This is a genomic window from Chitinivorax sp. PXF-14, assembly GCF_040812015.1.
GTDB lineage: Bacteria > Pseudomonadota > Gammaproteobacteria > Burkholderiales > SCOH01 > JBFNXJ01.
The window spans coordinates 1-222,141 of the sequence record NZ_JBFNXJ010000006.1 but is presented as its reverse complement, the minus strand read 5'-3'; the positions used below and the strand labels follow the sequence as shown (position 1 = coordinate 222,141).

At 62.0% G+C, this 222,141-nt stretch carries 220 protein-coding genes, 6 tRNA genes, 1 other RNA gene and 1 pseudogene; 103 read left to right on the top strand and 125 right to left on the bottom strand.

Translation table 11 applies throughout. From position 1 onward, the window contains the following. Positions 1-90: 90 nt before the first annotated feature. From ycaC to ABWL39_RS10095, 3 genes are all read left to right on the top strand, one after another. Positions 91-717, top strand: a complete 627-nt coding sequence (ycaC, locus tag ABWL39_RS10105) for an isochorismate family cysteine hydrolase YcaC (protein WP_367789960.1) — start codon at positions 91-93, stop codon at positions 715-717. Between the two features lie 135 nt (positions 718-852). Then, positions 853-2,193 carry a patatin-like phospholipase family protein gene (locus tag ABWL39_RS10100; RefSeq protein ID WP_367789957.1) on the top strand — a complete coding sequence of 447 codons (1,341 nt, stop codon included), beginning with the start codon at positions 853-855 and terminating at the stop codon, positions 2,191-2,193. A gap of 218 nt (positions 2,194-2,411) precedes the next feature. Continuing rightward, positions 2,412-3,320 (top strand): LysR family transcriptional regulator, encoded by a 909-nt coding sequence (locus ABWL39_RS10095; protein WP_367789953.1) that lies wholly within the window; start codon positions 2,412-2,414, stop codon positions 3,318-3,320. A 73-nt stretch (positions 3,321-3,393) separates the two neighbouring features. Here ABWL39_RS10095 and ABWL39_RS10090 read toward each other — a convergent pair whose 3' ends face one another. The 3 genes from ABWL39_RS10090 to ABWL39_RS10080 form a co-directional block, all read right to left on the bottom strand. Beyond that, positions 3,394-4,077 (bottom strand): hypothetical protein, encoded by a 684-nt coding sequence (locus tag ABWL39_RS10090; RefSeq protein ID WP_367789950.1) that lies wholly within the window; start codon positions 4,075-4,077, stop codon positions 3,394-3,396. 80 nt (positions 4,078-4,157) lie between these two features. Beyond that, on the bottom strand, positions 4,158-5,534 hold the full coding sequence (locus tag ABWL39_RS10085; RefSeq protein WP_367789985.1) for an alkaline phosphatase: 1,377 nt from the start codon (positions 5,532-5,534) through the stop codon (positions 4,158-4,160). Positions 5,535-5,550: 16 nt separating this feature from the next. Beyond that, positions 5,551-6,969 (bottom strand): alkaline phosphatase, encoded by a 1,419-nt coding sequence (locus tag ABWL39_RS10080; protein WP_367789948.1) that lies wholly within the window; start codon positions 6,967-6,969, stop codon positions 5,551-5,553. A gap of 377 nt (positions 6,970-7,346) precedes the next feature. On the opposite strand from ABWL39_RS10080, the gene ABWL39_RS10075 reads away from it, so the two are divergent. Further along, on the top strand, positions 7,347-9,305 hold the full coding sequence (locus ABWL39_RS10075; protein WP_367789945.1) for a PhoX family phosphatase: 1,959 nt from the start codon (positions 7,347-7,349) through the stop codon (positions 9,303-9,305). 348 nt (positions 9,306-9,653) lie between these two features. Here the strand turns inward: ABWL39_RS10075 and ABWL39_RS10070 are convergent, their stop codons facing one another. Further along, positions 9,654-9,857 (bottom strand): heavy-metal-associated domain-containing protein, encoded by a 204-nt coding sequence (locus ABWL39_RS10070; protein WP_367789942.1) that lies wholly within the window; start codon positions 9,855-9,857, stop codon positions 9,654-9,656. A gap of 114 nt (positions 9,858-9,971) precedes the next feature. On the opposite strand from ABWL39_RS10070, the gene ABWL39_RS10065 reads away from it, so the two are divergent. The 6 genes from ABWL39_RS10065 to ABWL39_RS10040 all read left to right on the top strand — a co-directional run bounded on the left by ABWL39_RS10065 (position 9,972) and on the right by ABWL39_RS10040 (position 19,985). Beyond that, complete coding sequence (locus tag ABWL39_RS10065) at positions 9,972-13,430, top strand: EAL domain-containing protein (RefSeq protein WP_367789939.1); 3,459 nt, start codon at positions 9,972-9,974, stop codon at positions 13,428-13,430. A gap of 68 nt (positions 13,431-13,498) precedes the next feature. Further along, a complete protein-coding gene (locus tag ABWL39_RS10060; RefSeq protein WP_367789936.1) occupies positions 13,499-15,256 on the top strand; it encodes a GspE/PulE family protein in 1,758 nt (585 codons plus the stop codon). Positions 15,257-15,346: 90 nt separating this feature from the next. After that, positions 15,347-16,120, top strand: a complete 774-nt coding sequence (locus ABWL39_RS10055) for a class I SAM-dependent methyltransferase (RefSeq protein ID WP_367789933.1) — start codon at positions 15,347-15,349, stop codon at positions 16,118-16,120. A gap of 87 nt (positions 16,121-16,207) precedes the next feature. After that, entirely contained in the window at positions 16,208-17,188 is a 981-nt protein-coding gene (locus ABWL39_RS10050; RefSeq protein WP_367789981.1) for an NAD(P)H-quinone oxidoreductase, read from the top strand. Between the two features lie 58 nt (positions 17,189-17,246). Continuing rightward, entirely contained in the window at positions 17,247-18,140 is an 894-nt protein-coding gene (locus ABWL39_RS10045; RefSeq protein WP_367789930.1) for an HDOD domain-containing protein, read from the top strand. A 78-nt stretch (positions 18,141-18,218) separates the two neighbouring features. After that, the gene (locus tag ABWL39_RS10040) at positions 18,219-19,985 is read left to right on the top strand and encodes a GspE/PulE family protein (protein ID WP_367789927.1); all 1,767 of its coding nucleotides are present in this window, start codon (positions 18,219-18,221) and stop codon (positions 19,983-19,985) included. Between the two features lie 70 nt (positions 19,986-20,055). On the opposite strand, the gene rplQ is transcribed toward ABWL39_RS10040, so the two are convergent. The 48 genes from rplQ to coaD all read right to left on the bottom strand — a co-directional run bounded on the left by rplQ (position 20,056) and on the right by coaD (position 53,512). Beyond that, positions 20,056-20,442: a 50S ribosomal protein L17 gene (gene rplQ / locus ABWL39_RS10035; RefSeq protein ID WP_367789923.1), complete on the bottom strand. Its 387-nt coding sequence runs from the start codon at positions 20,440-20,442 to the stop codon at positions 20,056-20,058. Between the two features lie 18 nt (positions 20,443-20,460). Further along, positions 20,461-21,444, bottom strand: coding sequence for a DNA-directed RNA polymerase subunit alpha (gene rpoA, locus ABWL39_RS10030; protein WP_367789919.1), 984 nt, complete (start codon positions 21,442-21,444; stop codon positions 20,461-20,463). Positions 21,445-21,468: 24 nt separating this feature from the next. Next, positions 21,469-22,089 carry a 30S ribosomal protein S4 gene (gene rpsD / locus ABWL39_RS10025; RefSeq protein ID WP_367789916.1) on the bottom strand — a complete coding sequence of 207 codons (621 nt, stop codon included), beginning with the start codon at positions 22,087-22,089 and terminating at the stop codon, positions 21,469-21,471. A 15-nt stretch (positions 22,090-22,104) separates the two neighbouring features. Then, complete coding sequence (rpsK, locus tag ABWL39_RS10020) at positions 22,105-22,497, bottom strand: 30S ribosomal protein S11 (RefSeq protein WP_137940012.1); 393 nt, start codon at positions 22,495-22,497, stop codon at positions 22,105-22,107. A gap of 29 nt (positions 22,498-22,526) precedes the next feature. After that, positions 22,527-22,889: a 30S ribosomal protein S13 gene (gene rpsM, locus ABWL39_RS10015; protein ID WP_367789912.1), complete on the bottom strand. Its 363-nt coding sequence runs from the start codon at positions 22,887-22,889 to the stop codon at positions 22,527-22,529. 58 nt (positions 22,890-22,947) lie between these two features. Next, positions 22,948-23,061 carry a 50S ribosomal protein L36 gene (gene rpmJ / locus ABWL39_RS10010; RefSeq protein WP_367789909.1) on the bottom strand — a complete coding sequence of 38 codons (114 nt, stop codon included), beginning with the start codon at positions 23,059-23,061 and terminating at the stop codon, positions 22,948-22,950. A 44-nt stretch (positions 23,062-23,105) separates the two neighbouring features. Then, positions 23,106-23,324 (bottom strand): translation initiation factor IF-1, encoded by a 219-nt coding sequence (infA, locus tag ABWL39_RS10005; protein ID WP_077296113.1) that lies wholly within the window; start codon positions 23,322-23,324, stop codon positions 23,106-23,108. An 18-nt stretch (positions 23,325-23,342) separates the two neighbouring features. Continuing rightward, positions 23,343-24,659, bottom strand: a complete 1,317-nt coding sequence (secY, locus tag ABWL39_RS10000) for a preprotein translocase subunit SecY (RefSeq protein WP_367789906.1) — start codon at positions 24,657-24,659, stop codon at positions 23,343-23,345. An 11-nt stretch (positions 24,660-24,670) separates the two neighbouring features. Next, on the bottom strand, positions 24,671-25,105 hold the full coding sequence (rplO, locus tag ABWL39_RS09995; protein ID WP_367789903.1) for a 50S ribosomal protein L15: 435 nt from the start codon (positions 25,103-25,105) through the stop codon (positions 24,671-24,673). Further along, positions 25,106-25,291, bottom strand: coding sequence for a 50S ribosomal protein L30 (gene rpmD, locus ABWL39_RS09990; protein ID WP_367789899.1), 186 nt, complete (start codon positions 25,289-25,291; stop codon positions 25,106-25,108). Then, positions 25,284-25,805, bottom strand: a complete 522-nt coding sequence (rpsE, locus tag ABWL39_RS09985; protein ID WP_367789896.1) for a 30S ribosomal protein S5 — start codon at positions 25,803-25,805, stop codon at positions 25,284-25,286. The genes rpmD and rpsE overlap by 8 nt, the downstream gene beginning before the upstream one ends. Positions 25,806-25,817: 12 nt before the next feature. Further along, the gene (gene rplR, locus ABWL39_RS09980) at positions 25,818-26,171 is read right to left on the bottom strand and encodes a 50S ribosomal protein L18 (protein ID WP_367789893.1); all 354 of its coding nucleotides are present in this window, start codon (positions 26,169-26,171) and stop codon (positions 25,818-25,820) included. Positions 26,172-26,184: 13 nt separating this feature from the next. Beyond that, a complete protein-coding gene (gene rplF, locus ABWL39_RS09975) occupies positions 26,185-26,718 on the bottom strand; it encodes a 50S ribosomal protein L6 (protein ID WP_367789890.1) in 534 nt (177 codons plus the stop codon). 11 nt (positions 26,719-26,729) lie between these two features. Further along, positions 26,730-27,128: a 30S ribosomal protein S8 gene (gene rpsH, locus ABWL39_RS09970; RefSeq protein WP_367789887.1), complete on the bottom strand. Its 399-nt coding sequence runs from the start codon at positions 27,126-27,128 to the stop codon at positions 26,730-26,732. A gap of 16 nt (positions 27,129-27,144) precedes the next feature. Further along, on the bottom strand, positions 27,145-27,450 hold the full coding sequence (gene rpsN / locus ABWL39_RS09965; RefSeq protein ID WP_367789884.1) for a 30S ribosomal protein S14: 306 nt from the start codon (positions 27,448-27,450) through the stop codon (positions 27,145-27,147). A 7-nt stretch (positions 27,451-27,457) separates the two neighbouring features. Next, positions 27,458-27,997: a 50S ribosomal protein L5 gene (gene rplE, locus ABWL39_RS09960; protein WP_367789881.1), complete on the bottom strand. Its 540-nt coding sequence runs from the start codon at positions 27,995-27,997 to the stop codon at positions 27,458-27,460. Between the two features lie 10 nt (positions 27,998-28,007). After that, positions 28,008-28,325, bottom strand: a complete 318-nt coding sequence (gene rplX, locus ABWL39_RS09955) for a 50S ribosomal protein L24 (RefSeq protein ID WP_367789978.1) — start codon at positions 28,323-28,325, stop codon at positions 28,008-28,010. A 9-nt stretch (positions 28,326-28,334) separates the two neighbouring features. Then, the gene (gene rplN / locus ABWL39_RS09950) at positions 28,335-28,703 is read right to left on the bottom strand and encodes a 50S ribosomal protein L14 (protein WP_367789878.1); all 369 of its coding nucleotides are present in this window, start codon (positions 28,701-28,703) and stop codon (positions 28,335-28,337) included. Positions 28,704-28,861: 158 nt separating this feature from the next. Further along, positions 28,862-29,122 (bottom strand): 30S ribosomal protein S17, encoded by a 261-nt coding sequence (gene rpsQ, locus ABWL39_RS09945; protein ID WP_367789874.1) that lies wholly within the window; start codon positions 29,120-29,122, stop codon positions 28,862-28,864. Between the two features lie 2 nt (positions 29,123-29,124). After that, positions 29,125-29,316, bottom strand: a complete 192-nt coding sequence (gene rpmC / locus ABWL39_RS09940; RefSeq protein WP_367789870.1) for a 50S ribosomal protein L29 — start codon at positions 29,314-29,316, stop codon at positions 29,125-29,127. Further along, positions 29,316-29,732: a 50S ribosomal protein L16 gene (rplP, locus tag ABWL39_RS09935; RefSeq protein ID WP_367789867.1), complete on the bottom strand. Its 417-nt coding sequence runs from the start codon at positions 29,730-29,732 to the stop codon at positions 29,316-29,318. Before rplP ends, rpmC begins: the two co-directional genes overlap by 1 nt. Then, positions 29,719-30,426, bottom strand: coding sequence for a 30S ribosomal protein S3 (rpsC, locus tag ABWL39_RS09930; protein ID WP_367789864.1), 708 nt, complete (start codon positions 30,424-30,426; stop codon positions 29,719-29,721). The genes rplP and rpsC overlap by 14 nt, the downstream gene beginning before the upstream one ends. 10 nt (positions 30,427-30,436) lie before the next feature. After that, a complete protein-coding gene (gene rplV, locus ABWL39_RS09925; RefSeq protein ID WP_367789861.1) occupies positions 30,437-30,766 on the bottom strand; it encodes a 50S ribosomal protein L22 in 330 nt (109 codons plus the stop codon). Between the two features lie 9 nt (positions 30,767-30,775). After that, complete coding sequence (gene rpsS, locus ABWL39_RS09920) at positions 30,776-31,051, bottom strand: 30S ribosomal protein S19 (protein WP_367789858.1); 276 nt, start codon at positions 31,049-31,051, stop codon at positions 30,776-30,778. Positions 31,052-31,058: 7 nt separating this feature from the next. Continuing rightward, positions 31,059-31,892 (bottom strand): 50S ribosomal protein L2, encoded by an 834-nt coding sequence (gene rplB / locus ABWL39_RS09915; protein ID WP_367789855.1) that lies wholly within the window; start codon positions 31,890-31,892, stop codon positions 31,059-31,061. Between the two features lie 11 nt (positions 31,893-31,903). Beyond that, positions 31,904-32,209, bottom strand: a complete 306-nt coding sequence (gene rplW, locus ABWL39_RS09910; protein WP_367789851.1) for a 50S ribosomal protein L23 — start codon at positions 32,207-32,209, stop codon at positions 31,904-31,906. Then, the gene (gene rplD, locus ABWL39_RS09905; RefSeq protein WP_367789975.1) at positions 32,206-32,826 is read right to left on the bottom strand and encodes a 50S ribosomal protein L4; all 621 of its coding nucleotides are present in this window, start codon (positions 32,824-32,826) and stop codon (positions 32,206-32,208) included. Before rplD ends, rplW begins: the two co-directional genes overlap by 4 nt. Then, positions 32,826-33,470, bottom strand: a complete 645-nt coding sequence (gene rplC, locus ABWL39_RS09900; protein WP_367789847.1) for a 50S ribosomal protein L3 — start codon at positions 33,468-33,470, stop codon at positions 32,826-32,828. The genes rplD and rplC overlap by 1 nt, the downstream gene beginning before the upstream one ends. A 93-nt stretch (positions 33,471-33,563) precedes the next feature. Beyond that, positions 33,564-33,875: a 30S ribosomal protein S10 gene (gene rpsJ, locus ABWL39_RS09895; RefSeq protein WP_367789844.1), complete on the bottom strand. Its 312-nt coding sequence runs from the start codon at positions 33,873-33,875 to the stop codon at positions 33,564-33,566. 73 nt (positions 33,876-33,948) lie between these two features. Then, complete coding sequence (tuf, locus tag ABWL39_RS09890) at positions 33,949-35,139, bottom strand: elongation factor Tu (RefSeq protein WP_367789806.1); 1,191 nt, start codon at positions 35,137-35,139, stop codon at positions 33,949-33,951. 23 nt (positions 35,140-35,162) lie between these two features. Continuing rightward, positions 35,163-37,262: an elongation factor G gene (gene fusA, locus ABWL39_RS09885; RefSeq protein WP_367789841.1), complete on the bottom strand. Its 2,100-nt coding sequence runs from the start codon at positions 37,260-37,262 to the stop codon at positions 35,163-35,165. Between the two features lie 35 nt (positions 37,263-37,297). After that, positions 37,298-37,768 carry a 30S ribosomal protein S7 gene (gene rpsG / locus ABWL39_RS09880; RefSeq protein ID WP_367789838.1) on the bottom strand — a complete coding sequence of 157 codons (471 nt, stop codon included), beginning with the start codon at positions 37,766-37,768 and terminating at the stop codon, positions 37,298-37,300. A gap of 114 nt (positions 37,769-37,882) precedes the next feature. Next, the gene (gene rpsL / locus ABWL39_RS09875) at positions 37,883-38,257 is read right to left on the bottom strand and encodes a 30S ribosomal protein S12 (protein ID WP_367789834.1); all 375 of its coding nucleotides are present in this window, start codon (positions 38,255-38,257) and stop codon (positions 37,883-37,885) included. Positions 38,258-38,430: 173 nt separating this feature from the next. After that, on the bottom strand, positions 38,431-42,618 hold the full coding sequence (gene rpoC / locus ABWL39_RS09870; protein ID WP_367789830.1) for a DNA-directed RNA polymerase subunit beta': 4,188 nt from the start codon (positions 42,616-42,618) through the stop codon (positions 38,431-38,433). Positions 42,619-42,675: 57 nt separating this feature from the next. After that, positions 42,676-46,746: a DNA-directed RNA polymerase subunit beta gene (gene rpoB, locus ABWL39_RS09865; protein WP_367789827.1), complete on the bottom strand. Its 4,071-nt coding sequence runs from the start codon at positions 46,744-46,746 to the stop codon at positions 42,676-42,678. A 157-nt stretch (positions 46,747-46,903) separates the two neighbouring features. After that, the gene (gene rplL, locus ABWL39_RS09860) at positions 46,904-47,275 is read right to left on the bottom strand and encodes a 50S ribosomal protein L7/L12 (protein ID WP_367789824.1); all 372 of its coding nucleotides are present in this window, start codon (positions 47,273-47,275) and stop codon (positions 46,904-46,906) included. Positions 47,276-47,317: 42 nt separating this feature from the next. Continuing rightward, positions 47,318-47,815, bottom strand: coding sequence for a 50S ribosomal protein L10 (gene rplJ, locus ABWL39_RS09855; protein WP_367789821.1), 498 nt, complete (start codon positions 47,813-47,815; stop codon positions 47,318-47,320). 279 nt (positions 47,816-48,094) lie between these two features. Then, positions 48,095-48,790 carry a 50S ribosomal protein L1 gene (gene rplA / locus ABWL39_RS09850; protein ID WP_367789818.1) on the bottom strand — a complete coding sequence of 232 codons (696 nt, stop codon included), beginning with the start codon at positions 48,788-48,790 and terminating at the stop codon, positions 48,095-48,097. Continuing rightward, positions 48,791-49,222: a 50S ribosomal protein L11 gene (rplK, locus tag ABWL39_RS09845; RefSeq protein ID WP_367789815.1), complete on the bottom strand. Its 432-nt coding sequence runs from the start codon at positions 49,220-49,222 to the stop codon at positions 48,791-48,793. 86 nt (positions 49,223-49,308) lie between these two features. Then, entirely contained in the window at positions 49,309-49,842 is a 534-nt protein-coding gene (gene nusG / locus ABWL39_RS09840; protein ID WP_367789812.1) for a transcription termination/antitermination protein NusG, read from the bottom strand. Beyond that, positions 49,842-50,198 carry a preprotein translocase subunit SecE gene (gene secE / locus ABWL39_RS09835; RefSeq protein ID WP_367789809.1) on the bottom strand — a complete coding sequence of 119 codons (357 nt, stop codon included), beginning with the start codon at positions 50,196-50,198 and terminating at the stop codon, positions 49,842-49,844. Before secE ends, nusG begins: the two co-directional genes overlap by 1 nt. 72 nt (positions 50,199-50,270) lie before the next feature. After that, positions 50,271-50,346: transfer RNA gene (locus ABWL39_RS09830), tRNA-Trp, on the bottom strand. Between the two features lie 43 nt (positions 50,347-50,389). Continuing rightward, entirely contained in the window at positions 50,390-51,580 is a 1,191-nt protein-coding gene (gene tuf, locus ABWL39_RS09825) for an elongation factor Tu (RefSeq protein WP_367789806.1), read from the bottom strand. Positions 51,581-51,623: 43 nt separating this feature from the next. Beyond that, positions 51,624-51,698, bottom strand: a tRNA-Thr gene (locus tag ABWL39_RS09820). Positions 51,699-51,712: 14 nt separating this feature from the next. After that, positions 51,713-51,786, bottom strand: a tRNA-Gly gene (locus ABWL39_RS09815). Between the two features lie 69 nt (positions 51,787-51,855). Next, positions 51,856-51,940, bottom strand: a tRNA-Tyr gene (locus ABWL39_RS09810). Between the two features lie 124 nt (positions 51,941-52,064). Continuing rightward, the gene (locus ABWL39_RS09805) at positions 52,065-53,015 is read right to left on the bottom strand and encodes a class I SAM-dependent methyltransferase (protein ID WP_367789803.1); all 951 of its coding nucleotides are present in this window, start codon (positions 53,013-53,015) and stop codon (positions 52,065-52,067) included. After that, the gene (coaD, locus tag ABWL39_RS09800) at positions 53,015-53,512 is read right to left on the bottom strand and encodes a pantetheine-phosphate adenylyltransferase (protein WP_367789799.1); all 498 of its coding nucleotides are present in this window, start codon (positions 53,510-53,512) and stop codon (positions 53,015-53,017) included. Before coaD ends, ABWL39_RS09805 begins: the two co-directional genes overlap by 1 nt. Before the next feature lie 178 nt (positions 53,513-53,690). Between coaD and ABWL39_RS09795 the strand changes: the two genes are divergently transcribed. Next, positions 53,691-54,821: an ABC transporter substrate-binding protein gene (locus ABWL39_RS09795; RefSeq protein ID WP_367789796.1), complete on the top strand. Its 1,131-nt coding sequence runs from the start codon at positions 53,691-53,693 to the stop codon at positions 54,819-54,821. 58 nt (positions 54,822-54,879) lie between these two features. On the opposite strand, the gene ABWL39_RS09790 is transcribed toward ABWL39_RS09795, so the two are convergent. Genes ABWL39_RS09790 through ABWL39_RS09775 form a run of 4 tightly spaced genes read right to left on the bottom strand, consistent with a single transcriptional unit; the run spans position 54,880 to position 58,769 of the window. Next, positions 54,880-55,851, bottom strand: a complete 972-nt coding sequence (locus ABWL39_RS09790) for a peptide ABC transporter ATP-binding protein (protein ID WP_367789793.1) — start codon at positions 55,849-55,851, stop codon at positions 54,880-54,882. Further along, the gene (locus ABWL39_RS09785; protein ID WP_367789790.1) at positions 55,848-56,828 is read right to left on the bottom strand and encodes an oligopeptide/dipeptide ABC transporter ATP-binding protein; all 981 of its coding nucleotides are present in this window, start codon (positions 56,826-56,828) and stop codon (positions 55,848-55,850) included. The genes ABWL39_RS09790 and ABWL39_RS09785 overlap by 4 nt, the downstream gene beginning before the upstream one ends. 9 nt (positions 56,829-56,837) lie before the next feature. Continuing rightward, the gene (locus ABWL39_RS09780; RefSeq protein ID WP_367789787.1) at positions 56,838-57,755 is read right to left on the bottom strand and encodes an ABC transporter permease subunit; all 918 of its coding nucleotides are present in this window, start codon (positions 57,753-57,755) and stop codon (positions 56,838-56,840) included. A 3-nt stretch (positions 57,756-57,758) separates the two neighbouring features. Further along, complete coding sequence (locus tag ABWL39_RS09775; RefSeq protein ID WP_367789785.1) at positions 57,759-58,769, bottom strand: ABC transporter permease subunit; 1,011 nt, start codon at positions 58,767-58,769, stop codon at positions 57,759-57,761. 217 nt (positions 58,770-58,986) lie between these two features. On the opposite strand from ABWL39_RS09775, the gene ABWL39_RS09770 reads away from it, so the two are divergent. Further along, positions 58,987-59,169: a hypothetical protein gene (locus ABWL39_RS09770; protein ID WP_367789782.1), complete on the top strand. Its 183-nt coding sequence runs from the start codon at positions 58,987-58,989 to the stop codon at positions 59,167-59,169. Positions 59,170-59,220: 51 nt separating this feature from the next. Here the strand turns inward: ABWL39_RS09770 and ABWL39_RS09765 are convergent, their stop codons facing one another. The 8 genes from ABWL39_RS09765 to grpE form a co-directional block, all read right to left on the bottom strand. Further along, positions 59,221-60,816, bottom strand: a complete 1,596-nt coding sequence (locus tag ABWL39_RS09765; RefSeq protein WP_367789779.1) for an ABC transporter substrate-binding protein — start codon at positions 60,814-60,816, stop codon at positions 59,221-59,223. 123 nt (positions 60,817-60,939) lie between these two features. Next, positions 60,940-62,538, bottom strand: a complete 1,599-nt coding sequence (locus tag ABWL39_RS09760; protein ID WP_367789776.1) for an ABC transporter substrate-binding protein — start codon at positions 62,536-62,538, stop codon at positions 60,940-60,942. Positions 62,539-62,773: 235 nt separating this feature from the next. Beyond that, complete coding sequence (locus ABWL39_RS09755; protein ID WP_367789773.1) at positions 62,774-66,640, bottom strand: translocation/assembly module TamB domain-containing protein; 3,867 nt, start codon at positions 66,638-66,640, stop codon at positions 62,774-62,776. Positions 66,641-66,649: 9 nt separating this feature from the next. Continuing rightward, positions 66,650-68,368 (bottom strand): autotransporter assembly complex family protein, encoded by a 1,719-nt coding sequence (locus tag ABWL39_RS09750; protein WP_367789770.1) that lies wholly within the window; start codon positions 68,366-68,368, stop codon positions 66,650-66,652. Positions 68,369-68,519: 151 nt separating this feature from the next. After that, positions 68,520-69,638 carry a beta-ketoacyl-ACP synthase III gene (locus ABWL39_RS09745; protein WP_367789767.1) on the bottom strand — a complete coding sequence of 373 codons (1,119 nt, stop codon included), beginning with the start codon at positions 69,636-69,638 and terminating at the stop codon, positions 68,520-68,522. A 277-nt stretch (positions 69,639-69,915) separates the two neighbouring features. Continuing rightward, positions 69,916-71,043 (bottom strand): molecular chaperone DnaJ, encoded by a 1,128-nt coding sequence (dnaJ, locus tag ABWL39_RS09740; RefSeq protein WP_367789764.1) that lies wholly within the window; start codon positions 71,041-71,043, stop codon positions 69,916-69,918. 157 nt (positions 71,044-71,200) lie between these two features. Then, positions 71,201-73,114, bottom strand: a complete 1,914-nt coding sequence (dnaK, locus tag ABWL39_RS09735; RefSeq protein ID WP_367789761.1) for a molecular chaperone DnaK — start codon at positions 73,112-73,114, stop codon at positions 71,201-71,203. 146 nt (positions 73,115-73,260) lie between these two features. After that, complete coding sequence (gene grpE / locus ABWL39_RS09730) at positions 73,261-73,794, bottom strand: nucleotide exchange factor GrpE (protein ID WP_367789972.1); 534 nt, start codon at positions 73,792-73,794, stop codon at positions 73,261-73,263. 447 nt (positions 73,795-74,241) lie between these two features. Here grpE and aceA point away from each other — a divergent pair, with 447 nt between their 5' ends. From aceA to ABWL39_RS09715, 3 genes are all read left to right on the top strand, one after another. Further along, positions 74,242-75,540, top strand: coding sequence for an isocitrate lyase (aceA, locus tag ABWL39_RS09725; RefSeq protein WP_367789758.1), 1,299 nt, complete (start codon positions 74,242-74,244; stop codon positions 75,538-75,540). A 157-nt stretch (positions 75,541-75,697) separates the two neighbouring features. Further along, positions 75,698-77,869 (top strand): malate synthase G, encoded by a 2,172-nt coding sequence (locus ABWL39_RS09720; protein ID WP_367789755.1) that lies wholly within the window; start codon positions 75,698-75,700, stop codon positions 77,867-77,869. 200 nt (positions 77,870-78,069) lie between these two features. Continuing rightward, positions 78,070-78,822 (top strand): flagellar brake protein, encoded by a 753-nt coding sequence (locus tag ABWL39_RS09715; RefSeq protein WP_367789752.1) that lies wholly within the window; start codon positions 78,070-78,072, stop codon positions 78,820-78,822. A gap of 68 nt (positions 78,823-78,890) precedes the next feature. On the opposite strand, the gene ABWL39_RS09710 is transcribed toward ABWL39_RS09715, so the two are convergent. Continuing rightward, a complete protein-coding gene (locus tag ABWL39_RS09710) occupies positions 78,891-79,547 on the bottom strand; it encodes a type II secretion system protein (protein WP_367789750.1) in 657 nt (218 codons plus the stop codon). Positions 79,548-79,731: 184 nt separating this feature from the next. Here ABWL39_RS09710 and ABWL39_RS09705 point away from each other — a divergent pair, with 184 nt between their 5' ends. Next, positions 79,732-81,429 carry an ATP-binding protein gene (locus tag ABWL39_RS09705; protein ID WP_367789747.1) on the top strand — a complete coding sequence of 566 codons (1,698 nt, stop codon included), beginning with the start codon at positions 79,732-79,734 and terminating at the stop codon, positions 81,427-81,429. 6 nt (positions 81,430-81,435) lie between these two features. Here ABWL39_RS09705 and ABWL39_RS09700 read toward each other — a convergent pair whose 3' ends face one another. The 11 genes from ABWL39_RS09700 to ABWL39_RS09650 are packed head-to-tail and all read right to left on the bottom strand — an operon-like array spanning position 81,436 to position 95,380. Continuing rightward, positions 81,436-82,188 (bottom strand): type II secretion system protein, encoded by a 753-nt coding sequence (locus tag ABWL39_RS09700; protein WP_367789744.1) that lies wholly within the window; start codon positions 82,186-82,188, stop codon positions 81,436-81,438. Then, positions 82,185-83,423, bottom strand: coding sequence for a hypothetical protein (locus ABWL39_RS09695; protein WP_367789741.1), 1,239 nt, complete (start codon positions 83,421-83,423; stop codon positions 82,185-82,187). Before ABWL39_RS09695 ends, ABWL39_RS09700 begins: the two co-directional genes overlap by 4 nt. 29 nt (positions 83,424-83,452) lie before the next feature. Next, the gene (locus ABWL39_RS09690; protein ID WP_367789739.1) at positions 83,453-83,821 is read right to left on the bottom strand and encodes a hypothetical protein; all 369 of its coding nucleotides are present in this window, start codon (positions 83,819-83,821) and stop codon (positions 83,453-83,455) included. Beyond that, positions 83,818-84,441, bottom strand: coding sequence for a hypothetical protein (locus ABWL39_RS09685; protein ID WP_367789737.1), 624 nt, complete (start codon positions 84,439-84,441; stop codon positions 83,818-83,820). Before ABWL39_RS09685 ends, ABWL39_RS09690 begins: the two co-directional genes overlap by 4 nt. After that, positions 84,438-86,042, bottom strand: a complete 1,605-nt coding sequence (locus tag ABWL39_RS09680) for a hypothetical protein (RefSeq protein WP_367789734.1) — start codon at positions 86,040-86,042, stop codon at positions 84,438-84,440. Before ABWL39_RS09680 ends, ABWL39_RS09685 begins: the two co-directional genes overlap by 4 nt. After that, positions 86,042-87,253, bottom strand: coding sequence for a type II secretion system F family protein (locus ABWL39_RS09675; protein WP_367789731.1), 1,212 nt, complete (start codon positions 87,251-87,253; stop codon positions 86,042-86,044). The genes ABWL39_RS09680 and ABWL39_RS09675 overlap by 1 nt, the downstream gene beginning before the upstream one ends. Further along, on the bottom strand, positions 87,253-88,959 hold the full coding sequence (locus ABWL39_RS09670; RefSeq protein ID WP_367789728.1) for a GspE/PulE family protein: 1,707 nt from the start codon (positions 88,957-88,959) through the stop codon (positions 87,253-87,255). Before ABWL39_RS09670 ends, ABWL39_RS09675 begins: the two co-directional genes overlap by 1 nt. Beyond that, a complete protein-coding gene (locus ABWL39_RS09665; RefSeq protein ID WP_367789725.1) occupies positions 88,956-90,587 on the bottom strand; it encodes a tetratricopeptide repeat protein in 1,632 nt (543 codons plus the stop codon). Before ABWL39_RS09665 ends, ABWL39_RS09670 begins: the two co-directional genes overlap by 4 nt. Before the next feature lie 2 nt (positions 90,588-90,589). After that, on the bottom strand, positions 90,590-92,479 hold the full coding sequence (gene mshL / locus ABWL39_RS09660) for a pilus (MSHA type) biogenesis protein MshL (RefSeq protein ID WP_367789722.1): 1,890 nt from the start codon (positions 92,477-92,479) through the stop codon (positions 90,590-90,592). 52 nt (positions 92,480-92,531) lie between these two features. Beyond that, entirely contained in the window at positions 92,532-93,926 is a 1,395-nt protein-coding gene (locus ABWL39_RS09655) for an AAA family ATPase (protein WP_367789720.1), read from the bottom strand. Positions 93,927-93,934: 8 nt separating this feature from the next. Then, positions 93,935-95,380, bottom strand: coding sequence for a sigma-54-dependent transcriptional regulator (locus tag ABWL39_RS09650; protein WP_367789717.1), 1,446 nt, complete (start codon positions 95,378-95,380; stop codon positions 93,935-93,937). A 343-nt stretch (positions 95,381-95,723) separates the two neighbouring features. Here ABWL39_RS09650 and ABWL39_RS09645 point away from each other — a divergent pair, with 343 nt between their 5' ends. Genes ABWL39_RS09645 through ABWL39_RS09620 form a run of 6 tightly spaced genes read left to right on the top strand, consistent with a single transcriptional unit; the run spans position 95,724 to position 99,491 of the window. Further along, positions 95,724-96,551 carry an ABC transporter ATP-binding protein gene (locus ABWL39_RS09645; RefSeq protein WP_367789714.1) on the top strand — a complete coding sequence of 276 codons (828 nt, stop codon included), beginning with the start codon at positions 95,724-95,726 and terminating at the stop codon, positions 96,549-96,551. Continuing rightward, positions 96,548-97,345, top strand: coding sequence for a lipid asymmetry maintenance ABC transporter permease subunit MlaE (mlaE, locus tag ABWL39_RS09640; RefSeq protein ID WP_367789711.1), 798 nt, complete (start codon positions 96,548-96,550; stop codon positions 97,343-97,345). Before ABWL39_RS09645 ends, mlaE begins: the two co-directional genes overlap by 4 nt. Positions 97,346-97,349: 4 nt before the next feature. Further along, entirely contained in the window at positions 97,350-97,841 is a 492-nt protein-coding gene (gene mlaD / locus ABWL39_RS09635; protein WP_367789708.1) for an outer membrane lipid asymmetry maintenance protein MlaD, read from the top strand. A gap of 34 nt (positions 97,842-97,875) precedes the next feature. Beyond that, the gene (locus tag ABWL39_RS09630; protein ID WP_367789705.1) at positions 97,876-98,478 is read left to right on the top strand and encodes a phospholipid-binding protein MlaC; all 603 of its coding nucleotides are present in this window, start codon (positions 97,876-97,878) and stop codon (positions 98,476-98,478) included. A gap of 4 nt (positions 98,479-98,482) precedes the next feature. Beyond that, positions 98,483-98,746, top strand: a complete 264-nt coding sequence (locus ABWL39_RS09625) for a lipid asymmetry maintenance protein MlaB (protein WP_367789702.1) — start codon at positions 98,483-98,485, stop codon at positions 98,744-98,746. A gap of 7 nt (positions 98,747-98,753) precedes the next feature. Beyond that, complete coding sequence (locus tag ABWL39_RS09620) at positions 98,754-99,491, top strand: VacJ family lipoprotein (protein WP_367789698.1); 738 nt, start codon at positions 98,754-98,756, stop codon at positions 99,489-99,491. Positions 99,492-99,597: 106 nt separating this feature from the next. Here ABWL39_RS09620 and ABWL39_RS09615 read toward each other — a convergent pair whose 3' ends face one another. After that, positions 99,598-101,025: a serine/threonine protein kinase gene (locus tag ABWL39_RS09615; RefSeq protein WP_367789695.1), complete on the bottom strand. Its 1,428-nt coding sequence runs from the start codon at positions 101,023-101,025 to the stop codon at positions 99,598-99,600. A gap of 280 nt (positions 101,026-101,305) precedes the next feature. On the opposite strand from ABWL39_RS09615, the gene ABWL39_RS09610 reads away from it, so the two are divergent. From ABWL39_RS09610 to tatC, 19 genes are all read left to right on the top strand, one after another. Continuing rightward, positions 101,306-103,375: an autotransporter outer membrane beta-barrel domain-containing protein gene (locus ABWL39_RS09610; protein WP_367789692.1), complete on the top strand. Its 2,070-nt coding sequence runs from the start codon at positions 101,306-101,308 to the stop codon at positions 103,373-103,375. Between the two features lie 118 nt (positions 103,376-103,493). Further along, a complete protein-coding gene (locus ABWL39_RS09605) occupies positions 103,494-104,393 on the top strand; it encodes an ATP-binding cassette domain-containing protein (RefSeq protein ID WP_367789689.1) in 900 nt (299 codons plus the stop codon). A gap of 7 nt (positions 104,394-104,400) precedes the next feature. Further along, entirely contained in the window at positions 104,401-105,156 is a 756-nt protein-coding gene (locus ABWL39_RS09600) for an ABC transporter permease (RefSeq protein WP_367789686.1), read from the top strand. Between the two features lie 52 nt (positions 105,157-105,208). Then, entirely contained in the window at positions 105,209-105,451 is a 243-nt protein-coding gene (locus ABWL39_RS09595) for a BolA family protein (RefSeq protein WP_367789683.1), read from the top strand. A gap of 138 nt (positions 105,452-105,589) precedes the next feature. Then, complete coding sequence (murA, locus tag ABWL39_RS09590; protein ID WP_367789680.1) at positions 105,590-106,843, top strand: UDP-N-acetylglucosamine 1-carboxyvinyltransferase; 1,254 nt, start codon at positions 105,590-105,592, stop codon at positions 106,841-106,843. A 123-nt stretch (positions 106,844-106,966) separates the two neighbouring features. After that, positions 106,967-107,479 (top strand): hypothetical protein, encoded by a 513-nt coding sequence (locus ABWL39_RS09585; protein WP_367789678.1) that lies wholly within the window; start codon positions 106,967-106,969, stop codon positions 107,477-107,479. A gap of 74 nt (positions 107,480-107,553) precedes the next feature. Then, positions 107,554-108,204 carry an ATP phosphoribosyltransferase gene (hisG, locus tag ABWL39_RS09580; protein ID WP_367789969.1) on the top strand — a complete coding sequence of 217 codons (651 nt, stop codon included), beginning with the start codon at positions 107,554-107,556 and terminating at the stop codon, positions 108,202-108,204. Between the two features lie 112 nt (positions 108,205-108,316). Beyond that, a complete protein-coding gene (hisD, locus tag ABWL39_RS09575) occupies positions 108,317-109,621 on the top strand; it encodes a histidinol dehydrogenase (RefSeq protein WP_367789675.1) in 1,305 nt (434 codons plus the stop codon). Between the two features lie 29 nt (positions 109,622-109,650). Beyond that, positions 109,651-110,718, top strand: a complete 1,068-nt coding sequence (gene hisC / locus ABWL39_RS09570; protein WP_367789672.1) for a histidinol-phosphate transaminase — start codon at positions 109,651-109,653, stop codon at positions 110,716-110,718. A gap of 34 nt (positions 110,719-110,752) precedes the next feature. Next, positions 110,753-111,340, top strand: a complete 588-nt coding sequence (gene hisB / locus ABWL39_RS09565; RefSeq protein ID WP_367789669.1) for an imidazoleglycerol-phosphate dehydratase HisB — start codon at positions 110,753-110,755, stop codon at positions 111,338-111,340. Between the two features lie 21 nt (positions 111,341-111,361). After that, a complete protein-coding gene (hisH, locus tag ABWL39_RS09560; RefSeq protein ID WP_367789666.1) occupies positions 111,362-112,009 on the top strand; it encodes an imidazole glycerol phosphate synthase subunit HisH in 648 nt (215 codons plus the stop codon). A 37-nt stretch (positions 112,010-112,046) separates the two neighbouring features. Continuing rightward, the gene (hisA, locus tag ABWL39_RS09555; protein WP_367789663.1) at positions 112,047-112,787 is read left to right on the top strand and encodes a 1-(5-phosphoribosyl)-5-[(5-phosphoribosylamino)methylideneamino]imidazole-4-carboxamide isomerase; all 741 of its coding nucleotides are present in this window, start codon (positions 112,047-112,049) and stop codon (positions 112,785-112,787) included. Positions 112,788-112,875: 88 nt separating this feature from the next. Next, positions 112,876-113,646 (top strand): imidazole glycerol phosphate synthase subunit HisF, encoded by a 771-nt coding sequence (gene hisF, locus ABWL39_RS09550; RefSeq protein ID WP_367789659.1) that lies wholly within the window; start codon positions 112,876-112,878, stop codon positions 113,644-113,646. Then, a complete protein-coding gene (gene hisI, locus ABWL39_RS09545) occupies positions 113,643-114,029 on the top strand; it encodes a phosphoribosyl-AMP cyclohydrolase (protein ID WP_367789656.1) in 387 nt (128 codons plus the stop codon). The genes hisF and hisI overlap by 4 nt, the downstream gene beginning before the upstream one ends. Positions 114,030-114,118: 89 nt before the next feature. Further along, positions 114,119-114,445 carry a phosphoribosyl-ATP diphosphatase gene (locus tag ABWL39_RS09540; protein ID WP_367789653.1) on the top strand — a complete coding sequence of 109 codons (327 nt, stop codon included), beginning with the start codon at positions 114,119-114,121 and terminating at the stop codon, positions 114,443-114,445. 12 nt (positions 114,446-114,457) lie between these two features. Continuing rightward, complete coding sequence (locus tag ABWL39_RS09535) at positions 114,458-114,820, top strand: histidine triad nucleotide-binding protein (protein WP_367789649.1); 363 nt, start codon at positions 114,458-114,460, stop codon at positions 114,818-114,820. Positions 114,821-114,896: 76 nt separating this feature from the next. Then, positions 114,897-115,097 carry a Sec-independent protein translocase subunit TatA gene (gene tatA, locus ABWL39_RS09530; protein WP_367789646.1) on the top strand — a complete coding sequence of 67 codons (201 nt, stop codon included), beginning with the start codon at positions 114,897-114,899 and terminating at the stop codon, positions 115,095-115,097. Between the two features lie 36 nt (positions 115,098-115,133). Continuing rightward, positions 115,134-115,646 (top strand): Sec-independent protein translocase protein TatB, encoded by a 513-nt coding sequence (gene tatB, locus ABWL39_RS09525; protein ID WP_367789643.1) that lies wholly within the window; start codon positions 115,134-115,136, stop codon positions 115,644-115,646. Beyond that, a complete protein-coding gene (gene tatC / locus ABWL39_RS09520) occupies positions 115,643-116,398 on the top strand; it encodes a twin-arginine translocase subunit TatC (RefSeq protein ID WP_367789639.1) in 756 nt (251 codons plus the stop codon). The genes tatB and tatC overlap by 4 nt, the downstream gene beginning before the upstream one ends. Before the next feature lie 6 nt (positions 116,399-116,404). On the opposite strand, the gene ABWL39_RS09515 is transcribed toward tatC, so the two are convergent. Continuing rightward, positions 116,405-117,574 (bottom strand): Do family serine endopeptidase, encoded by a 1,170-nt coding sequence (locus ABWL39_RS09515; protein WP_367789636.1) that lies wholly within the window; start codon positions 117,572-117,574, stop codon positions 116,405-116,407. A gap of 13 nt (positions 117,575-117,587) precedes the next feature. Between ABWL39_RS09515 and ABWL39_RS09510 the strand changes: the two genes are divergently transcribed. From ABWL39_RS09510 to ABWL39_RS09485, 6 genes are all read left to right on the top strand, one after another. Beyond that, positions 117,588-118,337: a Nif3-like dinuclear metal center hexameric protein gene (locus tag ABWL39_RS09510; protein WP_367789966.1), complete on the top strand. Its 750-nt coding sequence runs from the start codon at positions 117,588-117,590 to the stop codon at positions 118,335-118,337. A 128-nt stretch (positions 118,338-118,465) separates the two neighbouring features. After that, positions 118,466-119,050: a ubiquinol-cytochrome c reductase iron-sulfur subunit gene (gene petA / locus ABWL39_RS09505; RefSeq protein WP_367789633.1), complete on the top strand. Its 585-nt coding sequence runs from the start codon at positions 118,466-118,468 to the stop codon at positions 119,048-119,050. Between the two features lie 12 nt (positions 119,051-119,062). Beyond that, a complete protein-coding gene (locus ABWL39_RS09500) occupies positions 119,063-120,298 on the top strand; it encodes a cytochrome bc complex cytochrome b subunit (RefSeq protein WP_367789630.1) in 1,236 nt (411 codons plus the stop codon). Between the two features lie 14 nt (positions 120,299-120,312). Next, a complete protein-coding gene (locus tag ABWL39_RS09495) occupies positions 120,313-121,068 on the top strand; it encodes a cytochrome c1 (protein ID WP_367789627.1) in 756 nt (251 codons plus the stop codon). Positions 121,069-121,226: 158 nt separating this feature from the next. After that, complete coding sequence (locus ABWL39_RS09490) at positions 121,227-121,832, top strand: glutathione S-transferase N-terminal domain-containing protein (protein WP_367789623.1); 606 nt, start codon at positions 121,227-121,229, stop codon at positions 121,830-121,832. A 23-nt stretch (positions 121,833-121,855) separates the two neighbouring features. After that, on the top strand, positions 121,856-122,257 hold the full coding sequence (locus ABWL39_RS09485; RefSeq protein ID WP_367789619.1) for a ClpXP protease specificity-enhancing factor: 402 nt from the start codon (positions 121,856-121,858) through the stop codon (positions 122,255-122,257). 57 nt (positions 122,258-122,314) lie between these two features. Here the strand turns inward: ABWL39_RS09485 and ABWL39_RS09480 are convergent, their stop codons facing one another. The 8 genes from ABWL39_RS09480 to argF form a co-directional block, all read right to left on the bottom strand. Continuing rightward, complete coding sequence (locus tag ABWL39_RS09480; protein ID WP_367789616.1) at positions 122,315-122,950, bottom strand: TIGR02281 family clan AA aspartic protease; 636 nt, start codon at positions 122,948-122,950, stop codon at positions 122,315-122,317. Positions 122,951-122,962: 12 nt separating this feature from the next. Continuing rightward, complete coding sequence (locus ABWL39_RS09475) at positions 122,963-123,448, bottom strand: YajQ family cyclic di-GMP-binding protein (protein WP_367789613.1); 486 nt, start codon at positions 123,446-123,448, stop codon at positions 122,963-122,965. 155 nt (positions 123,449-123,603) lie between these two features. Further along, the gene (locus ABWL39_RS09470) at positions 123,604-123,918 is read right to left on the bottom strand and encodes a pyrimidine/purine nucleoside phosphorylase (protein ID WP_367789610.1); all 315 of its coding nucleotides are present in this window, start codon (positions 123,916-123,918) and stop codon (positions 123,604-123,606) included. A 19-nt stretch (positions 123,919-123,937) separates the two neighbouring features. Further along, positions 123,938-124,135, bottom strand: a complete 198-nt coding sequence (locus tag ABWL39_RS09465) for a DUF2788 domain-containing protein (RefSeq protein WP_367789608.1) — start codon at positions 124,133-124,135, stop codon at positions 123,938-123,940. A gap of 189 nt (positions 124,136-124,324) precedes the next feature. Continuing rightward, entirely contained in the window at positions 124,325-125,542 is a 1,218-nt protein-coding gene (locus ABWL39_RS09460; protein WP_367789605.1) for an argininosuccinate synthase, read from the bottom strand. A gap of 13 nt (positions 125,543-125,555) precedes the next feature. After that, positions 125,556-125,918 (bottom strand): 5-carboxymethyl-2-hydroxymuconate Delta-isomerase, encoded by a 363-nt coding sequence (locus ABWL39_RS09455; protein WP_367789602.1) that lies wholly within the window; start codon positions 125,916-125,918, stop codon positions 125,556-125,558. A gap of 12 nt (positions 125,919-125,930) precedes the next feature. Beyond that, positions 125,931-126,317, bottom strand: coding sequence for a VOC family protein (locus tag ABWL39_RS09450; protein ID WP_367789599.1), 387 nt, complete (start codon positions 126,315-126,317; stop codon positions 125,931-125,933). A gap of 41 nt (positions 126,318-126,358) precedes the next feature. Further along, positions 126,359-127,270 carry an ornithine carbamoyltransferase gene (argF, locus tag ABWL39_RS09445; RefSeq protein WP_367789596.1) on the bottom strand — a complete coding sequence of 304 codons (912 nt, stop codon included), beginning with the start codon at positions 127,268-127,270 and terminating at the stop codon, positions 126,359-126,361. 340 nt (positions 127,271-127,610) lie between these two features. Here argF and ABWL39_RS09440 point away from each other — a divergent pair. Then, positions 127,611-127,898: pseudogene (locus ABWL39_RS09440) on the top strand (DUF3579 domain-containing protein); the annotation flags it as partial. Positions 127,899-127,942: 44 nt separating this feature from the next. Here ABWL39_RS09440 and ABWL39_RS09435 read toward each other — a convergent pair. The 4 genes from ABWL39_RS09435 to dnaX form a co-directional block, all read right to left on the bottom strand. Next, positions 127,943-128,590: an AAA family ATPase gene (locus ABWL39_RS09435; protein WP_367789593.1), complete on the bottom strand. Its 648-nt coding sequence runs from the start codon at positions 128,588-128,590 to the stop codon at positions 127,943-127,945. A gap of 7 nt (positions 128,591-128,597) precedes the next feature. Then, positions 128,598-129,194 (bottom strand): recombination mediator RecR, encoded by a 597-nt coding sequence (gene recR / locus ABWL39_RS09430; protein ID WP_367789590.1) that lies wholly within the window; start codon positions 129,192-129,194, stop codon positions 128,598-128,600. Between the two features lie 70 nt (positions 129,195-129,264). After that, complete coding sequence (locus tag ABWL39_RS09425; RefSeq protein WP_367789587.1) at positions 129,265-129,591, bottom strand: YbaB/EbfC family nucleoid-associated protein; 327 nt, start codon at positions 129,589-129,591, stop codon at positions 129,265-129,267. A gap of 10 nt (positions 129,592-129,601) precedes the next feature. Then, a complete protein-coding gene (dnaX, locus tag ABWL39_RS09420; RefSeq protein ID WP_367789584.1) occupies positions 129,602-131,479 on the bottom strand; it encodes a DNA polymerase III subunit gamma/tau in 1,878 nt (625 codons plus the stop codon). Positions 131,480-131,588: 109 nt separating this feature from the next. On the opposite strand from dnaX, the gene ABWL39_RS09415 reads away from it, so the two are divergent. From ABWL39_RS09415 to ABWL39_RS09405, 3 genes are all read left to right on the top strand, one after another. After that, a tRNA-Ser gene (locus tag ABWL39_RS09415) sits at positions 131,589-131,679 on the top strand. A 45-nt stretch (positions 131,680-131,724) separates the two neighbouring features. Then, an RNA gene (ffs, locus tag ABWL39_RS09410) (signal recognition particle sRNA small type) lies at positions 131,725-131,823 on the top strand. A gap of 368 nt (positions 131,824-132,191) precedes the next feature. After that, a complete protein-coding gene (locus ABWL39_RS09405) occupies positions 132,192-132,512 on the top strand; it encodes a helix-turn-helix domain-containing protein (protein WP_367789582.1) in 321 nt (106 codons plus the stop codon). 63 nt (positions 132,513-132,575) lie between these two features. Here the strand turns inward: ABWL39_RS09405 and ABWL39_RS09400 are convergent, their stop codons facing one another. Together ABWL39_RS09400 and ABWL39_RS09395 are read right to left on the bottom strand one after the other, a co-directional pair. Beyond that, the gene (locus ABWL39_RS09400; RefSeq protein ID WP_367789579.1) at positions 132,576-133,448 is read right to left on the bottom strand and encodes a radical SAM protein; all 873 of its coding nucleotides are present in this window, start codon (positions 133,446-133,448) and stop codon (positions 132,576-132,578) included. A gap of 24 nt (positions 133,449-133,472) precedes the next feature. After that, positions 133,473-133,916 (bottom strand): universal stress protein, encoded by a 444-nt coding sequence (locus tag ABWL39_RS09395; protein ID WP_367789576.1) that lies wholly within the window; start codon positions 133,914-133,916, stop codon positions 133,473-133,475. A 207-nt stretch (positions 133,917-134,123) separates the two neighbouring features. Here ABWL39_RS09395 and ABWL39_RS09390 point away from each other — a divergent pair, with 207 nt between their 5' ends. The 4 genes from ABWL39_RS09390 (at position 134,124) to ABWL39_RS09375 (ending at position 136,494) form a co-directional block, all read left to right on the top strand. Beyond that, positions 134,124-134,537, top strand: a complete 414-nt coding sequence (locus ABWL39_RS09390; protein WP_367789573.1) for an acyl-CoA thioesterase — start codon at positions 134,124-134,126, stop codon at positions 134,535-134,537. Then, complete coding sequence (locus tag ABWL39_RS09385) at positions 134,534-134,950, top strand: hypothetical protein (protein WP_367789570.1); 417 nt, start codon at positions 134,534-134,536, stop codon at positions 134,948-134,950. Before ABWL39_RS09390 ends, ABWL39_RS09385 begins: the two co-directional genes overlap by 4 nt. Positions 134,951-135,065: 115 nt before the next feature. Then, entirely contained in the window at positions 135,066-135,923 is an 858-nt protein-coding gene (locus ABWL39_RS09380) for an AAA family ATPase (protein WP_367789963.1), read from the top strand. Between the two features lie 7 nt (positions 135,924-135,930). Further along, positions 135,931-136,494 carry a DNA-deoxyinosine glycosylase gene (locus ABWL39_RS09375; protein ID WP_367789568.1) on the top strand — a complete coding sequence of 188 codons (564 nt, stop codon included), beginning with the start codon at positions 135,931-135,933 and terminating at the stop codon, positions 136,492-136,494. Between the two features lie 64 nt (positions 136,495-136,558). On the opposite strand, the gene ABWL39_RS09370 is transcribed toward ABWL39_RS09375, so the two are convergent. Next, on the bottom strand, positions 136,559-137,455 hold the full coding sequence (locus ABWL39_RS09370; protein WP_367789565.1) for a LysR family transcriptional regulator: 897 nt from the start codon (positions 137,453-137,455) through the stop codon (positions 136,559-136,561). Between the two features lie 104 nt (positions 137,456-137,559). Here ABWL39_RS09370 and ABWL39_RS09365 point away from each other — a divergent pair, with 104 nt between their 5' ends. Continuing rightward, a complete protein-coding gene (locus ABWL39_RS09365) occupies positions 137,560-138,516 on the top strand; it encodes a DMT family transporter (RefSeq protein ID WP_367789562.1) in 957 nt (318 codons plus the stop codon). A 29-nt stretch (positions 138,517-138,545) separates the two neighbouring features. Here the strand turns inward: ABWL39_RS09365 and ABWL39_RS09360 are convergent, their stop codons facing one another. Further along, positions 138,546-139,826, bottom strand: coding sequence for an HD-GYP domain-containing protein (locus ABWL39_RS09360; protein ID WP_367789559.1), 1,281 nt, complete (start codon positions 139,824-139,826; stop codon positions 138,546-138,548). A 181-nt stretch (positions 139,827-140,007) separates the two neighbouring features. On the opposite strand from ABWL39_RS09360, the gene ABWL39_RS09355 reads away from it, so the two are divergent. From ABWL39_RS09355 to glp, 3 genes are read left to right on the top strand one after another with little or no spacing between them, the layout of a single operon-like run. Then, complete coding sequence (locus ABWL39_RS09355; protein ID WP_367789556.1) at positions 140,008-140,859, top strand: HDOD domain-containing protein; 852 nt, start codon at positions 140,008-140,010, stop codon at positions 140,857-140,859. Next, the gene (gene mobB / locus ABWL39_RS09350) at positions 140,856-141,347 is read left to right on the top strand and encodes a molybdopterin-guanine dinucleotide biosynthesis protein B (protein WP_367789553.1); all 492 of its coding nucleotides are present in this window, start codon (positions 140,856-140,858) and stop codon (positions 141,345-141,347) included. Before ABWL39_RS09355 ends, mobB begins: the two co-directional genes overlap by 4 nt. A gap of 14 nt (positions 141,348-141,361) precedes the next feature. Next, entirely contained in the window at positions 141,362-142,564 is a 1,203-nt protein-coding gene (gene glp, locus ABWL39_RS09345) for a gephyrin-like molybdotransferase Glp (protein ID WP_367789550.1), read from the top strand. A gap of 60 nt (positions 142,565-142,624) precedes the next feature. Here the strand turns inward: glp and ABWL39_RS09340 are convergent, their stop codons facing one another. The 6 genes from ABWL39_RS09340 to ABWL39_RS09315 form a co-directional block, all read right to left on the bottom strand. Beyond that, on the bottom strand, positions 142,625-143,299 hold the full coding sequence (locus ABWL39_RS09340; RefSeq protein ID WP_367789547.1) for a PEP-CTERM sorting domain-containing protein: 675 nt from the start codon (positions 143,297-143,299) through the stop codon (positions 142,625-142,627). 190 nt (positions 143,300-143,489) lie between these two features. Further along, entirely contained in the window at positions 143,490-144,884 is a 1,395-nt protein-coding gene (fumC, locus tag ABWL39_RS09335) for a class II fumarate hydratase (RefSeq protein WP_367789543.1), read from the bottom strand. A 216-nt stretch (positions 144,885-145,100) separates the two neighbouring features. Beyond that, the gene (locus tag ABWL39_RS09330) at positions 145,101-145,307 is read right to left on the bottom strand and encodes a hypothetical protein (protein WP_367789540.1); all 207 of its coding nucleotides are present in this window, start codon (positions 145,305-145,307) and stop codon (positions 145,101-145,103) included. 101 nt (positions 145,308-145,408) lie between these two features. Further along, positions 145,409-147,616 carry a bifunctional (p)ppGpp synthetase/guanosine-3',5'-bis(diphosphate) 3'-pyrophosphohydrolase gene (locus ABWL39_RS09325; RefSeq protein ID WP_367789537.1) on the bottom strand — a complete coding sequence of 736 codons (2,208 nt, stop codon included), beginning with the start codon at positions 147,614-147,616 and terminating at the stop codon, positions 145,409-145,411. A 292-nt stretch (positions 147,617-147,908) separates the two neighbouring features. Continuing rightward, the gene (locus tag ABWL39_RS09320) at positions 147,909-148,481 is read right to left on the bottom strand and encodes a phasin family protein (RefSeq protein WP_367789534.1); all 573 of its coding nucleotides are present in this window, start codon (positions 148,479-148,481) and stop codon (positions 147,909-147,911) included. A gap of 242 nt (positions 148,482-148,723) precedes the next feature. Next, on the bottom strand, positions 148,724-151,144 hold the full coding sequence (locus ABWL39_RS09315) for an HDOD domain-containing protein (RefSeq protein WP_367789531.1): 2,421 nt from the start codon (positions 151,142-151,144) through the stop codon (positions 148,724-148,726). Between the two features lie 662 nt (positions 151,145-151,806). Here ABWL39_RS09315 and ABWL39_RS09310 point away from each other — a divergent pair. Beyond that, on the top strand, positions 151,807-152,601 hold the full coding sequence (locus ABWL39_RS09310) for a CsgG/HfaB family protein (RefSeq protein WP_367789528.1): 795 nt from the start codon (positions 151,807-151,809) through the stop codon (positions 152,599-152,601). A 163-nt stretch (positions 152,602-152,764) separates the two neighbouring features. Continuing rightward, positions 152,765-153,691 carry an alpha/beta fold hydrolase gene (locus ABWL39_RS09305; RefSeq protein ID WP_367789525.1) on the top strand — a complete coding sequence of 309 codons (927 nt, stop codon included), beginning with the start codon at positions 152,765-152,767 and terminating at the stop codon, positions 153,689-153,691. A 62-nt stretch (positions 153,692-153,753) separates the two neighbouring features. Here ABWL39_RS09305 and ABWL39_RS09300 read toward each other — a convergent pair whose 3' ends face one another. Then, entirely contained in the window at positions 153,754-155,076 is a 1,323-nt protein-coding gene (locus ABWL39_RS09300) for a hemolysin family protein (protein WP_367789522.1), read from the bottom strand. A 423-nt stretch (positions 155,077-155,499) separates the two neighbouring features. Here ABWL39_RS09300 and flhB point away from each other — a divergent pair, with 423 nt between their 5' ends. Further along, positions 155,500-156,672 (top strand): flagellar biosynthesis protein FlhB, encoded by a 1,173-nt coding sequence (gene flhB / locus ABWL39_RS09295; protein ID WP_367789519.1) that lies wholly within the window; start codon positions 155,500-155,502, stop codon positions 156,670-156,672. 2 nt (positions 156,673-156,674) lie between these two features. Here the strand turns inward: flhB and ABWL39_RS09290 are convergent, their stop codons facing one another. Both ABWL39_RS09290 and ABWL39_RS09285 read right to left on the bottom strand, forming a co-directional pair. Continuing rightward, complete coding sequence (locus ABWL39_RS09290; RefSeq protein ID WP_367789516.1) at positions 156,675-157,424, bottom strand: CatB-related O-acetyltransferase; 750 nt, start codon at positions 157,422-157,424, stop codon at positions 156,675-156,677. Between the two features lie 118 nt (positions 157,425-157,542). Then, positions 157,543-158,574 carry a CDP-6-deoxy-delta-3,4-glucoseen reductase gene (locus ABWL39_RS09285; protein WP_367789513.1) on the bottom strand — a complete coding sequence of 344 codons (1,032 nt, stop codon included), beginning with the start codon at positions 158,572-158,574 and terminating at the stop codon, positions 157,543-157,545. Between the two features lie 61 nt (positions 158,575-158,635). Between ABWL39_RS09285 and ABWL39_RS09280 the strand changes: the two genes are divergently transcribed. Both ABWL39_RS09280 and ABWL39_RS09275 read left to right on the top strand, forming a co-directional pair. Continuing rightward, positions 158,636-159,520, top strand: a complete 885-nt coding sequence (locus ABWL39_RS09280; protein ID WP_367789510.1) for an SDR family oxidoreductase — start codon at positions 158,636-158,638, stop codon at positions 159,518-159,520. 66 nt (positions 159,521-159,586) lie between these two features. After that, positions 159,587-160,930: a DUF6445 family protein gene (locus ABWL39_RS09275; RefSeq protein ID WP_367789507.1), complete on the top strand. Its 1,344-nt coding sequence runs from the start codon at positions 159,587-159,589 to the stop codon at positions 160,928-160,930. A 22-nt stretch (positions 160,931-160,952) separates the two neighbouring features. Here the strand turns inward: ABWL39_RS09275 and ABWL39_RS09270 are convergent, their stop codons facing one another. Continuing rightward, complete coding sequence (locus tag ABWL39_RS09270; protein WP_367789504.1) at positions 160,953-161,441, bottom strand: Lrp/AsnC ligand binding domain-containing protein; 489 nt, start codon at positions 161,439-161,441, stop codon at positions 160,953-160,955. Positions 161,442-161,569: 128 nt separating this feature from the next. Here ABWL39_RS09270 and ABWL39_RS09265 point away from each other — a divergent pair, with 128 nt between their 5' ends. Beyond that, positions 161,570-162,880 carry a D-amino acid dehydrogenase gene (locus tag ABWL39_RS09265; protein WP_367789502.1) on the top strand — a complete coding sequence of 437 codons (1,311 nt, stop codon included), beginning with the start codon at positions 161,570-161,572 and terminating at the stop codon, positions 162,878-162,880. 122 nt (positions 162,881-163,002) lie between these two features. After that, the gene (alr, locus tag ABWL39_RS09260) at positions 163,003-164,082 is read left to right on the top strand and encodes an alanine racemase (RefSeq protein ID WP_367789498.1); all 1,080 of its coding nucleotides are present in this window, start codon (positions 163,003-163,005) and stop codon (positions 164,080-164,082) included. Here the strand turns inward: alr and ABWL39_RS09255 are convergent. Further along, on the bottom strand, positions 164,071-164,901 hold the full coding sequence (locus ABWL39_RS09255) for an alpha/beta fold hydrolase (RefSeq protein ID WP_367789495.1): 831 nt from the start codon (positions 164,899-164,901) through the stop codon (positions 164,071-164,073). The two genes, alr and ABWL39_RS09255, sit on opposite strands and share 12 nt — an antisense overlap. 206 nt (positions 164,902-165,107) lie before the next feature. Here ABWL39_RS09255 and clpB point away from each other — a divergent pair, with 206 nt between their 5' ends. Then, a complete protein-coding gene (gene clpB, locus ABWL39_RS09250; RefSeq protein ID WP_367789492.1) occupies positions 165,108-167,693 on the top strand; it encodes an ATP-dependent chaperone ClpB in 2,586 nt (861 codons plus the stop codon). Between the two features lie 64 nt (positions 167,694-167,757). Here the strand turns inward: clpB and ABWL39_RS09245 are convergent, their stop codons facing one another. Further along, positions 167,758-168,933, bottom strand: a complete 1,176-nt coding sequence (locus ABWL39_RS09245; RefSeq protein ID WP_367789489.1) for a PEP-CTERM sorting domain-containing protein — start codon at positions 168,931-168,933, stop codon at positions 167,758-167,760. A 193-nt stretch (positions 168,934-169,126) separates the two neighbouring features. Between ABWL39_RS09245 and ABWL39_RS09240 the strand changes: the two genes are divergently transcribed. Together ABWL39_RS09240 and ABWL39_RS09235 are read left to right on the top strand one after the other, a co-directional pair. Continuing rightward, a complete protein-coding gene (locus ABWL39_RS09240) occupies positions 169,127-171,214 on the top strand; it encodes an Ig-like domain-containing protein (protein ID WP_367789485.1) in 2,088 nt (695 codons plus the stop codon). A 525-nt stretch (positions 171,215-171,739) separates the two neighbouring features. Further along, positions 171,740-172,999 carry an esterase/lipase family protein gene (locus tag ABWL39_RS09235; RefSeq protein ID WP_367789482.1) on the top strand — a complete coding sequence of 420 codons (1,260 nt, stop codon included), beginning with the start codon at positions 171,740-171,742 and terminating at the stop codon, positions 172,997-172,999. Positions 173,000-173,075: 76 nt separating this feature from the next. Here the strand turns inward: ABWL39_RS09235 and ABWL39_RS09230 are convergent, their stop codons facing one another. From ABWL39_RS09230 to ABWL39_RS09215, 4 genes are all read right to left on the bottom strand, one after another. Further along, positions 173,076-174,434, bottom strand: coding sequence for an ATP-binding protein (locus ABWL39_RS09230; RefSeq protein ID WP_367789479.1), 1,359 nt, complete (start codon positions 174,432-174,434; stop codon positions 173,076-173,078). Between the two features lie 2 nt (positions 174,435-174,436). Beyond that, positions 174,437-175,111 carry a response regulator transcription factor gene (locus ABWL39_RS09225; RefSeq protein ID WP_367789476.1) on the bottom strand — a complete coding sequence of 225 codons (675 nt, stop codon included), beginning with the start codon at positions 175,109-175,111 and terminating at the stop codon, positions 174,437-174,439. Then, positions 175,108-175,353 (bottom strand): PepSY domain-containing protein, encoded by a 246-nt coding sequence (locus ABWL39_RS09220; protein ID WP_367789473.1) that lies wholly within the window; start codon positions 175,351-175,353, stop codon positions 175,108-175,110. Before ABWL39_RS09220 ends, ABWL39_RS09225 begins: the two co-directional genes overlap by 4 nt. Before the next feature lie 93 nt (positions 175,354-175,446). Then, the gene (locus ABWL39_RS09215; RefSeq protein WP_367789470.1) at positions 175,447-175,974 is read right to left on the bottom strand and encodes a glycine zipper 2TM domain-containing protein; all 528 of its coding nucleotides are present in this window, start codon (positions 175,972-175,974) and stop codon (positions 175,447-175,449) included. Positions 175,975-176,294: 320 nt separating this feature from the next. Between ABWL39_RS09215 and ABWL39_RS09210 the strand changes: the two genes are divergently transcribed. The 6 genes from ABWL39_RS09210 to ABWL39_RS09185 all read left to right on the top strand — a co-directional run bounded on the left by ABWL39_RS09210 (position 176,295) and on the right by ABWL39_RS09185 (position 182,181). Then, on the top strand, positions 176,295-177,530 hold the full coding sequence (locus ABWL39_RS09210; RefSeq protein ID WP_367789467.1) for a nucleoside recognition domain-containing protein: 1,236 nt from the start codon (positions 176,295-176,297) through the stop codon (positions 177,528-177,530). A gap of 105 nt (positions 177,531-177,635) precedes the next feature. Further along, complete coding sequence (locus ABWL39_RS09205) at positions 177,636-179,438, top strand: diguanylate cyclase (protein ID WP_367789464.1); 1,803 nt, start codon at positions 177,636-177,638, stop codon at positions 179,436-179,438. Positions 179,439-179,988: 550 nt separating this feature from the next. Then, on the top strand, positions 179,989-180,420 hold the full coding sequence (locus ABWL39_RS09200; protein WP_367789461.1) for a MarR family winged helix-turn-helix transcriptional regulator: 432 nt from the start codon (positions 179,989-179,991) through the stop codon (positions 180,418-180,420). 10 nt (positions 180,421-180,430) lie between these two features. Then, positions 180,431-180,982 carry a cytochrome b gene (locus ABWL39_RS09195; protein ID WP_367789458.1) on the top strand — a complete coding sequence of 184 codons (552 nt, stop codon included), beginning with the start codon at positions 180,431-180,433 and terminating at the stop codon, positions 180,980-180,982. A 23-nt stretch (positions 180,983-181,005) separates the two neighbouring features. Then, positions 181,006-181,572 carry a YceI family protein gene (locus tag ABWL39_RS09190; RefSeq protein ID WP_367789455.1) on the top strand — a complete coding sequence of 189 codons (567 nt, stop codon included), beginning with the start codon at positions 181,006-181,008 and terminating at the stop codon, positions 181,570-181,572. A 39-nt stretch (positions 181,573-181,611) separates the two neighbouring features. Beyond that, positions 181,612-182,181 (top strand): YceI family protein, encoded by a 570-nt coding sequence (locus ABWL39_RS09185; protein ID WP_367789452.1) that lies wholly within the window; start codon positions 181,612-181,614, stop codon positions 182,179-182,181. A 106-nt stretch (positions 182,182-182,287) separates the two neighbouring features. Here ABWL39_RS09185 and ABWL39_RS09180 read toward each other — a convergent pair whose 3' ends face one another. Continuing rightward, on the bottom strand, positions 182,288-182,710 hold the full coding sequence (locus ABWL39_RS09180) for a MarR family winged helix-turn-helix transcriptional regulator (RefSeq protein ID WP_367789449.1): 423 nt from the start codon (positions 182,708-182,710) through the stop codon (positions 182,288-182,290). Between the two features lie 113 nt (positions 182,711-182,823). Here ABWL39_RS09180 and ABWL39_RS09175 point away from each other — a divergent pair, with 113 nt between their 5' ends. Beyond that, positions 182,824-183,399 carry a YIP1 family protein gene (locus ABWL39_RS09175; protein WP_367789446.1) on the top strand — a complete coding sequence of 192 codons (576 nt, stop codon included), beginning with the start codon at positions 182,824-182,826 and terminating at the stop codon, positions 183,397-183,399. A gap of 44 nt (positions 183,400-183,443) precedes the next feature. Here ABWL39_RS09175 and ABWL39_RS09170 read toward each other — a convergent pair whose 3' ends face one another. Beyond that, positions 183,444-183,881: an Rrf2 family transcriptional regulator gene (locus ABWL39_RS09170; protein ID WP_367789443.1), complete on the bottom strand. Its 438-nt coding sequence runs from the start codon at positions 183,879-183,881 to the stop codon at positions 183,444-183,446. Between the two features lie 100 nt (positions 183,882-183,981). Here ABWL39_RS09170 and ABWL39_RS09165 point away from each other — a divergent pair, with 100 nt between their 5' ends. The 8 genes from ABWL39_RS09165 to ABWL39_RS09130 all read left to right on the top strand — a co-directional run bounded on the left by ABWL39_RS09165 (position 183,982) and on the right by ABWL39_RS09130 (position 189,134). Beyond that, the gene (locus ABWL39_RS09165; protein WP_367789440.1) at positions 183,982-184,311 is read left to right on the top strand and encodes a metal-sulfur cluster assembly factor; all 330 of its coding nucleotides are present in this window, start codon (positions 183,982-183,984) and stop codon (positions 184,309-184,311) included. Between the two features lie 37 nt (positions 184,312-184,348). After that, positions 184,349-184,609: a DUF2249 domain-containing protein gene (locus tag ABWL39_RS09160; RefSeq protein WP_367789437.1), complete on the top strand. Its 261-nt coding sequence runs from the start codon at positions 184,349-184,351 to the stop codon at positions 184,607-184,609. Positions 184,610-184,627: 18 nt separating this feature from the next. Continuing rightward, positions 184,628-185,737 (top strand): hypothetical protein, encoded by a 1,110-nt coding sequence (locus ABWL39_RS09155; RefSeq protein WP_367789434.1) that lies wholly within the window; start codon positions 184,628-184,630, stop codon positions 185,735-185,737. After that, positions 185,721-186,530, top strand: coding sequence for a ferredoxin--NADP reductase (locus tag ABWL39_RS09150; protein WP_367789431.1), 810 nt, complete (start codon positions 185,721-185,723; stop codon positions 186,528-186,530). Before ABWL39_RS09155 ends, ABWL39_RS09150 begins: the two co-directional genes overlap by 17 nt. A 6-nt stretch (positions 186,531-186,536) precedes the next feature. Then, a complete protein-coding gene (locus ABWL39_RS09145; protein WP_367789427.1) occupies positions 186,537-186,935 on the top strand; it encodes a hemerythrin domain-containing protein in 399 nt (132 codons plus the stop codon). Between the two features lie 214 nt (positions 186,936-187,149). Then, positions 187,150-188,166 (top strand): site-specific integrase, encoded by a 1,017-nt coding sequence (locus tag ABWL39_RS09140; protein WP_367789424.1) that lies wholly within the window; start codon positions 187,150-187,152, stop codon positions 188,164-188,166. A gap of 267 nt (positions 188,167-188,433) precedes the next feature. After that, a complete protein-coding gene (locus tag ABWL39_RS09135) occupies positions 188,434-188,730 on the top strand; it encodes a type II toxin-antitoxin system MqsR family toxin (RefSeq protein ID WP_367789421.1) in 297 nt (98 codons plus the stop codon). 2 nt (positions 188,731-188,732) lie between these two features. After that, the gene (locus ABWL39_RS09130; protein ID WP_367789418.1) at positions 188,733-189,134 is read left to right on the top strand and encodes a type II toxin-antitoxin system MqsA family antitoxin; all 402 of its coding nucleotides are present in this window, start codon (positions 188,733-188,735) and stop codon (positions 189,132-189,134) included. A gap of 86 nt (positions 189,135-189,220) precedes the next feature. On the opposite strand, the gene ABWL39_RS09125 is transcribed toward ABWL39_RS09130, so the two are convergent. From ABWL39_RS09125 to ABWL39_RS09115, 3 genes are read right to left on the bottom strand one after another with little or no spacing between them, the layout of a single operon-like run. Then, positions 189,221-191,791, bottom strand: coding sequence for a toprim domain-containing protein (locus ABWL39_RS09125; protein WP_367789415.1), 2,571 nt, complete (start codon positions 191,789-191,791; stop codon positions 189,221-189,223). Continuing rightward, positions 191,781-191,918: a hypothetical protein gene (locus ABWL39_RS09120; protein WP_367789412.1), complete on the bottom strand. Its 138-nt coding sequence runs from the start codon at positions 191,916-191,918 to the stop codon at positions 191,781-191,783. Before ABWL39_RS09120 ends, ABWL39_RS09125 begins: the two co-directional genes overlap by 11 nt. A 22-nt stretch (positions 191,919-191,940) precedes the next feature. Beyond that, positions 191,941-192,129, bottom strand: a complete 189-nt coding sequence (locus tag ABWL39_RS09115; protein ID WP_367789409.1) for a hypothetical protein — start codon at positions 192,127-192,129, stop codon at positions 191,941-191,943. A 532-nt stretch (positions 192,130-192,661) separates the two neighbouring features. On the opposite strand from ABWL39_RS09115, the gene ABWL39_RS09110 reads away from it, so the two are divergent. Then, positions 192,662-193,693 (top strand): hypothetical protein, encoded by a 1,032-nt coding sequence (locus ABWL39_RS09110; RefSeq protein ID WP_367789407.1) that lies wholly within the window; start codon positions 192,662-192,664, stop codon positions 193,691-193,693. A 1,486-nt stretch (positions 193,694-195,179) separates the two neighbouring features. Here ABWL39_RS09110 and ABWL39_RS09105 read toward each other — a convergent pair. From ABWL39_RS09105 to ABWL39_RS09095, 3 genes are all read right to left on the bottom strand, one after another. Then, a complete protein-coding gene (locus tag ABWL39_RS09105) occupies positions 195,180-196,361 on the bottom strand; it encodes a CAP domain-containing protein (RefSeq protein WP_367789404.1) in 1,182 nt (393 codons plus the stop codon). Positions 196,362-196,390: 29 nt separating this feature from the next. After that, positions 196,391-196,585 (bottom strand): hypothetical protein, encoded by a 195-nt coding sequence (locus ABWL39_RS09100; RefSeq protein ID WP_367789401.1) that lies wholly within the window; start codon positions 196,583-196,585, stop codon positions 196,391-196,393. A gap of 315 nt (positions 196,586-196,900) precedes the next feature. Continuing rightward, positions 196,901-197,833, bottom strand: a complete 933-nt coding sequence (locus ABWL39_RS09095; RefSeq protein ID WP_367789398.1) for a hypothetical protein — start codon at positions 197,831-197,833, stop codon at positions 196,901-196,903. Between the two features lie 385 nt (positions 197,834-198,218). Here ABWL39_RS09095 and ABWL39_RS09090 point away from each other — a divergent pair, with 385 nt between their 5' ends. Further along, complete coding sequence (locus tag ABWL39_RS09090) at positions 198,219-198,614, top strand: hypothetical protein (protein ID WP_367789395.1); 396 nt, start codon at positions 198,219-198,221, stop codon at positions 198,612-198,614. A 116-nt stretch (positions 198,615-198,730) separates the two neighbouring features. On the opposite strand, the gene ABWL39_RS09085 is transcribed toward ABWL39_RS09090, so the two are convergent. Further along, positions 198,731-198,807 (bottom strand) — tRNA-Pro (locus ABWL39_RS09085). A 31-nt stretch (positions 198,808-198,838) separates the two neighbouring features. Further along, positions 198,839-199,807: an octaprenyl diphosphate synthase gene (gene ispB / locus ABWL39_RS09080; RefSeq protein WP_367789392.1), complete on the bottom strand. Its 969-nt coding sequence runs from the start codon at positions 199,805-199,807 to the stop codon at positions 198,839-198,841. Between the two features lie 181 nt (positions 199,808-199,988). Between ispB and rplU the strand changes: the two genes are divergently transcribed. The 9 genes from rplU to ABWL39_RS09035 all read left to right on the top strand — a co-directional run bounded on the left by rplU (position 199,989) and on the right by ABWL39_RS09035 (position 208,309). Further along, on the top strand, positions 199,989-200,300 hold the full coding sequence (rplU, locus tag ABWL39_RS09075; protein WP_367789389.1) for a 50S ribosomal protein L21: 312 nt from the start codon (positions 199,989-199,991) through the stop codon (positions 200,298-200,300). 16 nt (positions 200,301-200,316) lie between these two features. Beyond that, complete coding sequence (gene rpmA, locus ABWL39_RS09070) at positions 200,317-200,595, top strand: 50S ribosomal protein L27 (RefSeq protein WP_367789386.1); 279 nt, start codon at positions 200,317-200,319, stop codon at positions 200,593-200,595. A gap of 165 nt (positions 200,596-200,760) precedes the next feature. Beyond that, a complete protein-coding gene (obgE, locus tag ABWL39_RS09065) occupies positions 200,761-201,918 on the top strand; it encodes a GTPase ObgE (RefSeq protein ID WP_367789383.1) in 1,158 nt (385 codons plus the stop codon). Continuing rightward, positions 201,911-202,387: an N-acetyltransferase family protein gene (locus tag ABWL39_RS09060; protein WP_367789380.1), complete on the top strand. Its 477-nt coding sequence runs from the start codon at positions 201,911-201,913 to the stop codon at positions 202,385-202,387. The genes obgE and ABWL39_RS09060 overlap by 8 nt, the downstream gene beginning before the upstream one ends. Before the next feature lie 36 nt (positions 202,388-202,423). Further along, a complete protein-coding gene (locus ABWL39_RS09055; RefSeq protein WP_367789376.1) occupies positions 202,424-203,677 on the top strand; it encodes a hypothetical protein in 1,254 nt (417 codons plus the stop codon). Between the two features lie 25 nt (positions 203,678-203,702). Then, positions 203,703-204,362 (top strand): hypothetical protein, encoded by a 660-nt coding sequence (locus ABWL39_RS09050; RefSeq protein WP_367789373.1) that lies wholly within the window; start codon positions 203,703-203,705, stop codon positions 204,360-204,362. Positions 204,363-204,431: 69 nt separating this feature from the next. Next, positions 204,432-207,233: an ATP-binding protein gene (locus tag ABWL39_RS09045; RefSeq protein WP_367789370.1), complete on the top strand. Its 2,802-nt coding sequence runs from the start codon at positions 204,432-204,434 to the stop codon at positions 207,231-207,233. An 18-nt stretch (positions 207,234-207,251) separates the two neighbouring features. Beyond that, the gene (locus ABWL39_RS09040; protein ID WP_367789367.1) at positions 207,252-207,713 is read left to right on the top strand and encodes a DUF1456 family protein; all 462 of its coding nucleotides are present in this window, start codon (positions 207,252-207,254) and stop codon (positions 207,711-207,713) included. A gap of 212 nt (positions 207,714-207,925) precedes the next feature. Further along, a complete protein-coding gene (locus ABWL39_RS09035; RefSeq protein WP_367789364.1) occupies positions 207,926-208,309 on the top strand; it encodes a hypothetical protein in 384 nt (127 codons plus the stop codon). 69 nt (positions 208,310-208,378) lie between these two features. On the opposite strand, the gene ABWL39_RS09030 is transcribed toward ABWL39_RS09035, so the two are convergent. Next, positions 208,379-210,583 (bottom strand): YgiQ family radical SAM protein, encoded by a 2,205-nt coding sequence (locus ABWL39_RS09030; protein WP_367789361.1) that lies wholly within the window; start codon positions 210,581-210,583, stop codon positions 208,379-208,381. A gap of 185 nt (positions 210,584-210,768) precedes the next feature. Then, the gene (locus tag ABWL39_RS09025; RefSeq protein WP_367789358.1) at positions 210,769-211,119 is read right to left on the bottom strand and encodes a DUF488 domain-containing protein; all 351 of its coding nucleotides are present in this window, start codon (positions 211,117-211,119) and stop codon (positions 210,769-210,771) included. A 478-nt stretch (positions 211,120-211,597) separates the two neighbouring features. On the opposite strand from ABWL39_RS09025, the gene glyQ reads away from it, so the two are divergent. The 8 genes from glyQ to ABWL39_RS08985 all read left to right on the top strand — a co-directional run bounded on the left by glyQ (position 211,598) and on the right by ABWL39_RS08985 (position 220,123). After that, entirely contained in the window at positions 211,598-212,494 is an 897-nt protein-coding gene (gene glyQ / locus ABWL39_RS09020; RefSeq protein ID WP_367789355.1) for a glycine--tRNA ligase subunit alpha, read from the top strand. A gap of 16 nt (positions 212,495-212,510) precedes the next feature. Then, the gene (gene glyS, locus ABWL39_RS09015) at positions 212,511-214,580 is read left to right on the top strand and encodes a glycine--tRNA ligase subunit beta (protein ID WP_367789352.1); all 2,070 of its coding nucleotides are present in this window, start codon (positions 212,511-212,513) and stop codon (positions 214,578-214,580) included. A 530-nt stretch (positions 214,581-215,110) separates the two neighbouring features. Then, positions 215,111-217,360 carry a putative bifunctional diguanylate cyclase/phosphodiesterase gene (locus tag ABWL39_RS09010; RefSeq protein ID WP_367789349.1) on the top strand — a complete coding sequence of 750 codons (2,250 nt, stop codon included), beginning with the start codon at positions 215,111-215,113 and terminating at the stop codon, positions 217,358-217,360. Positions 217,361-217,402: 42 nt separating this feature from the next. Beyond that, positions 217,403-217,948 carry a D-glycero-beta-D-manno-heptose 1,7-bisphosphate 7-phosphatase gene (gene gmhB, locus ABWL39_RS09005; RefSeq protein WP_367789346.1) on the top strand — a complete coding sequence of 182 codons (546 nt, stop codon included), beginning with the start codon at positions 217,403-217,405 and terminating at the stop codon, positions 217,946-217,948. Then, positions 217,945-218,724 (top strand): lysophospholipid acyltransferase family protein, encoded by a 780-nt coding sequence (locus ABWL39_RS09000; RefSeq protein ID WP_367789343.1) that lies wholly within the window; start codon positions 217,945-217,947, stop codon positions 218,722-218,724. The genes gmhB and ABWL39_RS09000 overlap by 4 nt, the downstream gene beginning before the upstream one ends. Next, a complete protein-coding gene (locus tag ABWL39_RS08995) occupies positions 218,687-219,403 on the top strand; it encodes a M48 family metallopeptidase (protein WP_367789340.1) in 717 nt (238 codons plus the stop codon). The genes ABWL39_RS09000 and ABWL39_RS08995 overlap by 38 nt, the downstream gene beginning before the upstream one ends. Before the next feature lie 38 nt (positions 219,404-219,441). Then, positions 219,442-219,846 carry a lactoylglutathione lyase gene (gene gloA / locus ABWL39_RS08990; protein ID WP_367789337.1) on the top strand — a complete coding sequence of 135 codons (405 nt, stop codon included), beginning with the start codon at positions 219,442-219,444 and terminating at the stop codon, positions 219,844-219,846. 52 nt (positions 219,847-219,898) lie between these two features. After that, positions 219,899-220,123 (top strand): PP0621 family protein, encoded by a 225-nt coding sequence (locus ABWL39_RS08985; protein ID WP_367789334.1) that lies wholly within the window; start codon positions 219,899-219,901, stop codon positions 220,121-220,123. Between the two features lie 76 nt (positions 220,124-220,199). Here the strand turns inward: ABWL39_RS08985 and ABWL39_RS08980 are convergent, their stop codons facing one another. From ABWL39_RS08980 to ABWL39_RS08970, 3 genes are all read right to left on the bottom strand, one after another. Continuing rightward, positions 220,200-220,805: a CCXG family PEP-CTERM protein gene (locus ABWL39_RS08980; RefSeq protein WP_367789331.1), complete on the bottom strand. Its 606-nt coding sequence runs from the start codon at positions 220,803-220,805 to the stop codon at positions 220,200-220,202. A gap of 177 nt (positions 220,806-220,982) precedes the next feature. After that, the gene (locus tag ABWL39_RS08975) at positions 220,983-221,435 is read right to left on the bottom strand and encodes a hypothetical protein (RefSeq protein WP_367789327.1); all 453 of its coding nucleotides are present in this window, start codon (positions 221,433-221,435) and stop codon (positions 220,983-220,985) included. A gap of 79 nt (positions 221,436-221,514) precedes the next feature. Further along, positions 221,515-222,003 (bottom strand): helix-turn-helix domain-containing protein, encoded by a 489-nt coding sequence (locus tag ABWL39_RS08970; RefSeq protein WP_367789324.1) that lies wholly within the window; start codon positions 222,001-222,003, stop codon positions 221,515-221,517. Positions 222,004-222,141 lie beyond the last annotated feature (138 nt).

The following is a 222,141-nucleotide window of genomic DNA, read 5'->3' as shown; positions in this document are numbered from 1 at the left end:
TGACCGCCAGCAGCGAGCGGGCTCGGCGCCGTGCATGAGCCCGCCCGGTGCGGCAAGGACGTTCAATTCACCAATCTAAGGAGTGGCATCATGGGTAAACCTTACGTTCGTCTCGACAAGAACAACGCGGCAGTACTGCTCGTGGATCATCAGGCGGGCCTGCTGTCGCTGGTGCGCGACATCGACCCCGACAAGTTCAAGAACAACGTGCTGGCACTGGCCGACCTGGCGAAGTATTTCAAGCTGCCGACCATCCTCACCACGAGTTTCGAAGACGGCCCGAATGGCCCGCTGGTGCCGGAGCTCAAGGCCATGTTCCCCGATGCGCCCTACATCGCCCGGCCCGGCCAGATCAACGCCTGGGACAACGAGGACTTCGTCAAGGCGATCAAGGCAACCGGCAAGAAGCAGCTGATCATCGCTGGTGTGGTGACCGAAGTCTGCGTGGCCTTCCCGGCGCTGTCGGCCCTGGAAGAAGGCTACGAGGTGTTTGTCGTCACCGATGCCTCCGGCACGTTCAATGAGATCACGCGCCAGTCGGCCTGGGACCGCATGACGGCCGCCGGCGCGCAGCTGATGGCCTGGTTCGGCGTCGCCTGCGAGCTGCATCGCGACTGGCGCAACGACATCGAAGGACTCGGCACGCTGTTCTCCAACCATATCCCCGACTACCGCAACCTGATCACCAGTTACACCACGCTGAAATCGGGCAAGTAGCCGCCATGCAGGCAACGCCGCGGGTGCACCGGCACATGCGGCGTTGCCGATTATTTCGGGGCAGGATGGCGGCAGACTACAATCAGACGGTCTGGGGGCAACTCCCGCCCCACTCTCTTCCGTAGAAAAATACCGATGCTGACCCGCTATCTGTCCTACAGGACCGTTGCCATCCGGACGACCCTGCTTGCCTTGCTGTTTGCGCTGGCCGGCTGTGCCAGTGAGCACTACTTCGTCAATCGCCCGCTCGATACCGACAGCTTTCAGCCGCGCTACGCGGTGCGCAACCTGGCGACTGAGGACAACAGCGACAGCCTGCTGATCGTGCTGTCGTTTTCTGGCGGGGGCTATCGTGCAGCGGCGTTTTCCTACGGCGTACTCGAAACGCTGGCCAGCACCCCGATCCACTGGGAAGGCAAGGACAAGCGCCTGCTCGACGAGGTCGATTTCATCACGGGTGTGTCGGGCGGCAGCCTCACCGCCGCCTATTACACGCTCAACCGCGACCAGACCTTCACCAATTTCGAGAGCCAGGTGCTGGGTGCCGACCTGCAATCAAAGGTGCAGTGGCGCCTGCTGTCGCCACGCGGGCTGTGGCGCCAGACCTCACGCCGCTTTGGCCGCGCGGACATGCTGCAGGAGGTGCTGAACGAGCAGGTCTTCCACGACAAGACCTATGGCGACCTGCCGATGTCGCGCCCGATGCTGCTGATCAACGCCACCGAGATGAAGCTCGGCGAGCGGTTCGAATTCAGCCAGGATCAGTTCGACCTACTGTGCTCCGACCTCAGCAGCTTTCCGCTGGCGCGGGCCGTCGCGGCCTCGATGGCCGTGCCCATCGTGCTGTCGCCGATCACGCTGTGGAACCACACCGAGGACTGCCCCTGGCACGGCGCCCCGCTGCCGCTGAAGAGCCGCGTGGGCAGCCGCTCCTATGTCCACCTGCTCGACGGCGGGCTGTCGGACAACACCGGGGTCAAGACGCCGCTCGAAATCGTCGAGGCACGCGGCGGCATCATCGGCACCGCCAGGGCGGCCAATATGCACGGCATCCGCAAGCGGGTGTTCATCGTCGTCAACGCGCAGACGGCGCCGGATCTGCCGGAAGACGACAACCCCAACACCCCGGGGCTGTATCGCCAGCTCAGGGCCTTGATCAATATCCCGATCGACCTCCATTCGAGCGTCAGCGTCGAACAGCTGCGTGCCGCGACCAAGCGCTGGCAGGAGGAGCTCAAGCAGGCGAGCCGCGCCGAGGTGGGCGACACCTATGCGGTGGACAGCAGTTTCTACGTCATCGAAATCAACCTCGGTGCCGCCAAGGCACACACCAAGCTGCCCGACCTGCAAGGCATCGAGACGTCGCTGAGCATCTCACCGGAGCAGATTGCGGCGCTCAAGGCGTTTGCCAGAAACGAGCTGCAGGCCTCGCCCGAGTGGCAGCGCCTGATGAACGACCTAGCGCGCGGACGTTGATCCTAGGGTAGCTGGCGAGGTGCCCGCCACGCCTGGCTCGCCGCGTCGATTGACAGGCATGGTGCCTTGTGCCTGACCACCAGAGCCATTTGCGCCCGGCCGCCCCGCCACCTCGTCTGGCTTTCGTGCAGACGAGATGAGACGATGAGCACAAAAATCGGGCCATTAAGCCCTCATCGTCCCATCCACCGCCCTACCCATCGTAATGGTGCATCGCTATGCAGCAGGACCTCAATGATCTCTATTATTTCGTCCAGGTGGTCGACCATCACGGCTTTGCGCCGGCTGGCCGCGCGTTGGGCGTGCCCAAGTCGAAGCTGAGCCGGCGCATCGCCATGCTGGAAGAACGGCTCGGGGCCAGACTGATCCAGCGTTCCAGCCGCAGCTTTGCCGTCACCGAGCTGGGGCAGGCCTACTATGGTCGCTGCAAGGCGATGCTGATCGAGGCCGAAGCCGCGCAGACCATCATCGAATCGACCCATGCCGAGCCTTGCGGCACGGTCAGGCTGTCATGCCCGATCGCGCTGCTGCACGCCCATGTCGGCCTGATGCTGGTCGGCTTTGCCGCACACTACCCGAGCGTCAATGTTCAGCTCTCGGTCTTGAACCGCGCGGTCGATGTCGTCGCCGAGGGGCTCGACCTGGCGCTGCGCGTGCGGCCGCTACCGCTGCAGGACAGCGATCTGGCCATGCGCGTGCTCGGCTATGCCGCTCAGTGCCTGGTGGCCAGCCCGGCGTTGCTCGCGCGCCACGGCATGCCGGATACCCCGGCCGACCTGGTGTCGTGGCCCAGCCTGGGCTACGGGCCGCCGGCCGATGGCCACGTCTGGACGCTGCTCGGCCCCGACGGGGCGCAGGCCGCCCAGCACCATTCCCCGCGCTTTGTCACGACCGACATGCTGACGCTGCGCCAGGCGGCCACCGCGGGGGTCGGCGTGGTCCAGCTGCCGCTGATGATGGTGCGCGAGCAGCTGGCGAACGGCAGCCTGATCCGCTTGCTGCCCGACTGGGCGCCGCGGCGGGAGATCATCCACGTCGCCTTCCCGTCGCGGCGCGGCCTGATCCCGGCGGTGCGCAGCCTGATCGACCATCTGGCCGAGCAGTTCGCCACGGTCGAGGAAGACTGAACACCTGCCCATGCCATGAAAAAAGCCGCGGCGGCTGCCGCGGCTTTCTCTCAGTGGCCGATGCGGGTACCCATCAATCGAGCAGATCGATGTAGGCACGGCGCTGATAGCTCGCCAGCCGGGTCCACGGCAACTGGTTCGCGGCGGGCAGGCTCTCCGGCGCGATCGTGGTCTTGCTGTAGCGGCTGCCGTCGCGCGAGCTGGTTTCGATCAGCAGCGGCATCTGCTTGTCGTCGGCCCACAGCACGCGCCGGACATAGGTGTTGGTCTTCTGCTCGTACCAGCTCGCATTGGCGACCGGCGCCTTGGCGGCGAGCTTCTGCATCTTTTTCAGCTGCGCCGGGTTGATCAGGTAGTAGGCGCTGTCCCACGAGCCATCGAAACCGACTTCAGGGTAATCGCGCGGCTCGGTCTGGATGATCATCTTGTCTTCGACGCGCACGAACTGCAGGTTCAGCTGGCCACGCTCGTCGCGGACGATGTACTTGGCCGCAGCGCCGAGCGCCAGGTCGTGCTCGTGGTCGGCGTGGTCCTTGTCCTGCTTGTCGTGCGCGGCCTGCCTGGGCAGCACGCGTTCGGTCCACAGCTGGTTGCCGGCGCGGTACAGGCGTTCCTGGAAGCGGGTTTCCTTGGTGACGCCTTCGCTGCTGACGGAGCGGAACTCGTAGCTGATTGTGGCGGCGGTGTCCGTCGTGGCGGCGGCAAAGGCCTGCGGTGCGCCCAGCACCAGCGCCAGGCCGAGAAGAATGCGTTTCATGGGCTTCCCCTAAAAAAGATGGCAGTCGTCGGACGACTGCCTCAAGTGCTTCGACTAGGTATTGTTGTTGCTATCCGTGCTTAGAAGCCAAATGCCGACTTCAGGAGGCCAAACACTTTGGTGTTGTCCATCGTCCCCTTGAAGCCCTTCGCACCGGCACCGCTGGCGCCCAGCATCACGTCGCCGCCGCCGTGCGTCTCGCTGGAGAGGCGGACGCCGGTTTCCTGCAGGTAATCGTCGTGCAGCGCCTGCGTCTTGTCGGTGTCGCCGGAGACGATGCTGCTGCGCACGTCCTTGCGGTTCGGGCCGTTGCCGAATACCAGCGTGGTGTAGGTGTTGCCGTCGGCGTCCTTCGCGGGCTGGCCATCTTTGTAGTTGCGCGAGATGTCGAGGATGGGGTTGCCGCGCTTCGAGTAGCCGTTGATCGTCATCGTGTGGTCGTGGTCGGCGGTGAAGACGACCAGGGTGTTGCTCAGGTCGACCTTGCCGAGCGCGGCCTTGATGGCGTCGTCGAAGGCAATCGTGTCTTCCATCACGCGCTTGGCGTTGGTGCCGTGCAGTGCATGGTCGATGCGGCCGCCCTCGACCATCAGGAAGTAGCCGTTCGGGTTCTTGCTCAGCACGTCGATCGCCTTGACCGTCATGTCGGCCAGGCTGGGCTGGTCGAGGCTCTTCTTCACACGGTCCAGCTCGTAGTCCATGTGGTCCTTGTGGAACAGCGCGAACAGCTTGCTGGTCGACTTGGCATCGACGGCCTTCAGCTCGGTGCCGGTCGAGGCATAGGCGTAGCCCTTGGCCTTCATTTCATCGACCAGGTTGCGGCCATCGACACGCACGCCGCCAGCTGCCGGCGGCAGGAAGAACTTGTTGCCGCCGCCCATCAGCACATCCAGGCCATCCTTCAGCGCGGCGTTATAGCCCGCGCCGCCCGGCACGGCCTGCACGGCAATGTCGCTCTCGGCATCGCGGTGGCAGACATGCGAGTAGGTCACGGCCGGCGTGGCGTGGGTGATGCGGGTGGTGGTGATCGAGCCGACCGCCTTGCCCTTGGCCTTGGCCAGCTCGAGGATGGTGTCGACCGCCTTGCCGTTGCCGGCGCCGCAATTACCGGTACCGGCAGGCAGCGTCGGCGCGATGGCCTTGGTGTCGCTCGACATCGAGATGACTTCGTTGTTCATCTTCACGCCGGTCATGTAGGCGGCCATCGACGGTGCTGAGTCGGTCGTCTGCGCGTCGTTGGAGAAGGTCTTGATGCGCGCGGTGCGGGCCAGCTGCTCCATGTTCAGCGCCCCGGCTTCGCCGTACTTGTAGATGCGCGCGGCGGTGACGGTGGTCGGGCCCATGCCGTCGCCGAGGAAGAAGATGACGTTCTTGGCTTCGCCGGCGGCGTGGGCCGACATCGGCAGTGCGAGCGCGAGCAGGCTCGCGGCAATCATGCGTTGTTTCATTATTGCTATCCTTATCAATCGGCGCTTACAGGCCGGATGCCGTGCGCAGCAGCGAGAACACCTTGGTGTTGTCCATGAAGCCGGAGAACTGGTCCGCGCCCATGCCCGTGGCACCGATGAACACGTCGGTGCCGCCATGGGTTTCGGCACCTGCCGGCATGCGGATCACCGCTTCCTGGTGGTAGGTGTTGGCGAAGACGATGTCGTCGGTCAGGTCGGCGAAGGCGCCGCGGTTGCCGGCCGGGCGGTTCTCGCCGTTGCCGAAGCCGATGATGGTGAAGGGCTTGCCGTCCAGGTCCTTGGCGACGCTGCCATCGTTGTAGTTGCGCAGCAGGCCGAGCACGCCCGGGTTGGTGGCGGTGGTCTTGCCGGTGCGCTTGGCATAGCCGTTGAGCACGATGGTGTGGTCATGGTCGGCGGTGACAACGATCAGCGTGTTCTTCAGCTCCGGATCGGTCTTCTTCACCGCGTCGATCGTGGCCTTGATCGCGTTGTCGAAAGCGACGGTATCCTGCAGCGCCTTCTTGGCCGTGGTTTCGTGCAGCGCATGGTCGATGCGGCCGCCTTCCACCATCAGGAAGTAACCCTTGCTGTTCTTCTGCAGCATGCCGAGCGCCTTCAGCGTCATCTCGGACAGGCTCGGTTCCTTGGCGTTGTCGCGGTCGAGGTCATAGCTCATGTGGCTGCTGGTGAACAGGCCAACCGCCTTGGCCGCCTTGGCCGGGTCGATCGCGTCAAAGTCGGTGCGGCTCAGCGCAACGTTGTAGCCCTTGGCCTTCAGCTCTGCCGTCAGATCGCGCTTGTCGGTACGCTTGCCACCCGCATCGGTGGTAGTGAAGAACTGCTTGCCGCCGCCGAACACGACATCGACGCCGTCACCGAGTGCGGTGTTGTAACCCGTGCCGCCCGGCACCAGTTGCGCGGCGATGTCGCTCTCGGCATCGCGGTGGCAGACGTGCGAATAGGTGGCGGCCGGCGTGGCGTGGGTGACGCGGGTGGTGGTGACCACACCGGTCGCGCGGCCGGCGGCCTTCGCGAGTTCGAGGATCGTGGCGACCGGCTTGCCGTTGCCGGTGCCGCAGTTGCCGGTGCCGGCGGCGACGTTCGGGTCGATCGCCTTGGTGTCGGCCGACATCGAGATGACTTCGTTGTTCATCTTGACGCCGGTCATGTAGGCCGACATCGACGGTGCCGAGTCGGTCACCTGCGAGTCGTTGGAGAAGGTTTTCACGAAGCCGGTTTCCGGCAGCGTGTCCATCGTCAGCTCGCCATCTTCGCCAGCGGCGTAGATGCGCGAGGCGGTCATGGTGTTGATGCCCATGCCGTCACCCAGGAAGAAGATCACGTTCTTCGGTTGTGCCGACGTCTGCTCGCTATCGTTCGAGTTGCAGGCCACCAGCACGAAGGCCGTGGCGAGCAGGCTCGCAATCAAAGTTGGTTTCATGGTGTTTCCTTTGTTAGGACGGCCCGGATAATACGAGGCGAATTTTTCGCGCACGTTACCGTTCCATGAAACATCTGCGACAGCGCACACGCCGCGCACATGGCCGGGCTCACGGCAGATCGATGGCTGCATTTGCAGCAAGCCGCACCCCTTGATTACCGGATTCGCATGGCTGCACCCCTCGCGCCGCCAGGCGCCCGGCTCGATCGCAAGCCAGCCGTGCCGGCACCGGCCGCAGCCGGCAAGCCCTGCGGCCCCGCCGCCGCGCCAGCGCCGCGACTTGTCATCTTCGCGCAACACGCCCCACCTACACTGCCGCCCGAGCGCCCCGCCAGACGGGCATCCCCACCCGCCAACAGATCAAGAGAAACCCGCCCATGAGCAAATACGACATCGACGACGAAGGCCTGTCGAACCCATCCGCCAACCCGACCTTCGAATCCGTGCTCGGTGCGCGCCTGTCGCGCCGCCAGCTGCTGCAAGGCGGCCTGTCGGCGATGGCGGCCGGCTTCTTCGGCGGCGGCCTGAGCGCCTGCGCCAGCACCGAGGCCAGCGGCCCGGCCGCAGCCGGTGGCCGCGCCCCGCTCGGTTTCACGCCGATTGCCGCCTCGTTTGCCGATAGCGTGCGCGTGGCCAAGGGCTACAGCGCCCATGTGTTCGTCCGCTGGGGCGACCCGATCGGCGACACGCTGGGCAGCCCGGCCTTCATCGCCGATGCATCGAACAGCGCGAACGAGCAGTGCCTGCAGTTTGGCATGCACCATGACGGCATGAGCTACTTCCCGCTGCCGTTCGGCTCGCAGAGCTCGGCCAGCGGCCTGATGGCGGTCAACCACGAATACATCGACCGCGGCCTCTTGCATCCGGCCGAGCCCGGCTTCAGCCACACGCCGGAGCAGGTGCAGAAGGAAATCAATGCGCACGGCGTCTCGGTGTTCGAGGTCCAGCAAGGCGCCAATCGCCAGTGGTCGGTCAAGCGCCCGTCGAAGTACGCGCGCCGCATTACCGCCGACACGCCGATCCGCGTCAGCGGCCCGGCCAGGGGTCATGCGCTGCTCAAGACGGAATTCAACCCGCAAGGCGACGAGGTGCTCGGCACCTTCGGCAACTGCGCCAATGGCATGACGCCGTGGGGCACCTACCTGACCTGCGAAGAGAATTTTAACGGCTATTTCACCAACTACAGCGACGACATCACGCCGGACCAGAAGCGCTACGGCATCAGCATGAAGGGCAACGGCTACGAGTGGACCAAGGCCGGCGGCCTGAACCTGCGCTTCGACGCCGGCCTGCACCCGAACGAGCCAAACCGCTTCGGCTGGGTGGTCGAGATCGACCCGTTCGAGCCGAATGCAATGCCGGTCAAGCGCACCGCGCTGGGCCGCGTCAAGCACGAGAACGCGGCCGTCACCGTGGCGGCCGATGGCCGCGTGGTGGTCTACATGGGTGACGACGAGCGCTTCGAATACATCTACAAGTTCGTCAGCGAAGGCAGGTACGACGCCACCGACCGCAAGAAGAACCTCGACCTGCTCGACCGTGGCACGCTCTATGTCGCGAAGTTCAACGACGACGGCTCGGGCGAATGGCTGCCGCTGACGACCGGCAACCCCAGGCTCGCAGCGTTCAAGGACCAGGGCGAAATCTGCATCCGCACACGCCAGGCGGCCGATGCGGCAGGCGCCACCAAGATGGACCGCCCCGAATGGATCGCCGTCAACCCGCTGACCCGGCAGGTGTACTGCACGCTGACCAACAACTCGAAGCGCGAAGCCACCGACAAGGCCAACCCGCGCGCCAAAAACACCCACGGCCACATCATCCGCTGGAGCGAGAGCGATGCAGCCGACACCCGCTTCAACTGGGACATCTTCGTCATGGCGGGCGACCCGGCGAGCCAGATCGCCAGCAACCAGGGCAATATCAAGGGCGACCTGTTCAGCGCACCCGACGGCATCGCCTTCGACCGCCGCGGCGTGCTGTGGATCGAGACCGATGTCTCGACCAGCGCCATGTTCCACCCCGAGCACGCGCCCAGGAGCGCCGAGCACCAGCATTTCGGCAACAACCAGGTGCTGGCCGTCGACCCGGCCGATGGCGTGGTCAAGCGCTTCCTCACCGGCCCGGTGGGCTGCGAGCTGACCGGCTTCACCATGACGCCGGACGGCAGGACGCTGTTCGTCAACATCCAGCACCCGGGCGAGCCGCTCGACGAGAAAACCGAGTTCAATAACCCGAAGCACCCCACCCGCTACAGCAGCTGGCCCGACAACGGCCGCCCACGCTCGGCCACCCTCGTGATCCAGAAGGATGATGGCGGCGTGATCGGCCTGTAAGGCAATACTGGCGCGGTGCTCAGCCTGGCTGGAAGCCGCGCCGGCATTGGCTCGAGAGAGTCTTTTCCTGTTGATTCGCCGGCCCCGCCGGCGATTTTTTTAAAACTGCTGAGCTTGGGTTTACCCAAGCCAGCAAGTTCTTATCTGGGACATCCGCAGGACGGCACAGGCAGAACGGCTGAGCTTGGGCCTGCCCAAGCCAGCAAGCCCCTATCTGGGACGGCTGCAGGCGCCCAGACGGAACGGTCGAGCCTGGATTTACCCAAACCAACGGTGCCTTGACCAAAGCAGCCACAAGCACCTCAAACCACGCCATCGGGCCCGACAGGCAAGTCACCTGCCCGCACCTTACTCCACCTCAAAGCCGGCATCGACAATCGCCTGGCGGATGTCGTCCTCGGACAGCATCGCACCATGTTCGACACTGGCCTCCGCCCGCTCCAGCGACACCTCGACCAGCCCCAGACAGGGCAGATCCTGAATCGCGTTGACCACGCTGCGCACGCACTCCGGCCCGCTCATGCCCGAAACCTTGAAAACGGATGTTCGCATCCCTTCCTCCTGACTGCCCCCGCGTAGCCGAATGCCGCGCCGGGGGCTCACGTTCCCGCTTTCCAAACTATAATCGACAAGACTTGTGTTCGGATGACCTTGCCGGTGACAGCAGTGAACAATAACAACCGATCTTCGCTGGCTCGGGCGCGCCTGGCGGCAGGTCTCACCTTTGCCACCGGGGCGATGATCAGCGCGGGGCTCGCCTGGCAATACCAGCACGGCATCGATACCCGCCAGCAGACGGCCGCCAGGATGCTCGCCGTACGCATCGCGGACGAGCTGCAGACCCGCGCGGCACGCGCCAACGATGTGCTGTATTCGCTACGCCTGCTGATGCCGGCCGACGGCCGCATCAACCGCATCGAGTTCCATCGCCTGGTCCATCAGCTTGGCTTGCGCAACCGCCTGCCCGAGGTCGATAGCGTCGGCTATGCGCAGCTGGCCCATACGGACGAGCTGCCGCAGCTCGAGGCCAGCATGCGCCAGGATGCCTCGCTCAACGGCATCGGCTACCCGGAGGTCAAGCTCGTGGCGACGGCTGGCCGTCGCGACTACCTGATCCTGACCTACCTGGTGCCGCCACGTAACCACGACCGGCGGCTCGGCACCGATCTGCTGGCGCCGGGCAGCGGCCTGCGGGCAGCCGACCTGAGCAACGGCCCGCTCACCCTTCCGCAGGGGCAAGGGCTCGATAAACTGAGCGCACAGCAGGTTTCCATCGGCCTGCCGCTGACCTATGGCGCCGCGTCCGGCGCCCGATCCACGCAGGTGGAAGGCCTGCTGCTGATGAACCTCGACCTGTCGGAGCGCTACGATCAGCTCGCCGACATGGCCCATGGCGTCGATCTCGGCATCCGCATACTCGGGCCGACTACCGACAACAGCCTGACTCCCATCTTCCACAGCCCGGAGCTGCCTGGCCTGCGTGGCGGCGCCCCGCTAGGCGTGGCCTCGTTCGCGCTCCATGGCCGCCCCTGGCGCGTCGAATGCGTCACGCTGGCGAGCGGCCCGGATACGGCAAGCTGGCTGATCCTGCTGGCGGGCCTCGTTATCAGTGCCGCCACAGCCTGGCTGCAGGGGCGCCAGCGCCGCCGTTACCTGACGACGCAGCAGACTGCGGCCCAGTTGCGCGCCCAGCTGCAGCAGCAGCGCTTGCGGGGGCACTGGCAACAGACCGCGCTCGACCGCAGCACAGACGCAGTCCTGCTCGTCGATCGCGATGGTCAGGTCGAAGCCTGCAACCAGACTGCCGCCGCACTGCTCGGCCAGAGTGGTGAGAGCATCGCCGGGCAGGCGCTGAGCGAGCTGGGCCTGCTGCGGCAAGGCGACCTGGCGGAGCTGCAGCACCGCATCAGCTCCGGGCAGGCGGCCGATTTCCAGGTCGAACAGAGCATCAACGGCGAGGCTCGCTGGCTGGACATCCGCACCCAGGCTCTGGACGAGATCCCGCGGCGCCATGAGATCCAGCTCGTGCGCGACATCAGCAAGGCACGCATAGAGCAGCGCACGATGCGCGACCTCGGGCAGATGGTGCGCGACCTGACGGAGCTGTCGTCGGACTGGCACTGGGAAGCCGATGTCGAATACCGCATCACCCAGCTCTCCCGGGGCGCCTTCGACCTCCTCGGCCTGGAGCCGGAGCAGGTGCTGGGCCACCGCCGCTGGGAACTGCCAGGCTACGAGGCCGACCCACAGGCGGAAGCGGCCAATCGCCACGCGGTACGCCAGCGCCTAGCCTTCCGCGATTTCGTTTACCGCTTCAACATGCCTCGCGGCGAGGTTCGCTACATCAGCACTAGCGGCACCCCCTCCTACGACGAGCAGGGCCAGTTCCAGGGCTACCGCGGCACCGGGCGGGACATCACCGCCACCAAGCTGGCCGAGGCGGCGTTGTTCGAGGAAAAGGAGCGCGCCCAGGTCACGCTGGAGTCCCTGGGCGAAGGCGTGATCACCACCGATACCGACGGCAATATCCGCTACCTCAACCCGATCGCCATCCAGTTGACGGGCTGGTCGGCCGCCGAAGCCATCGGCAAGCCCTCCTCCTTCGTCTTCAAGGTGGTGGATGAATCCAGCCACGAGCAGCTGCCCGACCCGATTCTGGCCGCACTCAAGGCCGGCCACCCGGTCAGCTACGGCACGCGCACCGAGATGATCCGCCTCGATGGCGAGGAATTCGCGATCGAGGGCAGTGCCTCGCCGATTCGGGGCCGCAATGGCCAGCTGATCGGCGGCGTGCTGGTGTTCCGCGATGTCAGCCAGTCGCGCGAGCTGGCGGCCAAGCTCACCTACCAGGCCACGCACGATGCGCTGACGGGCCTGCTCAACCGCCGCGAATTCGAGCATCGGCTGAAGCATCTGCTGACGCAGCACCATGTGGGCGACCTCCACGCCCTGCTCTACATCGACCTTGACCAGTTCAAGATCGTCAACGACACCTGCGGCCACATTGCCGGCGACGAGCTGCTCAAGCAGCTGGCCGGCCTGATGCACGCGCAGCTGCGCACGACCGACACCTTCGCCCGCATGGGCGGCGACGAATTCGCGGTATTGCTCGAACGCTGCAATACCACGGTCGCCTCGCGCATCGCCGAGCAGCTGCGGGCGGTCGTCGCCGATTTTCACTTTGCCTGGGAGGACAAGCTGTTCTCGGTGGGCACCAGCATCGGCCTCGTGAGCTTCTCCGGCAGCCAGCTCGACCACGCGGCGCTGATGAGCGCGGCCGATACCGCCTGCTACCTGGCCAAGGAGAAGGGGCGCAACCGCGTGCATGTGCACCATGCGGAAGACATCGAGGTCGCCCAGCGCCATGGCGAGATGGAATGGGTCGGCCGCCTGCACAAGGCGCTCAACGAAGACCGCTTCCAGCTCTATTTCCAGCGCATCGAGCCGATCAGCACGGCCGAGGACGGGGCGCATTTCGAGGTACTGGTGCGCATGATCGACGAGTCCGGCAATTCCGTCCCGCCGGGGAGCTTCATCCCAGCCGCCGAGCGCTACAACCTGATGCCGGCCATCGATCGCTGGATCGTGCGCCATGTGTTCGACTTCCTGGCCGAAAACCGCACCCGCCTGCCAAAGATCGCCGTCTGCGCCATCAACCTGTCCGGCGCGTCGATCGGCGACGACGGCTTTCTCGCCATCCTCAAGCCGATGTTCGACGAATATCGCATCCCGCACGGCATGATCTGCTTCGAGGTCACGGAGACGGCCGCCATCGCCAACCTGAACCGTGCCTCGCAGTTCGTGCGCGAGCTGAAGTCGCTCGGCTGCCGGTTTGCACTGGACGACTTTGGCAGCGGCATGTCGAGCTTCGGCTATCTCAAGCACCTGCCGGTCGACTATCTAAAAATCGACGGGGGCTTCGTCAAGGACATGCTGCAGGACCCGATCGACACGGCGATGGTGGAAGCCATCAACAGCATCGGCCACGTGATGGGTCTCAAGACCATCGCCGAGTTTGTCGAGAACGACGGCATTCTCGCCCGCCTGCAGAGCATCGGCGTGGACTTTGCGCAGGGTTACGGCATTGCAAAGCCTTTGCCTATCGACACCCTCATCGAGTATTGAAATATGCAATCCCCACATTGCGCAGCAGCCACTAACATTCGATATAACGAATATTTTTGGTGCACGAGATGGATACAACCCTGGACCAGCACCCCTGCCTGAAACAGGCCCATAACCGCGCCGAACTGTGCGGTCTGCTGGCCATGCGCGGCGGACGCGGCCACAGGCCGCTCGGGCAGCATCTGCTGCAGGCCAACCTGGTCAGCCCGGAGCGCCTGACCTTGGCGCTCGGCATGCAAAAGAAACTGGGAGGCAAGAAGCTCGGCGACATCCTCGTCACCAGCGGCTCGCTGAGCCAGAACGATCTCGATGTCGCGCTGGTCGAGGCTCTCGACGTGCCGCGCGTGGCCCTCAAGGATTTCGACGTCGACCCTGCCGCCGCGCCCCTGCTGGGCGACGGCCTGATCCAGCGTTATCGTGTGCTGCCCTTGATGGTGTTCGAGGATTCGCTGGTCGTCGCGTCAGACCACATCCTGCCAAGCGAAACGGTCGATGCCCTGCGTTTCGCCACACAGCGTCGCATCGTCCAGACCATCGTCAGCAACCACGACCTCGAAACAGCCCTGGGCCGGGACTATCAGGGGCTCGCGGAAAACTTCAACCTGTCGCAGTTCGAGGCGCAGCGGGACGAGGCCGATAACGACCAGGCCTGGGCACGCGAGGCCGAGCTGGCGGCCCAGCAGCAGCCCATCGTCAAGCTGGTCGACTCCATCCTGTACCACGGCATCCAGCAGAAAGCCTCGGATATCCACCTGCGCCCCGAGCACAGCCAGATCGAGCTGCTCTACCGAATCGACGGCACGCTGGTCAAGGCCAGGCAGTTTCCCAAGTCCGTCCTGTCGGCACTGGTCAGCCGCATCAAGATTCTGGCCAGCCTGAACATCGCAGAACGGCGGCTGCCGCAGGATGGGCGAGTCCGTTTCAATGCAAACGGCAATAACGTCGACCTGCGCGTCTCAATCATCCCGGTGCACAACGGCGAGAGCGTGGTCATTCGTGTGCTCAACAAGAACCAGGGCATGCGCAGCGTGCATGAGCTTGGCCTGAAGGCAGAGGACGAGGCGCGGCTGCTCAACACCCTCAACCGCTCGCACGGCATCCTACTGGTTACCGGCCCAACCGGCTCGGGCAAGTCGACGACGCTGTATGCCGCCCTGCAGGAAATCTACAAGACCAACAGCAACATCATCACGGTCGAGGACCCGGTCGAATACGACATGCCCGGCGTGCGCCAGATCGAGGTCATGCCCAATATCGGCTATAGCTTCGCCCGCGCGCTGCGCGCCATCCTGCGCCACGACCCGGATACGGTGATGATCGGCGAGATGCGCGACGGCGAAACCTGCAAGATCGCGGTCGAAAGCGCCTTGACGGGCCATCTGGTGCTGTCCACCCTGCATACCAACGATGCCGCGAGTTCCATCGTGCGCCTGATGGAAATCGGCGTGGAACCTTACATGATCCGCGCAGCGCTGATCGGCGTCATGGCACAGCGCCTGGTCCGCCTGAACTGCCCGCATTGCCTCGGCCCCGAGGATGTCCCGCCGCTGATGCGCGAGCACCTGCAGATCGGGCCGGACGAGCAGTTCGTTGCCGGGCAAGGCTGTGATCTCTGCCACGGCACCGGCTTTGCCGGCCGCCAGGCGGTGTACGAACTGCTGACGGTTGACGATGCCCTGCGCAACCACATTCACGCCGAAACCTCCGCCGACGAGCTCCATGAGCTGGCAATCGCCCACGGCATGACACCGATGTCGGCCAACGGCATGGAGCTGGCGCGGCAGCACAAGGTATCGGTCGCCGAGGTATACCGCGCTTGCATGTAGCCACCGCCAACCGCCCTTGACCCGTCGTTTTCAGGGCATCGCCCCCGGCCTCGGGGTATCATCGCGCCATTCGTCCTCTCGATGACCGCAATGCCCCCTATCGTCGTTACCCATGTCGGCCCGCATCTCGCGCCGCAAGCGCAGGCGCTGGCCGACGAGCTGGCCCTGCCCTGCCTCGACGCGCCGCCGCCAGGCTGCCCCTACGCACTCACCCTGACCGATACCCGCCTGGAGCTGCGCAGCCTGGGCAAAGGCGCGCCAGGCCCCATCTACGTCGATTTTGTCGAAGGCGCCAATGCCCATCGCCGCAAGTTCGGCGGCGGCCGCGGCCAGTTGCTGCCCAAGGCAGCGGGCCTCAAAGGCGACTATTTTCCGGACGTCGTCGACGCCACCGCCGGCCTGGGCCGGGATGCGTTTGTGCTGGCCAGCCTGGGGTGCCGCGTGCGTATGCTCGAGCGCTCCCCCATCGCCTATGCCCTGCTGCGCGACGGCCTGGCGCGCGCGCGCGCGGATGCCGACACAGCGGAGATCGCGGACAGGCTATCCTTGTATCGTACCGAGGCGACATCCTGGCTCGATGGCCTGCCGGAAGCAGAACGCCCGGATGTGATCGTCGTCGACCCGATGTTTCCCGATCGGGGCAAGGCCGCCCTGGCAAAAAAGGAAATGCAGGCCTTCCAGCTGCTGATCGGTGATGATCTTGACGCGCCGACCTTACTGCTAGGCGCCCTTGCCACGGCGAAGCGACGCGTCATCGTGAAGCGGCCACGGCTGGCGGAGATCATTGACGGCCCCAAGCCCGCGACGCAGATCATGGGGCAAAGCACGCGTTTCGACGTTTACGTCATTCATGCGCCTTGCTGAGCCGCCCACGGGATACTCAGCCAGGCTGATGGCCTCCTCACAGCCGTTGACAACAGGAGCAACGAAATGCACGCCATCCCCACCACCATGCGAGCGGTTCGCGCAAGCGAGCCGGGCGACGCCAGCGTGCTGCGTGTCGAAGCCGCACCAGTGCCCCGGCCTGGGCCGGGCGAAGTGCTGATCGAGGTCGCAGCCAGCGGTCTCAATCGGCTGGACCTCTTCCAGCGGCAAGGCAGCTATCCGCCGCCGCCAGGCGCCTCCGACATCCTCGGGCTGGAGGTGGCGGGCACCGTGGTTGCAATCGGCCAGGGTGTGGGCGATGTAGCGATCGGCGACCGGGTTTGCGCACTGTTGCAAGGCGGTGGCTACGCCGACTATTGCGTGGCCCCGGCAGCGCTCTGCCTGCCGGTGCCGGATGGCTGGAGCCTGGTGGAGGCGGCCTCGTTGCCCGAAGCACTGTTCACCGTCTGGAGCAACGTTTTCATGCGCGCGGCGATCGCACCGGGCGAGTCGCTGTTGGTGCAAGGCGGCGCCAGCGGCATCGGTACGGCTGCGATCCAGCTCGCCACGGCATTTGGTCATGAGGTCTACGCCACGGCAGGCAGCGACGAGAAATGCCATGCATGTGAAGCACTGGGGGCCCGCCGTGCAGTCAACTACCGGCAGGCGGACTTCGAACGGGTCGTCAAGGATGCAACGGCTGGCCGTGGCGTCGATGTGATCCTGGACATGGTAGGCGGCAGCTATATACCGCGCGAACTGCGCACCCTGGCCGACGACGGGCGCCTATGCCTGATCGCCTTTCTTGATGGAGCCAAGACCGAGGTCAATCTGGCGGAGATGCTGCGTCGTCGCCTCACCCTCACCGCCTCGACGCTGCGGCCCCGCAACGTGGCCTTCAAGGCCACCATTGCCCACGCCCTGCATGAACGTGTCTGGCCCTTGCTGAAACACCGCACCGTCGAGCCACAGATCTGGGCGACACATCCACTTGAGCGGGTGGCGCAAGCCCACCAGCAACTGGAGAGCGGCGAGCACATCGGCAAGATCGTCTTGACGCTGCGCTGATGCAAGTCCGCACGCGCTGCTATAACGATATTACAGCCACCTCTGATATAGGCCGGCGATGCTGACCGAACCGCTCTCGAGCTTTGATGCCTGGGTCCAATACCTGTCCCAGGTCGATATCCCGGTGCTCCGCCGCACCAACGAGGAAATGGCGCGCTTGCAGGCCGCCGAGGATGAAATTACCGGCCACGACATCGCGCGCGCCCTGCTCCACGATCCGCTCATGACTCTCAAGGTACTGCGCTTCCTGCAAGATCGCCGGCGCCAGAGCCAACACACGGATGTGACGACCACGGCACATGCATTGATGATGGTCGGCACGACACCATTCTTTCGCCACTTTGCGGCTCAAGCCTCGGTCGAAGACCGGCTGCGCGACGAGCCAGTCGCCTTGGCAGGGTTGATGCGTGTGATGAGCCGCGCCTATCACGCGGCCATTTATGCCCGCGACTGGGCCACGCTGCGCCATGACATCGAGGTCGACGAGATCTGCTCCGCCGCGCTCCTGCACGACACCGCCGAAATGCTGCTGTGGTTTACAGCGCCGCGCCTCGCGATCGAGATTCGGGAACGCCAGGCGCGCGACCCGGGGCTACGCAGCGCCGACGCCCAGCGCCAGGTGCTGGGCTTCCCGCTGCAAGAGCTTGAGCTGGCCTTAGCACGCGAATGGAAGCTCCCGGCACTATTGGCCACGCTGGTAGACGATCGCCATGCCAACGAGCCGCGTACGCGCACGGTGAAGCTCGCGGTCTCGCTGGCCCGTCACTCGGCCGATGGCTGGCGCGATGCGGCGCTGCCGGACGACTACAAGGCCATCACCGAACTCCTACATATGTCGCCAGCCGATGCTCGCCTGCACCTGTTGCGCAGCACCCTCTTTGCCGCTCAAGGTGCCAGTTGGTATGGCTGGCCACCCGCGGCGCGCTGGCTCCCCCTGCTAGATACCGCCTGAGCATCAGCCCGGCTGGGCCGTTGTAGCGCGCCACACATCCCGCTATAGTCATCCATCCACGCGCATCTGTATGGCCTCATGCAAGACATCACTTTCGACCTCAAGAATACGCTCGCCGAACTCGTCAAGGATGGCATGGTCAGTCGGACCGATGCCGAAAACATGTATACCGGCAGCAGGACCCGGGAACGAGCCGAAGCTCACCCACTCGTCCTGATCGCCGATCAGCGCTGGCAGTCCACCGAAACGCCCAGTCGCCCCCTGACACTCGACGTATTGATGCAATGGCTCGCCAACAAGACGGGCCTGTCCTATATCCATATCGATCCGCTAAAGATAGACGTGCCCTCGGTATGCGCGGTGGTATCGCATGCCTATGCCACACGCTACAAGATCCTGCCGATCGCGGTCAGCAGCACGGAGCTGACCGTGGCGACGTCCAACCCATTCGATCGCGACTGGGAGCGCTCGCTTCAACAGGCCATCACACAACGCATCCGCCGTGTGATTGCCAACCCGCACGATATCGTGCGCTATATGGCAGAGTTCTACAGCCTGAACCGATCACTCAAAGGGGCCAGCAAGACACACTCGGGCGCGGATGTCGGCGTCACCAGTTTCGAACAGCTCGTGGAACTCGGCCGCAGCAGCTCGCTCGATGCCAACGACCAGCACATCGTTCATATCGTTGACTGGTTGTTTCAATACGCCTACGAACAGCGCGCCAGCGACATTCATCTGGAACCCAGGCGGGAGTACGGGAACGTGCGCTTTCGCATCGACGGTGTCATGCACTTCGTCTACCAGATCCCGCCCTCGGTGATGAACGCGGTCGTCAGCCGCATCAAGCTATTGGGTCGCATGGACATCGTCGAGAAGCGGCGGCCGCAGGACGGCCGAATCAAGACCAAGACCCCCGACGGCGAAGAAGTCGAGCTGCGCCTCTCCACCATGCCGACGGCGTTCGGCGAAAAGTTGGTGATGCGGATTTTCGACCCTGACGTGCTGGTCAAGTCGTTCAGGGAACTGGGCTTCACCGATGACGAGGTCCAGGTCTGGAACGGCCTGATCAGCCAACCCAATGGCATCGTGCTGCTTACCGGTCCGACCGGTTCCGGCAAAACCACCACGCTGTACACGACGATGCGGCAGCTCGCTCAACCGGAGGTCAACGTCTGTACCGTCGAAGACCCGATCGAGATGGTGATGCCACAACTGAACCAGATGCAGGTGCAGCCACAGATCGGCATCAGCTTTGCCGAAGGGGTTCGCACGCTGCTGCGCCAGGATCCGGACATCATCATGATCGGTGAGATTCGTGACCGCGAAACAGCGGAAATGGCGATTCAAGCGGCGTTGACGGGGCACTTGGTGCTCTCGACACTGCACACCAACGATGCGCCATCCGCCATCACGCGGCTGATGGAAATTGGCGTCCCACCCTACCTGCTCAACGCCACCCTGCTCGGTGTCGTCGCACAGCGGCTACTGCGCACCCTATGCCCACACTGCAAGGCACAGATCAGCGTCGACGATGAAAGCTGGCAGCAACTGGTTCAGCCATGGCGCGCAGCCAAGCCTGCAGCGATTTACCGCCCGACGGGCTGCCTGGAGTGCCGCATGACGGGCTACTATGGACGAACAGGCATTTATGAAATGCTGACCGTTACCCCTGCCCTGAGGAAATTGATCGCCAAGGACACGGATGTCGCCGAACTGCGACAGCAAAGCGTGCGCAGCGGCATGAAACCACTCCGGATCACAGGGGCACAAAAGATTGCCGCTGGCCTCACGACCCTGGAGGAAGTCATCCAGGTCACCCCCACGGCCCTCCCGCTCGATTAGTTTCTAGTCTGCAAACACAAACAAAAAGGCCAACCTAAAAGGTTGGCCTTTTTGTTTGACTGACGACAGCTTATTCCGCTGCGGCTGCCTCGCTTGCGTCCGGACGATCCAGCAGCTCGACGAATGCCATCGGGGCATTGTCACCCTGACGGAAGCCGCACTTCAGGATGCGCAGGTAGCCACCGTTACGGTTGGCAAAGCGCGGGCCCAGCACGTCGAACAGCTTAACCACAACATCGCGATCGCGAGTACGGTCAAATGCCAGACGGCGGTTAGCCAGCGAAGGCTTCTTGCCCAGGGTGATCAGGGGCTCAGCCACGCGGCGCAATTCCTTGGCCTTGGGCAGAGTGGTCTTGATCACTTCTTCTTTCAGCAGCGCGTTCGCAAGATTGCGCAGCAGTGCCAGCCGGTGGCTGGACGTACGATTGAGTTTACGATTGCTCAAACGATGACGCATGATCGTTTATCCTTATGCTTACGGTTTTTCCAAACCGACAGGCGGCCAGTTTTCCAGCTTCATACCGAGCGTCAGACCCTTGGAAGCAAGCACTTCCTTGATCTCGTTGAGCGACTTACGACCGAGGTTCGGCGTCTTCAACAGTTCGGTTTCGGTGCGCTGGATCAGGTCACCGATGTAATAAATGTTTTCGGCCTTCAGGCAATTTGCGGAACGCACAGTCAGCTCGAGATCATCCACCGGACGCAGCAGGATCGGATCGATCTGCGGTGCGCGAGGCTCCTCAACTTCAACTGCGGTACCCTTGAGGTCAGCAAACACGGAAAGTTGGTCAACCAGAGTGCGTGCGGCAAAACGCACAGCTTCCTCCGGCTCGATAACGCCATTGGTTTCGATATCGATAACCAGCTTGTCCAAATCCGTACGCTGTTCTACACGGGCGCTTTCCACCGCAAAGCTAACCCGGCGAACCGGGCTGAACGATGCGTCCAGCAAAATGCTGCCAATCGAACGAGTTTCATCATCCTTGGCGCGAACAGTAGCAGGAACGTAACCACGGCCTTGTTCGACCTTGATTTCCATGTCCAGCTTACCGCCCGTCGACAGGTTGGCAATAACGTGTTCCGGATTCAGGATTTCCACGTCATGCGTCGTTTCGATGTCCGCAGCCGTCACTACGCCTTCGCCGTCCTTTTTCAAGGACAGCAGGGCCGACGTGCGGTTGTGCAGCTTGAGTACAACACCTTTCAGGTTCAACAGAATGTCTACGACATCCTCACGAACACCGTCCAGTGCGGAGTACTCGTGCAGCACACCCTCAATCTTCACTTCAGTCGGCGCAAAACCCGGCATCGACGACAGCAGTACCCGACGCAGCGCATTGCCAAGCGTATGGCCGTAGCCACGTTCAAACGGCTCCATCACCACGCGAGCCTGGAACGGCGACACGTTTTGGACATCGACGATACGCGGCTTCAGAAATTCAGTAGCACTGCTTTGCATAACCCTTCCTTACTTGGTCACAGGTTACTTCGAGTAGAATTCAACAACGAGAGCTTCGTTGATGTCGCCGGCGAGGTCCGCACGCTCAGGTGCCGACTTGAAAACGCCTTCCATCTTCTTCGAATCTACCTGCACCCAGCCAGGGAAGCCGATTTGTTCAGCCAATGCAAGCGCTTCCTGGATGCGCACTTGCTTCTTAGCCTTTTCGCGAATGGTAACCACATCGCCAGCCTTCACTTGGTAGGAAGGAATATTGACGGTGCCACCATTGACAACGATCGACTTATGGCTAACCAACTGGCGTGCCTCAGCACGGGTGGAACCAAAACCCATGCGATACACGACGTTGTCGAGACGGCATTCCAACAGCTTCAACAGGTTCTCACCGGTCGAGCCCTTGCGACGCTCTGCTTCCGCGAAATAATTGCGGAACTGGCGCTCAAGCACGCCGTAGATGCGACGAATCTTTTGCTTTTCACGCAGGTGAACGCCGTAGTCAGACAGACGGGCATTCTTCTGGCCATGTTGACCAGGCACCGAGTCCATCTTGCACTTGGTATCCAGGGCACGACGTGCACTCTTCAGAAAGAGGTCGGTGCCTTCACGACGCGACAGCTTACATTTCGGTCCGATATAACGAGCCACAATAGTTCTCCGATATTAAATGCGACGCTTCTTGGGAGGACGGCAGCCATTGTGCGGAACCGGCGTAACGTCGGAAATGCTGGTAATCTTGAAACCGAGTGCGTTCAAGGCGCGAACAGCAGATTCGCGACCAGGCCCTGGCCCTTTGATTCTCACTTCCAGATTCTTGACACCGTATTCCTGAGCAACCTTGCCTGCGGCTTCCGCGGCAACCTGTGCGGCAAACGGTGTGGATTTACGAGAACCTTTAAAACCAGCACCGCCCGAGGTCGCCCAACTCAGGGCGTTGCCTTGACGGTCCGTGATGGTAACGATGGTGTTATTGAAGGAAGCGTGAACGTGGACGATACCCTCGGACACACTCTTCTTCACCTTCTTACGCACACGGGCAGTAGATGCTTTAGCCATTACTTAATCCTTAGACTTTGACGAGTCGATTACTTCTTGCCTGCGATCGCCTTGCGCGGACCCTTGCGAGTACGTGCATTGGTACGGGTACGCTGGCCACGGGCCGGCAAACCACGGCGATGACGCAAACCACGGTAACAACCGAGGTCCATCAGGCGCTTGATGTTCATCGTGATTTCACGACGCAGATCACCTTCTACGGTGAACTTCGCCACTTCGTCACGGAGTTTATCCATGTCGGCATCGTTCAGATCCTTCATTTTGGTATTACGTGCAATACCCGTGGCGTCGCAAATGATTTGCGCACGAGTACGACCGATACCATAAATGGCGGTCAGGGCGATTTCCGCATGTTGATGATTAGGGATGTTAACCCCTGCAATACGGGCCATCTATTTACCCCACTACAAAAAAGTTTGCAATTGTAGCGCTGGCGATTGACAGCGTCAATCAACCCTGGCGCTGTTTGTGGCGCGGATCGTTGCAGATCACGCGCAGCACGCCCTTACGACGGATCATCTTGCATTGACGGCAGATCCGCTTTACCGAAGGTTGTACCTTCATCTTGGTTCCTTTCCTACTTGAAGCAAGTTAGCCTGTATTCCGGTCTACTTCGCCCGGAACACGATACGAGCACGCGACAGATCATAAGGTGTCAGTTCAACCGTCACTTTGTCTCCGGGTAGGATGCGGATGTAGTGCATGCGCATCTTGCCGGAGATGTGGCCCAACACCACATGACCATTTTCCAACTTTACCCGGAACGTCGCGTTTGGCAGGGTTTCCAGGATTTCACCCTGCATTTGAATCGTGTCTTCTTTTGCCATCTCGAGATCTTGTTCAGCTCAACGTGCGGACAAACCGCCCTTGAAGTTGGACTTCTTAAGTAGACTCTCGTACTGCTGTGACAGGATGTAGGACTGCACTTGGGCCATGAAGTCCATCGTCACTACCACGATGATCAGCAGGGACGTGCCGCCGAAATAGAAAGGCACATTCCATTTGACAATCAAAAACTCGGGAAGCAGACACACTACGCTAATATACAGCGCGCCAATCAAGGTCAGGCGCGTGATGATGCGTTCGATATAACGGGACGTCTGCTCCCCTGGCCGAATACCCGGTACAAAAGCACCGCTTTTCTTCAGGTTCTCCGCCGTCTCCTTGGGGTTGAACACCAGGGCGGTATAGAAGAAGCAGAAGAAAATAATAGCCGCAGCGTAAAGCAACACATACACAGGTTGACCAGGATGCAAGGCATCGCCGATGTCCTTGAGCCAGTGCAGCTTGTCGCTATTGCCGAACCAGCCTGCAACCGTGGCAGGGAACAAAATAATGCTCGAAGCAAAAATCGGAGGAATAACCCCGGCGATATTCAGCTTCAACGGCAAGTGAGTGCTCTGCCCCTGCATGATTCGGTTACCAACCTGGCGTTTAGCATAGTTGACAAGAATTTTGCGTTGACCACGCTCGACAAACACAACCAAGGCCGTTACCAGAGCAACGCCGATAAAGAGCATCAGAACAAACGGGATCGACAATGACCCTTGATTTGCCAGCGCCAAGGTTTTGCCAATTGCGGCAGGCACACCAGCGGCAATACCCGCGCAGATAATCAGCGAAATACCGTTCCCAATGCCACGCTCCGTAATCTGTTCACCGAGCCACATGAGAAACATGGTGCCGGTGACCAAGGTAACCACGGTCGTGAAATAGAACTCAGCCTGGCCGGTCAGGACCAAGCCAGGTTGACGGAACAGCATGACGGCAATCCCGAAACTCTGGAACGTGGCCAACAACACCGTGCCATAACGGGTGTACTTGGTGATCTTGCGCCTACCGGCCTCGCCCTCCTTCTTCAACTGTTTCAACTGAGGCAAAATCTCAGAAGCCAGTTGAATAATGATGGACGCCGAAATATACGGCATGATCCCGATGGCAAAAACGGTGAAGCGACTCAGCGCACCGCCCGAGAACATGTTGAACATGTCCAGCAGACCAGTCTGCGACGAACTAAATAGCTTTGCCAACGCATCCGGATCAATACCAGGCACAGGAATATGTGCGCCGATACGATACACAATAAGCGCCCCTAGCAAGAACCAGAGGCGCTTCTTGAGATCGCCGAATTTGTCTACCGAACCTACAATCGAATTAGACACAGCGATTTGCCTTATTCAGCGATCGAACCACCAGCAGCTTCGATGGCGGCGCGAGCCCCTGCAGTAACCATCAGGCCACGCAGCTTCAACGCACGCTCCACCTTACCCGACAGAATGACCTTGACGGTGCGGGCATGTGCGGTAACCAGCCCAGCCTGCAGCAATGTCAAAGGTTCAATCTCGTCAACAGGCAGCTTGTTCAGTTCGGACAGCGTCACTTCCTGATTCAGCCCCTTGTTGAGGGAAACAAAACCACGCTTGGGCAGGCGGCGTTGCAGCGGCATTTGACCGCCCTCAAAGCCCACCTTGTGAAAACCACCCGAGCGGGACTTCTGGCCCTTATGACCACGGCCAGCAGTCTTACCCAGACCGCTGCCGATGCCACGACCTACGCGACGCTTAGCGTGCTTAGCGCCGTCGGCCGGTTTAATCGTGTTAAGTTGCATTTAAGCCTCGCACTTCAACAGATAGCTGATCTTATTGATCATGCCGCGGTTTTCAGGAGTGTCGATCACTTCTACAGTCTGATGCATGCGCTTCAGACCCAGGCCGCGAGCGCACGCCTTGTGCGACTCGAGACGACCGATCAAGCTCTTCACCAGAGTGATCTTGAGCTTAGCGGTGTTAGCCATGAGCCACCTCACCAAGGATCTCTTCAACAGTCTTGCCACGCTTGGCAGCAACCTGTTCCGGCGTGCGGATGTTTGCCAAGCCATCGAGCGTTGCACGGACGATGTTGTAGGGGTTAGTCGAACCGTGGCACTTCGCAGTGATGTTGTGGATACCCATCACCTCGAACACTGCACGCATCGGACCACCGGCGATGATACCGGTACCTTCCGGAGCGGGCTGCAGGAACACGGTGGTTGCACCATGCTTGCCAATGACGGTGTGGTGCAGCGAACCATTCTTCAACGGTACCTTGAAAAGCTTACGGCGAGCCTCGTCCATTGCCTTCTGCACAGCGACGGGCACTTCCTTAGCCTTGCCCTTGCCCATGCCGATGCCGCCACTACCGTCGCCAACCACGGTCAGCGCAGCGAAGCCCATGATACGACCACCCTTGACGACCTTGGTCACCCGATTAACGGTGACCATCTTCTCGCGAAGGCCGTCGGTGCGATCTTCCAATTCGTTCTTAGCCATTATGAACCTCGATTAGAATGCCAAGCCGTTTTCACGGGCAGCGTCGGCCAACGCCTTGACGCGACCGTGGTACTTGAAACCGGAGCGGTCAAACGCAACGCTCTCAACCCCAGCAGCCTTGGCCTTTTCCGCAATGCGCTTGCCAACGAAGGCAGCAGCAGCGGCGTTACCGCCATTAGCGATTTCCTTGCGTACATCGGCTTCCAGCGACGATGCGCTGGCGAGCACCTTGCCGCCGGTCTCATCGATGATCTGGGCATAGATATGCTGGTTGGTGCGATGCACACTCAGACGGACCATGCCAAGCGCTGCAATGCGTGCACGGGTTTTGCGTGCTCTGCGCAAGCGAGTTTGATTCTTATCCATGGTAAAGCCTCAATTATTTCTTCTTGGTTTCCTTCAGGACCACCACCTCGTCGGCGTAACGCACACCCTTACCCTTATAGGGCTCAGGAGCACGGTATGCACGAACTTCAGCGGCAACCTGACCAACTTGCTGCTTGTCGACGCCCTTGATCAGAATTTCTGTCTGGGACGGTGTCTCGACCTTGACGCCTTCAGGCATCTTGTGCGCAACCGGGTGAGAGAAACCAAGCGTCAGATTCAGCACGTCACCTTGAGCTTGGGCACGATACCCCACGCCAACCAGGTTTAGCTTGCGGACGAAGCCATCCGACACACCCTTCACCATATTGGCGATCAGCGCGCGCATGGTGCCGGACATGGCACGTGCCTGCTTAGCTTCGCTGGCAGCCGTACACTTGACCGAACCATTTTCGACCACAATGGACACATCAGCGGTAAGTGCACGCTTGAGCGTACCGAGCGGGCCCTTTACCGTGATTTCGCCATCAGCGACTTTAACCTCGACATTCGATGGCAATACAACAGGATTCTTAGCTACACGAGACATGTGTCACCCCATTAAGCCACGATGCACAGCAACTCACCGCCGATACCGGCAGCACGCGCTTTGCGATCAGTCATCACGCCCCTGGATGTCGACACAATTGCGACCCCCAGACCGTTCATAACTTGAGGAATATCTTCGACGCCCTTGTAGACGCGCAGACCTGGGCGGCTCACACGCTCGATACGATCGATTACGGGTTGACCACTGTAGTACTTCAGCCCGATTTCCAGTTGAACCTTGCCGGCACCCAGCTCAGCCACTTGAAAATCTTCGATATAACCTTCGTCCTTCAGAACCTTGGCAATTGCAACCTTCACCTTGGACGACGGCATGCTTACAGCAGCTTTCGCAGCACTTTGTGCATTGCGAATGCGAGTCAGCATATCGGCGATAGGATCATGCATACTCATCTTGATCGAACTCCTATTACCAGCTGGCCTTCACAACGCCCGGAATTTCACCGCGCATCGCAATTTCACGAATCTTGGTGCGACCCAAGCCAAATTTGCGGAAAGTGCCGCGAGCACGACCGGTCAGAGCACAGCGATTACGCAGGCGGACCGGGCTAGCGTTACGGGGCAGCTTTTGCAGTTGCAGCCGCGCAGCAAAACGTTCCTCGTCAGACAAGCTCACATCATTGATGGTAGCGAGCAGCTTCTGGCGCTTGTCAGCAAACTTAGCAACCGTGTCACGGCGCTTTTGCTCACGATTAATCAAACAAACCTTTGCCATGTTACCCTCAGTTCTTGAAAGGGAATTTGAACGCGGCAAGCAAGGCGCGCGCTTCTTCGTCGGTCTTAGCGGTCGTCGTGATAGTGATATTCATACCACGCAGCGCATCGATCTTGTCGTACTCGATTTCCGGGAAGATAATCTGTTCACGCACACCGATGTTGTAATTGCCACGACCATCGAACGACTTACCGGAAACACCACGGAAGTCGCGAATACGCGGAATTGCAACGGAAACCAGACGATCCAGGAATTCATACATACGGTCACGGCGCAGGGTTACCTTGCAACCAACCGGATAATTGTCACGGATCTTAAAACCCGCGATCGACTTCTTGGACAATGTAACGACAGGCTTTTGACCAGCAATCTTCTGCAGATCGCCGACAGCAAATTCCATTACCTTCTTGTCAGCAACCGCCTCACCAACCCCCATATTGAGAGTGATTTTTTCAATGCGCGGCACTTCCATTACCGATTTGTAGCCAAACTGCTTGGTCAGTTCGGGCACAACGGTATTCACATAAAATTCTCGCAAACGAGCCATGAATTACCCCTTAGGCGTCTACCAGTTCGCCGTTCGATTTGAAGAAGCGAACCTTGCGGCCGTCCTCAAGAACTTTGAAACCAACACGATCGGCCTTTTGAGTGGCCGGATTGAACAATGCAACGTTCGATACATCGATCGGCTTTGCCAGTTCAACGATACCGCCGGTCACACCCTTAACAGGGTTAGGCTTCTGGTGTTTTTTCACCAGATTGATGCCTTCAACCACAACGTTACCATCCACCAGGACGCGCAACACCGAGCCGCGCTTACCCTTATCTTTACCCGTCAGGACGATGATCTCGTCACCTTTACGAATCTTGCGCATCATCACTCCTTACAGAACTTCCGGCGCCAGCGAAACGATCTTCATGAATCGCTCGGTACGCAGTTCACGGGTAACTGGCCCAAAGATGCGGGTACCAATCGGCTCCAGCTTGTTGTTCAACAGAACTGCGGCATTGCCATCAAACTTGATCAACGAACCGTCGGGGCGACGAACACCCTTCGCGGTGCGAACCACGACAGCGTTATACACATCACCCTTCTTGACACGACCACGCGGTGCAGCATCTTTGATGCTGACCTTGATGATGTCGCCAACGCTCGCATAACGGCGCTTGGAACCGCCCAACACCTTAATGCACATCACGCGACGTGCACCAGTATTGTCAGCCACTTCCAAAATGGACTGCATTTGAATCATTTTTTATCTCCAACTTAAACCGTCTCCCACCTTACAGTGGAAAAACCAACACGATCCAGTTTTGGACCCCGTTCGGGGGAAGGACGCTCTAAGGCAACACGAAAAGTGCGAGATTATAAAGGCCTTGCGCCAAACGCGCAAGGCCTTTAATTACCTAATTAAGCTAGGCGAGCTTTTTCTACCAGCAGAGTCACTACCCATGCCTTAGTTTTCGACAGGGGGCGGGTCTCTTCGATGGTAACAAGATCACCTTCACGGTATTCATTGTTCTCATCGTGCGCATGGTATTTCTTGGAACGACGAATCACCTTGCCGTAGAGCGGGTGTTTTACCTGGCGCTCAACCAGCACGGTAACCGTCTTGTCCATCTTGTCGCTAACGACGCGACCGGTCAGAGTGCGGACACTTTTTTCGCTCATGATTAGGCAGCCTTCTTCTCGCCGATGAGAGTACGAATGCGCGCGATATCACGACGCACCTTACGCAACTCGCTAGTCTTGGCGAGTTGCTGGGTCGCGACTTGCATGCGCAAACCGAACTGAGCTTTGAGCAGCGAGAGAAGCTCTTGCTGCAGCTCATCCACAGACTTGTTACGCAGATCTTTCGCTTTCATCACTGCCCCACTTGACGCTGTACGAATGTGGTAGACAGCGGTAGCTTGGCTGCAGCAAGGCGGAATGCCTCGCGAGCCAACTCTACGCTAACCCCATCCATTTCATACAAGACTTTGCCCGGCTGAATTTCAGCCACCCAGAATTCCGGCGAACCCTTACCGTTACCCATACGCACTTCTGCGGGCTTGGAGGTAATGGGTTTATCCGGGAAGACACGGATCCAGATACGACCACCACGCTTGATGTGGCGGGTCATAGCACGACGCGCAGCCTCGATCTGACGCGCAGTCAGCCGACCACGGCCAGTAGCCTTCAGACCGAACTCGCCGAAATCGACCTTGGTACCACGAGTCGCGAGACCCGTGTTACGGCCCTTCTGAACCTTGCGGAATTTAGTACGATTAGGCTGCAGCATTTCTAGCCCCCGACTTTCTGCCCTTCTTCTCGGTTTCTACCGGCTGAGCGGCAGGCTGTTCACCACGCCCCAGTTGCTCACCCTTGTAGACCCAAACCTTGATACCAATGATGCCGTAGGTGGTCTTGGCCTCGGAAGTAGCGTAATCGATGTCGGCACGCAGCGTATGCAGCGGCACGCGACCTTCGCGATACCATTCGCTACGAGCGATTTCGATACCATTCAGACGCCCTGAACTCATGATCTTGATACCTTGAGCACCAAGACGCATTGCATTTTGCATTGCACGCTTCATGGCGCGGCGGAACATCACGCGCTTTTCAAGTTGCGACGCGATGCTATCGGCGATCAACTGGCTATCGAGCTCTGGCTTGCGGATTTCCTCGATGTTGATGTGCACCGGCACACCCATCATCTTCTGCAGCTGGCTCTTCAGCAATTCGATGTCTTCGCCCTTCTTGCCAATCACCACACCCGGACGGGCACTGTGAATGGTAATACGTGCGTTCTTTGCCGGACGCTCGATAATGATCTTGCCAACGGCCGCATGAGCAAGCTTCGACTTCAGGAACTGACGAACCTTGATGTCTTCATTCAGCATGTTCGCGAAGTTAAGATTGTTCGCGTACCACTTGGAAGACCAGTTTTTCAGTACAGCCAGACGGAAACCCGTCGGATGAATTTTCTGACCCATTGCCTCTTCCTTAATCGCCGACCGTCAACGTGATGTGACACGTCTGTTTCTCAATGCGGTTACCACGACCCTTGGCGCGTGCAGCGAAGCGCTTAAGGCTAGGCCCCTTATCGACGTAGATCGTCGTAATCTTCAACGCATCGATGTCAGCACCTTCATTGTGCTCAGCATTTGCGATAGCCGACTCGAGGACGCCTCGAATAAGCTTCGCGCCTTTTTTGGGCGTAAATGCCAATACATTCAGTGCCAGCTCGACTTGCTGGCCGCGGACCAGATCAGCAACCAGACGAGCCTTCTGAGCGGACAGACGAGCGTTTTTCAAAACAGCAGAAACTCTCATTTCGCCACCTTATCTCTTTGCTTTCTTGTCCGCCGCATGCCCCTTGAAGGTACGCGTCAGCGAAAACTCACCAAGCTTGTGACCGACCATGTTTTCATTCACATAGACCGGAACATGCTGGCGACCATTGTGTACAGCAATCGTCAAACCAACGAACTCGGGCAGCACCGTCGAACGACGCGACCAGGTCTTGACCGGACGCTTGTCGTTAGTGGCAAGCGCAGCCTCAACCTTCTTGAGCAAATGCTGGTCGACAAAAGGACCCTTCTTAATAGAACGTGCCATAGCTCAATTACCCTTTGTTCGAAAAGCGACGACGGACGATCATATTGTCAGTGCGCTTGTTGTTGCGGGTGCGATAACCCTTAGTCGGCTGACCCCACGGACTAACAGGCACACGACCTTCACCGGTACGACCTTCACCACCACCGTGCGGGTGATCGATCGGGTTCATTGCAGTACCGCGAACAGTCGGACGAATACCGCGCCAACGATTTGCACCGGCCTTACCAATCTTGCGCAGGCTATGCTCTTCGTGCCCGACCTCACCTACGGTTGCGCGGCAATCCACGTGAACCTTGCGGATTTCACCCGAACGCAGACGCAACTGGGCGTAGCTACCTTCACGAGCCAGCAACTGCACCGAAGTACCAGCCGACCGAGCAATCTGTGCCCCCTTGCCTGGCAACATTTCGACGCAATGCACCGTGCTACCAACCGGAATATTGCGCAACGGAAGCGCATTGCCGGCCTTGATGGGCGCATCGGACCCGCTCATCAACTGAGCACCAACCGCAACACCGCGCGGGGCGATGATGTAACGGCGCTCGCCGTCCGCATAGCACAACAGGGCAATGTGAGCCGTGCGGTTCGGATCGTATTCAATACGCTCAACCTTGGCCGGAATACCGTCCTTGTTGCGACGGAAGTCGATCACACGGTAGTGATGCTTGTGCCCCCCCCCCTTGTGACGGGTAGTAATATGACCGTTGTTGTTACGGCCAGCCGTGCTGTGCTGCTTTTCCAGCAACGAAGCGTGCGGAGCACCTTTATGCAGGCCAGACGTTACAACCTTGACGACTGCGCGACGGCCTGGCGACGTCGGTTTAACTTTGATCAATGCCATGACCTATCCCTTTATTCCGCAGCCGCAAATTCGATTTGCTGACCTGGCTTCAGGCTGACATACGCCTTTTTCCAGTCCTTGCGACGCCCGTTGAACCGACCGAAGCGCTTCTGCTTACCCTTTACGTTCAACACCTGAACGCTTTCAACCTGAACCTTGAAGAGGGTTTCAACAGCAGCCTTGATTTCGGGCTTGGTAGCATCAGTGGTCACACGAAAAGCCACTTGCTCGTTCTTGTCGGCGATGAAAGTACTCTTCTCGGAGACGATCGGGGCAAGGATGACCTGGTACAGGCGTTCTTGATTAATCGCGCTCATGCGTACATCTCCTCGATTTGCTTGACCGCCTCACGGGTTACCACCACGTTCTTGAAGTAAACGAGGCTGACCGGATCCACCTGAGACGGCTCAACAACATAAACGTGCGGAAGATTGCGAGACGACAGATAGAGATTTTCATCAACCGTATCGGTAATGATCAGCACCTGCTCAAAACCCAGAGCCTTCAGCTTTGCTGCGAACTGCTTGGTTTTGGGGGAATCAATACTCAACGAATCGATTACCTGCAGACGACCTTCGCGGGCCAATTGCGAATAGATCGCAGCGACGCCAGCACGGTACATCTTGCGATTAACCTTGTGGCTGAAATTTTCCTCAGGAGAGTTCGGGAAAATCTTGCCACCGCCGCGCCACAGCGGGCTCGACGCCATACCTGCACGCGCACGGCCAGTACCCTTTTGACGCCACGGCTTGCGAGTCGACTTAACGACTTCGCTACGGCCTTTTTGCGCACGGTTGGCGCTACGGGCATTTGCCTGATATGCGACAACAACCTGATGCACCAACGCCTCGTTATAGTCGCGAGCGAACAGCACATCAGAAACAGCCAGACTGGAAACAGCCTGACCTTGTTCGTTAATGACCTTCAGTTCCATCATGCACCTGCCTTCACGCTCGGACGAACGACCACATCGCCACCCTTGGCACCCGGAACGGCACCTTTAACGAGCAGCAACTGACGCTCAACATCAATGCGCACGACCTCAAGGCTTTGAACGGTGCGCTTAACGTTACCGTACTGGCCAGCCATGCGCTTACCCGGGAATACACGACCCGGGTCCTGAGCCATACCAATGGAACCAGGAGCATTGTGCGATACAGAGTTACCGTGCGACGCACGCTGAGAACTGAAGTTGTGACGCTTGATTGCGCCAGAGAAACCTTTACCTTGGGAGGTACCGGTCACATCCACCAACTGCCCAGCCTGAAACACCTCAACAGACAAAACCGCACCCGGCTGCAGGGAAGCCAATTGATCAGCAGTCACACGGAATTCACGCAGACCACGACCAGCCTCAATGCCAGCTTTTGCAAAATGCCCAGCCTGCGCCTTATTGACACGACTGGCTTTACGGGAACCGAAGGATACCTGAACACCGGTATAACCATCAGCGTCATCGGTTTTGACTTGGGCGACGCGGTTATTGGACATATCCAGCACGGTCACGGGGATGGCAGCACCATCCTCTGCAAACACGCGAGTCATGCCAATCTTGCGACCTACAAGACCTAAACTCATGATTATTTCCTATTTTAAGGGCCGATTACGATTGATCGGCGAAATAAAAACGGGCTCGCCACAGCGAGCCCGCTATTCTAACAGAAAATCAAGTTACTGCAACTTGATTTCTACGTCAACCCCTGCAGGCAGATCCAGCTTCATCAGGGCATCAACGGTTTTGTCCGTCGGATCGATGATATCCATCAAGCGCAAGTGGGTACGAATCTCGAGCTGATCACGAGAAGTCTTGTTAACGTGCGGCGAACGGAGAATATCGAAACGTTGAATACGAGTGGGCAGAGGAACCGGGCCCTTGACTACAGCGCCAGTGCGCTTTGCAGTTTCCACGATCTCGGCCGCCGAACGGTCGATCAGATTGTAGTCGAATGCCTTCAGGCGGATACGGATGCGTTGGCTTTGCATGAAACTTCCTTAAAGAACAATTTAAAGAACAAGTCATGGCGCGGCGTCAGAAACGCCGCGCCAAACTTCAATATTACTCGATAACCTTAGCTACGACACCGGCACCGACGGTGCGGCCACCTTCGCGGATCGCGAAGCGCAGACCTTGCTCCATCGCGATCGGCGCGATCAGGGCTACAGTCATGGCGATGTTGTCGCCTGGCATTACCATTTCGGTACCTGCCGGCAGATCGATCGAGCCGGTCACGTCCGTAGTACGGAAGTAGAACTGCGGACGATAGCCGTTGAAGAACGGGGTATGACGGCCGCCCTCTTCCTTGGACAGGATGTAGACCTCTGCCTGGAACTTGGTGTGCGGGGTGATCGAACCCGGCTTGGCCAGAACCTGGCCACGCTCGACGTCTTCACGCTTGGTGCCGCGCAGCAGCACGCCCACGTTGTCGCCTGCCTGACCTTGGTCGAGCAGCTTGCGGAACATTTCAACGCCGGTGCAAGTAGTCTTGACGGTCGCCTTGATACCGACGATTTCGACTTCTTCACCTACCTTGACGATGCCACGCTCGATACGACCAGTCACGACGGTGCCGCGACCGGAGATGGAGAATACATCTTCCACGGGCATCAGGAAGGCGCCGTCAACGGCACGCTCCGGCTCAGGGATGTAGCTGTCCAGCGCGTCGGCCAGGCGGAAGATCGCCGGTTCGCCGATGTCGCTCTGGTCGCCCTCCAGCGCCTTCAGGGCGGAGCCCTTGATCAGCGGCAGGTCGTCGCCCGGGAAGTCGTACTTGGAGAGCAGTTCACGCACTTCCATTTCGACCAGTTCGAGCAACTCTTCGTCGTCGACCATGTCGCACTTGTTCAGGAAGACGATGATGTACGGCACACCTACCTGACGAGCCAGCAGGATGTGTTCACGCGTTTGCGGCATCGGGCCGTCAGCAGCGGAACAAACCAGGATCGCACCGTCCATCTGGGCGGCACCGGTAATCATGTTCTTAACGTAGTCAGCGTGACCCGGGCAATCTACGTGGGCGTAGTGACGCTTTTCGGTTTCGTATTCAACGTGCGCGGTATTGATGGTGATGCCGCGAGCCTTTTCTTCCGGCGCGCTGTCGATCTGGTCGTAACCCTTGGCTTCGCCACCGAATTTCTTCGACAGAATGGTGGTGATCGCTGCAGTCAGCGTGGTCTTGCCATGGTCAACGTGACCGATGGTGCCGACGTTTACGTGCGGTTTTGTCCGCTCGAACTTTTCCTTTGCCATTTTTCAATCCTTCCTAAATTTGGTTATTTCTTGCTGTTCATTACGGCTTCAGCGACGTTGCGCGGAGCCTCGGAGTAATGCTTGAACTCCATCGAGTACGTAGCGCGACCCTGAGACATCGAACGCAGCGTGGTCGAGTAGCCGAACATTTCTGCCAGCGGAACTTCCGCCTTGATCATCTTACCGCCGGCAGGATTGTCATCCATACCCTGCAACATGCCGCGACGGGAAGAGATGTCGCCCATGATGTCACCCATGTACTCTTCCGGCGTTTCGATTTCAACAGCCATCATCGGCTCAAGAATCACCGGACCCGCACGGCGCATCGCCTCCTTGAACGCCAGCGAACCGGCCAGTTCAAACGCGATCTGCGACGAGTCGACGTCATGGTAGGAACCGAAGGTCAGACGTACCTTGACATCCACAACAGGGAAGCCAGCCAACACACCCGCCTTGAGCGTGTTCTGAATACCCTTATCGACAGACGGAATGAATTCACGGGGAATCGTGCCGCCCTTGATTTCGTCGACGAACGAGTAGCCCTTACCTTCACCCGCCGGCTCAACGGTAATCACGCAGTGGCCGTACTGACCCTTACCACCCGACTGCTTGGCGTGCTTACCTTCGATATCCTCGGCGACCTTGGTGATCGTTTCACGGTAAGCAACCTGTGGCGCGCCGACGTTAGCCTCGACACCAAACTCGCGCTTCATGCGATCGACAATAATTTCCAGGTGCAATTCACCCATGCCGGAAATAATCGTCTGACCCGATTCTTCGTCGGTACGCACGCGGAACGACGGATCTTCCTTGGCCAAGCGATTCAGGGCAACACCCATCTTCTCTTGGTCGGCCTTGGTCTTGGGTTCAACCGCAACGTGAATTACCGGATCCGGGAACTCCATGCGCTCAAGGACGATGACGCTATCGATGGCACACAAGGTTTCACCGGTAGTCACTTCCTTCAGACCAATCGCTGCTGCGATGTCACCCGCGCGAACCTCTTCGATTTCCTCGCGGTTGTTCGCATGCATCTGAACGATACGGCCGATACGCTCCTTCTTGTCCTTGACGGAGTTCATCACCGAGTCACCCTGCTTAACCACACCCGAATAGACGCGGAAGAAGGTCAACTGACCGACATAGGGGTCGTTCATCAGCTTGAACGCCAGCGCGGAGAATGGCGCTTCATCAGACGCCTCACGGCTATCTTCCTCGCCATTTTCCTTGGTACCCTTGACCGGAGGAATATCGACCGGCGACGGCAGCAGCTGAATAACGGTATCCAGCATCAGCTGTACACCCTTGTTCTTGAACGCGGTGCCACACAGCATCGGCTGGATTTCGCAAGCCAAGGTACGCTGACGCAGCGCCTCGATGACCTGCTCTTCGGACAGCGAGCCGTTTTCCAGGTATTCGTTCATTAGGTCTTCGCTTGCCTCTGCGGCAGCTTCAACCATCTTTTCGCGCCATTCATCTGCCACGCCCTGCAGCTCGGCAGGGATGTCAACGTATTCGAACTTCATACCTTGGGAGGCTTCATCCCAAATGATGGCCTTCATCTTGATCAGGTCCACAACACCAGTAAAGGTGTCTTCAGCCCCGATAGGAATGGCCACCGGCACAGGATTTGCCTTCAGGCGGGTACGCATCTGCTCGACCACGCGGAAGAAGTTGGCACCCTGACGGTCCATCTTGTTGACGAAGGCGAGACGGGGCACCTTGTACTTGTTCGCCTGACGCCATACGGTTTCAGACTGTGGCTGTACACCACCCACTGCACAGTAAACCATGCAGGCGCCATCCAGAACACGCATGGAACGCTCCACCTCGATGGTGAAGTCAACGTGCCCCGGGGTATCAATAATATTGATACGATGCTCAGGGAACTGGCGCGCCATACCGCTCCAGAACGTGGTCGTTGCAGCGGAGGTAATGGTAATACCACGCTCCTGCTCCTGCTCCATCCAGTCCATGGTGGCGGCGCCGTCATGCACTTCACCGATCTTGTGGTTCACACCGGTGTAGAACAGGATACGCTCGGTGGTAGTCGTCTTACCGGCGTCGATGTGAGCACTAATACCGATATTACGGTAGCGCTCGATAGGTGTTTTACGTGCCACAGCTAAAACCTTTTAAGCAATGTTCAAAGAACGATTTAGAAGCGATAGTGCGAGAACGCCTTGTTCGCTTCCGCCATGCGGTGCACTTCGTCGCGCTTCTTCATCGCGCCACCACGCCCCTCGGAGGCATCCAGCAGCTCGCCGGCAAGTCGCAATGCCATGGACTTTTCGCCGCGCTTACGAGCCGCTTCACGCAACCAACGCATAGCCAATGCCATACGACGTGCAGGACGCACCTCAACCGGAACCTGGTAGTTCGCACCACCGACACGACGACTCTTGACCTCAACCACAGGCTTTACATTGCTCATCGCCTGATTGAAGACAGCCAGCGGATCTTTGCTGGACTTCTTCTCGATCTGCTCGAGCGCGCCGTAAACGATGTTTTCAGCAACGGACTTCTTGCCGTCCAGCATCACCACGTTCATGAATTTTGCCAGATCCACATTACCGAACTTAGGATCAGGCAGGACTTCGCGTTTGGGTACTTCTCTACGTCTTGGCATTTTTAACCTCTTCAAATCTATTCAGCTGAGTGACACGCCACTCCCGACCGACCACCTGGCCAGCCGCTTACTAGACGGCAGCGCAACATAGGCCTTGCCGCCTGACACGGAACCTTAGGCCTTCGGGCGTTTGGTACCGTACTTGGAACGACTCTGCTTACGATCTTTCACGCCAGCAGTGTCCAGACTACCGCGCACGGTGTGGTAACGAACACCAGGCAAGTCCTTCACACGACCACCGCGAATCAGCACGACCGAGTGCTCCTGCAGGTTGTGACCTTCACCGCCGATATACGAAATCACTTCGAAACCGTTGGTCAGGCGAACCTTACACACCTTACGCAGAGCCGAGTTTGGCTTCTTTGGGGTGGTGGTGTAGACACGGGTACATACACCACGCTTCTGCGGGCAAGCTTCCAGCGCGGGAACCTTGCTCTTCGCAGGCGCGCTTTGGCGACCCTTACGAACAAGTTGGTTAATGGTTGGCATTGCTTCTTCCTAAAAAAACGAGGCGACAAACATTGCCGCCACTCTAGACGAAAGGACCCAAGATTCTATGTGATTTTTCAAGGCCCTGTCAAATCCTGGCCTTTCAAAGACAACGGATCGGGAACCCTTCGAGGCTCCCGATCCGGACTTACTGGCTGCGACGCTATTGTGGTTTATTCGTGAACTTCGCTAGCGGCCGCTTCCTGCAGCTCCACACGACCAGCCTGATCTTCGCCACGCGTACGCTTGCGACGGCTCGAATGGTAAGCCAGACCGGTACCGGCAGGAATCAGGCGACCAACGATGACGTTTTCCTTCAGGCCACGCAGATCGTCCTTCTTGCCCATGATTGCGGCTTCGGTCAGGACGCGAGTCGTTTCCTGGAACGACGCAGCGGAGATGAAGGAATCCGTCGACAGCGATGCCTTGGTAATACCAAGCAGTACGTTGTCGTACTGCGCCGGCAACTTGCCTTCCGCCGCCATCTGGTCATTGACCTCGAGCACCTCGGCGCGTTCCACCTGCTCACCCGGGATGAACTTGGTATCGCCAGCGTCATTTATGGATACACGACGCAGCATCTGGCGCACGATCACCTCGATGTGCTTGTCGTTAATCTTCACGCCCTGCAGTCGATAGACTTCCTGCACCTCTTCGACGATGTAGCGAGCCAAGGCCTCGATACCCTGCAGGCGCAGAATGTCGTGCGGATCTACCGGGCCGTCCACGATCGTTTCACCACGGTTCAGCACCTGGCCGTCATGCACCAGTACGTGCTTTTCCTTGGGAATCAGGTTCTCGTGAGCTACACCGTCGACATCGGTAATGACCAAGCGCTGCTTGCCCTTGGTGTCCTTACCGAACGATACCGTGCCGGTGATTTCAGCCAGCATGCCGGCATCCTTCGGCGAACGGGCTTCAAACAGCTCAGCCACGCGCGGCAGACCACCGGTAATGTCGCGTGTCTTCGACGATTCCTGAGGAATACGGGCCAGCACTTCACCCACACCAACATCCTGACCATCCTTCACGGTAATGATACAACCGATCTGGAAGGTGATATTGACAGGCGTATCGGTGCCGACGATCTTCACTTCCTGGCCGCTGCCGTCGAGCAACTTGACCTGCGGACGCAACCCCTTCAGTTGAGCACCGGCGCGCCGTTTCGGGTCGATGACCACCAAGGTCGACAGGCCCGTTACCTCGTCGATCTGCTTCGCAACGGTCGCACCTTCCTCGACGTTCTCGAACTTGATGCGGCCAGCGTACTCGGTAATGATCGGACGAGTGTGTGGGTCCCAGGTCGCCAGCACCTGACCGGCCTTCACCTGCGTACCGTCAACGGAAAGCAGCGTGGCGCCGTATGGTACCTTGTGACGCTCGCGCTCACGGCCATTGTCGTCGGTAATCACGATTTCACCGGAACGTGCAATGGCAATCTGCTCACCCTTCACGTTGGTGACATAACGCATCTGGCTGGAGAAACGCACCACACCGTTCGACTTGGTCTCGATCTGGCTTGCCACCGCTGCACGCGACGCCGCACCACCGATGTGGAAGGTACGCATGGTCAGCTGGGTACCCGGCTCACCGATCGACTGTGCAGCGATCACACCCACGGCTTCGCCGACGTTCACCAGCTTGCCGCGACCCAGATCGCGGCCGTAGCAGGTTGCGCACAGGCCGTAACGGGTTTCGCACGTCAACGGCGTGCGTACCTTGACTTCATCGATACCAGCCGCTTCGATCTGCTCGACAACCGCCTCGGTCAGCAAGGTACCGGCCTCGAACATGGTTTCATCGGTGTCAGGATTGATGATGTCGTTGGCAGCGGTACGACCCAGAATGCGGTCACGCAACGCCTCGATCACTTCACCGCCCTGCAGTACAGCCTTGAGCGCCACGCCATTACGGGTGCCGCAGTCTTCACCGGTCACCACCAGATCCTGGGTCACGTCGACGAGACGACGCGTCAGGTAACCGGAGTTCGCAGTCTTCAGTGCCGTATCCGCCAGACCCTTACGCGCACCGTGCGTCGAGATAAAGTACTGGAGTACATTCAGACCTTCGCGGAAGTTCGCGGTAATCGGCGTTTCGATAATCGAGCCATCCGGCTTCGCCATCAGGCCACGCATACCGGCCAGCTGACGAATCTGCGCCGCGGAACCCCGCGCGCCGGAGTCAGCCATCATGTAGATGGCGTTGAACGACTCTTGCTGCACCGTTTTGCCTTCGCGATCGACAACCGGCTCCTTGGCGAGCTGCTCCATCATCGCCTTGGCAACCTGGTCGCCTGCGCGACCCCAGATGTCAACTACCTTGTTGTAACGCTCACCCTGGGTGACGAGACCCGAGGTGTACTGCATTTCGATTTCCTTAACTTCCTTCTCCGCCGCACCGATGATGTCGTGCTTGACGGACGGAACCTGCATGTCGTCGACGCAAATCGAGATACCACCACGGGTCGCATAGCTGAAACCGGTGTACATCAGCTGGTCGGCGAAGATGACGGTATCGCGCAGGCCGCAACGACGGAACGAGGCGTTGATCAGCTTCGAGATTTCCTTCTTCTTCAACGATTTGTTGATGAAGCTGAAGGGCAGGCCCTTCGGCAGGATCTCGGACAGCAGCGCGCGGCCGACGGTCGTTTCGTGGCGAACCAGCTTCTCGGCAAATTCGCCGTTGCCGATCGGATCATATTCCTTCAGGCGCACGGTGATCTTGGTCGACAGGTGAACCTGACGCGTCTCGTAGGCGCGGAACACTTCGCCGACGTCGGAGAAACGCATACCTTCGCCGATCGCATTGATGCGTTCGCGCGTCATGTAGTACAGCCCCAGTACGATATCCTGCGACGGCACGATGATCGGCTCGCCGTTGGCAGGCGACAACACGTTGTTGGAGGCCAGCATCAGCGTGCGGGCTTCCATCTGTGCTTCGAGCGACAGCGGGACGTGAACAGCCATCTGGTCACCGTCGAAGTCGGCGTTGAACGCCGCGCACACGAGCGGATGCAGCTGGATGGCCTTGCCTTCGATCAGTACCGGCTCGAATGCCTGAATACCCAGGCGGTGCAGCGTCGGCGCGCGGTTCAGCATGACCGGGTGTTCGCGAATGACTTCTTCGAGGATGTCCCAGACTTCCGGCACTTCCTGTTCGACCAGGCGCTTCGCAGCCTTGATCGTCGTTGCTAGGCCAAGCACTTCCAGCTTGTGGAAGATGAAGGGCTTGAACAACTCGAGTGCCATCTTCTTGGGCAGGCCGCACTGGTGCAGACGCAGCGTCGGGCCAACCACGATCACGGAACGGCCGGAATAGTCGACACGCTTACCCAGCAGGTTCTGACGGAAACGACCGCCCTTACCCTTGATCATGTCCGCCAGCGACTTCAGCGGGCGCTTGTTGGCACCGGTCATCGCCTTGCCGCGACGGCCGTTGTCGAGCAGCGAATCAACGGCTTCCTGCAACATGCGCTTTTCGTTGCGCACGATGATTTCAGGCGCCTTCAGCTCCAACAGGCGCTTGAGGCGGTTGTTGCGGTTGATGACGCGACGGTACAGGTCATTCAGGTCGGACGTGGCAAAACGGCCACCATCCAGCGGAACGAGCGGACGCAGTTCTGGCGGCAGTACCGGCAGCACTTCCATGATCATCCAGTCGGGCTTGATGCCGGACTTGTGGAAGGCCTCCAATACCTTCAGACGCTTGGCGATCTTCTTGATCTTGGCATCCGAACCGGTATTTTCGAGTTCGTGCTTGAGACGTTCCATTTCGCCGATGAGGTCCAGCGTACGCAGCAGATCGCGCACACCTTCAGCCCCCATGCTGGCAGAGAATTCGTCGCCATACTCTTCGAGCTTGTTCAGGTAATCGTCTTCGGTCAGCAGCTGCGCACGTTGCAGCGGCGTGATACCTGGATCGGTCACGACATAGGCTTCGAAGTACAACACGCGTTCGATGTCGCGCAATGTCATGTCGAGCACCATGCCCAGACGCGACGGCAGCGACTTGAGGAACCAGATGTGAGCGGTCGGCGAGGCCAGTTCGATGTGGCCCATGCGCTCGCGGCGCACCTTGGACAGGGTGACTTCGACGCCACACTTCTCGCAGATCACGCCACGATGCTTGAGGCGCTTGTACTTGCCGCACAGGCACTCGTAATCCTTGATCGGCCCGAAGATACGCGCGCAGAACAGGCCATCGCGCTCAGGCTTGAAGGTACGATAGTTGATCGTTTCTGGTTTCTTGACTTCGCCAAACGACCAGGAACGGATTTTCTCCGGCGACGCGATGCCGATACGGATGGCATCGAATTCTTCTTCCTGCGTCACCTGCTTGAACAGATCGAGCAATGCTTTCATCAGTTACTCCTGAGAATTTCTTGGGGGTGGCGCTGGCGCCACCCGTGTTCCTTGGTCTTAGTAGCGCTCGAGATCGATGTCGATACCCAGCGAGCGGATTTCCTTCACCAATACGTTGAAGGATTCCGGCATGCCAGCGTCGATCTTGTGCTCGCCCTTGACGATGTTCTCGTAGACCTTGGTACGGCCAGTCACGTCATCGGACTTCACGGTCAGCATTTCCTGCAGCGTGTAGGACGCGCCATACGCTTCCAGTGCCCACACTTCCATTTCACCGAAGCGCTGGCCACCGAACTGTGCCTTACCGCCGAGCGGTTGCTGGGTCACGAGCGAGTATGGGCCGGTGGAGCGCGCGTGCATCTTGTCATCGACCAAGTGGTGCAGCTTGAGCACGTGCATGTAACCGACAGTTACCTTGCGGTCGAATGCCTCGCCGGAGCGACCATCGTGCAGGGTGATCTGACCCGATTCAGGCAGATCAGCCAACCGCAGCATGGTCTTGATTTCCTCTTCCTTCGCACCGTCGAATACCGGCGTGGCGAACGGCACACCCTTGGACAGGTTGCGGGCGAGTTCGATCACTTCCTCGTCGGTAAACGAAGCAACGTCTTCCTTCTGGCCCGAGCTGTTGTACACCTTGTCCAGGAAGTCGCGCATTTCCTTGATCTGCAGGCCGCGCTGGTCCTTGAGCATGGCATTGATCTTGTTGCCAAGACCCTTGGCAGCCCAACCCAGATGCACCTCGAGAATCTGACCGATATTCATACGCGACGGTACGCCCAGCGGGTTCAACACGATATCCATCTGTGTGCCGTTGGCCATGTAAGGCATGTCTTCGATCGGTACGATGCGCGATACCACACCCTTGTTACCGTGACGACCTGCCATCTTGTCGCCAGGCTGCAGGCGGCGCTTCACGGCCACGTAGACCTTGACCATCTTCTGCACACCCGGCGGCAACTCGTCGCCTTGGGTCAGCTTCTTGCGCTTCTCTTCGAAGCGTGCGTCGAAGTCGAGACGCAGCTGCTCAAGGCTGGCCTTGGCCAACTCGAGCTGGCGAGCACCTTCGTCATCCGACAGGCGAATGTCGAACCAGTCATGACGCGGGATCGAGTCCAGGTAGTCGCGAGTCAGCTCGGTACCCTTGGTGATGCGCTTCGGGCCACCATTGACGACCTTACCAATGATGGTCTTGGCGATACGGTCGAATGCATCGTTCTCGACGATACGCAACTGGTCAGCCAAGTCCTTCTTGTAACGCTTCAGGTGGTCGTCGATGATCTGCTGGGCACGCGCATCGCGCTCGATACCTTCGCGGGTGAATACCTGCACGTCGATGACTGTGCCGCTCATGCCCGTCGGCACGCGCAGCGAAGTATCCTTCACGTCGGATGCCTTCTCACCGAAGATCGCGCGCAGCAGCTTCTCTTCCGGCGTCAGTTGGGTTTCACCCTTAGGCGTTACCTTGCCGACCAGCACATCACCGGCCTCGACTTCCGCACCGATGTAGACGATGCCGGATTCATCTAGGCGCGACAGCATGCGCTCGCTCAGATTCGAGATGTCACGCGTGATTTCTTCAGGTCCGAGCTTGGTATCACGTGCAACAACGTTCAACTCTTCGATATGGATCGAGGTATAGCGGTCTTCTGCCACGACACGCTCGGAGATCAGGATCGAATCCTCGAAGTTGTAGCCGTTCCACGGCATGAACGCCACCAGCATGTTCTGGCCCAGCGCGAGTTCACCGAGGTCGGTCGATGCACCGTCGGCAATCACGTCAGCCTTGGCCAGACGGTCACCGACCTTGACGATCGGACGCTGGTTGATGTTGGTGTTCTGGTTGGAACGCGTGTACTTGGTCAGGTTGTAGATGTCCACACCGACTTCACCCGCACTGGTCTCATCGTCGTTCACGCGGATCACCACGCGGTTGGCATCGACATAATCGACCAGACCGCCACGCAGCGCCTTCACCGCAGTACCCGAGTCAACCGCACATGTGCGTTCGATGCCCGTGCCGACGAACGGCTTTTCCGCCCGCAGACAAGGTACGGCCTGACGTTGCATGTTGGCGCCCATCAAGGCACGGTTCGCATCGTCGTGCTCCAGGAACGGAATCAGCGACGCAGCAACCGACACGATCTGCGACGGCGCGATGTCCATGTACTGAATGCGATCCGGCGTCGACACCGTGGTTTCGCCACGGTGACGGCAAGTCACCAACTCATCGATCAGCGTGCCATCGGTATCGAGCGTCGCGTTTGCCTGAGCCACGACATAGCGGCCCTCTTCAATCGCGGACAGGTACTCGATCTGGTCGGTCACCTTGGAATCAACCACCTTGCGGTACGGCGTCTCGAGGAAGCCGTACTCATTGGTGCGCGCATAGATCGCCAGCGAGTTGATCAGACCGATGTTCGGGCCTTCCGGCGTTTCAATCGGGCATACACGGCCGTAGTGGGTCGGGTGCACGTCGCGCACTTCGAAGCCTGCGCGTTCGCGCGTCAGACCGCCCGGGCCAAGTGCCGAGACACGACGCTTGTGCGTGATTTCCGACAGCGGGTTGGTCTGGTCCATGAACTGCGACAACTGGCTGGAGCCGAAGAACTCCTTGATTGCAGCCGAAACTGGCTTGGCATTGATCAGGTCATGCGGCATCAGGTTGTCCGACTCGGCCTGGCTCAAGCGTTCCTTGACAGCGCGCTCGACACGAACGAGGCCAGCGCGGAACTGGTTCTCCGCCAACTCGCCCACGGAACGGACACGACGGTTACCCAGGTGGTCGATGTCATCGATCTCGCCTCGGCCATTGCGCAACTCGACCAGCAGCTTGATCACAGCAACGATGTCTTCGTTGGCCAGCGTGCCCGAGCCGAGCAGCTCGTCGCGGCTGATGCGGCGGTTGAACTTCATGCGGCCGACCGCCGACAGATCGTAACGGTCCTCCGAGAAGAACAAGCCCTGGAACAGCGCCTGAACAGCATCTTCGGTCGGCGGCTCGCCAGGACGCATCATGCGGTAGATCGCGATACGCGCCTGACTCTGGTCGACGGTGTCGTCGGTACGCAGGGTGTTGGAGATGTAGGCACCTACATCGAGATCATTGGTGTAGATGACCTGAACCTGCTTGACACCAGCCTTGTCGAGCTTGACCAGCAGCTCTTCAGTGATCTCCTCGTTCGCTCGAGCGACGATCTCGCCGGTGCTTTCATTGACGATATTATTCGCCAGCACGCGGCCAACCAGGAAGTCATGTGGCACGCCAACGCGCGTCAGGCCTGCAGCCTGGATGTCACGGATATGCTTCGCGGTGACGCGCTTGTCTTTTTGTGCCAGCACCTTGCCATCTGCGGCGATGATGTCGAACTTGGCGATTTCGCCCTTCAGACGCTCGGACACCAGTTCCATTTCAACCCCATTACCGAAGTAGAAGGTATCGAACTGGAAGAACTCGGCGAGGATCTGCTCAGGTGTATAGCCTAGGGACTTCAGCAGGATCGTGACCGGCATCTTGCGACGGCGGTCGATACGGAAGTACAGGTAATCCTTGGGGTCGAATTCGAAGTCGAGCCAGGAACCACGGTAAGGAATGATACGAGCAGAAAACAGCAGCTTGCCCGACGAGTGCGTCTTGCCACGGTCGTGCTCGAAGAACACGCCCGGCGAACGGTGCAACTGCGAAACGATAACGCGCTCGGTACCGTTGATGATGAAAGAACCGGTAGCAGTCATCAACGGGATCTCACCCATGTAGACTTCCTGCTCCTTAACCTCTTTCACCTTCTGCGTTTCGCGGTCCATGATGGTCAGGCGGACACGGGCACGCAGCGGTGCAGCAAAGGTAATACCGCGTTGCTGACACTCCGGCTCATCGAATACCGGATCGCCCATCAGGTAGTGGACAAAATCAAGCTTTGCGTTACCGGAGTGGCTCGTGATCGGAAAGACCGACTGAAACGCAGCTTGCAGGCCCACGGTCTTACGATTTTCGACCGCAGCGCCTGCCTGTAAGAATTGTGCGTAAGACTCAATCTGGGTGGCCAGGAGGTATGGCACCCCCAGCACGGTTTCCCGCTTCGCGAAACTCTTACGAATGCGTTTTTTCTCGGTGAACGAATAGCTCATTAGGTAACTCCGTCGAGTTGGGTGCGCTAGAACACAAAAAGTAGCGACCTACAGATAAGTTATTGCTTTTTAAGGAATTGCTTGCCGCTTGTTTTTGTTTTCTACAAACGAAATCAGGCCGGTGCCGTAGCACCAGCCCAATCTACGCAAAGCGTGATTACTTGATTTCGACCTTGGCGCCGGCTTCTTCCAGCTGCTTCTTGATCGATTCAGCATCAGCCTTGTTAGCGCCTTCCTTAACGGCCTTCGGAGCGCCGTCAACGAGGTCCTTGGCTTCCTTCAGGCCCAGGCCGGTCACTGCGCGAACAACCTTGATCACGCCAACCTTGTTGTCGCCAGCGGCAGTCAGGACCACGTCGAACTCGGTCTTTTCTTCAGCAGCCGGTGCAGCGGCGCCAGCGGGGCCAGCAACAGCAACAGCAGCAGCGGAAACGCCGAACTTCTCTTCGAACGCCTTAACCAGGTCGTTCAGTTCGAGAACGGACATCGCGCCAACGGCTTCGAGGATATCGTCTTTGGTAATTGCCATTTGTTAAAACTCCTGAAACTTGTTTCTTTGTAAGATAAACGCTTACGCGGCTTCGGCCTGTTTCTTTTCGGCCAGGGCAGCCATCGCGCGTGCAAAACCGGACACCGGAGCCTGCATAACGAACAGCAGCTTGGATAGCAGCTCGTCACGGCTCGGGATCGACGCCAGGGCAGCAACTTCAGCGGCGTTCATTACCTTGCCGTCGAAAGAGCCTGCCTTGACGACGATCTTGTCATCGGCCTTGGAAAAATCATGCAACACCTTGGCTGCAGCGACGGCATCAACAGAAATACCGTAGACCAGCGGGCCAACCATTTGGTCAGCCAGACCGGCGAACGGGGTATCTGCAACTGCGCGACGCGCCAGCGTGTTCTTGAGAACGCGCAGGTACACGCCCTGCTCACGCGCCTTTGCGCGCAGCTTGGTCATGCTTGCAACCTCAATGCCCCGATATTCAGCGATCACGATAGTCTGGGCACCGGCAACTTGCGCCGATACCTCAGCTACGACCGCCTTTTTATCTTCAAGATTGAGACTCAAGGTCTACCTCCTACAGTTAACGAATCGGAAGGATGAACAACGCCACCATTCCGCGCTCTAGATACGGCGACCTGACTCAGGAGATACTTCGATTGGCTCCACGCCTTGCGACGTGAAAAATCTGAAACCTGCATTCGGGTGCACCGTCTGCGTAGGCGGCCAAAAAGCCAGATTAAGCCCCGAAAGGCACCTACGGTCTTTGACAATCTGCCGCCAGACGCGACAGCCCAAAGTCAAAAGGGCGATGCGGCATCAGCCACATCGCCGGATACAACTCAATCAGCCCGCGAGCGTAGCGGTGTCCACACGGACACCGACACCCATGGTGCTGGATACTGCAACCTTGCGCAGGTAAATGCCCTTGGAGCTTGCCGGCTTGGCCTTTTGCAGGGCCTCGATCAGCGCACCCAGGTTTTCACGCAGCGCAGCCGGCTCGAACGATGCTCGGCCGATGGTGCACTGAATGATGCCGCCCTTATCGGTACGGTATTGAACCTGACCGGCCTTGGCATTCTTGACTGCCTCGGCAACGTTCGGCGTAACGGTGCCAACCTTGGGGTTCGGCATCAGGCCACGCGGACCAAGAATCTGACCGAGCTGGCCAACGATACGCATTGCATCGGGGCTGGCGATCACGATATCGAAATCCATCATGCCACCCTTGATCTGCTCTGCCAGATCTTCGAAACCGACGATCTCGGCACCCGCAGCCTTGGCCGCCTCAGCAGCAGCACCTTGCGAGAACACGGCAACGCGAACCGACTTACCGGTGCCACGCGGCAGCACAACCGAACCACGAACAACCTGGTCAGACTTACGCGCATCAACGCCGAGATTGACTGCAACGTCGATGGACTCGTCAAACTTGGCAGTAGCCGCACCCTTGACCAGATCCAGCGCCTCTTCGATCGGGTACAGCTTGTTACGGTCAACCTTTGCCTTCAGCGCTTGGAGACGCTTGGAAACCTTAGCCATTTACACGCCCTCCGTTTCGATACCCATGCTGCGTGCAGAACCCGCGATCGTACGAACTGCAGCATCCATGTCGGCAGCGGTCAAATCAGGCTGCTTGGTCTTGGCAATTTCTTCGAGCTGGGCACGAGTCAGCTTGCCTACCTTGTCGGTATGTGGCTTCGGGCTACCCTTTTGCACGCCAGCCGCCTTCTTGATCAGGACGGTCGCCGGCGGCGTCTTCATGATGAAGGTGAAGCTCTTGTCGGCGAACGCGGTGATGACCACCGGAATCGGCAAACCTGGCTCCAGGCCTTGAGTCTGCGCGTTGAACGCCTTGCAGAACTCCATGATATTCAAACCACGCTGACCCAGCGCCGGACCGATCGGTGGCGAGGGGTTAGCCTTACCTGCAGGCACCTGCAGTTTGATGTAGCCTATAATTTTCTTAGCCACGATGAAGCTCCTTAAATGGGTTTAACGCAACAGCGATATAACGCCGCCGCTCCCCGTTACAAAACGCTGCTCGCGCAGCGAAAACCTTATGCCTTTTCGACCTGACCAAAATCAAGCTCGACCGGAGTCGGGCGACCAAAGATCAGAACAGAAACACGCAATTTATTCTTGTCGTAATCGACGTGCTCGACCGTACCGTTAAAGTCGGTGAACGGCCCTTCAGCCACACGCACGAGCTGACCAATCTCGAACAGTACCTTGGGCTTGGGCTTCTCGACCCCTTCCTGCATCTGCTGCATCAGGGAGTCCACCTCCTTCTGACTGATGGGTGTCGGCTTCATTCCCGACCCACCGACAAAACCAGTCACTTTGGGTGTACTCTTAACCAAGTGCCACGACTCGTCCGTCATTTCCATTTCGACGAGCACATAACCCGGGAAGAATTTGCGTTCAGCCACACTCTTGCGACCAGAACGAATCTCCATCACCTCTTCAACCGGAACGAGGATCTGGCCAAACATATCAGCCATATCCGAACGATCAATGCGCTCTTTCAGCGCACGCTGCACGCTCTTCTCGAAACCGGAGTAGGCATGAACCACATACCAACGCTTAGCCATTATTTACTCCGCCCGAGCAAAAGATCGTAGAACAACCAAGTAATCGTGCCATCCACCAACCACATGAATAGCGCCAGCACGACAACAAAACCAAATACCACCATGGTCAGTTGCACGGTTTCCTTGCGGGCTGGCCACACCACCTTCTTGGCCTCCGCCACCGACTCCTTGGCAAATTCAACAAAACCCTTCCCCGGCGTACTCGTCAGCACCACACCGCCAGCAGCAACCAAGCCGACAAGCACCGACAACACCCGGACAAAAGAGCCGCTCGAAGCGAGCACGTAGTATCCGACCACCCCCAGCACCATCAACATCAGCGCCGCAGCGACCTTTATTCTGTCTTGAACTTCCATAGCCTCTGGAATCTACCGTCGAGGAAACCTCGAAACGTGTAAAGCCACCCGGCATAGCCGGGTGGCATTATTTGGCAGGCGAGGAGGGCCTCGAACCCCCAACCCTCGGTTTTGGAGACCGATACTCTGCCAATTGAGCTACTCGCCTAGGGGAGGCAGCATTATACTCATGCCACCTTTTCTTGCAACTATTACTCAATAACCTTAGCTACAACACCGGCACCGACGGTGCGGCCACCTTCGCGGATCGCGAAGCGCAGACCTTGCTCCATCGCGATCGGCGCGATCAGGGCTACAGTCATGGCGATGTTGTCGCCTGGCATTACCATTTCGGTACCTGCCGGCAGATCGATCGAGCCGGTCACGTCCGTAGTACGGAAGTAGAACTGCGGACGATAGCCGTTGAAGAACGGGGTATGACGGCCACCCTCTTCCTTGGACAGGATGTAGACCTCTGCCTGGAACTTGGTGTGCGGGGTGATCGAACCCGGCTTGGCCAGAACCTGGCCACGCTCGACGTCTTCACGCTTGGTGCCGCGCAGCAGCACGCCCACGTTGTCGCCTGCCTGACCTTGGTCGAGCAGCTTGCGGAACATTTCAACGCCGGTGCAAGTAGTCTTGACGGTCGCCTTGATACCGACGATTTCGACTTCTTCACCTACCTTGACGATGCCACGCTCGATACGACCAGTCACGACGGTGCCGCGACCGGAGATGGAGAATACATCTTCCACGGGCATCAGGAAGGCGCCGTCAACGGCACGCTCCGGCTCAGGGATGTAGCTGTCCAGCGCGTCGGCCAGGCGGAAGATCGCCGGTTCGCCGATGTCGCTCTGGTCGCCCTCCAGCGCCTTCAGGGCGGAGCCCTTGATCAGCGGCAGGTCGTCGCCCGGGAAGTCGTACTTGGAGAGCAGTTCACGCACTTCCATTTCGACCAGTTCGAGCAACTCTTCGTCGTCGACCATGTCGCACTTGTTCAGGAAGACGATGATGTACGGCACACCTACCTGACGAGCCAGCAGGATGTGTTCACGCGTTTGCGGCATCGGGCCGTCAGCAGCGGAACAAACCAGGATCGCACCGTCCATCTGGGCGGCACCGGTAATCATGTTCTTAACGTAGTCAGCGTGACCCGGGCAATCTACGTGGGCGTAGTGACGCTTTTCGGTTTCGTATTCAACGTGCGCGGTATTGATGGTGATGCCGCGAGCCTTTTCTTCCGGCGCGCTGTCGATCTGGTCGTAACCCTTGGCTTCGCCACCGAATTTCTTCGACAGAATGGTGGTGATCGCTGCAGTCAGCGTGGTCTTGCCATGGTCAACGTGACCGATGGTGCCGACGTTTACGTGCGGTTTTGTCCGCTCGAACTTTTCCTTTGCCATGATCGTTCCTTAAATTTCCGAAGATACTGGGAATCCAGAAGACTGGAGCCCATGGCCAGAATTGAACTGGCGACCTCTCCCTTACCAAGGGAGTGCTCTACCCCTGAGCTACATGGGCGCTTGACCTGATGGTGGAGCGGGTGAAGGGAATCGAACCCTCGTCGTAAGCTTGGAAGGCTTCTGCTCTACCATTGAGCTACACCCGCGGAGCCAAGCCGACTTAAAACCTCACTCGTCTCACGGATTACACTTCACTCCGCAAGCAAACATAAATCTGGTGGAGGGAGAAGGATTCGAACCTTCGAAGGCAGAGCCGTCAGATTTACAGTCTGATCCCTTTGACCGCTCGGGAATCCCTCCTGAATGAGCGGCGCATTATGGTGAGGTTGAAAGCAGCTGTCAAACACTATTTGCAGAAAATTTTTAATATTTTTCACGCGGCAATCAAAGCAATTGATTTGATAGGATTTTTTTATTCATCCAGTCAGAGCGCTCGTTTCACCATGCGCCAGCAGCGGTGAATCCGCTTGTTACGAAAATCGTCAGGAACCGTCTGGGCAGAGATTTCCTGAAGCTCACATTCGTCTACCAGCGATTCGTCCAGCTTGAAAGTGCGGAGATTGTTCGAGAAATACAGGACGCCGCCAGGATTCAGCAGGCGGAGGCACTGGCGGACCAGTAAGGGATGGTCGCGCTGCACATCCAGTATTCCCTGCATCTTGGCCGAGTTCGAGAAGGTGGGTGGATCCATGACGATCAGGTCGAAGCGCTCGCTCCGCTCCACCGCATCGTCGAGATAGCGGAACACATCGGCACGTACCATCTCGTAGCGAGGGCCGTCGAAGCCATTTTCGAGCAGATTGCGGCGTGCCCAGTCCTGATAGGTATTGGACAGGTCGACGGTAATGACCTCGGACGCGCCACCCGCCGCGGCATAGACACTGAAGCTGCCTGTGTAAGCGAACAGGTTGAGCACGCGCTTGCCGGCTGCCTCCTGCTCCACCATGCGACGCGTGTTGCGGTGGTCGAGAAACAGCCCGGTGTCGAGGTATTCGTCCAGATTGACGATGAAACGGTGTCTGCCCTCCCCCACGACGAAATCCACCCCCTCGCGCCCGGTCTTTTCATACTGCTCCAGGCCTTTCTGACGACGCCGCTGTTTCAGCGCCACGGCATCGAGCGGCAAGGCCAGGACATCGGCCACGCGCTGCCTCACCGCGTCCAGCCAGGACTGATAGTCGGCCTCGTCCATTTGCCAGCCGGTATCGACCTCCTGCAGGTGAACACGCTCACCATAGATATCAACGATCAGCGGAAATTCCGGGACGTCGCGGTCATACAGGCGATAGCACTGAATGCCGTTGCGGCGCGCCCATTTTCCCCAATGCTTGAGGTTCTTTCGCAGGCGGTTTTCAAATGCGGAGAGATCGGCCATCAGGACCCCTGCGCTGCGTTGTCGAGAAGATGCTGATACACCGCTTCCGGCACATACTGCTTGACCACCTGCTGCCAGCCGTCGGGGCCGACCAGGCCCTTCACCATGGTGGAGCTGACCTCGGCGATCTCGCGTGGCGGCATGAGGAATAGCGTGTCGATGTCCGGAAACAGGTCGCCATTGATATAGCGCATGGTGCGTTCGAACTCGTAATCGCTGGTGGAGCGGATGCCGCGCAGGATGTAGTTGGCCCCGATGGACTTGGCGTAATTGACGAGAAACTGGTTCTCGAAGGCCTCGACACGTAGATGCGGCAGGTGGCGGGTGCACTCCTTGAGCATCACCTTGCGTTCGCCGACACTGAAGGTGTAGCGCTTCTCGGGGTTGAGGCCGATTGCCACCACCAGCTCATCAAACAGCTTGACCCCCTGCTCGATCATCCAGAGATGCCCCTTGGTGACAGGGTCAAAACTACCTGCGTAAACCGCACGTTTCATTGCTGCGCTCCATCGGCGTAATTGCTTGCCTTGAGACTATAACATGCGCGCCCGGAGCGCCGTGGCAAGCGGTTCCCCCGGGAAAATCCCCGTGGCATTTTGGGCATCGTCTGCTTTAATGGATGGGCTCGACGTGTGCCGCCGGGCGAAAGACCCCTCACCCCCAAACGGAGTCTCCATGCGAATTGATGCTGTACTGAAATCTCTTCTGGCCGGCTGTCTCTGCGTGGCCATGGGCCAGGCCAACGCAGACCTCGTCATTGGCGAGTCGTCGCCGCTGAGCGGCGTGGCCGCCGAGACCGGCAACGCCTTAGCGCTTGGCGCCAAGGTGTACTTCGATCATCTGAATGCAAATGGCGGTATCAACGGTCAAACGATCAAGCTGGTCGTCAAGGATGACCAGTACCAATCCGCCCTCACGGCGCAGAATGCCAAGCAGTTGATCGAAAACGACAAGGCCATCGCGTTGATGAGCTTCTACGGCACAGCCAACGTGACCGACCTGCTTGCCAGCAAGCAGCTCGACAAGAGCCGCATTGCGCTGGTCGGGGTCTATACCGGCGCGCTCAGCACGCGGGACCCGTTCAACCCCTACCTCTTTCATACCCGTGCCGGCTACCACGACGAGGTGGAGAAGATTGTCTCGCTGCTGAGCAACCTCGGTATCTCGAAAGTCGGTGTGATGTTCCAGCGCGACCCGTTCGGCACGGCCGGCCTGGACGCCGCCAAGCGCTCGCTGAAGGCGCACGACATGCAACTGGTGGCAACCGCGACCTACGAGAAGGGCTCGGACGACGTGAAGGAGGCGGCCACGGCGCTGGCCAAGCTCAACCCCGACGCGGTGATGATGATCTCCATCACTCGCCCGACGGCGGCGTTCATCAAGCAGTTCCGCGAACTGGGCGGCAAGTCGCAGCTGTTCAACATATCCACCGCCAACTACGACGAACTGATACGGCAGGATGGCGCTCCAGCGGTTGCCGGCGTGGGCATCTCGCAGGTCTTCCCCTCACCCGATGCGGATCATCTCAAGCTGATCCGCGAATACCGCGACCTGCTGGCGCAGCATGCGCCGTCGGCGCGCCCGTCCTATGCCTCGCTCGAAGGCTACATCAACGCCAAGGTGCTGGCAGAGGGCATCCGCCGCGCCGGCAAGAACCCGACCAGGGAAGGCGTGATCAAGGCGCTCGACACGATGAAGGAATATGACCTCGGCAACTACAAGGTCAGCTTCAGCGACAAGCAGCATCAGGGCAGCAAGTATGTCGAGCTGACGATGCTGAACCAACGAGGCGAGCTGAGCCGGTAAGGGCTCCGCACCATGAAGAAAGGCCAGCATTGCTGGCCTTTCTTTTGCTCAGCCCCGGTCAGGCATTGATTTCCTCGACCCGGTGGCACGCCACCATGCGCTCATCAAACGGCCGCAGCAAGGGCACCTCCTGCTTGCAGCGTTCGACGGCGAACGGGCAGCGTTTGTGGAAGGCACAGCCGGATGGCGGATTGAGCGGACTCGGCAACTCGCCCTGGATCTTGATCTGCTGCCGCCGGTCTTCCTCGCGGATAGCCGGCGTGGCCGACAACAGTGCCTGCGTGTACGGGTGCAGCGGACGGCTGTAGAGCTTCTTGCTGGCTCCGTACTCGACGGTCGAGCCGAGGTACATCACCATCACGTCGTCGGCGACGTGCTCCACCACCGACAGATTGTGGGAAATGAACACATAGGCGATCTTGAACTCCTGCTGCAGGTCCATGAACAGGTTCAGTATCTGTGCCTGGATCGACACGTCGAGCGCCGACACCGGCTCGTCCGCGACGACGATCTTCGGGTTTAGGATCATCGCGCGCGCGATCGCCACGCGTTGGCGCTGGCCGCCGGAAAACATGTGCGGGTAGCGGTGGAAGTGCTCGGGACGCAGGCCGACCTTGGCCATGATGGCCTTCACCTTGTCCGTCCGCTCGGCCTTGCTGAGGCCGGTATTGATCAGCAGCGGCTCGTCCAGCACCGTGCCGATCTGCTTGCGCGGATTGAGCGATGCATAAGGGTTCTGGAACACCATCTGCACCTTGCTGCGCATCTGCTTGAGCGTCGTGCTGCCGGCCGTGGCAATATCGACGCCATCGATGGTCAGGTGCCCGCTCGTCGGCTGCTCGATCATCGTCAGGCTGCGCGCCAGCGTGGATTTGCCGCAACCGGATTCACCCACCACCGCCAGCGTCTTGCCGGCCGCGAGTTCGAACGACACGCCGTTCAGCGCCTTGACGGTTGCATGCCCCTTCAGGAAGCCGCGCGAGACCTCGTAGTGACGGGTCAGGTCCTGGGCAATCAATACCTTGCTCATACGGTCGGTTTTCCTTCCTTATCCAGCGGAGTGAAGCAGCGCACGCCGATGCCGTCGACCGATCCGATGGTCGGGCGTTCGCTCCGGCAGCGCTCTTGTACATAGGGGCAGCGCGGGCTCAACAGACAGCCCTTGGGCCGGTCGTAATGGCCGGGCACGATGCCAGGCAAGGTGGACAGCCGTTCGGCCCCCTTGCTGTGCTCGGGAATCGAGGCCAGCAGCGCCTGGGTATAGGGATGTTGCGGCCAGTGGAAGATGTCCGGCACGCGATTGGTCTCCACCACCTGTCCGGCATACATCACGTTCACCCGGTGCGCGATCTCGGCGATCACGGCCAGGTCATGGGTGATCATGATCAGCGCCATGTCCTGCTGCTTCTGCAGGTTGACCAGCAGGTCCATGATCTGTGCCTGGATGGTGACGTCGAGCGCCGTAGTCGGCTCGTCGGCAATCAGCAGCTTGGGGCGGCAGGCGATCGCCATCGCGATCATCACGCGCTGGCTCATGCCGCCCGACAACTGGTGCGGATAAGCATTGAGGCGCGATTTCGGGTCGGGAATCTCGACCATCTCCAGCAGCTCCAGCGCGCGCTTGTCGAGCGCCGCGCCGCGCAGGCCTTCATGCACCTTGAGCACTTCCTTGATCTGGTAGCCGACGGTGTAGCTCGGATTCAAGCTCGACAGCGCGTCCTGGAAGATCATCGCGATGTCCTTGCCGATGATCTTGCGCCGCTCGCGGTCGGAGATGGTCAGCAGATTCTTGCCGTCGAAGCTCAACTCGTCGGCCGTCACGCGGCCCGGCGCGTCGATCAGGCCCATCAGCGCCAGCATGGTCACGGACTTGCCGGAGCCGGATTCGCCGACGATGCCGACGATCTCGCCACGGTTGATCTCGAAGTCGATGCCTTCGACCGCGCGGAACGGGTTCGCCGGGTTGCCAAACGCGACGGAGAGGTTACGTATCTTAAGCAGGCTCATTCAAATACCTCATGCCACGCGTTTGAGTTTCGGGTCGAGCGCGTCGCGCAGGCCGTCGCCCATCAGGTTGAGCGCCAGCACCGAGAACAGGATGGTCAGGCCCGGCATGGTCACCACCCACCACGCGCGCTCGATGTAATCGCGCGCCGAGGCCAGCATGGTGCCCCACTCGGGCAGCGGGGGCTGTGCGCCCAGGCCCAGGAAGCCCAGCGCGGCGGCGTCGAGGATCGCGGACGAGAAGCCCATGGTGGCCTGCACGATGATCGGCGCCACGCAATTGGGCAGCACGGTGACGAACATCAGCCGCAGCGTGCCGGCACCGGCGACGCGCGACGCGATCACATATTCGCGATTGATCTCGGCCATGGCCGAGGCACGCGTCAGACGCACATAGTTGGGCAGGCTGACGATGGCGATGGCCAGCATGGTGTTGAACAGGCTGGGGCCGAGCACGGCGACGATGGCCACCGCCAGTAGCAGCGACGGCAGCGCCAGCATCACGTCCATCAAGCGCATGATCAGCGTATCGAAACGCGGGAAAAATGCAGCGGTGAGGCCCAGCACGATGCCGGGAATCATCGACATGACAACCGACATCAGGCCGATCGACAGAGACAGGCGCGCACCGTGGATCAGCCGCGAGAGGATGTCGCGCCCCAGGTCATCGGTGCCGAACAGGAACTGCGAGCTGCCGCCCTGCGCCCACGACGGCGGCGCGAGCATGAAGTCGCGATATTGCTCGATCGGGCTGTGCGGCGCGATCAGCGGCGCGAACAGTGCAGCGACGATCATGCACACCATGTAGATCATGGCGATCAGCGCACCGCGGTTGGCGGAGAAGCTCTGCCAGAACTCCTTGAGCGGCGACGGGTAGCTCATCGCCACGGCCTCGGGCGCCAGGCTGGCGGTTGTTGTTTGTGCGTTCATGGCTTACCTCGCGTGGCGGATGCGCGGGTTGATGACACCGTACATGATGTCCACCAGCAGATTGACGATGATGATCAGCGTGGCGGTGATCAGGATGCCGCCCTGCACCACGGGATAGTCGCGGCGGCTGATCGCATCGATCAGCCACTTGCCCACGCCAGGCCAGGAGAAGATGGTCTCGGTCAGCACTGCGCCGGCGAGCAGCGTGCCCACCATCAGGCCGATCACGGTGATCACCGGGATCAGCGCATTGCGCAGCGCATGCACGGCGATCACGCGGGTCGGCGACAGCCCCTTGGCGCGGGCGGTGCGCACATAGTCCTCGCGCAGCACTTCGAGCATCGAAGAACGCGTCATACGCGCGATGATCGCCAGCGGAATGGTGCCCAGCACGATCGACGGCAGGATCAGGTGCGACAGCGCGGACCGGAAGGCGCCCTCCTCGTCCGATAGCAGCGTGTCGATCAGCAGCAGGCCGGTCTTGGGGACGATATCGAACTCGAGGTCGATACGGCCCGAAACCGGCGTCCAGCCAAGATTGACCGAGAAGAACATGATCAGGATCAGGCCCCACCAGAAAATCGGCATCGACGAGCCGGTGATGGCAATGCCCATCACCGTGTTGTCGAACCAGGAGCCGCGCTTGATGGCGGCCAGGATGCCGGCGATCAGGCCCAGCACGGTAGCGAATGCCATGGCACAGATCGACAGCTCGACGGTCGCCGGGAACAGCTTGAGGAACTCGTCCATCACCGGCTCCTTCGTGATCAGCGACAGGCCGAGGTCGCCGTGCAGCGCCTTGGTCAGGTAGACCAGGTACTGTTTCCACAGCGGCAGGTCGAGGCCGAGGTTATGCATCGCGGCCTTGTACATCTCGGGGTCGAGTCGGCGTTCGCCGACCATGATCAGGACGGGGTCGCCCGGTATGAGGTGGATCAGGGCAAACGCGAGGAGCGTGATGCCGAGGAAGGTCGGGATCACCATCCCGATTTTCCTGAGGATGAAGGAGAACATGATTCAACCTATCGTGTAGGCTGAGCCAAAAACAAAACGCCGACCCGGACAAGGCTGGCGCGTTGTCCGTGATGGTCTGCCGTTGTGTGCTTGACAACAGCCCGTGGAATACACGAACCAGGGTCGCCGGTCCGTCACGAAATCGGAGTGCATCCGATGCGGAACACCGCGTCGCCGTTGGCGGGCGGGCCCCAAAAAGTGCGCGGATATTAACCGTTTGGTCCGCAAACAACAACTTGATTTATTGGATATTGCAGCGCAGCAAGACATGGTCATGAAGCGCGGGTTCCGCTACCAGTTAAAGGTAGGAAAGCATGCGCCGCCATTGCTGCAATCCCTCATAGCCAGACTGGAAAAGCTTGCTGGACGCGGCATTGACGAGCCGTTTTCATGCACCTGAATGCAAACAAACCGGCGATCGGCCGGTTTGTTTGTGTCACTGCGATGTGTGCTACCTGATATCGACGCCGTAATAGTTGTTTGTCCCCAGCGGCGACAATTTATAACCGACGACATTCTTGTGCATCGCAACGAACATGGTCGGGTGCGCCAGCGCCAGCCAGGGTGCCTGCTCCTTGAAGATCTTCTGCGCTTCGAGGTAGGCCTTGGTGCGGACGTTGATGTCCGAGCTGAGCTTGGCGCGATCGAGCAAGGCATCGAAAGGCTTGTCGCACCAGCGCGCGTAGTTCTCCCCGGTCTCGGCGGCGGCGCAGGACAGCAGCGGCGTCAGAAAGTTATCCGGGTCGCCGTTGTCACCGGCCCAGCCATTGAATACGAGATCATGTTCACCCGCCTTGGCGCGCTTGAGTAGCTCGCCCCACTCGATGGTCTTGATCGTTGCGTTGATGCCGATCTTTTTCAGGTCGGCCTGCAGCATTTCGGCACCCAGCTTGGGGTTCGGATTGATCGTGCCGCCACCGGGACGGGTCCAGATCGTCGTATCGAAGCCGTTGGGCAGGCCCGCCTGCTTCAACAGTTCACGCGCCTTGGCCGGGTTGTAGTCGTAATCCTTGATGTCCTTGTTGTAGCCCCACATGGTGGATGGGAAGGGGTTGACCGCTGGGCTCGCGGCCTCGCCGAACAGTGCCTTGACGTAGGACTTCTTGTCGAAGGCGAGCGAGATCGCCTGGCGCACCTCCTTCTTGTCCAGCGGCTTGTGCTGGGTGTTGAAGGCCAGATAGCCAGTCATCAACGCATTGAGCTCGCCGACCTGCAGCTTCGGGTCCCGGCGCAGATTGGGCACATCCGCCGGCAGCGGGTACAGCGCGATCTGGCACTCGCCGGCCTTGAGCTTCTGGATGCGCACGGCGGTATCCGGGGCGATCGCGAAGATCAGCTTGTCGATCGCCGGCTTGCCGCGGAAATAGTCCTTGAAGCCGTCATAGCGGATCTGTGCATCCTTTTCGTAGCGACGGAAGACAAAAGGGCCGGTGCCGATCGGCAGCTGGTTGAGCTGGTTGGTCTTGCCGGCCTTGAGCAGCTGGTCGCCGTATTCGGCCGAGAAGATGGAGGCGAAGCCCATCGCCAGATCGGCCAGAAAGGGCGCCTCGGGCTTGCTCAGCGTGAACCTGACGGTGTAAGGGTCGATCTTGTCGATGGACTTGATCAGCGTCGGGAACTCCATCCCGTCGGCGTAAGGGTAGCCGCGCGGGCTGACCTTGTACCACGGGTGGCTCTTGTCGAGCATGCGCTTGAAGGTCCATACCACATCGTCGGCGTTGAACTCGCGGCTCGGCTTGAAATAGTCGGTGGTGTGAAACTTCACCCCCTTGTGCAGATAGAAGGTGTAGCTCAGGCCATCCTTGGAGATGTCCCACCGATCCGCCAAGCCGGGCAGCACCTTGGTCGAGCCGCGCTCGAATTCGACCAGGCGGTTGTGCACCGCCTCCGAGGTCGCATCGGCGGTGACGGCGGCGGTGTACATCGAGATGTCGAAACCTTCCGGGCTCGCTTCGGAGCACACGGTCAACACCTTGGCAGCCTGGGCCTGGCTGCCCATGGCCAAGGCCAGTGCGGCTACCAGCGGTAGCCAGTTGCGTGTAGTCATACTCTCTCTCCCTGCTGGGTTTTATTGTGAAAAGGGACAGGTCGTACCTGTCCCTTTCTTGTTGTCTAAGAGGCGGTTCACGACCTCGCAGCAAGATCGTGAACAGCCTCTAAGCGATGCCGTTTACTTCAGGCCCACGCCGTAGAAGGAGTTCAGACCGAATGGGCTGATCTTGAAGCCTTCCACGTCCTTGCGCATCGGCTGGTAAACCGTCGAGTGCGCGATCGTGGTCCATGGCAGTTCCTTCTTGAAGATCTGCTGTGCCTTGGTGTAGTACTCGGTGCGCTTCTTCGTGTCGGTGGTCTGCTTGCCCTTGACGATGAGGTCGTCGAACTCCTTGTTGCACCACATCGCGTAGTTGTTGCCGCCCACGGCCTCGCAGCCCAGGTTCACGCCGAGCCAGTTGTCCGGATCGCCATTGTCGCCGGTCCAGCCCACGAGCATTGCGTCATGTTCGCCAGCCTTGCCGCGCTTCAGGTACTCGCCCCACTCGTAGCTGACGATCTTGGCCTTGATGCCGACCTTGCCCCAGTCGTTCTGGATCATTTCGGCCATCAGCTTGGCGTTGGGGTTGTACGGGCGTTGTACCGGCATCGCCCACAGGGTGATCTCGGTGCCCTCGGCAATGCCGGCCTTCTTCAGCAGGGCCTTGGCCTTGTCCGGGTTGTAGCCGGCATCCTTGATCGACTTGTCGTAGGACCACTGGGTCGGCGGCATCGGGTTGGTCGCGGCCTGGCCTGCGCCCTGATACACGGCGTCGATGATCGCCTTCTTGTTGATCGCCATGTCGAGCGCTTCGCGTACTTCGAGCTTGTCGAGCGGCTTGTGCTTGACGTTGTAGGCGAGGTAGCCCAGGTTGAAGCCAGCCTGGCTCGGTACGGTCAGCTTCGGGTCCGCCTTCATGCCGGCCAGGTCGGCCGGACGCGGGTAGGACATGATTTGGCATTCGCCGGCCTTGAGCTTCTGGTAGCGCACCGACGGGTCGGTGGTGATCGCGAAGATCAGCTTGTCGAGCTTGACCTCGCCCTTCTTCCAGTATTCCTTGTTGGCATCATAGCGAATCGACGCATCCTTCTGGTAGCTCTTGAATACGAAGGGACCGGTGCCGATCGGCTGCTGGTTGATCTGCTGCGGCTTGCCATCCTTGAGCAGCTTGTCGGCGTACTCGGCGGACAGGATCGACGCGAAGCTCATGGCCAGATTCTGCACGAACGGGGCGTCGATTTTCTTCAGCACGAAGCGCACGGTGTAGGGGTCGACCTTTTCCACCTTGGCGATGTTCGCATCCATGCCCATGTCGGAGGCGTACGGGAACTCGACCGGATAGGCTTTGCGGAAGGGCTGATCCTTGTCGATCATGCGGGTGAAGGTGAAGACCACGTCGTCGGCGTTGAAATCACGCGTCGGCTTGAAGTAGTCGGTGGTGTGGAACTTCACACCCTTGCGCAACTTGAAGGTGTAGGTCAGGCCATCGGGCGAGATCTCCCAGCTTTCGGCCAGGCCAGGCTGTACCTTGGTGGCGCCGCGCTCGAATTCGACCAGGCGGTTGTAGACGGCTTCAGCCGAGGCATCGAAGGTGCCGCCGGCCGTGTACGGGCCAGGGTCGAAGCCTTCCGGGCTCGCTTCGGAACAATAAACCAGGGTCTTGCCGGCAGCGAAGGTGGTGCCGGCAATGCCAACCAGCGCGGCAGTCACGGCGAGTTTCAGCAGCTTGTGTTGCATGTCTTTTCCTCTCAGACGGTGTTGTATGGGTATATATCAAGATCACCGCTGGCGATTCGGGGTTGCCCCTGGATCGTCCAGACAGCGTCCTACAGCCTGAATGCGTATGCACGCACGGGCGATAACTTATCACGACCATCGCGCGGGCGGCAGCCAGCCAGTCTCGCAACGTGACTTGAGTGTAGTCGGCTGTTGCAAAAATGCCCACAAACCGGGCTGGCGGTCGGGACCGGGATCAGTCGAAGGCGTGGGTGTAGAACAGGTCGACCTGGCTTTGCTGCTGGCCGGCACGCGCCACGAAGGAGAGGCTGCGGGTGAGCTGGTAAGTGAGCTTGAGGGCGGCGCTGGCCCCCGTCAGGCCTTGCTCGTAGGCAAGGTAGGCACGATCGGACAGGCGCTTGCCGAGCGTCACCACCTGGGTCGACAGATTGCTTTCGCCATTGCTGCTGGCGCTGCTGCCATTGCTGCCGTTGCTCGTCGTGTTCTCGCTCTGGCCGATGCTGATCTCGTCGAGCCCCACGCTGTCGGCCAGCGACTTGACCAGCGAGTTGGCCGTATCGCCGCCCAGCAGGCCGCTCGCCACCATCAATAGCGAAGCGGCATCGCCCTGCTTCAGCCCCGAGCTGGGCTTGCCGAGCACCAGCCAGGACAGTTTCTCGGCATCCGGCATCGGCGTGTCGGAGGTGAGCTGGACGCGTGGCGCCAGCGCCGTACCGCTGACCTGCACGCCGACCTCGACGCTCAGCCCCGGGCGGATGGCGACGATGTCGAGCAGCGGATTGTCGATCGGTCCCTGAAAACTGATGTTGCCGCGGCTCACGCTCAGGTTCTGGCCGTAGGCGGTATAGCGCCCCCGCGTCACGGTGACCGTGCCGGCCGCCGTCAGCGCACGCTTGGGCGCGGCCCGGAGCAGCACCGAGCCGCCCAGCGTGGCGTCGAGGCCCTTGCCGCGCACCGTCAGGCGCTCGCCCAGATCGAAGCTGGCCGTCAGGTAGAGCGGCAGCGAACCGCCTTTCTTCGCATTGCGCGGCGCGCGGCCGACCACCACGACATCGTCGCCGAGCGCCGGCACATCACTATTGCCGACTTCGAAGTGGCCACTGTCGGCACTCAGCTTGGCATCGATGTGCAATTGCTGGTCGACATAGCGCACACCGCCCTCACCCGTCACCGTCAGTTGCCGGTCAGGCCGGGTGAGCACGGCAAACTGTCTGGCCACCAGCTTCATGTCGACACTGGGCATATCCAGCCCGAGCAGCAGCGTGCCGCTGCCGGTCAAGGTGCCCTTGCCTGCCGCCAGATGGAAGTCCTGCATTACCACGCGGTCCTGCTGGAACACCGCACTGACGCGCCCATCCTTGAAATCGACACCGCGCTCCGGGTCGCTCAGTTTCACCTCGCTGGCCTTGAGCCAGCCGGCCAGATTGGGTTTGCCGACGAAACCCTGCGCACGCAGGTCGACCGCCAGGCGCCCGCCCAGCTTCGTCACCGGGCCGAGCAGCGGGCCCGCCCAGGCGATGGAGCTCATCTCGCCGGCCAGCTTCCAGGCATACGGTGTCGTGCGTGACACCTGCCACCCCTGCTCGCCACGGGTGACGAATACATCCACGTCGCCCGCCAGCGCGCCGAGCGTGGTCGACTTGAGCTCGGCCTGGCCCGTCAGGTGGTCATTCACGGCGCGCAGCACTATCGCGGCACGCTCGAGCTTCATCGGCAGCCCGTCGGCGGAGCCGACCTCTTCGAGCACCAGGTCGCCGCGCTGGCGGGTGAGTTCGAGCGTGCCGTTGAGATGGTCGGCGAGCTTGAGATCCCAGCGCAGCCCGAACACCAGGTCGGTACTGAGCGGCAGCTCCCTGCCCGAGAAACGGATCAGGCTGGCCAGATCGACCGCCTGCGCCGCACCCCGCGTACTGACGCGCCCGCCGGACCAGTCGAGCGTGTCCAGCTGAAGCTCGGTGTCGATGAGCTTCAGCCGGGCCGCACCGAGGCTGGCGGCGTCGGGCGCCAGCGCCAGGCTCACCGGTGCCATCAGGGCGACGGCGTAGCGCCCCTTGTTGTCGAGCCGCTGCAGCGTGCCCTGCCAGTGCCAGCCATCGCCGAGCGCGCCATGGGCAGCCAGGCTCATGTCCACTGCGGTATCGGCGAGCTGGCCTGTCGCCACGAACGCCAGGTCGTGGGCCGCACGCGTGCCGGCCAGCGTCAGCTCGGCCTTGTCAATGTGCTGGCCGCCCGCTTGCACGCCAGCGGCCGTCACCTTGGCATCGGCGCGCCCTGTGGCGCTGGCCTGCAGCTTCAGCGTCGCGGCCAGATGCTCGATCGTCGTATTGCCCGGCAGGCGCAGGCCGTCGACCTGCATGTCGCCCTCGACCGCCACCTGCGCAAACGGCCCGCTCAGGGTGATCTTCCCCTTGGCCTTGCCGGCCAGCGGCAAGCCCGGCAACGCCAGGTCGGGCGCATCGATGTCGAGCAGCAGCCTGTCGTCGGCCAGGCCCAGCCGTCCTTTCGCCCGCAGCGTGTTGGCGGCAACACGCAGGCTGAGATCGGCCTGTTCGAGCCGCGTCGGGCCAATGGCCAGCGCGCCCTCGCCGGATAGCGGAATACGGCCATAGTGGCTGTCCAGCAGCTTGAACTGGGCGTCCACCCGCCAGTTCGGCTTGAAGGCGCCATGCGCCTTGGCGGTGAGATTGAACTCGGAGCGCGGCATGGCCACAAAGGCATCTGGATGGAAGCGGCGCAGCACCACCTCGGCCGCGTAGTCGAGCCGGGAATCCAGCCCCAGCCGGCCGCTGATGTCGGCCTCGCCGCCGGCGTGGGTGAACCGCGCGCGCTCGATCACGATGGCCTCATGCCCGGTCTGGCGGGCCCAGCGCATCGCACCGGCAAGCCCGAGACGGGGGTCGGCCAGCTCGACTTCGAGACGCGGCTCGATCAGCGGCCCCGTCAGCTTGAGCGTGCCGCTCGCCGCGCCCTTGACCAGGCTTGAGTAGATCGAACGGGGATCAATCGCGCGGGCCTCGCCAGAGAGCGCCAGCGCCCCGGTGGCAGCACTGCCGTTGACGCGCAGCGAGCCGCCGGCGCGATAGGCGGTCAGCTCGTGGGCAAGCAGGCGCTTCCCATCAAAATGCAGCTCGCCGGCCAGGCGCTCGACCGGGATGCGCCCGGCATCGATCGCGCCGGCCTCCCCGTTGGCGAGGTCGACATGGCCGCGCCAGCCGCCGGCCGCCGGCTCGACATAGACACCGCCGGCCAGCCTGGCCTTGGGCGCGCCGGGCAGGAATACCGGCAGCTCGACATCACGCAGCTCGGCCCGCAGCGAGTGGATACGCCCGGGCAGGCTGGTGGCGAACGGCACCAGCCGCGCATCGAGCACCACACCCGCATCGCCGCTGCGCAGTTGCGACGCCACGCGCAACTGGCGCAGGTTGCCGCTCAGCGTCGCCGTGCCGCTGACCGGATGAGTATCGAGGCCGCCATCGAAGGCGACCGAGCCATCGAGCGCATAGGGCGCATCGCCCGTCAGCGCCAGGCGCCCGTTGGCGCGGCCCCACGGGGTATGCAGCGAGGCCAGCTGCAGCCGATGGCGCAGGCCGTCGCTACTCAGTGTTGCGGCGATGCCGGTGAGCTCAAGCTTGCTTTGGGCGAGCCACAGCCGGCCGATGCTCAGCTGCCCGACTTCGAGCGCGAGCGGCAGGCGCAGTCTGGTGGGAAATGGTGTCGGCTGGTCGCTGGGCTTGCTGTCGATGGTGAGGCTGCCGATGGTGAACGAGGCGATGTCGAGCTTGCCGTGCAGCAGCGCGAGCGGCCGCCAGTCGAGCTCGGCCCGGTCGACCCGGGCATGCGTGTCGCCGACATCGAGCTTGAGCCCGAGCACGGTCAGGTGGCGCCGCAGCGAGCCGCTCGTATGATCGATCGCCAGCGTGCCGGCGGCCAGCCGGTTGATGGCCGCCACGCTCCATGACAGGCCGCGCTCGCTGCCGAGCAGCAGCCCGAGTCCAACGAGGATGAACACGGCCAACAGCAGCGCTGCCAACACCGCGCGCAACGCACGGCGCGCGAAGGAGCGGCCAGGCCGTGAGGGAGCAGGAGGAACGGTGTCAGCCATCGGGTTAGGTCAGAAAGCCACGCCGAGCGTGAAATGCAGGCGCCACTTGCGGGCATCCTCGCCATAGGCGAGATCGAGGGCAAACGGTCCGACCGGGCTCTTCCAGCGCGCGCCTGCACCATAACCGCGGGCGAAATGAAACGACTGCCAGGATTCCGCCGCATTACCCGCATCGACGAATACGGCGGCCCGCCAGTTGCCGACCACATGCTGCTGGTACTCGACCGAGGTGGTTGCCATCACCTTGCCGGGCTGGACGCCGCCCTCGGCCGGCACGCCGAGGCTCTCGAAGGCGTAGCCACGCACCGAGCCCGAGCCGCCGACGCGGAACAGCCAATCGGTCGGCACGCGGGCAGCGTCTTCCGCCACCACCTGCCCGGCCTCGCCGCGCAGCTGCACCGTGCGCCCGGCGCCAAACGAGTGGTAGAGCACGCCGCGCGCGTAGCCGCGCACGAACGAGGTATCCGACAACATGCCACGCACCGCGCCCGCGCTCTGCAGCTCGATCACATTGCCGCGGCGCGGGTCGAGCACGTTGTCGACATCGCGGCGCACCCATTTGTACGAGAGCGTCAGCGCCTGGTTGCTGGTGTGCACGTCGCCGAGCGTCGCATCCTCGGTCAGATAGCTGACGCCGAGCGAGGTGGTGATGATGCCCTTGCTGCGCGAGCGGGTCGCACCGGTTTCCTTCTTCGCCGTCACCAGGCCCTGGGCCTCCTGCCGGTTGATGCGCGCGTAGGCGCCGTCGTAATAGCCCTTTGCATTGCGCGGCAGGTCGATGCCGACTTCCCCGGTCTGCTGGCGCTGCTCGATGGTGGTCTTGGCACGGAACAGCCAGCCCCGGTCGAGCACGTTGTTGTAGCGGTAATCGGCCTCGGTGCGTGCCCCCTTGTCGGTGCCATAGCCGACGCCGAGCGAGATCTTCTGCAGCGGCGCCTCGACCACGGTCACCTTGACCGGCACCTGCTCGGGTGCGGCAGGGTCGGTTTCCACCTCGACATACACCGACTTGAAATAAGGCGTGGCCAGCAGCGCGGATTGCAGCTCGCTGAGCTTGGCATAGTCGTATGGGTCGCCGGGACGGATTTCGTGCAGATGGTCGACGATCGCCTGCGGATAACGTTGCAAGCCGGCCACGCTCACCGCCCCCAGCGTGAAACGCGGTCCGCTGTCGTATTTGACGCGGAGCTGCGCGCGGTTGCTCGCCGGGTCGATGCGCGCCTCGCTGTCGGCGACTGTGGCAGCCGGGAAGCGATCGGTCAGCAGCACCTGCAAGGCGCGGCGCTTGGCGTCCACCCAATCGGCCTGGCGAAACTGCAGCCCCGGCTTCAGCGGCCAGGCCCGCTGCATGGCACGCTTGCGGCGCTCGGCATCGGGCTCGTCATTGAGCGCGCCGTCAACGGTCAGGTCGAGCGTATCGATCAGGGTCGGCTCGCCCGCCTGCACCTTCAGCCCCACCTGCCAGTGCTGGCCGGTCTCGCTGAGCGTGGGCGTGATCTTCGGCGAAAAATAGCCCTCGGTCGCCAGCAGGTCGGCCGCCTGCGCGGGCATGTCGCGATAAAGCCGGCGCAGCTGGTCGGGCGACATCAGCTCGTTGCCGCGATATTTGACGATGTCGAGATAACGCTCGAGCAGCGATGTCAGCGCCGAGTCGTCAGCATCGACCTCGACGCTGTAGCCGAAGTCGGCCGCGTAGGCAGCCCTTGCCAGGGCCAAGGCCAGCATCATGCATCCCACCTGAAATCCGCGAACCCGCGTCAATACCGTCCCCCTCGCTGCCATCCATTGATTCTACGTGAGGCGCAGAGCGGCTTCCAAGCTCGCGGCATGAAAAAACCGCGGGCGCACCCGCGGTTTGTCGTTGCAGCCGCTGCGGCGTTCAGAGCTTGCGCAGGATCACGCTACCGACCGAATAGCCCGCGCCGAACGACGAAATTACGCCCAGCTCGCCGGCGGCCAGATCGCCCGAGTACTTGTGGAAGGCGATGATGGAGCCAGCCGAGCTGGTGTTCGCGTATTCGTCGAGGATCACCGGTGCCTCTTCGAGCGAGGCATCGCGCCCCAGCAAGCGCTTGACGATCAGCTGGTTCATCGCCAGGTTGGCCTGGTGCAGCCAGTAGCGTTTGACGTCGGTCGGTGCGATGTCGTGAGCCTGTAGATGGCTGCCGACATGCTCCGCCACCATCGGGCAGACTTCCTTGAACACCTTGCGGCCTTCCTGCACGAAGAGCTTGTCGCGGGCGCCTATGCCCGACTCGTCGAAGCGGTTGAGAAAGCCGAAGTTGTTGCGGATATTGTTCGAAAACACCGTCGCCAGCTTGGTGCCGAGCACCTCGAATGAGCCGGCTTTCGCCTCGCCTTCGGCCTCAAGCACGACGGCCGTGCACACGTCGCCAAAGATGAAGTGGCAATCGCGGTCGCGGAATTCGAGGTGGCCCGAGCAGATTTCCGGGTTCAGCACCAGCACCACGCGCGCCGTGCCCGCCTTGATCGCGTTGGCGGCCTGCTCGATACCGAAGGTCGCCGAGGAGCACGCCACGTTCATGTCAAAGGCGTAGCCACCACACCCCAGCGCCTGCTGGATTTCGATCGACACCGCCGGATAAGGCCGCTGCATATTGGAGCAGGCAACGATCACCGCATCGACCTCGTCGGCGCGGCGGCCGGCGTTGGCCAGTGCCTCGCGCGCCGCCGCCACGGCAATCTCGGCCTGCAGCGACAGCGCCTCGTTGGGGCGCTCGGGAATGTGCGGATGCATGCGAGCCGGGTCGAGAATACCGCTCTTTTCCATCACATAGCGGCTCTTGATGCCCGATGCCTTCTCGATGAATTCGACGCTGGACGGCGCCAGCGGTGCCATGTCGCCGGCCTCGATGGCTGCGCGGTTGGCTTCGTTGGTCAGTGCGACATATTCGTTGAAGGCGGCGACCAGCTCTTCGTTGCTGATCGAATAAGGCGGGGTATAGAGTCCGGTACCGCTGATGACGACTCGTTGCATGGTGGGGGATTCCTGCTTCGTACCGTAAAGGCGGCAAGTTTAACCGATCCGGCCCCGCAAGGCAGCCCCAGCGCTCACGCCAGCGTCAATATGCATTTGAAATAACTGGTAAAAACGAACCGAGCAAGAGCTTGCTCCAGGCCTTGACGGATGGCAAGGCATGCAAGTTGCGCGGCACCGCTGCCCGGCTACCAGCTCAGCCCTTTCCAAGTCCGAAAAAAACGGGCCGTCTCCGGCCCGTTTTTCCTGCCCCACCCAAGGCGGGCGCGAGCGGTGTTCAGCTGAAGAAGTCCTTGACCTTGTCCATCCACGACTTGGCGCGCGGGTTGTGCACGGCGCTGTCGCTTTGCGAGATTTCCTCGAACTCGCGCAGCAGTTCTTTCTGCCGCGAGGTCAGGTTCACCGGCGTTTCCACCACGACATGGCACATCAGGTCGCCCGGGATCGAGCCACGTACCGGCTTGATGCCCTTGCCACGCAGGCGGAACACCTTGCCGGACTGGGTTTCCGCCGGGATCTTGATCTTCGCCGCGCCATCGAGCGTGGGGATTTCGATCTCGCCGCCGAGTGCCGCAGTGGAGAAGCTGATCGGCATCTCGCAATGCAAGTCCACGCCATCACGCTGGAATACCGCGTGCTCCTTGATGTGCATCTGCACATACAGGTCGCCGTTGGGGCCGCCATTGGTGCCGTGCTCGCCTTCGCCAGCCAGGCGGATGCGATCGCCCTCGTCGATCCCGGCCGGAATTTTCACCGACAAGGTCTTGTGCGACTTGACGCGGCCCGCGCCATGGCAGGTGTTGCATGGATCGGGAATCACCTTGCCGGTGCCGTGGCAGGTCGGGCAGGCCTGCTGGATCGAGAAGAAGCCCTGCTGCATGCGCACCTGGCCGTGGCCACCGCAGGTCGAGCAGGTCTTGGCCTGCGTGCCGGGCTTGGCGCCGCTGCCGTGGCAGGTGCCGCACTCTTCCATGGTTGGGATGCGAATCTGCTTCTCGCAGCCGCGCGCAGCCTCTTCGAGCGTGATTTCGAGGTTGTAGCGCAGGTCCGCGCCACGGTAGACATTCGAGCGCCCGCCGCCCCCCCGGCCGCCGCCGAAGATATCGCCGAAGATGTCGCCAAAGGCATCGGCAAAGCCGCCGAAGCCTTGTCCGCCACCGCCGCCCATGCCGGCCTGCGGATCGACGCCGGCATGACCGTACTGGTCATAGGCCGCGCGCTTCTGATCGTCGGAGAGAATTTCGTAGGCCTCCTTGGCCTCTTTGAACTTCTCTTCCGCCTGCGGATTATCCGGGTTGCGGTCCGGATGGTATTTCATCGCGAGCTTGCGATAGGCCTTCTTGATGTCGTCTTCCGACACATCGCGATTCAGGCCCAGCACTTCGTAGTAGTCTTTTTTCGACATGGTCGTTCACATCGTCATTTGCAGCACGCCATCGTGCGCCGCAGCTCACGGGCGCGATGGCCTTCATCACGAAAACGGCCGGACCGGGTGCCGCGCCGAGCGCAACGACCACAATCCGGCCAGAACGTCACACCACTCGCGCGGCGGACGACCGGGCTTAGCCCTTCTTCACCTCTTCGAATTCAGCGTCGACCACGTTGCCGTCATCGCCCTTGCCGGCATCGGCACCAGGTGCCGCGCCGCCTTCCGGCTGCTGCTGCGCGTACATCTGCTCGGCGAGCTTGTGCGCGGCAGTAGTCAGCGCTTCGGCCTTGGCATCGATATCGGCCTTGTCGTCACCCTTCACCACGCCTTCGGCATCCTTCAGCGCGGCTTCGATCTTGGCCTTGTCGTCGGCGCCGATCTTGTCGCCGAACTCGCCGAGCGACTTCTTCACTGAGTGGATCAGGCCATCGAGCTGGTTACGCGCAGTGACGAGCTCCATCAGCTTCTTGTCGTCGTCGGCATGCGCTTCGGCATCCTTCACCATGTTCTGGATTTCTTCCTCGGACAAGCCCGAGTTCGCCTTGATGGTGATCTTGTTTTCCTTGCCGGTGGCCTTGTCCTTGGCCGACACGTGCAGGATGCCGTTGGCGTCGATGTCGAAGATCACCTCGATCTGCGGCATGCCGCGCGGTGCAGCCGGGATGCCCTCGAGATTGAACTGGCCCAGCGACTTGTTGGCATGGGCCGTCTCGCGCTCACCCTGCAGCACGTGAATGGTCACGGCGCTCTGGTTGTCGTCGGCGGTCGAGAACACTTGCGAGGCTTTGGTCGGCACCGTGGTGTTCTTCTTGATCAGCTTGGTCATCACACCACCGAGCGTCTCGATACCGAGCGACAGCGGGCTCACGTCGAGCAGCAGCACATCCTTCACATCACCCTTCAGTACGCCGCCCTGGATCGCGGCACCAACGGCCACGGCTTCGTCCGGATTCACGTCGCGACGCGCTTCCTTGCCGAAGAACTCCTTGACCTTCTCCTGCACCTTGGGCATGCGGGTCTGGCCGCCGACCAGGATCACGTCGTCGATATCGGTGACCTTGAGGCCGGCATCCTTGATCGCGATGCGGCAAGGCTCGATCGAACGCTCGATCAGGTCTTCCACCAGGCTCTCGAACTTGGCACGGGTGATCTTCACCGCCAGGTGCTTGGGCCCAGTCGCGTCGGCCGTGATGTACGGCAGGTTGACTTCGGTCTGCTGGCCCGACGACAGCTCGATCTTGGCCTTCTCGGCCGCTTCCTTCAGGCGTTGCAGCGCCAGCACGTCCTGCTTCAGGTCAACGCCGGAGTCCTTCTTGAACTCGCCGATGATGTAATCGATGATGCGCTGGTCGAAGTCTTCGCCGCCCAGGAAGGTGTCGCCATTGGTCGATAGCACTTCGAACTGGTGCTCACCGTCGAGCTCAGCGATCTCGATGATCGAGATGTCGAAAGTACCACCGCCCAGGTCGTAGACGGCGATCTTGCGGTCACCCTCTTTCTTGTCCATGCCGAAAGCCAGCGCTGCCGCGGTCGGCTCGTTGATGATGCGCTTCACTTCGAGGCCGGCGATGCGGCCTGCATCCTTGGTTGCCTGGCGCTGGCTGTCGTTGAAGTAGGCCGGCACGGTGATCACCGCTTCGGTCACTTCTTCGCCGAGGTAGTCTTCGGCGGTCTTCTTCATCTTGCGCAGCACGTCGGCCGACACCTGCGGCGGCGCCAGCTTCCTGTCGTATACCTTGACCCAGGCGTCGCCGTTGTCAGCCTTGAGGATTTCGTAAGGCATCAGGTCGATGTCCTTCTGCACTTCCTTTTCCTCGAAGCGGCGGCCGATCAGGCGCTTCACCGCAAACAGCGTATGCTTCGGGTTGGTCACTGCCTGGCGCTTGGCCGGTGCGCCGACCAGGATCTCGCCGTCTTCCATGTAAGCGATGATCGACGGCGTGGTGCGCGTGCCTTCCGAGTTTTCAATCACCTTCGGCTGGCCGTTCTCCATCACTGCCACGCAGGAGTTGGTGGTGCCGAGGTCAATACCAATAATCTTGCCCATGTTTTCTCTTCCTTTCGTCACGCTGCGTATCCCGCAGCGCGGTTGAATCCGAATAACCCTGTTTCAGAAATGGGGTGTTCGCACCACATTTCAAGCCCGGCTGCAAGCCGCCTCTGGAGCTGCCTGCAGCCGGGCTGTAAGCCGCATCAATCCTTGGTCTTGGCGACGACGACCATGGCCGGGCGGATCACGCGGTCAGCGAGCTGGTAGCCCTTCTGCATCACATTCACCACGGTATTGGGCTCGGCGTCGGCCGGCACCACCGAGATGGCCTGGTGCTTATGCGGATCGAGCTTCTCGCCCATCGGGTTGATCTCGCTCAGCTGCACCTTGTCGAAGGCGTTGACGAGCTGCTTGAGCGTCATCTCGACACCGACCTTGATGTTCTCGATCGAGCTGTTGTCCTTGAGCGCCATCTCGAGGCTATCCTTGACGGCCAGCAGGTCGGTCGCGAATTTGGCAATCGCATACTTGTGTGCGTTCTGCACGTCTTCGTGCGCACGGCGGCGGATATTCTCGGCGTCAGCCTTGGCACGCAGCCATGCGTCGTGGTGTTCCGCAGCCTTCAATTCGGCGTCGCGCAGCAATTCCTCGACACTGGGCATGATTTCCGGTGCATCGATCGATGGGTCGGCGCCAGTCTGCTGAGCCTTGTTCGTCCCGTCTTCCTGGGGGTGCATATCGTTGGAGCCTTGCATCTCAATCCCTCGTAACAAAAGGCATGTTCAAACACATGGCAGACAAATCGGGACAGGCATAGAAAATTTCAATAGCCATGATAGAAAAAAGTGTAATACACTCGTTTCAAACGAGCGTTTGCTTTTCAGGGTTCGTACTTAGGGGATAGCCCCTATTGCATGAAAACGGTCGTTTTAAACGTTATGGTTGCTGCACTGCACATAACGCGTCTATAATCGGGCCACCAAAGCTTTAGGTCACGACCACGGCAGACCAATCCGAACAGCCGTGCGCCACCTGGGAAGCGTTAACCACGCCGCCCGCCAAAGCTGGCCAGACTCGATCTCTGGCGCCTCCCGTGAAGCGTGTCGCAGCCATTGGCAGCGGCCACCGATTGATGCCATGCATCAATCTTTCAGTCACTCTTTACTCTCTTGGGGATCAACTAAATGACTACTCGCGAAGAACGCATTGCCGCGATTCAGAAAGACTGGGACACGAATCCGCGCTGGAAAGGTATCAAGCGTGGTTACACTGCTGCTGACGTCGAGCGCCTGCGCGGCTCCGTCCAGAACGAATACAGCCTGGCTCGCCGTGGCGCCGAGAAGCTGTGGAACCTCGTCAACAACGAGCCGTACATCAACTGCCTGGGCGCCCTGACCGGCGGCCAAGCCATGCAGCAAGTCAAGGCTGGCATCAAGGCCATCTACCTGTCGGGCTGGCAAGTTGCTGCTGACAACAACGAATACTCCGCCATGTACCCGGACCAGTCGCTGTACCCGGTTGACTCGGTACCCAAGGTCGTTGAGCGCATCAACAACGCCTTCACCCGTGCTGACGAAATCCAGCACTCCAAGGGTGTTGAGCGCGGCGACGCTGGCTTCGTTGACTACTTCGCTCCGATCGTTGCTGATGCTGAAGCCGGTTTCGGCGGCGTGCTGAACGCATACGAACTGATGAAGTCCATGATCCGAGCTGGCGCGGGTGGCGTTCACTTCGAAGACCAACTGGCTTCCGTGAAGAAGTGCGGCCACATGGGCGGCAAGGTTCTGGTTCCGACGCAAGAAGCCGTTCAAAAGCTGATCGCTGCACGTATGGCTGCTGACGTTTACGGCGTACCGACCCTGGTTATCGCTCGTACCGATGCTGAAGCTGCTGACCTGCTGACCAGCGACTACGACGAAAACGACAAGCCGTTCCTGACTGGCGAACGCACTGCCGAAGGCTTCTACAAGACCAAGAAGGGTATCGAGCAAGCTATCAGCCGCGCGATTGCCTACGCTGACTACGCTGACCTGGTATGGTGCGAAACCGGCACGCCGGACCTGGCTTTTGCCAAGAAGTTCGCCGAAGCCGTTCACGCCAAGCACCCGGGCAAGCTGCTCGCTTACAACTGCTCGCCTTCCTTCAACTGGAAGAAGAATCTGGACGATGCAACCATCGCCAAGTTCCAGCGCGAGCTGGGCGCAATGGGCTACAAGTACCAGTTCATCACTTTGGCCGGTATCCACAACATGTGGTACAACATGTTCGACCTGGCGCAAGACTACGTTGCGCGCGGCATGTCGGCTTACGTCGAGAAGGTACAAGAGCCGGAATTCGCAGCACGCGACCGTGGCTACTCCTTCGTTTCGCACCAGCAAGAAGTTGGCACCGGCTACTTCGACGACATCACCACCGTAATCCAGGGTGGCAAGTCCTCGGTTACCGCGCTGACCGGTTCGACCGAAGAAGAACAGTTCCACTAAGCCTGACGGTTTATTCGGAATGAAAAAACCGCACGGGGCGACTCGTGCGGTTTTTTGTCTATCGCATCACAGACCGGGCTGAGCCTGCCGCTGCCGCGCCTGCCGTTGGCCGCGCCGCCCCCCCAGCACCGCGTCGCACAAGCATGAGACTCCCACCATGACCACACGCATTCAGCACGGTGGCCTTGAGATCGCCAAGGAATTGCATGATCTCATCGTCGACCGCATCCTCCCGGGCACCGGCATTGGCGCCGCAGCCTACTGGGCAGCATTCGAACAAATCGTTGCCGACCTGACGCCGAAGAATCAGGCCCTGCTCGCCAAGCGCGACGACCTGCAGGCCAAGATCGATGCCTGGCACCGTGCCAACCCGAAGCTCGACTTCGCCGCCTACAAGGCTTTCCTGGTCGAGATAGGCTATCTGCAGCCGGAAGGCGCCGACTTCGACATCGCCACCGAGAATGTCGATGAAGAAATCGCCGTGCTCGCCGGCCCACAGCTCGTGGTGCCGGTCAAGAACGCCCGTTACGCGCTAAACGCTGCCAATGCTCGCTGGGGCAGCCTGTACGATGCACTGTACGGCACCGACGTGATCAGCGACGAAGGCGGCGCCGAAAAGGGCAAGGGTTACAACCCGGTCCGTGGCGCCAAGGTCATCGAATACGCACGCAACTTCCTCGATGAAGCCGCCCCGCTGGCTGCTGCATCGCACAAGGATTCGACCAACTACGCCGTTTCCGACGGCAAGCTCGTCGTCACGCTGAAGGGTGGCGAACAGGTCGGTCTGGCGCAGCCCGAGAAGTTCGTCGGTTATACCGGCGACGCAGCCAACCCGACCTCCGTGCTGCTCAAGAACAACAACCTGCACGTCGAGATCCAGATCGATGGCGACAGCCCGATCGGCAAGACCGACCCGGCCCGCATCAAGGATGTCGTGCTCGAAGCCGCCGTCACCACGATCCAGGATTGTGAAGACTCCGTCGCGGCAGTCGATGCCGAGGACAAGGTCGAGGTCTACGCCAACTGGCTCGGCCTGATGAACGGCTCGCTCGAAGACACCTTCGAGAAGGGCGGCAAGCAGGTGACCCGCCGCATGAACGGCGACCGCGTATTCACCGGCGCGCAAGGCCAGGAACTTCGCCTGCACGGCCGTTCGCTGCTGTTGCTGCGCAACGTGGGTCATCTGATGACCAATCCGGCCATCCTGTACCAAGGCGAGGAAGTGTTCGAAGGCATCATGGATGCCATGGTCACCGCGCTGATCGCCAAGCAGGACATCCTCGGCCAGAACAAGCTGAGCAACTCGCGCACCGGCTCGATGTACATCGTGAAGCCGAAGATGCACGGCCCGGAAGAAGTCGCCTTCGCCGTCGAGCTGTTCGGCCGTGTCGAAGACGCCATCGGTCTGAAGCGCAACGCGCTGAAGATCGGCATCATGGACGAAGAGCGCCGCACCTCCGTCAACCTGAAGGAATGCATCCGCCAGGCCAAGGACCGTACGATCTTCATCAACACCGGCTTCATGGACCGTACCGGTGACGAAATCCACACCTCGATGGAAGCCGGCGCCGTGGTGCGCAAGGAAGCCATGAAGCAGGAAAAGTGGATCGGCGCCTACGAGAACGCCAACGTCGATGTCGGCCTGGCCTGCGGCCTGCGCGGCAAGGCGCAGATCGGCAAGGGCATGTGGCCCAAGCCCGACCTGATGAAGGAAATGGTCGCCACCAAGCTCGGTCACCCGAATGCCGGCGCCAACTGCGCGTGGGTCCCCTCCCCGACCGGCGCCACGCTGCATGCGATGCACTACCACAAGGTCAACGTGCAGGCTCGCCAGGAAGAGCTGAAGAGCCGCATCAAGGCCTCCGTGGACGACATCCTGACCATCCCGCTGGCACCGAGCACCGACTGGTCGGCAGACGAGATCCAGTCGGAACTCGAAAACAACTGCCAGGGTATCCTCGGCTACGTCGTGCGCTGGGTCGACCAGGGCGTGGGTTGCTCCAAGGTACCGGACATCCACAACGTCGGCCTGATGGAAGACCGCGCCACGCTGCGCATCTCCAGCCAGCACGTGGCCAACTGGCTGCGCCATGGCATCTGCACAGAAGCGCAGGTGATGGACGTGATGAAGCGCATGGCCGCCATCGTCGACCAGCAGAACGCCAGCGATCCTCTGTACATCAAGATGGCAGCGGACTTCGACGGCAGCGTGGCCTTCCAGGCCGCGTGCGAACTGGTGTTCGAGGGCGTGAAGCAGCCTAACGGCTACACCGAGCCGGTGCTGCACCGTCGCCGTCGTGAGCTGAAGGCCAAGCTCGCTGCCAAATAAGCGCCAAGGCCAGGACGAGTCGACCACGATGGCAAACTCGTCCCGGCCGGCGCCAGTGCAGGATCAAGCCCCTACCGGAAACGGTAATTGGGTTACAATGAAGACGCCCGGCGCAAAACCGGGCGTTTTTTCGTTGGCCCGGTGCGGAACGGCACGCAGTGCTTAAAGAAACCACCGGGCACGCCGATTGATGTACAGACATGACCGACGACTCCACAGCACCCAAACCGATCTCCGACGCAGCCGACATTCACCAGTTCGAACTCACGTCGGTATTCGACATTGCCCATACCCTGCGGCAACTCATGGTCAAGCATGAGCTTATCGCCGTCTACTTTCATCATGGCGAACATTTCACGCTGACCACGATCGTCGGCGTCGATCAGAAGGCCCAGGTGTTTTACATCGACCAGTCGGGCAGCGCCGACGTGAATCGGCGATTGCTGCAGTCCGAGCGCAATGTGTTCGTTGCGACACCCGATGGGATCAAGCACCAGTTTGCCTGCGCCGCGGTCAAGGCCGTCACGCATGAAGGGCACCAGGCCTTCCAGCTGCCGCTGCCGACCTCGCTGATCAAGCTGCAGCGGCGCGAGTATTTCCGCATTCACATGCCCATCGTCAACCCGCAGCGCTGCAAGCTTTTTGACCACCCGGCAGGCAGGCAGGAATTCCCGCTGCACGACATCAGCCTGGGCGGCCTGTGCCTGACCATGCCCAACCCGCGCGCCGACTTCCAGGTGCTCGACCGTTTCGAGGATTGCACGCTCGACCTGCCGCAGTTTGGCACGCTGCGCTTCGGCCTCGAGGTGCGCAACCGGCGCGTCGAGCGGCAACGCAACGGCAACGAGGTGCTGTATATCGGCTGCCAGTTTCTCGAACTATCGCCAAGCCAGCAGAATGTGCTGCAGCGCTACATCACGCAGCTGCAGAAGGACATGATGAACAAGCCTTGAGTTTGTTCTGCCACGCGAAAACAAAAAAGGCGCCCGCAGGCGCCTTTTTCATTCATGTCATCCCGGCATCAGGGGAGAACACGTACCGCCAGTGTGACCTGCCCGGTCTGGGTGCTGGCGTAGCAGTCGGTCGTCGCATCGTAGCTCGTCGCACCGCTAGGGCCGGCTGTAGCGCTCGAACGAACCGTACCGGTGGTCGGGTTGCCATCGTCGATCGCGCGATCGAGGGCACAGACGTGGCGGATATCGACGTTACCGGCACCCGGCAAGGCAGCCAGCGGCGCAGGCGTCTGATTGTTGCCGACCATCACGTAGGCGACGTTGGCATCGCGGCGCTGTGCCGCGTTGGCTGCAGTCGTCGTGATGAACCAGTTGTTGCCCCACGGCGAGCGCAGGTCCGCCTGTTGCAGCATACCCGAGTTGATCAGCAGGTTGATGGCAGAGCCGGCCTCTGCGTTGGCGTTCAGCATGCCGTTGGCGGTGCCGCCGGTACACACGTTTCCGGTAGTGACGAAGGTGCCGCAGCCATCCCCCACCACCGTGTTGTAGCGTTCGAAATAGGTATTGATCGCAGCCTGGACCTTGGTCACCTGTGCCGATGCGTTCTTGACCTTGGCGCCGTCGATCAGATCGCGGCCCTTGAATACCATCCCCAGGATCAAGCCAATCACGACCAGTACAATGGCGAGCTCGACCAGGGTGAAACCGTTGTGCTTGCGTTGCATAAGCTATCCTCATCATGGAGCAACTAGACGCAACCCCTTACGCAAACACTGTGCCAGCGGCTGCGAAGCAAAAACGGCAACAATCCGCCCGATCCGCCCGACATTCTGACGGGACGCCGACAGCGGCTGTCGGGTTTTCGACAGTGTCGTCATATCGCCAACACAGGCGCTACACTCCGTTCCTATGCCGACACGACTCCGACGCCTGAACCGCCCGCTGGCCGACACGCCGCCCTCGATCGCATCCGTGCTGATGCTGGCGCCCCTGCACCTGCTGCTGGTCGGCGCACTCGATCGGGAATGGACCTTGCCGCTGCTGCTGATCCACTTCGGGCTGTTCCTGCTGTGGCAGCCCGTGCTCAACCGCCGGGCGGTGCTGCGCGGCTGGCAGACGCCGGCCATCCTGGCCGTGGTGGGCGTGGCGGCCTATCTGGCGACATGGTGGACGCTGTCTATCTGGCTGGCGATCCTGCTCGCGCTGACGGCCGGCCAGTCCTTGTCGGGGCAGCGCACGCCCCCGGTCAATCTCGGTGTCGGCGTCTACCTGCTGACGATGGCGCTCACCGTCGCGCTCCCCAGCGCGGTCGGCGTCGCCCTGCCTGCCAGGCTTCACACCCTGGCCCAGTGGGGGCTGCCGCTGCTGGTGATCCTGGCCGCGCTGCGCAGCCACCGGCTGGCGGTGGGCCCGGCTGATCGTCCGCTCGATTTCGTCTATAGCCTGCTGGTATTCCTGCTGGTGTCGCTGATCGGCCTGGGCGCCGTGGTCTGGCACCAGCAGACCGGCGCGCCCTTCTTCATCGCGCTGGCCGAGGCCATGCTGCTGGCAGCGCTCGCGCTGTATGGGCTGTCGCGGCTGTGGTCGCCGGCGCGCGCAAACTGGGGGATCGCCGATGTGTTCTCGATCCACCTGCTCGGCCTCGGCACGCCATTCGAGGAATGGCTCGCCCGGGTCGGCGAGTTGCAACGCCAGGCGCGCGACCCCGATGAGTTCCTGAGCAAGGCGCTGGAACAGCTGGCGACGCAGCCGTGGGTACAGGGCTTGCAGTGGCAAGCAGGTCAGAGGCAAGGCGGGCTCGGCGTCATGACGGCACATCACCTCCGCAGCGAGGCGCCGCCGCTGCAACTGACGTTATCTGTCAACCGGCGGCCGGGCCCGGCGCTGCAGCTGCACGTCAAGCTGATCACCCAGGTGCTGGCCGAACACTATCTGGCCAAGGAGCGCGAAGAGGTCATGCGCGTCAACACCTACAACCAGGCCATCTTCGAGACCGGCGCGCGGCTCACCCACGACGTCAAGAATTTGCTGCAAACCTTGAAGACGCTGTGCTCGGCGGCCGAGCACACCAGCGACGACGAGGCGCCGGCCCTGCAGGCGCTGGTCAAGCGGCAACTGCCGGCGATCACCGAGCGGCTGGAAGGCACGCTGGACAGGCTGCGTCACCCGACGGCCCAAGGCAGCGAGCTCAAGGCGGCGAAGGACTGGTGGCTGCGCGCGCAGGACCGCTGGCAAGGGCACGGCATCAGCTTCGCGGCCAGCACGCTGCGCGGCCACGATACGCTGCCGGCGGAGCTATTCGACAGCGTGCTCGACAACCTGCTGCGCAATGCACTGGCAAAACGCGACCAGCAGCCGGTCGTGGAGATACGCGTGGCCATGCGCTGGGAGGGCGGCATCAGCCTGAGCGTCGAAGATAGCGGGCACGCCATCCCCGACGAGGTCACCACGCGGCTGTTCCGCCACCCGGTCGCCTCGCAGCGCGGCGGCATGGGCGTGGGCTTGCATCATGTGGCCCAGTTGGCGGAACAATCAGGGTATCGGCTCAGGCTTGATCAGAACGAGCCCGGCGGCGTGTTGTTCCGGCTGGCACCTCATCACTCATGACTGGCACTAGGACGGCAGGCGGCCGGCCGTTACCAGTCGCGACACGATCAGCTCTTTAGGCAACCAGACGACGAGATCGTCGTAACTGCTGTTATCGCGCGGATGGCTGACGAACACGGCGTCGCCATTCGCGTTCTCCATCTCGTCGGCAGTCCCCCCGGCGGTCGGGATCTGCGTGCCGCTTGCGGTATAGGCACCATAGCCATTCTGGCCGTGCGAGACGATGGCCGCGGGCACGCCGGTGGCAAGCGCAATGGCCCCGCCGCCGCTACGGTCGTTGACCGTGATATTGCCGGTCGCGCACATCGCGATCGACGACAGTGCCGGCGCAACACCGGCACAGCCCGGCGTGCCAGCGGCAATGGTGTCGGCAAAGGCCGGCGCGACGCGGTAGGTATAACGCCGCCCCCAGGCATCAAGTTGCTTCACACCCAGCGTAGCCCACGGTAGCGCTCCCTCTGCATTGGCGCAGGCGTTGCCGGCGAGTTGTTCTGTACCTTGGTTGCCGACCGGGTCGGCCGGACAAGGCAGCCGCCCGTTTTGCATCACGAAGCCTGCGATTGCCTCCTTCGCCTCATCCATGGCACGCTGCGTGGTCACCACGCGCTGCTGCTCATACTGGCTGTTGAGCGAAGGCAGGAATGCCACCAGCAACAGCGAGATCACCACCATCACGATAGCCAGTTCCAGTAGCGAAAACCCGCTGCTGTCGTAGCGACGCAAGGAACGAACGTACCGCTCGCGTAAAAACTGGCTCATGGGATCGTCACCATCTGATCGTTGGATGTGGCGGAAGGAGGAACGGTCACATCGGCGCCAGGCCCGCTGCCGCTCCAGCCGCTCTGGTTGGCCGTGTCGTCAAGGTAGTTCCGCAGCGCATAGGGTGCACCTCTGACCTGCCCCGCCCGGGCTGCCCCCATCGCAATCAGCACGGCCTGTTTCGGCCCAACACCGGTAACTGTCTGAGCGGCAGTGCAATTTGGTGCCGCATTCAACCCTACCGCGTAATACACCAGACGATACCAGTGATTGCGCCCAATCCACGTTGCCGACATCGCCGGCAACTCAGGCAGGATGCCGCGACACACGGACGGAGCCGACTGGCAGGTGGTGGTGGTGTCATTGTCGCGGCAGTCCGGGTCGTTGAATTGCGCCGGATTGGGCAGCGAGCCAGGCGTCAGCATGCGCTTTACGGAAGTCAGCACGCGGCGTTCCACACCCGGCATGACATCGGCAACGGTCAGCCACACCAGACGGTCGTTGAACGTGGCCGATGGCGCGCCGCTGATGAACGGCCCGGTGTTTTTTGCATTGTTGATGCCTGTCGATGCCTCCAGGTAGTTATCGGCGCAACGTTGTCGCGGCCGGCTTGTCCCGCCAGTGGCGCCGCACACCGCATTGCCCGCGGCCCTGGATTGCCCGGCCAGCGCCCCGCCTGGCGCGAAGATCACGGCGATGGCACTGCTGCTCAGGTCGGTCACGCCATCCTCAGCCTTCACCTTCAGCACGGCGACGGTGTCGCTGTTGATCGGCTTGCTGTCATGTGCCCCAAACGCCAGGCCCCATTTGAAGGCGCCATCAACGGCATACCACAGTGGCGCGCCGGCGGAATCGGTAAGTGGCCCGGTGCCGACGGTCCGCCAGGGGAAATAGCCGAGATCGCCAGGAGAACAGGTCGCCGCCGCCGTGCCGAACAAGGGGCTGCCAGGCAGGTTGGTCATGTCCGGGCACGGCATATCGCCCGGCCGCGCCGACACACTGGGCTGATCGGTCGGATTGCGCATCACGGACCAGGCAATCAGCCCCCGCTTTGCCTCGGCCAGCGCACGCGTCGTTACCTCGTCGTGCCGCATCCGCTGGATGGCGGACGAGGCGATGCTGCCAGCCAGCACCAGCGCAAAGGTTGTCATCAGGATAAGCAACCCCACCAACAGCGCTGCGCCACGTTGTGCGGCCAGAGGGCGGGACTGACTGCGTGCTTTGGAATCGAACATACCCGTTTGTCGAGCAAGAAAAGTGCCAGTCAACGACCAGCTGAAACCGTCGCGGCCGCCGAGGCGTCTCCCGGTCGCACCACCAGGTTACGTCCGTCGGGCAGATGAAGCTGAACACTGTGTTTTCCAGAATCGACCCCCATGACAGAGACGCCACCAGGCGCGTGATCGACCGCCGTGCTGGTGCCGTTCACCCAAACCACGGGGCGGCCGCCCCGCTTGGCGACATAGCCATCGACCCTCACATTGCCGACATGCCGGACCTCGGACACCCCCCGCGCCATCGCCTGGCGCTCGGCCGGCGAAAAGAACAGTCGTCCCAGGCTCTCGTCGGCGCTCGGTGCCGCCTGGCTCAGGCTCGCGGCGCACAGCATGATGCAGGTCAGCAGCCCCCTCATTGCGGCGTCTCCTCGGCGGCGGTCGCCGGCTTGTCGAAGCTGATCAGCAGCAGCTCGCAGACTGCGCCGAGCCCGAGCGAGTCGGCCTTGTCCGCGTCGCGCGCCACATGGCAGGCCTTGAGCAGTGTCAGGCCCTTGATGTCATGCCGCACGGCACGGATCAGCTCGCGGATCTGCTCTTCATGGCGTGCACCGAAGTTGAGCCGCAGCGTGCTGGCGTATATCGGCAACTCCTGCGCGCTGCCGAACTGGGCCGGCAGCGCCTTGCGCGGTTCGATTTCATACTTGAGGCCAAGCTCGGGCGAGCCGCGGGCAATCTGTTCGAGCGCCTCGGCCCACTGCAGGCGGTCTTCGGCGCCGACGATGCCGGCCTGTTGCAAATCGCGGAATCGCCGGTCGTAAGCACTCCAGTCGCGGTGGGCCACCTCGGCACTCTCGACGCCGGCAAGCGCCTGCGACAGGCGGCCTCTCGCCTCGGCAAGCTCAGCCTCGACCCGGCTGTGGTAATACCAAGTGCCGGCAACGGCGCCGGTGACGCACACTACGGCCGTGCCGAAGATGAGCAGCGGGCGCAGCAGGCGCCTGAGCTCGTCGCGCGAAAACCTGAATTCGGCGATCACGGCTTGGCCTCCCACTTCCATTCGACCTGAAACGCACCGGTGGCGGCGTTGTCCTGCGACAGATCGGGCCGGTCGAGCTTGCTCGTCGAGCGTGCGTCGAGCGGCGGCTCCAGCTGCGCGACCGCTCCGCGGCTCCGCGTGGCCAGGCCGTCGGCGAGCTGGCGCAGGCGGTAGTCGGTCTGGCGGTAACGGGTGTCGTTGAGGTCGACCCGGCCACCGATCGCCAGGAATTCGTACAGCGTATCGCCGGGTGCCACTGTGGCAGGCTGGCCGTCGCCCCCGCCCCCGCCCTCGGCCGGGGTGGCGGCTGGCGACGCGGCCGTAGCCCCGCCTTCGGTCAGGCGGATCAGGCTGGGCTGGCCGTCCACCGACCAGTCCAGCGAACGCAGGGCCAGTTGGGGGTAGGCCTGGAAGTCGCGGCCAAACATCGCCCAGCGGGCGAACATGTCCGGCCAGCGGGCCTTGAGCGAATCGACTGCCATCACCGTCGCCTTCATCACGTGCGGCGCCTGCTCGCTCGCCGGCGGCTGGATGGCGAGTGCCTGCTGCTGGACCTGCCGTATGCGCGGGGCGACCGCGTCGAGGTCGTCCTCCCGCGCTTCTGCGTTCAGCCACTCGTTGCCGGCCCAGGTCAGGCCGATCACCGTCCCCGCCACGGTGGCGATGGTCAGGCCGCGCGCCGCCTGCCAGAGGCGGTAGAAGCGCCGCCGCTCGGGCGGGGCATAGTGGTTGCGCCAGCCGTGCTGCCCCAGGGCTCGCAGCAGCACCTGCGCCAGCCCGGCATCGTCGGCATGGCTCTGGGTACGGAAGTGCTGCGCCACCTCGTCGAGCAGGATGGCCTGATAGGCTACTCCTTCCGTCGCGGGCAGCGCGGACAGGGCGGACTCGTCGAGCCCGTCGGCCGTCACCACCAGGGTCTGCATCGTTTCGCCGCGCTGGATCAGCCTGAGGCTGGCGGCATACTGCCGCGTGCGCTCCGCCTCGACGCCAATGCGCTCGACCAGCAGCGCCGGATTCGCATCGTGTATCGGCGTCAGGCGCGAGAATTTGAGCTCGCCCGCCTTGTAGAACGATTGCCGCAGGCCGCTCTCCGGCTGCCAGCTGGCGATCAGCACCGGCTCGTGGCTCAGGTCATGGTGCCTGGCCAGGGTGATACTGAGCAGCGTGAGCGAATGCACGCCGGCAAGCGGCATGGCCGCCGCGTCCAGCCTGTCGAGCCAGGGGTCGAGCCGGGCGTTGTTGGAAATCGCCGACAGCAGCAGGCGGTCGTCGCGGCGCCCTCCCTGTTCCCGTCCCTGCATCCAGTAGTTGGCGTAGCGCGCGCCACGGAAATGGGTTTCCAGCTTGCGCTTGAGCATGGCATGACGCTCGCGACCGGCGACGTGGGGGGCCGTGTCGATGGCGAAGTCCTCCTCCACCACATCGAGCAGCACATGGCACATGGCGCCTTGCTGCGCGGCCAGCAGCGCGGCGAAGGCCGCGTGGCCCGCCTCGTCGTTGCGGAATTGCCCGGCCGGCGCCAGGCGCTGCTGCTGCCAGGTGTAGGCGTGCAGCGCATCGTTGCACAGCAGCAGCAGGAGTTTCTTGCGCGGCCCGAACATCAGTGCGTCCCGATCTTGCTGATGAGATCGAATACCGGCCCCAGCACCGACGACATGATCCACGCCATGATGATGCCGAGCACCACGGTCATGGCCGGCTCGATCATCACCTGCACGCGCTCGATCGATTCGCGCACGTCGCGGTTGTAGAAATAGCAGACGTTGAGCAGGGCGCGGTCGAGCTGGCCGGTGTTCTCGCCGACCTTGAGCATGCGCACCACCAGCGGCGGGAACAGGTTGACCTGCTCGAAGCCCGCAGCGATGCCGGCGCCCTCGCTGATCAGGCGCCGGGTGCGCCTCAGGCCGTCCTCGATCACGCGGTTGCCGACGATGCCTTCGAGCACGCGCAGCGACTCCAGCACCGGGATGCCGGCCGAGAACATCAGCGCAAAATAGCTGGCGAAGCGCGCCAGGATGATCTTGCGCAGGATCGCCCCGACGGCGGGCACGCGCAGCTTGTAGCCATCGAAGGTGTAGCGGTAGTTGGCGTCGTACTTGAGGCGCCAGGCGATCCATCCCCACACGGCAAACGGCAACGCGATCATCAGATACCAGTAGTCGCGCAGGAAGGCCGACAGGTTGACGAGTATCTGCGTCTGCAGCGGGATCGCCACCTGCAGCGACTTGAACAGCTCGACCAGCTGCGGCACCAGCCAGAACAGCATGAACAGGAACACACCCAGCACCAGTACCGTCACGAAGGCCGGGTACATGATGATCTTCTTGGTCTGCGCGGCCAGCTCGTCCTGCCACTTGAGGCCGTCGGTCAGGTCCTTGAGCACCTCGGGCAGGCGCCCGGTGGTCTCGCCGGCACGGATCAGGTTGACGAACACCGCGTCGAACACCTTCGGATGCAGCGCCATCGCCTGTGACAGCTGCAAGCCGCCTTCGATGCTGTCGATCAGGTTGGCCACCACCTCGCGGAAACGCGGGTGATCGACGCTGTCGCGCAGGTCGGCGAGGCCATCGAGTATCGGTACGCCGGCACGCGTCAGCTGCTCTAGGTGAAAGCAGAAGGTGATCAGCTCCTGGCGCTTGATGCGGCCGCCGCCGGCAAACCGCAACATGCCGGCCGAGGCCAGGCTGAACGAGATGAGGTCGAGCCCCATGCGCGACAGGCGCTGCTCGAGGTCGTCCGGGTTGGCGGCATCCATCTGTCCGCTGATGCGGCCGCCGGCATTGTCGATGCTCTTGTAGCGGTAGATCGGCATCAGTGCACCCTGTCGGTCAGGTCCACCACGCGGCTGATCTCGTCGAGGCTGGTGATGCCTTCGAGCACGCGGCGGATCGCATCATCGGCGAGCGTGCGGAAACCCTTGTCCAGCGCGGCCTGCTTGACCTCACGGTTAGTGGCGCGGCGGGCGATCAGCTCGTCGAGCTCGGCATCCATGCGCAACAGTTCGAGGATGGCCAGGCGGCCCTTGTAGCCCTGGTGATCGCAGGCGGGGCAACCGGTGGCCTGGTAAATCGTCGGCGCCGCCAGCCCCGTGTCGAGCCCCAGCAGCATGCGCTCAAAATCATCAGGCGCGTAGGCCTGGCGGCACTGCGTGCACAGCTTGCGCACCAGCCGCTGAGCGATGATGCCGATGATGTTGCCGGCCATGATGTCGGGCAGCACGCCGATATCGAGCAGGCGCGGGATAGCGCCGATCGCCGAGTTGGTGTGCAGCGTGGTGTACACCTGGTGGCCGGTCATCGCGGCGCGGAAGGCCATCTCGGCCGTCTCCTGGTCGCGCACCTCGCCGACCAGGATGATGTCCGGGTCCTGCCGCATCAGCGAGCGGATACCGTTGGCGAAGTCCATCTTGGCCGCCTCGTTGACGTTGGTCTGGCGGATCATCGGCATCGGGTATTCGACCGGGTCTTCGAGCGTCATGATGTTGACGCCCTCGGAGTTCACGTAGTTGAGGATCGAATACAGCGTGGTGGTCTTTCCCGAGCCGGTCGGGCCGGTCACGAGGATGATGCCCTCGGGCCGCGCGATCATCAGCTTCAGCACCGACAGCAGGTCGGGCGGCAGGCCGAGGCCGTCGATCGGCACCAGCCCTTTGAGCCGGTCGAGAATACGCAGCACGATGTTCTCGCCGTGCACCGTGGGCTGCGCCGCGACGCGGAAATCGAGCGGGCGGCCGAGCAGGGTCAGCGAGATGCGGCCATCCTGCGGTGCGCGCGTCTCGGCGATGTTCATGCCGCTCATCACCTTGAGCCGCACCGCCATGGCCGGCCAGTAGGTGCGGTGCAGGCTGCGCACCTGGCGCAGCACGCCGTCGATGCGATAACGGATGCGCAGGAAGCTCTGCTCGGGCTCGAAGTGGATGTCCGACGCGCCCTTCTGCACCGCATCCGACAGCAGCGCGTCGATCAGCCGCACCACCGGCTGGCTGTATTCATCGCCGCCGTACTGCAGGCTGGCGTAATCGACCTCACCGGTCTCGATCTCGTTCAGGATGCCGTCGATCGACAGCTCGTAGCCGTAATACTGGTCGATGGCGCGCTGCACGTCCGACTCGGCAGCGAGCATCGGCTCGAGCGCGAGCGCATCGTTGACCAGCAGGCGGATCTGGTCGAGCGCGACCAGATTGTTCGGGTTCGCCATGGCCAGACGCAAGGTCGCGCCATCGCGCGAGAAGCCGATCGGGATGGCGAGGAAGCGCTTGGCCAGGTCCTTGGGAATCAGCCGGATCGCAGTCGGATCGACCACCACGCGGTTGAGGTCGACGCTCTCCTGGCCCAGGTTTTCCGACAGCGCCTCGCGCAGCGTCGCTTCCGACAGGAAGCCCAGCGCCACCAGCTGCTTGCCCAGCGGGACGCCGGTGTGCTTCTGCTCGCGCAGTGCGATCTGCAGCTGGTCGGCGCTGATCACCCCGCGCTGGACCAGCAATTCCCCCAGGGGCAGCTTGGTTCTGACCACGCTCATTGTTTCGCGGCACCCTCGCGCGTCAGCGCCGCGATGCGCTGCTCGGCCACGGCTGGCGGGAAGCGCGGCGTGCGGCGCTCTGCCAGCGCTTGTGCCTTGCGGTAATAGTCGAGCGCGGCCTTGGGCTGGTCGATGTGTTCCAGGCTGACGGCCAGGTTGAACGCAGCGTCGGGATTATCCTGATCGAGCGTGAAGGCGCGGAAGTAGGCCTGCTGCGCCTCGCCCCAGCGCTGCTGGCTCGCGTACAGGCCAGCCAGCTCCTGCGCCAGCTCGGCGCGCTCCGGCTGGGCCTCGATCAGGCCGCGCAGGCGCGCCTCGCGGTCGGCCGGTTGCTGGCTGCGGCTCACCGCAGCCAGGCCAGCTTGGGCATCCGGGTCCTGCGGGTTGGCGGCGAGCACACGCTGGTACCACTGCTGCGCCTCGGTCATCCGTCCCTGCCGGGCAGCCACCGCCGCCAGGCCGAGCATGGCATCACGGCTACCGGGATCGTCGGACAGGGCCTCCTGGTAGGCCGTGGTGGCCGCCGGCAGATTGCCGGCCTGGTAGGCGGCATAGCCGCGGCGCACCGGCTGCATTACGGCTTGCTCGGCTTGGCCCGGCACGAAGCGGACTGCCGATGGCTCGTTCCGTTCGCGTTGCGGCCGTGCGGCGGCCACCGGTGCCGGCACGGCGCTCGCCTTGGCCTCGACGGCGGGCGAGCCGTCAGGCGCGGCATGCCTGCCCTTGGCGGGACCCAGCACGGGGGCCGCCGTGGCGTTCGTGCTAGTAGCCGGGGCTTCGGCCGGCGATGGCTTGGCGGCTGCCGCTGGCGCCGCTTGCTCTGCCGTGCCGGGCGGCGCGGGCGGCGGGTTGGCCTCGTCAGCCGCGCCGCGGGTAGCGACGCTGGGCGGTAGCGCGCCGAACAGCGTGATGCTGCCCGGTGGCTGCATCTGCCACCACAGGTAAGCCGCCGCACCCAGCACGGCGACCCCACCGCCCAGGGCCAGCAGCAAGGTGCGGTTCAAGGGTTCGCGCGGGCGCTTCGCAGCGGCCACCACGCGCTTGGCGGTCTCGCGCTTGTCCTGTTCGGCGGGCGACGGCGATGCCGGCCCGGCTGCTGCCGGTTTGGCCGCAGCGGCCGGCGCAGGCGCAGGCGTAGGTGTCGGTATCGGTGTCGACGGCGTCCCCAGCGGCTCTGCGCCGAGGCTGGGCGCGGCCTTCTCGAACAGCGGCTTGCGCGGTGGCGGCGCGGCCATGGCGGCCTCGGCCGATGGTGCGACAGCGGGCCTGGCCTCGGCGACCTCGGCCGGCGACACGGCAGCCGGCGCGGTGTCGATAGGCGCGACCGTGGGAAGCGGCGCCGGCGGCGGGGCCTCCAACGTCAATTCGAGTGGCTGGCGCTCCGGGGTCAGCGCTGGTGGCAGCTCTGGGCTCGGCTCGGCGGTGTCAGCCAAGGTCCAGGATGGCGATGCCTCGATACTTGCGGGCAGAGTCGGCTCATGCGCCGGCAACACCGCATCGGCGGTCGCTACCGGCGGCGTGGCCTCGACGTCGAGCGCGGGGAAGCCGGCCGGCGCCGGCTCTTCGGCCTCGACATGGCGACGCTTGGCCGCCTCGGCGCGGCGCAGGGCATCCAGCAACAGGCTCATCGTTACTTACCCCCTATGCCCAGGATCGGGGTCGCGATCTCGTCCGGCTTGCGGTTGAAGAAATCCTTGTCGGCCATATAGCCCTTGAACTGCGCCAGATCGCCATTGAGGCTCGGGTCGTTGACCAGCACCGGGCGCAGGAAGATCACCAACTCGCCCTTGGTGGTGGTGTCGTTGCGCTGCGAGGTCAGCGTGCCCAGCATCGGCAGGCGGGAGACCCAGGGCAGACCATCGCGCTTGTATTCGATCTTGTCGCGGATCAGGCCGCCGAGCACGGCCACCTGGCCGCTCATCAGCTTGAGGGTCGATTCCATCTCGCGGACTTCGATCTCCGGAATCAGGTTGTCGAAATCGACCTTGAGCAGACGCGGCACCGGGTCTTGCTTGTAGCCGGTGATGTTGGAGATGGTCGGGCGGATATTGAGCGACACCGCGCCAGACTCGGATATCTGCGGCGTCACGCTCATCACCACGCCAACCGGCACGGTGTTGATGACCGAGGTGTATTCCCGTTTTTCCGGGGTGGTGCTGGTCGCGTCGGTAATCTTGATGTCGGTGGTGAAATAGACCTTTTCCTCGACCACCTTGAGCAGCGCCGGCTGATTGTTGAGCGCCATGATCTTCGGGCTCGAGATCACCTTGGTCTTGCCAAAGCTCTCCAGCAGCTTGATCGTCGAAGCGAAGGTGCCGCTGAACAGCCGCGGGTTGGCGATATTGAAGGTGAACGCGGTGAAGGGCGCGTTGTTGAGCGTCGATGGCGTCAGCGACACGCCGCCATTGGTGTAGCTGCGCGTGCCTTCGGCGATGCGCGACCAGTCGATGCCCGACTGGAACTGGTCGGACAGGTCCACCTCGAGAATGGTCGCCTCGATCAATACCTGGCGCTGCGCGCTGCTCGTCACCTGCTGCAGGAAACGCTGAATTTCCTTGTGCTGGCGCGCGGTGGCCACCACGGTGACCGTCCCCGTCTCGGCGTGGACAATGACGTTGCGCTCTTCGGGCGAAGCGCCGCCTGCCGCGGCAGGTGCTGCGGCAGGCGCGGCGGCCGGCTCGGCAGCAGCATCGGCCTGGCGCAGCTGGTCGAATAGTCTGGAGGCGCCGGCCCCGGCGCGTGCGGCAATCTCGGCATCCTGCCGCACCCCGTCCTTCTTGGCCTGCTGGCCGGCCTCGGCCTGGGCCAGTTGCTCCGGGCTCATGCGTTCCCGGGCCCGCTTGGCTTCCAGCTTCTCGCGCCGGGCGAGTTCCTGCTGCCTGACAGCCGAGGTCGACTCGAGAATCGCCACCAGCCCGTTGCGCACCGATGTCCAGAACTGGTTCTCGGACACGTTCACCAGATCGGCGTCGGAGGCATTGCTCGCCGTCGAGCTGTTGCCGCCGCGGGAGGCATTGACGGTACCGCCGGTAGAAGCGATCGAGGTAGCGATGGCGATGCGGCTGTTCATCTTGCGCGCCATGTTCACGTAGTCGACCTGGTAGTGCTTGACGAACGCGGTTTCGGGCATCACGGCCAGATCATGGCCATTGAGCTCCCAGCGCATGTCGACCTGATTGGCGATGCGTTCGAGCAACTGCGGCAGGGTCTGGTTGATGGCGTTGAGCGTGACCTTACCGTCGATGCCGGGATGGATGTCCACATTCACCTTGGCATCGCGCGCCAAGGCGAACAGCAGCTCGTCCACCGGCACGTTGTTGACGACCACGCTGTACACCTCGGCCTTGGGCGCCGGCTTTGGCACCGGCAAGGCCGGCAGGGCAGCGACTGGCTGCGGGATGTCGTCGGCACGCGGCACCGGGGCCGAAAGATGGCCGCCATCCGGGGTCAGCGGTTGGGTGACACCGCAGCCGGCGAGCATCAGCAGCGGCAACAGGCGCGTGGAGACGGGAAAGCGCATCGCTATTTAGTATCTATCGATAAGCTGGAAAATATATTCAAAGCCTAACACATTAAGAAGCCTTTTCAATGGCCTGATTCTTAAGCGTATTCGGCTTTGCACCATCCTTCACACCTTGAATCGTCCTCAGCAAGGGGCGATAGAGCGCCAACTCGCGCGGCAGATTGGCCCGGGCCTGTTGCGCCTGCGCCCGGTCGGCAAAGTCGCCGAGGAACACGCCATAGTGTGGCAAGGCATTGATATAAAAAGGAACGACATGCACGCTGGTGGCATCGGCCTTGCCTTCGAGCTGTTTCAGGAACTGCTCGACGAAGTGCACATTTGCTTGTGGCGTACTGAGCAACTGCAGCGTGTAACGCTCGGGTGCCTGCGCATCGAGCCAGGTCGTGGCCGCATCGAGCCGTGGCTGCAACACCGGGCTCGGTGGCGCATCCGCGGGTGCCGCAGCAGCGGGCTGTGGGGCAAGCGGTGCGGCGGCCACGGGCCTGGATGGCACGGTCAGCAGCCTGGCAGGTGGCGCGGCGATTTGCGGCTCGGCGCGTTGTAGCGCGCTGGAAAATGCCTGCAGGCCCAATCCCAGCATCACGCCCGCCGCCAGCAAGCCGCCCCCCCAGGCCAGGCGCGACCACGGCACGCGGGACTGGAGGAAGCCGCTGTCACGCGCGGCGAGCCGGGCATGCCGCGCCGACACCTGGTAGGCGCCATCGGCAAAGGCCGCGAGCAGCGCCTTGTCCGCGAGGATGTTGATGCGCCGTGTGAGCCCTTGCGACGCCTTGGCAATCAGCTTGACGGCCGCGCGCTCGAAATTGTCCGGCCCCTTGTAGCCGGCGGCCCGCATGCGAAACATCAGGTAGGCGCCGACGTCTTCGCGCCGCAGCGGCGACAGCGCGAAGTGATGGACGATGCGTTCCTTGAGCTGGCGCATCGACGGCAGTGCCAGCGTCCGGTCGAGCTCGGGCTGGCCAAACAGCACCATCTGCAGCAGTTTGTGGTGGCCATTCTCGAGGTTCGACAACAGCCGCACCTGCTCCAGCGTCTCGGCCGGCATCGCGTGCGCCTCGTCGATCAGCACCACCACCTGCCGGTTGGCGGCATAGCGCTCGATCAGGCTCTGCTGCAGGCATTTCATCACCGCCCCGGCCCGCAGGCCGTCGATGGCAAGTTTGAGCTCGTCGGCAATAGCATACAGGATGTCTTCCGGCGCATAGCTCGGGTTGGCGAGATAAACGAGGTCGACGCTGTCAGGCAGCTTGTCGATCAGCATGCGGCACAGCATGGTCTTGCCGCTGCCCACCTCCCCCACCACCTCGACGATGCCCTCGCCGCTGGTGACGGCATAGAGCAGGCCATCGAGCATCGCGCCGCGCTGCGCCCCTTCGAAAAAGAAGCCGGGATGAGGGGTGATCTTGAATGGTGGCTCGCTCAGGCCGAAATGCGTGCGATACATGACCTTCCTCAGGACAGCTTCTGTTCGCCGCCGATGCGGCCGTACAGGGTGGTGCGGTTGATGCCGAGCAGCTTGGCGGCCTGGCTCACGTTGCCGTTGGCGAGGCGCATGGCCGCTTCGATATAGCCACGCTCCCAGGCCTTGAGCATGCCGTCGAGGCTGAACCCCGGGGCGGCCTGCAATTCCGCCATGGCGCGCTCGACCAGCGGCGGCTCGGTACGCGCCGCAGCGGGCTTGACGGCCGCCTCGACCAGCTGGTGCGGCGGGGCCACCAGGTCGAACTCGCCCTGCAGCTCGGCCTGGCCTATCGTGCGCCCGGGATACTTGGCCGTCAGCCGGATCACGATATTGCGCAGCTCGCGTACATTGCCGGGGAAGGGGTAATCCAGCCACGCCTGCTTGGCCGAGTCATCGAGCTCGAACGGCGGCAGGCCGGCCTGTTGCACGTAGCGCTCGCGGAAATGGGCGAGCAGCAGCATTTTGTCGGCACCGAGCGCGCGCAGCGGCGGCATGTCGATGGTGAAGACGCTGAGCCGATGGTAAAGATCGGCGCGGAACCGGCCCTGGCGCGACTCCTCGCGTAGATCCCGGTTGGTGGCGGCAACGATGCGGGCACGGCTGTAGCGCACCTGCGTCTCGCCGACGCGCTGGAAATCCCCGGTTTCGAGCACGCGCAACAGCTTGGCCTGCAATTCGAGCGGCAACTCGCCGATCTCGTCGAGAAACAGCGTGCCGTCACCCGCATCCTCGAAATATCCACCCTTGGACTGGGCCGCCCCGGTAAACGCCCCCCGGGCATGGCCGAATAGCGCCGCCTCTGCCAGGCTCGGCGCGATCGCAGCGCAGTTGAATACAAGATACGGCCGCTCCGGCCCGGCGCCCGCGTCATGCAGGCCGCGCGCAACCAGCTCCTTGCCGGTGCCGGACTCGCCCTCGATCAACACCGGAAACGGCGTCTGCGCAAACTGGCGGATCATGCCACGCAACCGTTGCAACGGCGGGCTGTCGCCGATCAGGGCGCTGTGCTCCGCCGCACCGGCGGCCCGCCCCTCCCACTGCATCAGGTTCAGTGCACGGCTGAGGGCGGCCAAGATCACGTCCGGCGCGCAGGGCTTGGCGACAAACTCGATCGCACCCAGCGCGCGGGCGTGGCGTGCGTTGGCCTCGCCATTCTGCCCGGACAGCACCACGACCTTGAGATCGGGACGGAACGCGAGCAGATCGCCGATCAGTTTGAACCCGGCCGTCGGCACATGTGGATCGGGCGGCAAACCGAGATCGACCAGGGCCAGCCCTGGCGCAACCGGCGCCGCCCGCAGCAGCGCCATCGCCTGCTCGGCCGAATCCGCCAGCAAGACATCGAAATGCTTGCGCAGCACGAATGCCAGCGTTTCGGCGATCAGGGGATCATCATCGACAAGCAGCAATACCGGCAGACTGGTGGTGATATTCATTTGTACAGATTCCCTACCCGCTTCTCGTCGGCGGGCCTCCTGCTAGCGATTATAGATGTTCGGCCCGCGCAGGCCAGCCTGGAACACGTCCGCATCAATCTATTGCATCACAGCAATTACGTTGACATATTCAGCGATGACCGTCCGCGACACCAGGGCAAATGACTGAAAACCCATACCGGCTTTCAAACAGGCATGCCATTTTTCATGCAAATAGAATAAAATATCCCTAGAGCATTTGCTTCAAGCTGTTGTACGACTGCAACACCGGCGAAGACATGTTGCAAAACCTATATCGCCATGCACCATTTTTCGACTAAAATTTACCTCTTTTTATTTGGGCTTGACCGTGGCATCTGGCAGCGCCGACAACCTCGTCGAGATAGATAACGTAACCTTCGCTTACGACAAGCGCAGGCCAATCCTCCGAGACATCAGCCTGAGCATTCCGCGCGGCAAGCTCGTCGCGATCATGGGCGGCTCGGGTTGCGGCAAGACTACGATCCTGCGTCTCATCGGCGGCCAGATCAAGCCGACGCGCGGCAACGTCAGGGTCGCCGGCCAGACCGTCAACCAGCTCAACCACGACGACCTCTATCAGCTGCGCCGCAAGATGGGCATGCTGTTCCAGTTTGGCGCGTTGTTCACCGACATGTCGGTATTCGACAACGTCGCCTTCCAGATGCGCGAGCACACCGACCTGCCGGAAGAGCTGATTCGCGACCTCGTCCTGATGAAGCTGCATGCGGTCGGCCTGCGCGGCGCACACAAGCTCAAGCCATCCGAGCTGTCGGGCGGCATGGCGCGTCGTGTCGCGCTGGCCCGCGCGATCGCGCTCGACCCGATGCTGATGATGTACGACGAACCGTTCACCGGGCTCGACCCCATCTCGCTCGGCATCGTCGGCCAACTGATCCGCAAGCTGAACGACGCCCTCGGCGCGACCTCCATCGTGGTCACGCACGACGTGCAGGAATCGCTGCAGATCGTCGATTACATCTATTTCGTATCGGAAGGCGCCATCGTCGCACACGGCACGCCAGACGAGATCCGTGCCTCGAAGATGGATTTCGTCCACCAGTTCGTCAAAGGCGAGCCGGACGGCCCGGTGCCGTTTCAATACCCGGCGCCAGATTACGCCACCGATCTGTTGCGGAGGAATGGCGCATGATCGACACCCTCACTTCGGGCATCCGCCTCATCGGGAGAACCTGCATCAACGGTATCTGGCGCCTGGGTTTCGTGGTGCGCTTCTTTGCCGTGATACTCCTTTACTCCGGCATGGCCTTCCGCCGTTTCAGCCTGACCATCCGCGAAGTCTATTTCGCCGGCGTGCTGTCGTTGATCATCATCCTGATCTCCGGGCTGTTCGTCGGCATGGTGCTCGGCCTGCAGGGCTACGACACGCTGCAGCGCTATGGCTCGGCCGATGCGCTCGGCGTGCTCGTGGCGCTCTCGCTGACGCGCGAGCTCGGCCCGGTGATCGCCGCGCTGCTGTTCGCGAGCCGGGCGGGCTCGGCCATGACGGCCGAAATCGGTCTGATGAAGACCACCGAGCAGCTCGCCGCGATGGAGATGATGGCCGTCAACCCGATCGCGCGCGTCGTGGCGCCACGCTTCTGGGCTGGCGTGATCTCGATGCCGCTGCTGGCCGCCATGTTCTCGTCGATGGGGGTGATCGGCGGCTATCTGGTCGGCGTCAAGCTGATTGGGGTCGATTCGGGGGCGTTCTGGTCGCAGATGCAGTCCGCCGTCGACTTCCGTTTCGATATCGTCAACGGCGTGGTCAAGAGCTTCGTGTTCGGCGCCGCCGTCACGCTGATCTCCGTATTCGAGGGTTACGACGCCCCGCCGACCGCCGAGGGCGTGTCGCGCGCGACCACCCGCACCGTGGTCAGCTCTGCACTAGTCATCCTCGCACTCGACTTCGTTCTGACTGCATTCATGTTTCGTGGGGTAGCATAAAATTATGAACCGGACCACCATTGACCTGTGGGTTGGCATCTTCGTCTCGCTCGGCATCGCCGCGCTGATTTTCCTGGCCATGAAGGTCGGCAACCTGAGCGGCTCATTCGACGCCAAGGCGACTTACACCGTCTCCGCCAATTTCGACAATATCGGTGGCCTCAAGTCCCGTGCGCCGGTTCGTAGCGCAGGCGTGGTCGTCGGCCGCGTGACCAACGTCCAGTTCGACACCAAGGCCTACAACGCCGTTGTCACGATCGCCATCGACCAGCGCTACCCGTTCTCCAAGGACACCTCGGCCGCCATCTTGACCTCGGGTCTGCTCGGCGAGCAATACATCGGTCTGACCGAGGGTGGCGATGATCAGGCCTTGAAAAATGGCGACAAGATCACCATCACCCAATCTGCGGTTGTCCTCGAAGACCTGATCGGTCGCTTCCTGTTCTCGAGCGCGGAAAAAGCCGGCAAGCCCAAAGAAGAGAGCGCGGCAAACTGACGCTCGAACAAGACAAGACACCATTGGAGCCATCATGAAAAAGCTACTCTCCCTGTTCGTCCTGAGCCTCAGCCTGATCGCCGGCGCGGCGCTGGCCAACATCAGCGATGCCGAATCGCTGGTACGGCAAACATCGAGCGAGGTGCTCGATGTGATGAAGAAGGAAAAGAACGACAAGAAACTGCGTGAGCTGATCGAGCAGAAAGTGTTGCCGAGCTTCGATTTCACGCGCATGACCGGGCTTGCCGTCGGCAAGGACTGGCGCGCCGCCAGCGACGCGCAGAAGGCGCAGCTGACGGAAGAATTCAAGACGCTGCTGGTACGCACCTACTCCGCAACGCTGACCTCCTACAAGGTGCAGGCGATCGATGTGAAGCCGGTCAAGGCCGATGCAGCCGCCACCGACGTCACGGTGAACACCGATGTCGCCGTAGCTGGCCAGCAGCCTGTCGCGATCAACTACAAGCTGCGCAAGGCAGAACAGGGCTGGAAAGTCTATGATGTGATTGTTGGCGGCGTGAGCTTGGTGACCAACTACCGCGGCACCTTCGGCGAGACGGTGAAGCAGAGCGGCATCGACGGCCTGATCAAGTCGCTCAAGGACAAGAACGCCGCCGTACCGGCGGGCAAGGCCTGATTCGATGCGCATCAAGCTATCCGGCGATCTGACCTACCGCGAAGCCAGGCTGGTGATGGCGCGCGTAGTCGAGCAACTGGCGGTGCCGGAAACGGTGCTCGATCTCGCCGAGGTCAACGAAGTCGATTCGAGCGCCATCGCACTGGTACTGGCCTGGCTTAGACGCGCCGAGGAGCAATCCATCGTGCTGCGCTGCGAGAATGTGCCGGCAAACCTGCGCTCGCTGGCCGCGCTGTACGGTGTCGAAGCCATCGTGCCAATCGATTGAGGTAAGGATGCTGCGTCTTCCCATCGCTGCCGTCGTCTCCTCCCTGCTCGTGCTGGCTGGCTGTGCCGCCTCGCCCACGCGTAGCGACCCGTTCGAGCCAGTCAACCGCAAGGTGGACAGCTTCAACCAGAACGCCGACAAGTACGTCATTCGCCCCGTCGCCGAGGCTTACTCGACGGTGCTGCCCGAACCGGTGCGCACCGCCCTCAGCAACTTCTTCAGCAATCTCAGCGAAGTTCGCAATACGCTCAACAATGCGCTGCAATGCAAGCCGGAAGCCACCCTGGTCAGCTTCGGCCGGTTTGCAGTGAACTCGACGCTGGGCCTGGCCGGCTTCATCGACATCATGACACCAGCAGGCTTTGCCGCACGCCGCGAAGACCTGGGGCAGACACTCGGCTACTGGGGCGTCGGCAGCGGGCCATATCTGGTGCTGCCGCTACTGGGGCCATCCACATTGCGCGATTCGGTGGCACTGATTGGCGACTACCAGGCCGATCCGGTATCGCACGCCAGCGACGTCCCCGCACGGAACAGCGTGGACGGCCTGCGCACCATCCATCTGCGCAGCGAATTGCTAGGCATCAGCAACGTGCTCGACACAGCAGCGCTCGACCCCTACGCCTTTACCCGCGACGCCTACCTCCAGCGGCGCCAGAGCGAAATCTACGATGGCGCGCCGCCGGTGCTGGTCGATCCGGATGACCCATTCGCCGACGAACCGAAAGCCGATGAAGCGAAGTAGACACGGGGCCGGCAGCAGCAGCCCACCGCCATCGACGTGATCGGCTGGCGCAAGAAGCAATGAGAAAGGGGCCAACAGGCCCCTTTTCTTTACGTCACACCTAGCGCTACTTGGCGCTCTGCCTGCGCTGGACCGGCTGTTCGCAGAGCCCTTCCTTCAGACAATCAACCTGCTTTTCCCAGAACGATTTCTTGTCGGCCGGCTTGACCGTCTCGGCATGCCTTGGCACCTCTGCATGCTTGGCAAGCTCGCCACGATCCGAGTCATGGCTACGCTCCACCGCCTCGGGTACCCGGGCCGACTTGCTGCCATCGTCCTGTGCCGGCTGGCCGGCGCGAGTCGCCCCCTTCGGCGAGTGTTTTACCGGCGACACGGCTGGCGCCGGCTTGTCATTCGCAACGGGTTGGTGCGGCTTCTCTTCCTTCGCGGGTTCGCTTGCCGCCACATCGCTGGGCGGCGCCGTCTTCAATGTCACCGCGCCCTTGTCGGACCAGTTCATCTGCGGCGACAAAGTGGCGGCATCGGGTTTGGCCGGCGCGACCAGCGAGGTTTGTACCGGCGGCACACTCGGTGCTTTGATTGCCGTGCCCAGCCACACGCCGCCGGCAAGCAAGGCCACCACGGCACCGCCCAGCAGCCCCCACCGTGCCCGGTGTGGGCCGGCCACAAGCGGAGATGGCGGCGGGTCCTCCGGTTGCACGACCACTGTATCGGCCAGCCTCGCTTCGCGGCGCCCCTGCTTCAATAGCTCGATCAGCTCATCAGCCGTCTGAAAGCGCTCGGCCGGGCTCTTTGCCAGGCAGCAGCCGACCGCTTCATCGAGCCAGGTCGGCACCTCGCCATTGAGCTCGGGCAATGATGGCGGCGGCTCGAACAATATCTGGTAGACAATGCTGGCGACATTATCGCTATCGAACGGCGGCCGGCCAGCCAACATCTCGTACAGTACCGAGCCCACCGAGAAAATGTCGGAGCGGCCATCCACCACCTTGCCGGACAGCTGCTCGGGCGACATGTAGCGCGGCGAGCCAAGCAAGGTATCGGTGTGCGTCATGTTCGATGCCGACACCTTGGCAATGCCGAAATCGGTGATCTTGAGCACGCCGTTCGAGGTGAACATCAGGTTGGCCGGCTTGATGTCGCGATGCACGATGCCGTTCTGGTGTGCATAGGCGACCCCCTTGAGCAACTGTCCGGTGATCTTGAGCACCTTGTCCACCGACAGGCGCTTGCCCGACGACAACAGCTCACGCAGGGTCGGCCCATCGATGAATTCCATCGCGATATAAGGCAGGCCGTTGACCTCACCGCACTCGTAGATGGTGATGATGTTCGGATGGTTGAGTTTGGCCGCCGCACGCGCTTCGAGCTGCAGCCGCGCGGCAAATTGCACACGCTCGGATTCGTCGAGATCGATGCTGACCACCTTGAGCGCGACAGGCCGCTCCAGGCGCGTGTCGATGGCCTTGTAGACCACGCCCATCGCGCCTTGGCCCAGCTTGCCGATGATCTTGTAGTGTTCGAACGAATGCATGAGTGGTGAAACCGGCGATCCCGGAAATTGAGCCGGCAAACAGCGTCTATGGTGGTTTGCAAGTGTAACTGATTTCACCCGCCATTCTGACTATCGATGCTGACAAATACATTACACATCTCATATAAAACAGCTGCAGCGCGCCGATCCGAGCACGCAACAGTTGCCTATGGAGCAATTACTCAGTACCTTAGCACTGCTCGCCGGCCGGACGGATTCGCGTCGCCCCCGGCGCCAATCACGATAACAATTAGCGCCCCTTGGAATAGGAATCAACACCGTGTCTTACAAGAAATCCCTGCTCTCCCTTGCGATTGCCGCCTCCTTCAGCTGTGCAGCGCAGGCCGTGGACTTCCAGAACATCTACTTCTTCGGCGACAGCCTGACAGACACCGGCGCCTTCACCGGCGCCTCCGGCGTGGCGGCGGGCGCCCATTTCACGGTCAACCCCGAGCCGAACTATGCAGACCTGCTGGCGGCACACTATGGCTTCACCGCCATCCCGATCAATCCGAACAACCCGAACCTGGGCGCCACCGGCAACAACTACGCCGAAGGCGGCGCACGCTCGGTCGAGAGCACCAACACCGGCCCGTTCGGCGACATCCTGGACCTGCCGACCCAGGTCGGTCTCGCCGTACAGGCAGGCAGAAGCAACCCGAATTCGCTCTATGTCGTGTTCAGCGGCGGTAACGATATTCCTGTCGCCCTGTCGCTCGCCGCAACCAACCCGGCAGCAGCCCAGGCCGAAGTCGTCCGCTCGGCCACCGGTCTGGTGACGCAGGTGGCCACGCTGAAGGCCACCGGGGCGCGCTACATCATCGTCCCCAACCTGCCCAACTTTGCCGTCACCCCGGCGATCACCTATGCCGCAGTACAAGCCACGCTGGCGCAGACCCCGCTGAGCCAGGCACAACAGACGGCCCTGCTGGGGCAGGCCGTGCCCGCCATGCTCGCCCAGCTGCGCGCCAGCGACGACCCAGCCACCGCGCGGGCCAACGCATTCAGGGCAGCCGCCACGATCCTGCAAGGCGCGGGTCTCCCCAACCTGGAAACCCAGCTCAACGGCGCTTACACCCAGCTGGCCGGCGGCGCCCAGCAGCTGTCCCAAGGCTTCAATCTGGCGACCGGCTCGGGGCTGTACCAGCAAGGCACCAATGCCATCTCGGTCGACATCTACAACTTCGTCAACGAAGTGATCGCCAATCACACCGCCTACGGCATCGCCAACGTCACTGGCTCTGCCTGCCCACCCACCGCCAGCGGTGCATGGTCCTTGTCGTGCACGGCAAGCAAGCCCGGCTTTGATGCCAGCAAGGCCTACTTCTTCGCCGACGACCGTCACGTCAGCCCGACCACCAACGCGCTGATCGCCGACTACATCGAGTCCATCGTCGATGCCCCGCGCGCCGTCGCGCCGCTGGCGGACCTGCAACTGGCCGGCGGGCGCCGCATCGAGAGCACGATCGGCAACCACCTGCGCATGCTCGACGGCACCAGCAAGGCTGGCGGCGGCCTGCGCGTGTTTGTCGATGCCGGCGCCGCGCGCACCGACACCGACGCGCACGATGGCCTGGGCCGCTTCGATGGCGACAACAAATGGAACGCCACGGTTGGCGCCGACGTCATCCTGCAAGACAACGTCAACGTCGGCCTGGCACTGACCCAGAGCCGCCAGTCCGGTTCGGTCGGCGACAGCGCAGGCAAGATGGAAAGCCGCGAAATCGCGATCACCGTGTACGGCCGCGGCAGCTTCGGCAATGCCTATATCGACGGTTTGGGCAGCGTCGCCAAGACCGATATCGGCAAGATCGAGCGCAACATCAAGCTCGGCCCCGTCACGCGCACCGAAACCGGCAGCACCTCGGGCGATCGCACCATGTTCCGTCTCGGTGGCGGCTACAACCTGGCCATGGGCATGCTCAAGCTGACACCGAATGCGGGCGTCACGGTGCAGAGTGCCGGCGTCTCGGCCTACCAGGAAAACAGCGGCTCGAGCACCGCCATGAGCTTTGGTAACCAGAACGTGAAGTCCACCGTCGCCAGCGTCGGCCTCGCCATGGAGGCCACACTGGCCACCAGCTTCGGCGGCGTGCGTCCGTTCGTCGACGTGGCCGCGCGTCACGAGTACGAGGACAGTGAACGTTCGCTCACACTCGGCCTGAGCAACGGTTTCACCAGCTTCCAGCTGCCGGTCGGCTCGCCCGATGCGAACTACGGCACGGTGTCGCTCGGCGTCAACGTCGATCTCGGCAAGACCACCAGCGTTGGCGTGAACTACAACCAGGTGGTGGGTATGGACAACGTCAAGGATCGTTCGGCAAGCGTCAGCCTGTCCTCGCGTTTCTGATCACCGTCTCACCGTCCGACGGCCGCCGCATGGCGGCCGTTTTTCTTTCCACAGCGGGGTCGGCCCCAGCCTGTGCCTTCGTGTAGAATAGCGGTTTTGCCACCCGCCACGTCAGCCCATGACGGCCGCCCTCAGCATCCGCAATATTTCCAAGCGTTACAAGCACTTGCAGGCACTCGACAATGTCAGCTTCGACATCGAGCCCGGCGAGTTCTTTGCGCTGCTCGGCCCCAACGGCGCAGGCAAGACGACGCTGATTTCGATCATGGCAGGATTGGCGCGCGCCGACGCCGGCCACATCTCGGTGATGGGCTACGACGTCGCCAGCCAATACCGCGATGCTCGCCGCAACCTCGGCATCGTGCCGCAGGAACTGGCATTCGACCCCTTCTTCACGGTGCGCGAGACATTGCGCCTCCAGTCCGGCTATTTCGGGCTCACGCGCAACGACGACTGGATCGACGAGATCATGAGCAACCTTGACCTCATGAACAAGGCCAATGTCAACATGCGCGCGCTGTCCGGCGGCATGAAGCGGCGCGTGCTGGTGGCGCAGGCCCTGGTCCACCGCCCGCCGGTGATCGTGCTGGACGAGCCGACAGCCGGGGTCGATGTCGAGCTGCGCCAAAGCTTGTGGGATTTCATCAGGCGACTCAATCAGGCCGGCCATACCATCGTGCTCACCACGCACTATCTCGAAGAAGCCGAGACACTGTGCAACCGCATCGCGATGCTCAAGCAGGGCCGCATCATCGCGCTGGACCGCAAGGAAAACTTTCTGCACAGCCACGCATCACATACCTTGCGCGTGCAGTTGTCGCCCAAGCAGCTGCCGGCAAGCCTGCACGCTTTGCTGGCAGACGAGGCTGACGGCTACTATCGGCTGAAACTGCCCGCAATCAACCAGCTGGAGGCGATACTTGCCACGCTGCGCGAGGCGGGCGTTACCGTGCAGGATCTGGTGCTGGAACAACCGAACCTGGAAGACGTATTCGTCCAGGTCATGCACAAGCCATAACACCACGATGACCGGATTTCCTACCCTGCTCTACAAAGAGGTGCTGCGCTTCTGGAAGGTCAGCCTGCAGACGGTGCTCGCTCCCGTCGTGACTGCCCTGCTCTACCTGCTGATTTTTTCCCACGCCGTGGGTGACCGCGTGCAGGTGTACCAGGGGGTCACCTACAATAGCTTCCTGGTGCCCGGCCTGATCATGATGTCGATGCTGCAGAACGCATTCGCCAACAGCTCGTCGAGCCTGATCCAGTCCAAGATCACCGGTAATATCGTGTTCATCCTATTGCCGCCGCTGGCCGAGTTCGAGTTCTTCGGCGCCTACGTGATCGCCTCGGTCATGCGCGCCCTGGCAGTCGGCGCAGGGGTGTTCGTGGTGACGCTCTGGTTCATCCCGCCAGCGCTCCCGCATCCGCTATGGGCCTTGCTCTTCGCCTTTCTCGGCTGCGCCATGCTGGGCACGCTGGGCCTGATCGCCGGTATCTGGGCGGAGAAATTCGACCAGCTCGCCGGCTTCCAGAACTTCCTGATCATGCCGATGACCTTCCTGGCCGGCGTGTTCTATTCGACCCACTCCCTGCCAGCCGTCTGGCAGAGAGCCTCGCACCTGAACCCGTTTTTCTACATGATCGACGGCTTCAGGTACGGCTTTCTCGGCGCCTCGGACGTGCCGCCCGGCACCAGTCTGGCCGTGGTGAGCACCTGTACCATCGCGCTTGGCCTGCTGACGCTGCAGCTGCTGAAGCGCGGATATAAACTACGACACTAAGCGTGCCTTGCCGCAGGCAACGCGCACTCCTCAACACACCCGAGCACAGACCATGGTGACCCCAGAACAACTGAAGCAATACATCGCCGCAGGCCTGCCCTGTGACATCCTCGAAGTTGCCGGCGACGGCCATCACTTCGAGGCATTGATCGTCAGCCGCGAATTTGCCGGCAAAACCCGCATCCAGCAGCACCAGCGCGTCTACCAGGCCCTGGGGGACCGCATGCGCGAGGAGATTCACGCGCTGTCGATGAAGACTTACAGCCCGGAGCAATGGGCCGCAACGCAAGCGTAATCACGCAAGGAAGCGGAGGCCAAGGCAAGCCTCCTGTCACTGGGCGCCAGCTACGGCTGAACCAATATCGCGCGATGGTCGGCACTGGGCCAGTGCGACCGGACATCGCGCCCGAGGCATCATCACAAGACTGTAGACATGGACAAACTCAAAATCCAGGGCGGCGCCCCCCTCGCCGGCGAAATCACCATCTCCGGCGCCAAGAATGCGGCCCTGCCGATTCTGTGCGCCGGCCTGCTGACCGGTGACACCCTGCGCCTCACCAACGTGCCGCAATTGCGCGACGTGCTGACCACGCAGAAGCTGCTTCAGCAGATGGGCGTGCGCGTCATGACCGACAACGTCCACGAATTCGAGATCACCGCCAGCGGGGTCGACAAGCTGGTTGCCCCCTACGAGCTGGTGAAGACGATGCGCGCCTCCATCCTCGTGCTCGGTCCCATGCTGGCCCGCTTCGGCGAGGCCGCCGTGAGCCTGCCGGGGGGCTGCGCCATCGGTAGCCGCCCGGTGGACCAGCACATCAAGGGCCTCGAAGCGATGGGCGCCGAGATCAAGATCGAACACGGCTACATCAAGGCCCAGGCCAAGCGTCTCAAGGGCGCCAAGATCGTGACCGACATGGTCACCGTGACCGGCACCGAAAACCTGATGATGGCCGCCGCCCTGGCCGACGGCGTGACCACCATCGAGAACGCCGCGCGTGAGCCCGAGGTGGTCGACCTGGCCGAATGCCTGAACGCAATGGGCGCCAAGGTCTATGGTGCCGGCAGCGATACCATCACCATCGAGGGCGTGGAAAGGCTGCACGCAGCGGAGCACCGCGTGATGCCCGACCGCATCGAGACCGGCACCTTCCTCGTGGCCGCCGCACTGAGCCGCAGCCATCTGGTGCTGCGTAACACGCGCGCGGACATCCTCGACTCAGTGCTCGACAAGCTCAAGGAAGCCGGCGCCCATATCGAGGCAGGCAAGAACTGGATCAGCCTCGACATGAAGCAGCGCCCGAAGGCGGTGAACCTACGCACCCAGCCCTATCCGGCCTTTCCGACCGACATGCAGGCGCAGTTCATGACCTTGAACACGCTGGCCGAGGGTACCGGCGTCATCACCGAGACGATCTTCGAGAACCGCTTCATGCACGCCCCCGAGCTGATCCGCATGGGCGCCAACATCGAAACCAGCGGCAACACCGCCATCGTGCAGGGTGTCGACAAGCTGTCGGGCGCCACCGTCATGGCAACAGACCTGCGCGCCTCGGCCAGCCTGGTCATTGCCGGCCTGGTCGCCGAGGGCGAAACCATTGTCGACCGCATCTATCACCTCGACCGCGGCTATGAACACATCGAGCGCAAGCTAGGCGGCGTTGGCGCGCAAATTGAGCGTATCAGCTGATACGCCAGGGCAGCGGGGCACTGAACCGGCCCCGGCCTGCCGCGGTCAAAACGAAAACCCGGCGGGATTGGGTCGTGGGATCGGACTGCGACAAGCCCTGCCGCCATCGCTGGAGCAGACCCCATGGGCTTTTTCTCGCTAGGCAAGGAAGACAAGCCCCAGCAGACCGATGTACAGACGGTTGCCGTCACCCAGACGCTGGTCAACCGTTTCTTCGAGCTTCGGCAGATCGAGAACGTCAAGGTATACGTGGTGCTGTTCGACCGGCAGCCCATCGTGCTCGTCAAGGCGCAGCCACAGAAAAAGCTGCGTTTCTCGAACATCCTCGAGATCCAGATCCGCCAGTTCGTCAAGGAACACGCCGGGATCGAGATCCCCGCGGTGTTCTGGCGCTTTCGCACCGATTACAGCGATGACCAGGCACCGGAGCAGGCGGATTACGATGCCGAACCCGCTTATCCCGACGCCCCGAATGCAGCGCCCCCCGCCGAGGCAGACGGCGAGGCGAAGCCGCCCGAGCGGGAAGAGGTACAACTGGTGGACGACCTCCGCCTGCTCAGGAAACAGTCGATCGCCGTCGAGGAAATCTCGCTCGACGAATTCGAAAACTTCCTCAACCCCAACAAGAAAAGCTGATGCGGCGCAACAAATTCGCCGCTTTGGGTTAAAATTGCGGCAATCTTGCCCGCATTACGGACATTGCATTGACTATGTTGACCATCGCCCTCTCCAAGGGCCGCATCTTTGACGAGACCCTGCCACTACTGGAAGCAGCAGGCATCGTGCCGACGGAGAACCCGGAAACCTCGCGCAAGCTGATCATCGGCACCAACCTGCCCGGCGTGCGCCTGATCATCGTGCGTGCAAGCGACGTGCCGACCTATGTCCAACATGGCGCGGCCGACCTGGGCGTGGCCGGCAAGGATGTACTGCGCGAGCATGGCGGTGCCAACCTGTACCAGCCCCTCGATCTCGAAATTGCCAAGTGCAGGCTCATGGTAGCCGTACGCGCAGGCTTCGATTATGAAGGCGCGGTCAAGCGTGGCGCGCGTCTGCGCGTGGCCACCAAGTACACCGATTCGGCGCGCGAGCACTTTGCGGCGAAAGGCGTGCACGTCGACCTGATCAAGCTGTATGGCTCGATGGAGCTGGCCCCGCTGGTCGGACTCGCCGATGCGATCGTCGACCTGGTGAGCACCGGCGGCACACTCAAGGCCAACAACCTGGTCGCCGTCGAGCACATCTATGACGTGAGCTCCCGCCTGGTGGTGAATCAGGCCGCTTACAAGCTCAAGCGCGCACAGTTGAAACCGATTCTGGATACCTTCGCCAACGCCATCCAGCATCATCATCCCGTCTGAACAACGGCCCAAGCAGGCAAGCGCGGCCCTGCTCGGGTCGCGATGAGCGCAATTTAAATCGCTCAGATGTCGCGCGAACGCTATAATCTTGCTTCGCTTGAGACCAACTGCCATGGCCACTATCCGCCGCCTCGATTCGCGCAGCGCCGAATTCCGCGCTGAACTCTCCCGCCTGCTGGCCTTCGAAACCGCGCAAGATCCGCAAGTCGATGCCGCCGTATTGAACATACTGGCCGATGTGAAGGCCCGCAGCGATGCGGCCGTGATCGACTACACGCAGCGCTTCGACCGTTCGTCGGCGCAGACGATGGCTGAGCTGGAATTGCCGCACGCGACGCTCAAGGCGGCCTACGACGGCCTGCCCGAGGCCGAGAAGCAGGCGCTCAGCGCCGCAGCCGAGCGCGTGAAGCGCTATCACGAGCATCAGAAACAGCCCTCCTGGCATTACACCGAAGACGACGGCACCCTGCTCGGCCAGCAGGTCACGCCACTCGATCGTGTCGGCATCTATGTGCCAGGCGGCAAGGCGGCCTACCCCTCGTCGGTATTGATGAACGCGATGCCGGCCCAAGTGGCAGGCGTCGGCGAGATCATCATGGTCTCGCCCGCGCGGGACGGTGGCGAGCAGCAGCTCGTACTGGCCGCCGCCTACCTGGCCGGCGTGCACCGCGTATTCAATATCGGTGGCGCGCAGGCCGTGGCGGCACTGGCCTATGGTACCGAAACGATCCCCCAGGTCGACAAGATCGTCGGCCCAGGCAATGCCTATGTCGCGGCGGCCAAACGCCATGTGTTCGGCGTGGTCGGTATCGATATGGTAGCGGGCCCATCGGAGATCCTGGTGATCTGCGACGGCGAAACCGACCCGGACTGGATCGCGATGGACCTGTTCAGCCAGGCCGAGCACGACGAAATTGCACAATCCATCCTGCTGAGCCCCGACGTCGCATTCCTCGAACGAGTCCAGGCCAGTATCGCCAAGCTGTTGCCGACCATGCCGCGCCACGACATCATCGAGGCCTCACTCGGCAACCGTGGCGCACTGATCCAGGTCGCCGATCTCGACGAGGCCTGTGAGATCGCCAACTGGATTGCGCCGGAACACCTCGAGCTGTCGGTGGCCGATCCGCAGGCCTGGGTCGGCAAGATCCGGCATGCCGGCGCCATCTTCATGGGCCGCTACACCTCGGAATCGCTCGGCGACTACTGCGCCGGCCCCAACCACGTGTTGCCGACATCGCGTACGGCGAGATTCGCCAGCCCGCTGGGCGTCTACGACTTCCAGAAGCGCTCCAGCCTGATCATGGTGTCGCGCAACGGCGCGCAGACGCTGGGACGCATCGCCTCGACGCTAGCCCATGGCGAAGGCCTGCAAGCCCACGCCCGCTCGGCGGAATACCGCCTCGACCAGCCATGAGTGCGACAGACACCGGACACGCAACGCAGATGAGCAATCCACAACAACTGATCCGCCCCGACATCCTGGCGCTCAAGGCCTACCACGTGCAGCCGGCCGCCAATATGGTCAAGCTCGACGCGATGGAGAACCCGTTCGGGCTGCCGCCAACCTTGTGCGACGAACTCGGCGAAACGCTGGGCAAGCTCCCCGTCAATCGCTATCCCGACGCCAGCTACGCCACCTTGAAAGCCAGCCTGCGCAGGGCGTTCAGCCTGCCGGACGACATGCAGCTACTGCTCGGCAACGGCTCGGATGAAATCATCCAGATCCTCGCCATGGCGGTCGCCAAGCCGGGTACGGCCATTCTCAGCGTCGAGCCTAGCTTCGTGATGTATCGCATGATCGCGACGTTCTGCAATATGCGTTATGTCGGCGTACCGCTCAAAGCGGACTTCACGCTCGATCTCGATGCCACGCTGGCCGCGATCAAACGCGAGCAGCCCGCGCTGGTCTTCCTCGCCTACCCGAACAACCCGACCGGCAACCATTTCGAGCCCGCCGAGATCGAGCGCATCATCCACGCCACGCCAGGCCTCGTCGTCATCGACGAGGCTTACCAGGCGTTCGCACGCGACAGCTTCTTGCCGCGCTTGGCCGAATTCGACAACGTGCTGGTGATGCGCACCGTATCGAAGCTCGGGCTAGCCGGGCTGCGCCTTGGCTACCTGGTCGGTGCGGCACAATGGCTGGATGAACTCGAAAAACTGCGCCTGCCCTACAACATCAATGTGCTGACCCAGCATGCAGCCGAAACCGTGCTCGGCCACATCGACGTGCTCAACGCGCAGACACAGGTGTTACGTGAGGAACGCACCAAGCTGTTTTCGGCACTGACCACCCTGCCCGGCATCGAAACCTTTCCGTCGGATGCCAACTTCATCCTGGTGCGCGTACCAGACGCCAATGCAGTCAACGCGAAGCTGAGGGCGCAGGGTATCCTGATCAAGAATCTCGATGCGGCGCACCCCTCGCTGAAAAACTGCCTGCGCCTGACTGTTGGCGCCCCCGAAGAGAACCAGATGTTGTTCGAAGCGCTTAAATCGGCTTTAATTTAAGCCTGCGCCTAACCCTTTAAGCAGCGAAACCGTAATGCGCACAGCAGAAGTCACCCGCAACACCCTCGAGACCCAGATCACGGTCAAGGTCAATCTCGACGGCACCGGCCAGGCCAATCTGAATACCGGCGTCCCGTTTCTCGACCACATGCTCGACCAGATCGCCCGCCATGGCCTGATCGATCTCGATATCGTCGCCAAGGGCGACCTTCATATCGATGCCCACCATACCGTCGAAGACACCGGCATCACGCTGGGCCAGGCCATCGCCAAGGCAGTGGGCGACAAGAAGGGCGTGCGCCGCTACGGCCATGCCTATGTCCCGCTCGACGAGGCACTGTCACGCGTCGTGGTCGATCTTTCGGGCCGTCCCGGCATCGAGTACCACATCCCGTTCACACGGGCGCAGATCGGCCAGTTCGACGTCGACCTGTTCCTCGAGTTTTTCCGAGGCTTCGTGAACCATGCCGCGTGCACGCTGCACATCGACAATCTGCGCGGCACCAACTCGCACCATCAGGCCGAGACAGTGTTCAAGGCATTCGGCCGCGCCTTGCGCATGGCCGTCGAGTTCGATCCGCGCATGGCCGGCCAGATGCCGTCGACCAAGGGCACGCTCTAGACCCATTACACAGACATCGAAATGAAACAGACGATTGCGGTCATCGACTATGGCATGGGCAACCTGCGCTCTGTCACCAAGGCACTCGAACACGTCGCCCCGGAGGCGAACATCGTGCTCACGAGCGACCCCGACATCATCCATCGCGCCGACAAGGCCGTGTTTCCCGGCCAGGGCGCCATGCGTGACTGCATGGCCGAGCTCGACCAGCGCGGCCTGCGCGAAGCGGTGACGGCAAGCGCGGCAAGCAAGCCCTTCCTTGGCATTTGCATCGGAGAACAGATGCTGTTCGAGCATAGCGAGGAGTTCGACACACCAGGCATCGGCATCCTGCCGGGCAATGTCGTGCGCTTCCCCGCCGACAAGATGTTCGATGCCAACGGACAGAAACTCAAGGTGCCGCACATGGGCTGGAGCGAAGTCTGGCAAAAACGGCCGCACCCGATGTGGAAAGACATTGCCGATGGCGAGCGCTTCTACTTCGTTCACAGCTATTATGTCGACACGCCGGAGCCGGCACTCGTCACCGGCGAGTCGGATTACCCGTTCCGCTTTACCTGTGCGGTCGGCAAGGACAATGTGTTCGCCACGCAGTTTCACCCGGAAAAGAGCCACAACGCCGGGCTGCAGCTGCTGAAGAATTTTGTTCTATGGGATGGCCAGGCCTGAGCCTGGTTTTTATTTGTTCACGTAACGCCACAACATCATGCTGCTTATTCCCGCTATCGACCTCAAAGACGGTCAGTGTGTCCGACTCAAGCAAGGCGCCATGGAAGACGCGACCGTGTTTTCCGAAGATCCGGCTGCCATGGCCAAGCATTGGCTCGACCAAGGCGCGCGTCGCCTGCACCTGGTCGACCTGAATGGCGCCTTTGCCGGCAAGCCCAAGAACCTGTCCGCCATCCAGGAAATCATGTCGGTGATCAACGCCGAGATCCCGGTGCAACTGGGCGGCGGCATTCGCGACCTGGAAACGATCGAACGCTACCTCGACATCGGCATCAGCTACGTCATCATCGGCACCGCCGCCGTCAAGACGCCGGGCTTCCTGCATGAGGCATGCGACGCCTTTCCCGGCCACGTCATCGTCGGCCTCGACGCCAAGGACGGCAAGGTGGCGGTGGATGGCTGGTCGAAGATCACCGGTCACGACGTGATCGACCTAGCCAAGCGCTTCGAGGACTACGGCGTGGAATCGGTCATCTATACCGACATCGGTCGTGATGGCATGCTCAACGGCGTGAACATCGAGGCAACGGTGAAACTGGCGCAACACCTGCATATCCCGGTGATCGCCAGCGGCGGCCTGACCAATCTCGACGACGTCAAACAACTGTGCAAGGTCGAGGATGAAGGGGTCGTCGGTGCCATCACCGGCCGCGCCATTTACGAAGGCACCATCGACTTCAAGGCAGCGCAGGATCTGGCCGATCAACTGCGTGCGTGATCCGCGTCTGGCGGCAGTCACTGCCGCCAGCTTGATGTCCGCCCGCTGTCTATTCCCCTGCCGCCCCCGACCAGCCCTGAGTTAAGCCATGTCACTAGCCAAACGCATCATCCCCTGTCTTGACGTCACCGCCGGCCGGGTCGTCAAGGGTGTCAATTTCGTTGGCCTGCGCGATGCCGGCGACCCGGTCGAAATTGCCAAGCGCTACGACGACCAGGGTGCCGACGAGTTGACCTTTCTCGACATCACAGCGAGCTCCGACGAGCGCGACATCATCCTGCACATCATCGAGGCCGTCGCATCTCAGGTGTTCATTCCGCTCACCGTGGGCGGTGGCGTACGTCAGGTCGAAGATGTCCGTCGTTTGCTCAATGCGGGTGCCGATAAGGTGTCGATCAACACCTCGGCGGTGACCAATCCCCGACTCGTGGCGGATGCCGCGGGTCGCTTCGGCTCGCAGTGCATCGTCGTCGCCATCGACGCCAAGGATGTCGGGGCGCCCGGTCAGCCCAAGTGGGAAGTCTTCACACACGGCGGCCGCAAGCCGACGGGCCTCGACGCCGTCGAATGGGCACGCAAGATGCAGCAGCTCGGCGCCGGCGAAATCCTGTTGACCAGCATGGACCGCGACGGCACCAAGATCGGCTTCAACCTGCCGCTGACGCGCGCCGTCTCCGATGCGGTCGACATCCCGGTCATCGCCTCGGGCGGGGTCGGCAATCTGCAGCATCTGGCCGATGGCGTCCTGCAAGGACACGCCGACGCCGTGCTCGCCGCCAGCATCTTCCATTTTGGCGAATACACGGTGCGCGAGGCCAAGGAGCTGATGCGCAGCCAGGGTATCGAGGTTCGCCTGTGAGCTGGCTCGACGAGATCCGCTGGGATGCCCAAGGGCTGATCCCGGTCATTGCCCAGGACTGGCAGAGCGGCCGCGTGCTGATGTTCGCCTACGCCAACCGCGAAGCCCTCGCGCTCACGGCGGACAAGGGCACGGCCCACTACTGGTCGCGCAGCCGCAACCGGTTGTGGCACAAGGGCGAAGAGTCCGGCCACTTCCAGAAAGTGCACGAAATCAGGCTCGACTGCGATGAGGACGTGATCATCTATTCGATCGAGCAACAAGGTGGCATTGCCTGCCATACCGGGCGGGAGAGCTGCTTCTACCGCAGGCTGGAAGGCGGGAGCTGGGTCGTCACCGATGCCGTGCTCAAGGACCCGGACGCGATCTACCACAAGCACTGAGCGCAGCTTGGGCGTGTGACGCTTGTTTTACACTTTTTTCACACTCCGCCATTACAATATGGCTTTCGGCCAATACTGATAACGCAAACATGATCAGCGCAGAAGTATTACACCGCTTGGCGGAAACGCTGGAAACCCGCAAGCATGCGGACCCGGAGTCCTCCTATGTCGCCAAGCTGTTTCACAAGGGGCAGGATGCCATTCTAAAAAAGGTTGGCGAAGAGGCCACCGAAACCGTCATGGCATCCAAGGACAACGACCGCCTGCACATCGTGCGCGAAGTGGCAGACCTGTGGTTCCACAGCATGGTGCTGCTGTCCTGGCACGGCCTAGGCCCGGATGACGTCCTCGCCGAACTGCACCGCCGCGAAGGCATCTCCGGCATCGACGAAAAAGCCTCGCGCCCGCAAAGCTGACAGGAAAGCCTCATGACTGACTGCATTTTCTGCAAGATCGCCGCCGGGCACATCCCGTCGAAGAAGGTCTACGAGGACGACGAGGTCATCGCCTTCCACGACATCAACCCGATCGCCCCAGTACATTTCCTGCTGGTGCCGAAACAGCACGTGGAATCGCTGGTCCAATGCAATGACGAGCACGAGAGACTGCTCGGCAAGCTGTTGCTGCTGGCCCCCAAGCTCGCCCGCGAGCAAGGCCTGGAGGCGGGCTTCCGCACCGCCATCAATACCGGCCACGGCGGTGGCCAGGTGGTGTTCCACCTGCACGTCCACGTCTTTGGCGGCGGCAGCGGCAAGATGTCGGAAACACTCGAACAACTGAATCACAACTGAGCGGCCCACCGCCGGTTTCTTACACTGTTGACGCATGCATTGGGCAATCTAGCCCGATCATCAAGGAGTAATCATCATGGGTTCCTTTAGCATCTGGCATTGGCTTATCGTCCTGCTGATCGTTGTCATGGTCTTTGGCACCAAGAAATTGCGCAATGTCGGCGGCGACCTCGGCGCGGCCGTGAAGAACTTCAAGGAAGGCATGAACGGCCCAGCCGACCAGGCCGAGAAGAAAGAAAACGGTCGCGTCATCGACGCCGACAGCGAAAAGCGCTGAGCAGAAACATCCCATCAGTGACGGGGCGGTAGACGGGTGTTCGATATCAGCTTTGGAGAGATGGTCGTGATCGGGGCGGTTGCCCTGGTCGTGATCGGCCCGGAACGACTGCCCAAGGTCGCACGGACGCTGGGCCATCTGGTTGGCCGCGCCCAGCGTTACGTAGCTCAGGTCAAGGCAGACGTCAGCCGCGAGATCGAGCTGGACGAGTTGCGCAAGGTGCAAGGCGAAATCAGCCAGGCGGCCAGGCAGCTCGAACAACAGATACACAACGAGGTGCAGCTGGCCCAGGCTGAAGTCGACAAGATGCGACAGGAAGCCGAGGCAAATGCGGCATCCATCCCCGACTTCTCTCAACAGCTGCGCAATGACGTGCTGGGCGAAGCTCCGCCAGCCGTGTCTGCTCCTGTTGTCGACCTGTTCAGCCAGCCCCTCGCCGAGCCGCCCCCTCCGGTGTTCACACCCGAGGAAACCGAGTTTCGCTCCCGCCAGCTTGATCTGTTTGCAGACACTGCGCCCACGCCCCACGCCGAAACCCATCACCCATGACCGACGAAGTCCAATCCTTCATCTCGCACCTGATCGAGCTGCGGACCCGGCTGCTGCGCGCCATCATCGGGCTGGTGGTGGTATTCGTGGCACTGTTCCACTGGTCTGGCGACATATACGCCCTGATTGCGATGCCCATGCTGCATTCGCTGCCACGGGGCGGCCAGATGATCGCAACCGAAGTCACCACGCCCTTCTTCGTGCCAATGAAGGTGACCATGATGGCGGCCTTCCTCATCACGCTGCCGCACACGCTCTACCAGGCCTGGGCTTTCGTCGCGCCGGGCCTGTACGACCACGAAAAACGCCTGATTGCGCCGCTGATCGTCGCCAGCACCCTACTGTTCATGCTCGGCATGAGCTTTGCGTATTTCCTGGTATTCCCCGTCGTCTTCCACTTCATGAATTCCGTCGCGCCAGCCGGCGTGGCCGTGATGACGGACATCAGCAAGTATCTGGATTTCGTGCTCGGCATGTTCCTGGCGTTCGGCGTGACTTTTGAAGTGCCGATCGCAGTGATCTTGCTGGTGAAATTCGGCGTGGTCAGCGTCGACAAGCTGAGGGAGGCGCGCTCCTATGTGATCGTTGGCGCGTTCATCGTCGCCGCCGTGGTGACCCCGCCCGACGTGCTGTCGCAAATCATGCTGGCCGTCCCGCTCTGGTTGCTGTACGAAGCCGGCGTGATCGTCGCGGCCATGATGGTCAAGGCGGATCAGCGGCGTGCCGGCAATCTGCCGACGATCCACAGCTGAGCCGCTTCACTCCAGGCCATTGCGGCTGAAGTGCGGCCGCCTCGCCACCACCGATTCGACCTCGATCCGCTGCCCGTCGCGCATCACGCCCAGCTGCAGGCGCGTGCCCGGTGACAGCGCGGCAATCCGGTTCATGGCCCCCGCCACATCGCCGACAGGCTGCCGCGCCACTTCCACCAGCACGTCGCCAGGCAACAGGCCGGCCTGATGCGCCGGCCCGTCACGCACAATCCCCGACACCAGCACACCGGCCCCCTGCTTCAAACCATAGGCAACCGCCAGCTCGGCGTTGAGCGGGCGCATTTCGACGCCGATCCAGCCGCGTGTCACCGTGCCGTTACGGATGATCTGTTCCATGATCTGCCGTACGGAATTGGCCGGTATGGCAAACCCGATACCCAGCGAGCCACCACTTTGCGAATAAATGGCAGTGTTGATGCCGACCAGATTGCCGTCGACATCGATCAACGCACCACCGGAGTTACCGGGATTGATCGCGGCATCCGTCTGGATGAAGTTCTCAAAGGTGTTGATGCCAAGCTGGCTGCGCCCCAGCGCGCTGACGATCCCCATCGTCACGGTCTGGCCCACACCGAACGGGTTGCCGATGGCCAGCGTCACATCACCGACAGCCAACTTGTCGGAGTCGGCCAAGGTCATCACCGGGAGTTTGTCCAAGCCGACTCGGATGACCGCCAGATCGGTTTCCGGGTCGGTGCCGACCAATTTCGCGGACGCAGTCCGGCCATCGGCCAGCGCCACCTCGATTTCGTCCGCCGCCTTGACCACGTGATGGTTGGTGACGATGTAGCCCTCGTCGCTGACGATCACGCCGGAGCCCAGGCTTGACGCACGCTGCGTCGCCATGCCGCGATCGCCGAAAAACTGGCGGAAGAAAGGATCATTGGCCAGCGGGTGACGCGGTACCTTCACTTCCTTGCTGGTGTAGATGTTGACCACCGCCGGCTGGGCCTTTGCCGCAGCATCACGATAGGAAACTGGGCCACGCTCGCGAGGGGCGGCGACCGAGTTTGGCTGAGAGGCCTCCCTCAAGGTCACGACCTGTTGCGGTTCGCGCCGCCCCAGCCAGTCCGGGTGGGCCAGCGACACGACAAACCAGAGCGCCAACGCGACCGTGGCGCTTTGTGCGAAAATCAGCCAGAGTTTTTTCAACATGCGGGAAGTTCAGATGGTCACGCGCCAGGAATTGGAAAATTATACACAGCAACTGCTCGAAGTCTGGCGCTTCAAGGACTATGCCCCCAATGGCCTGCAAGTCGAAGGCCGGGAGCAGATCCAGACCATCGTCACCGGCGTGACCGCCAACCGGCAGCTGATCGAGCAGGCAATCGAGCTTGGTGCCGATGCGATTCTCGTTCACCACGGTTTTTTCTGGAAAAATGAGGATGCACGCATCGTTGGCATCAAACGGCAGCGCATCGCACAGCTCCTGGCGCACGATATCAACCTGTTTGGCTATCACCTGCCACTCGATGCCCACCCCGAACTCGGCAACAACGCGCAACTGGGCTTGCGCCTCGGCCTGAGCGTCGAGGGTAATTTCGGCGATCAGGCGCTGGGTGCGGTCGGCACCCTCCCCCAAGCGCTTTCCGCCACGGAGCTGGGAGCGCGCATCGAAGCGGCCTTGCAGCGTCCCCCACTGATGGTCGGCGAGGCCTCCACGCCAATTCGACGCATCGCCTGGTGCACCGGTGGCGCGCAGGGCTATTTCAACGATGCCCTGTTGCAGGGCGTCGACGCCTACCTGACCGGAGAAATCTCCGAGCCCGTCGTCCACACCGCACGCGAGGCCGGCACGCTGTTCATCGCGGCGGGCCATCATGCGACTGAGCGCTACGGCATAGATGCGCTGGGCAGACATCTGGCCGAGCGATTTGATCTGGCTCACCACTTCGTCGACATCGATAGCCCGGCATAAGCGGCCCCCACCCCCACAACTTCGCGGATTCCCCCTTCCAACAAGGCTCTACGGGTTTTACCCGGGTAGTGATATCGGGTAAAATCCGAGAGTTTTAGGGTAATGGTTTCCATCATTTAGGAATGACGATGAGCGATACACCTGTCGATAACAGCAAGCGCCGCTTTCTTGTCGCGGCAACCGGTGCCGCTGGCGCCGTGGCGGCTGCCGGGGTGGCGACGCCGTTTCTGATCAGCTTCTTCCCGAGCGAACGAGCCAAAGCGGCCGGCGCACCGGTAGAGGTCGATATCAGCAAACTCGAGCCTGGCCAGAAGATCAACGTCGAATGGCGCGGCAAGCCAGTCTGGATTGTCAACCGCACCAAGGAGCAGCTCGCCAACCTGGTCAAGCTCGACGACAAGCTCGCAGACCCGAAGTCGGATGCGGACCAGCAGCCTGACTACGCCAAGAATGCCGGCCGCTCGATCAAGCCGGAAATCTGGATCGCCGTCGGCATCTGTACACACCTGGGCTGTTCGCCGACCTTCCGCCCCGATCTGGCGCCAGCCGATCTGGGCCCGGAATGGCTCGGCGGCTTCTACTGCCCCTGTCACGGCTCCAAGTTCGACCTCGCAGGCCGCGTCTACAAGGGCGTTCCGGCACCGAGCAACCTCGTCATTCCGCCGCACAAATACCTGAGCGACACCCGTGTCCTCGTCGGTGAAGACAAATAAGGAAGCCACGACATGACGACTGAAAACAAGGTCCTCAACTGGATCGATGAGCGCTTCCCGCTCACCGCAACCTGGAAGGCGCACATTTCGGAATACTACGCGCCGAAAAACTTCAACTTCTGGTACTTCTTCGGCTCGCTGGCCCTGCTCGTACTGGTGCTGCAAATCGTCACCGGCATCTTCCTGACGATGAACTACAAGCCGGATGCCGCCCAGGCTTTCGCCTCCGTCGAATACATCATGCGCGACGTGTCGGGCGGCTGGATCATCCGCTACATGCACTCGACCGGCGCCTCGATGTTCTTTGTCGTGGTCTATCTGCACATGTTCCGCGGCCTGCTGTACGGCTCGTTCCGTCAGCCACGCGAACTGGTGTGGGTATTCGGCATGCTGATCTTCCTGTGCCTGATGGCGGAAGCCTTCATGGGTTACCTGCTGCCGTGGGGCCAGATGTCGTTCTGGGGCGCCCAGGTAATCGTCAACCTGTTCGCATCGATCCCGGTCATCGGCCCGGATCTGTCGACCTGGATTCGTGGTGACTTCGTCGTATCCGATGCAACGCTGAACCGCTTCTTCGCGCTGCACGTCATCGCCGTTCCGCTGGTCCTGCTGCTGCTGATCGTTGCCCACCTCGTGGCACTGCACGAAGTCGGCTCGAACAACCCGGATGGCATCGAGATCAAGAAGAACAAGGACCCGAAGACCGGCATTCCGCTCGACGGCATCCCGTTCCACCCGTACTACACGGTCAAGGACATCTTCGGCGTGGCCGTGTTCCTGGTGGTGTTCAGCGCGATCGTGTTCTTCCTGCCCAACTTCTTCGGCTACTTCCTGGAAGACAACAACTTCATCCCGGCCGACCCGCTGAAGACACCGCCGCACATTGCGCCAGTATGGTATTTCACGCCGTTCTACGCCATTCTGCGTGCGGTGCCGTCGTTCGCCGGCACCCAGGTTTGGGGCGTGATCGCCATGGGCGTGGCTGTCGTCGTCATCGCCTTCCTGCCGTGGCTGGACAAGAGCCCGGTGAAGTCGATCCGCTACCGCGGCCCCAAGTTCAAGATCGCACTGGCACTGTTTGTCGTTGCATTCATTGGCCTTGGCATCCTCGGCGCACTGCCGACGACCAATGCCCGCACCATCGTGGCCCAGATCCTGTCGTTCATCTATTTCGGCTTCTTCTTCCTGATGCCGTGGTACACCAAGAATGACTCGACCAAGCCAGTACCGGATCGCGTGACCGGTTAAGGGAGCACAACAAGATGAAAAAACTGATTAGCAAATTTCTGCTTGCGCTGCTGGTCGTGCCGGTCATGGCCTTTGCCAACGAGGATGTTCATCTCGACAAAGCTCAGGTCAACACCCGCGACTATGAGTCGCTGCAGCGCGGTGCCAAGACCTTCGTCAACTACTGCCTGAACTGCCATAGCGCCGGCTACATGCGCTACAACCGTCTGCAGGACCTGGGCCTGACCGAACAGCAGATCAAGGAAAACTTCCTGTTCAGCCCCGATGCCAAGATCGGTGATCTGATGAAGGTATCCATGACCAGCAAGGATGCCAAGGAATGGCTCGGTGCAGCACCGCCGGACCTGACCGTGATCGCCCGTTCGCGTGGCGCCGACTGGCTTTACACCTATCTGCGCGGCTTCTATCGCGACGACAGCCGCCCGACTGGCTGGAACAACACGGTGTTCGACAAGGTCGGCATGCCGCACGTCCTGTACGAGCTGCAGGGCGAGCAGCAGGTCGAGATCAAGAAGAATGCCGAAGGCCACGAAGAGAAGGAAGTGAAGCTGGTCAAGGCCGGCACACTGACCAGCCTCAAGGACGGCAAGGCCAATACCGCGGACTACGACCAAATGGTCAATGATCTGGTCAATTACCTTGTCTACATGGGTGAGCCCGCGCAGAACAAGCGTGAGACCATTGGCTATGTGGTCCTGCTGTTCCTGATCCTAGTGCTGGTACCGCTGTCCTACGCTCTCAAGAAAGAGTACTGGAAAGACGTGCACTAAGCCTGCAGTGCAACGCAGTGAGAACGGGGAGCCTTTGCTCCCCGTTTTTCTTTATATAAACAAAGGCTTGACGATAAACACTGGAAATTGCCATTGTCAATTTGATAAAATAGCCAATTCCCTGTCAAATTCACGCAACACCGAGGGCCCCCTTCACCATGATGACTCTGTACTCCGGCACCACTTGCCCGTTCAGCCATCGCTGCCGCATCGTCCTGTTCGAAAAGGGCATGGACTTCCAGATCAACGATGTGGATATCCACAACAAACCCGAAGATCTGGCCATCATGAACCCGTACAACGAGGTTCCTGTCCTGATCGAGCGCGATCTGATCCTGCACGAAGCCAATATCATCAACGAGTACATCGACGAGCGCTTCCCGCACCCGCAACTGATGCCGGCCGACCCGATCATGCGTGCGCGCGCGCGCCTGTTCCTGCATCGTTTCGAGCAAGAGCTGTTTGGCTATGTGCGCGTACTGGAAAATGGCGGCAGCAGCAAGAAGGATCAGGAAAAGGCGCGCAAGGCGATCAGCGACAACCTGAGCCAGATCGCACCGGTCTTCTCCAAGCAGAAATACATGCTGGGCGACGAATTCTCCATGCTCGATGTGGCCGTGGCTCCGCTGCTGTGGCGCCTGGAGCATTACGGTATCGAGTTCGGCAAACCCAATCCGCACCTGCTGAAGTATGCTGAGCGCCTGTTCAGCCGCCAGGCCTTTATCGATTCGCTGACCCCAGCCGAAAAGGCGATGCGCAAGTAAGTGCAATAGCCAGGAGCAAGCCGATGAGCGAGATCTCGACCAAGCCGTATCTGATCCGGGCCATCCATCAATGGTGCGTGGACAATAACTACACGCCGTATCTGGCCGTTGCCGTGATTGGCGACAAGGTGCAGGTGCCGCTTGAGTATGTGAAGGATGACCAGATCGTCCTGAACGTGAGTTATGGGGCGACGCGTAATCTCGACATCGGCAACGACTGGGTCAGTTTCTCGACACGCTTCGGCGGGGTCTCGCGCGACATCGTCGTCCCGGTCGGCGCCGTAATTTCGATTTTTGCCCGCGAGACGGGCGGTGGCATGAGCTTCGACATCGAGGAGCAGGCCGAGCCGCCGGAGGCGCCGCCGCCAGCGGCACCAACGGACGACCGCCCCAAGGGCCGTGCAAAGCTGCAGGTCATCAAATAGAAAAAGGCCAGCAGACTTGGTGGCCTTTTTCTATTGCGCCGACGGGTGGACCGCGCATCAGTAACGCTTGGTCAGCACCATCTTCTCGCCATCACGTTGCATCGACAGGCGGTTCAGAAAGCTCATGCCGATCAACACGACCCCGCCCTGATCGCCCGCGCTCACCAATCCGTCGATATTGGAGAGCGTGATATCACCAACCTTGACCGACTGCAACTTGACGAGATAGGCCGGCACCGCGCCGTTGGCCGTCTGCATGGCCCCCTTGGGAGCCCCATCAAGCTTGATGCCCAGCGATCTGGCTTGCGACATGCTCATCGAGACATAGGTCGCCCCGGTATCGACTAGGCCACGCACTGTCGCCCCGTTGATCATGACATCGGTCAGAAAATGCCCCTGTCCATCGGATTGAAGCACGGTCTTGCCTGCGCCACTGTCGCCGCTGCTGCGATAAGCCGCCTCTCCCAGCGTCAGCGCCTTGCGCTTGCCGTTGACCTCGAATAGGGCACGGCCACCTTCCGGGCCGAGATAGCGCACACCTTCGGAGGTCGATTGGCCCGCGGTCAGAATGCGTTCCTTGCCTCCGTCGATCGAGACCAGCGCCTTCTGCCCCATCATGCCGACCAGGGCAACCTCGGTTGCGGCAACGGGTGAGGTCAGCAGCGCCAGCACAACGGCAAACTCAAGCTTCATCACATGCTCCGATCAATCTCGGAAATTCTGGAACTGCAACGGGAACTCGGTGATTTCCTTGCGTGCAAGCGCAATGGCATCTTGCAGGATATCTCGCTTGGCACCCGACACACGTACTGCATCACCCTGGATACTGGCCTGCACCTTGAGCTTGCTATCCTTGATCAGCCTTACGATCTTCTTTGCCAGTTCGGTCTCGATGCCGACCTTGACCGTGATCGCCTGCTTGACCTTGTTGCCGCTGACCTTCTCCACCGAGCCTTCATCCAGGCAGCGGATATCGACACCACGTTTGGCCAGCTTGGTTTTCAGAATATCCTTCACCTGATCGAGCTGGAACTCGGTATCGGCAAACATCGTCAGGACTTTCTCTGCCTGCTCGACACGGGCATCACTGCCCTTGAAGTCAAAACGCGTGCCGACTTCCTTGTTTGTCTGATCAACGGCATTACGGACTTCGACTTCATTCACTTCCGAGACAATATCAAACGAGGGCATTGCGCCAGCTTCCTATGCAGTTTTCCAATGTTTCATTTTACTCGATTCACAGCCGAAGATTCTGCGTCGTACACCGCTTTGCATCCACGCACAAAAAAGCCTGACTCACAGAGCCAGGCTTTTGATATACATCGCTCCGATATCGGCGCTATGGCTTAACCGAAGTGACAGACGTAATCGAGGGTTTCCGTCACCTCGATCTGGAACGAGGAGTTGCCGGGTACATCGAACGACTGGCCACCTTCATAGGCAACCCAATCGGCAGCGCCAGCCAGCTTCACCTTGCACTTGCCGGCGATCAGCTCCATCACTTCCGGTGCGCCCGTATTGAAAGTCAAGCTCGACGGCAAAATCACGCCGACCGACTTGCGGCTGCCATCGGCAAACGCCACGGTGTGGCTGACACACTTGCCGTCAAAATAGACATTGGCCTTTTTGACGACGCTCACATTATCGAATTGAAGAGACATACCCTGCTCCGTTAGTTGACTACGCAATGACCTTGGTCAGCACGGTCTTGATCAGAAAGCCCACCACGCCAAAACCAAGCGTGCCGAACATCACCATGGTTCCATATTTTCCGGCTTTGGATTCCTTCGCCAGATTGTAAATGATGAACCCCATGTACAGGATCAGGGCGGTAACGCAGATTTGCAGCGACAATTCCGTGAAGAGCTCTTCGTTCATTGTTGCAACGCACAAAATAATGGTCAAAATAAAGCTGCTGCCGATCTGAATGGGCAGCAGCGCTACTGATATAAATACTAACAGATACTTAGCTGCTGCGCAGCATTTTGCTGCGTCAATTCAAACACCTGTACGAACAGAAACGGCGCCCTATGGGCGCCGTTTCTGTTCGTCACGTCAGGCCTGATGTCAGCCGCGCTTCTTCGCTGCAATACGCATGCGCAATGCGTTGAGCTTGATGAAGCCGCCTGCATCAGCCTGATTGTAGGCGCCGCCGTCATCGTCAAACGTCGCGATGGTCTGGTCGAACAGGGTGTCCTTCGAGTCGCGGGCAACCACGTATACGCCGCCCTTGTACAGCTTGAGGCGTACCCAGCCGTTGACGCACTGCTGGGTGGTATCGATCAGCGCCTGCAGCGCCCTGCGCTCCGGACTCCACCAGTAGCCGTTGTAAATCAGGCTGGCGTAACGAGGCATCAGGTCATCCTTCAGATGCGCCACCTCGCGGTCGAGCGTGATGGACTCGATGCCACGGTGTGCCTTGAGCAGAATCGTGCCGCCCGGGGTTTCGTAGCAACCGCGCGACTTCATGCCGACGTAACGGTTCTCGACCAGGTCCAGCCGGCCGATACCGTGCTTGCCACCAAGCTCGTTCAACTTGGCCAGCATTTCGTGCGGCTTCAGGCGCACACCATTGAGCGCGACCGGGTCACCATGCTCGAATTCCATGTCGATGTATTCGGGCGCATCAGGGGCGGCCTCCGGGCTCACCGTCCAGCGCCACATCGACTCTTCCGCCTCAGCCTTGGGGTCTTCGAGGTGGCGGCCTTCGAACGAAATATGCAGCAGGTTGGCGTCCATCGAATAGGGCGCGCCACCTTGCTTGTGCTTCATCTCGATGGGGATGCCGGCAGCTTCTGCGTAGGTCAGGAGTTTCTCGCGCGACAGCAGGTCCCATTCGCGCCACGGCGCAATCACTTTGACGCCAGGCTTGAGCGCGTAGTAGCCGAGCTCGAAGCGCACCTGGTCGTTGCCCTTGCCGGTCGCGCCGTGCGACACCGCGTCGGCACCGACCTGGTTGGCGATCTCGATCTGACGCTTGGAAATCAGCGGGCGGGCAATCGATGTGCCGAGCAGGTATTCGCCTTCGTAGACCGAATTGGCACGGAACATCGGAAATACGAAATCACGCACGAACTCTTCGCGCAGATCGTCGATGAAGATGTTCTCGGGCTTGATGCCGAGCTTCAGTGCCTTGGCACGAGCGGGCTCCAGCTCCTCACCCTGGCCGATGTCGGCGGTGAAGGTGACCACTTCGCATTGATAGGTGTCCTGCAGCCACTTGAGAATGACCGAGGTATCCAGGCCGCCCGAATAGGCGAGCACGACTTTCTTGACGTCAGACATGGGTTAAACCTTCTTAAGCAACAACTTTGAAGTAACAATCGGTTTGCATGCCAACAGCCTCGACACAAATCTGGCACTTGTGCGTTTCAAATGCCTGCCGGTAGCCATCTTCAAGCACCGGCAGCAGGCTCTGGGCAATACGTTGCATGGCGACATCGCCACGCTTGTCGAGCATGGAGACCTTGAGGTGCACAAATGCATTCTCCGGGTCGCCATTGCCGATATAGTAATCGTCGAGCCGAACGGCGCGGCTCTTGATCTCTTCCTGACGGAACTCGCCGCTCGCCATCATCGTGGCGTGCAGCTTGCCAAACAATGCACGGTGATCAACCTGCCCGGCCAGATTCGCTGTGTATTCAAGCACGAGATGCGGCATGGATGACCTTGCTCATTCGGGCAGATGGCAGACGGCTTCGATATTGTTGCCGTCAGGGTCGAACACGAATGCGCCGTAGTAATCTGGATGATAGTGAGGACGCAAACCGGGGCCACCGTTATCCCGCCCACCGGCCTTGATCGCCGCCGCGTAAAACGCATCGACCTGGGCGCGGCTGTCAGCACGAAAAGCAATATGCAGCGGCGGCTTCTGCGGCTCGCCACGGCTGAGCCAGAAATCCGGCGTGGGGGCAACACCGAGGCCAGCCCCTTCAAAACCACCGGTCTGTTCAGCCGTAAATTCCATCAACACAGAATAGCCGAGCGGCGCCAATGCAGCCTGATAGAACGCCTTGCTGACACCGTAGTCACTCACGCTCAATCCAGTATGATCAATCATCTCGGTTCCTTGTCGCGTTGTACCGGCGCAGATGCTTGGTCCTAGCCGGCGAGTTTACCCAGCAGCAAATATTCGAGCACAGCCTTCTGCGTATGCATGCGGTTCTCCGCTTCGTCCCAGACGACGGAGGCCGGGCCGTCGATCACCTCGGCCGATACCTCCTCGCCACGATGCGCCGGCAGGCAATGCATGAACAGCGCATCAGGCCTCGCCACCCGCATCATGTCGGCATCCACCTGCCAATCGGCGAATTTTTCCTTGCGGTCCGCCTCCTCGTCTTCCCAGCCCATGCTGGTCCACACGTCGGTGGTCACCAGGTCCGCATCCTTGGCAGCTTCCATCGGGTCGGCAAAGACCTTGAGATGCGGGCCGTCATCCTCGCCAGCCGCGAGCTCGAAGCCGGGTGGCGTCGAGACGTGGAGCGTGAAGCCGAAAATCTTGGCGGCCTGCAGCCAGGAGCGCGCAACATTGTTGCCGTCACCAACCCAGGCGACGATCTTGCCTTCGATCGAGCCGCGATGCTCGATGAAGGTAAAGATGTCCGCCATGATCTGGCACGGATGGTGCTCGTCGGTCAGGCCATTGATGACGGGTACTCTCGAATACAGCGCGAAGCGTTCGATGATGTCCTGGTTGTAGGTGCGGATCATCACGATATCCACCATGCGGGAAATCACGCGCGCCACATCCTCGATCGGCTCACCGCGGCCCAGCTGCGTCTGCCCGGTGGTCAGGTTGAGCGCAATACCACCCATCTGGTACATGCCTGCCTCGAAACTGACGCGTGTGCGGGTGGACTGCTTCTCGAACACCATGGCCAGCGTACGATCCTTCAGTGGCTGGTAGGCCAGGTAATTCTTGAACTGATGCTTTATCCACTTCGAACGCTGGAACAGGTACTCGAACTCTTCGCGCGTGAAGTCCTTGAATTGCAGGAAGTGTTTTATCGCCATAACTCATGACCGCGCCGGGGCGGGCTTTCCATAGGTAATCTGCGGACATCTTGGCCGCGTTGGCCGCAACGAAACAGCCGCTGCAGTCGGGGAAAAGAAACAATTATCGCATTAACCACCTGGGCGCAATAAAAATTATTGCGGCGCGACACGGACGGTCAGCCAAGCGACAGCCGGATGGCCAAGGCAGGGCGCCCCATCCATGGCGCATCGGCAACATACCGGCCACGCCATCGTCACGAATTCTTGTCTGATTTCTCTTTGGCTATAGGGAATTACCCAAAGCGGGTCTTTTTGCCTAGTGTTATATAATTCGTGGACTACTTTCCCCTGCCCGGCCATGATCTGCAACCCTTACGAAGTCATCATTCAAGGCGTCACCTCCAACGGCCGGACCTTTCGACCGAGTGACTGGGCAGAGCGCCTGTCCGGGATTCTCTCCACCTTCGGCCACGACCAGAAAATGTCTTATCACCCTTATGTCCGGCCGCTCAATCTGGACGGGGTACGCTGCGTGGCGGTGGACAAGCAGCTGGAGAAGATCGACCCGAACGTGTTCAGTTTCCTGATGTGCTTCGCCAAGGACAACGACCTGCGGGTGGTGGACTGCCGCCAGCTGATCGAAGAAATCTACCCGAACAAGTTTCTCTGACTTCTCGGGTAGGGCAACAGTCACCCCACGATCGGGGTACGCAGCCAGTCGACCAGCGGCTGCCATTGCGCGCGATCACGCTCGGTTTTCGACCGCGGCATGTCGAACAGCGTCAGCCCCTGCCCCGCCAGCTGCACGTAGAGCTGAGTTTCCCGTAGGTAGGTCAGCACCGGCAGGTCAAAGCCGGCAAGAAAAGCCTCCAGCTGTTGTGCCGCCCGCGTGCGGGCATCGACCCGCATGCCGACCACGGCAATGAAGGCCTGCTGCTTGCGTACGGCCTTTTCCTCGGCCAGCTGCGCAAAAAAATCTTCGCTCGCCCACATATCGAATGCCGACGGCTGAACCGGCACGATGATCCGGCCTACCAGCTTGAGCACCTGGGCCAGCTTCTTGCCATGCAGGCCGGCCGGGGTATCGAGCACAACCCGGGTGGTGCCCTTGGGGGGCTTCGCCGGCTCGTCCGGCTCGACATCCCATCCCTGGATGGCAGGCAAGTTGTCCGGCCGGCGCTGGAGCCAGCGCAACGACGACTGCTGGCGGTCGATATCACCCAGCATGGTACGTTCGCCAGCCCAGGCGAAATGGCCGGCGAGGTTGGTTGCCAGGGTCGACTTGCCCGAACCGCCCTTGGGGTTCGCCACGAGGATGGACTGTAGAGGTGTCGCCATAAGCCGCCTACATTGCCCGTCGTTCGATGACGGCTTGCGCCAGGGTGCCCGAGTCGACGTGCTCGAGTTCGCCGCCGACCGGCAAGCCGCGGGCGATACGGCTGACCTTGATGCCTCGCGCCTTGAGCATCTCCGCGATGTAGTGGGCGGTTGCCTCGCCTTCCACCGTGAAATTGGTCGACAGAATGACCTCGGTCACCACGCCATCGAGCGCGCGCTGCAGCAGCCGGTCGAGGTGAACATCGCGCGGGCCGACCCCGTCCAATGGGGACAATCGCCCCATCAGCACGAAATACAGCCCGTGGTAGGCCATGGCCTGCTCCACCATCAGCAGGTCCGCCGGCATCTCCACCACGCAAAGCTGACTATGGTCCCGGCGCTCATCGGCACAGAGCGGGCACAGCACCGATTCGGTGAAGGTATTGCAACGCGAGCAATGGCGCAGGCTGGAAAGCGCGCCCTCCAGCGCCCGCGCCAGGCGCTGGGCACCGGCCTGGTCGCGCTGCAACAGGTGGTAGGCCATGCGCTGCGCCGATTTGGGGCCGACTCCGGGCAATACGCGCAAGGCGTCGATCAGTTGCTCCAAGCTGGACGGAGATTTCACGGCCTCACCCGCCCAGGCCGAACGTCGAGGCGGCGCTCGCCACAGATTGATGCATCAATTCTCGGCGGCATCAGAACGGCAGCTTGAAGCCCGGCGGCAAGCCCATGCCGGCGGTGAAGCCGGCCATCTTTTCCTGCGAGGTGGTTTCGACGCGGCGATTGGCGTCGTTCACCGCGGCGGCCAGCAGGTCCTCCAGCATCTCCTTGTCCTCACCCATCAGGCTCGGATCAATGGTGACGCGCTTGACGTCGTGATGGCAGGTCATGACCACCTTGACCATGCCAGCGCCGGACTGTCCCTCGACTTCGACCTGGCCGAGCTGCTCCTGCGCGCGCTTCATATTGTCCTGCATCATCTGGGCCTGCTTCATCAGATTGCCCAAGCCACCTTTCATCATGTTCCTGCTCCTAAATAGGTTTGATTGAACCTTCGACGACACGTGCGCCGAAGTGTTGTTTTAGATCCTGCACAAAAGGATCCACATGAATCGCGAGCTCTGCGGCCTGCAGCCTGGCTTCGCGCGCCTTCTGATCGATGGCGGCGGGCGTATCGAGCTGAATCTCGCTCACTTCCACGTGCAGACGGACAGCGGCGGCAAAATGCTGCTCAAGCGCCTGCTTCAATTTGTCCTGGTAGGTGCGATCGGCAAGCGCCTTATGCTCCATCGGCAAGCCCAGGCGGAACTCTCCGGCCAAAAACGATTTTACGACGCAATTCTGCGCCAGCATCTTGGCCATGCCACCGAGCGGTAGCACGGACACCAAGCTGTGCCAGTCCCCGTCGAAGGCCAGGGCACTATCGGCTAATGCAGGCAGCTCGAGCGCCGGAACAGCCGGCTCGGCCGGCGATACTTGATCTTCGACCGCGCGGGGCTGCTGCGCCACAGGCGCAGGCTCGTCGTCCACCCACGGTGGCACTTCATCGCGCGCCGGCGGCGTATTCTGGGCAACACGCGGTGCCGGCGCGACAGGCGGCACCGGGCGCGGCGGAACAGGCTCGGGCACTCGCGCCGCGGGTACTTCGCGCGTCAATGTCGCCGGACGCCCCGCACTGGCCACGCCTTTGACGGCCAGCATCGACCGCACCTGCGCCATCGGGTCGCCTGGATTCGAGCGTGGGGCGGCCTGGGTCGGCGCCGGCGGCGGCGGGGTTTCTGGACGGCGGGCAGGCGGCGTCACCGGCGGTGGCAGGCCTGCTGCGGCGTTACCGGGCGCGAACGCGAGCATGCGCAGCAGCGCCATGGAGAAGCCCGCGTACTCATCCGGCGCCAAGGCCAGGTCACGGCGGCCGTGCAGGGCGATCTGGTAATAGAGCTGCACATCCTCCGCGGGCAACTGGCCAGCCAGCGCAAGCATGCGCGACGCGTCCGGCGAGGCCTCCAGCGATGCGGGCACCACCTGCGCCAGCGCGATGCGCTGCAGCACAGCGGACAGGTCCTGCAACGCAGCATCGAAGGCAATCGAGCGCTTTGCCATGGCGTCGGCCTGGGCGATCAGCGCCTGGCCGTCACGCGCCGCCAGCGCCTCGAGCAAGGCATAGAGATAGGTCTGATCGATGGCGCCCAGCATGGCGCGCACCCCGGCCTCTTCCACCCGCCCGGCGCCATAGGCGATCGCCTGGTCGAGCAGACTCAGCGAATCACGCATCGAGCCCGCAGCCGCATGGCCGAGCAGCAACAATGCGGCCGGCTCATAGGGAATCTGCTCCTGGTCGAGCACGTAGCACAGATGCTCGGCGACCGTCTGCGGCGGGATCTGCCGCAGATTGAACTGCAGGCAGCGCGACAGCACGGTGATCGGCACTTTTTGCGGATCGGTCGTCGCCAGGATGAACTTGACGTGTGCCGGCGGCTCTTCGAGCGTCTTCAGCATCGCGTTGAATGCCGACTTCGACAGCATGTGCACTTCATCGATCAGGTAGACCTTGAAGCGCCCGGCCGTCGGCGCGTACTGCGCGTTATCGATGACTTCGCGCATATTGTCGATGCCGGTATTCGAGGCCGCATCCAGCTCGAGCAGGTCGACAAAGCGCCCGGCATCGATTTGCGTGCACGCCGAGCATTGACCGCACGGCTCAGCCGTAATGCCGGTCTCGCAATTGAGCGACTTGGCCAGAATACGCGCGATCGATGTCTTGCCGACACCGCGCGTACCGGTAAACAGGTAGGCGTGATGCAGGCGCTGCTTTTCCAGCGCGTTGCTGATCGCGCGCACCACGTGCTCCTGCCCGACAACCTGGGCGAAATTACGTGAGCGCCATTTGCGGGCGAGTACTTGATAAGTCATGCGCGGATTCTACCAGAAATGCCGGCAGCGCCCGGCGCGGCGCGCGTGCCCGCCTACCGAACAATGACTTGCGCAATCACGGAGATTGGTATAATCTCCGCGCCTCTTTGGAGAGATGGATGAGTGGTTTAAGTCGCACGCCTGGAAAGCGTGTTCAGGGTAATACCCTGACGGGGGTTCGAATCCCCCTCTCTCCGCCACTTTTCGCAGCGCCTGTTTGAATCTTTTGGCGCTACAGCTTCAAGGGCGGGCCTCCCCGCATTGCAAGGTGGTGAACCTGGTCAGGTCCGGAAGGAAGCAGCCACAGCCATTTATTGCAAGTGCCGGGGGTCGGGCTCGCCACCCTCACCTTCTTGTTCGCGTCTCATTTTAGCCACTCGGCATAGCCGTTGTGGCTACTCGATTTTGTCACGACATATTTTCGTCAAATTCCAGTTGAAATCCCCCAAAAACTCGTCTTAACTTGGTAATGACAGGCGGGTATTCATGCTTTCCGTTCGAAAGTATGGAAATTGCATAGTAGCTATTGAGCCCAATGGCATTATATATTATCATATGATAATAGACAGACATTCATTCGGCATTCAACAGGTCGGGATGCACGGAATCAAGCAGTTAACTGGATGTCTGTATAACTAATACGACCTGATTGGATTTAGGGAAATCGCACGGCTTTCACGTTATTTCCTACATCAACAGGATTGGGCCCACCATGAAACTCTTTGACAAGATTCTTAACCCGCGCGAGATTCGTCGCAAACTTGGCCTCAACCAGCAGGAATTCTGGACCAAGATCGGCGTGACTCAAAGCGGCGGCTCCCGCTACGAGAGCGGCCGCAACATGCCCAAGCCAGTACGCGAACTGCTGCGCCTGGTGCACGTTGAACAACTGGACCTTACCAAGGTTCGGAAAGAGGACTTCGACATCATCGAATACCTCAAGGACACACACCCGGACCTGTACAAGAGCCTGAAAAAGGCAGTCCGTGCGCGCAGCGAAACACAGCAGGCGCCCACCGACATGGCCAACTGAGGCCTGCATCACCTAAAAAAACGGCCGAGCACTGCGACTCGGCCATTTTTTTGTGACTCCCTGTCACACACTGAGCTTGACGGGCAGCCCCAATGGCTCGATGCGTTCGGCCAGCGCCTGCATCCATTCCGCTGGTGCAGGGCTCAGCCGTTGCCCCTCGATCTGCATCGACGGCCTAGCCAACCCATACAGCAGCACCCCGGCCAACGGCGCCAAATCCTTCTGCATGATGGTTTGCAACAGATCGAGATAAGCCGTGAGCGAGGCCTCGTCGGGCAGGTGGTCGTCCATCGCAAACATGCAGGTCTGCACCCAGGTCCGGCACAGTCTCGATGCTATGCCGATATGGCGCCGAACCCGTGCGGGCGTGATGGCGGACTGATTGACCGCCAGCATTTCCTCGGCGGTGCCACGATCCAGCTTGAACCAGACCTCGCCATTGAGCTCGTTCATGCGGGCGATGCCGTGCTGGACTTGCGGGCGATGCATCAGGCTGCCGTTGGTGATCAGCACCAGCTTGATCTGCCCGACTAGGCCAAACTCCGCCACGACCTCGCCGACCAGATCAATGACCTGATCAAACTCCTCCGCACTGGTTGGCTCGCCATTGCCGGACAGCGCAATGTCGTTGAGACGTCGTGCCTCGGCAGGCACATGCTGCAGCAAAAAATCACCATGCACGACCTGCTGCAGGAACCCGCTCAGCTCACGGCGCAGCAGCGCCAGATCGATCGCCGGCGCGGCACCACGCTCCAGGCCCGGCACCTGGCAATACACGCAACGCCAGTTGCAGGCGTTGTTCGGATTCAGGTTGATACCAACCGACAGACCGCCGGCACGGCGGGAAACGACGGGGTAGACATAGGTCAGCCCAGCCGCATCACGATCATGGTTGACCACGGAGAGCACCGACGCCCCCCTGCTCACATCATTCACAACACATCCCCGGCAACTCCCACTTCAACGGGTGCGCACCAGCAACACCGGTACCGGCGTTATCCGTACGACACCTTCCGCCACGCTCCCCAGAATCAGGTGATCAAGCCCCGTCCAACCGTGCGTGCCCATCACGATCACATCGGCCTGCCAGCGTGTGGCCTCTTCGACCACGAGGCCGGCGATGCGCCCGCCCCAGGTCTCGACCAGTGCGGTCTCGGCCTCCACGCCGTCAGCCTTGAGCCGCTCCTGGGCGGCTTCCAGCGTCTTTTTGCCGGCCTCGCGCAAGGAGGCTTGCAGATCGGAAGTATCCAGAAATTCGGCGCCCCCCCAGCTGAACTGGGCCAGATCGATCACGCTGACCAGGCGCAGCACCGCCCGCTGGTCCTTGGCGAACTTGCCAGCTTCGTCGAGCGCCCGATGGGAGGTTTCGCTATCGTCCACCGGAACCAGAATACGCTGATACATCGTGTCATCCTCTCAAACCCTGGCAACCCGCTGCCAGGCACCGCACCAACAGGCCCCACCGCAGCGCAGCCCGCTTCTCTGGCCAGTCTAGCAAAAGCAGGGCCAGCCCGGTTGAAAATTCCGAAACCAGCTAATACACTGGCCAACGTCCATCTGGCTTCCCGGAAACACATGCCTCGAGTCAAGCTAGACCTGCCGGAACGCTTTATGTTCCAGACCAGTGTCAAAGTCCGTATCAGCGATATCAACTACGGTGGGCACCTTGGCAACGATGCGGTCCTGTCGATCATGCACGAAGGCCGCATGCAGTTCATGGCGTGGCTCGGCTTCGCGGAGCTGGACGTGGAAGGGTTTGGCATCATCCTGGCCGACTCGGTCGTGGTGTACAAAAGCGAAGCCTTCCATGGGGATGAGTTGACGGTCGAGGTTACCGCGGAAGAGTTCAACAAATACGGTTGTGACCTGTACTACCGGCTCAGCAACCAACATAGCGGTGTGGAAGTGGCGCGCGCCAAGACTGGCGTCGTGTTTTTCGACTATGCGGCACGCAAGGTGGCAGTCGTTCCTTCGGCCTTCCTGGCCCGGATCGAGCACCATCGTAGAGAGGCAAGTGAAGAATGAAAACCTATCCGCACAACAGCCCCAAGGCAATGGCACGCATCCTGGCGATGGTCATGGTAGCCGACGGCCACATGGACGAACGCGAGCTCGACCTGCTGGAGCAACTCAAGCTCTATGACATCCTCGCCATCAATCGGCGCGACTTCATCGAGGTGCTGCACGACTACTGCGAAGAACTGGCGGAATCGGCAGATGCGGACGGCAAGGTACACCCGGTGGATCGAGCCCGTATCGACGCGCTGCTCGACACGGTGGAAGAGCCCAAGAAGCGACTGCTGCTGTGCGCGATGGTGCTCGACATGTCCAAGGCGGATGCCGAGTTCAGCGAAATCGAGATGGCCATCCTGACCCATATGCTGGATCGCTGGCACCTGACGCTGGAAGACATCGAAACCGCGTTTGCCGACGAATGACGGCGCCCCACCCGGTGACGCGAACGGCCGCATGATGCGGCCGTTTTTGTTTCAACGGCGCGGGTGCACACCCGGGCAATTACGATACAATCAAGCGTTAGCTTGACAACAGATGATGACCGCCATGACCCGTTTTACCGGTACCGAATCCTACGTCGCCACCCAAGACCTGATGATGGCGGTGAACGCTGCCATCACCCTGCAACGCCCACTGCTGATCAAGGGTGAGCCAGGCACCGGCAAGACCATGCTGGCGGAAGAAGTGGCCAGCGCGCTCGGCTTGCCGCTGATCCAGTGGCATATCAAGTCGACCACCAAGGCCCAGCAAGGGCTGTACGAATACGATGCGGTGTCGCGCCTGCGCGACTCGCAGCTCGGCGATGAACGCGTCAAGGACATCGCCAACTACATCGTCAAGGGCAAGCTGTGGGAGGCATTCGAGAACGGTCAGCAAGCGGTTCTGCTGATCGACGAGATCGACAAGGCCGACATCGAGTTCCCCAACGACTTACTGCGCGAACTCGACCGCATGGAGTTCTACGTCTACGAGACGCGCGAAACCGTGGTCGCCAAGACACGCCCGATCATCATCATCACCTCGAACAACGAGAAGGAGCTGCCCGACGCCTTTCTGCGCCGCTGCTTCTTCCATTACATCCGCTTCCCGGACAAGGACACGATGCAGCAGATCGTGTCGGTGCACTACCCGCACCTGAAACAGGACTTGCTGAAGGAGGCGATGGAGCTGTTTTTCGCCATCCGCGAGCTGCCGGGCATCAAGAAGAAGCCATCCACGTCGGAGCTGCTCGACTGGCTCAAGCTGCTGATGGCGGAAGACATCCCCGCCGCGGCATTGAAGAGCGCCGACGCCGAAGCCATCGTGCCGCCGCTCGCCGGGGCGCTGCTGAAGAACGAACAGGACGTCAATCTGTTCGAACGCTTGGTCGGTATGGTCAAGTCACGCCGCGGCTGATTGCGCCATGACAGGGGAAGCAGCCCGCAAGCGCAGCTTTCCGCCGGTTATCGGCCCGGATACCCGGCTGCTGATTCTCGGCAGCCTGCCGGGCGACGCCTCGCTGGCAGCGGGCCAATACTATGCGCATCGCCAGAACCGATTCTGGGAGCTGGTGGGCTCGGTCATCGACACCGACCTGCGCACCCTGCCCTACGACGCCAGGCTGGCATCGCTATTGCATCATGGCATCGGCCTGTGGGACGTGATCGCCGAGGCGGAGCGTGCCGGCAGCCTCGACGCGGCCATCCGCAACGAGACACACAATCCGCTACAGGCACTGCTGATGCAGCTGCCGAGCCTGCAGGCCATTGCCTTCAACGGCGGCACGGCGGCCAGACTTGGTCGCCGCCAGCTCAGGGAGGCAGGGCACAGGCTCGCGCTGATTGACCTCCCCTCGTCGAGCCCTGCGCACACCCTGGCCTATCCGCAAAAGCAGCAGCGCTGGCTGGCGCTGCAGGTGCATTTGCCGGCGATTGGCGCCGGCAGAACAATCAGCGCCGCATCGGCCCCGCCCCACAGCCCGCGCTGAATCCGGCTCACCGAGCATTCAGCCACAGCAACAGCTTCCCCCTCAATCGCCGCAGAGTCCCAGGCTACAGCGGCGACGCGCCGGTCAGGTGCGCCACCAGCGCGCGTGCCTCCGGCCCCAGATCATCGGGCGCACGCAAGCATAGGCGCAGCTCGCGCGTGGCCCAGCTGTCTTCGATTTCGACGATGGCGCCGGCCAGGCTGCTGCGGTGGCGGATGGCGGCCGCCTCAGGCAGCACGGCAACGCCCACTCCCTGCGAGACCAGCTGTGCAATCGCGAAAAAGCTGGGGGCACGCACACGCACCGTCATCGCCTTGCCCGCGAGCCGTGCCATGCCCTCGACGAACCGTTGCATCGCACGTGCCTCCGGCAAGCCGACGAAGGCCTCCCCCGCCACCTCCTGAAAGCGGCAATGACCGGCTGCGGCGAGCCGATGCGCGGCCGGCACGAACAGCACCAGCCTGTCCTGCCGGAACGGCAGGCTGGTCAGGCCTTCGGTGGCGACATTGCCATCCAGCACCCCCATGTCGACCTCGCCCGCACGCACTGCGGCTGCGATGTCACGGCTGCTGAGTTCGTCGATCTGCAGATCGACCAGTTGAAAACGGGTGAGGAAGGGCCCCAGGGCCACCGGCAAGAACGTGCTGTTGGCAACCGTGTTGGCCGCCAGGCGCAAGACCACCCGCGCCTGGCCGCGCAGCCCGTTCATGGTCGATTCGAGCGCATCGGCTTCGTTCAGCACACGGCGAGCATGATCGAGTGCCAGGCGGCCAGCGATGGTAGGCGTCATGCCGTCGGCGTGGCGGACGAACAAGGGCAAGCCGAGCCGCTCCTCCACCTGCCGCAGCCGGTTGCTGGCGGCCGACAGCGCAATCGGGAAGGCCGCCGCCGCGCGGCTCAGGCTGCCATGCTCGGCGATGGACAGGATCAGGCGTAAGTCATTGAGATCAAAATGCCGCATAGCCTTCTTTTTTCGAGAAAGGTAAGTTCATCGAAAACGCATTCTACTTTCGCAGATACATCGGCAGAATCAGCATTATCCATAGATGATAGATGGTAGTGCGCATGAGCAGCCAGACCCAATCCTTATCAATTAAAGAAAGCTGGCATACCCAGCTCGATGGCCGGACATTCGCGGTGCTGGCCGCATTCGGCTTTTCGCTGAAGGCCATCTTCGTCAAACTTGCCTACGCCGCCGCGCCGGTGGATGCATCGACGCTGCTGGCGCTGCGCATGGGTATCGCGCTGCCCTTCTTCCTGTGGCTCGCCCGTACGCCCACCGACGGGCAGGCGGCACCGCTCGATCGTTCGACCGTCGGCCAGGTGCTGCTGCTCGGCTGCCTGGGCTACTACCTGTCGAGCCTGTTCGATTTCGAGGGGCTGCGTTATATCTCCGCCGGGCTCGAACGGTTGATTCTCTACATTTACCCGACGCTCGTGCTGCTGCTGCAGACCTGGTTCTCCAAGCGCAAGCCCAGCCGCGGCGCCTGGCAGGCAATAGCCTGCTGCTACCTGGGCCTGGCAGTCGCGTTTGCGCACGATCTACGGCAGACCGGCACCTCGGCCGATGCCCTGATCGGCGCCGGCTGGGTGCTGGCCAGCGCCGTCACCTACGCGCTGTACTATCTCGGTACCGGCAATGTGGTTGGCAAGCTCGGCTCGATGCGCCTCACTGGCCTGACCGGCGCGGCCTCGTCGCTGATGGTGCTGGCGCACTGGTTGCTGCGCGGCGAGCCACACCAGTTGCTGGCCCTGCCCGCCCAGGTGTGGCTCGATGCGGCGCTGATGGCCCTGCTGTCCACCGTGCTGCCGATCTGGGCACTGGCGCAGGCCATCCGTCGCATGGGCGCCGGCGAAGCGGCGGCGATTGGTTCGCTGGGCCCTGTGTTGACGGTAGCCGCTGCCTGGTGGCTGCTCGGTGAACAATTATCGCTGGTCCAGCTGGCCGGCCTGGCGCTGGTCATGTTCGGCGTCACCCGCCTGTCGCCCGCCAAACCGTCGAAGACACAGCCGGCAAGTTAGCGCGGGCAGGCCGCCACGGCTTGCCGCAATCAGCGCCGCCGGGTCAGGGTGCCGATCAGCGTAGAAAACACGGTACGCTCATCGTCCGCCAGCGAACTGGCCCGCAGCGCGATGTCGCGGGCCAGCTCGCGCAGGCGCCAGCGGATCTCGCGCGCCACGGCGGCGACCTCCGCCACGCCCTCGTCAGGGGATTCATAATCGAGCCAGCTGACCTCATAGCCAGCCGTCACGCCGCCCAGCCCAGTACGCGAGAAGGCGCGGTGCAGCTCGGTGAAGCGCGCCTCGATGTCACCCAGCAGCGCTTGGGCACCGGGCGTGGCAAGCCGCTCGCCCGCCAGCTCGATCACCATGAAGACATCCCCGATGTAGGCAATCAGCCGATGGATTTCCACCACGGCTTCGAGCGGCGTCATCTCGACATCCGGCGCATCGGACATCTCGTTCAGTACCGAACGCACGGCCGCCACCACCGCCGGCGCATGATCGGAAGTGATCACCTTGAAGGCGACCGATGCCCGCAGTGACGATTCCTCCGGCCCAGGGATGAGCCCCGCCATGGCCTCCGCCGTCGCCAGAATCTTCGCGGCAGGGCTCATGGCAGCGCCCGCCAGGCGGCGCGGGTAGCCGGTGCCGTCATGGCGCTCGTGGTGTTGCAGCACCGCCAGTGCCACGGGCGCCCCCAGGCCGGCAATGCCTTCGATCACCTTGGCCCCGGTCAGCGGATGCACCGCGAGTGCTCGCCAGTCGTCGAGCGACAGATCGGCACGTGAGGACAGGACTTCCGGCGCGACATACAACTCACCAACGTCGTGCAGCAGGCCGGCAATTGCCAGCGTGCGCATCACCTCGGGCGAGGCCTGCATCCGGCGTGCCAGGCCCAGCGCCACGAGCGTGACCAGCACGGCATGGCGCAACACCCCGGCGCCGGCCCGCGCACTCACGCTCAGCAGCAAGGCCGTCACCTGATTCACGGGTACCTGTGCCAGCCAGGACAGTGGCCAGGGCCGGCCCTCATCCAGGCACAAGGGCGCCAGTATCGGCCAGCTCTCGATCAGTTCATGGGCGATCTGCCCGATATCTGTCGCGGCCACCCCCTGGGCTGGCGCGAGGCAGGCTTCGAGCGGGCGGCGCAAGCGCTGCAACAGCAGCCGCTCCCGCAGCACCGGTGAGAGCGGCTTCCCCTTGGCCAGCAGCTTGATGCCCGACTCGGAATAGATGTCCTCGGACGCAACAACCGCCTCATGCTCGGCCAGCGACATGACTCGGTCAAGGAAGTGTGGGTTGCCGCGGGTAGCGTCGTAAGATGACATGTTGCAATGCGCAAGGGGATCGCTATTTTATAAGCCAGCCCCCTCGCCATCGCAAGCCTGTAGCGCTTTTGCGGCGATGAAGCGGGGGCACCGGCCCGGCGAAGGCAGCGATGCGACAACCGGCTGCTGCACCGTGTCGGCGGTACGGGTAAAATGGCGGCAGACATATTTCGAGCCAGCCATGCAGATCAGCCAACAAGATGCGGCCCAACTCCTGCGCGGTATCGTCATCCCGCCCCGCCCCGCCGTCATGCTGGAGCTTGCCGCCGAACGCGAGCAGCCGACACTGGAGCCGGGCCGGATCGCAGAGATCATCAGCCAGGATGTCAGCCTGTCCGCCGCCATCCTGAAGACCGTCAACTCGCCGTTTTTCTCGCTGCCGCAGCGCGTGGCCTCGGTCAGGCATGCCGTGTTGCTGCTGGGCGCGCCGAACGCCATCAGTCTGGCGACCGGCCTGGCGCTGCGCAACACGCTGAATATCGCCGACAACCACCATGTGCAGCGCTTCTGGGAAACGGCGGCGCTCGACGCGCAGGTGGCGGCCTTCATCGCCACCCAGCTCAATCTGCCGCAGCGTGACCAGACCTATACCTTCGGCCTGTTCCAGAATTGCGGCATCCCGCTGTTGCTGGCGCGCTTCAAGGATTATCAGGACACGCTGGACCTGGCCTACGCCTCGCGCCAGAAGCCGTTCACCACCATCGAGCAGGAGCGCCATGGCACGCATCACGCCATCGTCGGCCACCTGGTGGCGCGCTGCTGGTATCTACCGGAGGAGATCGGCCTCGCCATCCTGATGCACCACGACCCCGCGCTCTACACCGAGCCCAGCGAAGAGATCACCGAGGACACGCGCGTGCTGGTCGCCGTGACCAAGCTCGCCGAGCAGATCGCGCACAGCTTTCTCCACCTGCCGCGCGACCAGGATTGGCAGCGCAATGGCTCGCTGATCCTCGAATACCTGGGCCTGAGCCAGGCCGAGTACGCGGAACTGTGCGACGACGTGCAGCAACTGCTGGAAGCCGGCCGGTGAAGGTATTCGGCTTCTGTGGCTATTCGGGCAGCGGCAAGACGACACTGATCGAGCAATTGATCCCACTGCTCACCGGGCGCGGGCTCACCGTCTCGCTGATCAAGCACACTCACCACGCCTTCGATCTCGACCAGCCCGGCAAGGACAGCTGGCGCCACCGCCAGGCCGGCGCCAGTGAAGTGCTGCTGGCCGGTGGGCAACGCTGGGCATTGCTGCACGAGAACCGCGAGGACGCAGAGCCCACACTGGCCCAGCTGCTCAGCCGGCTGGCCCCCTGCAACCTGGTGCTGATCGAAGGCTACAAGCACGAAGCGATCCCCAAGCTGGAGATACACCGGCCTGCGCTCGGCAAGCCCCTGCTGTTCGGCCACGACCCGCATATCGTCGCGCTGGCCAGCGATATGGAGATTGCCACCGAGCTACCCCGTTTTGACCTGAATTCGCCGGCGCCGATTGCCGACTTCATCCTCCACACACTCGAACTATGACACACGACAAGCCCATGATGTCCGTCGACGACGCCCTGAGCCAGCTGCTCAACGGCGCCGCGCCCCTCACCGAGCACGAGACCGTCGCGACCGAGCTGGCCACGGGCCGCATTCTGGCCCGCGACCTGATCTCCCCGCACAATGTGCCGCCACACGACAACAGCGCCATGGATGGCTACGCCATCCGCCTGGCGGACCTGGCCGGCGGCGCCCCGCTGCGGGTCTCGCAGCGCATCCCGGCCGGCCACACCGGCGAGCCACTCCAGCCCGGCTGTGCCGCGCGCATCTTTACCGGGGCGCCCATCCCACCGGGCTGCGACGCCGTGGTCATGCAGGAGCTCGCAACGGTAGAGGGCGAGATGGTGCGCTTCGACACCCCGCCCAGGTCCGGGCAGAACATACGCCGCAGCGGCGAGGATATCCGCGCCGGCAGCGCCATCCTGCACGCGGGCAGCCGACTGAAGCCGCAGGACCTGGGGCTGGCGGCATCCGTCGGCATCGCCAGCATGGCCGTCGTGCGCCGGCTCAAGGTCGCAGTGTTCTTCACTGGCGACGAGCTGGTGATGCCGGGCAACGATCTCGGCCCCAGCCAGATCTACAACTCCAATCGTTATGTACTACGCGGCCTGCTGGACAGCCTGGGCTGCGACGTAACCGATCTCGGCATCGTGCGCGACGATCTGGCGGCCACGCGCGCCGCCTTGCGGACTGCCGCCGATGCCCACGACCTGGTGCTGACCTGCGGCGGCGTATCGGTGGGCGAGGAGGATCACGTCAAGGCCGCCGTCGAGGCCGAGGGTGCGCTCGAACTGTGGAAGATCGCCATGAAGCCGGGCAAGCCACTGGCCTTCGGCCGGGTGGCACAGACACCATTCGTCGGCCTGCCTGGCAACCCGGTGTCGAGCTTCATCACCTTCCTGCTGTTCGTGCGCCCGTTCATCCTGCAACGCCAGGGGGCCGACGCCACCGCAGCCCCGGCCATGCCGGTCACGGCCGGTTTCGACTGGATCAAGCCGGACAAGCGGCGCGAGTTCCTGCGCGTACAACTCACACCGACGGCCGGCGGCGGGCTCGAAGCATCGCTGTTCCCCAACCAGGGCTCGGGCGTGCTGACCTCGTGCAGCTGGGCAGATGGCCTGATCGACGTCGCACCGGGCCGGGCGATCGCACGCGGCGACACTATCCCTTTCCTGTCTTACGCCAGCCTGCTTGGCTGACGGCGCGCCAGAAAAGCAAAAAGGCCGGGGTCACCCGGCCTTTTTGCTTGCTGCGGCAGCTTACTGAACGTTGGCCCGACGACGAATGCCCACCATCACCACGCCCAGGCCAGCGGCGAGCATGGCCCAGGTTTGCGGCTCCGGCACCGGCGCAGCGATCACGCTGACGTTATCGAGATACACCCGGCCGCCCACATTGTTGAACGACAGCAAGGTGCTGGCGCTGCTGGCGCGCAGGTGATCGAAGGTGAAGGTCTGCCAGTCACCGCTGAGGTTGAGCAGCGGGCTCTTCTGCACCAGCGCGGAGAACGAATCGCCAAAGCTGACCTGCAGGGAATGCAGCGGGTTGAGCGCCAGCCAATGCGTGTTCAGCGCGAAGCTCAGCGAATAGAAGCTGCCGGCGTTGGTCGCCAGCGACTGGCTGATGCCGTCGACGTTGAGCAGTTCGCCCAGCCCGACATACTGGCGGCCATCGGCAGCCGTCGAGAACAGGCCGTCGCGATACAGGTGGATCTCATCCCTTTTCCAGCCGTGGGCTGTCTGGTGGCCGGCAGCCCAGCCGTCGGTCTGCCTGATTTCCTTGGTGTCGGCGAAGAGTTCGAGTACATCGTGCTTGCCGTTGATGTTCTGCGCCTCGAAGCTGCCGTTCTGCACCAGGTTGGTATTGGCGCTGACAGCAGCGGACAGGCTGGCCAGCACCAGCCCGGCAGTGGCAAAAAATGCGAACTTGGACATGTAAACTCCCTGTGTTATCCGTTGAATGCAACTACCCATCACTCTTTCCATCCGGATAATTTTTTTTATATTTAGTAATTCACATGTCATGCTACACGAGTTGCCGCACTGCAACAAACAGCGTTCCATGAACTGCTGATGTAGATTTCCCGCCTCCCAGCCCCGGCAGGCAAGGCATGGGGCCTTCCTGTTACCCCGGATGGGTCATGTCGAGCGGTACGATCCATTGCGCGTATTGCACCGCACTGACGTAGCCGGAGCGCAGCGCCGCCTCCTTCAGCGTCAGCCCCTGCTGGTTTGCCTGCTTGGCAATACTGGCGGCCTTGTCATAGCCGATATGGCGATTCAGAGCCGTCACCAGCATCAGGTTGCGCTCGAGGTTGTCGGCAATCCTGGCCCGATTAGGCTCGATACCCGCGGCGCAATAGCGGTTGAAGGCCCGGCAGGCGTCGGACAGCAGCTCGATGCTCTCCAGCACGTTGTGCACCATCACCGGCTTGAACACATTGAGCTGGAAATGCCCCTGGCTGCCGGCGAAAGCAACGGCGGCATCGTTGCCGAACACCTGCACGCAGACCATGGTCAGCGCCTCGCACTGTGTCGGGTTGACCTTGCCGGGCATGATCGACGAGCCCGGCTCGTTTTCGGGGATCAGCAGCTCACCGATGCCGCAACGGGGGCCGCTGGCAAGCCAGCGCACGTCGTTCGCCATCTTCATCAGGCTGCTCGCGAGCAGGCGCAGCGAGGCCGACAGTTGCACCAGCGCATCATGCGCCGACAAGGCGAAGAACTTGTTCGCCGCGGCGCGGAACGGCAGCTGCGTCAGCGCCGCGATGTGGGCCGCCGCACGCTCGCCAAATTGCGGATGGGCGTTGAGCCCCGTCCCGACCGCCGTGCCGCCGATCGCCAACTCGTAAATGCCGGGCAAGGCCTGCCTGACCCCATCCAGCGCGAAATCGAGCTGTGCCACCCAGGCGCCGATTTCCTGCCCGAGGGTAACCGGGGTGGCATCCTGCAGATGGGTTCGCCCCGTCTTGACGAGGTCCCGGTAGGCATCGGACTTGTCCGCCAGCGTATCGCGCAAGCCGCCCACTGCCGGCAGCAGCTGGCCATGCAGGCATTCCGCAACGGCAATGTGCATCGCGGTGGGGAAGGTGTCGTTGGACGACTGGCTGCGGTTGACGTGGTCGTTCGGATGAATGGGCTGCTTCGAGCCGATCACGCCGCCGGCCAGCTCGATGGCGCGATTGGCGATCACCTCGTTGGCATTCATGTTCGACTGGGTGCCCGAGCCAGTCTGGAACACCACCAGCGGAAAATGGCCATCGAGGCGGCCGTCGATTACCTCGCCGGCGGCACGGACGATATAGCCCGCCAGCTCGGCGGGCAGCTCACCCAGCTCGGCGTTGGCCTGCGCTGCGGCCTGCTTGAGGATGCCGAGCGCGCGGATGATGGGGCGCCGCCAGCGAAAGCGTGCAACGCCGATCGGAAAATGTTCGATGGAGCGCTGGGTTTGCGCCCCCCAGTAGCGATCGGCAGGGACCTCGATCGCCCCCATCGAGTCGGTTTCGGTTCGCTTGGACATATTGGCTCCTGGCTGACTGGCAAACAATCCGCTCCACGGGGGCTGGCGCGCACTCGCCGCAACACGCCGGCGAAGGCTGGCGGCATGGGCATGCAATGCGGCCAGCTTGATGCGGGATGGGATCAATCTCCAAGATAGCACCGCCGCCCGCGGCAAGCGCCAAAATGCGCAGAGCCCGCATGGGCGGGCTCTGCGGCATTCAAAACGGGCGCGGCTTCAGGCGTAGGTATCGATCAGCCGGCTACGCTGTTCGGCACGCGAGTTCTGATCCTGTACGCTCTTCAGGCTCTGGTCGGCCAGCTGCTGCTTCTTGTTGTCGACCGAATCGGCACTCTTGCGCACATCGTCGAAAATCTGCCGTGTGGATTGGGTCAGGGCCTGCGACATGGCGGAGTTGTAACTCTTCAAACCGTTGACGTTCATCTTCTCCTCCTGCCGTTAAATTAATCGTCGCTAATATAGCAAGAATCCCGTGAAACTGCCAAGCAGGAAAGCCATCACGCCCCAGTATTTTTACCTACGATTCAACGCCTTGATGCGCGGATCACGCCCGGCACATCGAGGATCAGGTGCAGCAGGTGGCGCAGCTGTTCCGCATTGTTGACCTCGACGGTAAAGCGCATGAAAGCGCGCTGGTCTTTCGACAGCGTGTTCGCCCCGGTGATATTGACCTTGTCGCGCATGATGGCATCCGACACGTCGCGCAGCAGGCTCTGGCGGTCGTGCGCCTCCACCTCGATATCGACCGAGAAGACACTGCCGCCCGACGCGCCCCAGCTTGCCTCCAGCAGGCGCTCCGGCGCGTTGGCGGAGAGCCGCTTGAGCGTGAGGCAGTTGCTGCGGTGGATGCTGATGCCGCGCCCACGCGTGACGAAGCCGACCACCTCATCCGGCGGCACGGGCTTGCAGCACTTGGCGAGCACGGTCATCAGCTTGTCGACACCGACGACGAGCACCCCCTGGCCATGCTTCTGCACCTTGGGCTGCCGCACCAGGTCGGCCGCCTCGACGGCAGGCGCCGGCTCGGGCGCCACTACTGTCTGCAACGCACTGGCAAGCTGACGCAGGCCGATGTCATCGTGACCAAGTGCCTTGAAGAACTCTTCGGTATCGTCAAAATCGAGCCGCTGGGCCACCTGCTCGACATTCACATTGAGCAGCCCGAGCCGCGCAGCCTCACGCTCGAACACCTGGCGCCCTTCGGCAACGGCGATGTCGGTATTCTGCGCACGGATCCAGGCGCGCACCTTGTTGATCGCGCGCGGGCTCTTGAGGAAGCCGCGGTGCAGCCAATCCACGCTTGGCCCCCCCTGCTTCGCTGCCATGATCTCGATGCGCTGGCCGTTCTCGAGCGTGGTATCGAGCGGCACGATCTTGCCGTTCACCTTGGCGCCGCGGCAGCGGTGGCCCAGATCGGTGTGCACGTGATAAGCGAAATCGACCGGCGTGGCCCCCTTGGGCAGCGCGATCACGCGGCCTTGCGGCGTCAGCACGTAGACCGTGTCCTGGAACAGCTCCGTCTTGAATTGCTGGGCGAGATCGCTGGCATCGCTGACCTCGTCGCGCCATTCGAGAATCTGCCTGAGCCAGGCGATCTTCTCTTCGTATTTCGGGTCCTGCTTGCCGCCCTCCTTGTAGCGCCAGTGTGCCGCCACGCCGAGCTCGGCATGCTTGTGCATGTCGTAGGTGCGGATCTGCACTTCGAGCGCCTTGTCGTTCGGCCCCACCACGGCGGTATGCAGCGAGCGGTAGAAATTGCCCTTGGGATGCGCGATGTAGTCGTCGAACTCGCCGGGAATCGGCTGCCACAGGTTGTGCACGATGCCGAGCACGGTGTAGCAGTCCTTGATGTCATCAACCAGCACACGCACCGCGCGCACATCGTACACCTCGGAAAAGTCGAGGTGCTTCTTCTGCATCTTCTTGTAGATGCTGTAGATGTGCTTGGGACGGCCGCTAACCTCGCCGTGGATGCCCAGCGCCTGGAGTTCGCCGCGCAGGATGCGCAGCACGTCGGCGATGAACTGCTCGCGGTCGAGGCGCTTTTCGTCGAGCAGCTTGGCAATCTTCTTGTACAGCTGCGGCTCGAGAAAGCGGAAGGCCAGATCCTCCAGTTCCCACTTGATCTGCCACACGCCAAGCCGGTTGGCGAGCGGCGCGAATACGTCGAGCGTCTCGCGCGCCACGCGGCGGGCCGTGTCGGCATCCACCTCGGACAGGTAATGCATGGTCTGCGTGCGCCAGGCGAGCTTCACCAGCACCGCGCGGATGTCCTCCACCATGGCCAGCAGCATCTTGCGCAGCGCCTCAGCCTGGGCATGGCGCTCTTCCGCCTTGAGCTCCGGATGATCGAGCTTCTGCAGCTCCTGTATCTTGCGCACCCGCCCCACCCCCTCGACCAGATGCGTGATCGTGGTGCCGAAGCGCTGCTCGCACGGCTCGCGCCAGTCCGCCACATAATCGGGCCAGGCAAACAGCAGGGCAGCAGCCACGGCCTCGGCATCGAGCTTGAGCTGCGCCACGATGGCTGCGGTGCCGATCGCATGGGGCAGCAACGCCTCGCCGGTACTGGCAATGCTGCGGCCTTCATACAGCGGCGCAATGGTGCCCAGCGCCCGATCGAGCAAGTCGAGATCGGCCTCGGCGTATTGACCGGACAGTTGCTGCAGAAAAGCCTGGCGATCCAGGGTGGCAGCAGCAGTGGGAGAAATGGGACGTACGACGGAAACCATGGCGGCGATTATGCCACGATTCCAGAGCCTGGGCGGTGAGCGGAACAGGTCCTTGACTTTGGAATATTAGTGTTTTATAAATTTATAACATAACGACTTGACCACCATGCACGATCTGGATGGGCAAGCATGGGATGTGCGATCGGGGCTGCTCAGCTGGCAGGTTGGGGTAGGGGAAAACCCAGTTTCGCATCCTGAATGTGGAAGTAATAAAAACGGGCTCCGTTGGAGCCCGTTTTTCTTTGTCCGACGCCGCGCCGTGCGCAGCGATCAGGCATCCGCCCTGGCTGGATTATGCATCAGCAGCGGCAGCAGGCTTCTTGCGCGGCGCAGCAGCGGCACCAACAGCCTTAGCCGACGAGGTAGCAGCAGCCACACCGGCTTCGGCCAGGTCGGTCGTTACCTTTTGAGCTGCCTTGGTCACGTTGTCGTAGGCCGAGGTCGCAGCGGCAACGGCGGTCTTGATCGCGTTGATGGCAACATCGGAACCAGCCGGTGCGTACTTCTGCAGGTTGTCGATCAGGCCGGCAACGCTCTTGTTGGCGGCAACGACTTCTTCCTCGATCACCTTGGCAAACTCGGCCTGGGTGCTGGCAGCCGCATCGTAGAAGCTCTTGGCAACGCCAAAGGCCTTGTCCAGCGACGGCTTGGCCAGCGTGTCCTGCAGCGAGCTCAAGCCTTGTACGTCCTTGACCTTGGCTACAGCCTTGGCGGATTCGCTGCTGTCGGCCAGCAGTTCCTTGGTGACTTCGAGTTGCAGGCTGACCAGGCGCTCGATGCCGGCCAGAGCAATGTTGGATACACGCAGAGCCTTGGTCAGGCTGGCTTCGTTCAGCTCAGCGAGCTTTTCCGGAGTTACGAACATGACACACCTCTTTCCTTGAAATTAAAAGACTAACGACTTGATATTGCACCGCACCATGACTCAATTCTAGTGGGCCCATTATTAATGTCAAGATACTTTTGTGCACCGCACAAATGCATTATCCAATTGGCCAAGATTGCCTGAGCGAGATGACGGATTGATGAACGGAAGTTGCGCCGGGTGCGGCGCCAAGTCGCTGACGGATCAGGAGAAAGGCCGACGCAGGCGTGCGCCGACCCAGGTCAGCCCATCTGTTTCTGGCGGATGGCGAGCACAGCCTGATTGCGCAGGGTCTTGAGCAGATTCAGCTCCGCCGGCGGGATGTGGAGCTCCCCTGCACGCGCCTTGTCACCATAGAACAGGCCAATGATCTTCTTGTCGATGATCAGCGGCAGCAGGATGAAGGTCTGCGCGCCAAGCGCGTCCTTGTACCACTGCGGGATGCGGTCGCGGATGTTTTCCTGGTTGACGTCGTTGAGAAAGATGTCGGCCTGCCGGTCGAGCGCAACCTGGAACACATCCTGCGACTTGCCCAGCGGAATGACGAAACGCTTCAGTATCATGTCGATATTGGGGCCAAAGCCGATGCGGGCCGCCAGTGCGTTGCTGCGGACATCGCGCGTGCACAGCAGCACGCGGTCGAACCCCATGCCGCGATACATGGTTTCCAGAATGATGCGCAGCAGGTCGTTGAGGTTGTAATTGTCGACCAGCGAGTTGGTGATGTCCTGGATACCCGCCGACAGCACCGCCTTGGCATCTTGCCGGTCGGGCTCCTGCATCAGCTCGGCGGCCACGGCCTCAGTCTCGAGGATTTGCCGCTCGATGGTGTCGGCCGGCTCGTCGCTGGCGCCACGGCTGGCGGTCGGCAGCCCCGCCCATTCGCGCGCATTGCGCAGGGCCTCGCTCTGCGACGAGTTGACACCGAACAGTGCTGCCTCGTTAATGAATTCCTTGATCGATTCGTCGACCAGCCGCGTCAGCTCGCTTTCACTCAGCGGCAAGGCGGACGAGAAGCGCCGGCTCAGCGCGGACAGCCGATTGGCCTTTTCCTTGGGCGGGCTCGCGGTGGCGATGCGCGTCAGCTCGTTGGCCATGCCGGAGACCGCACGCAGCCTTTCCATCTGGTTCTGCGGCGCGCGCACATGATCGGCCGGCGGCTTCATGCTCTCGACGATCTTCTCCGGGAAATTCCAGGCCCGTGCGATGCCCATGCCCAGCTCGGCATAAGACAGCCCGAGCACCGCGATCTCGGCCGATGGCTCGCTCATCTCCTCGGCCTGTACGCGGCGGCGGATCTCCATCGCCTCGTCGTACAGATAGAAATGCGCCAGCAGCCGGCCCAGATTGTGGAACATGGCGCAGATGAAGCTTTCCTCCGCCCCGCGCCCACCGAGCTTGTGCTCGATCTGCTTCGCCACCAGGCCGTTGAAGAAGGTGCGGATGACCTCGTCGCGCAGCTGCAGCGCCTGGCTCTTGTTCTGCAGATGCTCGAACAGGATCAGCGTGATCGCCAGATTGCGCACGGTCTCGAAGCCGAGAATGATGACCGCACGCGAGATCGTGCTGATCGTGCCACCGAAATGGCCGTACACCGCCGAGTTGACCAGCCGCAGGAGCTTGTTGGTCAGCGAGAAATCCTTGAGGATGACCGCGGACAGCGCGTGCAGGCTTTCCGAATCGGCGTTGGTGATCTTGTTGATGGCGCTGATGGACTGAGACAGCGCGGGGAAGTCATTCTTCAGGCGGATGCGCCGCAGCAGGAATTCCAGCGTGCTCTGGCTGGCGTCGACGACCTCCTCCTCGGCACTGCTCGGTTCCGCGTACTGCTTGAGCGCGGTGCGCATGTCGTCGGCGTTGTGGTAGCGGTCGTCGGGCGATTTGAGCAGCGCGCGCATGACGATGCCATCCAACGCTTCGTCAACCTCGTGGTTGAGCGCCGAGGGCGACTGGAAGCGCTCGTTGGCGATCGCATGCATCAGTCTGAACGCATTGTCGCCGGACACGGGCGGGCGCCCCGCCAGCATCTCGTACAGCACCATGCCCATCGCGAACACATCGACCGCCTTGCCCTGCGCCTGGCCCTCTATCGTCTCGGGCGCCATGTAGGCCACGGTTCCGTTCAATGGCTCGCTGCGGTCGCCGCTCCTCCGCGCGATGCCGAAGTCCATGATGCGCGCCACGCCTTGCGCGTCGATCATGATGTTGGCGGGCTTGATGTCGCAATGAATGATGTTCTTGCCGTGGGCGTAGGCGAGCCCATCGAGCACCTGCAGGGCGATCTCCACCGCGCGCTCGGGCGCCAGCGATTGGCCACCGCGCAGGAGCTGGGACAGCGGCTGCCCCTCGACATATTCGAATACCAGGTAGAGCGAGTCGTCCTGCTCGATCACGTCGTACAGCGTGACGATATTACGGTGCTGCACCTGGCTCACGGTGCGCGCCTCGATCAGCAACGCCTCTTTCGCTTCCGGGCTCTGCCGGTCAAGGCGGACGGTCTTCAGCGCTACCGGGCGCTGCAGCTTGGGGTCATGGGCGAAATAGACGGCACCCTGCCCGCCCTTGCCCAGCAACTTGATGATCTGATATCGCCCGACTTGCTTCGGCTGTGTCGCTTGCGCCATGAAATAGTTGTCCAGCTTGTTGTCTTGTCCCGCATCCATGCAGGTAGCGCAATACTGCCACCCGCCCCTTGCCGGTCGGCAGGCCCTGGCAGCGGGTGGGTAGCTAATTTCTTTATACAGGAAAATATAATCGTCGACACAGCCAAATCGGCAGTAGGCAAGATGGCTGAGAGCCAGGCAAGGCGGGGCGATCGCGGCGATCGCCGGAATGAAAAATCCCGACCGCAGAACTGTAGCCGGGCGGATATATCCAGGCTCGACGCTGGGCACCTGCATGCCAGCATCGCCCCGCATTTTCAGCGTCTGCTCGGGCCAGCGTATTTCGCCGCGGCGTCCGGTGTCGGCATTCTTCCAGGCGTTGACGGCAAACAGGGCGAAACCGAGCGCCGGCGTGAGCGAGCCCATGGTGGACCAGATAGCCCCCCGGCAAAAGCGACAGGCCGGCGTTATGCCGCCTGAAATGGGCCGCCGCCGGCGGCGCGTGCGACGGTACGCCCCGCTAGCACACGCCCATGGCCGCCATCAACAGCCAGCCCGCCAGCTTGGCGTGGACATGCACAGGCTTGTTGGCGAAATCGTGGCTCATCGCCATGCCCCCCTACGCCGAAACCGCACTAAGCATTACTTACCCGGGGCCGCTCGCCTGCCCGCATGTCATCGGTTAAGATAAGCGCCCATCCAAATGACATAAGTTTCCCGCCATGAGCCCAAGTACCCGTCTGCTGCCAATTCTCGCCGTGATGGCCCTCGCCGGATGCAAGCCCGGCGGTATCGAGACCGGCAACGCCGGCGGCCTGGTGACAGGCAGCGCCGGGCAGAAAAGCGCATCGGGCGAGACGCGCAAGATCGAGAAGTGCGATGCGGCGGTAGCCACGGTGGGCGTGGTCGAGAACCCGAACGGCTATACCTACAGCAGTGGCCGCGGCAATCTGCCCGAATCGCCGGTGCCGCTGGTTCGCCTGATGTTGCAACAGAGCGGCTGCTTCCGCGTGGTCGACCGCAATCTTGGCCTGAAAGGCACCAAGCAGGAATTGGAATTGCAGGAATCCGGCCTGACGCGCAAGGACAGCACGGTAAACCCGCGCGGCAATGTGCTCGAAGCGCAATATGTGCTGACACCCACCCTGGTGTTTTCCGAACAGAATGCCGGCGGCGGCCTGGAGGGCATCCTCGCGCGCATCCCGGTCATCGGGCAGTTTGCCGGCCTGGCCGACAAGGTCAAATTCAAGGAGGCTCAGGTGGTGCTGACGCTGACCGATGCGCAGACCACCGAGCAGCTGGCCAGCGCCGAGGGCTCGTCGCGCGCCACCGATCTCGGCACCGCCGGCCTGATGATCGGCGCCGCGGGCGGAGCCGGCATGGCGGGCTGGAGCAACACCAACGAGGGTAAGGTGATCTCGGCCGCCTTCCTGGATTCGGTCAACAAGCTGATCCCGCATGTGCGCGAACTCGAGACCAAGGCCATGCCGGCCCGTGTCGCGACGCGCAAGGGCTGACCCGGCACGGCATCACCTCGTCGTGCCGACGTCGCCAGGATGGCTGGCAGCCTGGCACCAAGGCTGGCGGCAGCGGTTGAAGGCCGGCCAGGATACAACGTCGGCCGACACAAGACCGCCAAGCGCCATTACAATGCCGACATTACAACTGTCGGACAAAGCCATGTCGCGCTTCCTCGCCATCCTGCTGCTCTCCCTGAGCCTGTTCGAATTGGCGGGCTGCTCCACCGAGCAGACCGTCCATGCCGCCATCGGCTTCGAACGCACGCTGTCCGGGCTCGACCGCAACCATGCCGAGATCGACGGCCATACCGTCTATTACCTCGAAGGCGGCAGCGGCGAAACCGTCGTCATGCTGCACGGCTTCGGTGGCGACGCCGACAACTGGACGCGCTTTTCGCGCCACCTTACCGACGACTACCATGTGATCGCACCCGACCTGCCGGGCTTTGGCGAATCCAGCCGCTTGCCGGCGGCCTCTTACGGCGTGCGGCAGCAGGTCGAGCGCGTGCGCCTGCTGCTCGACCAGAAGGGCATCGACAAGGTCCATATCGGCGGCAACTCGATGGGCGGCTATATCGCCGCCTGGTTCGCCGCCACCTACCCCGAGCGAGTGAAGAGCCTCGCGCTGTTCGACGCCGCCGGCATCAACAGCCCGACGCTGTCGCCGGTGCTCAAGCAGATTCTCGACGGCGGCAGCAATCGCCTGATCATCGACGACCCGGCCCGGTTCGACGATTTCCTGCAGCTGATCTTCGCCGACCCGCCCTACATCCCTGGCTTCTTCAAGGATTACCTGGCGCAGAAGGCCTATGGCAACAGCGCGTTCAACCGCAAGATCTTCGACGAGCTGTGGTCGCAGCGCCTGCCGCTGGAGGGCGAGCTGCCGAAGATCAAGGCACGCACGCTGATCGTCTGGGGCGACCAGGACCGCGTAATCGACATATCCAGCGTGCCGGTGCTGCAGCAGGGGCTGAAACAGGTGGAAACCCGGGCGGTCATCCTGCCTGGCGTCGGCCATGTGCCGATGGTGGAAAGGCCCGCCGAGACGGCAAAGGCCTACCGCACCTTCATCGCGGGTGGCGCGTAACGCCATGCCTCGCCGCATGAAAAAAGCCGGCGAAAGCCGGCTTTTTCGTTGGGCCCTGCACCTCAGTGCAGCATATCCGCGTCGTCTTTCGGATAGACCCGGACCATCAGGATGCGCGGCCCCTTCATGCGCTTGACCACGACATCGAACTGCTCGAACTCGATGCGGTCGCCTTCCTTCGGCAGCTCGCGCAGCTTCCACATCACCAGGCCGCCCACCGTATCAGCGGCATCTTCTTCCTCGGGCTCGATATCGATGCCGAGCGCCCGCTCCAGCGTGTAGATCGGCAGGCTGCCCTTGCCGATCAGCGAGCCATCGTCGAGCTGCGTCCATTCGTTCTGCGTGTGGCGGAATTCGTCGCGGATCTCGCCGACCAGCGCCGACAGCAGGTTGTCGAGCGTAACGAAGCCCAGCGGCTGGCCATCCTTGTAGGTCACCACAGCAAAATGCGGCGCTCCTTCGCGGAAGCGGCGGAACAATTCGAGCGCCGGCATCGATGGCGAAATGATCTGGGCCGGGCGCAGCAAGGCATCCAGCGAGTCGGGCAGCGTGCCTTTCTGCAACGCGAAGAACACATCCTTCAGGTGCACGATGCCCTTCACCTCGCCGTCCGTACCGAGATAGGGGTAGCGGCTGTAGCGGTTCTGCACCATCAGGTCGAGATTGGCTTCGATGCCGTCCTCAGCTTTCAGCGCCACCATTTCGCTGATCGGGCGCATCAGGTCCGCCACCTCGTAGTCGCGGAAATCGAGCGCCTGCGCCAGCACACGCCAGTCCTCGTTGGTGTACTGGTCGTTCTCGCGCGAGCCGCGCAGGATCAGCTTGAGCTCGTCCGGCGAATAGTGCGCTTCGTGGCTGCCCTCCTCATCGAGGCGCAACAGCTTGAGCACCCAGTTGGAGCTCGTGTTGAGCGCCCAGATGGCCGGGTACATGGCCCAGTAGAACGCGTACAGCGGGACAGCCGTCCACAGGCCGACACGTTCGGACATGCGGATCGCCATCGACTTCGGCGCGAGCTCGCCGACCACGATGTGCAGGAACGAAATGATGAAAAAGGCGACGAAGAAGGCGATGCCGTGGGCAAGCTTCTCGTTGCCAACCTGCAGCCAGTCGAAGACGGGCTCCAAAAGCCGGGCGAAGGCCGGCTCGCCGACCCAGCCCAGGCCGAGCGAAGCCAGCGTGATGCCGAGCTGGCAGGCGGAAAGATAGGCATCGAGGCGGCTATGCACCTCGGCAAGAATGCGGCCACGCCAGCCATAGGTCTTGGCGATGGCCTTGACGCGGGTCTGGCGCAGCTTGACCAGACCAAATTCGGCCGCGACAAAGAAGCCGTTGAGAAAAACGAGGACGAAAGCGAGAAAAACGAGACCTATCTGACTACTCATATCCGGGGATGCATGGCAGCCCCGCTACTCCTTGATGGATACACTGAACCGGCGGATGGTAGCCGATTTTACCGGGACTGTCTTGCGCGGCCAGGGCAAGCCATTGATCCGGCAGCGTTCTGGCGCTGGCGCCCGGGCGCCGGCCTGGATGCCAGCGTGCGGGAGCCCATCCAGCCGCGTCTGCTCACCAACCAGCCAGCCCGCCCGCCCGCCGCAAGCGTAAAGGCTCGTATCGCTACGAACAGGGCTCTGCCGATGTACGACAAGTTTCACCGGTGAAACTTTGTGCCCGCGTGCGGGGCTGCCGCCGGGCATCCAATGATGGCACCGCCGCCGACGCGAGCCCCCTGCCGTGGCCGCGGCCCCAGCCAGCGCGGCGCGCGGCCCGTCATTCGGCTACACTGGCAGCCTTGATCGGCCCCCATGCCCGCCATGGCAGAAGATAGCGACCTCGAAAAATCCGAACCCGCGTCACCACGACGGCTCGAAGAAGCGCGCCAGCGGGGCAATATCGCCCGCTCGCGCGAGTTGTCGACCTTTGCCGTGGTGATGACCGGTGTTGCCACACTGGTATTGATGGGCCCGCAGTTCATCGGCGAGCTCGAGCGCATCATGCGCGACGGCTTGACGCTCGATCGCAAGCTGCTGGCCGATCCACACAATATGCTGGAGGCGTTCTACCGCATCTGCGCCGATGCGCTGACGGTGTTCACGCCGTTTCTCGTCGCGGTGACGATCGCCGCGATTCTCGCACCATTGATGATGGGCGGCTGGCTGTTCACGCTGGAGCCGATCAGCCCCAAGTTCGACAAGCTGAACCCGCTGCCCGGCATCCAGCGCATGTTCTCGGTGCAGGCGCTGGCCGAGATGGTCAAGGCGGTGCTCAAGTCGATGCTGATCGGCGGCGTGGCCGGCTGGGTCATCTGGCGCGAGCGTGGCGAAATCCTCGCCCTGATCGGTGAATCGCCGTTTTCCGGTTTCGCCCACACCGGCCAGCTGATCGCCTACACCATGGAGGTGGTGGTCGGCTCGATGCTGTTGCTGGTGGCGATCGATGTCCCCTTCCAGCTGTGGAACTATCACCGCAGCCTGCGCATGACCAAGGAGGAAATCCGGCAGGAATCGAAGGAATCGGAAGGCGACCCGCACATCAAGGGCCGTATCCGCGCCATGCAGCGCGAGGCGGCACGCAAGCGCATGATGCAGGAGGTGCCGAAGGCCGACGTGATCGTCACCAACCCGACCCACTATGCGGTGGCGATCAAATACCAGAGCGGCAAGATGACGGCGCCGCAGGTCGTGGCCAAGGGCTCGCACCTCTTGGCCGAGCGCATCATCGAGCTCGCGCGCGAGCACAAGGTCGCCATCCTGCGCACACCGCCGTTTGCCCGCGCACTCTACTTCCACGCCGAGCTGGGCCAGGAAATCCCCGCCAAGCTCTATACCGCCGCGGCCGAGGTGCTGGCCTACGTCTACCAGCTACGCCACTACCAGACCTATGGCGGCAACCAGCCCACGGCCCCCGATCAACTGCCGGTGCCAAGCGAGCTCGACCCGGAAGCGGACAAGCCGCCGGCAGAGCCCGCCGAATCCTGAGTTCAGCCTTTCCAGGTCTGCCGGAAACCGAACTGCGACAGGCTGGCGTAGGGGCTCTGCGCCGAGTGCTTGCTTGCGATCAGCTCGTTGAGTATCTCGATCGCGCGGCCTTCGTCCTCGGTGAGGAAGGTCAGGAATTTGTCGTTGTGCTGTTTCACCCACGACAGCGGCTTGTCCCACCATTGCAGCTGCAGCAACAGCTCGCGCACGCGCTCGGAGAAACGGAAGCGCACCAGCCGCGCCGGCGTGCCGGCGTAGATGCCGTAAGGCTCCAGCACCTGGTTCTGCGTCACCAGCGCGCGGGCGCCCACCACGCAGCCCGAGCCGATATTCGCCCCGCCCAGGATCATCGCCTCGTCGCCGATCCACAGATCGTTGCCGAGCACCACGTCGCCGAGGATGGGCACATTAGACTGCTGCAGGCCGGCCAGCCCGAAAAGGTAGGAGGAAATGGTGCGGATCTCGTGCTGGCCGTTCAGCACGATCTTGACGTTCTGCCCGGCGCTGACGAAGCGCCCGACGACCAGCTTCTGTTGATCGTTGTCATACTTGACCCTGGAGCCGGTGCCAAAGCCGGAACAGCGGCCAAACGGGCAGGAGCCGAAGTTCGGCTCGGCATCGAGCCAGGTGGTGAAGAAGCCGTGGGGGATCAGCGAAATACCCCCACCCTCGAACTGGAGCACCATGAAGCGCTTGCTCCACTCGTGATTCTCCGCCAGCCCTATATACCCATCATCCGGTTGCAGCTTCAACACCCATCTCCTCAATAGTTTGGTCAGATTCGAGTCGGAGCACAGACCCGACCCCGATTATGACAAACGAGAATATATGGACTTAAAAAAAGCGGCAAGATTTTGCCGCTTTTCGCATTCATTGCCCCGCCGGCTTCAGGTCTTTCGACAGGAAGAACGCATCGGAGAAGAACTCGCCCTCGTCCAGCCCCTGCGCGGTGAATGCCTTGTGGGCGGCCTCCACCATCACCGGGGCGCCGCAGGCATAGACCTGATAGTTGCCGAAATCGGCGATGTCCTCGGCCACGGCCACATGGACGAAGCCGGTCCGGCCGGCCCAGTTGTCTGCCGGCAGCGGATCGGAGAGCACCGGCACGTACCGGATGTGCGGGTGATCCTTGGCCCACTGCTGCGGCAACTCGTGCATATAGATGTCGGACAGGTTGTAGGCGCCCCAGTAGATCGTCGTCGGGCGCTTGATGTCGTGCCGGATCATGTGCTCGACGATGCCCTTGACCGGCGCAAAGCCGGTGCCGCTGGCCACGAAGACGACAGGCTTGGCGGACTCCTCGCGCAGGAAGAAGCTGCCTAGCGGGCCCTGGAAGCGCAGGATTTCCTTGGGCTTCATGGTGTGGAACACATGCTCGGAGAAGGTCCCGCCCGCGACATGGCGGATGTGCAGCTGCAGGAAGCCGTCATCGTGCGGCGCGTTGGCCAGGCTGAAGCTGCGGCGCTTGCCGTCCTTCATCACGATGTCGATGTACTGGCCGGCGAGGAACTGCAGGCGCTCGTTCACCGGCAGCTTCAGGTAGAGCACAGCGACGTTGTGCGACACCTTCTCGATCTTTTCGACACGGCAGGGCAGGTTCTTGACCTGGATGTCCTTGATGGCGCCGATTTCCTTACTCTCGATCACCACGTCGGTTTCCGGCCGGGCGCTGCACAACAGGCTGATGCCGCTGGCCAGTTCGGCTGCCGTCAGGCTGCTCTCGGCATAGCTGGTGTGGCTCACGCGACCATCGAGCACGCGACCCTTGCAGGCACCGCACGCGCCGTTGCGGCAGCCGTAGGGCAGCATGACGCTCTCACGCAGCGCGGCCTCCAGGATGGTTTCGCCCTCGTTGACGACAAACTCGTGACCGCTCGGCTTGACGGTGACCTTAAACGACATGTTTCACTGATCCTTACTTCGGCGCGGCGCGGGCCGCGCGAACTCATTTAAACTGTAGCCCATGCAACGCATTCTCATCATCGGCTGCGGCGACATCGCCCTGCGCGTCGCCGCCCTGCTGCCCCCACGCCAGCGCGTGCTGGGCTTGATCCGCGATCCGGCCAAAGCCGCGCAGCTGCGCGCCGCGGGCATCGTGCCCGTCATCGGCGATCTCGATGCGCCGGCCAGCCTGGGCCGCCTCGCCGGCCTTGCCGACTGCGTGCTGCACTTCGCGCCGCCGCCCAATCAGGGCACCCGCGACCCACGCACGGGCCGCCTGCTTAACGCGTTGACAAAAGGCGAGATTTTACCACAGCGGCTGGTCTACATCAGCACCAGCGGCGTCTACGGCGATTGTGGCGGCGCCTGGGTGGACGAAACCCGCACCCCGCGCCCAAGCACCGATCGCGCCCGACGCCGGGTCGATGCCGAGCGGCAGATCCGCGCTTTCGGCCGGCGCAGCGGGGCCATCGTCAGCATCCTGCGCGTGCCCGGCATCTATACCGCCGGCCGCCTGCCCGAGGCGCGCATCCGCGCCGGATTGCCGGCCCTGCTGGCCGCCGAGGACGGCTATACCAACCACGTCCACGCCGACGACCTGGCCCGTGCCGCCGTGGCCGCGCTGTACCGTGGCCGCAACGGGCGCGTCTACAACGTAGTGGACGACGACCGCCTCAGGATGGCCGACTATTTCGACGCGGTGGCGGACCACCTCGGCCTGCCGCGCCCGCCACGGCTGCCGCGCGAGCAGGCCGCGCAGCAGCTGTCGCCGGCAATGCTGTCGTTCATGGATGAATCGCGGCGGCTGTCGAACCTGCGCGCGCGCAAGGGGCTGCGCTGGGTGCCGCGCTACCCGACCGTCGCCGACGGCATCGCCCACGATTCCCGTCTGCCCGCGCCTCGGTAGCGCCACCGATTCCAGCCCGTGCGGCCCCATGGCAGAATGGCCACGCCAAACCAGCCAGGGCCGATCATGGGTGAAAAGAAACGACGTCAGGCAGCATCGAGCAACGGGGCCGCGAGCCCCGCCGCAGACCGCTCACGCCACTGGATCGAACTCGGCCTGGCGGCGCACCGCGAGGGCCGCGCCGCCGATGCCATCGGCGCCTACCAGCAGGCGCTGCGCCTGACACCGGGCCACGCCGACGCGCAGGCTTACCAGGGGCTCGCGCTGTTCCAACTGGGCCAGCCGCAGGCCGGCATTGCGCTGATGCGCGAAGCCTGCGCGCGCAGCCCCGGGCATCGCGGCCATGCCTTCAACCTGGCGCAGGCGCTGGCCAGCTCGGGTGCGCCACTCGATGCGCTGGATGAATACCGCCGCGTGATCGCCCTCGCGCCGGGCGACACGGCCGCGCTCAGTGCCGCCGCCGGCCTAGCGCAGGCCCAGGGCATGGATGAGCAGGCGCTGAGCTGGCTCGAAGCCGCCCATGCGGCCGCGCCGGCCAATACCGGGCTGCTCGCGCAACTGGCCGAGCAGCAATATCGCGGCAACCGGCTGGAGGCAGCCGTCGCCAGCTGGCACGAAGCCGTGCGGCGCCAACCCGCGCTGCGCGAGCGCTCGAACCTCGGTTTTGCGCGGCCGGCGGCGAACACGCCCCCCAGCAGCCGGCTGCGATTCGGCGACATTCCCTCGTCCGGCCTTGCCAGCCAGGCTGACATCGACGGCTTCCAAGAAGCAAGCGACCTGCACATCATCGACGACCTGCTCATCGACCCGCTAGCCTACCGCGAGCAGGCCCTGGCCCTCGATTTCGAGGCATCACGCTACGCCGGGCAGAACTATCCGGGCCTGCAAACGGTGGGCCAGCCCTGCCAGGCCATCATGGAACGCATCGCCAGCGCACTGGGCCAGCCGATCAAATGGCGCTCGCCGGACAACGGCGTGTTCCGCGTCAGCCTCGCGGATTCGGTCGCGCGCACCGACATTCATGTCGACAACGAGCGCGGCAGCGCCTTCAACCAGTTCGCGGCGGTGCTCTACCTGAGCCTGCCCGAGCATTGCCAGGGCGGCACGACGTTCTGGCGCCATCAGCAGACGGGCTGGGAGCAACGGCCGACGCAGCAGCAGGTCGGGGCGGCCGGCTATGCCTCGTTCCAGTCCTTCCAGCACCGCTGGCTGCCGCGTGGGCAGGTCGCCGAATTCAATCGACTGAAGGCGCGGCGCGAAGGCTGGCAGCCCCTGCTGGAAGTGCCGATGCGCTTCAACCGGCTGGTGTTCTATCGCCATCACTTCTTCCACTCGATCAGCGATGTGTTCGGCAGCACGCCGGAAAACGGCCGCCTGGTGCAGCTGTTCGGCTTCGAGCTGCTGGCCTGAGCGCGCGCTGCGGCGGCCGGCCTCAGTCGGCGATCGGCAGCTCCAGGCCTTCCTTCACCTCTTCCATCACCACATAGCTGCGCGACTCGGTGGCACCCGGCAGGCGCAGCAGGATGTCGCCGAGCAGCTTGCGATAGAGCGACATATCGGCGATGCGCGCCTTGATCAGGTAGTCGAAATCGCCGGAGACGAGATGGCACTCCATGATCTCGGGCAGCTTGAGCACCTCGCGCTTGAAAGCCTCGAAGATCTCGTCCGATTTGCTGGCGAGCCTGAGCTCGACGAACACCAGCAATGCCGCATCCATCGCGACCGGGTTGAGGCGCGCGTAGTAGCCCATGATGGTGCCGTCGCGCTCCAGCCGCTTGACGCGCTCGCTGCACGGCGTGGCGGACAGGCCCACTCGTTCGGCCAGCTCGGTGATCGGGATGCGGCCCTCGTGCTGCAGGATGCGCAGGATCTTGCGGTCGAAGCGGTCGAGTTCCCTGACGCCGATATGGCGAGTTCTCATTTTTCACTCCATTAAAACAATTTTTCCAGCATTTCAACCAAATCAACACGCATCATTGGCAAATAACACCAACACATCATCAATATACTACGCCTTATCACTGTATGGTTTTTAGCGGAGTCGGCGACATGAAGGTTCTGGTTCTTGGTGGTGGTGTGATTGGCGTGAGCAGCGCGTATTTCCTGGCCAAGGCAGGGTGCGAGGTCACCGTCGTCGAGCGTCAGCCCGGCCCGGCACTCGAGACCAGCTTTGCCAACGCGGGCCAGATCTCGCCCGGCTACGCCGCGCCGTGGGCGGCGCCCGGCATTCCGCTGAAGGCGATCAAATGGCTGTTCCAGCAGCACGCCCCGCTGGCGATCCGCCCTGACGGCACGCTGCGCCAGCTCAAGTGGATGCTGGCGATGCTGGCTAACTGCAACGAGCCGCGCTACCACGAGAACAAGGGCCGCATGATGCGGCTCGCCGAATACAGCCGCGATGTCATCCGCCAGCTGCGTGCCGACACCGGCATCGGCTACGAGGGCCGCAGCCAGGGCACGCTGCAGATCTTCCGCTCGCAGGAGCAGGTCGATGGCGCCGCCAAGGACATCGCGGTGCTCAAGGAGTGCGGCGTGCCGTTCGAAGTGCTCGACCGCGACGGCTGCGCCAAGGCCGAGCCGGCGCTCAAGGCCGTGCGCGACAAGATCGCCGGCGGCCTGCGCCTGCCCAACGACGAAACCGGCGACTGCCAGCTGTTCACCACCGAGCTCGCGCGCATGGCGGCCGAGCTGGGCGTGGATTTCCGCTGGGGTGTGGACATCGACGAGCTGATGAGCGATAGCCGCCGCATCACCGGCGTGCGTGTCGGCGATGTCGTGCTCAAGGCCGACCATTACGTCGTCGCGCTCGGCAGCTACTCGCCCCAGCTCGTCTCCAGGCTGGGCCTCGATCTGCCGGTCTACCCGGTGAAGGGCTATTCGCTGACCATCCCGGTGCGCGACGAAGCCCGCACCCCGGTCTCGACCGTGCTCGACGAGACCTACAAGATCGCGCTGACGCGCTTCGACAACCGTATCCGCGTCGGCGGCATGGCCGAGCTGTCGGGCTACGACCTGAGCCTGAACCCGAAACGCCGTGCAACGCTCGAAATGGTGTGCAACGACCTGTTCCCGGGGGGGGGCGACATCGCAGCCGCAACCTTCTGGACCGGCCTGCGCCCGATGACGCCGGACGGCACGCCGATCATCGGCGCCACGCCGTATGCCAACCTGTCGCTCAACACCGGCCACGGCACGCTGGGCTGGACCATGGCTTGCGGCTCGGGCCGCCTGCTGGCCGACCTGATCACCGGCCGCACGCCGGAAATCAGCAGCGACGGCCTGTCGATGGCGCGCTATCGCAAGACCAGCCAGGCTGCGCCGGCAAAATTGCAGCCCGCGCACGCGATGGAAAGCCGCTAGGCTCTGGTAACATGGCTGCCGCGGCCTGGACCGCGGCAGCATCCACCTCGCCGGTGCGATAGCGCCGGTATCTGACGGGCCGCAACGGCCGGCCCCTCCCCATCCCCGATCAAGACCGAAACATGAGACCAGCACGCGTCATCGTCGATCTCGGCGCCTTGCGCCACAACTACCGCGTGGCCCGGCGCCATCACGCCGGGCGCGTGCTTGCCGTGGTCAAGGCCAATGCCTATGGCCATGGCGCCGTGCCCTGCGCCCGTGCGCTGATGGGCGAGGCCGATGGCTTTGCCGTGGCCTGCATCGAAGAGGCGCTGCAGCTGCGCGAGGCCGGCATTCAGAAGCCGATCTTGCTGCTCGAAGGCGTGTTCGAAGCGGGCGAGCTCGCACTGGTCAACGAGCACGATCTATGGCTCGCCGTCTCCACACCGGAACAGGTGGCAATGATCGAAGCCACGCCGGTAGCCAGGCCGCTCAATGCCTGGCTCAAGCTCGATACCGGCATGCACCGGCTGGGGCTCCTGCCGGCAGAGGCGCAAGCGATGCGCGAGCGGCTCGCAGCCAGCGGCAAGGTTGGTGAACTGCACTGGATGAGCCATTTCGCCAGCGCGGACGAGCTCGACCTGCCAACCACCGAACACCAGATCGAATGCTTCGACCAGGCCACGCGCGGCACGGGGCTCGAAGCCAGCCTGTCCAATTCGGCCGGCATCCTCGCCCATCCGCGCGCCCACCGCGACTGGGGCCGCGCCGGCATCCTGCTCTACGGCTCGTCGCCATTCGCCGAGCGCTCAGCGGCCGAGCTGGGCCTGCGGCCGGTGATGCGGCTCATGAGCCGGCTGATCTCGGTGCGTGAGCTGCCGGTCGGCGAGGCCGTCGGCTATGGCGGAACTTTCGTCGCCGACAAGCCGATGCGCGTCGGCACCGTGGCCTGCGGCTATGCCGACGGCTACCCGCGCCTGGCCGGCACCGGCACGCCGGTAGCTGTCGATGGCCGGCTGACGCGCCTCTTGGGCCGCGTGTCGATGGACATGCTGGCAGTCGACCTGACCGAGCTGCCCGATGCCCATGTCGGCAGCGAGGTCGAGCTGTGGGGCGAGACCGTGCCGGTCGATGCCGTCGCCAAGCGCGCCGGCACCATCTCCTACGAAATCCTCTGCAATGTGAAGCGCGCCCGCTTCGAGTGGGCCGACTCAGCCGACTGAGCCGGCCCGCGCGCCGGCTGCCGGCGCCAGCATCTCGGCCAGCAGCCGGCGGATGGTAGCGGCCGTCAATTCCGGGTACTCCATCGGGAACAGGTGGCTGCCGTCCACGCGCGTGCAGCGGATGCCATGGTGGCGCTGCATGTTGGCGATGTCGAGCGCGTGCACCAGGTGCGAATGCCGGCCGCCCATGAAGGCCGCCGGCACCTTGAGCTGATGCCGGTAGCGCGGGTAGGTGTGGGGCAGATGGCAATAGATCCAGTATTCGATGCCGGGGTCGAACTTGAGGCGCACCCCCTGCGCAGTCGGCACCGTGCCGTGTTCCACATAGTCACGCAGGCAATCCGCATCGAAATGGCGGAATAGCGGCTTGGCGCGGAAATAATCGTGGGCCTCTTCCACCGATGCCCACTCCGCCCGCCGCGTGCGGCACACCCCGGCCGGCGTGATGCGCTCCATGAAGCCGAAACGCTTGCCCAGCGCCAGCCCCGCCGACTTGAGTCGGCCCAGGATGGGCGAGTCGAGCAGGATCACCGCCTTGAACAGGTCCGGCCGCTGCACCGCAGTCAGGAAGGTCAGAAATCCCCCGAGCGAGTGGCCCACGCCGATCACCGGCCGGTCGTAGCGCGTCTCCAGGGTATCGATGAGCTGCTCGATCAGGTGCGGCCAGCCATCGGTGACCGGGTAGCGCGGGTCGTGCCCGATCGTCTCGATGAAGCCGACCTCGAAATCGCGCGCCAGATCGCCCAGCAGCTTGCGGTAGCTGCCGGCCGGAAAACCGTTGGCGTGTGAAAAATGGATGATGTCGCGCGTTGCGTCCAAAGCTGCCACCAGGGGTGCGGAATCAGCCACCAGCTTAGCGCCGGCGCTTCCCGCCTGTCATTGACCGCAATAGTGGCCTATGGTTGACCAAAGTCAACCGGAATGGCTTGAAAAGGCAATGGACTCCCCCATCTAGTTTTGCATGAACGATTTGGGTGCCTCGATCCGTCCGATCTGCCTGGCGCCTGCCCAATGGAGAACGACGCATGCGATTTGACAAGCTCACCACCAAGTTCCAGCAAGCGCTGGCCGATGCACAGAGCCTCGCGCTGGCCAACGACAACAGCTATATCGAGGCACCGCACCTGCTGCTGGCGATGATCAACGACAGCGAGGGCGGCATACCCTCGCTGCTGCAACGCGCCGGCGTCAACGTGCCGCCGCTGAAGACCGCGCTGGAGGCCGCGATCAAGCGCCTGCCGCAGGTCGAGGGCACTGGCGGCGAGATCAGCGTCTCGCGCGAACTCGGCAACCTGCTCAACCTCACCGACAAGCTCGCGATGAAGCGCGGCGACCAGTTCATCGCCAGCGAGTTGCTGCTGCTCGCCCTGCTCGAAGACAAGGGCGACACCAGCAAGCTGCTGAAAGAGAACGGCGCCACCAGGCAATCGCTGGAAGCCGCCATCGACGCCGTGCGTGGCGGTGCCAACGTGGGCAGCCAGGACGCCGAAGGCCAGCGCGAGGCGCTGAAGAAATACTGCCTCGACCTGACCGAGCGCGCGCGCCAGGGCAAGCTCGACCCGGTGATCGGCCGCGACGATGAAATCCGCCGCGCGATCCAGGTGCTGCAGCGCCGCACCAAGAACAACCCGGTGCTGATCGGCGAGCCGGGCGTCGGCAAGACCGCCATCGTCGAAGGCCTGGCGCAGCGCATCGTCAACGGCGAAGTGCCGGAGTCGCTCAAGCACAAGCGCGTGCTGGTGCTCGACCTCGCCGCCCTGCTGGCCGGCGCCAAGTATCGCGGCGAATTCGAGGAACGCCTGAAGGCCGTGCTGACCGACCTCGCCAAGGATGAAGGCAACACCATCGTCTTCATCGACGAGATCCACACCATGGTCGGCGCCGGCAAGGCCGAGGGCGCGATGGACGCCGGCAACATGCTGAAGCCCGCGCTGGCACGCGGCGAGCTGCACTGCGTCGGCGCCACCACGCTCGACGAATATCGCAAGTACATCGAGAAGGATGCCGCGCTCGAACGCCGCTTCCAGAAGGTGCTCGTCGACGAGCCCTCGGTCGAAGACACCATCGCCATCCTGCGCGGCCTGCAGGAAAAGTATGAGATTCACCACGGCGTCGAGATCACCGACCCGGCCATCGTCGCCGCGGCCGAGCTGAGCCATCGCTACATCACCGACCGCTTCCTGCCCGACAAGGCGATCGACCTGATCGACGAAGCCGCCGCGCGCATCAAGATGGAGATCGACTCCAAGCCCGAGGTGATGGACAAGCTCGACCGCCGGCTGATCCAGCTCAAGATCGAGCGCGAAGCGATCAGGAAGGAAAAGGACGAAGGCTCGATCAAGCGCATGGGGCTGATCGAGGAAGAAATCGGCAAGCTCGAGAAGGAATACGCCGACCTCGAGGAAATCTGGAAGGCCGAGAAGTCGCAGGTGCTCGGCAGCCAGGCCATCCGCGAGCAGATCGACAAGCTCAAGGGCGCGATGGACGAGGCCCGCCGCCGCGGCGACTGGCAGAAGATGAGCGAGATCCAGTACGGCGAGCTGCCCAAGCTCGAAGCCCAGCTCAAGCAGGCCGAGGCCAGCGAGGGCGAGGCCCAGGGCAAGCCCAGGCTGCTGCGCACCCATGTCGGCGCGGAAGAGATCGCCGAGGTGGTGAGCCGCGCCACCGGCATCCCGGTGAGCAAGATGATGCAGGGCGAACGCGAGAAGCTGCTCAAGATGGAAGACGTGCTGCACCAGCGCGTGGTCGGCCAGAACGAGGCCGTGACGCTGGTTTCCGACGCCATCCGCCGCTCGCGCTCGGGCCTGGGCGACCCGAACAAGCCCTACGGCTCCTTCCTGTTCCTCGGCCCGACCGGCGTGGGCAAGACCGAGCTGTGCAAGACGCTGGCCAACTTCCTGTTCGACTCGGAAGAGCACCTGATCCGCATCGACATGAGCGAGTTCATGGAGAAGCACAGCGTTGCCCGCCTGATCGGCGCGCCGCCGGGCTATGTCGGCTACGAGGAAGGCGGCTACCTGACCGAAGCGGTACGCCGCAAGCCGTACAGCGTGATCCTGCTCGACGAGGTCGAGAAGGCGCACCCGGACGTGTTCAACGTGCTGCTGCAGGTGCTCGACGACGGCCGCCTGACCGACGGCCAGGGCCGCACCGTGGACTTCAAGAACACGGTGATCGTGATGACCTCGAACCTCGGCTCGCAACACATCCAGGCCATGGCCGGCGACGACTACCAGGTCGTCAAGCTCGCCGTGCTGGCCGAGGTGAAGGGCTATTTCCGCCCCGAGTTCATCAACCGCATCGACGAGGTCGTGGTGTTCCACGCGCTCGACAACGCCAATATCAAGGCCATCGCCAGGATACAGCTGGCCAGCCTGATCAAGCGCCTCAACGCGATGGAAATGGGGCTCGACGTCACCGACGCCGCGCTCGACCAGATCAGCGAGGCCGGCTTCGACCCGGTGTACGGCGCGCGGCCCTTGAAGCGAGCGATCCAGAGCGAGATCGAAAACCCGCTGGCGAAGGAAATCCTGAGCGGCCGCTTTGCCGCCAAGGACATGATCGTGGTCGACGCCGAAGGCGGCAGGATCGTGTTCCGCAAGCCCGCCTGAGCGGGGATGGTGCCGTAATCAAAACAGCCGGGCATGCCCGGCTGTTTTTTGGCTTGCTTGCGAATCAACCGCGACGGCGACTGCGTGCGCGCCAGCCGACAACGGCCAGGCCGGCCAGCAGCATGGCGTAGGTTTGGGGTTCGGGGACGGGGGTAAGGACAAAAATGGCTTTATCAATTGTGCGATGATTCGTATCCAAATACGTGCCAGTCCCAATGATCACGCCGCGATCGTTGATATCCGTCGCAGCTTCCAAATGGGACCATCCCGGTTGACCTGCACCAGTAGAGAAAATTTGGTCCAAGTCCCATGTTTCCTCATTCTGCGTGAGAAATGCATGCCCACGATTGTTCACAAAAGACTGGCCAACAATGCTGCTAGAGGCATTGCTTCCCATTGCATGCGTTATCGCTCCTTCCACACCAGCTTTCAACACCGCTGCCGATCGTAAATCATAGGCAACATGGTTGTTGTTGTAATCAATCGAGTCAAAGAACGTCGCCAAGCCATTGTCATTGATAGCTGTTGCAGCTTTGCCGAAAATACCGATATCTGTATGAATGCCATTGTGGTCGACGATAAACCCCCTCGAAGAACCGCCGATCTTTGTCAACCCTGCATACATGTCATTATTTGCGATTGCCCATCCCTCGGTTGGAACTGGATTTGTCGGCGTCGGATTAAAGCCGGCGGTCAACATAGTAGGACTCAGTACACCAGGGGGAAAGGAAGAACCAATAGCTTGCCCGAGATTATTAATATCGCTCGCGGTACTTGTATTTTGGAAGTTACCTTGATGCAAGGACGTAGTCAAAAAGTGGCCATCGCTTAGCAACGACCATTCCGCCGCATGCTGCTTGCTATTTGAGGAAGAGGCCCATTCTGTCGAGTAGCCAACCATTTGGTCATTGTCATTCAGTGCATTAACGCGGTTATAGTTCCCGCCTCGTGCATCCAAAAATGGGAGATTAACTACATTCCATTTGCCATCGCTATTTTCGCTGGCCCAAAAAGCTCCCGCGTAAGTGCCGTTATTTACAAGATTCCCAGCGATATGCCCCTTATTGTTAATCGACACTAGATCGGCATAACTGCTACTGTTACTAGAAATTACTTGACCAGCCATATTCCTTACAACCTCAAGCCGATACTGACTCCTGAGGTCGACGGCATTTGCTGCCACTGGTAACAGCCCCATCACCAACGCGAGTAGCGCAACCCTATTTCGCTGTTTCATCATTTCTCCCTGATTTTCGATTTATGTAGAAAACGCAATGCCGGCCCTGCATGAAGCAAATTTAGTGCCATTGCTCTATGTCATTGTTCTAATTGGTGCGATCACCGTGCCAACCCACCGGCTGTAACCACGCCGACAGCCAAACATGCGCGCTTCGGTCTAGAATTCGAACACCTCAACCCAGACCAAGAACAAGATGACCCGACCCCCAGCGCACAGCTCCGAGTTTCCCGCCCAGCGCCCGTTCGCCACGCTGGCCTTGTGCCTGCTGCTCACCGCCTGCGGTGGCGGCGGCTCGGGCCCGAGCCCGTTTCCCGATGGTGGTGGCGGCAGCGGCAGCAGCGGTACGCCCAAGGTGGTCGCCAGCCTGAGCAGCACGACCTTTTCGGTTGATCAGCCGGCTACCGTGTCGGCGGTGCTGACCGATGCCAACGGCCGGCCAGTGGCGAACGAGATCGTCACCTTCTCGGCCGATGCGGCGCTGGTGAAATTTTCGCCGGCCAGCGGCACGGTGCTGACCGATGCCTCGGGCACGGCCAGGATCGGCGTCAGCCCGGTGGACATCAAGGCCCAGGGCGCCGCGCGCATCACCGTGTCGGCCAGCGTGGGCAGCAGCACCGTGACGCAGAGCCTGGCTTACCAGATCGGCGCGACGAGCATCCAGCTTGGCGCCCTGCAGCTCGGCACGGCGGCGCTGTCGGCCTATGGCACAACTGGCGTCAGCATCGCGGTGAGCGCCAACGGCCAGCCGGTCACCTCCCCCGTCGCCGTTAACTTCCACTCAGTGTGCGCCGACTCGGGCAAGGCCAGCCTCGATGCCAGCGCGCCGGTCGCCAACGGCGTGGCCAGCGCCACTTATACCGACAAGGGTTGCGCCGCCACCGACACCATCACGGCGACGATAGATGGCGTGGCACAGGCCCAGCAGGCAGGTCTGGCAGTGGCCGCGCCGGGCGGGGTATCGCTGCAATACGGCGCGGTGGCGCCGGCCGACGGCGTGATCGCGCTCAAGGGCTATGGCTCGGCGCAGCGCAGCGAATCGGCGCGCGTCACGTTCAAGCTCGTCGATGCGCAGGGCAATGCGGTGGCCGGGCAGGCGGTGAACTTCAGCCTCAGCACCACCGCCGGCGGCCTGCGTTTCGACAACGGCAATGCCACGGCGCAGGGCATCAGCAATGCGCAGGGCGAGGCGGTGGCAACGGTGCTGTCCGGCAGCCTGCCGACGCCGGTGCGCGTGATCGCCAGCAGCGGCGGGCTGTCGACGCAGTCGAGCGGGCTCTCGGTATCGACCGGCATTGCCGACCAGGACAGCTTCTCGCTGTCGGTCGAGGCCTTCAATCAGGATGCGTGGGACGTAGACGGTGTCGAGTACAAGCTCACGGTGCGGCTGGCCGACCATTTCAACAACCCGGTGCCCGATGGCACCTCGGTCAATTTCATCAGCAACGGCGGCCGCATCGGCAACGGCAGCACCGGCACCTGCCTGACCGTCGACAGCGGCTGCAACGTCAGCCTGTTCTCGCAGCAGCCGCGCGCCAGCAATGGCCGCGTGCAGATCACGGCCTACGCAATCGGCGAGCAGAGCTTTTACGACAAGAACGGCAATATCGTGCTCGACAGCGCCAGCGAGATGAAGGACGTAAACGGCAACAGCACGAGTGTCGGCGAGGCATTTCTCGACAACAATGAAGACCGCGTCTACACGGCGGGGGTCGATGTCCCGATCGACTTCAACGGCAATGGCGTCTACGACGGGCCGGATGGCCAGTACAAGGGCAGCCTGTGCCTGCAGAGCTCGGGGCTGTGTTCGACATCGAAGCTGATGCATGTGTTCGGGCAGACCACCGTGGTGTTCTCGGGCCATGTGCCGACGCTGAGCTTTGCCCAGAGCGGCGCGGGCTATCCCGATCTCGCCGCCACGCCGGTTCCGGTCAGCTGCAGCGGGCTGCCGACGACGGTGGCGCTGTACGCACGCGACGTCAACAGCAATATCCTGCCGGCCGACAGCACGGTGACCTTCTCCAAGACCGGCGATGTGCAGACCATGCAGCTGCAGGGCGTCACCACGCTGAACGTCGGCAATGGCGCGCCCAAGCCCGCCACGCGCGCGCTGGGCGCCACGATCTTTCCGTTCACGCTAGCCAGGAGCAGCGAGCTGAGCCCGGCGCAGTGCACCGCCGCGATCGGCACGACCGAGAGCGTCACGGCGCAGATCGAGGTCAAGAGCAGCACCGGCAACAACCAGACGTTCTCCATCACGCTGCCCGTCATTCTCAGCAACTGACCCCGGCAGCCAGCCGGCACGCCTGATCACAAGGCGTGCCGGCCCCCTCCCCCCGCATACCCGAAAGCCGTTTTGTCCAGGCAGGACAAGGGGTGTTTCGTTTCCGCAAAACCGCAAACATATGTATTTGATATTGAAAACAATATCGCACAAAATAGAGCAATCAATCTAAAAACACGGCAAACCCTTTCGCTTACGAACGAAAGCGGTTACTGCGTGCTAACCCGGCGCGCATCACAACATGGCAGTTGCCGGAATACCGGCGTTGAGGGGCTGGACGTCGTGATACGGCCAGCCGGCTGGACATGTCAGAACACAGAGGGCCGTGCCGCGATGAGCCAAGCAGCCATCGCGGCCAGATGCCCGATTCACGCACAGTCGCAAGCGTCACCACCGGGGGATTTGCCGCACAGGCCCCCGGCATGATGCGGCCGTCGCCGTGAACGGAGCCAATGCCCCGCCCGCCGATGGGCTTTGATCACGACACATCATTCGTGATTCAAACCTGTAGATGGAGAGATGGAGATGAAACAGACGTTTTCGCGCCTGACGCTGGCGCTCGTGCTGGCCTCGGGCATGGCGGCGGTCGCCAGCCCGGCATTCGCGGCCATCAACTACCCGGTGGTGCTGGTGCACGGCTTTGCCGGCTTCGGCCGCAACGAGGCGCTCGGCTACAAATACTGGGGCGGCCTGACCGATCTGCAAGAGACCGTGAAAGCGCAATATGCCGACCAGAAGGTGTATACCGCCGTGGTCGGCCCGTTCAGCTCTAACTGGGACCGCGCCACCGAGCTCTATTACCAGATCAAGGGCGGCTGCGTGGACTACGGCTCGGCCCACGCCCAGGCGCACGGCCACAGCCGCTACGGGCGCTGCTTCCCGGGGCTTTACCCGCAATGGGACGCGGCCCACCCGGTGCACCTGGTATCGCACAGCATGGGTGGCCAGACCACGCGCGCCCTGGTGCAGATGCTGGCAGCCAACGGTGCGCCCAACAACGCGGGCCTGTTCGGCAGCACACCGGTCAGCAGCCGCTGGGTGAAGAGCGTGACCACGATCTCGTCGCCCAACGACGGCACCACGCTGGCCAACATCATCACCGATTACGTGCCCTTCGTGCAGGGCCTGGTGGTGGGCATCGGCGGCCTCGCCGGCGCCAGCGACGCGACCACGGACAATGTCTACGACTTCAAGATGGACCAGTGGGACATCGCGCCCAAGGCAGCGGGGGAAACCTTCGGCAGCTACGTGTCGCGCGTGATGGCCTCGCCGCTGTGGAACAACAAGAACGTCAAGGACCTGAGCCCGTATGACCTGAGCCCCAAGGGCGCGGCCGACCTCAACGCCTGGGTGGCGGACCAGCCGAACGTGTACTACTTCAGCTATGCCACCAGGTCGAGCTTCACCGGCGCGCTGACAGGCTGGGAATATGCGCTGCCGACCGCCAACGTGCTGATCTCGGCGTTCCACGACCCGGGCTTCATGGGCAACTACACGCGCAACGAGGCGGGTTACCCGGTCATCGATTCGAGCTGGTGGAAGAGCGACGGCGTGGTCAACACCCGCGCCATGAAGGCACCGACGATCAAGGCTTGTGGCGCCGGCTTCTGCGCAACCGGCAGCGTGGTCAACGACATCTCGGGCGGCGGCGTGCCGCAAGTCGGCAAGTGGAACTACAAGGGCCTGATGGACGGCTGGGACCACCTGGACATCGTCGGCTGGACGCTGTTCTGGGATTCGACCTCGTGGTACAAGCAGCACATCGACCAGTTGCGCAGCCTGTAAGTGCGCCAATCCGGGCGGGGCGGCGCGCAGCTTGCGCCGTCACGGCACGGCGGACGGCCACCGCGGTGGCCGTTTTTCATGCGCCCGCGGTGGCCGTCAGGTACACCACGAACTGGCCGCCGTCGAGCATCTCGCTGCGCCCGACTTCGAGCCGGCCGCCATAGGCGTTGACGATATCGCTGACCAGCGACAGCCCGAGCCCGTGACCCGGCGCACGCTCGTCGGCACGCCCGCCGCGCGCGAGGATGGCCTTCGGGTCGGCCACGCCGGGGCCGTCATCCTCCACCCGCAGCACCAGGCTGCGCGGCGTGGCATCGACGGACACCTGCACCTGGCGCCGGCAGAACTTGCAGGCATTATCGAGCAGGTTGCCGAGCAGCTCGTACAGATCGCCCTTGTCGATGCGGCCCTGGGCGTCGGGCTTCATCTGCAGTGTCAGCTTGACGGCCTTGCTGGCGTACACCTTGGTCAGCGAGGTGATGATCTTCTCGATCTCGGGCTTCAGCAGCAAGGGCGGCTGCAGGCTGCTGGCGCCGGCGGTGGAGGCGCGCTGCAGCTGGTATTGCACGATCTGGTCCATGCGGCCGAGCTGTTCCTCGACGGTGTGGCTCAGGTTGCTGTCGTTGTCGCTCACCGCGTTGCGCAGCACCGCCAGCGGTGTCTTGAGGCTGTGCGCGAGGTCGCCCATGGCGGCGCGGTAGCGCTCCTGCTGGGCCCGCTCGCGATTGAGCAATTCGTTCAGGTTGGTGGTGAGGCCGCGCAGCTCATCGGGATAATCGCCACCGAGCCGTTCGCGCTCGCCGGTCTCGACTTCGCGCAGCTCGCGCGTGACGCGCCGCAACGGCGTCAGGCCCCAGCGCAGCACCACGAACTGGGTCAGCAGCAGCAGCGCGGCCATGCCGCCGAGCCAGCCCCACAGCGCGCCGCGATAGCGCCGCAGCAGCGCCTTGTACTCGGTCTCGTCCTCGGCCACGCTGAACGTCAGCACCACGTGGCGCTTGCCGACCTTCCACTTGACGCCGTAGCCGAGCACGAAGAATGGCTTGCCGGCCTTGTCGCGGCGCTCGGTGAAGATCTGCTCACCCGGCACGAGCGCGCGCTCGAACGGAATATCGAGGCCGACGGTCGAGTTGGATTGCCACTCGGTATCGGCATTGAGGTCGGCAATATTGGCGTAGAGCCCCGAGCCGGGCGAACTGAAACGCGGCTCGTTGAGCTGGGGCGGCATCTCGATGTGCCCCTTGGGATCGAGCTCGGCGGCACCGAGCAGCAGGTAGAGCTGGCCGATCAGGCGCTCGTGGCGCGCCTCGATGGCACTCTCGCGGAACGCCTTTTCCAGCGTCAGCGCCGTCAGCACCATGAATACCAGCAGGACGATCGTGGCGGCGGCCGAAATGCGGAAGCGGATCGAGCCCAGCCAACGTGGCGCCGTCATCGTCAGGTCAGCGCGAAGCGGTAGCCCCGGCCGCGCAGCGTCTCGATCGGCTGCAGCGTGCCGTCCGGATCGAGCTTCTTGCGCAGGCGGCCGATGATCACCTCGATCACGTTGCTGTCGCGCTCCTCGTCATGCGGGTAGAGGTAATCGGCCAGTTCATCCTTGGCCACCACCTTGTCGCGGTGTTTCACCAGGAATTCGAGCATGCGGTATTCGAACGTGGTCAGGTCGAGCTCGGCCTCGCCGCGCCACACCTTCTGCACCGCCCAGTCGAGCGCGATGCTGCCGAACTCGAGACGCGAGCTCTGCACCGTGCCGGCCGAACGCCGCAGCAGCGCACGCACGCGGGCCAGCAGCTCGGGAAACTCGAAGGGCTTGGTCAGGTAATCGTCGGCCCCGGCTTCGAGGCCTTCGACCTTTTCCTGCCAGCGGTTGCGCGCGGTCAGGATCAGGATCGGCAAGGTCTTGCCGTCGGCGCGCACGCGCTTGATCAGGTCGATGCCGGACAGCTTAGGCAGGCCGAGGTCGATCACCGCCGCGTCGAACGGATATTCGCCCGCCAGGTACAGGCCGTCGGCGCCATCGGCGGCGGCCTCGACAGTGAAGCCTTCCTTGACCAGTTGGCGGGTCAGGAACTCGCGCAGCAGCGGTTCGTCTTCGACGATCAACAACTTCATTCGACTGCTCCCGTATCACCATCGACCAGCACCACACGAATCTCGCCCTTGGCCGTCAGCACCTTAACGCGGTACACCTCCTGGCCGTTGCGTTCGATCTTGTCGATCGCCAGCACGCGCCCGCCGCCCGTGGCTTTCTGGGCGCGCACCACCGCCTCGTCGCGGCTGATGCGGGCGGCAAACGCCGGCTCGGCGACGAGCAGGCTGGCAATGAGCGCGAGGCACAGACCGGTCAAGCGCATGGGAGAAGTCCTCTATTCGTGCAAACGGGTATAGCCCCGCATTCTAGCAGGCGCGCGGCACGCTGCGGCAGCCGCGCATACGTGCGCCGGCACTCATTCCGGCTCGACCGACACGCGCACGCGCAGCTGGCGGCCGGGGTCGTTCGGCATCACCGTGGTATAGCGGTGGCCGCCGTATTCGTACACGACGCGGTAGCCGGTCAGGCGCGAGCTCCAGTCGTCGACCTGGCGGCAGCGGCGCACCTCGCGCGGCTCATCGTCGCGCTGGTAGCGGTTGTCGCCGTTGTCCACGCGGTCGCCGACCAGAGCGCCGATCACCGCGCCGGCAGCCGTGGCGGCCTCGCGGCCATGGCCCTTGCCGACCTGGTTGCCGATCACGCCGCCGGCCAGGCCGCCGATCACGGCGCCGCCGTAGCTGCGATCACCGCGATCGCTGTCGCGGCGCGAGCCGGACGAGATGTATTCGCTATGGCATTCGTCGCGCGGCGTGTTGACGCGCTCGTATTCGGGCGTGACGCTTTTCACGCGGGCATAGTCGGAAAACGCCGACGCATCGGCGGCAAAAGCATTGCCCACGGACAGGCTCAACAGGCTGGCAACAATGGCGATCGATTTGTTCATCTGGGTCTCCTCGGTGAAGGGATTCGTTATCGTTGTGCAGAGCATAGGCGCGGGCCACTGAACCAAAACTGAACATTGCCGCCGGGGCGACCGCCTTGCGCCGCGCCGGCACACCGTCCCACGCAGACAAGGTGATGCGGCGTGGCTTGACTGGCCCGCAGGCGAGGGCTACCGGGGCGCCTGCGCGGGCCCGGCAATCGCGCGCGCGGAAAGGAATCGATTATCATCTGCCTCGCGCTCCCCAAGGCCCGCCTCTCCGCACCGCCGCGACCGAGACGCCAACCCAACATCCCCGACGCGCCGACAGAAAGAACCACATCATGCTCAACGCCATCTGGGCGGGCTTCATTCTCATCGCCTTTGTCGCGGCGCTGATCCAGGCCACGCTGTTCGGCCAGCAGGAAATCTTCGGCGCACTGACGCGCGCCATGTTCGATTCCGCCAAGTCCGGTTTCGAAATCGCGCTCGGGCTGACCGGGGTGATGACGCTGTGGCTCGGCATCCTCAACATCGGCGAAAAGGCAGGCTACATCCAGCAGCTGGCGCGGCTCCTGGCGCCGCTGTTCCGCCGCCTGTTCCCCGAGGTGCCGGCCGGGCACCCGGCGCTGGGCAGCATGACGATGAACATCGCCGCCAATATGCTGGGCCTCGACAATGCCGCCACACCGCTCGGCCTCAAGGCCATGCAGGAACTGCAGGAGCTGAATCCGGCAAAGGAGACGGCCACCAATGCGCAGATCCTGTTCCTCGTGATCAATACGGCGGCGGTGACGGTGTTCCCGGTGACGGTGTTCGCCTACCGTGCGCAGATGGGGGCGGCCAACCCCGCCGATGTGTTCATTCCGATCCTGCTTGCCTCGTTCGCCGGCACCGTGGCCGGCGTGCTGGTCACCGGCCTGATCCAGCGCCTGCCCTTGTTCGACCCGGTGGTGCTGGCCTGGCTCGTGGGCCTGTCGCTGCTCATCGGCGGCACAGCGGCCTGGTTCATGCAGATGACGGCGCTGGAAATGCAGGCGCGCTCGGCCCTGGTCAGCCATCTGCTGCTGATGTCGCTGATCGTCGTTTTCGTCGGTGGCGCCTGGCTCAAGGGGGTGAACGTCTACGAGGCATTCGTCGAAGGCGCGAAGGGCGGTTTCGACACGGCGGTACGCATCATTCCCTACCTGATCGCCATGCTGCTCGCCATTGCGCTGCTGCGCGCCAGCGGTGCGCTAGAGCTGGCGATATCGGCATTGCGCGCCGCCGTGGCGGGCACCGGCTTCGACGCGCGCTGGGTCGATGCGCTGCCCACGGGCATCATGAAGACGCTCTCCGGCAGCGGGGCGCGAGCCATGATGCTCGATACGCTGAAGACGCATGGTGCCGACTCCTTCGTCGGCCGGCTGGTGTCGATCATCCAGGGATCGAGCGAGACGACCTTCTACGTGCTGGCCGTATATTTCGGCTCGGTCGGCATCCGCAATACCCGCTATGCCGCTGCCTGCGGCCTGTTTGCCGACCTGGTCGGCTTCGCCGCCGCGGTAGGCGTGGCCTACCTGTTTTTCGGGCATGCATGAGGCCTAGTCGGCTATAGTAGATAGGGTCTCACCTATCTCCTGACGATGCCCACATCTCAATCAGCGAATACCGAGCCCATCCCCCACGCCCATCAGCCACGCTGGATGGTGATCGCACTGCTCGTGATATTTGTCGTGATGATCGGCGGCTCCACCCTGTTCATGCTGGAGCGTTCCTATCGCGAGACGCTGTCGCGCTCCCGTACCGCAGTGGAAAACCTCGCCGCGCTGCTCGAACGGCAGCTGGCGATCGTCATCCATGAGGTCGATCTCGTGCTGATCGATATCGCCGACGAACTGAACGTCGACGATCTGCAAGGCTCGGCCAAGCTTGAAGCCACGCTGAGAGAAAAGCTGAAGACGCTGCCGCAGGGGCGCAACATCCTCGTCATCGGCAAGGATGGCCACGTCCTCGCGGCCGCCCGGCATTTGCCCACCACACCGGCCTCGCTTGCCGGCACCGCGGACATGCAGAAGCTGAGCCAGCTCGAAGCCTCGTCGACGGTGGTTTCGGGCGTGCTGCCGCTGGGCCACGGCGACTACGGCGTGGTCGCGCTACGTCGCCTGATCAACAACGGGCAGTTCATGGGCGCCGTGATCATCAGCCTGAACAGCAGCTATTTCGACCAGGCCATCCAGCCGATCTCGGTCGGCCGGCACGGGTTCGTCTCCATCCGCGACAACGACCTGCGCTGGCTCGCGCGCCGCCCCTCCCGGCCAGACCTGATCGGCCACGCGCTGCAGAGCGACACCGCCCTGCGCGAACAGGTGGAGCATAGCCGGGAAGGCAGCTACATCACCACGTCGCCGGTTGACGGCGTGGAGCGCATTACGGCCTACCGCGTGGTGAAGGAGTATCCGTTCATCGCCATCGTCGGCCTGTCGCTCGACGATGAGCTCGCCACCTGGTACCGGCTGGCCTGGATCTACGCCTGCTTCAACACCCTGCTGCTGATGCTGGCGCTGGCGATTGCCTACATCTTCTGGCGCGACCAGTTGACGGCCGCGCGGCTGATCAGAAGCCAGCGGGAGCTGCGCGAGAGCGAGGAGCAGCTACGGCTGATCACGCGCACGGCCCCCTTCCCGCTGATCATCGTCGCCCCGGACGATTGGTCGCTGCTCTACCTGAACCTGCGCGCGCGCGAGCTGTTCCGCACCACGCAAGATGGGCTCGAAGGCCTGCCGGTGCTCGAATACTTCGCAGAGGAAGGCGAGCGCGACCGCGTGCGCCAGCTGCTCGCCGAGCAGGGCAGCCTGCGCGACCAGGAGACCGAGCTGCTGCGCATGGATGGCACCCGCTTCTGGGCACTGGTCTCGGTCAACATCACCCATTACAACGGGCTGGACAGCATCCTCATCGCCATCAACGACATCACCGAGCGCAAGCAGCTCGAGGCGTCGCTGCTGCAACAGGCGCTGACCGACAGCCTGACCGGGCTTGCCAACCGCCGCGGCTTCATGGCCAAGGCGGCGCTAGAAGTCCAGCGCTCACGCCGCTTCGACCACCCCTTGTCGCTGCTGATGCTCGATATCGACCATTTCAAGCGCATCAACGACAGCCTGGGCCACCCGGTCGGCGACATGGCGCTGCAGGCGCTGGCCGGCAGCTGCCTGCGCACGATGCGGCAGATCGACGTCATCGGGCGCCTCGGCGGCGAGGAGTTCGGGCTGCTGCTGCCAGAAACCGGTGCAGCGAACGCAGCACAGGTCGCGGAACGGCTACGCGAAGCGATCGAAGCGCTGCGCATCCCGCTGCAGGAGGGCGATCCGTTGCGCTTCACCGTCAGCATCGGCGTGACGACGCTGAAGGCGAGCGACGGCACGCTCGACGCGCTGCTGATCCGCGCCGACCAGGCGCTCTACCGCGCCAAGAACGAAGGCCGCAACCGCGTCGTGGCGGCAGCCTGATTCATCCGTATTGGCACTCCCCGTGCCGGCCTGACGGGCCGTCAGCCCATTCCAGCCGCCACATCTCAGCGGGCTCGGCCCCATCGACCCCGCCCATCGCCAACGGACGCGCGCAACGCGCCGGCCTGCTCACCTGCTCACCTGCATGCCCCTTGCCCTCAGCCAGCTCGCCGCCATGAATCCACGCGCACGGGCCTTGATCGCGCAGCAGTGGCAAAGTGCGGACAGCAAGGGCACGGCCGCCAGGCCCCATCGGCCAACGCTTCCGGAACAGCCGCCTGGTGCGGCCGTTTCCGTTTCATCTGAAATCAGCCTGGGCTATAACCATGGGGGACAGCCATCGTTGGCTGCCATTCAATATTTTTGAGCCAACCATGACTTTCATCCGCTGAATTGCTTGCCTCGCTGCGCAATGCCTGCCAAGAGCCGGATTAACATTGCCTTTCCGTCATAACAAGCATTCGGAATTTTTGAACAAATTAGTCGGAACTTCTCGTTTGCTGAATTGTTCTAATCGCAACTATCATCACTTCAGCCAATCGAGCCCCCAATGAGCCGAGAGAGATTTTTGCCTGTTTTACGTGAGCTCGTGCGTTGTTACCAAGCCTTCGAACTGCGCTCCGGCCGCCATGTCCGCGAGCTTGGCCTGACGCCGGCCCAGTTCGACATCATCGTCACGCTCGGCAATACACCGGGCATGAGTTGCGGTGAGCTGGGCGAGCGCACGCTGATCACCAAGGGCACGCTGACCGGCGTGATCGACCGGCTGGAAGACAAGGGGCTGGTGGTGCGAGAGACCTCGCAGCAAGACCGGCGCAGCATTTTCGTGAAGCTGACGCAGTTGGGCGAACACATGTTCGAGCAGGTGTTTCCGGCTCATCTCGCCCACTTGCGCCAAGGCTTCGAGCAGTTTGACGACACCGAGCTGGCCGGCTTCCGCGAGATGCTGGCCCAATTGAAAACCGCATTTCCCAACCCATGACGAGGATGGCATGAGCAAGACACGAGACAGTTACGGCGGCATCCAGATCGGCCTGCACTGGTTGATGGCCCTCATCATCATCGCGGCCTGGATCGTCGGTCAGGTCATGGGCGACATGCACCTGTCGCCGACCAAGTTCAAGGTGATCTCGTACCACAAGTGGGCCGGCATCACGGTGCTGATCCTGGCTTTCCTGCGCGTGGCCTGCCGTGTCGGCATGGGCGCACCGGCCGAACCGGCCTCGCTGCCGACATGGCAGCGCATCGCAGCCGCCGCAACCCATCACCTGCTGTACCTGCTGATGTTCCTGATCCCGCTCACGGGCTGGCTCATGAGCTCCGCCAAGGGCATCCCCGTCGTCTATTTCGGCGTGCTGCCCCTGCCCGATTTCATTGCCAAGGACGAGTCGCTGGCGCATTTCTTCAAGGAAACACATGAAATGCTCAACAACGGCCTGGTCGTGCTGCTGCTCGCCCATGTGGGCGCCGCGCTCAAGCATCACTACATCGACCGCGACGACATCCTGACGCGCATGGTGCCCGGCCTCAAGCGCCGCACCTGACAACCCTCACGAAAGGTCACCCCATGTTCAAACGTCTTACCCTGATTGCCCTCGCCAGCGCGACCGTGCTCGGCGCCAGCTACGCGCAGGCCGCCCAGCAGCTGGTGCCGGCAAAGAGCGAGGTGCGCTTTGCCTTCCGCCAGATGAATGCGCCCATCGAGGGCCGCTTCCGCAAGCTCAGCGGCACCGTCGATTTCGATCCGGCCAAGCCGCAGGCGAGCAAGGCAGACATCATCGTCGACATCGGGTCGATCGATCTCGGCAACCCGGAAGGCGAAACCGAGGCGCGCGGCAAGGGCTTCTTCAATGTCCCGCTGTTCCCACAGGCACGTTTCACCGCCGCGAGCTTCAAGCCGCTCGGCAACAACCGCTTCGAGGTCAGCGGCAAGCTGACCATCAAGAATGTCAGCAAGGACATCGTCGTGCCGTTCACCATCAAGCCGGAAGCCGGTGGCGCGATGACCGCAGAAGGCGCCTTCCCCCTGAAACGTCTGGCCTTCAAGGTTGGCGAGGGCGACTGGGCCGATACCGATACCGTGGCAGACGACGTGCAGGTCAAGGTTCGCCTGAGCCTGGCGCCGGCCAAATAACCCTTACCCCAGCAACACGCTTACCCACTAGGAGCACACATGAAGCACGCATTGATCGCCGGCGCACTGTCGGCGCTGATCGCCGCCCCCGCCTTTGCCGCCCAGGAAACCTACCTGCCGGACCCAAGCCACACCTACGCCAACTTCTCGGTCAACCACATGGGCCTGTCCACCGTCCATGGCCGCTTCAACAAGAGCGATGGCAAGATCCTGCTCGACCGTGACGCCAAGACCGGCAGCATCGACATCGCCATCGACACCAAGTCGATCGATACCGGCTGGGCCAAGCGCGACGAACACATGCGCGGCGGCGACTTCTTCAGTGCGGAAAAATTTCCGACCATGAACTACAAGTCGACCAAGCTGACCTTCAACGGCGACAAGCTGGTCAAGGTCGATGGCGAGCTGACGCTGCTTGGCGTCACCAAGCCGCTCAGCCTCGACGTCACCAGCTTCACCTGCACCAGCCACCCGATGACCAAGACCCCCGTCTGCGCGGCTGACGCCACCGCCACGCTGAACCGAAGCGATTTCGGCATGAAGGCCTATGTGCCGGCGATCAGCGACCAGGTCGTGATCAACATCGGCATCGAAGCCTTCAAGCAGTAAGCGGGCGTCGCCCCACGGCCCGCCCACTGGTCGCCTGGTGTCAGCCAGACCCAGATACACAAGGCCCCGGCATCTTGCCGGGGCCTTGTGTATTACATGCGCCACATCAAGCGTCATCGACATCCGGCGGCATCAGCTTGCCGCGCAACAGCCGGATCTCATCGCGATGCAGGGCAGCGAGCTCGGCCACATGCTGGCGCCCGAGCCCGGTCAGGTGAATCTCCACCTGCCGCCGGTCGCGCTGCCCCGTCCGGCGCTCGACCAGGCCCAGCTCCTCGCACCGGCTGACCAGCGCCACCACGCCATGGTGCTGCGACTGCAGGCGCTCGGCCAGCTCCCCCACCGTCGCCCAGTCGCGCCCCGGATAGCCCTGCACATGCAGCAACAGCTGGTATTGCAGCGGCGTCAGCCCGTGCGCGCGACACACCTCCTCACTGAAGCGCAGGAAGACCCGCAACTGGTAGCGAAATTCCGACAGCAACTCGTAATCGTGTTTCTCGAACACATCGGCGTGGAGGATTGAACTCATTTCTTGATTTAATATCATAGCGTGATACATTTCAAATACGGGGCGGCGGCATTGTAGCGCCACCCGGATCGTGCGCCACGCGGCGCAGCCCAGTCACGAACAGGAGGTGAGTTGTGAAATTGTCTGCTTATCCCAGAATGATGTTCTCTTTTCACGATGGCTGGGACGAACTGCACCGGCAACCACCCACGGTCATCAGCGTCATGCTCAAGCTCGTCCTGCCGTTCTCGCTGCTGCCCGCGCTGATGATCCTGTATGCGGGCCATGCCAATGGCAGTTACTACAGCGCGGGCTCTGACCTGACGCGCTGGGAAGACGCGGCTTCGCTGTTCCTGGTCGCCGAGCTGGCAACCGTGCCGCTGATGGCTTGGGTGCTGCAAAGCATCGCCGGCACCAAGGGGCTGAAGGCGCAGTATCACGATAGCTTCCTGCTTGCCGCGAGTGCAGCGCTGCCCTTGTGGCTGTCCAGCCTGGTGCTGTTCGTGCCGAATCTGGCATTCAACCTCGTGGGCGCCCTGTTGGGTCTGGTCGCTTCGTTTGCAGTGCTCTATCACGGCCTGCCGTCGATGTTCGGTACCGATGAGGACATCGAGTCGATGGACCTGGCCTACAGCGCCCTGTCGGCGGGTGGCGCGGCCTGGGCCATTCTCGTGGCACTGGTCTTGCTGCCGCTGTTCGGCGGCCTGTAGCCCGTTTAACCAATGGCAACCGGCGGCCCCCTGTGGCCGCCTTGTCATGTCTGGCGTATCAGGATGGCCTGCAGGCTTTGCGGCTGTGCCACCAGGTCCGCCAGCGTATAGTCGTCCAGCGTGCTGTAGAGCGCCTCGAAGGCCTTGACGAGCACCGCCGTCAGCCGGCATACCGGGGCGATGCAGCAGGCGCCCGGCTCGCCCGACAGGCATTCGACGATCGGTGCCGCCCCTTCGCTCGCTCGCACCACCGCGCCGAGCCGTATCGTTTCCGGCGCGCACGCCAGCCGGATACCCCCGCCCTTGCCACGCACCGACTCGACCAAGCCGCCGCGCACCAGCTGGTGCACGACCTTCATCAGGTGATTCTCCGAAATGCCATAAGCCGCCGCGATCTCCGGGATCGTCGCCAGGCGCCCGCGCTCCACGGCGAGGAACATCAGGACACGCAAGGTGTAGTCGGAGAAGGTGGTGAGTTTCATGAGTCGCACCCAATAAGATGTATAAAAAATATTGCTTAAAGATTCGCGCGGTGATACATTAAAGCCACATAAATAATACATCTTTAGATGAGAACACACCATGACCACTCAAGCCGATGATGCCAAGCAGGAACAGGAACGCGTCCGCGATCTGCTCACCCAGGTCATCGATCCCGAGGTCGGCGTCAATATCGTCGATCTCGGGCTCGTCTATCGCATCGAGTCGCTCCCCGAGCACATCCTGATCGAAATGACGATGACGTCGCCAGCCTGCCCGATGGGCGAAATGATCATGGATGATGTCGAAGCGGCGCTGACGCGCGGCATCCCCGAAACCCGCGATATCCGCGTGCATCTGGTGTGGGAACCACCCTGGACGCCCGCGATGATGAGCGCGGACAGCAAGCAGCATTTCGGCTGGCGCAGCTGACGCCAGCTTTTCGTCCCACCCGCAAGGAGCCTGAAACATGAGCGAAGCCACCACGTTCAACGCCACCATCGATGTTCGCCCGATTCCGCCGCGCGAACGCCACCCGCTGATCTTCGGTACCTTCGACCAGCTCGGGGCTGGCGAGGCGCTGCTGTTGATCAACGATCACGATCCCAAGCCGCTGTTCTATCAATTCCAGGCCGAAGCCAACGGGCAATTCACTTGGGACTATCTGGAAAACGGCCCCGACGTTTGGCGCGTACGCATCGGCAAGGCAGCACAGGCCGACACTCACTGAGCACACGGAAAACCGATCATGACCAAGCTGCGCCCCGCGTACCGCCTCCCCCTGCTGGCGCTCGGCATGCTGTCGCTGCTGGGCGGCGTGCTTGCGGGGCTGGCCAGGCTGGCCTGGGGCGTGCCCGACATCGCCGCGGCGCAGGCCGGCCAGCACGGCGCCTTGATGATCGGCGCCTTCTTCGGCACCGTGATCAGTCTCGAACGCGCAGTTGCACTCGGCCGTGGCTGGACCTACGCGGCCCCTGCCGCTGCCGGCCTCGCGGGCCTAAGCCTGCTGGCCGGCCTGCCGCCCATCGTGGCGCAACTCGGCCTGATCCTGGCGGCCAGCCTGCTCTTCGCCGGCAGCCTGCTCGTCGTCAAGCAACTGCGCGCCGTCTTCACCACCGTACTGGCCCTGGGTGCGCTGTGCTGGCTGATCGGCGACCTGGCCTGGCTCGTGTCGGGCAATATCCTGCCGGCCATCCCGTGGTGGCTGGCCTTCCTGATCCTGACCATCGCCGGTGAGCGGCTCGAGCTGACCCGCTTCCTGCCCACGCCAACGGCGGCACAGCATGCCTTCGTTGTCATCGTCGCCGTCATTCTGGCGGGCGCCACCCTGAGCCTCTGGCTGCCGGCTGGGCTGACGCTCTATGCCGCGGGCCTGCTGGCGCTGGCCGTGTGGCTGGTGCGCCACGACATCGCCCGGCGCAACGCAAGGCAACGTGGCCTGACCCGTTTCATCGCACTGGCGCTGCTCGGGGGCTATGCCTGGCTGGCGCTGGCCGGCGTGCTCGGCCTTGCCGGCGCGTTCGAGCCCGGCCACCCATGGCGCGACGCCGCACTGCATGCGGTCGGCCTCGGCTTCGTGTTCTCGATGGTGATGGGCCATGCGCCAATCATCTTTCCGGCCGTCGCACGGGTGAAGCTGCCCTACCATCCGGCCTTCTATCTCCCGCTCGCAGGCCTGCACCTGTCGCTGCTATGCCGTACCGCGGGGCTCATCGACGGGCAGTTCGCACTCAGGCGCGAAGGCGGTCTGATCAACGCGATCATGCTGCTCGTTTTCGTCGTCACGATGGCGGCCAGCGTGTTCCGGGGCCGCAGGATGACAGGCAAACCGGTACCCCCCCATGAAACTCATCGCTGAGCCAGGTCAAGTCTCCCCCGCCCCGCCGGGCACCGGCGACAGGTGGACCCGCGAGCGCGTGCTATCGATCCGCCACTGGACGCCGATCCTGCTGTCGTTTCGCACCACCCGCTACGCCGGCTTCCGCTTCACGCCGGGGCATTACGCCAGGCTCGGCCTCACCGACGGCGCGGCGGGCAACACCGTCTGGCGCCCCTATTCGATCGTTTCCGCCAGCCATGCCGACTACCTCGAATTCCTGGCGGTACGCGTGCCGGGCGGCGCGTTTTCCGAGCGGCTGGCCACACTCAGCGAAGGCAATACGATTTTCGTCGAGAAACCGAGCTACGGTTTCATGACGCTCGACCAACTCGCGCCTGGCCGCGACCTGTGGCTGATCGCCAGCGGCACGGGGCTCGGCCCCTTCATCTCGATCCTGCAGGAACCCGACCTCTGCCAACACTTCTCGCGCCTGATCGTGATCCACAGCGTGCGCCACCATGCCGAACTTGCCTACCGGGATGACATCGCCTCGCTACAGCAGCAAGCGCTGCAGTCCGGCACCCGGCTGGAGTATGTGCCAATCGTCACGCGCGAGCCCGGCGTCGGCCTATTCGCCGCACGCATCCCGCTATTGCTCGACGATGGCCGGCTGGAGCGGCGCCTGGGCCCGCTCTCGGTGGCCGATTCACGCGTGATGGTGTGCGGCAACCCGGAGCTGACGGCCGCGCTGCGCCGCCAGCTGCTCGCCCGCGGCTTTGCCACCGCCAGGCGCGGCATCCCAGGGCAGATGGCATTCGAAAACTACTGGTGAACCACGATGAAACGGCACCCCGCACTGCAAACGCTGTCCCGCGAACATCACCACGCGCTGAAACTGGCCCGCGATGCAAGGCTGGCAGCCGTGTCGGGTGATGAGAGCGCGGTCCGATCATTGAGCGAACATATCGTCGCCTGGCTGGCCGGCGAGCTGGCGGCGCACTTCGATAGCGAGGAACGCGACGTGCTGCCGGCGCTGGCGTGTTCGGGCGAACAGGCAGCCGTCGCGCGTACGCTCGTCGAACACGCGGAACTGCGCCGCCTGGGGCAACTGTTGCAGACACCCGATGCAACGACGCTAATGCAGTTTGCGGAATTGATGAACGCGCACGTCCGCTTCGAAGAGCGCGAACTGTTTGAACTGGCGCAGGCCGGGCTACCCGCCCCACTTCCGGAGTAAACTGCGCCATCGGCTACGGCAAGTACAAAAAACAAAAACCGCATGGCGAACCATGCGGTTTTTGTCGTTGATTACTCAACTGTGTCTGGTCGGAGTGAGAGGATTCGAACCTCCGGCCTCTACGTCCCGAACGCTCAAGCATGCCCAATATTTGCAATGAGTTATACGGAAAAGTAGAATTATTGGGACATAATTGGGACAGAGAGCATACAGGATGGCCACAATCACGAAGCGCGGCGACTATCAGTGGCAAGTTAAAATTCGACGCAACGGATATCCGTCACAGAGCAGAACATTCGAGACCAAGGAGGCCGCAGAAAAGTGGGCGCGCTCAGTCGAGCGCGAAATGGATACAGGCGATTTCCTCGATCGTCGCGAGGCCGACAAAAATACCTTTGCCGCCATACTGAAGCGGTACCAGCGCGAAATCACGCCCTCCAAGAAGTGTGCGCCGATCGAAGCCATCAAGATCGATGTTTTATTGCGCGACGACATTGCCAAGGCGAAGATGTCGGCGCTCTCTGGCGTCCTCCTTGCGGAATGGCGCGACCGGCGCCTTAAAGCCGTATCATCGGCAACGGTGAATAGAGAAATCGATATCATTAGCGCTGTGATCAGCCAGGCCCGCAAGGAATGGGGCGTCCACATCGACAACCCGGTAGAACTAATTCGACGCCCCCCCAAGCCGAAAGGTCGCGAAAGGCGCCTTGTCGGTGATGAAGAAGCCAGATTGATGGCGGCGTTGAATGAAGCACCTCGTCGCCCTGATGGCACTTATGGTGGAGGCACCCGGAATCCATGGGTAAAGCCAATCGTGGTCTTTGCCATAGAAACGGCTATGCGCCGTGGTGAGATTTTGGCACTCCGCTGGGAGAATGTTGACCTTCATCGCCAGGTGGCGCACCTACCGGATACCAAGAACGGGGATTCGCGTGACGTACCGTTGTCACGGCGAGCCGTGGAAACGCTAAGGGCCATACCTCGCTCCATCTCTGGCACCGTCTTCCCCGTCACCCCTAACGCATTGAAAAAGGGCTTTGAGCGGGCAGTAGACCGTGCCGGCATGGACGATTTTCACTTTCACGACTTACGGCACGAGGCAGCGTCAAGACTTGCAGAAAAGCTAGCAAATGTCCTGGAGCTTTCTGCCGTAACAGGGCACAGAGATTTGCGGATGCTGAAGCGGTACTATCATCCTCGAGCGGAAGACCTTGCCCGCAAACTGGGCTAGCCTGATTCCAGCAGACAGTTCCGATTGTTACCATTAACTATAGTGGCCGATGTTATCGAGCCGCTACAGGTAGCGATTAGGTCGACCTGACTTGTGAGTTTCGGAACGCCGACTACGAAGGCGTTCACGTATTGTGCGATCGAGCAGCCGCTTTCTGGAAGTTGTCCTCAGCACGCCGTTCGATGGCCCCATGGATAAGGCGGAACCGCCGAAATCTCCGAAGCTAACCAACTTGCCAAAATAAACCAACTAGGTTAGGGTGTGTCTATGGAGAAACGAACCCCGCATTGCAAGCTGTCAGTCGTCAAAGTCTTGGTAGAGGCTGGCAAGGTGCGCACCACGCATGCGGCGCGAGTCGGCGCCAACGAGTTGGGGCTTGCCTTCTCCGACATGCTGGACGTTGTGATGGCACTGACGCCGGCGGACTTCTACAAGAGCATGACCACCCATGCCGATCACACGGTATGGCAGGACGTGTACCGCCCCAGCACGCAGGCGGGCGATGTGTACCTGAAGCTAACGGTCATTGATGACGTGCTGATCGTGTCCTTCAAGGAGCTATGACCATGAAATGCCCTGTTTGCGGTGCGGCGGAGCTGATCCACGACACGCGCGACCTGCCCTATACCTACAAGGGCGAAACCACCGTCATCGCAGCGGTGACGGGCGATTTCTGCCCGGCCTGTGCCGAGTCTGTCTTGGACGCGGCGGAATCGAACCGCGTCATGCGAGAAATGAGCGCCTTCTCCAAACAGGTGAACGCGGCCATCGTCGACCCTGGCTTCATTATGAATGTGCGCAAGAAGCTCGACCTCGACCAGCGGGAAGCTGCCGAAATCTTTGGCGGCGGCATCAATGCCTTCTCTCGCTACGAAAACGGCAAGACCAAGCCGCCGCTGGCCTTGGTCAAGCTGTTCAAGCTGCTGGATCGCCACCCCGATCTGCTCGACGAAGTTAGAACCGCCTGATAGGCCGGAAAACATCTGTTTTCCGGCACTCACTTGCCAGCGTCAGGGCCGGCCACCTCGAGGCGAGAAACAAATAAACAAACAAATTAACGTGGCTGCCGCTTGACCATCCGCCGCCCGCCGCGCAGCTCGTCATTCCAGTCTTTTGCCGTCGGCTTCAGCCGGCCGACCGCCGCACCTTCTGGCGCCAGGTCGTGGATCTGCTTGGCCAGGGCGTGACCAGGCTCATCGTTGTCAGTGCCGATCAGGATCTGTGCCCCGCGCTCCGCCACCTTGGTGAGCAGCCGCCGCAACAACTCACGTTGCTCATCGTTCATCGCGCCGCCAACGCTGATGAAGCCGGCGCTGGCCTCATCTGGATTCATCTGTGACAGGCTCAGCGCGTCGATCGCGGACTCGACGATTACGATCTTGTCGGCTACCGTTATGTTTGCGGACATCCAAAGCGACTTGGAACCGCCGGCCGAAAAGCCGGTGAAGTCTGCATTTTTCATTTCGAAGCCGCTGAACCCATCTGCATCGCGGTGCGGAAAAATTGCGTTTCCGCGTGCGTCGATGCGGACTACGCTGGCAAAACGGGGGTCTTGCAACGTGGTGCGGGCGATCTGGCGCTCGCGTTCGAGGTAGGGGTGGCCATCGCTGGCCAATGACGCTTGCGCCAGGGCCACGGCCACGCGCTGTCGATCGCGTGTCGATGCCTGTGGCTTGCTCGTAGCACCTGCCAGGCGTGGCTGATAGGTCGACGACGAAGGGCACCAGATGCGCAGACGCTTGCGCAACTGGCCGAGACTGATATGCTCGCGGCGCTGCACGAAATCGATAATGCTGCCATTGTCACGATCATCGCGAATCGAGAAATAGATGCCGTGTCCGTCCTGGTCGGTCGCAATCACAATCTTGTCGTCACCACTTCGCATGACAACTGAGGCCCGGCTGCTTTCGCGGCGGTCGACCTGGTAACCGCATGATTGCGCGAACTCGACAAGGTTGATGTCGGTTTTGAACCGGCGCAACTCATCGTCACGTTGCATTTTCAGCCTTCCGCGAGCTCGATCAGCGTTTTGTTCAAGGCGTTGAGCTTGGCGCTCAAGCTGTCGATTTGCTCGGCCAAGCTGAAGACTCGATTCGACAGCTGCTGATTCTGCTGCAGCAGCTGCTGCATGTCCGCGTTGTACTGCGTCGACAGCTCCGCCAACGCGAAGCTCAAGGATTGTTCTAGCTCGGTCATCTAGAAGTCTCAATCGGGTGCGTAAGCGGTGCAGCGCGTGATAGAGATTTGCAAGTCGCGAAATAGCGCGCGACAGAACAGCGTCACCTCGTTTTCGATGGACTGCGACATCACGCGATGCTGACAGGACAGGCATGCGCTTTGGCCTAATTCTTTGGCCAACTCGGATTCGGCTACGATCAGTTGTGCCACGGCGCCAGGCTTCAAAGTGTCTGACATTCGATTTCCTCTCTTCTGTTATTGGATCCGCCGGCAGGGCTGCGCCGGTCCGTTGCTCTGTAATTGACAGGTCGTCCAGCCCGGGTTGGTGATGATCAAGTACTTCCCGCTCGGCGTGCTTCGAATCGTTGTCGTCGCTGAAAATAGCTCCGCTGGTAGCCAGATCCAGGTCAACAGCACGGCCGCCAAGCAGGCCAGCAATGTTGTCAGCAATGGGATTTTCATCAGCCAAATCAGCTTTCGATTGTTCTGCTGGATCTGTTGATTGAGCAGGTTCTGCTGTTGCGTCAACATCGCTGACAAGCCTCGTTGATGCTGCGTCAGCGCGGTGTGAGCGGCTTGCGTAGCGTTCCTGGTTGTAGCTAGCGCGGCGTTCGATAGCTGCGTCAAGCCGCTCTCGAGCTCGTTCAGCTGCTTCCGTGTCAACTCCTCGATCGCCTGGCGCTCTTTCTCCGCTCGCTGTATCAGCCTTTGCGAGATGGCTTGGGTCGAAGTGTCGTTCATAGAAAAGTCCTTTCAATCGCACGGGCCGCTCAGCGCCGGTCGGGCGCACGCTGATGTAGTCATCGGCTTCGCGCGTGATTTCGCCAATTTGACTGAGATAGTTGACAAGAGAGGCGCGATCGACGATCAAGCTGGCCTCGATCTGCTGCGTCACCAGGCGATGTAAAACCACTTTCAGTTCTCGATGTGGCAAAGATGCCAGCGCGCCTGGTTGTAGCGTTCGAGCGTGCGCCGGATCGTCCGGCCGGGCCCAGCTGTGCTTGTGGTTGAGGCTGTCGCGGAGCGGGTCATACGCTGATTCCCAGCCCGGCGGGGCCGGGTTATATGACAACCCGGTCTCAAGGTCGACGCGCGCGGTGATGATGTGGATATGAGTCGATCCGTCGTCGTCGATGTGCTGAACGGCGGTCCAGCTGAAACGGCTTTCGTCGAGGCCGGCGAAGGCGACGTTGGCGAAGCCATTCAGTGTTTCTTCTATCTGTGCGGCGGTCGGCCGGTCGGTGGGGGCCCACGCGACAACGGCGGAGCTGTAGCGCCAGGCGTTGTTCGAGCTGTTCGCCACTTGGGCGACTAGCTGCGGGTTGCCGCGCAGCACGCGGACACCGGCGCGGGCGCGTGGCTGGCCGAGGTGGTCGTGTGACGCAAGCAAATAGTTGATCGCTCGTCGCGCGTCGCCACGACCATGCCCGAGAAATTTAATGTGCATCGGCGGCGGACTCGCGGGCTTCAAGCAGGCGAGACATCTCGCGCTCGAACGCGTTGAGTCGGACGAGAACTGTCAGCGTATCCGCTTGATTTTTATACGTGTTCACCCACCTCGCGATTTGATTCAAATTATTTCCAATTTTCGCGAGCTCACGAATCAAATCGGCATCTACTGCCCCCCGACCGACGGCGCGGCGGGCTGCCGGCGATTTCGCTCGATAGCCGGCGGCGAATGAGGTCAGAAAGCGTGAGCTGTTCCGACTCGGCGAGCGCTCGCCATTTCTCGCGCTCGGTATATGAGACGCGGATTATCAGCTGTTTCGTGCGTTCTTCGATCATTTCCTTTTCCTGCCACCCGGCCGCCGTGGCGGCGATTTTTGGGGGATCAAAGGGGGCTTGCCATCTTTGCCGGCCCCACGTATATGCGCGGAGCGTATATACGTGGGTAGGCTGGCTTGCTTTTACATTCGTCATTCGTTTAATTAATCATGACGGCAGACAATAGTCAAACTTATTATGCTTAAAAATTGAAAATGTCAAATTTAATTCTGTTTTGATTTTTAACGTGCAGTCTGCTCCGATTTTAGCTAAAACTATCAAGCTAAAACAATGACTTGATTGATTTTTCAGCTTGACGTTTTTCAGTTTTAAAAGGCGGGCGGTAGGAAAGAGAAATTTGCCATTCTTTGATCAATATCTCCTTCCACAAAAATTAACACACTGAATTAATTAATAAAAATAGCTTTTCTTTGTCGCCGGATCGGTATAGCCTATTAAAATATTAGAATGTGCGCATTGTGACGCGTCACATTTAATATTTTTGTGTTGGCACCAATGCCAACTAGTAGCTATTAAAATGGGGTAAATTGATATGTTTGAAGCAACGTTTGGCATTGATGCCAATCAGAATGGCATTGATCAAAATCTGGTCGATGAAATTGGAAAAGTGGCGGCGATTTACGCGCGAAAAGCGGATCGTTGTCTTGAAATCGGCGACGATGAATTAGCTCATTTTCATCTTTACACCGCCGGCGCCGCCGCGCGTTTGGCCAACAGGCCCGCCGCACCGGCCGCCGGCGCGGTGCCAAAACGAAATTTCGGCAACATGTTCGCGAACGAAGCGTTTGAGAACGGCTGGCTCGACGCCGACCCGATTGCGCAACAGATCGTTGCGCAGTCGGGCATTGATCTAGCCGTTCTGCGCGAGTTCAGCAGCGCGCGCGGCGATGAGAAAGAGCTGCATCAACAGCTAAGCAAAGCGCGCGATGCATATAAACAACTTCGATGTTTGCCTTCGCTTGACGAATATCGAAAAAAAGCGCGCGAGATCAGCCAGCGCGAGCAAATTTCGTATTCAGCCGCGGCTGAGCGTGTGATGCCAGCCGACGCGATGATGAAAAACGATGTGGCGCGTAGCGCGATCGAACTGACTCGCTCGCACTGCCGTGCTGCGCGCGCGCTTATCAGCACCCGCCGTGCTGGCTCTCGCCCGCCTCGGAATGGCGCAAGTGCGCCGGGTCGCGATGGGCTGTTGTCTGATTTGATGAACGTCGAAGAGTTAAGTCAAAGATTGAGCTGGCAGTCGCAATGCCAGCAGCCGATCTTCGATGAGCTGACTCAACTGCTCGAGTCGCTGCAAAGCGTGAAAAAGCACTTCGAAAGTGCAGATATTTTGCCGCGCGACGAGCTGCGCGAGCTCGCGCGTCTTGCTCTCGCGAGCAACGAAGACGCGCAAAAACACTTCGAAAATACAAACGTCATTCAAGCCGCAACAGATCTCACGCGAGATCTGGCCGACACGATCCTCGCACTTTTGCGCGGCCTCATAAATGGCGTGCAAAGTACTGTCGAAGAGTCAGATGCGCGGCCAGCTGCAGCGCGGCCGGCACTTCGTCCGCGCTAATCAAAAGAGGATTCGCAGATGAAAAAAGCATTGATCCTCGCGTGCGCCGCCGCCCTCGTGCCGGCGGCGGCGCAAGCCGGCATGTACCCCGATTCGACTTCGTTTTCCGCCAACAACCATTTGGCGCCGGCATGTACTGCGTCAGCACCGGCCAACGGCTCGGTTGGAACCCCGCTCACCGTCAGTGCCTCCTGCTCGCCGGCGGCCAGCAGCTATGCCTGGACGGCGACCAATGGCACCACGCCGTCGGGCGCTTCCAGCAACATCACGCCGGCGGCGGCAGGCACCTACACCTACACGGTCACCGGCACCAACGCCAACGGCGCGGGCTTGTCGTCCGCGCCGGTGACGGTCAACGTGGTGGCAAGCACGCCGGTTTGCACGATCTCCTTTTCGTCTATCCTTGGAAATGGCGGGTCCCCGTACGCTGTGACAGCAACGTGTTCCGGAAGTCCGACGAACTATGACTGGTCGGCGTCAACCGCCCCAACAAAGCCAGCGGCCGGCGCCGCCAGTGGCAATGTTAGCCTCCCTGGACCAGCAACCTATGCTTTTACAGTAAGGGCTTATAACGCTAATGGCTGGGGGTCTCCTGCAACCAATACATTGTGTGTTGGTGCCTATACCACCCAAATAGTTAGTTGTCCAGTTGGTTATACCGGAAATGTCGTGCAGAGACAGGACTATTCTTGTGCTACCGCATCTTGGGGGGCGTGGTATAACGTTGCTAATTCTTGCACCCCTTACACTCCGCCTGCGTGCACGGCGACCAGCGAAACGCAGACCGTCAGCTGCGCAGCAGGCTACACGGGTTCGATCACGCAGCAACGGAACTACACCTGCCCGGCGGCATCGTGGAGCAGCTGGTATACCACCAGTACTACCTGCGCGCCGATTTGTACCCAACGTAGTGAGACACAGTCCGTCGCTTGTTCGGCGGGTTATACCGGTTCAATCACCCAGCAACGTGACTACACCTGCCCGGCGGCATCGTGGGGGGCTTGGACTACGACGAATAATGGTTGTGTGGCACAGGTGCATCTATATCGAGTCGGGAAGACAACTTGCACATCTGGTAAGAACGCCACGTGCACATACACGGAATACTTTGTGACCAGCACATCTGCGCCGGCGAGTCCTGGTGGTAGCGTTGGTAGTAGATTGATCTATGCCGCCGTGAATGATTTGGGGGTATTTGGTGGGAGCGCCATTCCCCGCGCTGGAAGTTGTGGTGGTAGCGATACTGTTATGCCGCCTGGTAACTGCATTGCCCCAGGTCTGGCGGGATGGAGTCTGCCGTACCCATATAAGGTTCCTTATGGCCAACCAAATGGTGCTTCGCAGGGGGTGAGTGGGTGGTGGGAGCAAATTGACCCGCAATCCAATATCTATCTTTGTCAACAAGGAATTGAATGTGCCGGTGGCACATAAGCCCACCTCAGAAACGCAAAAAGCCCTGGCGAACCAGGGCTTTTCTTTGGCTTGGTTATTTGGTCGTGAACGACCAGGTTTTGCTAATCACCGTACCGTCGATCTTGCCCTTGAAGGTTGCTGTATAGGTGGTGCCAGCAGAGAGGGCCGTCAACGGGAAGGCCGCCGCTACATATTCGCTACCGACAAACCCTTGATTTGGATCCGACACCACCGCCGTTGTACTACCAATCACCGACTTCGGCTCCACGAGGATGCGAACGGCAACGGGGCTGTTAGCGCCCGCAGTGAGCGTGAACTGATCTACGGTGAGCAGTTTGCCACCCGCCATCACGGTAATCGGGCTGCCGGCCGCGGCACCATTCACCGTCAAATCGGGGACCGGGTTCGGCATTTCACCATAGAAACCCGTTGCAGCGCCCGTTGCACCGTCAACCGGGTAGACCACCAGCGCGCCAGCCGGTAAAGCCTGCACCTTGTCCAGCGCGCCGAACTCGACGGCACAGGTTGCCACCTTGAGTGTCGTGGTCTGATTCGTGCCGAGAATCTGAAGCGTGGAATCATAAGGAATCAACGCAATACCGACATCCATTTGCTGAGACAACAACGAAACCCGGTGATACCAGGTGTTCAACAAGTTGTTGACACACATCGTCCCGGTGTCCACACCATTCGTGGTTTCCCACGGCAGACCATTCAAAATCTCGCCGGCAGCGCTTACCAGCGGGCCGGTATACCCCGCGTAGGCATGACGTTCCCAAGGCGCATGGCCGGTGTAACCTGGCCAGGTCGGGTCTTCATAGTGTGCCCCCATTTCAGGGTAAGCGGGGTCAGGAATGCTCAAACCATAACCCGGCGTCTTTGCATAGTTGCCGTTCAAGTCATTCAGCATCATGTAGTTGCTGTGATTCCACGCAGCCTTGTCAAGCAGCGCATTTTGCGCCAGCAGGCCCACGCCAGCCGCCTTGCGCGCAGCATTGATGGCATTGAATGCACTCAGCGCCTCGGCAGTGTAGGTCGGGGTCGGCACGGAGGTCACAAATGGCACCACCGTTGCAGTCGTCGGCGCGGTTGGAGTTGTGGGCGTAGTCGGGGTTGTCGGCGTAGTGGGTGTGGTCGGATTCGTCGGCGTAGTCGTACCCGTCGAACTCGAGCTGCCACCACCACCGCCGCCACAAGCAGACAGCACGGCAGCAGTCATCACGGAAACAACAAGAGCGGAATAATTCGTTTTCATATCCGAAATTTCTTTTTAATTGATTGTTTTTAAATGCGTTTCATTTTCGCGAGGCTGGCTGCTTGCGCGTACAACTCGGCCTCCCGCAAAAGAGCCGGATTGACCCGCCGAACGACGAGCGGCGCGTTCAAGCAGTGTTTGAGAATTGCATCAGGATCGAGTACGCCGATCATATCGAGCTCGAATTCCCAATTTTCGAAAATGTCAATATCTTGCTGGTTCATTGCCTTCCCCGGCCACTGAATTAGCCCCAATTATATCATGATTGGTGAATGTATATGGCTTTTAATTATTATTTATATCAATAAAATCAAATGCTTGATATGGAGAAAATATATTGTTTTGTGGCTTTATCTGGGTGTGATGCGCAGTTCGAATGCACACTTTTTTTGCAAAACTGAATAGCAATTTTTGAGCGGCGCAGCTCAAAAATTGCAGAAAATAGTTGTCGCCGGATGACGACTCATACTTGACGAGAGGAGCGGCCCGCCGCCCGCGCGGCGCCGGGGAGGGCGAGGGGCAGGCGCCCCTCGCCTTGCTTACTCGCTCGCTTGTTCTTGTTCGGCGTGAAGATTGGAGAAATATTTTTCTCCGCGTTTTTGATGCTCAGACGCCTTTTGCTGTTGCTCTTGTATCCAATTCATCACGCAAGAGAGAGGCGATTTGGCATCGCTTTGTCGCAATAGATTCAATCCTTTTTGCGCATCATCTTGCTCAATTTGACTCTTCTTCAGCTCTTGCTCGATCAACACTCTATCGCTCTTGCTGAGCCAGCCGGGCCAACGCAGACAGCTGCTACTGTTACTACTACTTTTATTGATACCACTACTACTACTGTTATGTGCAGCGCCAGGCGGATAGGATATCGATACCGTATCCGCCGGTCGCGATATCATATTCACCCCCTTCTGTTGCAGATCGGACAGAAAATCCTGCCTCCAGCGCAGCGGCATCGCTTCGATTTGCTCGAGCGCTCGAGCTCGCAATTTTGGCCCTGAGATTTGACGAACGACGTTATGCTTCCACCATATTTTGACCCAGACGAATCCACTCTGCTCGTCCCAGTCAATCAGCCCACACTTGATCAGCCGACGCAAGACCTGCGCCAATTGTTCTTCCGTCCAGCCGATCTGTGCCGCGGCAACCCTCGGTACTAGCTCATACACTCCGATGATGTTACTAAATGTGCTTGTGAGTAGATAAATGAGAACCATTCGATCTTCTGTTGTTAAATTTATCAGTTGATTGCTGCACCAAAACTCGCTGTCCACGATTGTCCGCTGCCTCATTTTGCCACCCCCCGGCTCGCAGCTTTTGTCGGCCTGCCCCGCCGCGGCCGCGGGGTGGCGGCTATCACCTGCCCTTTGCCAATCCACGCAAGCACATCCTCCTCGTACCAACACAGTCGGCGGCTGTGTGGCATTTTGAATGGCCGCGGTATCAGATGTTGATATTTTTGATTTGAGACGCACGTCCGGATCGTTGTCGCAGACTTGCCGATTAATTCCCCCAACTCTTCGATAAAAATGATTTTTTTCACTTTGTGCACCTCATCAATTCGATGAAGCACATTATCGACATTAATGACGCCCTATATCAAAGCGCATATATTACGGGTAGTATCAAGCCTCACACATTTTATTGCCCTACCCACAAATGAAGAGATCAAAAGGCCGGCCAGCAATATCTACACAAGAGACGGCCGCCCGCCAGCCCCTGTATCCAGTGTGGGCGACAGACATCAAAAGCGGCGCGCGGCTGTCAAGCAAGCAACTTGAAATAGAGTTGGAAATCGGTTCGCGCGATGGCCGGACGTGGCGAACTTGGATGGCTGGCACACGCTATCCGACACCAACCATGTTCGCCGACATCACAGCAGAAGCCAGCCGCCGGGGCTGGCTACAAGATAAGGGCTATCAAATGCACGTTCTGCGTGCGCTAGCCAGCGACGGGCAGCAACGCGACGAGCGTGAAGTGGCCGCACTTGAAAGCGAACTTCAAAAAATTCATGACGCTGAGGAGATGCACCACCTGCTCAGCCCACTTCGCCAATTCGTCATGATTTTGGCGTCAAATGCCCGCGACACCGGCTTTGAAAAAGCTGATTTCGAAAGGAGTGCGGCTCAATGCCTAGCCAAAGCCATCGAAGCAGATTTTATGAAACCACAAGAAGAGCTGCGCAGAGAAATTGAAAAAAGGGCCTTACCGGCCCTTACATCGCTATTCACAAGAATATCGAATACCTACGAGTAACCATTCACTTCTGCTGGGACAATCGTGGGACATCCCAAAACAGATTTGGCGATGAATGGTCATTCATGCCGAGTCAAATCAATATCGATAACCAACTGATTTAACTGGAAAAATCCTGGTCGGAGTGAGAGGATTCGAACCTCCGGCCTCTACGTCCCGAACGTAGCGCTCTACCAGGCTAAGCTACACTCCGATTTGCTTGTTCGCAGATGTTCGGCGATCTATCAAGAACGTCGCTCAATTGCGAAGAGGCATAATTCTAGCAGAGCATCCTTATGTTGTGAAGGGGCAATTACAGAAAGCCGCTGCGCGGCCTGGGCCGCCACCTGTCTTGCGCGCTCCATCGCGTAATCGAGCGCACCGCAGCTTTGCACCGCCTTGAGGATCACGGCAAATTCATCGCGCCCGCCCTGCTCGATCGCTTGGCGCACCAGCGCGGATTGTTCCGCCGTGCCGTGCTTCATCGTGTAGATCAGCGGCAGCGTGGGCTTGCCCTCGGCCAGATCGTCGCCGAGATTCTTGCCGATCTCCTCGGCGTCGCCGGTATAGTCGAGCACGTCGTCGACAATCTGGAAGGCCGTCCCGAGCAGCATGCCATATTCGGCGATCGCCTGCTCCTGCTCGGCCGTCGCTCCGCCGACGATGCCACCCAGCCGCGTCGCCGCCTCGAACAGCTTGGCCGTCTTGAACTGGATCACCTGCATATAGGCGTCTTCGTCGACATCGGCATTATGCACGTTGAGCAGCTGCAGTACCTCGCCCTCGGCGATGACGTTGGTGGCATCGGCAAGCACTTCCTGCACGCGCATCGAACCGATCTTGACCATCATCTGGAAAGCGCGCGAGTAGAGGAAATCGCCGACGAGCACGCTGGCTGCGTTGCCGAACAGGTTGTTGGCCGTCTCACGACCGCGGCGCAGGTCGGATTCGTCGACCACGTCGTCGTGCAGCAGCGTCGCGGTATGGATGAATTCCACCACCGCCGCCAGGTCGAAATGATGCGGCCCCGGATAGGCGAACGCACCGGCTGACAGCAGCACGAGCGACGGCCGCAGGCGCTTGCCGCCGCTATTGATAATGTATTCGGCAATCTGGCGTACCAGCACCACATCGGAATGCAGGTTGCGACGAATGGAGTCGTCAACGGCACGCATATCGTCGGCGATGAGGGTGCGGACTTTTTCTATCGACACGAGCAGGCCTTAAGAATTTCGTTCAGGATAGGCGCGAACCGGGCGCCTAGAGAGCGGGACGCATCATATCAGAAATCCGTGATGCCCGGAAAATTTGACCTGCTTCAAACACTTAAATATAATGCGCGATTCTTCGCCTTCGGGTGGAGTGATCTTTGCATTTAATCTCGGAGCAAACAGCATGTACGCGGTCATAAAAACCGGCGGCAAACAGTATAAGGTTGCCATCGGCGAAAAACTCAAAGTAGAACAGATACCGGCAGACATCGACTCCCAAATCGTACTGGATCAAGTACTGATGGTAGCCGATGGTGAAGACATTGTTCTGGGCACCCCCGTGGTGGCCGGCGCGACCGTCAAGGCAACCGTGGTTTCCCACGGCCGTGGCGAAAAAGTCCGCATCTTCAAGATGCGTCGCCGTAAGCACTACCAGAAGCGTCAAGGTCATCGTCAGAACTTCACCGAATTGCGCATCGACGCAATCGAGAAGTAAGCGAGGAGCGTGAAACATGGCACACAAAAAAGCAGGCGGTAGTTCCCGTAACGGCCGCGACTCCCATTCCAAACGTCTGGGCACCAAGGTATACGGCGGCGAGTTGATCCCCGCTGGTTCGATCATCATCCGTCAGCGTGGCACCCAGTTCCACCCGGGTGACAATGTCGGCATCGGCAAGGACCACACCCTGTTCGCGAAGGTCGACGGCACCGTCGAATTCGTGGTCCGGGGCGCGCTGAAGCGCAAGACGGTCAACGTCGTTCCCTTCGAGCACGCTGAAGAACTGGCTTAAGTTCTCAGGCTCGAGCAGTAAGAAGCCCTATCATATCGATAGGGCTTTTTCATTTCTTTACCCGCCATCTCCGCCGCACGGTGCGGATGGCCGAATCGACCAGAGTTCGCTCCAGAGCGCACCCCAGGGTGTGTTGTCGAGCGGACTTTAGCGGCGGAGGACGCCATGAAATTCATCGACGAAGCAAAAATCGAAGTACTCGGCGGCAAGGGCGGCAACGGTTCCGCCAGCATGCGCCGCGAAAAATTCGTCCCCAAGGGCGGCCCTGACGGCGGCGACGGCGGCCGTGGCGGCAGCGTGATCGCGGTGGCGGACATCAACGTCAACACCCTGGTCGACTACCGTTTCGTCAAGAAATACCTGGCACGCAACGGCGAAAACGGCCGCGGCGCCCAGTGCTACGGCAAGGGCGCGGACGATATCACGCTGCGCATGCCGGTCGGCACGCTGATTACCGACGCGATCACCGGCCAGGTCGTCGCCGACCTGACGCACGATGGCCAGACGGCCATCCTTGCCCATGGCGGCAAGGGCGGCCTCGGCAACATGCACTTCAAGTCCTCGGTCAACCGCGCCCCGCGCCAGTTCACCCACGGCGAGGAAGGCGAGCACCGCGAGCTGAAGCTCGAACTGAAGGTGCTGGCCGATGTGGGCCTGCTCGGCATGCCCAATGCCGGCAAGTCCACCTTCATCCGCGCCGTGTCGGCCGCCCGCCCGAAGGTAGCGGACTACCCGTTCACCACGCTGCACCCCAACCTGGGCGTGGTACGCGTCGATCACAACCACAGCTTCGTGATCGCCGACATTCCCGGCCTGATCGAAGGCGCGGCAGAAGGTGCCGGCCTCGGCCACCGCTTCCTCAAGCACCTGCAGCGCACCGGCCTGTTGCTTCATCTGGTCGACCTAGCCCCGTTCGATGACAGCGTGGACCCGGTACAGGAAGCCCAGGCCATCGTCGAGGAGCTGCGCAAGTATGATGAAGACCTCTACCGCAAGCCGCGCTGGCTGGTGTTGAACAAGCTCGACATGGTCGAGGACGACGAGCGTCTGGCCAGGATCGAGGATTTCCTCCAGCGCTATGGCTGGCAGGAAGGCAACCCGCTGGCCGACTTCGACCCCTACGCGCCGCGCTACTTCACGATCTCGGGCCTGACCGGTGACGGCTGCCAGATGCTGTGCCAGAGCATCATGGAATACCTCACCAACCTGCGCGAACTGAAGAAGCGCGAGGCCGCTGCCGCCCAGCAATCGCTGGAAGCCGCACGCCGTGCGGAGCTCGACGATACGCCGATGATCGATGGCGTAGACTCCGCCGATGCCTGAACTGGCGATCCGCCCGTTCGAGCGCCAGGACGCTGATGCGGTACTGGCGCTCTACCGGGAGCTGCACAGCCATCACGAGGCCGCCGTCCCACACCTCAGCGAACTCGATGTCGGCCCAGCCAACGAAGCGGCTCTGCTCGAACGGACGGATAAACCTGGCAGCATTTTTCTGCTTGGCTGCTTGAACGGCACGGTGGTCGCCATGCTGCACGGCACGATGGGCGAATCCAGTTCACCATTCCTGCGTCCTCATCCGCTGTTTTCGATCCATACCGTTACGGTGACGCGAGCGCATCGCGAGCAAGGTATCGGGCGCAAGCTCACCGAACAGGCGCTGGCCCAGGCCAGAGCCGCTGGTGCGCAGGCAGTGGAGCTGTCGGCATTTTCGTTCAACGAAGCGGCGATCGGTCTTTATCGCAGCCTCGGTTTCGAGCCCTGGATCACACGCCTGCGCCAATCGCTGAGCTGAGCATTTCACTCAGCACGCAATGTTACAATCGCCGCCATGCAAGACAACCTGCTCGCCGAATTCTTCAAACCCGGCGTCGAACTCGCCGACCTGCCCACCCTCTTCCCGCTGCTGCGCGCACGCGAGGCGCTGAACGCCTTCATCACGCTGTTCCGTGGCGGTGACGACGAGGTGCTGGTGCGGCTCATGATCCTGCGCGAGATCGGCGCACGTGCCGACGCGCCGCGCTGGAGCCCGCAGGAGCTGCGCGCCACCTTTGCCTATGTCGATCCGACCAAGCTCAACACCGTGCTGCACCGCCTGCGCGAGAACGAGCTCCTGGTGTGGGACAACGACGAGGCGGTATACCAGATCAGCTCGGCCGGGCGCATCGCACTAGCGGCAATCTCGACGCTGCTCGGCTTCAGCGAGGACGAGGATGCCGAGCTCGGCTTCATCACCTCGCAGGTCGCGGCGGGCCAGGCCGTCGGCAAGGTGTCGGTGGAAACGCTGCAGCACCTGTTGGGGCGTCTCAACGAGCTGCAGAGCGAGTTCGAGCAGGCCGTGCTGTCGGCCTCGGAATTCGTGATTCGCGCGGCGCAGAAGAAACTCGGTTCGGTCTGGCGCTGGGTCGAGAAAGGCACCGAGATCATCCGCGCGATCACCGCCGACGAAGAGCTCGACGGCGCCACCCATCGCGTCGCCCAGGCCATCGGCCAGGCGCAGAGCCGCATGCTGCGCATGACTGCGGTGTTCCAGCGCACGCTGAACAGCATCCAGTCGCAGCGCGTGCACCTGGGCGAATCGGGCCTGACCTCGACCGACATCGCGGCCTGGTTGCGCAAGCAACCGGTCGACCGGCTCTCGCCGCTGACGGCCGGCGTCGTGCATGCCCACCCCGAGCCGATCTTCGTTACCGAATCCGAGATGCTCGACGTGGCCGAATACGAGCTGCTCGAACGCGAGCGCGAGAAGCACCGCGAGGCGGTCATCCCCGCCGCGCAGGAGGCCCCGACCACGGGCCGTGTCGAGGCCGAGCGCCTGATCTTCGCCGAATCGTTCCGCGACGGGCTCGGCGACATTGCTGCATCGACCCCGCTGGCCGACGTGGTACTCGGCGACAATTACGCGCTGACCGCCTACCGCATGTCGCTGCTCGCCCTGCTCAACGACCCCGAGAGCCAGGCGCTGAGCGGCCCCGTCGCCGACATCGCGCGCCTGCCGCTCAAGCTCAACATTGCCGGCGAGCTGGCCCAAGTCTGCCGCAACGGCGTGGCCGCGCTCAGCGTCGGCGACGTCGAGCCGCGCTGAACCCCGTCCACCTCCAGACAAGACCATGGACATCGAACTGCAAACCCTGATTTCGCGCCTGCTGGCGCACCGCTATCTCGACCGCAACGACAAGCTCGCGCGGCGCGCGCTGACCGACGAAGGCTTCCGCCAGGCGCTGGACGACCGGCTCGCCGGCTGCGGCCTGACGCTGCTCGAGAACCCCTACTCCGAATACGTCGCCGTCGGCGTCAAGCCGGCAGTCGAAGAAGCCGTGTTCGGCGCCAGCGACGCCTGGCTGTCCAACAACATCGGCCTGCCGCGCGACGGCATCGCGCTGCTGGTGGTCGTGTGGGCGCTGATCATCCTGCCCAAGCGCGAGCGCCAGATTGCCCGCCGCGAGAAGGAGCAGGCCGCGCAGAACGATATGTTCGCCGAAGCCAAGCCGATGCCGGTTGGCGACGACGTGTCGGCAGGCATCCCGGAATCGGCGCTGTACGCTGACTTCGGCGAACAGCTCGGCGGCCGCATGCGCTTCAACACCAATCTCGGCATGCTGTCCAAGCTCGGCTTCATCAACCGCCGCAACAAGGTGATCTACGAAGGCCCGATGCTCGATCTGCTGATCGACTACTCGCGCCTCGCACCACGCATCATCGAAGGCGCACTGGGCGATGTGCTGAAGCAGATGCGCGAGCGGCCGGCAGGACAGGCAACACTGCTGTAAGCCGCAACGCGGCAATATCGATCGAATTCCGCGCCGGGCGGCTGCCCGGCCCACACCAAGTACCGAGTCATGTTCCATATCCAGAAACTCGAAGTCATGCACTGGGATTTCTGGCAGCGCTTCTCGCTGCCGCTCGATGCCCAGATCGTCACCATCATCGGCCCCAACGGCTCGGGCAAGACCACGCTGCTCGACGGTCTGCGCACCCTGCTCGCGCTCAAGTGCTCGGGCAAGCGCGACTACAAGCGCTATGTGCGCAACTCGAAAGAGCCGGTCGCCTGGCTGCGCGGTGTGGTGGACAACGAGCGTTCGGCCTCGGGCCGCTACCCGTTTTTCCCCTTCCTCGATGGCCAGATCACGCTGGCCTGCCGCGTGAAGAAACAGGGCGGTGACTGGATGCGCCAGTATGCGATCCACGAGGGCGACGTCAGCATCGAGGAGATCGACGCGCGCGGCCAGTGGATCGGCGTCAACGACTACCGTCGTCGCCTCGAATCCGCTGGGCTGACACCGGCGATTGCCGAGGTGCTGGCACTCGAACAGGGCGACACCGACAAGCTCTGCGAATACAGCCCGCGTGCCTTGCTGGATCTGGTGTTCCACGTGTTCGGCGAGAAGGAAGTGCTCGACAACTACCAGCAGGCCAAGCAGGAACAACGCGAGGCCGAACGCGAGCTGCAGGAGATGGAGCGCAATCTCGAACAGCTCGGCGCCCGCCTGGAAAAACTCACCGGCCGCGCCAATCGCTACATCGAGTGGCAACAGTTGCAGCAGGAGCGCGTACAGCTCGAAAACGAGGTGCTGCCGCGTCTGGCGCTCAACGAGCTGACCGAGTCGATGCTCGGCGCACGCAAGCAGAACCTCGGTGCCCGCCGCTACCTGCGAGAGAAACTGCTGGTACTCGAAGACCTGCAGAACAAGCTGGCCGACATCGACAAGCAGCTGACCGAAGCCGGCCCGGCGCTGGTCAAGCACCGCCTGGCGCAGTCCGAGACCAACGCCAATTTCATGAAGCTGCGCGAGGACATTCGCGCGCTGGAGAGCAAGCTCAACGAGCAGCAGAAGTTGCAGGAAATGGCGCGTGCCCAAGGCGGCGACCTGTCCGCAGAGATCGATGAACTCGGCCTGAAACGCACCGAGCTCGGCGCATTGCAAGCCGACATCAAGCGCCTCAAGCGCGAGAAGGAAGAAGCAACGGCGCTGGCGCAGACCCTGCGCGGCGGCAAGACGCAGGTGATGCCCTTCGTCGAGCGCTTCCGCGCGGCGCTCGACGAGGCCGGCATCCGTCACGAGATGCTGTCCGATGTCGTCGAGGTGACCGACCCGAGCTGGCAAGGCGCCGTCGAGGCGCTGCTGGCGCCGTACAAGCACGTCGTGCTGCTGAAGCGCGCCGAGGACCGCGCCCGTGCCTGGTCTATCGGCGAGCGGCTGCAATACCGCCACTTCGTCGTCGCCGAGCGCCAGCCCGCACCGCGCGCCGAACGCGGCTCGGTGCTCGATGTGGTGCAGTTCAATGCCGACGCGCCGGACTGGCTGACGCGCCAGCTCAACCGCGTGCAACTGGTCGACGATGCCGAGGCCGGCGCCCGGCGCGGCGCCGATACCGAGTGGATCACGCGCGAAGGCTTCCACCGCGAACGCCGCGGCGGACGCCACATCGGCGTGGCCGCGCACGAATACCACTTCGGCGAAGCCGCGCGCCGCTCGCGCCGCAGCGCGCTGGAGGCCGAGGTCGATCGCATCGAGGCCGAGATCGAACGACTCGAACGCCGCCAGGAGCCGCTGGCCAACCGTATCGGCGTGCTGCAGGCCAAGGTGGCCGGCGTCGATGCCGCCAATATGCTGGCCGCGCGCGCCGACGAATTCCGTCTGGCGGGCGAATCACTGGCGCAACACAAGGACAAGGCGCTCGCTGCGAGCGATGCGCTGATCGCCGCCAACCACACCTTCGAGCAAGCGCAGGAACTCAAGGGCAAGCTCGACACGCGCCAGGGAGAACTGTCCTTCCGCATCCAGCAGGTGCGCGGCGACGTGGACCGGCTGAAGGCGACCGACGGCGTACATCGGCGCGAGCAGGTGCAGCGCTACGAGGCGATCCGCCACAAGCGCGAGCAGATGCCGGCCGAATGGTGGGACCGCAAGGGCCTGAAGACCCTGCGCGAGAAATGGGAATCGACCGGCATGGTCAAGCGCGAGATGGAGCGGCTCGACCACCGCCTCGACGCCGAGGACTGGGAAATCGACCCGAACGTGCTGATGCTCAAGGACAAGCTGCGCGACGAGTTCCACGCCATGGAATTCCAGACCGCGTCGCGCCAGCGCGAATTCGACCGCGCCGCCCAGCTCGCCGACGATGCGCGCGGCGCCTACATCAACGTGCTGCGCAACACGATCCGCCGCTACGGCAAGAACATCCGCTCGCTCGGCGAGCTGGCCGGTATCGAGGTCCACTGCGACACCCCGCATCTCGAAAACGACGACGTGGTGCTGGCGCAGGCCGGGCTCACGGTGCAGTTCAACTTCGACCGCAAGGGCATGATGGGCCTCAACGACGGCGAAGCCTCGGGTGGCCAGCAGGTGATGAAATCGCTGATCCTGCTGATCGGCCTGATGATGGACGACAACCGCCCCGGCGGCTTCGTGTTCATCGACGAGCCGTTCGCCCACCTCGACATCTTCAACATCGACAAGGTGGCGAGCTTCCTCAAGGCGACGCAGGCACAATACCTGATCACCAGCCCAACCACCCACAACGTCAACGTGTTCGAGCCGTCGGAACTGACGCTGGTCACGCGCAAGAAGCAGCCGGGCGAAACCTACGCCCAGCCTATCATGGTGACGGTACGCGAGCGCGCCGCCACCACGGCCTGAGAACAAGGAAGAGCGAGCATGAACTACAACGATGTACTGCGCAGCGTGCGCTTTGCGCTCGACCTGCCCGAGACCCGGGTCGTCGAACTGTTGGCGCTGGCCGGCCATGCGGCGGACAGGGCGGCCGTGGTGACCTACCTGAAGAAGGAGGACGAGGCCGGATATGTCGAATGCGACGCGGCCCTGCTCGATCACTTTCTCGACGGCCTGATCATCGAACGGCGCGGGCCACGTGACGATGGCGCCTTGCAGCCCGCACCCAGCCAGCTCAGCAACAACCACATCCTGAAGAAGCTGCGCATCGCCTTCGAGCTCAAGGAGGACGACGTACTCGCCATCCTGCACAGCGTCCAATTCCGTATCACCAAGGGTGAGCTCAACGCGCTGTTCCGCGCGCCTGGGCACAAGAATTACCGGCCCTGCGGCGACCAGTTCATGCGCAATTTCCTGCGCGGCCTGGCGCTGCGCTACCGCCGCTGAGCCGGGCTGGCAGCCCCTGCCCGGGCAGCGCCAGCCGCCGCGCTGGTCACGCGGTAAACATGCGGCGATGCGGCACAGCATGGCGGCATGCTGCGAACAGGGTTTTTTCGCCAGCAAGGGCGCGCGGCGACTGCGCCTGAGCATCTCACTGCCCACTTCAACTTCTCACCGATTTTGCCGATCTAATGGGTAGTACCCGTCAGGAGCCCATCATGGCCGCCGCCCCGCCGTCCAAGGTCTTCAAGAAAGATTTCATCGCCCCGGATCAACCCAAGCCGGCCCCCATGCCCGTGGCGTCGGCTGCCCCGGCCGTTGCGGCAACACCGATCCTGTCGATCTCGCCGATCATGGTGGGGCTGTGCCTGCTCGCGCTGATCGGCATCCGCATCGCCTATGGCGGCACCGGCTCGGGCCTGATCAATCTGGCGCTCGCTGCCGATGCACTGCTCTACCTCGTCAGCGCGCTGTTCGCCTTCATCTCGACACGCCGGGCGGCAACCGGTGCACGCTGGGAGATACTGGCAAACCTGATCTTCCTGCTCGGCCTGTTGACCATGGTGGCGACCACGGTCGCCTTCGCGTTCGGCACGATGTAGGGTCAGGCATCCAGACTAAAGAAAAAGGGCTGCATGGCAGCCCTTTGTGTTTTGCGACCCGCAGCAGCCTCAGCTGCGGCCGCGCGGCTTGGCGCCGCCGCCTGGCTTGGGTTTGGCGGCACGCCCCTTGCCATCCGCACGCGGTGCTGCGTTGCCTGCAGGCTTGCCGGCGGGGCGGGGCCGTGGTGCGGCGGCTTGGCGCTGCCACGGCTTGTCGGCCGGCACCAGGCAGTCGGGCCGGCCGCCGATCAGGTCGGCACGGCCCATATTGATCAGCGCCTCGCGCAGGATGGGCCAGTTGTCGGGGTCGTGATAGCGCAGGAAGGCCTTGTGCAGCTTGCGCCGGTAGCCTTCCTTGATCACGTCGACCGTTTCCGAGCTGCGGCTGACCTTGCGCAAGGGGTTGCGGCCGGTGTGCCACATGGTCGTCGCCATCGCCATCGGCGTCGGCGTGAAACCCTGCACCTGGTCCGGCTTGAAGCCATTGCGCTTGAGCCACAACGCGAGGTTGAGCATGTCGAGGTCAGACGTGCCCGGGTGCGCGGCGATGAAATAGGGGATCAGGAACTGCTGCTTGCCGGCCTGCTTCGAGTAGCGGTCGAACAGCTCCTTGAAGCGCTCGTAGGTGTCGATGCCGGGCTTCATCATCTTGTCGAGCGGGCCCTGTTCGGTATGCTCGGGCGCGATCTTCAGGTAGCCGCTGACGTGGTGCGTGACCAGCTCCTTGATGTATTCGGGCGAGCGCACGGCGATGTCGTAACGCAGCCCCGAGCCGATCGTCACGCGCTTGACGCCCGGCAGCGTGCGCGCCTTGCGGTAGAGCTGGATCAGCGAGGAATGGTCGGTATTGAGGTTCTCGCAGATGCCGGGATAGACACAGCTCAGGCGGCGACACGAGGACTCGATCTTCGGGTCACGGCACGAGAGGCGGTACATGTTCGCGGTCGGGCCGCCCAGGTCCGAGATATGGCCGGTGAAGCCATCGGTCTTGTCGCGGATCTCCTCGATCTCGTGCAGGATCGACTCTTCGGAGCGGCTCTGGATGATGCGCCCCTCGTGCTCGGTGATCGAGCAGAAGGTGCAGCCGCCGAAGCAGCCGCGCATGATGTTGATCGAGAACTTGATCATGTCCCACGCCGGAATGCGCGCCTTGCCGTAGCTCGGATGCGGGTTGCGGGCATAGTCCATGCCGTAGATGTAGTCCATCTCCTCGGTCGTCAGCGGGACCGGCGGCGGGTTGATCCACACGTCGCGCTCGCCGTGCTGCTGAATCAGCGCGCGCGCGTTGCCGGGGTTCGATTCGAGGTGCAGCGTGCGGCTGGCATGGGCATACAGCACCGGATCGTGCGTGACGGCCTCGTAAGCCGGGATGCGGATGGCCGTGCGGGCGCGCTCGGCCTTGCGCGCGGCGACACGCTCGGCGGCGGAAACGATGCGCACCGGCTGCGGCGCGGCCGGGTCGGTTGCCGGCGCGGCGGCCTGCTTCTCCGCTTCCATCGCATACGGATCGGGGTGCGGATCGACACGGCCCGGTGTATCGACGGTCGTCGAGTCCATCTCGGCCCAGCCCTCGGGCTTCCAGCCGTGCTGCACGATGAACGAGGTGCCGCGCACGTCGCGGATCTGGCTCAGCTTCTCGCCTGCCGCCGCACGATGCGCGACTTCGACCAGCGCCCGCTCGGCGTTGCCGAACAGCAGGATGTCGGCCTTCGAGTAGATCAGCGCCGATTGGCGCACCTTGTCGCTCCAGTAGTCGTACTGCGCGATGCGGCGCAGGCTGGCCTCGATGCCGCCGGCCATGATCTGTACGCCCGGGTAGGCCTCGCGGCAGCGCTGGCAGTAGATCGTCAGCGCACGGTCCGGGCGCTTGCCAGCCACCGCGCCGGGCGTGTAGGCGTCGTCGGAACGCGGCTTCCTGTCTGCCGTGTAGCGGTTGATCATCGAATCCATGTTGCCGGCGGTCACGCCGAAGAACAGGCGCGGCTTGCCCAGCACCTTGAAGGCCTCGGCCGACTGCCAGTCCGGCTGGCTGATGATGCCGACACGGAAGCCCTGTGATTCGAGCACGCGCCCGATCAGCGCCATGCCGAAGCTCGGATGATCGATATAGGCGTCGCCGGTGACCAGGATGATGTCGCATTCGTCCCAGCCCAGCGCCTCCATCTCGGTCCGGCTCATCGGCAGGAAGGGCGCCGTGCGGCCTTGTGTGCCCCAGTACGGGCGATAGGATTGGATGGGCTTGGCAGCGGACGGTGCGGCGAGAATCGGGCTCATGGGCGGGAGGAAAATCGGGAAGGCGCGTATTGTGCCCGACTTTCACTACCAAGTCACAAAATTTTATTTGTAGATCATGGACATAGCAACACAAACCGGGTACCGGGCGACCCGCGCACCGGCGCTATCGGCCCACCCTGGCGGCAAGACCGTAAGCCGCGCCGTGATTGGCGCCCAAGCCCGATTCAGCCGGCATTATCCAGATAGCCCTGGATATAGGCGATCAGCACATGGCCGTGATTGCGCTCGGGCTCGGCGGTGCTGGTGAGAAAAGTCACCGGCCCGGCCTCGATCAGCTGCAGCAGCGGCGCCAGTGCTTCGTGGTGCGCCCCCAGCTCGGCCGCATAGCGCAGCCTGAATTCCTCCCAACGAGCGGGGATATGGTCGTACCACTTGCGCAGCTCGTTGGACGGCGCGATCTCCTTGGCCCACAAGGTCAGCTGCGCCCTCTCCTTGCTGATGCCACGCGGCCAGAGCCGGTCGATCAGCACGCGGGCGCCATCATCGCCCGCCACCGGCTCGTATATCCGCTTCATTCGGATCTGCATGATCTGTCCGCTCCAAACAGGGAAGGTTTCGACACGATGCAGCCCACGGCCGGGCGCGGCCCATCGCCAGCACATACGACCCGCTCTGCCTACCTCAGCATAGCCGCTATCGCTCGCGGTGCGTACGCCGATCTGCCGCCGGGCACGTGCACCGGGCCGACCCGCACTTGCCTACCGGCGAATGATGACTACGCACATGCGCCACCAACGTCCGAGCATCCCGCGCCAGTGACGACAAACCGGCCGGCCTGCAGGTATCGGCACGCAACAGCCATCGCGCCTTCAGCAAGAATGTCCGGTACTGTCCAGGCAACTCGGCCAAGCCATCCTCGCGCGTTATCGCTGAACATCCGCAGGCTACATATTAGCCAATGCTGTTGCCGCTTCCCATTGCGTCCGTCAGGGTTTGAGTGCCCCTGCAAACCGGGTAGAATCGACGTTTTGACTTGTTTGCAAGCATCGATCCATGCTGACCTTCCAGGAAATCATCCTCACCCTGCAGAACTACTGGAACAAGCAGGGGTGCGCCCTGCTCCAGCCTTATGACTTGGAAGTGGGCGCGGGCACCTCGCACACCGCCACCTTCCTGCGCGCGATCGGCCCCGAGCCGTGGAATGCCGCCTACGTGCAGCCCTCGCGCCGCCCCAAGGATGGCCGCTACGGCGAAAACCCGAACCGCCTGTTCCAGCACCACCAGTTCCAGGTCGTACTGAAACCGTCGCCCGACAACATCCAGGACCTCTACCTCGACAGCCTGCGCGCACTCGGCATCGACCCGACCGTGCACGACATCCGCTTCGTCGAGGATGACTGGGAAAACCCGACGCTGGGCGCCTGGGGCCTGGGCTGGGAAGTCTGGCTGAACGGCATGGAGGTGACGCAGTTCACCTACTTCCAGCAGGTCGGTGGCCTCGACTGCAAGCCGGTGCTGGGCGAGATCACCTATGGCCTCGAGCGCCTGTCGATGTACCTGCAGGGCGTGGAAAACGTCTACGACCTGGTCTGGGCCATCATGCCCGACGGCAGCAAGCTCACCTACGGCAACGTGTTCCTGCAGAACGAAGTCGAGCAGTCGAAGTTCGCCTTCGAGGCGACCAACGTCGCGCTCCTGTTCGAGCAGTTCAACAACTACGAGGCCGAAGCCAAGCGCCTGCTCGAACTCGGCCTGTCGCTGCCGGGCTATGAGATGATCCTCAAGGCCGGCCACACCTTCAACCTGCTCGACGCCCGTGGCGCGATCTCGGTGACGGAGCGCGCCGCCTATATCGGCCGCATCCGCAATCTCGCGCGCGGCGTGGCCCAGGCCTATTACGAAGCCCGCGAAGCGCTTGGCTTCCCGATGTGCCAGCCGCGAACCGAATAACCAAGAAGAAGCTGCCATGCAAGACACCCTGCTCATCGAACTCCTGACCGAAGAGCTGCCTCCCAAGGCGCTGCCCAAGCTGGGCGCCGCCTTTGCGCAGAGCATCTTCGACGATCTGGTCAAACTCAACTTCGTCGAAGCCGACAACGAATTCCATGTCTTCGCCAGCCCGCGCCGCCTGGCGGTCACCGTGCCCAATGTCAGCGCGATCCAGCCCGACCAGGCGGTCGAGCGCCGCGGCCCGGCCGTCGCCAGCGCGATGAAGGATGGCCAGCCGACACCGGCCCTGGCCGGCTTTGCCCGTTCCTGCGGCGTCGACGTCGCCCAGCTCGCTATCGGCAACGACGGCAAGCAGGATGTCTACGTGCATCGCTATACCAAGACAGGCGAAGCGCTGTCGGCCCAGCTCGCAGGCCTGGTCGAGGCCGCGCTGAAGAAGCTGCCGGCCCCCAAGCTGATGCGCTGGGGTGCCCGCGAGCGCCAGTTCATCCGCCCGGTACACGGCCTGATCATGCTGCACGGCAGCCAGGTGGTGGACGGCACGGTGCTCGAACTCGGCAGCGGCAACACCACGCTGGGCCATCGTTTCCTGTCGCAGGGCGAGATCGCGATTGAGAACGCTGATACCTACGCCCGCACGCTGTATGAGCAGGGCCACGTGATCGCCAGCTTCGACGCGCGCCGCCACTACATCGAGGACCAACTGCAGCGTGCTGCCAAGGCCGCCGGCTGCCAGCTCAACGATTATCACGCGCTGCTCGACGAAGTCACCGCGCTGGTCGAATGGCCTGTGGTCTACACCGGCAGCTTCAGCGCCGACTTCCTCAAGGTGCCGCAGGAGTGCCTGATCCTGTCGATGCAGCAGCACCAGAAGTATTTCCCGCTGCTCGATAACCAGGGCCGGTTGCAGCCGCGCTTCCTGGTGGTCAGCAACCTGCAGACCGAAGACCCGTCGCACATCGTCCACGGCAACGAGCGCGTGCTGCGCGCGCGGCTGTCGGATGCCAAGTTCTTCTTCGAGCAGGACCAGAAAACCCGCCTCGATGCACGCGTCAACCGCCTCGAGAACGTGGTCTACCACAACAAGCTCGGCTCCCAGCTCGAACGCGTGCAACGCCTGGTCAAGCTCGCGGGCCTGATCGCCAGCCACCTCAACGCCGATGCCAAGGCGGCCGAGCGCGCCGCCTACCTGGCCAAGGCCGACCTGCTGACCGACATGGTAGGCGAGTTCCCCGAGCTGCAGGGCATCATGGGCCTCTACTACGCCAAGCTCGACGGCGAAACCGAGGTCGTGGCACAGGCAATCGAGGGGCATTACCACCCGCGCTTCGCCGGCGATACCCTGCCGCAGGGCAATGTCGCGGCCGCCGTGGCGCTCGCCGACAAGCTCGATACCCTGGTCGGCATCTGGGGCATCGGCCTGATCCCAACCGGCGACAAGGACCCGTTCGGCCTGCGCCGCCACGCGCTCGGCGTGCTGCGCATCCTGCTCGAATCGCCGCTGTCGCTGGACCTCAAGGCACTGCTCGAGCATGCGCGCGCCGGCTTCGTCACCGCCAACCTGGCCGACGACACCGTGTCCAGGCTGTTCGATTTCATGCTCGAACGGCTGAAGAACTACCTGGCAACACGCGATTTCGCGCAGGATGCGATCGAAGCCGTGGTGAGCCAGGGCCCGAGCCGCATCGACCAGGTGTTGCCGCGCGTCGAAGCCGTCACCGCATTCCGCTCGCTGCCAGAGGCCGAGGCGCTGGCCGCCGCCAACAAGCGTATCGGCAACATCCTGAAAAAGACCGACGAAGCCACCGGCACGCCGGACTTCGCACTGCTGCAGGAAGCAGCCGAGAAGGCGCTGTTCGACGCGGTGATCCAGGTCAAGCCGCAAGTCGAGTCGCACGTCGCCAACCTCGACTACACCGATGCGCTGAAGGCACTCGCCGGCCTGCGCACGAGTGTCGACACCTTCTTCGACGAGGTGATGGTGAACACCGACGAGCCACTGATCCGCAAGAACCGCCTGTCGCTGCTCGCCGAGCTGCAAGGGCTGATGAACCGGGTCGCCGACATTGGCAAGCTGGCAGGCTGACGCGCAATACGCCGCACAGAAAGCCGGGTCGTCATGGCCCGGCTTTTTTTCGCCTACGCAGCCCGATCGCGGGAAACCCCGCCCGCTTGATACCCATCAAACCGCCCCTGCCCACCCGTCGCGATACTCGCCATCATCTTGCCATCGGCATCATCAGCACCAGGCTCGGGAAGACAATGGAATATTCAGCCTAATCAATCGGATAGATTCCCGATTCCCGTTTGCCGGATGTGGGGACATCCCTCATTTTCTTGCGCGAGAGTCGCCGTTACACTGCCGCCGGCACCCCTGCCCAACCCGCCGATTCGCCCGGTCGCCGAGCCCGCCCGCAGGCCGGGGCAAGCACGCTATTTCCGCCTCTATTTTGGACCCCAATGCTTTTATCGAAACCCTTGCCGCCGGGCATGAAAACAGAGCTAGCCCCGAGCGGGCCTGCTAGATTGATGGATATGAACCCGGTCGCGGCAAGCCCCATGCCCTCCCTGTATCTTTCCCCGCGTCGACTGCCCTGGCGAATCGCACTGGCCTACATGGCATTTGCATTGCTATGGATTTTCGCCAGCGAGCTGATACTCGACAACCTGATGCCGGGCGACCCGCGCCTGCCGATGATCAGCATGGTCAAGGGCATGGCCTTCGTACTGGTCACCAGCGGCCTGTTGTACTTCTACGCACGCCGCCTGACACGCAAGCTGCTGCGCCTGAGCGGTAGCGCGCGCGCGTTCGGCCTGGCCTACCGCTCGGTGTTTCGCGACAGCCCGCACCCGATGTGGGTCTACCTGGAGCAGTCCGACGTCATCGTCAGCGCGAACCGGGCGGCACAGCAGTTGTTCGGCTGCAAGCGCCATGATTTCCGCGACATCAAGCCGGTCGACCTGCTGCATCCGGACGACCGGGCGACCTTCCTCGCCCTCCGCGACGCGCTGGCGCTGCAGCCGCAGCTGTCGCTGTCCGGCAAGTTCCGCCATCGCCTGGCCAACGGCAGCTACGCGCCGCTCGAAGTGTACTCACAGCAGATATCCTATCGCGGGCAGGCGGCACGCCTGGTGTTCGCCTACGACGTCAGCGAGCGCGAGCTCAACCAGTCGCAAATCGCCGCCGCCAGCCATCAGCTCGCGCTGACCGGCGAGGTGATCGAGAACAGCGTCGACGCGATCATGATCACCGACGCACACAACAGCATCCTCTCGGTGAACCGTGCGTTCACCCAGATCACAGGCTACCACGCGGACGAAGTGGTTGGCTTCAGCCCGCACCTGCTGGCCTCGGGCCGGCATGACCGCACCTTCTACACCACGATGTGGGAAAGCCTGCGCGCGCAGGGACGCTGGGAAGGCGAAATCTGGAATCGCCGCAAGAATGGCCAGGACTACCCCGAATGGCTGCGCATCAGCGTGGTCAAGAACAAGGAAGGCCACACGACCCATCACGTCGCGCATTTCACCGACATCAGTGATCGCAAGGTGACCGAGGCGCAGATCCAGCGCCTCGCTTTCTTCGATTCGCTGACCGGCCTGCCCAACCGCCTGCTGGCGCAGGACAGGCTGCGAGCGGCCTGCGCCAGTGCCAGGCGGCACAACCGGCGGGTCGGGCTGTTGCTGATCGACATCGACCACTTCAAGGTCATCAACGACTCGCTCGGCCACCAGCATGGCGATGCGCTGCTCAAGCTGGTCTCCGAGCGGCTGCGGCTGGCGCTGCGCTCGGAAGACACGGTGGCCCGCGTCGGCGGCGACGAATTCCTCGTCGTCCTGCCCGACCTGCAGCATGACGAGACCGCCGCGACCGTCGCGGCCGACCTGCTGCAATCGTTCGACGAGCCGCTGGCGGTATCTAACCATACCCTGCACGTGACGTTGAGCATCGGCATCAGCATCTTCCCCGGCGATGCGACCGATGTCGATACGCTGCTGCGCAACGCCGATGCCGCACTATTCGCCGCCAAGCAAGGCGGGCGCAATGCCTATCATTTCTTCACCACCGCGCTGCACGAGGCGGCCGTGGAGCGCCTACGCCTCGAAAGCGACCTGCGTCAGGCCATCTCGCGCCAGCAGCTCACGCTGTATTACCAGCCGCAGGTCAATACCCACAGTCGCCGTGTAACCGGCTTCGAGGCGCTGCTGCGCTGGCCACACCCCTTGCTCGGCCTGATCTCGCCGGCGCGCTTCATTCCGGTCGCCGAGGAAACCGGCCTGATCGTGCCGCTGGGCACCTGGGTACTCAAGGAATCGGTGCGCCAGGCGGCCGAATGGCATCGCCAGGGGCACCGCATCCTGATGGCGGTCAACGTCTCGGCCAAGCAGTTCCGCCAGCCGGATTTCTTCGACATCGTTGCACACACACTGGAGAGCCACAATTTTCCGGCACAATGGCTGGAGCTCGAACTGACCGAAAGCCTGGTCATGGACGACTCGGCCGATGTGCTGCAACGGCTGCACCGCCTACGCGAGCTCGGCGTACAGCTCGCCATCGACGATTTCGGCACCGGCTACTCGAGCCTGCACTACCTGCGCCGCCTGCCCGTCACCAAGCTCAAGATTGACCAGAGCTTCGTGCGCAGCATCAGCAACCCGGAAGACGAGGCCGTCGTCGCCTGCATCATTCAGCTCGCCAACAGCCTGCACCTGCATACCATCGCCGAGGGCGTGGAGCAGGAGTACATGTCGGACAAGCTCGAAACACTGGGCTGCGACGAGCTGCAGGGCTATCTCTTCGGCCGACCCGAACCCGCCGACACGGCTAGCGCGCTGCTGCGCGAGGCGGCTGGCACCTCGGTATAAATGCGGCTTGAAAGGCCCGCCTGTTTCTGTAAACTGCGTGCCATGAAATTTGTCATCCTCGACCGTGACGGCGTGATCAACTACGACAGCGCCGAATTCATCAAGAACCCCGACGAGTGGCAGCCGCTGCCGGGTAGCCTGGAGGCGGTTGCCCTCCTCAACCAGCATGGCTTCCGGGTCGTCGTCGCCACCAACCAGTCGGGTATCGGCCGTGGTCTGTTCGATATGTCGGCACTCAACGCCATGCACCAGAAGATGCATCGCCTGCTGGCACAGGCGGGCGGCAAGGTCGACGCGGTATTCTTCTGTCCGCATACGGCCAAGGATGAGTGCAGCTGCCGCAAGCCGAAGACCGGCATGTTCGAGCAGATCGCCGAGCGTTTCTCGATCCGCCTGAGCGGCGTGCCGGGCATCGGCGATAGCCTGCGCGACCTGCAGGCCGTCGAGGCAATGGGCGGCCGCCCCATCCTCGTACTCACTGGCAAGGGCGAGAAAACCCAGGAAGCCGGCGGCCTGCCGGCCGATACGCTGGTGTTCGCCAACCTGCTGGAAGCCGCCAAATTCCTCATCAAGGAGCAGCCGGAATGAGCGTCTGGCTGCGCTCCCTGCTGTTCCAGCTCGCCCAGCTGTTTGTCACCCCGGTTTTCGCGCTGATCGCCATCCTGATCCTGCCGCTACCACCCATCCTGCGCTATCGCATCGTCACGCAGTGGTCACGCATCTACGTGTGGCTCGGTGCGGTGCTGTGCGGCGTGCGCTTCAAGGTCGAAGGCGCGGAGAACCTGCCCGATACGCCCTGTGTCATCTTCTCGAAGCACCAATCGGCTTGGGAAACCGTCGCCTATTCGCAGATATTTCCGCCCCAGGTGTGGGTGGCAAAGCGCGAGCTCGCCTGGGTGCCTTTCTTCGGCTGGGGCCTGGCGACGTTGTCGCCCATCCTGATCAACCGTTCGGACAAGCGCAAAGCCAACAAGCAGCTGATCGAGCAGGGTCGGGACCGCATCCGCAAGGGTTTCTGGATCGTCATCTTCCCCGAGGGCTCGCGCATCCTGCCCGGGCGCAAGGGCAGCTTCAAGACGGGCGGCGCCCGGCTGGCCCGCGATCTCGGCGTGCCTATCCTGCCGGTGGCGCTGAACTCGGGCGAGTTCTGGCCCAAGAACTCCTTCCGGCGCTACCCCGGGGTGATTACGGTCGTCATCGGGCAGCCGATCTCTCCCGTCGGGCAGACCGTCCAGTCGCTGACCGAAGCGGGCGAAAGCTGGATCGACCAGCAGATGCAGCGCATCGGAAATGCCGGCCCGTGCTACCCGCGCCATGAGTCACCGCGTGCCACCACCATCATCAGCCCAGCCACGCTCGATTGAGCTCGCCGGCCAGCAGGTCGACTACCTGCTGAAGCGCAGCGCGACCCGGCGCAGCCTTGGCCTGCGCGTCGATCACCGCGGGCTGACCGTCAGCGTGCCGGCTCGCACGCCGGAGAGCCACATCCAGACGCTGCTACGCGACAAGGCCGGCTGGATACTCGACAAGCTCAATCACTGGCAGGCGCCAGCCGTTGTCCCGCTCGAACACGGCGGCACCATCTGGCTGCTCGGCGAGCCGCTCACCTTGAGCGTGCAGCCCGCAGGGCGCGCCAGTAGCAAACGTGACGGAGACACCGTACTGCTCGGCCTGCCCGCAGCGACAGCGGAAACAGTTGCACTCGGCGTTACGCGCTGGCTGCAGCGCGAGGCCAGGGCATATTTCCTGGCGCGGACGCCCGTGCTCGCCGCCGCGCTCGGCGTGACGCCGGGCAAGGTGCTGCTGTCCAGCGCCAAAACCCGCTGGGGCAGCTGCAACAGCCGTGGCGAGATCCGCCTCAACTGGCGGCTGATCCAGGCCCCCGCCCACCTGATCGACTATGTGATCGTGCACGAGCTTGCGCACCTGCTCGAAATGAACCACTCGCCATGCTTCTGGTCGCACGTGGCCAGGCTCTACCCCGACTACCGGCGTGCGCGCGCCGAGCTGAAAGATCTCGGCGCCGCGCTGCACCTGCTGTAACACCGGCCTGGCGGCCGCCCCAACCATCGGAGAACATCATGAGAATCCTTCACACCATGTTGCGCGTGGGCAATCTGGAACGCTCGATCGACTTCTACACCGGCGTGCTGGGCATGCGCCTGCTGCGCCAGTCCGACTATCCCGATGGCCGTTTCACGCTGGCCTTCATCGGTTACGGCGAGGAGTCGGAAACCGCCGTGCTTGAGCTAACCCACAACTGGGACACCGAGCGCTATGATCTCGGCAACGGCTATGGCCACATCGCGATCGAGGTGAAGGATGCCTATCAGGCCTGCGAGGAAGTAAAGAAGCGCGGCGGCAAGGTCACGCGCGAAGCCGGGCCGATGAAGCATGGCACGACGGTGATCGCCTTTGTCGAGGACCCCGACGGCTACAAGATCGAGTTCATCCAGCGCAAGCCCGTGTCCGGTGCGCCGGACTGACTTCCTGCCCAGTCAGTGCTAGGCTAGCACCTTCCCCCGCGAGAGGCCCGTCGTGCTGCTACGAATCATCGCCCTGCTCATCATCGGCTATCTGATCTGGCGCTGGCTGCGCCAGAGGCCGCCGCTCGACACACCGCCCGAGGCGGTACCGCACCAGCTGCTGCGCTGCGCCCAGTGCGGCACCTTCGTGCCGGAAAGCGAGGTGGTCAGGGATGGGCAGCGCACCTTCTGCTGCGCCGACCACCGCGACAAGTTCAAACTGACGAGCGACAACTGATCGCCGCCGATCAGCTGCGCCCCACGAAAAACGCCACGGCAAAAACCGTGGCATTTTTCGTGGCAGGCAACGAGGCTTACTTGCGACGGCGTGCCGTCACCAGGCCCAGCGCCGCGATGCCGAACAGCGCGAGGCTACCCGGCTCCGGGATGTGAGCCAGCGAGTCGTTGCTGGCGAAGGTTGTCCAACGGCCGCTGCTGCCGATGCTGAATTGCGCGCTCTGGGTGCCATCGCAGCAACCTTCGAAACCGTAGACGTCGAAGCGATGGTTGCCATAGGCCAGATTGGCGACCGTCGCGCTCAGTAGCTCGCCCGATGCGCCCCAGTTGGCGGCCCACCACAGGTCGTCGCTCTTGAAACCGAGCACCACACCGTCGAGGAACAGCGCACCGCCACGGCCAAAATCAGGCCCGACGCGGAAGGACCAGTTACCGGCATTGGCCGACGACACGCCAAAATCGATGCCATAGTGGAAGGCGATGTTTTGATTGCTGCCGCCCGAGCAAACCGACTGGTTGCTGACCTGATCGAACACACTCAGCGTCTTGTCGCAATAACCGGCAGTGGGGGCTGCGCCCACCAGACCGTTGATGGTGGTGCGATAAGGTGCTGCGGCGTTGAAATTGCCGGCAGTCGAATAACGGCTCTGGTAGCCGATGACACTTGCCGCGGCCTGCTGCAATGGAACAATGGCCGCCAGGACGGCGATAGCGACACCTTTATATACGTTGCCTTGTATTTCTAGCTCCGGTCATACCTGCCGCAGGGCTCCTGGGCTGGCAGTTTTTCATCGAAGCAATAAATAAAGCAATTCATGTGCCATATATAAACATCTCAATATATTCAATATTTTATATATTCACATAGCGCGATATTTTTGCCGGTTGTAAAATTTCCCGACACTCCGTGTGGGGTGGTGATCGAATTGGCATAGTGACAAAGGATCAAGAAAGGCGAAAAACCCCAAACGGAACAAAAGGCTAGCGCTAAACAGGCTAGCCTTTATGTTTTGCGCAGAATTGCTATTTTTTGAGCGGGAAATGATCTGTTTTGCGCAGGTTTTGACACTTACTGCGCATCGAATGATCTGGGCGGCAAGAAAGACCAGGCGGCCACCTGGATAGAAGGCATCATCGTTCACTGCGGTGTTAAACAGGGCCGGAGTGCGGGGGCCGGGGCCGACCAACAACCCGCCTACATCTGTCCAGCCGTCCACCTTGCGACGTCCTTGCGTCTCCTGGTGGCGGCGATCGTGGAAGGTGTCACTCATCAACCACAACATCAAATCAACGTTTTCCGGGTTGCTCAGCATATGTGCCTTATATGCAAAAAAACGCATATTATTGCACGCCCACCCGGTCACATGCCGAGCGCTATCGCTAACCAATTGATTACGCAGCAGCCTTCATCACCCCTTCAACAAACGTATCTAGTACGCCTTTTAGACTGCCGTAGTTCTTGTGGATATGCTCGATAAGCATTGCCTTCTTTTCCGGGGTTGCCGCAAGGTCGTGCTCATTCTGATAGCGCTCCAGAGTGATGATGATGTGACGTAGCGCCTCGTAGTCCATCGTGGGTGCTTGCTCAGCGCCCTTGTCACTTATTTGCATCGCTCCCTCGCCATAAAGCAGCCAATCAAGGCGGACCTCGTAGCGGCGAGCTAGCTTGCCCAACATTGTTCCGTCTGGCTCTCGGACACCATCCTCCCATCGCTGTGCGGTTGATATTGCTACGCCTAATTCACGGGCGAAGGCATCCCTGGATACCTTGGCAATATCCGTTCGGACCTTTTTTATTCGCGCACCAAGCTCCATTCTGAGTCGTCCAAGTTCATCACCAGAACTCGGATGCTGCAGGTCAGCTCCATTTTCATCGTCCACGTTTGACTTAACCATATGAATTTGCGCAAAAAACCCAAATAATCGAGCCAAAAAACACCCGATCGGAACTAAAACAAACTCGGATTAACTCCAAAAGGAGTTGCATCCAACTTAAAACGGAACTAATATGCACTCACC

Coding starts and splice junctions, on each gene's coding strand:
- ycaC (WP_367789960.1), top strand. CDS start 91: ATGGGTAAACCTTACGTTCGTCTCGACAAGAACAACGCGGCAGTACTG.
- ABWL39_RS10100 (WP_367789957.1), top strand. CDS start 853: ATGCTGACCCGCTATCTGTCCTACAGGACCGTTGCCATCCGGACGACC.
- ABWL39_RS10095 (WP_367789953.1), top strand. CDS start 2,412: ATGCAGCAGGACCTCAATGATCTCTATTATTTCGTCCAGGTGGTCGAC.
- ABWL39_RS10090 (WP_367789950.1), bottom strand. CDS start 4,077: ATGAAACGCATTCTTCTCGGCCTGGCGCTGGTGCTGGGCGCACCGCAG.
- ABWL39_RS10080 (WP_367789948.1), bottom strand. CDS start 6,969: ATGAAACCAACTTTGATTGCGAGCCTGCTCGCCACGGCCTTCGTGCTG.
- ABWL39_RS10075 (WP_367789945.1), top strand. CDS start 7,347: ATGAGCAAATACGACATCGACGACGAAGGCCTGTCGAACCCATCCGCC.
- ABWL39_RS10070 (WP_367789942.1), bottom strand. CDS start 9,857: ATGCGAACATCCGTTTTCAAGGTTTCGGGCATGAGCGGGCCGGAGTGC.
- ABWL39_RS10060 (WP_367789936.1), top strand. CDS start 13,499: ATGGATACAACCCTGGACCAGCACCCCTGCCTGAAACAGGCCCATAAC.
- ABWL39_RS10055 (WP_367789933.1), top strand. CDS start 15,347: ATGCCCCCTATCGTCGTTACCCATGTCGGCCCGCATCTCGCGCCGCAA.
- ABWL39_RS10050 (WP_367789981.1), top strand. CDS start 16,208: ATGCGAGCGGTTCGCGCAAGCGAGCCGGGCGACGCCAGCGTGCTGCGT.
- ABWL39_RS10045 (WP_367789930.1), top strand. CDS start 17,247: ATGCTGACCGAACCGCTCTCGAGCTTTGATGCCTGGGTCCAATACCTG.
- ABWL39_RS10040 (WP_367789927.1), top strand. CDS start 18,219: ATGCAAGACATCACTTTCGACCTCAAGAATACGCTCGCCGAACTCGTC.
- rplQ (WP_367789923.1), bottom strand. CDS start 20,442: ATGCGTCATCGTTTGAGCAATCGTAAACTCAATCGTACGTCCAGCCAC.
- rpoA (WP_367789919.1), bottom strand. CDS start 21,444: ATGCAAAGCAGTGCTACTGAATTTCTGAAGCCGCGTATCGTCGATGTC.
- rpsK (WP_137940012.1), bottom strand. CDS start 22,497: ATGGCTAAAGCATCTACTGCCCGTGTGCGTAAGAAGGTGAAGAAGAGT.
- rpsM (WP_367789912.1), bottom strand. CDS start 22,889: ATGGCCCGTATTGCAGGGGTTAACATCCCTAATCATCAACATGCGGAA.
- rpmJ (WP_367789909.1), bottom strand. CDS start 23,061: ATGAAGGTACAACCTTCGGTAAAGCGGATCTGCCGTCAATGCAAGATG.
- infA (WP_077296113.1), bottom strand. CDS start 23,324: ATGGCAAAAGAAGACACGATTCAAATGCAGGGTGAAATCCTGGAAACC.
- rplO (WP_367789903.1), bottom strand. CDS start 25,105: ATGCAACTTAACACGATTAAACCGGCCGACGGCGCTAAGCACGCTAAG.
- rpmD (WP_367789899.1), bottom strand. CDS start 25,291: ATGGCTAACACCGCTAAGCTCAAGATCACTCTGGTGAAGAGCTTGATC.
- rpsE (WP_367789896.1), bottom strand. CDS start 25,805: ATGGCTAAGAACGAATTGGAAGATCGCACCGACGGCCTTCGCGAGAAG.
- rplR (WP_367789893.1), bottom strand. CDS start 26,171: ATGGATAAGAATCAAACTCGCTTGCGCAGAGCACGCAAAACCCGTGCA.
- rplF (WP_367789890.1), bottom strand. CDS start 26,718: ATGTCTCGTGTAGCTAAGAATCCTGTTGTATTGCCATCGAATGTCGAG.
- rpsH (WP_367789887.1), bottom strand. CDS start 27,128: ATGAGTATGCATGATCCTATCGCCGATATGCTGACTCGCATTCGCAAT.
- rpsN (WP_367789884.1), bottom strand. CDS start 27,450: ATGGCAAAGGTTTGTTTGATTAATCGTGAGCAAAAGCGCCGTGACACG.
- rplE (WP_367789881.1), bottom strand. CDS start 27,997: ATGGCTCGTTTGCGAGAATTTTATGTGAATACCGTTGTGCCCGAACTG.
- rplX (WP_367789978.1), bottom strand. CDS start 28,325: ATGCGCAAGATTCGTAAAGGTGACGAGATCATCGTCCTGACGGGTAAA.
- rplN (WP_367789878.1), bottom strand. CDS start 28,703: ATGATTCAAATGCAGTCCATTTTGGAAGTGGCTGACAATACTGGTGCA.
- rpsQ (WP_367789874.1), bottom strand. CDS start 29,122: ATGAGCGAAAAAAGTGTCCGCACTCTGACCGGTCGCGTCGTTAGCGAC.
- rpmC (WP_367789870.1), bottom strand. CDS start 29,316: ATGAAAGCGAAAGATCTGCGTAACAAGTCTGTGGATGAGCTGCAGCAA.
- rplP (WP_367789867.1), bottom strand. CDS start 29,732: ATGCTGCAGCCTAATCGTACTAAATTCCGCAAGGTTCAGAAGGGCCGT.
- rpsC (WP_367789864.1), bottom strand. CDS start 30,426: ATGGGTCAGAAAATTCATCCGACGGGTTTCCGTCTGGCTGTACTGAAA.
- rplV (WP_367789861.1), bottom strand. CDS start 30,766: ATGAGAGTTTCTGCTGTTTTGAAAAACGCTCGTCTGTCCGCTCAGAAG.
- rpsS (WP_367789858.1), bottom strand. CDS start 31,051: ATGGCACGTTCTATTAAGAAGGGTCCTTTTGTCGACCAGCATTTGCTC.
- rplB (WP_367789855.1), bottom strand. CDS start 31,892: ATGGCATTGATCAAAGTTAAACCGACGTCGCCAGGCCGTCGCGCAGTC.
- rplW (WP_367789851.1), bottom strand. CDS start 32,209: ATGAGCGCGATTAATCAAGAACGCCTGTACCAGGTCATCCTTGCCCCG.
- rplD (WP_367789975.1), bottom strand. CDS start 32,826: ATGGAACTGAAGGTCATTAACGAACAAGGTCAGGCTGTTTCCAGTCTG.
- rplC (WP_367789847.1), bottom strand. CDS start 33,470: ATGAGTTTAGGTCTTGTAGGTCGCAAGATTGGCATGACTCGCGTGTTT.
- rpsJ (WP_367789844.1), bottom strand. CDS start 33,875: ATGCAAAGCCAACGCATCCGTATCCGCCTGAAGGCATTCGACTACAAT.
- tuf (WP_367789806.1), bottom strand. CDS start 35,139: ATGGCAAAGGAAAAGTTCGAGCGGACAAAACCGCACGTAAACGTCGGC.
- rpsG (WP_367789838.1), bottom strand. CDS start 37,768: ATGCCAAGACGTAGAGAAGTACCCAAACGCGAAGTCCTGCCTGATCCT.
- rpsL (WP_367789834.1), bottom strand. CDS start 38,257: ATGCCAACCATTAACCAACTTGTTCGTAAGGGTCGCCAAAGCGCGCCT.
- rpoC (WP_367789830.1), bottom strand. CDS start 42,618: ATGAAAGCATTGCTCGATCTGTTCAAGCAGGTGACGCAGGAAGAAGAA.
- rpoB (WP_367789827.1), bottom strand. CDS start 46,746: ATGAGCTATTCGTTCACCGAGAAAAAACGCATTCGTAAGAGTTTCGCG.
- rplL (WP_367789824.1), bottom strand. CDS start 47,275: ATGGCAATTACCAAAGACGATATCCTCGAAGCCGTTGGCGCGATGTCC.
- rplA (WP_367789818.1), bottom strand. CDS start 48,790: ATGGCTAAGGTTTCCAAGCGTCTCCAAGCGCTGAAGGCAAAGGTTGAC.
- nusG (WP_367789812.1), bottom strand. CDS start 49,842: ATGGCTAAGCGTTGGTATGTGGTTCATGCCTACTCCGGTTTCGAGAAG.
- secE (WP_367789809.1), bottom strand. CDS start 50,198: ATGGAAGTTCAAGACAGAATAAAGGTCGCTGCGGCGCTGATGTTGATG.
- tuf (WP_367789806.1), bottom strand. CDS start 51,580: ATGGCAAAGGAAAAGTTCGAGCGGACAAAACCGCACGTAAACGTCGGC.
- ABWL39_RS09805 (WP_367789803.1), bottom strand. CDS start 53,015: ATGGCCGATCTCTCCGCATTTGAAAACCGCCTGCGAAAGAACCTCAAG.
- coaD (WP_367789799.1), bottom strand. CDS start 53,512: ATGAAACGTGCGGTTTACGCAGGTAGTTTTGACCCTGTCACCAAGGGG.
- ABWL39_RS09795 (WP_367789796.1), top strand. CDS start 53,691: ATGCGAATTGATGCTGTACTGAAATCTCTTCTGGCCGGCTGTCTCTGC.
- ABWL39_RS09790 (WP_367789793.1), bottom strand. CDS start 55,851: ATGAGCAAGGTATTGATTGCCCAGGACCTGACCCGTCACTACGAGGTC.
- ABWL39_RS09785 (WP_367789790.1), bottom strand. CDS start 56,828: ATGAGCCTGCTTAAGATACGTAACCTCTCCGTCGCGTTTGGCAACCCG.
- ABWL39_RS09780 (WP_367789787.1), bottom strand. CDS start 57,755: ATGAACGCACAAACAACAACCGCCAGCCTGGCGCCCGAGGCCGTGGCG.
- ABWL39_RS09775 (WP_367789785.1), bottom strand. CDS start 58,769: ATGTTCTCCTTCATCCTCAGGAAAATCGGGATGGTGATCCCGACCTTC.
- ABWL39_RS09765 (WP_367789779.1), bottom strand. CDS start 60,816: ATGACTACACGCAACTGGCTACCGCTGGTAGCCGCACTGGCCTTGGCC.
- ABWL39_RS09760 (WP_367789776.1), bottom strand. CDS start 62,538: ATGCAACACAAGCTGCTGAAACTCGCCGTGACTGCCGCGCTGGTTGGC.
- ABWL39_RS09755 (WP_367789773.1), bottom strand. CDS start 66,640: ATGGCTGACACCGTTCCTCCTGCTCCCTCACGGCCTGGCCGCTCCTTC.
- ABWL39_RS09750 (WP_367789770.1), bottom strand. CDS start 68,368: ATGATGCTGGCCTTGGCCCTGGCAAGGGCTGCCTACGCGGCCGACTTC.
- ABWL39_RS09745 (WP_367789767.1), bottom strand. CDS start 69,638: ATGCAACGAGTCGTCATCAGCGGTACCGGACTCTATACCCCGCCTTAT.
- dnaJ (WP_367789764.1), bottom strand. CDS start 71,043: ATGTCGAAAAAAGACTACTACGAAGTGCTGGGCCTGAATCGCGATGTG.
- dnaK (WP_367789761.1), bottom strand. CDS start 73,114: ATGGGCAAGATTATTGGTATTGACCTCGGCACCACCAACTCCTGCGTG.
- grpE (WP_367789972.1), bottom strand. CDS start 73,794: ATGCACCCCCAGGAAGACGGGACGAACAAGGCTCAGCAGACTGGCGCC.
- aceA (WP_367789758.1), top strand. CDS start 74,242: ATGACTACTCGCGAAGAACGCATTGCCGCGATTCAGAAAGACTGGGAC.
- ABWL39_RS09720 (WP_367789755.1), top strand. CDS start 75,698: ATGACCACACGCATTCAGCACGGTGGCCTTGAGATCGCCAAGGAATTG.
- ABWL39_RS09715 (WP_367789752.1), top strand. CDS start 78,070: ATGACCGACGACTCCACAGCACCCAAACCGATCTCCGACGCAGCCGAC.
- ABWL39_RS09710 (WP_367789750.1), bottom strand. CDS start 79,547: ATGCAACGCAAGCACAACGGTTTCACCCTGGTCGAGCTCGCCATTGTA.
- ABWL39_RS09705 (WP_367789747.1), top strand. CDS start 79,732: ATGCCGACACGACTCCGACGCCTGAACCGCCCGCTGGCCGACACGCCG.
- ABWL39_RS09700 (WP_367789744.1), bottom strand. CDS start 82,188: ATGAGCCAGTTTTTACGCGAGCGGTACGTTCGTTCCTTGCGTCGCTAC.
- ABWL39_RS09695 (WP_367789741.1), bottom strand. CDS start 83,423: ATGTTCGATTCCAAAGCACGCAGTCAGTCCCGCCCTCTGGCCGCACAA.
- ABWL39_RS09690 (WP_367789739.1), bottom strand. CDS start 83,821: ATGAGGGGGCTGCTGACCTGCATCATGCTGTGCGCCGCGAGCCTGAGC.
- ABWL39_RS09680 (WP_367789734.1), bottom strand. CDS start 86,042: ATGTTCGGGCCGCGCAAGAAACTCCTGCTGCTGCTGTGCAACGATGCG.
- ABWL39_RS09675 (WP_367789731.1), bottom strand. CDS start 87,253: ATGCCGATCTACCGCTACAAGAGCATCGACAATGCCGGCGGCCGCATC.
- ABWL39_RS09670 (WP_367789728.1), bottom strand. CDS start 88,959: ATGAGCGTGGTCAGAACCAAGCTGCCCCTGGGGGAATTGCTGGTCCAG.
- ABWL39_RS09665 (WP_367789725.1), bottom strand. CDS start 90,587: ATGAGCCTGTTGCTGGATGCCCTGCGCCGCGCCGAGGCGGCCAAGCGT.
- mshL (WP_367789722.1), bottom strand. CDS start 92,479: ATGCGCTTTCCCGTCTCCACGCGCCTGTTGCCGCTGCTGATGCTCGCC.
- ABWL39_RS09655 (WP_367789720.1), bottom strand. CDS start 93,926: ATGTATCGCACGCATTTCGGCCTGAGCGAGCCACCATTCAAGATCACC.
- ABWL39_RS09650 (WP_367789717.1), bottom strand. CDS start 95,380: ATGAATATCACCACCAGTCTGCCGGTATTGCTGCTTGTCGATGATGAT.
- mlaE (WP_367789711.1), top strand. CDS start 96,548: ATGATCGACACCCTCACTTCGGGCATCCGCCTCATCGGGAGAACCTGC.
- mlaD (WP_367789708.1), top strand. CDS start 97,350: ATGAACCGGACCACCATTGACCTGTGGGTTGGCATCTTCGTCTCGCTC.
- ABWL39_RS09630 (WP_367789705.1), top strand. CDS start 97,876: ATGAAAAAGCTACTCTCCCTGTTCGTCCTGAGCCTCAGCCTGATCGCC.
- ABWL39_RS09625 (WP_367789702.1), top strand. CDS start 98,483: ATGCGCATCAAGCTATCCGGCGATCTGACCTACCGCGAAGCCAGGCTG.
- ABWL39_RS09620 (WP_367789698.1), top strand. CDS start 98,754: ATGCTGCGTCTTCCCATCGCTGCCGTCGTCTCCTCCCTGCTCGTGCTG.
- ABWL39_RS09615 (WP_367789695.1), bottom strand. CDS start 101,025: ATGCATTCGTTCGAACACTACAAGATCATCGGCAAGCTGGGCCAAGGC.
- ABWL39_RS09605 (WP_367789689.1), top strand. CDS start 103,494: ATGACGGCCGCCCTCAGCATCCGCAATATTTCCAAGCGTTACAAGCAC.
- ABWL39_RS09600 (WP_367789686.1), top strand. CDS start 104,401: ATGACCGGATTTCCTACCCTGCTCTACAAAGAGGTGCTGCGCTTCTGG.
- ABWL39_RS09595 (WP_367789683.1), top strand. CDS start 105,209: ATGGTGACCCCAGAACAACTGAAGCAATACATCGCCGCAGGCCTGCCC.
- murA (WP_367789680.1), top strand. CDS start 105,590: ATGGACAAACTCAAAATCCAGGGCGGCGCCCCCCTCGCCGGCGAAATC.
- ABWL39_RS09585 (WP_367789678.1), top strand. CDS start 106,967: ATGGGCTTTTTCTCGCTAGGCAAGGAAGACAAGCCCCAGCAGACCGAT.
- hisG (WP_367789969.1), top strand. CDS start 107,554: ATGTTGACCATCGCCCTCTCCAAGGGCCGCATCTTTGACGAGACCCTG.
- hisD (WP_367789675.1), top strand. CDS start 108,317: ATGGCCACTATCCGCCGCCTCGATTCGCGCAGCGCCGAATTCCGCGCT.
- hisC (WP_367789672.1), top strand. CDS start 109,651: ATGAGCAATCCACAACAACTGATCCGCCCCGACATCCTGGCGCTCAAG.
- hisB (WP_367789669.1), top strand. CDS start 110,753: ATGCGCACAGCAGAAGTCACCCGCAACACCCTCGAGACCCAGATCACG.
- hisH (WP_367789666.1), top strand. CDS start 111,362: ATGAAACAGACGATTGCGGTCATCGACTATGGCATGGGCAACCTGCGC.
- hisA (WP_367789663.1), top strand. CDS start 112,047: ATGCTGCTTATTCCCGCTATCGACCTCAAAGACGGTCAGTGTGTCCGA.
- hisF (WP_367789659.1), top strand. CDS start 112,876: ATGTCACTAGCCAAACGCATCATCCCCTGTCTTGACGTCACCGCCGGC.
- ABWL39_RS09540 (WP_367789653.1), top strand. CDS start 114,119: ATGATCAGCGCAGAAGTATTACACCGCTTGGCGGAAACGCTGGAAACC.
- ABWL39_RS09535 (WP_367789649.1), top strand. CDS start 114,458: ATGACTGACTGCATTTTCTGCAAGATCGCCGCCGGGCACATCCCGTCG.
- tatA (WP_367789646.1), top strand. CDS start 114,897: ATGGGTTCCTTTAGCATCTGGCATTGGCTTATCGTCCTGCTGATCGTT.
- tatC (WP_367789639.1), top strand. CDS start 115,643: ATGACCGACGAAGTCCAATCCTTCATCTCGCACCTGATCGAGCTGCGG.
- ABWL39_RS09515 (WP_367789636.1), bottom strand. CDS start 117,574: ATGTTGAAAAAACTCTGGCTGATTTTCGCACAAAGCGCCACGGTCGCG.
- ABWL39_RS09510 (WP_367789966.1), top strand. CDS start 117,588: ATGGTCACGCGCCAGGAATTGGAAAATTATACACAGCAACTGCTCGAA.
- petA (WP_367789633.1), top strand. CDS start 118,466: ATGAGCGATACACCTGTCGATAACAGCAAGCGCCGCTTTCTTGTCGCG.
- ABWL39_RS09500 (WP_367789630.1), top strand. CDS start 119,063: ATGACGACTGAAAACAAGGTCCTCAACTGGATCGATGAGCGCTTCCCG.
- ABWL39_RS09495 (WP_367789627.1), top strand. CDS start 120,313: ATGAAAAAACTGATTAGCAAATTTCTGCTTGCGCTGCTGGTCGTGCCG.
- ABWL39_RS09490 (WP_367789623.1), top strand. CDS start 121,227: ATGATGACTCTGTACTCCGGCACCACTTGCCCGTTCAGCCATCGCTGC.
- ABWL39_RS09485 (WP_367789619.1), top strand. CDS start 121,856: ATGAGCGAGATCTCGACCAAGCCGTATCTGATCCGGGCCATCCATCAA.
- ABWL39_RS09480 (WP_367789616.1), bottom strand. CDS start 122,950: ATGAAGCTTGAGTTTGCCGTTGTGCTGGCGCTGCTGACCTCACCCGTT.
- ABWL39_RS09475 (WP_367789613.1), bottom strand. CDS start 123,448: ATGCCCTCGTTTGATATTGTCTCGGAAGTGAATGAAGTCGAAGTCCGT.
- ABWL39_RS09470 (WP_367789610.1), bottom strand. CDS start 123,918: ATGTCTCTTCAATTCGATAATGTGAGCGTCGTCAAAAAGGCCAATGTC.
- ABWL39_RS09465 (WP_367789608.1), bottom strand. CDS start 124,135: ATGAACGAAGAGCTCTTCACGGAATTGTCGCTGCAAATCTGCGTTACC.
- ABWL39_RS09460 (WP_367789605.1), bottom strand. CDS start 125,542: ATGTCTGACGTCAAGAAAGTCGTGCTCGCCTATTCGGGCGGCCTGGAT.
- ABWL39_RS09455 (WP_367789602.1), bottom strand. CDS start 125,918: ATGCCGCATCTCGTGCTTGAATACACAGCGAATCTGGCCGGGCAGGTT.
- ABWL39_RS09450 (WP_367789599.1), bottom strand. CDS start 126,317: ATGATTGATCATACTGGATTGAGCGTGAGTGACTACGGTGTCAGCAAG.
- argF (WP_367789596.1), bottom strand. CDS start 127,270: ATGGCGATAAAACACTTCCTGCAATTCAAGGACTTCACGCGCGAAGAG.
- ABWL39_RS09435 (WP_367789593.1), bottom strand. CDS start 128,590: ATGGCGACACCTCTACAGTCCATCCTCGTGGCGAACCCCAAGGGCGGT.
- ABWL39_RS09425 (WP_367789587.1), bottom strand. CDS start 129,591: ATGATGAAAGGTGGCTTGGGCAATCTGATGAAGCAGGCCCAGATGATG.
- dnaX (WP_367789584.1), bottom strand. CDS start 131,479: ATGACTTATCAAGTACTCGCCCGCAAATGGCGCTCACGTAATTTCGCC.
- ABWL39_RS09405 (WP_367789582.1), top strand. CDS start 132,192: ATGAAACTCTTTGACAAGATTCTTAACCCGCGCGAGATTCGTCGCAAA.
- ABWL39_RS09395 (WP_367789576.1), bottom strand. CDS start 133,916: ATGTATCAGCGTATTCTGGTTCCGGTGGACGATAGCGAAACCTCCCAT.
- ABWL39_RS09390 (WP_367789573.1), top strand. CDS start 134,124: ATGTTCCAGACCAGTGTCAAAGTCCGTATCAGCGATATCAACTACGGT.
- ABWL39_RS09385 (WP_367789570.1), top strand. CDS start 134,534: ATGAAAACCTATCCGCACAACAGCCCCAAGGCAATGGCACGCATCCTG.
- ABWL39_RS09380 (WP_367789963.1), top strand. CDS start 135,066: ATGACCGCCATGACCCGTTTTACCGGTACCGAATCCTACGTCGCCACC.
- ABWL39_RS09375 (WP_367789568.1), top strand. CDS start 135,931: ATGACAGGGGAAGCAGCCCGCAAGCGCAGCTTTCCGCCGGTTATCGGC.
- ABWL39_RS09370 (WP_367789565.1), bottom strand. CDS start 137,455: ATGCGGCATTTTGATCTCAATGACTTACGCCTGATCCTGTCCATCGCC.
- ABWL39_RS09365 (WP_367789562.1), top strand. CDS start 137,560: ATGAGCAGCCAGACCCAATCCTTATCAATTAAAGAAAGCTGGCATACC.
- ABWL39_RS09360 (WP_367789559.1), bottom strand. CDS start 139,826: ATGTCATCTTACGACGCTACCCGCGGCAACCCACACTTCCTTGACCGA.
- ABWL39_RS09355 (WP_367789556.1), top strand. CDS start 140,008: ATGCAGATCAGCCAACAAGATGCGGCCCAACTCCTGCGCGGTATCGTC.
- glp (WP_367789550.1), top strand. CDS start 141,362: ATGATGTCCGTCGACGACGCCCTGAGCCAGCTGCTCAACGGCGCCGCG.
- ABWL39_RS09340 (WP_367789547.1), bottom strand. CDS start 143,299: ATGTCCAAGTTCGCATTTTTTGCCACTGCCGGGCTGGTGCTGGCCAGC.
- fumC (WP_367789543.1), bottom strand. CDS start 144,884: ATGTCCAAGCGAACCGAAACCGACTCGATGGGGGCGATCGAGGTCCCT.
- ABWL39_RS09330 (WP_367789540.1), bottom strand. CDS start 145,307: ATGAACGTCAACGGTTTGAAGAGTTACAACTCCGCCATGTCGCAGGCC.
- ABWL39_RS09325 (WP_367789537.1), bottom strand. CDS start 147,616: ATGGTTTCCGTCGTACGTCCCATTTCTCCCACTGCTGCTGCCACCCTG.
- ABWL39_RS09320 (WP_367789534.1), bottom strand. CDS start 148,481: ATGTTCGTAACTCCGGAAAAGCTCGCTGAGCTGAACGAAGCCAGCCTG.
- ABWL39_RS09315 (WP_367789531.1), bottom strand. CDS start 151,144: ATGGATGCGGGACAAGACAACAAGCTGGACAACTATTTCATGGCGCAA.
- ABWL39_RS09310 (WP_367789528.1), top strand. CDS start 151,807: ATGAGCCCAAGTACCCGTCTGCTGCCAATTCTCGCCGTGATGGCCCTC.
- ABWL39_RS09305 (WP_367789525.1), top strand. CDS start 152,765: ATGTCGCGCTTCCTCGCCATCCTGCTGCTCTCCCTGAGCCTGTTCGAA.
- ABWL39_RS09300 (WP_367789522.1), bottom strand. CDS start 155,076: ATGAGTAGTCAGATAGGTCTCGTTTTTCTCGCTTTCGTCCTCGTTTTT.
- flhB (WP_367789519.1), top strand. CDS start 155,500: ATGCCCGCCATGGCAGAAGATAGCGACCTCGAAAAATCCGAACCCGCG.
- ABWL39_RS09285 (WP_367789513.1), bottom strand. CDS start 158,574: ATGTCGTTTAAGGTCACCGTCAAGCCGAGCGGTCACGAGTTTGTCGTC.
- ABWL39_RS09280 (WP_367789510.1), top strand. CDS start 158,636: ATGCAACGCATTCTCATCATCGGCTGCGGCGACATCGCCCTGCGCGTC.
- ABWL39_RS09275 (WP_367789507.1), top strand. CDS start 159,587: ATGGGTGAAAAGAAACGACGTCAGGCAGCATCGAGCAACGGGGCCGCG.
- ABWL39_RS09270 (WP_367789504.1), bottom strand. CDS start 161,441: ATGAGAACTCGCCATATCGGCGTCAGGGAACTCGACCGCTTCGACCGC.
- ABWL39_RS09265 (WP_367789502.1), top strand. CDS start 161,570: ATGAAGGTTCTGGTTCTTGGTGGTGGTGTGATTGGCGTGAGCAGCGCG.
- alr (WP_367789498.1), top strand. CDS start 163,003: ATGAGACCAGCACGCGTCATCGTCGATCTCGGCGCCTTGCGCCACAAC.
- clpB (WP_367789492.1), top strand. CDS start 165,108: ATGCGATTTGACAAGCTCACCACCAAGTTCCAGCAAGCGCTGGCCGAT.
- ABWL39_RS09245 (WP_367789489.1), bottom strand. CDS start 168,933: ATGATGAAACAGCGAAATAGGGTTGCGCTACTCGCGTTGGTGATGGGG.
- ABWL39_RS09240 (WP_367789485.1), top strand. CDS start 169,127: ATGACCCGACCCCCAGCGCACAGCTCCGAGTTTCCCGCCCAGCGCCCG.
- ABWL39_RS09235 (WP_367789482.1), top strand. CDS start 171,740: ATGAAACAGACGTTTTCGCGCCTGACGCTGGCGCTCGTGCTGGCCTCG.
- ABWL39_RS09230 (WP_367789479.1), bottom strand. CDS start 174,434: ATGACGGCGCCACGTTGGCTGGGCTCGATCCGCTTCCGCATTTCGGCC.
- ABWL39_RS09225 (WP_367789476.1), bottom strand. CDS start 175,111: ATGAAGTTGTTGATCGTCGAAGACGAACCGCTGCTGCGCGAGTTCCTG.
- ABWL39_RS09220 (WP_367789473.1), bottom strand. CDS start 175,353: ATGCGCTTGACCGGTCTGTGCCTCGCGCTCATTGCCAGCCTGCTCGTC.
- ABWL39_RS09215 (WP_367789470.1), bottom strand. CDS start 175,974: ATGAACAAATCGATCGCCATTGTTGCCAGCCTGTTGAGCCTGTCCGTG.
- ABWL39_RS09210 (WP_367789467.1), top strand. CDS start 176,295: ATGCTCAACGCCATCTGGGCGGGCTTCATTCTCATCGCCTTTGTCGCG.
- ABWL39_RS09205 (WP_367789464.1), top strand. CDS start 177,636: ATGGTGATCGCACTGCTCGTGATATTTGTCGTGATGATCGGCGGCTCC.
- ABWL39_RS09200 (WP_367789461.1), top strand. CDS start 179,989: ATGAGCCGAGAGAGATTTTTGCCTGTTTTACGTGAGCTCGTGCGTTGT.
- ABWL39_RS09195 (WP_367789458.1), top strand. CDS start 180,431: ATGAGCAAGACACGAGACAGTTACGGCGGCATCCAGATCGGCCTGCAC.
- ABWL39_RS09190 (WP_367789455.1), top strand. CDS start 181,006: ATGTTCAAACGTCTTACCCTGATTGCCCTCGCCAGCGCGACCGTGCTC.
- ABWL39_RS09185 (WP_367789452.1), top strand. CDS start 181,612: ATGAAGCACGCATTGATCGCCGGCGCACTGTCGGCGCTGATCGCCGCC.
- ABWL39_RS09180 (WP_367789449.1), bottom strand. CDS start 182,710: ATGAGTTCAATCCTCCACGCCGATGTGTTCGAGAAACACGATTACGAG.
- ABWL39_RS09170 (WP_367789443.1), bottom strand. CDS start 183,881: ATGAAACTCACCACCTTCTCCGACTACACCTTGCGTGTCCTGATGTTC.
- ABWL39_RS09165 (WP_367789440.1), top strand. CDS start 183,982: ATGACCACTCAAGCCGATGATGCCAAGCAGGAACAGGAACGCGTCCGC.
- ABWL39_RS09160 (WP_367789437.1), top strand. CDS start 184,349: ATGAGCGAAGCCACCACGTTCAACGCCACCATCGATGTTCGCCCGATT.
- ABWL39_RS09155 (WP_367789434.1), top strand. CDS start 184,628: ATGACCAAGCTGCGCCCCGCGTACCGCCTCCCCCTGCTGGCGCTCGGC.
- ABWL39_RS09150 (WP_367789431.1), top strand. CDS start 185,721: ATGAAACTCATCGCTGAGCCAGGTCAAGTCTCCCCCGCCCCGCCGGGC.
- ABWL39_RS09145 (WP_367789427.1), top strand. CDS start 186,537: ATGAAACGGCACCCCGCACTGCAAACGCTGTCCCGCGAACATCACCAC.
- ABWL39_RS09140 (WP_367789424.1), top strand. CDS start 187,150: ATGGCCACAATCACGAAGCGCGGCGACTATCAGTGGCAAGTTAAAATT.
- ABWL39_RS09135 (WP_367789421.1), top strand. CDS start 188,434: ATGGAGAAACGAACCCCGCATTGCAAGCTGTCAGTCGTCAAAGTCTTG.
- ABWL39_RS09130 (WP_367789418.1), top strand. CDS start 188,733: ATGAAATGCCCTGTTTGCGGTGCGGCGGAGCTGATCCACGACACGCGC.
- ABWL39_RS09125 (WP_367789415.1), bottom strand. CDS start 191,791: ATGCACATTAAATTTCTCGGGCATGGTCGTGGCGACGCGCGACGAGCG.
- ABWL39_RS09115 (WP_367789409.1), bottom strand. CDS start 192,129: ATGATCGAAGAACGCACGAAACAGCTGATAATCCGCGTCTCATATACC.
- ABWL39_RS09110 (WP_367789407.1), top strand. CDS start 192,662: ATGTTTGAAGCAACGTTTGGCATTGATGCCAATCAGAATGGCATTGAT.
- ABWL39_RS09105 (WP_367789404.1), bottom strand. CDS start 196,361: ATGAAAACGAATTATTCCGCTCTTGTTGTTTCCGTGATGACTGCTGCC.
- ABWL39_RS09100 (WP_367789401.1), bottom strand. CDS start 196,585: ATGAACCAGCAAGATATTGACATTTTCGAAAATTGGGAATTCGAGCTC.
- ABWL39_RS09090 (WP_367789395.1), top strand. CDS start 198,219: ATGTTCGCCGACATCACAGCAGAAGCCAGCCGCCGGGGCTGGCTACAA.
- rplU (WP_367789389.1), top strand. CDS start 199,989: ATGTACGCGGTCATAAAAACCGGCGGCAAACAGTATAAGGTTGCCATC.
- rpmA (WP_367789386.1), top strand. CDS start 200,317: ATGGCACACAAAAAAGCAGGCGGTAGTTCCCGTAACGGCCGCGACTCC.
- obgE (WP_367789383.1), top strand. CDS start 200,761: ATGAAATTCATCGACGAAGCAAAAATCGAAGTACTCGGCGGCAAGGGC.
- ABWL39_RS09060 (WP_367789380.1), top strand. CDS start 201,911: ATGCCTGAACTGGCGATCCGCCCGTTCGAGCGCCAGGACGCTGATGCG.
- ABWL39_RS09055 (WP_367789376.1), top strand. CDS start 202,424: ATGCAAGACAACCTGCTCGCCGAATTCTTCAAACCCGGCGTCGAACTC.
- ABWL39_RS09050 (WP_367789373.1), top strand. CDS start 203,703: ATGGACATCGAACTGCAAACCCTGATTTCGCGCCTGCTGGCGCACCGC.
- ABWL39_RS09045 (WP_367789370.1), top strand. CDS start 204,432: ATGTTCCATATCCAGAAACTCGAAGTCATGCACTGGGATTTCTGGCAG.
- ABWL39_RS09040 (WP_367789367.1), top strand. CDS start 207,252: ATGAACTACAACGATGTACTGCGCAGCGTGCGCTTTGCGCTCGACCTG.
- ABWL39_RS09035 (WP_367789364.1), top strand. CDS start 207,926: ATGGCCGCCGCCCCGCCGTCCAAGGTCTTCAAGAAAGATTTCATCGCC.
- ABWL39_RS09030 (WP_367789361.1), bottom strand. CDS start 210,583: ATGAGCCCGATTCTCGCCGCACCGTCCGCTGCCAAGCCCATCCAATCC.
- ABWL39_RS09025 (WP_367789358.1), bottom strand. CDS start 211,119: ATGAAGCGGATATACGAGCCGGTGGCGGGCGATGATGGCGCCCGCGTG.
- glyQ (WP_367789355.1), top strand. CDS start 211,598: ATGCTGACCTTCCAGGAAATCATCCTCACCCTGCAGAACTACTGGAAC.
- glyS (WP_367789352.1), top strand. CDS start 212,511: ATGCAAGACACCCTGCTCATCGAACTCCTGACCGAAGAGCTGCCTCCC.
- ABWL39_RS09010 (WP_367789349.1), top strand. CDS start 215,111: ATGGCATTTGCATTGCTATGGATTTTCGCCAGCGAGCTGATACTCGAC.
- gmhB (WP_367789346.1), top strand. CDS start 217,403: ATGAAATTTGTCATCCTCGACCGTGACGGCGTGATCAACTACGACAGC.
- ABWL39_RS09000 (WP_367789343.1), top strand. CDS start 217,945: ATGAGCGTCTGGCTGCGCTCCCTGCTGTTCCAGCTCGCCCAGCTGTTT.
- gloA (WP_367789337.1), top strand. CDS start 219,442: ATGAGAATCCTTCACACCATGTTGCGCGTGGGCAATCTGGAACGCTCG.
- ABWL39_RS08975 (WP_367789327.1), bottom strand. CDS start 221,435: ATGCTGAGCAACCCGGAAAACGTTGATTTGATGTTGTGGTTGATGAGT.